The 224,215-nt window shown below is 66.9% G+C and carries 218 protein-coding genes, 1 tRNA gene, 1 pseudogene and 2 riboswitches (1 of these 222 cut by a window edge); of the genes and pseudogenes, 106 read left to right on the forward strand and 114 right to left on the reverse strand.

Going from position 1 to position 224,215, the window contains the following annotated elements; all coding sequences use genetic code 11:
• Both BMX57_RS20890 and BMX57_RS12250 read right to left on the reverse strand, forming a co-directional pair.
• Positions 1-197, reverse strand: a pseudogene (locus tag BMX57_RS20890) (IS3 family transposase); the annotation flags it as partial.
• A gap of 70 nt (positions 198-267) precedes the next feature.
• Positions 268-1,403, reverse strand: a protein-coding gene (locus BMX57_RS12250) for an IS3 family transposase (protein ID WP_444542339.1) whose coding sequence is annotated in 2 segments (ribosomal slippage) — positions 268-1,151 and positions 1,151-1,403 — 1,137 coding nt in all. Because the reading frame shifts where the segments join, the coding sequence is not laid out codon by codon here.
• Between the two features lie 383 nt (positions 1,404-1,786).
• Between BMX57_RS12250 and BMX57_RS20680 the strand changes: the two genes are divergently transcribed.
• Complete coding sequence (locus tag BMX57_RS20680; RefSeq protein WP_177175452.1) at positions 1,787-1,948, forward strand: hypothetical protein; 162 nt, start codon at positions 1,787-1,789, stop codon at positions 1,946-1,948.
• 342 nt (positions 1,949-2,290) lie between these two features.
• The gene (locus tag BMX57_RS20420) at positions 2,291-2,584 is read left to right on the forward strand and encodes a hypothetical protein (RefSeq protein ID WP_143057919.1); all 294 of its coding nucleotides are present in this window, start codon (positions 2,291-2,293) and stop codon (positions 2,582-2,584) included.
• Between the two features lie 155 nt (positions 2,585-2,739).
• On the opposite strand, the gene BMX57_RS12255 is transcribed toward BMX57_RS20420, so the two are convergent.
• Both BMX57_RS12255 and BMX57_RS12260 read right to left on the reverse strand, forming a co-directional pair.
• Positions 2,740-3,441 carry a histidine utilization transcriptional repressor HutC gene (locus BMX57_RS12255; RefSeq protein WP_092367258.1) on the reverse strand — a complete coding sequence of 234 codons (702 nt, stop codon included), beginning with the start codon at positions 3,439-3,441 and terminating at the stop codon, positions 2,740-2,742.
• On the reverse strand, positions 3,438-4,802 hold the full coding sequence (locus tag BMX57_RS12260) for a formimidoylglutamate deiminase (RefSeq protein WP_092367261.1): 1,365 nt from the start codon (positions 4,800-4,802) through the stop codon (positions 3,438-3,440). The genes BMX57_RS12255 and BMX57_RS12260 overlap by 4 nt, the downstream gene beginning before the upstream one ends.
• A gap of 71 nt (positions 4,803-4,873) precedes the next feature.
• Here BMX57_RS12260 and hutI point away from each other — a divergent pair, with 71 nt between their 5' ends.
• The 7 genes from hutI (at position 4,874) to BMX57_RS12295 (ending at position 13,414) form a co-directional block, all read left to right on the forward strand.
• The gene (gene hutI / locus BMX57_RS12265) at positions 4,874-6,082 is read left to right on the forward strand and encodes an imidazolonepropionase (protein ID WP_092367264.1); all 1,209 of its coding nucleotides are present in this window, start codon (positions 4,874-4,876) and stop codon (positions 6,080-6,082) included.
• Positions 6,079-7,617, forward strand: coding sequence for a histidine ammonia-lyase (gene hutH / locus BMX57_RS12270; protein ID WP_092367267.1), 1,539 nt, complete (start codon positions 6,079-6,081; stop codon positions 7,615-7,617). The genes hutI and hutH overlap by 4 nt, the downstream gene beginning before the upstream one ends.
• Positions 7,614-8,408 (forward strand): N-formylglutamate deformylase, encoded by a 795-nt coding sequence (gene hutG, locus BMX57_RS12275; protein WP_092367270.1) that lies wholly within the window; start codon positions 7,614-7,616, stop codon positions 8,406-8,408. The genes hutH and hutG overlap by 4 nt, the downstream gene beginning before the upstream one ends.
• A gap of 109 nt (positions 8,409-8,517) precedes the next feature.
• Positions 8,518-10,182, forward strand: a complete 1,665-nt coding sequence (hutU, locus tag BMX57_RS12280) for a urocanate hydratase (RefSeq protein WP_092367273.1) — start codon at positions 8,518-8,520, stop codon at positions 10,180-10,182.
• A 40-nt stretch (positions 10,183-10,222) separates the two neighbouring features.
• Positions 10,223-11,308: a TRAP transporter substrate-binding protein gene (locus BMX57_RS12285; RefSeq protein WP_092367276.1), complete on the forward strand. Its 1,086-nt coding sequence runs from the start codon at positions 10,223-10,225 to the stop codon at positions 11,306-11,308.
• A gap of 61 nt (positions 11,309-11,369) precedes the next feature.
• Positions 11,370-11,867 carry a TRAP transporter small permease subunit gene (locus BMX57_RS12290; protein WP_092367279.1) on the forward strand — a complete coding sequence of 166 codons (498 nt, stop codon included), beginning with the start codon at positions 11,370-11,372 and terminating at the stop codon, positions 11,865-11,867.
• Positions 11,864-13,414 carry a TRAP transporter large permease gene (locus BMX57_RS12295; RefSeq protein WP_092367282.1) on the forward strand — a complete coding sequence of 517 codons (1,551 nt, stop codon included), beginning with the start codon at positions 11,864-11,866 and terminating at the stop codon, positions 13,412-13,414. The genes BMX57_RS12290 and BMX57_RS12295 overlap by 4 nt, the downstream gene beginning before the upstream one ends.
• Positions 13,415-13,574: 160 nt before the next feature.
• On the opposite strand, the gene BMX57_RS12300 is transcribed toward BMX57_RS12295, so the two are convergent.
• A complete protein-coding gene (locus BMX57_RS12300; RefSeq protein ID WP_092367285.1) occupies positions 13,575-13,748 on the reverse strand; it encodes a DUF1328 domain-containing protein in 174 nt (57 codons plus the stop codon).
• Positions 13,749-13,916: 168 nt separating this feature from the next.
• On the opposite strand from BMX57_RS12300, the gene BMX57_RS12305 reads away from it, so the two are divergent.
• A complete protein-coding gene (locus BMX57_RS12305) occupies positions 13,917-14,108 on the forward strand; it encodes a PLD nuclease N-terminal domain-containing protein (RefSeq protein WP_092367288.1) in 192 nt (63 codons plus the stop codon).
• A gap of 118 nt (positions 14,109-14,226) precedes the next feature.
• Here BMX57_RS12305 and BMX57_RS12310 read toward each other — a convergent pair whose 3' ends face one another.
• Positions 14,227-14,424: a CsbD family protein gene (locus BMX57_RS12310; protein WP_092367984.1), complete on the reverse strand. Its 198-nt coding sequence runs from the start codon at positions 14,422-14,424 to the stop codon at positions 14,227-14,229.
• A 147-nt stretch (positions 14,425-14,571) separates the two neighbouring features.
• Here BMX57_RS12310 and BMX57_RS12315 point away from each other — a divergent pair, with 147 nt between their 5' ends.
• Positions 14,572-15,612, forward strand: a complete 1,041-nt coding sequence (locus tag BMX57_RS12315) for an AI-2E family transporter (protein ID WP_177175453.1) — start codon at positions 14,572-14,574, stop codon at positions 15,610-15,612.
• A gap of 15 nt (positions 15,613-15,627) precedes the next feature.
• Here BMX57_RS12315 and BMX57_RS12320 read toward each other — a convergent pair whose 3' ends face one another.
• From BMX57_RS12320 to BMX57_RS12335, 4 genes are read right to left on the reverse strand one after another with little or no spacing between them, the layout of a single operon-like run.
• Positions 15,628-17,202, reverse strand: a complete 1,575-nt coding sequence (locus BMX57_RS12320; protein WP_092367294.1) for a phospholipase D-like domain-containing protein — start codon at positions 17,200-17,202, stop codon at positions 15,628-15,630.
• Positions 17,203-17,247: 45 nt separating this feature from the next.
• Positions 17,248-19,047 (reverse strand): sensor histidine kinase, encoded by a 1,800-nt coding sequence (locus BMX57_RS12325; RefSeq protein ID WP_092367297.1) that lies wholly within the window; start codon positions 19,045-19,047, stop codon positions 17,248-17,250.
• Positions 19,044-19,607, reverse strand: a complete 564-nt coding sequence (locus BMX57_RS12330; RefSeq protein ID WP_092367300.1) for an RNA polymerase sigma factor — start codon at positions 19,605-19,607, stop codon at positions 19,044-19,046. The genes BMX57_RS12325 and BMX57_RS12330 overlap by 4 nt, the downstream gene beginning before the upstream one ends.
• On the reverse strand, positions 19,604-19,750 hold the full coding sequence (locus BMX57_RS12335; RefSeq protein ID WP_092367303.1) for a NepR family anti-sigma factor: 147 nt from the start codon (positions 19,748-19,750) through the stop codon (positions 19,604-19,606). The genes BMX57_RS12330 and BMX57_RS12335 overlap by 4 nt, the downstream gene beginning before the upstream one ends.
• A gap of 110 nt (positions 19,751-19,860) precedes the next feature.
• On the opposite strand from BMX57_RS12335, the gene BMX57_RS12340 reads away from it, so the two are divergent.
• Positions 19,861-20,670 (forward strand): response regulator, encoded by an 810-nt coding sequence (locus BMX57_RS12340; RefSeq protein ID WP_092367987.1) that lies wholly within the window; start codon positions 19,861-19,863, stop codon positions 20,668-20,670.
• A 58-nt stretch (positions 20,671-20,728) separates the two neighbouring features.
• Here BMX57_RS12340 and BMX57_RS12345 read toward each other — a convergent pair whose 3' ends face one another.
• The gene (locus BMX57_RS12345; RefSeq protein ID WP_092367306.1) at positions 20,729-21,121 is read right to left on the reverse strand and encodes a hypothetical protein; all 393 of its coding nucleotides are present in this window, start codon (positions 21,119-21,121) and stop codon (positions 20,729-20,731) included.
• Between the two features lie 91 nt (positions 21,122-21,212).
• On the opposite strand from BMX57_RS12345, the gene BMX57_RS12350 reads away from it, so the two are divergent.
• Positions 21,213-21,932 (forward strand): Crp/Fnr family transcriptional regulator, encoded by a 720-nt coding sequence (locus tag BMX57_RS12350; protein ID WP_092367309.1) that lies wholly within the window; start codon positions 21,213-21,215, stop codon positions 21,930-21,932.
• 11 nt (positions 21,933-21,943) lie between these two features.
• Here BMX57_RS12350 and BMX57_RS12355 read toward each other — a convergent pair whose 3' ends face one another.
• The 3 genes from BMX57_RS12355 to BMX57_RS12365 all read right to left on the reverse strand — a co-directional run bounded on the left by BMX57_RS12355 (position 21,944) and on the right by BMX57_RS12365 (position 23,290).
• Positions 21,944-22,549: an exopolysaccharide biosynthesis protein gene (locus BMX57_RS12355; protein ID WP_092367312.1), complete on the reverse strand. Its 606-nt coding sequence runs from the start codon at positions 22,547-22,549 to the stop codon at positions 21,944-21,946.
• Between the two features lie 10 nt (positions 22,550-22,559).
• Positions 22,560-23,036: an MgtC/SapB family protein gene (locus tag BMX57_RS12360; RefSeq protein WP_092367315.1), complete on the reverse strand. Its 477-nt coding sequence runs from the start codon at positions 23,034-23,036 to the stop codon at positions 22,560-22,562.
• Between the two features lie 68 nt (positions 23,037-23,104).
• Complete coding sequence (locus BMX57_RS12365; RefSeq protein WP_092367318.1) at positions 23,105-23,290, reverse strand: DUF3008 family protein; 186 nt, start codon at positions 23,288-23,290, stop codon at positions 23,105-23,107.
• A gap of 248 nt (positions 23,291-23,538) precedes the next feature.
• Between BMX57_RS12365 and katG the strand changes: the two genes are divergently transcribed.
• The 5 genes from katG to BMX57_RS12390 all read left to right on the forward strand — a co-directional run bounded on the left by katG (position 23,539) and on the right by BMX57_RS12390 (position 30,274).
• Positions 23,539-25,746 (forward strand): catalase/peroxidase HPI, encoded by a 2,208-nt coding sequence (gene katG, locus BMX57_RS12370; protein ID WP_092367321.1) that lies wholly within the window; start codon positions 23,539-23,541, stop codon positions 25,744-25,746.
• 182 nt (positions 25,747-25,928) lie between these two features.
• Positions 25,929-26,945, forward strand: a complete 1,017-nt coding sequence (locus BMX57_RS12375) for a Fe(3+) ABC transporter substrate-binding protein (protein ID WP_092367324.1) — start codon at positions 25,929-25,931, stop codon at positions 26,943-26,945.
• Positions 26,946-27,179: 234 nt separating this feature from the next.
• Positions 27,180-28,493, forward strand: a complete 1,314-nt coding sequence (locus BMX57_RS12380) for an MFS transporter (RefSeq protein WP_092367327.1) — start codon at positions 27,180-27,182, stop codon at positions 28,491-28,493.
• 262 nt (positions 28,494-28,755) lie between these two features.
• The gene (locus BMX57_RS12385; RefSeq protein ID WP_092367330.1) at positions 28,756-29,310 is read left to right on the forward strand and encodes a helix-turn-helix domain-containing protein; all 555 of its coding nucleotides are present in this window, start codon (positions 28,756-28,758) and stop codon (positions 29,308-29,310) included.
• Positions 29,311-29,398: 88 nt separating this feature from the next.
• A complete protein-coding gene (locus BMX57_RS12390; RefSeq protein WP_092367333.1) occupies positions 29,399-30,274 on the forward strand; it encodes an adenylate/guanylate cyclase domain-containing protein in 876 nt (291 codons plus the stop codon).
• Between the two features lie 8 nt (positions 30,275-30,282).
• Here the strand turns inward: BMX57_RS12390 and BMX57_RS12395 are convergent, their stop codons facing one another.
• The 6 genes from BMX57_RS12395 to BMX57_RS20685 all read right to left on the reverse strand — a co-directional run bounded on the left by BMX57_RS12395 (position 30,283) and on the right by BMX57_RS20685 (position 35,893).
• Complete coding sequence (locus BMX57_RS12395; protein WP_092367336.1) at positions 30,283-31,950, reverse strand: ABC transporter permease; 1,668 nt, start codon at positions 31,948-31,950, stop codon at positions 30,283-30,285.
• A gap of 160 nt (positions 31,951-32,110) precedes the next feature.
• Positions 32,111-33,412 (reverse strand): histidinol dehydrogenase, encoded by a 1,302-nt coding sequence (hisD, locus tag BMX57_RS12400; protein WP_092367338.1) that lies wholly within the window; start codon positions 33,410-33,412, stop codon positions 32,111-32,113.
• 58 nt (positions 33,413-33,470) lie between these two features.
• Positions 33,471-33,992, reverse strand: coding sequence for a GNAT family N-acetyltransferase (locus BMX57_RS12405; protein WP_092367341.1), 522 nt, complete (start codon positions 33,990-33,992; stop codon positions 33,471-33,473).
• Positions 33,993-34,469: a DUF2948 family protein gene (locus BMX57_RS12410; RefSeq protein WP_092367344.1), complete on the reverse strand. Its 477-nt coding sequence runs from the start codon at positions 34,467-34,469 to the stop codon at positions 33,993-33,995.
• Positions 34,462-35,733: a UDP-N-acetylglucosamine 1-carboxyvinyltransferase gene (gene murA, locus BMX57_RS12415; protein ID WP_092367347.1), complete on the reverse strand. Its 1,272-nt coding sequence runs from the start codon at positions 35,731-35,733 to the stop codon at positions 34,462-34,464. Before murA ends, BMX57_RS12410 begins: the two co-directional genes overlap by 8 nt.
• A gap of 4 nt (positions 35,734-35,737) precedes the next feature.
• A complete protein-coding gene (locus tag BMX57_RS20685; RefSeq protein WP_177175454.1) occupies positions 35,738-35,893 on the reverse strand; it encodes a hypothetical protein in 156 nt (51 codons plus the stop codon).
• 84 nt (positions 35,894-35,977) lie between these two features.
• Here BMX57_RS20685 and BMX57_RS12420 point away from each other — a divergent pair.
• Both BMX57_RS12420 and BMX57_RS12425 read left to right on the forward strand, forming a co-directional pair.
• Positions 35,978-36,052, forward strand: a tRNA-Thr gene (locus BMX57_RS12420).
• Between the two features lie 123 nt (positions 36,053-36,175).
• Positions 36,176-36,706, forward strand: coding sequence for an SRPBCC family protein (locus tag BMX57_RS12425; protein ID WP_092367350.1), 531 nt, complete (start codon positions 36,176-36,178; stop codon positions 36,704-36,706).
• A gap of 27 nt (positions 36,707-36,733) precedes the next feature.
• Here the strand turns inward: BMX57_RS12425 and BMX57_RS12430 are convergent, their stop codons facing one another.
• The 9 genes from BMX57_RS12430 to BMX57_RS12470 all read right to left on the reverse strand — a co-directional run bounded on the left by BMX57_RS12430 (position 36,734) and on the right by BMX57_RS12470 (position 47,769).
• The gene (locus BMX57_RS12430) at positions 36,734-37,201 is read right to left on the reverse strand and encodes a hypothetical protein (protein ID WP_092367353.1); all 468 of its coding nucleotides are present in this window, start codon (positions 37,199-37,201) and stop codon (positions 36,734-36,736) included.
• A 76-nt stretch (positions 37,202-37,277) separates the two neighbouring features.
• On the reverse strand, positions 37,278-37,733 hold the full coding sequence (locus tag BMX57_RS12435; protein WP_092367356.1) for a methylated-DNA--[protein]-cysteine S-methyltransferase: 456 nt from the start codon (positions 37,731-37,733) through the stop codon (positions 37,278-37,280).
• Between the two features lie 54 nt (positions 37,734-37,787).
• Entirely contained in the window at positions 37,788-38,054 is a 267-nt protein-coding gene (locus tag BMX57_RS12440) for a DUF3253 domain-containing protein (RefSeq protein ID WP_229724248.1), read from the reverse strand.
• A complete protein-coding gene (gene ileS / locus BMX57_RS12445) occupies positions 38,026-41,001 on the reverse strand; it encodes an isoleucine--tRNA ligase (RefSeq protein ID WP_092367362.1) in 2,976 nt (991 codons plus the stop codon). Before ileS ends, BMX57_RS12440 begins: the two co-directional genes overlap by 29 nt.
• A 163-nt stretch (positions 41,002-41,164) precedes the next feature.
• Entirely contained in the window at positions 41,165-43,900 is a 2,736-nt protein-coding gene (locus BMX57_RS12450; protein WP_092367365.1) for a DUF2339 domain-containing protein, read from the reverse strand.
• A gap of 94 nt (positions 43,901-43,994) precedes the next feature.
• Positions 43,995-44,708 (reverse strand): VIT1/CCC1 transporter family protein, encoded by a 714-nt coding sequence (locus BMX57_RS12455; RefSeq protein ID WP_092367368.1) that lies wholly within the window; start codon positions 44,706-44,708, stop codon positions 43,995-43,997.
• Positions 44,709-44,904: 196 nt separating this feature from the next.
• The gene (locus tag BMX57_RS12460) at positions 44,905-45,897 is read right to left on the reverse strand and encodes a YcjF family protein (RefSeq protein WP_092367371.1); all 993 of its coding nucleotides are present in this window, start codon (positions 45,895-45,897) and stop codon (positions 44,905-44,907) included.
• Entirely contained in the window at positions 45,872-46,345 is a 474-nt protein-coding gene (locus BMX57_RS12465) for a GNAT family N-acetyltransferase (RefSeq protein WP_092367374.1), read from the reverse strand. The genes BMX57_RS12460 and BMX57_RS12465 overlap by 26 nt, the downstream gene beginning before the upstream one ends.
• Entirely contained in the window at positions 46,342-47,769 is a 1,428-nt protein-coding gene (locus BMX57_RS12470; protein WP_092367377.1) for a YcjX family GTP-binding protein, read from the reverse strand. Before BMX57_RS12470 ends, BMX57_RS12465 begins: the two co-directional genes overlap by 4 nt.
• A gap of 109 nt (positions 47,770-47,878) precedes the next feature.
• Here BMX57_RS12470 and truA point away from each other — a divergent pair, with 109 nt between their 5' ends.
• On the forward strand, positions 47,879-48,646 hold the full coding sequence (gene truA / locus BMX57_RS12475; RefSeq protein WP_092367380.1) for a tRNA pseudouridine(38-40) synthase TruA: 768 nt from the start codon (positions 47,879-47,881) through the stop codon (positions 48,644-48,646).
• 6 nt (positions 48,647-48,652) lie between these two features.
• Here truA and BMX57_RS12480 read toward each other — a convergent pair whose 3' ends face one another.
• Both BMX57_RS12480 and BMX57_RS12485 read right to left on the reverse strand, forming a co-directional pair.
• Positions 48,653-49,534: a nickel/cobalt transporter gene (locus BMX57_RS12480; RefSeq protein ID WP_092367383.1), complete on the reverse strand. Its 882-nt coding sequence runs from the start codon at positions 49,532-49,534 to the stop codon at positions 48,653-48,655.
• Positions 49,519-50,169: a DUF1007 family protein gene (locus BMX57_RS12485; protein WP_092367990.1), complete on the reverse strand. Its 651-nt coding sequence runs from the start codon at positions 50,167-50,169 to the stop codon at positions 49,519-49,521. Before BMX57_RS12485 ends, BMX57_RS12480 begins: the two co-directional genes overlap by 16 nt.
• 157 nt (positions 50,170-50,326) lie before the next feature.
• Between BMX57_RS12485 and BMX57_RS12490 the strand changes: the two genes are divergently transcribed.
• The 3 genes from BMX57_RS12490 to BMX57_RS12500 are packed head-to-tail and all read left to right on the forward strand — an operon-like array spanning position 50,327 to position 52,402.
• Entirely contained in the window at positions 50,327-51,013 is a 687-nt protein-coding gene (locus BMX57_RS12490) for a phosphatidylserine decarboxylase (protein WP_092367386.1), read from the forward strand.
• Positions 51,010-51,756, forward strand: coding sequence for a CDP-diacylglycerol--serine O-phosphatidyltransferase (gene pssA, locus BMX57_RS12495; protein ID WP_092367389.1), 747 nt, complete (start codon positions 51,010-51,012; stop codon positions 51,754-51,756). Before BMX57_RS12490 ends, pssA begins: the two co-directional genes overlap by 4 nt.
• Before the next feature lie 13 nt (positions 51,757-51,769).
• On the forward strand, positions 51,770-52,402 hold the full coding sequence (locus BMX57_RS12500; protein ID WP_092367392.1) for a class I SAM-dependent methyltransferase: 633 nt from the start codon (positions 51,770-51,772) through the stop codon (positions 52,400-52,402).
• 394 nt (positions 52,403-52,796) lie between these two features.
• On the opposite strand, the gene BMX57_RS12505 is transcribed toward BMX57_RS12500, so the two are convergent.
• Together BMX57_RS12505 and BMX57_RS12510 are read right to left on the reverse strand one after the other, a co-directional pair.
• Positions 52,797-53,711 (reverse strand): homocysteine S-methyltransferase family protein, encoded by a 915-nt coding sequence (locus BMX57_RS12505; RefSeq protein ID WP_092367395.1) that lies wholly within the window; start codon positions 53,709-53,711, stop codon positions 52,797-52,799.
• A 228-nt stretch (positions 53,712-53,939) separates the two neighbouring features.
• The gene (locus BMX57_RS12510; protein ID WP_229724247.1) at positions 53,940-55,181 is read right to left on the reverse strand and encodes an acyl-CoA dehydrogenase family protein; all 1,242 of its coding nucleotides are present in this window, start codon (positions 55,179-55,181) and stop codon (positions 53,940-53,942) included.
• A gap of 118 nt (positions 55,182-55,299) precedes the next feature.
• Here BMX57_RS12510 and BMX57_RS12515 point away from each other — a divergent pair, with 118 nt between their 5' ends.
• On the forward strand, positions 55,300-56,235 hold the full coding sequence (locus BMX57_RS12515; protein WP_092367398.1) for a 2-hydroxyacid dehydrogenase: 936 nt from the start codon (positions 55,300-55,302) through the stop codon (positions 56,233-56,235).
• Positions 56,236-56,242: 7 nt separating this feature from the next.
• Here BMX57_RS12515 and yghX read toward each other — a convergent pair whose 3' ends face one another.
• The 4 genes from yghX to gcvT all read right to left on the reverse strand — a co-directional run bounded on the left by yghX (position 56,243) and on the right by gcvT (position 61,771).
• Positions 56,243-57,148, reverse strand: coding sequence for a YghX family hydrolase (gene yghX, locus BMX57_RS12520; RefSeq protein WP_092367401.1), 906 nt, complete (start codon positions 57,146-57,148; stop codon positions 56,243-56,245).
• A gap of 175 nt (positions 57,149-57,323) precedes the next feature.
• Positions 57,324-60,173 (reverse strand): aminomethyl-transferring glycine dehydrogenase, encoded by a 2,850-nt coding sequence (gene gcvP / locus BMX57_RS12525; RefSeq protein ID WP_092367404.1) that lies wholly within the window; start codon positions 60,171-60,173, stop codon positions 57,324-57,326.
• Between the two features lie 98 nt (positions 60,174-60,271).
• Positions 60,272-60,631, reverse strand: coding sequence for a glycine cleavage system protein GcvH (gene gcvH / locus BMX57_RS12530; protein ID WP_092367407.1), 360 nt, complete (start codon positions 60,629-60,631; stop codon positions 60,272-60,274).
• A gap of 18 nt (positions 60,632-60,649) precedes the next feature.
• Positions 60,650-61,771 (reverse strand): glycine cleavage system aminomethyltransferase GcvT, encoded by a 1,122-nt coding sequence (gene gcvT, locus BMX57_RS12535; protein ID WP_092367410.1) that lies wholly within the window; start codon positions 61,769-61,771, stop codon positions 60,650-60,652.
• 162 nt (positions 61,772-61,933) lie between these two features.
• Positions 61,934-62,019: riboswitch (glycine riboswitch) on the reverse strand.
• Positions 62,020-62,159: 140 nt separating this feature from the next.
• Here gcvT and BMX57_RS12540 point away from each other — a divergent pair.
• Positions 62,160-62,495: a hypothetical protein gene (locus BMX57_RS12540; RefSeq protein ID WP_177175455.1), complete on the forward strand. Its 336-nt coding sequence runs from the start codon at positions 62,160-62,162 to the stop codon at positions 62,493-62,495.
• A gap of 3 nt (positions 62,496-62,498) precedes the next feature.
• On the opposite strand, the gene BMX57_RS12545 is transcribed toward BMX57_RS12540, so the two are convergent.
• Complete coding sequence (locus BMX57_RS12545) at positions 62,499-63,911, reverse strand: bifunctional enoyl-CoA hydratase/phosphate acetyltransferase (RefSeq protein WP_092367413.1); 1,413 nt, start codon at positions 63,909-63,911, stop codon at positions 62,499-62,501.
• Positions 63,912-64,102: 191 nt separating this feature from the next.
• On the opposite strand from BMX57_RS12545, the gene BMX57_RS12550 reads away from it, so the two are divergent.
• The gene (locus BMX57_RS12550; protein ID WP_092367416.1) at positions 64,103-65,227 is read left to right on the forward strand and encodes a beta-ketoacyl-ACP synthase III; all 1,125 of its coding nucleotides are present in this window, start codon (positions 64,103-64,105) and stop codon (positions 65,225-65,227) included.
• Between the two features lie 112 nt (positions 65,228-65,339).
• Here BMX57_RS12550 and BMX57_RS12555 read toward each other — a convergent pair whose 3' ends face one another.
• Positions 65,340-65,798 carry a hypothetical protein gene (locus tag BMX57_RS12555; protein ID WP_092367419.1) on the reverse strand — a complete coding sequence of 153 codons (459 nt, stop codon included), beginning with the start codon at positions 65,796-65,798 and terminating at the stop codon, positions 65,340-65,342.
• Positions 65,799-66,104: 306 nt separating this feature from the next.
• Between BMX57_RS12555 and BMX57_RS12560 the strand changes: the two genes are divergently transcribed.
• Positions 66,105-66,710: a thymidine kinase gene (locus BMX57_RS12560; protein ID WP_092367422.1), complete on the forward strand. Its 606-nt coding sequence runs from the start codon at positions 66,105-66,107 to the stop codon at positions 66,708-66,710.
• A gap of 55 nt (positions 66,711-66,765) precedes the next feature.
• Entirely contained in the window at positions 66,766-67,017 is a 252-nt protein-coding gene (locus BMX57_RS12565; protein WP_092367425.1) for a hypothetical protein, read from the forward strand.
• A gap of 10 nt (positions 67,018-67,027) precedes the next feature.
• Here BMX57_RS12565 and BMX57_RS12570 read toward each other — a convergent pair whose 3' ends face one another.
• From BMX57_RS12570 to BMX57_RS12590, 5 genes are all read right to left on the reverse strand, one after another.
• Positions 67,028-67,954, reverse strand: a complete 927-nt coding sequence (locus BMX57_RS12570; RefSeq protein ID WP_092367999.1) for a 2-hydroxyacid dehydrogenase — start codon at positions 67,952-67,954, stop codon at positions 67,028-67,030.
• 23 nt (positions 67,955-67,977) lie between these two features.
• Positions 67,978-68,316 (reverse strand): tRNA-binding protein, encoded by a 339-nt coding sequence (locus BMX57_RS12575; RefSeq protein ID WP_092367428.1) that lies wholly within the window; start codon positions 68,314-68,316, stop codon positions 67,978-67,980.
• A complete protein-coding gene (gene proC / locus BMX57_RS12580) occupies positions 68,309-69,124 on the reverse strand; it encodes a pyrroline-5-carboxylate reductase (protein WP_092367431.1) in 816 nt (271 codons plus the stop codon). The genes BMX57_RS12575 and proC overlap by 8 nt, the downstream gene beginning before the upstream one ends.
• 39 nt (positions 69,125-69,163) lie before the next feature.
• The gene (locus BMX57_RS12585) at positions 69,164-69,664 is read right to left on the reverse strand and encodes a type III secretion system chaperone family protein (protein ID WP_092367434.1); all 501 of its coding nucleotides are present in this window, start codon (positions 69,662-69,664) and stop codon (positions 69,164-69,166) included.
• A gap of 314 nt (positions 69,665-69,978) precedes the next feature.
• Positions 69,979-70,236, reverse strand: coding sequence for an accessory factor UbiK family protein (locus tag BMX57_RS12590; protein ID WP_092367437.1), 258 nt, complete (start codon positions 70,234-70,236; stop codon positions 69,979-69,981).
• A 117-nt stretch (positions 70,237-70,353) separates the two neighbouring features.
• Here BMX57_RS12590 and lgt point away from each other — a divergent pair, with 117 nt between their 5' ends.
• From lgt to BMX57_RS12610, 4 genes are all read left to right on the forward strand, one after another.
• Positions 70,354-71,232 carry a prolipoprotein diacylglyceryl transferase gene (gene lgt, locus BMX57_RS12595; protein WP_092367440.1) on the forward strand — a complete coding sequence of 293 codons (879 nt, stop codon included), beginning with the start codon at positions 70,354-70,356 and terminating at the stop codon, positions 71,230-71,232.
• Positions 71,229-72,296: a class I SAM-dependent methyltransferase gene (locus tag BMX57_RS12600; protein WP_092367443.1), complete on the forward strand. Its 1,068-nt coding sequence runs from the start codon at positions 71,229-71,231 to the stop codon at positions 72,294-72,296. Before lgt ends, BMX57_RS12600 begins: the two co-directional genes overlap by 4 nt.
• Positions 72,293-73,048, forward strand: coding sequence for a peptidoglycan editing factor PgeF (gene pgeF / locus BMX57_RS12605; RefSeq protein ID WP_092367446.1), 756 nt, complete (start codon positions 72,293-72,295; stop codon positions 73,046-73,048). The genes BMX57_RS12600 and pgeF overlap by 4 nt, the downstream gene beginning before the upstream one ends.
• 711 nt (positions 73,049-73,759) lie before the next feature.
• The gene (locus tag BMX57_RS12610; RefSeq protein WP_092367449.1) at positions 73,760-74,539 is read left to right on the forward strand and encodes a Hint domain-containing protein; all 780 of its coding nucleotides are present in this window, start codon (positions 73,760-73,762) and stop codon (positions 74,537-74,539) included.
• 102 nt (positions 74,540-74,641) lie between these two features.
• On the opposite strand, the gene BMX57_RS12615 is transcribed toward BMX57_RS12610, so the two are convergent.
• Positions 74,642-75,142: an Lrp/AsnC family transcriptional regulator gene (locus tag BMX57_RS12615; RefSeq protein WP_092367452.1), complete on the reverse strand. Its 501-nt coding sequence runs from the start codon at positions 75,140-75,142 to the stop codon at positions 74,642-74,644.
• A 227-nt stretch (positions 75,143-75,369) separates the two neighbouring features.
• Here BMX57_RS12615 and trxB point away from each other — a divergent pair, with 227 nt between their 5' ends.
• The 10 genes from trxB (at position 75,370) to phoB (ending at position 86,849) form a co-directional block, all read left to right on the forward strand.
• Positions 75,370-76,374 carry a thioredoxin-disulfide reductase gene (trxB, locus tag BMX57_RS12620; RefSeq protein ID WP_092367455.1) on the forward strand — a complete coding sequence of 335 codons (1,005 nt, stop codon included), beginning with the start codon at positions 75,370-75,372 and terminating at the stop codon, positions 76,372-76,374.
• Positions 76,371-76,811: an RES family NAD+ phosphorylase gene (locus BMX57_RS12625; RefSeq protein WP_092367458.1), complete on the forward strand. Its 441-nt coding sequence runs from the start codon at positions 76,371-76,373 to the stop codon at positions 76,809-76,811. The genes trxB and BMX57_RS12625 overlap by 4 nt, the downstream gene beginning before the upstream one ends.
• A 91-nt stretch (positions 76,812-76,902) precedes the next feature.
• Positions 76,903-78,597, forward strand: coding sequence for an adenylate/guanylate cyclase domain-containing protein (locus tag BMX57_RS12630; RefSeq protein ID WP_092367461.1), 1,695 nt, complete (start codon positions 76,903-76,905; stop codon positions 78,595-78,597).
• Positions 78,598-78,769: 172 nt separating this feature from the next.
• Positions 78,770-80,488 (forward strand): bifunctional sulfate adenylyltransferase/adenylylsulfate kinase, encoded by a 1,719-nt coding sequence (locus tag BMX57_RS12635; protein ID WP_092367463.1) that lies wholly within the window; start codon positions 78,770-78,772, stop codon positions 80,486-80,488.
• Between the two features lie 213 nt (positions 80,489-80,701).
• Positions 80,702-81,742 carry a substrate-binding domain-containing protein gene (locus BMX57_RS12640; protein ID WP_092367466.1) on the forward strand — a complete coding sequence of 347 codons (1,041 nt, stop codon included), beginning with the start codon at positions 80,702-80,704 and terminating at the stop codon, positions 81,740-81,742.
• 88 nt (positions 81,743-81,830) lie between these two features.
• Positions 81,831-83,303 carry a phosphate ABC transporter permease subunit PstC gene (gene pstC / locus BMX57_RS12645; RefSeq protein ID WP_092367468.1) on the forward strand — a complete coding sequence of 491 codons (1,473 nt, stop codon included), beginning with the start codon at positions 81,831-81,833 and terminating at the stop codon, positions 83,301-83,303.
• A complete protein-coding gene (gene pstA, locus BMX57_RS12650; protein WP_092367470.1) occupies positions 83,300-84,628 on the forward strand; it encodes a phosphate ABC transporter permease PstA in 1,329 nt (442 codons plus the stop codon). The genes pstC and pstA overlap by 4 nt, the downstream gene beginning before the upstream one ends.
• 21 nt (positions 84,629-84,649) lie before the next feature.
• Positions 84,650-85,444 carry a phosphate ABC transporter ATP-binding protein PstB gene (gene pstB / locus BMX57_RS12655; RefSeq protein WP_092367472.1) on the forward strand — a complete coding sequence of 265 codons (795 nt, stop codon included), beginning with the start codon at positions 84,650-84,652 and terminating at the stop codon, positions 85,442-85,444.
• An 11-nt stretch (positions 85,445-85,455) separates the two neighbouring features.
• Positions 85,456-86,154 (forward strand): phosphate signaling complex protein PhoU, encoded by a 699-nt coding sequence (gene phoU / locus BMX57_RS12660; RefSeq protein ID WP_092367475.1) that lies wholly within the window; start codon positions 85,456-85,458, stop codon positions 86,152-86,154.
• Positions 86,155-86,159: 5 nt separating this feature from the next.
• Complete coding sequence (phoB, locus tag BMX57_RS12665) at positions 86,160-86,849, forward strand: phosphate regulon transcriptional regulator PhoB (protein WP_092367478.1); 690 nt, start codon at positions 86,160-86,162, stop codon at positions 86,847-86,849.
• A 6-nt stretch (positions 86,850-86,855) separates the two neighbouring features.
• Here the strand turns inward: phoB and BMX57_RS12670 are convergent, their stop codons facing one another.
• From BMX57_RS12670 to BMX57_RS12710, 9 genes are all read right to left on the reverse strand, one after another.
• Positions 86,856-87,419, reverse strand: coding sequence for a hypothetical protein (locus BMX57_RS12670; protein WP_092367481.1), 564 nt, complete (start codon positions 87,417-87,419; stop codon positions 86,856-86,858).
• Between the two features lie 105 nt (positions 87,420-87,524).
• Positions 87,525-87,770: a MoaD/ThiS family protein gene (locus tag BMX57_RS12675; protein WP_092367484.1), complete on the reverse strand. Its 246-nt coding sequence runs from the start codon at positions 87,768-87,770 to the stop codon at positions 87,525-87,527.
• A complete protein-coding gene (locus BMX57_RS12680; RefSeq protein WP_092367487.1) occupies positions 87,763-90,021 on the reverse strand; it encodes a xanthine dehydrogenase family protein molybdopterin-binding subunit in 2,259 nt (752 codons plus the stop codon). Before BMX57_RS12680 ends, BMX57_RS12675 begins: the two co-directional genes overlap by 8 nt.
• Positions 90,021-90,500, reverse strand: a complete 480-nt coding sequence (locus BMX57_RS12685) for a (2Fe-2S)-binding protein (protein ID WP_092367490.1) — start codon at positions 90,498-90,500, stop codon at positions 90,021-90,023. Before BMX57_RS12685 ends, BMX57_RS12680 begins: the two co-directional genes overlap by 1 nt.
• Entirely contained in the window at positions 90,497-91,363 is an 867-nt protein-coding gene (locus BMX57_RS12690) for an FAD binding domain-containing protein (protein WP_092367493.1), read from the reverse strand. Before BMX57_RS12690 ends, BMX57_RS12685 begins: the two co-directional genes overlap by 4 nt.
• 126 nt (positions 91,364-91,489) lie before the next feature.
• A complete protein-coding gene (locus BMX57_RS12695) occupies positions 91,490-92,269 on the reverse strand; it encodes an alpha/beta hydrolase (protein ID WP_092367496.1) in 780 nt (259 codons plus the stop codon).
• A 131-nt stretch (positions 92,270-92,400) separates the two neighbouring features.
• Positions 92,401-95,610, reverse strand: a complete 3,210-nt coding sequence (locus BMX57_RS12700) for a reductive dehalogenase (RefSeq protein ID WP_092367499.1) — start codon at positions 95,608-95,610, stop codon at positions 92,401-92,403.
• 32 nt (positions 95,611-95,642) lie between these two features.
• Positions 95,643-96,914, reverse strand: a complete 1,272-nt coding sequence (locus BMX57_RS12705) for an NAD(P)/FAD-dependent oxidoreductase (protein ID WP_092367502.1) — start codon at positions 96,912-96,914, stop codon at positions 95,643-95,645.
• Positions 96,915-96,984: 70 nt separating this feature from the next.
• On the reverse strand, positions 96,985-98,142 hold the full coding sequence (locus BMX57_RS12710) for an acyl-CoA dehydrogenase family protein (protein ID WP_092367504.1): 1,158 nt from the start codon (positions 98,140-98,142) through the stop codon (positions 96,985-96,987).
• 230 nt (positions 98,143-98,372) lie between these two features.
• On the opposite strand from BMX57_RS12710, the gene BMX57_RS12715 reads away from it, so the two are divergent.
• The 4 genes from BMX57_RS12715 (at position 98,373) to BMX57_RS12730 (ending at position 103,942) form a co-directional block, all read left to right on the forward strand.
• Positions 98,373-99,062 carry a GntR family transcriptional regulator gene (locus BMX57_RS12715; protein WP_092367507.1) on the forward strand — a complete coding sequence of 230 codons (690 nt, stop codon included), beginning with the start codon at positions 98,373-98,375 and terminating at the stop codon, positions 99,060-99,062.
• A 1-nt stretch (position 99,063) separates the two neighbouring features.
• Positions 99,064-99,816 (forward strand): aspartate/glutamate racemase family protein, encoded by a 753-nt coding sequence (locus tag BMX57_RS12720; protein WP_092367510.1) that lies wholly within the window; start codon positions 99,064-99,066, stop codon positions 99,814-99,816.
• 85 nt (positions 99,817-99,901) lie between these two features.
• Positions 99,902-100,774, forward strand: a complete 873-nt coding sequence (locus tag BMX57_RS12725; RefSeq protein ID WP_092367513.1) for an NAD(P)-dependent oxidoreductase — start codon at positions 99,902-99,904, stop codon at positions 100,772-100,774.
• Between the two features lie 108 nt (positions 100,775-100,882).
• Complete coding sequence (locus BMX57_RS12730; RefSeq protein ID WP_092367516.1) at positions 100,883-103,942, forward strand: aminotransferase class III-fold pyridoxal phosphate-dependent enzyme; 3,060 nt, start codon at positions 100,883-100,885, stop codon at positions 103,940-103,942.
• An 18-nt stretch (positions 103,943-103,960) separates the two neighbouring features.
• On the opposite strand, the gene BMX57_RS12735 is transcribed toward BMX57_RS12730, so the two are convergent.
• Together BMX57_RS12735 and hemP are read right to left on the reverse strand one after the other, a co-directional pair.
• Complete coding sequence (locus tag BMX57_RS12735) at positions 103,961-104,389, reverse strand: hypothetical protein (RefSeq protein WP_092367519.1); 429 nt, start codon at positions 104,387-104,389, stop codon at positions 103,961-103,963.
• Entirely contained in the window at positions 104,386-104,553 is a 168-nt protein-coding gene (gene hemP, locus BMX57_RS12740) for a hemin uptake protein HemP (RefSeq protein WP_092367522.1), read from the reverse strand. The genes BMX57_RS12735 and hemP overlap by 4 nt, the downstream gene beginning before the upstream one ends.
• A 356-nt stretch (positions 104,554-104,909) precedes the next feature.
• Here hemP and BMX57_RS12745 point away from each other — a divergent pair, with 356 nt between their 5' ends.
• The 5 genes from BMX57_RS12745 to BMX57_RS12765 all read left to right on the forward strand — a co-directional run bounded on the left by BMX57_RS12745 (position 104,910) and on the right by BMX57_RS12765 (position 109,465).
• Positions 104,910-105,884, forward strand: coding sequence for a glycosyltransferase family 2 protein (locus BMX57_RS12745; protein WP_092367525.1), 975 nt, complete (start codon positions 104,910-104,912; stop codon positions 105,882-105,884).
• On the forward strand, positions 105,881-106,276 hold the full coding sequence (locus BMX57_RS12750) for a GtrA family protein (protein WP_092367528.1): 396 nt from the start codon (positions 105,881-105,883) through the stop codon (positions 106,274-106,276). Before BMX57_RS12745 ends, BMX57_RS12750 begins: the two co-directional genes overlap by 4 nt.
• 1 nt (position 106,277) lies before the next feature.
• Positions 106,278-107,033: a class I SAM-dependent methyltransferase gene (locus BMX57_RS12755; RefSeq protein ID WP_092367531.1), complete on the forward strand. Its 756-nt coding sequence runs from the start codon at positions 106,278-106,280 to the stop codon at positions 107,031-107,033.
• Between the two features lie 6 nt (positions 107,034-107,039).
• Complete coding sequence (locus tag BMX57_RS12760; protein WP_092367534.1) at positions 107,040-108,497, forward strand: hypothetical protein; 1,458 nt, start codon at positions 107,040-107,042, stop codon at positions 108,495-108,497.
• Positions 108,498-108,640: 143 nt separating this feature from the next.
• Positions 108,641-109,465, forward strand: a complete 825-nt coding sequence (locus tag BMX57_RS12765) for a bifunctional allantoicase/(S)-ureidoglycine aminohydrolase (RefSeq protein ID WP_092367537.1) — start codon at positions 108,641-108,643, stop codon at positions 109,463-109,465.
• Here the strand turns inward: BMX57_RS12765 and bhcR are convergent.
• Positions 109,455-110,273 carry an HTH-type transcriptional regulator BhcR gene (gene bhcR / locus BMX57_RS12770; protein WP_092367540.1) on the reverse strand — a complete coding sequence of 273 codons (819 nt, stop codon included), beginning with the start codon at positions 110,271-110,273 and terminating at the stop codon, positions 109,455-109,457. The genes BMX57_RS12765 and bhcR overlap by 11 nt on opposite strands.
• 200 nt (positions 110,274-110,473) lie before the next feature.
• On the opposite strand from bhcR, the gene bhcA reads away from it, so the two are divergent.
• From bhcA to bhcD, 4 genes are all read left to right on the forward strand, one after another.
• Complete coding sequence (gene bhcA, locus BMX57_RS12775) at positions 110,474-111,664, forward strand: L-aspartate--glyoxylate aminotransferase BhcA (protein ID WP_092367543.1); 1,191 nt, start codon at positions 110,474-110,476, stop codon at positions 111,662-111,664.
• Positions 111,664-112,635 (forward strand): beta-hydroxyaspartate dehydratase BhcB, encoded by a 972-nt coding sequence (gene bhcB, locus BMX57_RS12780; RefSeq protein WP_092367546.1) that lies wholly within the window; start codon positions 111,664-111,666, stop codon positions 112,633-112,635. The genes bhcA and bhcB overlap by 1 nt, the downstream gene beginning before the upstream one ends.
• Positions 112,636-112,650: 15 nt before the next feature.
• Positions 112,651-113,814: a 3-hydroxy-D-aspartate aldolase BhcC gene (bhcC, locus tag BMX57_RS12785; RefSeq protein ID WP_092367549.1), complete on the forward strand. Its 1,164-nt coding sequence runs from the start codon at positions 112,651-112,653 to the stop codon at positions 113,812-113,814.
• 133 nt (positions 113,815-113,947) lie between these two features.
• Positions 113,948-114,913, forward strand: coding sequence for an iminosuccinate reductase BhcD (bhcD, locus tag BMX57_RS12790; protein ID WP_092367552.1), 966 nt, complete (start codon positions 113,948-113,950; stop codon positions 114,911-114,913).
• 175 nt (positions 114,914-115,088) lie between these two features.
• On the opposite strand, the gene BMX57_RS12795 is transcribed toward bhcD, so the two are convergent.
• Positions 115,089-116,348 (reverse strand): urate hydroxylase PuuD, encoded by a 1,260-nt coding sequence (locus BMX57_RS12795; RefSeq protein ID WP_092367555.1) that lies wholly within the window; start codon positions 116,346-116,348, stop codon positions 115,089-115,091.
• Between the two features lie 103 nt (positions 116,349-116,451).
• On the opposite strand from BMX57_RS12795, the gene BMX57_RS12800 reads away from it, so the two are divergent.
• Positions 116,452-117,357 carry a LysR family transcriptional regulator gene (locus BMX57_RS12800; protein WP_092367558.1) on the forward strand — a complete coding sequence of 302 codons (906 nt, stop codon included), beginning with the start codon at positions 116,452-116,454 and terminating at the stop codon, positions 117,355-117,357.
• 6 nt (positions 117,358-117,363) lie between these two features.
• Here BMX57_RS12800 and uraH read toward each other — a convergent pair whose 3' ends face one another.
• A complete protein-coding gene (uraH, locus tag BMX57_RS12805; protein ID WP_092367561.1) occupies positions 117,364-117,720 on the reverse strand; it encodes a hydroxyisourate hydrolase in 357 nt (118 codons plus the stop codon).
• Between the two features lie 149 nt (positions 117,721-117,869).
• Between uraH and puuE the strand changes: the two genes are divergently transcribed.
• The 6 genes from puuE (at position 117,870) to lpdA (ending at position 127,293) form a co-directional block, all read left to right on the forward strand.
• A complete protein-coding gene (gene puuE, locus BMX57_RS12810; protein ID WP_092367563.1) occupies positions 117,870-119,285 on the forward strand; it encodes an allantoinase PuuE in 1,416 nt (471 codons plus the stop codon).
• Positions 119,282-119,773 carry an ureidoglycolate lyase gene (locus tag BMX57_RS12815; RefSeq protein ID WP_092367566.1) on the forward strand — a complete coding sequence of 164 codons (492 nt, stop codon included), beginning with the start codon at positions 119,282-119,284 and terminating at the stop codon, positions 119,771-119,773. The genes puuE and BMX57_RS12815 overlap by 4 nt, the downstream gene beginning before the upstream one ends.
• 53 nt (positions 119,774-119,826) lie before the next feature.
• Positions 119,827-121,263 (forward strand): uracil-xanthine permease family protein, encoded by a 1,437-nt coding sequence (locus BMX57_RS12820; RefSeq protein ID WP_092367569.1) that lies wholly within the window; start codon positions 119,827-119,829, stop codon positions 121,261-121,263.
• A gap of 300 nt (positions 121,264-121,563) precedes the next feature.
• The gene (gene aceE / locus BMX57_RS12825) at positions 121,564-124,218 is read left to right on the forward strand and encodes a pyruvate dehydrogenase (acetyl-transferring), homodimeric type (RefSeq protein ID WP_092367572.1); all 2,655 of its coding nucleotides are present in this window, start codon (positions 121,564-121,566) and stop codon (positions 124,216-124,218) included.
• Positions 124,127-125,530: a dihydrolipoyllysine-residue acetyltransferase gene (aceF, locus tag BMX57_RS12830; RefSeq protein WP_092367575.1), complete on the forward strand. Its 1,404-nt coding sequence runs from the start codon at positions 124,127-124,129 to the stop codon at positions 125,528-125,530. The genes aceE and aceF overlap by 92 nt, the downstream gene beginning before the upstream one ends.
• A 14-nt stretch (positions 125,531-125,544) precedes the next feature.
• Positions 125,545-127,293, forward strand: coding sequence for a dihydrolipoyl dehydrogenase (gene lpdA, locus BMX57_RS12835; protein ID WP_092367578.1), 1,749 nt, complete (start codon positions 125,545-125,547; stop codon positions 127,291-127,293).
• Positions 127,294-127,344: 51 nt separating this feature from the next.
• Here lpdA and BMX57_RS12840 read toward each other — a convergent pair whose 3' ends face one another.
• Positions 127,345-127,584: an Lrp/AsnC ligand binding domain-containing protein gene (locus BMX57_RS12840; RefSeq protein WP_092367581.1), complete on the reverse strand. Its 240-nt coding sequence runs from the start codon at positions 127,582-127,584 to the stop codon at positions 127,345-127,347.
• A gap of 161 nt (positions 127,585-127,745) precedes the next feature.
• On the opposite strand from BMX57_RS12840, the gene hisB reads away from it, so the two are divergent.
• Positions 127,746-128,333, forward strand: a complete 588-nt coding sequence (gene hisB, locus BMX57_RS12845) for an imidazoleglycerol-phosphate dehydratase HisB (RefSeq protein ID WP_092367584.1) — start codon at positions 127,746-127,748, stop codon at positions 128,331-128,333.
• A complete protein-coding gene (hisH, locus tag BMX57_RS12850) occupies positions 128,334-128,972 on the forward strand; it encodes an imidazole glycerol phosphate synthase subunit HisH (RefSeq protein WP_092367587.1) in 639 nt (212 codons plus the stop codon).
• A gap of 10 nt (positions 128,973-128,982) precedes the next feature.
• Here the strand turns inward: hisH and BMX57_RS12855 are convergent, their stop codons facing one another.
• Entirely contained in the window at positions 128,983-129,369 is a 387-nt protein-coding gene (locus BMX57_RS12855) for a DUF2147 domain-containing protein (protein WP_092367590.1), read from the reverse strand.
• A gap of 131 nt (positions 129,370-129,500) precedes the next feature.
• Between BMX57_RS12855 and hisA the strand changes: the two genes are divergently transcribed.
• Positions 129,501-130,223, forward strand: a complete 723-nt coding sequence (gene hisA, locus BMX57_RS12860; RefSeq protein WP_092367593.1) for a 1-(5-phosphoribosyl)-5-[(5-phosphoribosylamino)methylideneamino]imidazole-4-carboxamide isomerase — start codon at positions 129,501-129,503, stop codon at positions 130,221-130,223.
• Positions 130,224-130,507: 284 nt separating this feature from the next.
• Here the strand turns inward: hisA and BMX57_RS12865 are convergent, their stop codons facing one another.
• On the reverse strand, positions 130,508-131,728 hold the full coding sequence (locus BMX57_RS12865; protein ID WP_092367596.1) for a phenylacetate--CoA ligase family protein: 1,221 nt from the start codon (positions 131,726-131,728) through the stop codon (positions 130,508-130,510).
• Positions 131,729-131,865: 137 nt separating this feature from the next.
• Here BMX57_RS12865 and BMX57_RS12870 point away from each other — a divergent pair, with 137 nt between their 5' ends.
• Positions 131,866-132,699: a hypothetical protein gene (locus tag BMX57_RS12870; RefSeq protein ID WP_092367599.1), complete on the forward strand. Its 834-nt coding sequence runs from the start codon at positions 131,866-131,868 to the stop codon at positions 132,697-132,699.
• Positions 132,700-132,705: 6 nt separating this feature from the next.
• Here the strand turns inward: BMX57_RS12870 and BMX57_RS12875 are convergent, their stop codons facing one another.
• The 4 genes from BMX57_RS12875 to BMX57_RS12890 all read right to left on the reverse strand — a co-directional run bounded on the left by BMX57_RS12875 (position 132,706) and on the right by BMX57_RS12890 (position 136,328).
• Positions 132,706-133,542, reverse strand: a complete 837-nt coding sequence (locus tag BMX57_RS12875; RefSeq protein ID WP_092367602.1) for an ABC transporter ATP-binding protein — start codon at positions 133,540-133,542, stop codon at positions 132,706-132,708.
• Between the two features lie 70 nt (positions 133,543-133,612).
• Positions 133,613-134,896, reverse strand: coding sequence for an ABC transporter substrate-binding protein (locus tag BMX57_RS12880; RefSeq protein ID WP_092367605.1), 1,284 nt, complete (start codon positions 134,894-134,896; stop codon positions 133,613-133,615).
• Between the two features lie 94 nt (positions 134,897-134,990).
• On the reverse strand, positions 134,991-136,067 hold the full coding sequence (locus BMX57_RS12885) for a branched-chain amino acid ABC transporter permease (RefSeq protein WP_092367607.1): 1,077 nt from the start codon (positions 136,065-136,067) through the stop codon (positions 134,991-134,993).
• A 3-nt stretch (positions 136,068-136,070) separates the two neighbouring features.
• A complete protein-coding gene (locus BMX57_RS12890) occupies positions 136,071-136,328 on the reverse strand; it encodes a hypothetical protein (protein WP_092367609.1) in 258 nt (85 codons plus the stop codon).
• A gap of 120 nt (positions 136,329-136,448) precedes the next feature.
• Here BMX57_RS12890 and BMX57_RS12895 point away from each other — a divergent pair, with 120 nt between their 5' ends.
• Entirely contained in the window at positions 136,449-136,793 is a 345-nt protein-coding gene (locus tag BMX57_RS12895; RefSeq protein ID WP_092367612.1) for a hypothetical protein, read from the forward strand.
• A gap of 15 nt (positions 136,794-136,808) precedes the next feature.
• On the opposite strand, the gene BMX57_RS12900 is transcribed toward BMX57_RS12895, so the two are convergent.
• The 3 genes from BMX57_RS12900 to BMX57_RS12910 all read right to left on the reverse strand — a co-directional run bounded on the left by BMX57_RS12900 (position 136,809) and on the right by BMX57_RS12910 (position 140,767).
• Positions 136,809-137,795 (reverse strand): branched-chain amino acid ABC transporter permease, encoded by a 987-nt coding sequence (locus tag BMX57_RS12900; RefSeq protein WP_092367615.1) that lies wholly within the window; start codon positions 137,793-137,795, stop codon positions 136,809-136,811.
• 83 nt (positions 137,796-137,878) lie between these two features.
• Complete coding sequence (locus tag BMX57_RS12905) at positions 137,879-138,697, reverse strand: ABC transporter ATP-binding protein (protein ID WP_092367618.1); 819 nt, start codon at positions 138,695-138,697, stop codon at positions 137,879-137,881.
• A gap of 96 nt (positions 138,698-138,793) precedes the next feature.
• A complete protein-coding gene (locus BMX57_RS12910) occupies positions 138,794-140,767 on the reverse strand; it encodes an AMP-binding protein (RefSeq protein WP_092367621.1) in 1,974 nt (657 codons plus the stop codon).
• A gap of 217 nt (positions 140,768-140,984) precedes the next feature.
• Here BMX57_RS12910 and BMX57_RS12915 point away from each other — a divergent pair, with 217 nt between their 5' ends.
• Both BMX57_RS12915 and BMX57_RS12920 read left to right on the forward strand, forming a co-directional pair.
• Positions 140,985-142,889: a PAS-domain containing protein gene (locus tag BMX57_RS12915; RefSeq protein WP_177175456.1), complete on the forward strand. Its 1,905-nt coding sequence runs from the start codon at positions 140,985-140,987 to the stop codon at positions 142,887-142,889.
• Positions 142,886-143,587, forward strand: coding sequence for a response regulator transcription factor (locus BMX57_RS12920; RefSeq protein WP_092367624.1), 702 nt, complete (start codon positions 142,886-142,888; stop codon positions 143,585-143,587). The genes BMX57_RS12915 and BMX57_RS12920 overlap by 4 nt, the downstream gene beginning before the upstream one ends.
• 4 nt (positions 143,588-143,591) lie before the next feature.
• On the opposite strand, the gene ypfJ is transcribed toward BMX57_RS12920, so the two are convergent.
• Complete coding sequence (ypfJ, locus tag BMX57_RS12925; protein WP_092368005.1) at positions 143,592-144,440, reverse strand: KPN_02809 family neutral zinc metallopeptidase; 849 nt, start codon at positions 144,438-144,440, stop codon at positions 143,592-143,594.
• A gap of 107 nt (positions 144,441-144,547) precedes the next feature.
• Positions 144,548-144,755: riboswitch (cobalamin riboswitch) on the forward strand.
• Positions 144,756-144,841: 86 nt separating this feature from the next.
• On the opposite strand from ypfJ, the gene BMX57_RS12930 reads away from it, so the two are divergent.
• Positions 144,842-145,213, forward strand: a complete 372-nt coding sequence (locus BMX57_RS12930; protein ID WP_092367627.1) for a hypothetical protein — start codon at positions 144,842-144,844, stop codon at positions 145,211-145,213.
• 389 nt (positions 145,214-145,602) lie between these two features.
• Here BMX57_RS12930 and BMX57_RS12935 read toward each other — a convergent pair whose 3' ends face one another.
• Positions 145,603-146,118 (reverse strand): protein-tyrosine phosphatase family protein, encoded by a 516-nt coding sequence (locus tag BMX57_RS12935; protein WP_092367630.1) that lies wholly within the window; start codon positions 146,116-146,118, stop codon positions 145,603-145,605.
• Positions 146,119-146,294: 176 nt separating this feature from the next.
• Between BMX57_RS12935 and BMX57_RS12940 the strand changes: the two genes are divergently transcribed.
• The 4 genes from BMX57_RS12940 to recR all read left to right on the forward strand — a co-directional run bounded on the left by BMX57_RS12940 (position 146,295) and on the right by recR (position 150,026).
• Entirely contained in the window at positions 146,295-148,052 is a 1,758-nt protein-coding gene (locus BMX57_RS12940) for a DNA polymerase III subunit gamma/tau (RefSeq protein ID WP_092367633.1), read from the forward strand.
• 42 nt (positions 148,053-148,094) lie between these two features.
• On the forward strand, positions 148,095-148,964 hold the full coding sequence (locus BMX57_RS12945) for a TauD/TfdA dioxygenase family protein (protein ID WP_092367636.1): 870 nt from the start codon (positions 148,095-148,097) through the stop codon (positions 148,962-148,964).
• A gap of 71 nt (positions 148,965-149,035) precedes the next feature.
• On the forward strand, positions 149,036-149,380 hold the full coding sequence (locus BMX57_RS12950) for a YbaB/EbfC family nucleoid-associated protein (protein WP_092367639.1): 345 nt from the start codon (positions 149,036-149,038) through the stop codon (positions 149,378-149,380).
• Positions 149,381-149,432: 52 nt separating this feature from the next.
• Positions 149,433-150,026, forward strand: a complete 594-nt coding sequence (gene recR, locus BMX57_RS12955; protein ID WP_092367642.1) for a recombination mediator RecR — start codon at positions 149,433-149,435, stop codon at positions 150,024-150,026.
• 150 nt (positions 150,027-150,176) lie between these two features.
• On the opposite strand, the gene BMX57_RS12960 is transcribed toward recR, so the two are convergent.
• The gene (locus BMX57_RS12960; protein ID WP_177175457.1) at positions 150,177-152,243 is read right to left on the reverse strand and encodes an adenylate/guanylate cyclase domain-containing protein; all 2,067 of its coding nucleotides are present in this window, start codon (positions 152,241-152,243) and stop codon (positions 150,177-150,179) included.
• 78 nt (positions 152,244-152,321) lie between these two features.
• Positions 152,322-153,092 (reverse strand): DUF1013 domain-containing protein, encoded by a 771-nt coding sequence (locus BMX57_RS12965; protein WP_092367648.1) that lies wholly within the window; start codon positions 153,090-153,092, stop codon positions 152,322-152,324.
• A gap of 127 nt (positions 153,093-153,219) precedes the next feature.
• Between BMX57_RS12965 and BMX57_RS12970 the strand changes: the two genes are divergently transcribed.
• Positions 153,220-153,858 (forward strand): ribonuclease T2 family protein, encoded by a 639-nt coding sequence (locus tag BMX57_RS12970; protein WP_092367651.1) that lies wholly within the window; start codon positions 153,220-153,222, stop codon positions 153,856-153,858.
• Between the two features lie 4 nt (positions 153,859-153,862).
• Here the strand turns inward: BMX57_RS12970 and BMX57_RS12975 are convergent, their stop codons facing one another.
• Both BMX57_RS12975 and BMX57_RS12980 read right to left on the reverse strand, forming a co-directional pair.
• Positions 153,863-154,894: a permease gene (locus BMX57_RS12975; protein ID WP_092367654.1), complete on the reverse strand. Its 1,032-nt coding sequence runs from the start codon at positions 154,892-154,894 to the stop codon at positions 153,863-153,865.
• Positions 154,887-155,210, reverse strand: a complete 324-nt coding sequence (locus tag BMX57_RS12980) for an ArsR/SmtB family transcription factor (protein WP_092367657.1) — start codon at positions 155,208-155,210, stop codon at positions 154,887-154,889. Before BMX57_RS12980 ends, BMX57_RS12975 begins: the two co-directional genes overlap by 8 nt.
• A 124-nt stretch (positions 155,211-155,334) precedes the next feature.
• Between BMX57_RS12980 and BMX57_RS12985 the strand changes: the two genes are divergently transcribed.
• From BMX57_RS12985 to BMX57_RS13015, 7 genes are all read left to right on the forward strand, one after another.
• Positions 155,335-156,327 carry a class I SAM-dependent methyltransferase gene (locus tag BMX57_RS12985; RefSeq protein WP_092367659.1) on the forward strand — a complete coding sequence of 331 codons (993 nt, stop codon included), beginning with the start codon at positions 155,335-155,337 and terminating at the stop codon, positions 156,325-156,327.
• 44 nt (positions 156,328-156,371) lie between these two features.
• Complete coding sequence (pdxR, locus tag BMX57_RS12990) at positions 156,372-157,835, forward strand: MocR-like pyridoxine biosynthesis transcription factor PdxR (RefSeq protein ID WP_092367662.1); 1,464 nt, start codon at positions 156,372-156,374, stop codon at positions 157,833-157,835.
• A gap of 118 nt (positions 157,836-157,953) precedes the next feature.
• Positions 157,954-159,729, forward strand: a complete 1,776-nt coding sequence (gene xsc, locus BMX57_RS12995; RefSeq protein ID WP_092367665.1) for a sulfoacetaldehyde acetyltransferase — start codon at positions 157,954-157,956, stop codon at positions 159,727-159,729.
• 5 nt (positions 159,730-159,734) lie between these two features.
• Positions 159,735-160,829, forward strand: a complete 1,095-nt coding sequence (locus tag BMX57_RS13000; RefSeq protein ID WP_092367668.1) for an acetate/propionate family kinase — start codon at positions 159,735-159,737, stop codon at positions 160,827-160,829.
• Positions 160,830-160,944: 115 nt separating this feature from the next.
• A complete protein-coding gene (locus BMX57_RS13005; RefSeq protein WP_092367671.1) occupies positions 160,945-163,737 on the forward strand; it encodes a molybdopterin oxidoreductase family protein in 2,793 nt (930 codons plus the stop codon).
• 88 nt (positions 163,738-163,825) lie between these two features.
• The gene (locus BMX57_RS13010) at positions 163,826-164,590 is read left to right on the forward strand and encodes a 4Fe-4S dicluster domain-containing protein (protein WP_092367674.1); all 765 of its coding nucleotides are present in this window, start codon (positions 163,826-163,828) and stop codon (positions 164,588-164,590) included.
• Positions 164,590-165,492 carry a dimethyl sulfoxide reductase anchor subunit family protein gene (locus BMX57_RS13015; RefSeq protein WP_092367677.1) on the forward strand — a complete coding sequence of 301 codons (903 nt, stop codon included), beginning with the start codon at positions 164,590-164,592 and terminating at the stop codon, positions 165,490-165,492. Before BMX57_RS13010 ends, BMX57_RS13015 begins: the two co-directional genes overlap by 1 nt.
• Here BMX57_RS13015 and dapA read toward each other — a convergent pair.
• Complete coding sequence (gene dapA / locus BMX57_RS13020; RefSeq protein WP_092367680.1) at positions 165,485-166,360, reverse strand: 4-hydroxy-tetrahydrodipicolinate synthase; 876 nt, start codon at positions 166,358-166,360, stop codon at positions 165,485-165,487. The two genes, BMX57_RS13015 and dapA, sit on opposite strands and share 8 nt — an antisense overlap.
• A 136-nt stretch (positions 166,361-166,496) precedes the next feature.
• On the opposite strand from dapA, the gene BMX57_RS13025 reads away from it, so the two are divergent.
• Positions 166,497-168,479, forward strand: coding sequence for a lytic transglycosylase domain-containing protein (locus tag BMX57_RS13025; RefSeq protein ID WP_092367683.1), 1,983 nt, complete (start codon positions 166,497-166,499; stop codon positions 168,477-168,479).
• On the opposite strand, the gene BMX57_RS13030 is transcribed toward BMX57_RS13025, so the two are convergent.
• The gene (locus tag BMX57_RS13030) at positions 168,444-169,313 is read right to left on the reverse strand and encodes a DMT family transporter (RefSeq protein ID WP_092367686.1); all 870 of its coding nucleotides are present in this window, start codon (positions 169,311-169,313) and stop codon (positions 168,444-168,446) included. The genes BMX57_RS13025 and BMX57_RS13030 overlap by 36 nt on opposite strands.
• Entirely contained in the window at positions 169,310-169,975 is a 666-nt protein-coding gene (gene mnmC2, locus BMX57_RS13035; RefSeq protein WP_092367689.1) for a tRNA (5-methylaminomethyl-2-thiouridine)(34)-methyltransferase MnmC2, read from the reverse strand. The genes BMX57_RS13030 and mnmC2 overlap by 4 nt, the downstream gene beginning before the upstream one ends.
• Positions 169,976-170,032: 57 nt before the next feature.
• Between mnmC2 and BMX57_RS13040 the strand changes: the two genes are divergently transcribed.
• Entirely contained in the window at positions 170,033-171,073 is a 1,041-nt protein-coding gene (locus BMX57_RS13040; protein ID WP_229724246.1) for an NAD(P)/FAD-dependent oxidoreductase, read from the forward strand.
• A 4-nt stretch (positions 171,074-171,077) separates the two neighbouring features.
• Here BMX57_RS13040 and BMX57_RS13045 read toward each other — a convergent pair whose 3' ends face one another.
• The 4 genes from BMX57_RS13045 to BMX57_RS13060 form a co-directional block, all read right to left on the reverse strand.
• On the reverse strand, positions 171,078-171,872 hold the full coding sequence (locus BMX57_RS13045; RefSeq protein WP_092367694.1) for an HTD2 family dehydratase: 795 nt from the start codon (positions 171,870-171,872) through the stop codon (positions 171,078-171,080).
• Positions 171,873-171,914: 42 nt separating this feature from the next.
• Positions 171,915-172,457, reverse strand: a complete 543-nt coding sequence (locus BMX57_RS13050) for an NADPH-dependent FMN reductase (protein ID WP_092367697.1) — start codon at positions 172,455-172,457, stop codon at positions 171,915-171,917.
• 140 nt (positions 172,458-172,597) lie between these two features.
• On the reverse strand, positions 172,598-173,266 hold the full coding sequence (locus BMX57_RS13055) for a YiaD family glycine zipper/OmpA-like lipoprotein (protein WP_092367700.1): 669 nt from the start codon (positions 173,264-173,266) through the stop codon (positions 172,598-172,600).
• 165 nt (positions 173,267-173,431) lie between these two features.
• Entirely contained in the window at positions 173,432-174,280 is an 849-nt protein-coding gene (locus tag BMX57_RS13060; RefSeq protein ID WP_092367703.1) for a methylated-DNA--[protein]-cysteine S-methyltransferase, read from the reverse strand.
• Between the two features lie 144 nt (positions 174,281-174,424).
• Between BMX57_RS13060 and nth the strand changes: the two genes are divergently transcribed.
• The 4 genes from nth (at position 174,425) to BMX57_RS13080 (ending at position 178,035) form a co-directional block, all read left to right on the forward strand.
• The gene (nth, locus tag BMX57_RS13065; protein WP_092367706.1) at positions 174,425-175,069 is read left to right on the forward strand and encodes an endonuclease III; all 645 of its coding nucleotides are present in this window, start codon (positions 174,425-174,427) and stop codon (positions 175,067-175,069) included.
• Positions 175,066-176,055 carry an adenosine kinase gene (locus BMX57_RS13070; protein ID WP_092367709.1) on the forward strand — a complete coding sequence of 330 codons (990 nt, stop codon included), beginning with the start codon at positions 175,066-175,068 and terminating at the stop codon, positions 176,053-176,055. The genes nth and BMX57_RS13070 overlap by 4 nt, the downstream gene beginning before the upstream one ends.
• 101 nt (positions 176,056-176,156) lie before the next feature.
• Positions 176,157-176,399, forward strand: coding sequence for a hypothetical protein (locus tag BMX57_RS13075; RefSeq protein ID WP_092367712.1), 243 nt, complete (start codon positions 176,157-176,159; stop codon positions 176,397-176,399).
• A 4-nt stretch (positions 176,400-176,403) separates the two neighbouring features.
• On the forward strand, positions 176,404-178,035 hold the full coding sequence (locus BMX57_RS13080; RefSeq protein WP_092367715.1) for an SAM-dependent methyltransferase: 1,632 nt from the start codon (positions 176,404-176,406) through the stop codon (positions 178,033-178,035).
• A 12-nt stretch (positions 178,036-178,047) separates the two neighbouring features.
• On the opposite strand, the gene BMX57_RS13085 is transcribed toward BMX57_RS13080, so the two are convergent.
• On the reverse strand, positions 178,048-178,533 hold the full coding sequence (locus BMX57_RS13085) for an RNA pyrophosphohydrolase (RefSeq protein WP_092367718.1): 486 nt from the start codon (positions 178,531-178,533) through the stop codon (positions 178,048-178,050).
• 131 nt (positions 178,534-178,664) lie between these two features.
• Between BMX57_RS13085 and BMX57_RS13090 the strand changes: the two genes are divergently transcribed.
• Both BMX57_RS13090 and BMX57_RS13095 read left to right on the forward strand, forming a co-directional pair.
• Positions 178,665-180,692, forward strand: coding sequence for an NADPH-dependent 2,4-dienoyl-CoA reductase (locus BMX57_RS13090; protein WP_092367721.1), 2,028 nt, complete (start codon positions 178,665-178,667; stop codon positions 180,690-180,692).
• A 47-nt stretch (positions 180,693-180,739) separates the two neighbouring features.
• Positions 180,740-181,195: a GFA family protein gene (locus BMX57_RS13095; RefSeq protein ID WP_092367724.1), complete on the forward strand. Its 456-nt coding sequence runs from the start codon at positions 180,740-180,742 to the stop codon at positions 181,193-181,195.
• A gap of 10 nt (positions 181,196-181,205) precedes the next feature.
• Here the strand turns inward: BMX57_RS13095 and BMX57_RS13100 are convergent, their stop codons facing one another.
• Positions 181,206-181,550 (reverse strand): antibiotic biosynthesis monooxygenase family protein, encoded by a 345-nt coding sequence (locus tag BMX57_RS13100; protein WP_092367727.1) that lies wholly within the window; start codon positions 181,548-181,550, stop codon positions 181,206-181,208.
• Entirely contained in the window at positions 181,547-181,870 is a 324-nt protein-coding gene (locus BMX57_RS13105) for an NIPSNAP family protein (RefSeq protein WP_092367730.1), read from the reverse strand. The genes BMX57_RS13100 and BMX57_RS13105 overlap by 4 nt, the downstream gene beginning before the upstream one ends.
• A 76-nt stretch (positions 181,871-181,946) precedes the next feature.
• Between BMX57_RS13105 and BMX57_RS13110 the strand changes: the two genes are divergently transcribed.
• Positions 181,947-182,633 carry an ArsR/SmtB family transcription factor gene (locus BMX57_RS13110; protein ID WP_092367733.1) on the forward strand — a complete coding sequence of 229 codons (687 nt, stop codon included), beginning with the start codon at positions 181,947-181,949 and terminating at the stop codon, positions 182,631-182,633.
• Positions 182,634-183,097: 464 nt separating this feature from the next.
• Positions 183,098-184,003, forward strand: coding sequence for a LysR family transcriptional regulator (locus BMX57_RS13115; RefSeq protein WP_092367736.1), 906 nt, complete (start codon positions 183,098-183,100; stop codon positions 184,001-184,003).
• Positions 184,004-184,086: 83 nt separating this feature from the next.
• Here BMX57_RS13115 and BMX57_RS13120 read toward each other — a convergent pair whose 3' ends face one another.
• The 4 genes from BMX57_RS13120 to BMX57_RS13135 are packed head-to-tail and all read right to left on the reverse strand — an operon-like array spanning position 184,087 to position 187,018.
• On the reverse strand, positions 184,087-185,004 hold the full coding sequence (locus BMX57_RS13120) for an OmpA family protein (RefSeq protein ID WP_092367739.1): 918 nt from the start codon (positions 185,002-185,004) through the stop codon (positions 184,087-184,089).
• A complete protein-coding gene (locus tag BMX57_RS13125) occupies positions 185,001-185,573 on the reverse strand; it encodes a peroxidase-related enzyme (protein WP_092367742.1) in 573 nt (190 codons plus the stop codon). Before BMX57_RS13125 ends, BMX57_RS13120 begins: the two co-directional genes overlap by 4 nt.
• Before the next feature lie 15 nt (positions 185,574-185,588).
• Positions 185,589-186,299 (reverse strand): GNAT family N-acetyltransferase, encoded by a 711-nt coding sequence (locus tag BMX57_RS13130; RefSeq protein ID WP_092367745.1) that lies wholly within the window; start codon positions 186,297-186,299, stop codon positions 185,589-185,591.
• Positions 186,296-187,018 (reverse strand): competence/damage-inducible protein A, encoded by a 723-nt coding sequence (locus BMX57_RS13135; RefSeq protein ID WP_092367748.1) that lies wholly within the window; start codon positions 187,016-187,018, stop codon positions 186,296-186,298. The genes BMX57_RS13130 and BMX57_RS13135 overlap by 4 nt, the downstream gene beginning before the upstream one ends.
• A gap of 47 nt (positions 187,019-187,065) precedes the next feature.
• On the opposite strand from BMX57_RS13135, the gene sfsA reads away from it, so the two are divergent.
• The gene (sfsA, locus tag BMX57_RS13140; RefSeq protein WP_092367751.1) at positions 187,066-187,803 is read left to right on the forward strand and encodes a DNA/RNA nuclease SfsA; all 738 of its coding nucleotides are present in this window, start codon (positions 187,066-187,068) and stop codon (positions 187,801-187,803) included.
• Positions 187,804-187,841: 38 nt separating this feature from the next.
• Complete coding sequence (gene map / locus BMX57_RS13145; RefSeq protein ID WP_092367754.1) at positions 187,842-188,654, forward strand: type I methionyl aminopeptidase; 813 nt, start codon at positions 187,842-187,844, stop codon at positions 188,652-188,654.
• On the opposite strand, the gene BMX57_RS13150 is transcribed toward map, so the two are convergent.
• The 4 genes from BMX57_RS13150 to BMX57_RS13165 are packed head-to-tail and all read right to left on the reverse strand — an operon-like array spanning position 188,642 to position 191,266.
• Complete coding sequence (locus tag BMX57_RS13150; RefSeq protein ID WP_229724245.1) at positions 188,642-188,812, reverse strand: hypothetical protein; 171 nt, start codon at positions 188,810-188,812, stop codon at positions 188,642-188,644. The genes map and BMX57_RS13150 overlap by 13 nt on opposite strands.
• Positions 188,813-188,832: 20 nt before the next feature.
• Positions 188,833-189,504, reverse strand: coding sequence for an HAD family hydrolase (locus tag BMX57_RS13155; RefSeq protein WP_092367760.1), 672 nt, complete (start codon positions 189,502-189,504; stop codon positions 188,833-188,835).
• Positions 189,501-190,058: a 16S rRNA (guanine(966)-N(2))-methyltransferase RsmD gene (rsmD, locus tag BMX57_RS13160; RefSeq protein WP_092367763.1), complete on the reverse strand. Its 558-nt coding sequence runs from the start codon at positions 190,056-190,058 to the stop codon at positions 189,501-189,503. The genes BMX57_RS13155 and rsmD overlap by 4 nt, the downstream gene beginning before the upstream one ends.
• Complete coding sequence (locus BMX57_RS13165) at positions 190,055-191,266, reverse strand: NAD(P)/FAD-dependent oxidoreductase (protein WP_092367766.1); 1,212 nt, start codon at positions 191,264-191,266, stop codon at positions 190,055-190,057. Before BMX57_RS13165 ends, rsmD begins: the two co-directional genes overlap by 4 nt.
• Before the next feature lie 94 nt (positions 191,267-191,360).
• Between BMX57_RS13165 and BMX57_RS13170 the strand changes: the two genes are divergently transcribed.
• From BMX57_RS13170 to BMX57_RS13180, 3 genes are all read left to right on the forward strand, one after another.
• A complete protein-coding gene (locus BMX57_RS13170; RefSeq protein ID WP_092367769.1) occupies positions 191,361-191,846 on the forward strand; it encodes a peroxiredoxin in 486 nt (161 codons plus the stop codon).
• A gap of 102 nt (positions 191,847-191,948) precedes the next feature.
• Positions 191,949-192,803, forward strand: a complete 855-nt coding sequence (gene sseA, locus BMX57_RS13175; RefSeq protein ID WP_092367772.1) for a 3-mercaptopyruvate sulfurtransferase — start codon at positions 191,949-191,951, stop codon at positions 192,801-192,803.
• Entirely contained in the window at positions 192,803-193,987 is a 1,185-nt protein-coding gene (locus BMX57_RS13180; RefSeq protein WP_092367775.1) for an amino acid aminotransferase, read from the forward strand. Before sseA ends, BMX57_RS13180 begins: the two co-directional genes overlap by 1 nt.
• 82 nt (positions 193,988-194,069) lie before the next feature.
• Here BMX57_RS13180 and amt read toward each other — a convergent pair whose 3' ends face one another.
• Entirely contained in the window at positions 194,070-195,383 is a 1,314-nt protein-coding gene (gene amt, locus BMX57_RS13185) for an ammonium transporter (protein WP_092367778.1), read from the reverse strand.
• Between the two features lie 35 nt (positions 195,384-195,418).
• Entirely contained in the window at positions 195,419-195,757 is a 339-nt protein-coding gene (locus BMX57_RS13190) for a P-II family nitrogen regulator (protein WP_092367780.1), read from the reverse strand.
• Between the two features lie 258 nt (positions 195,758-196,015).
• Here BMX57_RS13190 and BMX57_RS13195 point away from each other — a divergent pair, with 258 nt between their 5' ends.
• Positions 196,016-198,190, forward strand: a complete 2,175-nt coding sequence (locus BMX57_RS13195) for a transglycosylase domain-containing protein (protein WP_092367783.1) — start codon at positions 196,016-196,018, stop codon at positions 198,188-198,190.
• 15 nt (positions 198,191-198,205) lie between these two features.
• On the opposite strand, the gene BMX57_RS13200 is transcribed toward BMX57_RS13195, so the two are convergent.
• Together BMX57_RS13200 and BMX57_RS13205 are read right to left on the reverse strand one after the other, a co-directional pair.
• Entirely contained in the window at positions 198,206-198,814 is a 609-nt protein-coding gene (locus BMX57_RS13200; protein ID WP_092367786.1) for an MlaC/ttg2D family ABC transporter substrate-binding protein, read from the reverse strand.
• Positions 198,804-199,646 carry an MlaA family lipoprotein gene (locus tag BMX57_RS13205; RefSeq protein WP_092367789.1) on the reverse strand — a complete coding sequence of 281 codons (843 nt, stop codon included), beginning with the start codon at positions 199,644-199,646 and terminating at the stop codon, positions 198,804-198,806. Before BMX57_RS13205 ends, BMX57_RS13200 begins: the two co-directional genes overlap by 11 nt.
• 276 nt (positions 199,647-199,922) lie before the next feature.
• Here BMX57_RS13205 and BMX57_RS13210 point away from each other — a divergent pair, with 276 nt between their 5' ends.
• The 4 genes from BMX57_RS13210 to BMX57_RS13225 are packed head-to-tail and all read left to right on the forward strand — an operon-like array spanning position 199,923 to position 202,677.
• Positions 199,923-200,381, forward strand: coding sequence for a RidA family protein (locus BMX57_RS13210; protein WP_092367792.1), 459 nt, complete (start codon positions 199,923-199,925; stop codon positions 200,379-200,381).
• Positions 200,381-201,154 carry a glycerophosphodiester phosphodiesterase family protein gene (locus tag BMX57_RS13215; protein ID WP_092367795.1) on the forward strand — a complete coding sequence of 258 codons (774 nt, stop codon included), beginning with the start codon at positions 200,381-200,383 and terminating at the stop codon, positions 201,152-201,154. Before BMX57_RS13210 ends, BMX57_RS13215 begins: the two co-directional genes overlap by 1 nt.
• 45 nt (positions 201,155-201,199) lie before the next feature.
• A complete protein-coding gene (locus BMX57_RS13220) occupies positions 201,200-202,387 on the forward strand; it encodes a GNAT family N-acetyltransferase (RefSeq protein ID WP_092367798.1) in 1,188 nt (395 codons plus the stop codon).
• Positions 202,384-202,677 carry a 4a-hydroxytetrahydrobiopterin dehydratase gene (locus BMX57_RS13225; protein WP_092367801.1) on the forward strand — a complete coding sequence of 98 codons (294 nt, stop codon included), beginning with the start codon at positions 202,384-202,386 and terminating at the stop codon, positions 202,675-202,677. Before BMX57_RS13220 ends, BMX57_RS13225 begins: the two co-directional genes overlap by 4 nt.
• 73 nt (positions 202,678-202,750) lie before the next feature.
• Here the strand turns inward: BMX57_RS13225 and BMX57_RS13230 are convergent, their stop codons facing one another.
• Together BMX57_RS13230 and BMX57_RS13235 are read right to left on the reverse strand one after the other, a co-directional pair.
• Positions 202,751-203,428 carry a dimethylsulfonioproprionate lyase family protein gene (locus tag BMX57_RS13230; RefSeq protein WP_092367804.1) on the reverse strand — a complete coding sequence of 226 codons (678 nt, stop codon included), beginning with the start codon at positions 203,426-203,428 and terminating at the stop codon, positions 202,751-202,753.
• Between the two features lie 81 nt (positions 203,429-203,509).
• The gene (locus tag BMX57_RS13235) at positions 203,510-204,328 is read right to left on the reverse strand and encodes a sulfotransferase family protein (protein WP_092367807.1); all 819 of its coding nucleotides are present in this window, start codon (positions 204,326-204,328) and stop codon (positions 203,510-203,512) included.
• A 145-nt stretch (positions 204,329-204,473) separates the two neighbouring features.
• On the opposite strand from BMX57_RS13235, the gene BMX57_RS13240 reads away from it, so the two are divergent.
• Positions 204,474-206,051 (forward strand): DUF5928 domain-containing protein, encoded by a 1,578-nt coding sequence (locus tag BMX57_RS13240; protein ID WP_092367810.1) that lies wholly within the window; start codon positions 204,474-204,476, stop codon positions 206,049-206,051.
• An 87-nt stretch (positions 206,052-206,138) separates the two neighbouring features.
• Here BMX57_RS13240 and BMX57_RS13245 read toward each other — a convergent pair whose 3' ends face one another.
• From BMX57_RS13245 to BMX57_RS13275, 7 genes are all read right to left on the reverse strand, one after another.
• A complete protein-coding gene (locus tag BMX57_RS13245; protein ID WP_092367813.1) occupies positions 206,139-206,783 on the reverse strand; it encodes a DUF1523 family protein in 645 nt (214 codons plus the stop codon).
• 10 nt (positions 206,784-206,793) lie between these two features.
• Entirely contained in the window at positions 206,794-207,060 is a 267-nt protein-coding gene (locus BMX57_RS13250) for a hypothetical protein (protein WP_092367816.1), read from the reverse strand.
• A 1-nt stretch (position 207,061) separates the two neighbouring features.
• Positions 207,062-208,402, reverse strand: coding sequence for a DUF6638 family protein (locus BMX57_RS13255; protein ID WP_092367819.1), 1,341 nt, complete (start codon positions 208,400-208,402; stop codon positions 207,062-207,064).
• A 157-nt stretch (positions 208,403-208,559) separates the two neighbouring features.
• Positions 208,560-210,494, reverse strand: a complete 1,935-nt coding sequence (locus BMX57_RS13260) for an ATP-binding protein (protein ID WP_092367822.1) — start codon at positions 210,492-210,494, stop codon at positions 208,560-208,562.
• Positions 210,495-210,550: 56 nt separating this feature from the next.
• Positions 210,551-211,669, reverse strand: coding sequence for a hypothetical protein (locus BMX57_RS13265; RefSeq protein WP_092367825.1), 1,119 nt, complete (start codon positions 211,667-211,669; stop codon positions 210,551-210,553).
• Positions 211,670-211,708: 39 nt separating this feature from the next.
• Complete coding sequence (locus BMX57_RS13270; RefSeq protein ID WP_373283105.1) at positions 211,709-212,764, reverse strand: coiled-coil domain-containing protein; 1,056 nt, start codon at positions 212,762-212,764, stop codon at positions 211,709-211,711.
• A gap of 222 nt (positions 212,765-212,986) precedes the next feature.
• Positions 212,987-214,207, reverse strand: coding sequence for an aminopeptidase P family protein (locus tag BMX57_RS13275; RefSeq protein ID WP_092367831.1), 1,221 nt, complete (start codon positions 214,205-214,207; stop codon positions 212,987-212,989).
• 274 nt (positions 214,208-214,481) lie between these two features.
• Between BMX57_RS13275 and BMX57_RS13280 the strand changes: the two genes are divergently transcribed.
• Complete coding sequence (locus BMX57_RS13280) at positions 214,482-215,957, forward strand: NAD-dependent succinate-semialdehyde dehydrogenase (protein WP_092367834.1); 1,476 nt, start codon at positions 214,482-214,484, stop codon at positions 215,955-215,957.
• Positions 215,958-216,074: 117 nt separating this feature from the next.
• Here the strand turns inward: BMX57_RS13280 and BMX57_RS13285 are convergent, their stop codons facing one another.
• The 7 genes from BMX57_RS13285 to BMX57_RS13315 form a co-directional block, all read right to left on the reverse strand.
• Positions 216,075-216,614, reverse strand: a complete 540-nt coding sequence (locus BMX57_RS13285) for a dihydrofolate reductase family protein (protein WP_092367837.1) — start codon at positions 216,612-216,614, stop codon at positions 216,075-216,077.
• 242 nt (positions 216,615-216,856) lie between these two features.
• A complete protein-coding gene (locus BMX57_RS13290; protein WP_092367839.1) occupies positions 216,857-217,324 on the reverse strand; it encodes an Hsp20 family protein in 468 nt (155 codons plus the stop codon).
• 126 nt (positions 217,325-217,450) lie between these two features.
• Positions 217,451-218,263 (reverse strand): trypsin-like serine peptidase, encoded by an 813-nt coding sequence (locus BMX57_RS13295; RefSeq protein ID WP_092367843.1) that lies wholly within the window; start codon positions 218,261-218,263, stop codon positions 217,451-217,453.
• On the reverse strand, positions 218,260-219,057 hold the full coding sequence (locus BMX57_RS13300; RefSeq protein ID WP_092367846.1) for a trypsin-like serine peptidase: 798 nt from the start codon (positions 219,055-219,057) through the stop codon (positions 218,260-218,262). Before BMX57_RS13300 ends, BMX57_RS13295 begins: the two co-directional genes overlap by 4 nt.
• A gap of 89 nt (positions 219,058-219,146) precedes the next feature.
• Entirely contained in the window at positions 219,147-220,469 is a 1,323-nt protein-coding gene (gene glcF / locus BMX57_RS13305; protein ID WP_092367849.1) for a glycolate oxidase subunit GlcF, read from the reverse strand.
• 3 nt (positions 220,470-220,472) lie between these two features.
• Positions 220,473-221,570: an FAD-binding protein gene (locus BMX57_RS13310; RefSeq protein WP_092368008.1), complete on the reverse strand. Its 1,098-nt coding sequence runs from the start codon at positions 221,568-221,570 to the stop codon at positions 220,473-220,475.
• Positions 221,571-221,623: 53 nt separating this feature from the next.
• Positions 221,624-223,072 (reverse strand): FAD-linked oxidase C-terminal domain-containing protein, encoded by a 1,449-nt coding sequence (locus BMX57_RS13315; RefSeq protein ID WP_092367851.1) that lies wholly within the window; start codon positions 223,070-223,072, stop codon positions 221,624-221,626.
• 164 nt (positions 223,073-223,236) lie between these two features.
• On the opposite strand from BMX57_RS13315, the gene BMX57_RS13320 reads away from it, so the two are divergent.
• Positions 223,237-223,584 carry a hypothetical protein gene (locus BMX57_RS13320; RefSeq protein ID WP_092367854.1) on the forward strand — a complete coding sequence of 116 codons (348 nt, stop codon included), beginning with the start codon at positions 223,237-223,239 and terminating at the stop codon, positions 223,582-223,584.
• Here BMX57_RS13320 and BMX57_RS13325 read toward each other — a convergent pair.
• On the reverse strand, positions 223,565-224,215 hold the final stretch of the coding sequence (locus tag BMX57_RS13325; RefSeq protein ID WP_092367857.1) for a mechanosensitive ion channel family protein. It continues 693 nt past the right edge of the window; the window shows 651 of its 1,344 coding nt (coding positions 694-1,344); the start codon falls outside the window, past its right edge; its stop codon occupies positions 223,565-223,567. The genes BMX57_RS13320 and BMX57_RS13325 overlap by 20 nt on opposite strands.

The raw sequence follows: 224,215 nt of genomic DNA on the forward strand, positions 1-224,215 counted from the left end.
AGATACAGGAACCCACGCCGCATCGGCAGGTAGGTGATGTCGGCGGCCCAGACCTGATTGGGTCGCTCCACACGCAGGCCACGCAACAGATAGGGCTAGGTTTTGTGCCCCTTCGCCGCCTTGCTGGTATTTGGCTTCTGGTAGATCGGCATGAGGCCCATTAGCCGCATCAGACGCCGGATGCGCTTCTCGTTCACCAGCCGCTAGAGGTGGACCCAAATTTTCGACCAGTGTTCCGCCTGGCTAAGCTATAGCATGGGATTCATTTCAGGCGGCGGTTTTCAGGTTCTGGGTCCGGCTATCATATGCCTCACTCGGCGTCAGCAGCCCATGGGATGAGTGCGGGCGTTTTTCGTTGTAATAGGTAATCCAGGCGCCGATCCCCTCGCGGGCTTCAGAGCCGGTCTCGAAGGCGTTCAGGTAGACGCACTCGTATTTCAGGGATCGCCAGAAGCGCTCGATCATCCGATTATCGATCCAGCGCCCGCGACCGTCCATCGAGATCTTCACTTTCGCGTCGTGCAGCACGTCAGTGAAGTCGGTGCGGGTGAATTGCGAGCCCTGGTCGGAGTTGAAGATCTCTGGCGGGCCGTATCTGGCCAACGCCTCCTTCAGGGCCTCGATGCAGAACCCGGCATCCATGCTGTTCGACAGCCGCCAGCTCAGAACTTTCCGGCTATGCCAGTCCATGACCGCCACGAGGTACAGGAAGCCCCGGCGCATCGGGATATAGCTGATGTCGGTACACCAGACCTGATTGGGGCGAGTGATGACCAAGCCTTTGAGAAGGTACGGGTAAATCTTGTGCTCTGGGTGTTTCTTGCTGGTCTTCGGCTCTTGGTAAATCGGCACCAGACGCATGAGCCTCATCAGCCGCCGCACCCGGTGGCGTCCGCATCTGTGCCCCTTTCGCTGCATGTGGCGGGCCATTTGCCGTGAGCCGTACCATGGCGTTTCCAGGAACTGCCGATCGATGATTTTCATGAAGGCCAGGTTCTCGGGGCTTTCCCCGCGTGGGTGATAGTAGAGACTGGATCGTGCCAGCGACAGCAGACTGCACTGCCGCCGGACGCTGAGATCGGGATGGTCCTGCTTCACCGCTTTCTGCCTCCAGTGCCGAGGATGAGACTGGAGGCTTCCGACAAAAAATCGCGTTCCACGACCAACTGGCCAATCTTGGCATGCAGCTTCTCGACATCCTTCTCGGAAATCGCCGGCTCGGCCGATGCACCACCGCCAAACGTCGATGCCATGTTCTCAATCGCCGTTCTCTTCCATCCGCTGATCATTGTCGGATGGACGCCGTACTTCTTGGCCAGCTCCGCCGACGTCAACTCTTCACGGATGGCTTCAAGCGCAACCTTGGCCTTGAACTCCGCCGAACAGCGTTTCCGCTTCGTCATAGGAGGTATTCCTTCGTCAGCCGCTACAGCTTAGCAACTGGTCCGAAATCTCGCGACCACCTCTGAGGACCTGGCCACCGCGGCGGTGTCGCATGCTTGGGGAAGCGAATGGAGCTTGGGTCGATCATTGCAGAGCGTTGACCGAACCGGATGCTGGAAATCCGGAAACGCAGTTCGATTGATCCCGATTTCTGCGAGATTCTCTCCGACTATCGGGAGGCGTCAGATGCCCTCACCCGGTGGCGAAATACTGACGGGGCATCATCCGGACGAATCGCGGACTACGAAAGGCTCGTCCACGAGCTCGAAAAGCGGCTGAGATGAAATGTGCACCCCCGCTCGGACAGGGAATGCTTGAAACCGAAATCTAACAAGGAGCCAATTTGATGAAGTATCCCAAAATCCAATCCGGAAGGGCAGGCCGCGCGATTGCGATCGGTCTGGCCGTTGCCCTCTGCGGGCTCAGTGCGCCACAGGCCGAAGCCCAGGACGCAGCGGGCAGCAAGCCGAACATCCTGCTGATCATCTCGGACGATACCGGCTGAGATCGTTGGCAACTGGGCATCTAGCCAATCCTGCAAGTCGTCGAAGATCGGCCTGGCCTTTGCCTTTCGGATCGCGGCGCGTTGATCTGGCGGCGAACCGAGGCAGACCGACCCCATTCTCAGCATCAAAACCCAGGCCGCCTGATCATGCCCTCAGGACACCCGAGAAAATACACCACCTTGACGGACGTGACCCAACCAGCCAATGACGACGAGAAGTGGCCAAGAAGCCCCGCATGCCGAAGTAGGTCACCACGCCCCGGAGGAAGAAATTCGTGCGGCTCTGGACCGAATGCTGTCGCATCCGGAGTTCGGGGCCAGCGAGCGTCCCTTCAGAACTTCATGCTGGAGCGTTACGAACAGGCACTGGAACAAGCGGAAATCGCCGCGTCGAAAGGGACTGGATTTGGTCAGTTTCTCGTTGCGATCAATGCCGCAGCAATCCGCGATGCACGCCGGGCGGCTGAAGCTCTGGATGCACTTTCCAATTCTCCGTCGTTTGCCCAAGACCCTGCGGATTTCATGAGGCGCCACGGCGCGACCGAGGAGATCGTATCCGAAGCGATGACCAGATACCATGAGGCGCGGCGTCTTGCACTGGGTCCAGATGGCGCGGAACCTGCAATCCAACGATGATGGATAACGTGCTGCAGTTATCGGTGGTGAAGCCCAAGCCAGAGTGTTTCGCCAAGCCGCCATAATGTCGCGCCGCCGGTCAAGCATGTCGCTGCGCTGATAGGCGCGCATAACTTTTTCGGCGGCCTGACCAATTTTCTTTCGGCCGCCCGGCCTCAGCTCCGCGTCAGAAGCTGGTAGCCGGGCGTCGCGATGGCTTTCACTGTGGTGATCGGGGCGGCGTCGATCCAGGTGGTGCGTTCGATCACGAAGAGGGCCGCGCCGGGTTCCGCGTCCAGCAGATCGGCCACCGAGTCATCGGCCGATACCGCGTAGAAGCGCAGGTCGCAGCGACTGTAGGGCTTGTTCTGGACCAGCCATTCGTTCGCGTTCTGCCCGGTGAGGTCGACGTCGCCGATCTCGGGCACCGTCTCCAGGCAGATCCAGCGATCCTCGAAGATGTAGGGGCGCCCGTCGGACAGGTGCAGGGCCTCGACCCTCAGCATCGTCCGCGGCTCGGTCAGTTCGCAGGCGGCCAGCACGCCGCGCGGTGCGACGGCTTCCACCCGCCGGATGAGTTGATAGCCATAGCGCCCGCCCTTCTGCTCGACCTCGCGGCGCGTGATCGGGATGTCCAGCGTTGCGCGGGTGACCGGGTCGGGACGCACCCGCGTGCCGCCCTTGCGGCGGCGTTCGACGATGCCGCTGTCGGACAGGGCCTGCATCGCGCGCTGCACGGTCGAGCGGGCGCAGTTCAGCTCGTCGGCGATGTCCACGTCGCGCGGCAGGCGATCGCCGGGGCCATAGCGGCCGGACAGGATGGCATCGTGGATCTGGTCGCGCACATCCTTCCAGGACAGGCGGCTCTCGGGGCTCATATCTCTTGCCCGAGCTGTTTGGCCACGTCCAGATACGCCGTCACGATCCGGTCGCGGTGGACGTGGCGGCCGTTTTGCACCATGTGGCGGCCGGCGCTCCAGACATCGGTGACGCAGGCGCGTCCACGCCCGGTGAACATCAGGCTGTCGAGCACCGCGTCGCCGGTTCGGCGGCACAGGAACTCGTTTCCGGTGGAGACCGCGAGCAGGTCGGCGAACCGGCCTTCCTCGAGGCGGCCCGACGATCGGCCGGCCGCCTGCGCGCCGCCCTGCGCGACCGACTCGAAAAGAACGCGGCCGGTCGAGCGCTCGGCGGTCGCCATCGCGGCGCGGCTGCGGTCGCGCAGGCGTTGCGAGTAGTCGAGCGTCGCCAGCTCCTCCCACAGCGCGATGTGGATGTTCGAATCCGAACCGACCGCATAGCGCCCGCCGGCCTGCTGAAAGGCCGTGCCGTTGAAGATGCCGTCGCCCAGGCTCGACTCGGTGATCGGGCACAGCCCCGCCACCGCGCCGGTCGCGGCCAGCCCGGCGGTCTCCTCGCCGGTCATCTGCGTGCAGTGGATCAGGCACCAGTCCGGGGTCACATCCGCGTTGTCCAAGAGCCACGACACCGGCCGGGCCCCCAGATGCGCCTCCACCTCCTCGACCTCAGCCACCTGCTCGGCGAGATGCATGTGCACGGGGCCTTTCGGGCAGAGATCCCTCGCCAGGGTCAGCGCGTCGGGCGGGACGGCGCGCAGCGAATGCGGCGCGACACCGATGGCGTGGTCCCGAGAGCCGTCCGCAAGGAGCGCGGCGCTGTCCGCGTGCAGGCGGGTGAACAGGTCGCGGTCGCAGCCGAACCGCCGCTGTCCGCCCTCAAGCGCCCGGCCGTCGCACCCGCCCTGCATGTAGAGCACGGGCAGAAGCGTCAGCCCGATGCCGGTATCCCGCGCCGCCGCGACGATCCGGCCGGCCATTTCGGCGGGATTGTCATAGGGCGCGCCGCCGATGTCGTGATGCAGATAGTGGAATTCTGCCACGGCACCATATCCAGCCTCCTGCATCTCCATGAACACCAGCGCCGCGATGGCCTCGACATGATCCGGGGTCAGGCGGTCGAGGAAGCGGTACATCAGGCGGCGCCAGGTCCAGAAGCTGTCGCTGGGGTCGGGGCCGCGGGTCTCGGTCAGCCCGGCCATCGCGCGCTGAAACGCATGGCTGTGGACATTCACCGGCGCCGGCAGGAGCAGGTCGACCGAGCGGGCGCCCTGCGCGGATCCGTGGGAGATTCGGGAGATGCGGCCACCGTCGATGGTCAGGCGAAGGTCGCTGACCCAGCCTTCGGGCGTAAGCGCCTGACGCGCATGGACTTCCTGCATCGGTCATCTCCATTGACAAATTAAGTGCGCACATATTAGCATTATGTAGGACACGCCGCAAGGAGGCGCACATGTCGGACAAGCTGCTCATCACGAACGTATCCGTCGCGCGGATGGGCGGGTCGGACTCGCCCTATGACCTGTTGCACAATGCCGCCCTGCTGATCGACGGCGCGCGGATCGCCTGGGTCGGCCCGATGTCCCAGGTCGCCCCAGACTGGGCGGACATTCCCCGGATCGACGGTGACGGGCGGCTGCTTTCGCCGGGCCTGATCGACTGCCACACGCATCTGGTGCATGGCGGCGACAGGGCGCGCGAGTTCGAGATGCGCCTGAACGGCGCCAGCTACCAGGAGGTCGCGCGCGCCGGCGGCGGGATCGTGTCGACCGTGCGCGACACGCGGGCGGCCTCCGAGGAGACGCTGCTGGCCGATGCGCTGCGCCGCGCCGACGCGCTGATTGCCGAGGGTGCGACCACGCTGGAGATCAAGTCGGGCTACGGGCTGGATGTCGAGACCGAGCTGAAGATGCTGCGCGTTGCCCGCGCCGTCGCCATGCACCGTCCGATCCGGGTGTGCACGTCCTTTCTGGGCGCCCACGCCACGCCGCCGGAATACAAGGGGCGCGACGACGCCTATATCGACGAGGTCTGCATCCCGGCCCTGCGCGCGGCGCATGAGGCGGGGCTGGCCGACGCGGTCGACGGGTTCTGCGAGGGCATCGCCTTTTCGCCCGACCAGATGGCGCGGGTCTTCGACGTGGCCCGTGAACTGGGCCTGCCAGTGAAGCTGCATGCCGAACAGCTGTCCAATCTCGGTGGCGCCGCGATGGCCGCCGGATACGGGGCGATGTCGGCCGATCACATCGAGTATCTCGACACCGACGGCGTACGCGCGCTGGCCGAGGCCGGCAGCGTCGGCGTCCTGCTGCCCGGCGCATTCTATACCCTGCACGAAACGCAGGCGCCGCCGGTTCAGGCGCTGCGCGACCACGGCGTTCCGATGGCGCTGGCCACCGATCTCAACCCCGGATCCTCGCCGCTCAACTCGCTGCTGCTGACGATGAACATGGGCTGTACCCTGTTCCGCCTGACACCCGAAGAAGCGCTGCGCGGCACCACCGTGAACGCCGCCCGCGCCCTGGGCCTGCACGATTGCGGCGTGATCGCGCCGGGGATGCGGGCCGACCTGGCGCTCTGGGACGTGAGCGAGCCGGCCGAGCTGTCCTATCGCATCGGCTTCAACCCGCTTCACCGGCGCATCTTCGGAGGCCAGGCATGAGCACATTGACCCTTGTGCCGGGCGACGTCTCGCTGGCCGATCTCGAACGCGTCTTCCGCGACGGCGTCGCGGTGCGGCTGGACCCGTCCTGTCACCCGGCGATCCAGGCCGCGCAGGCCCGCATCTCGGCCGCCGCACAGGGCGATGCGGCCGTCTATGGCGTGAATACCGGCTTCGGCAAGCTGGCCAGCGTCAAGATCGCCGCCGAGGACACCGCCACGCTGCAGCGCAACCTGATCCTGTCGCATTGCTGCGGCGTGGGCGACCCGATCCCGCAGGCGCAGGCGCGGTTGATGATGGCGCTCAAGCTGCTCAGCCTGGGGCGCGGCGCCTCGGGGGTGCGGATGGAGATCATCGTCCTGATCGAAGAGATGCTGGCCCGGGGCGTGACCCCGGTGATCCCGGTCCAGGGCTCGGTCGGGGCCTCCGGCGACCTGGCGCCGCTGGCGCATATGGCGGCGGCCATGATGGGCGAGGGCCAGGCCGTCTTCGACGACAAGACCCTGCCCGCGGCCGAGGCGCTGAACCGGGCCGGTCTGGCGCCGGTGGGGCTGGGCGCCAAGGAGGGGCTGGCGCTGATCAACGGCACGCAGTTCTCCACCGCCTTTGCCCTGGCCGGCCTGTTCGGCGCCTGGCGCGCGGTGCAGGCGGCGCTTGTGACCTCGGCCCTGTCCACCGACGCGATCATGGGATCCACCGCGCCGCTGCAGCCCGAGATCCACGCGCTGCGCGGCCATGCCGGCCAGATCGAGGCCGCCGCCACCATGCGCGCCCTGCTCGACGGCTCGGAAATCCGCGAAAGCCACCGCGAGGGCGACACGCGGGTGCAGGATCCCTATTGCATCCGCTGCCAGCCGCAGGTGACCGGCGCAGCGATGGACATGCTGCGCATGGCCGGACGCACGCTGCAGATCGAGGCCAACGCCGCCACCGACAACCCGCTGGTTCTGGCCGAGGCCGACCTGATCGTCTCGGGCGGCAATTTCCATGCCGAGCCCGTGGGTTTCGCCGCCGACATGATCGCTCTGGCCCTGTCCGAGATCGGCGCCATCGCGCAACGCCGGGTGGCACTGATGGTGGACCCGACGCTGAGCTTCGACTTGCCGCCCTTCCTGACGCCGGATCCCGGCCTGAACTCGGGCCTGATGATCGCCGAAGTGACGACGGCCGCGCTGATGAGCGAGAACAAGCATCTGGCCAATCCCTGCGTGACCGACTCGACCCCGACCAGCGCCAACCAGGAGGATCATGTCAGCATGGCCGCCCATGGTGCGGTGCGGCTGGGCCGCATGGTGGCCAACCTGGAACGGATCCTGGGCGTCGAGCTGCTCTGCGGCGCGCAGGGCGTCGAGTTCCGTGCGCCGCTGCCAACCAGCGCGCCGCTGGCCCGCGTGCTGGAGCGGTTGCGCGAGACCGTTCCGGCGCTGGCCGAAGACCGCTACATGGCGCCGGACCTGGAAACGGCGGCGGACCTGGTGCGCGGGGGCGCCCTGACCGATGCGGCCGGCACCACCATGCCGGAGTTGGACACATGACGCCGGTCGAGATCACCCGTGGCGACAGCCCAATCGTGCTGGGCCTGCCGCATACCGGCACATGGCTGCCCGAGGACATCCGCGCCCGGCTGAACGATCGCGGCCGCGGGCTGGACGACACCGATTGGCACATCCACAGGCTCTATGACGGGCTGTTGCCGGGGGCGACTACCGTGCGCGCCACCTTCCACCGCTACGTGATCGACGCCAACCGGGACCCGTCGGGCGTCAGCCTCTATCCCGGGCAGAACACGACCGGGCTGGTGCCGCTGACCGATTTCGACGGCGAAGCGATCTGGACCGCGCCGCCCGACGCCGACGAGATCGAGGCGCGGCGGCAGGCCTATCACGCGCCCTATCACGCGGCGCTGGAGGCCGAACTGGACCGGGTGCGCGCGATGCATGGTGTGGCGATCCTCTACGATTGCCACTCGATCCGCAGCCGGGTCCCCTATCTGTTCGACGGCACCCTGCCCGACTTCAACATCGGCACCAATCTCGGCACGACCTGCGCCACTGGCATCGAGCAGGCGGTGGTCGCGATCTGCCAGGCCGCCGAGGGCTACACCACCGTGGTCAACGGGCGGTTCAAGGGCGGCTGGACCACCCGGCATTACGGGCGCACCGATGACGGCCGGCACGCGATCCAGATGGAGCTGGCGCAAACCACCTATCTGGAAACGGAGCGCGCGCCCTGGGCCTATGACACCGCCAAGGCCGAGCGTCTGCGCGCGCATCTGGCAGAGATTCTGGCGCAGCTGGACCACATGGGGCGCGAGGGCCTTGCATGACGCCCGGAGACGGCACCTGGGGTGCGACACGGGCGGCATCACGCGCTCCCCGACGAGGCAACACGACATCAGCGCCGCGCATGGGCAGGCGCATTGAGGGAGAAATGACATGACCAATCCCCGTCACAACATCCGCGACGTCTATCCCGACACCGGCCCCGAGATCACCGCCAAGAGCTGGCTGACCGAGGCGCCGATGCGGATGCTGATGAACAACCTGCACCCGGACGTGGCCGAGAACCCGCATGAGTTGGTGGTCTATGGCGGCATCGGACGCGCGGCGCGGACGTGGAACGATTTCGACACCATCGTCGCCAGCCTCAAGGAGCTGGAGGACGACCAGACCCTTCTGGTGCAGTCGGGCAAGCCGGTGGGCGTGTTCCGCACCCACAAGGATGCGCCGCGCGTGCTGATCGCGAATTCGAACCTGGTGCCGCATTGGGCCAACTGGGACCATTTCAACGAGTTGGACCGCAAGGGGCTGGCCATGTATGGCCAGATGACCGCCGGGTCGTGGATCTATATCGGCAGCCAGGGCATCGTGCAGGGCACCTACGAGACCTTCGTCGAGGCCGGGCGCCAGCATTATGCCGGCGACCTGACCGGGCGCTGGATCCTGACCGGCGGGCTGGGCGGCATGGGCGGCGCGCAGCCCCTGGCGGCGGTGATGGCCGGGGCCTGCTGCCTGGCCGTGGAATGTGATGAGACGCGGGCCGATTTCCGACTGCGCACCCGCTATGTCGATGAAAAGACCCGCTCGCTGGACGAGGCGCTGGAGATGATCGAGCGCTGGACCAAGGCGGGCGAGGCGAAATCCGTGGCGCTGATCGGCAATGCGGCCGATGTGTTCCCCGAACTGGCCCGGCGCGGCGTGCATCCCGACATCGTGACCGACCAGACCAGCGCGCATGACCCGATCCACGGTTACCTGCCGCAGGGCTGGTCCGTCGCCGAATGGCGCGAGAAGCAGGAAAGCGACCCCAAGGCCGTGGAAAGGGCCGCCCGCGCCAGTATGAAGGTGCATGTCGCGGCGATGGTCGATTTCTGGAACGCTGGCGTCCCGACCCTGGACTACGGCAACAACATCCGTCAGGTCGCGCTCGAGGAAGGGTTGGAAAACGCATTTGCCTTTCCCGGCTTCGTGCCGGCCTATATCCGCCCGCTGTTCTGTCGCGGCATCGGCCCGTTCCGCTGGTGCGCGCTCTCGGGCGACCCCGAGGATATCTACAAGACCGACGCCAAGGTGAAGGAGCTGGTGGACGACCCGCACCTGCACAACTGGCTCGACATGGCGCGCGAGCGGATCAGCTTCCAGGGATTGCCGGCGCGGATCTGCTGGGTCGGCCTGGGGGTACGGCACAAGCTGGGTCTGGCCTTCAACGAGATGGTGCGCAGCGGCGAGCTGAAGGCCCCGGTGGTGATCGGACGCGACCATCTCGACAGCGGCTCGGTCGCCTCGCCCAACCGCGAGACCGAGGCGATGAAGGACGGCAGCGACGCGGTGTCGGACTGGCCTTTGCTCAATGCGCTGCTGAACACCGCCAGCGGCGCGACCTGGGTGTCGCTGCATCACGGCGGCGGCGTCGGCATGGGCTTTTCCCAGCATTCCGGCATGGTGATCTGCTGCGACGGCACCGAGGATGCCGACCGCCGCATCGCCAATGTGCTATGGAATGATCCGGCAACCGGCGTCATGCGCCATGCCGATGCGGGATACGAGATCGCGCGGGACTGCGCGCGCGAACACGGGCTGAACCTGCCGGGCATCCTGTGACACGGAACGACAAGACCGAAAAAGAGAGGGAGAAGACAAAATGGATAGACGGAAATTCCTGAAAACGGGCGCCATCGGCGCGGCCGCGGTGCCACTGGCGACACCGGCCATCGCCCAGGATGTCCAGAAGTGGAAGTTGGTCACCGCCTGGCCCAAGAACCTGCCCGGTCCGGGTGTGGCGGCGCAGATGCTGGCGGACCGGATCACCACCCTGTCCGGCGGGCGGATCGAGGTCCAGTTGTTCGCCGCGGGCGAGATCGTGCCGGGGCCCGGCGTGTTCGACGCCGTGAGCGAGGGCACCGCCGAACTCTACCACGCGGTTCCGGCCTATTGGGGCTCGAAATCCAAGGGCATCCTGCTGTTCGGGTCGCAACCATTCGGCCTGCGCGCTGACGAGCAGTTCGGCTGGCTCTACCATGGTGGCGGCCAGGCGCTCTATGACGAGATGTACGGCCGGTTCGGAATCAAGCCGTTCCTGTGCGGCAATTCCGGCCCGCAATGGGGCGGCTGGTTCCGTGACGAGATCAACTCGGTCGAGGATCTCAAGGGACTGAAGTTCCGCACCACCGGCCTGGCCTCCGAGATGTGCGCCAAACTGGGCATGGCCGCCGAGGCGATGAGCGGGCCGGCCATGTTCCAGGCCCTGCAGACCGGCGCGCTGGACGCGGGCGAGTTCATCGGACCCTGGACCGACAGCGCCCTTGGGTATCAGCAGGTGGCCAAGAACTACTATTGGCCCGGCGTGGGCGAGCCGTCCTCGGCCGAGGAATGTGGCGTCAATGCCGAGGTGTTCGGCAACCTGCCCGAGGATCTGCAACAGGTCGTCTCGCTGGCTTGCGAAAGCCTCTACAACCCGGTCTGGACGGAATACACCACCAAGCACGCGGCTTCGCTGAAGAAACTGGTCGAGGAAGACGGTGTGCAGGTCAAGATGTTCCCGCAGGACGTGATAGACGCCATGGGCGCCGCCGCGGCCGAAGTGATCGAGGATCTGCGCCAGGATGAGGACGAGTTGGTCCGCCGCATCACCGAAAGCTTCGTCGCCTATCGCGACAGCGTGGGCGGCTACATGACCTATGCCGACAACGGGCAGATGAATGCCCGCGCCCATGTGATGGGCTACTGAAACGCGGCTGCGCGGGGGCGATCCCCGCGCAGCCGACCGGACGGGACGGGGGAGTGACCGGATGCTGCGGCTTGCCGGATACATCGACGCGATCAACCGCGGCATCGCGCAGGTGCTGCGCTGGTTCGCGCTGGCGATGGTGATGATCCAGACCGGAATCGTGATCGGGCGCTACGTATTCGGCGTCAACTCGATCTGGGTGCAGGAAAGCGTGCTCTACCTGCATGCCGCGCTGTTCATGCTTGCGGCGGGCTTCACGCTGCTGGTGGACAAGCATGTGCGCGTCGACATCTTCTATGCCAAGGCCGCGCCCGAAATCCGCCGGCGCATCGACATCGCCGGGCACCTGCTGCTCCTGCTGCCGTCGATGGCCGCGCTGGCCTGGTGGTCCTGGCCCTCGGTGCGCAATTCCTGGAAGATCCTCGAAGGTCCGATCTCGGTCGGCGGGATCGAGGCGGTGTTCCTGCTGAAGACGCTGATCCCGCTGTTCTGCGGGCTGGTGGCCCTGCAATCGGTGGCGATCCTCGTGCGGCTGCTGGCCGAAAAGGACCCGGCATGACCGCCTATCTCGACCTTCTGATGTTCGCGGCCCTGGTCCTGGCGATCCTGTCGGGCTTTCCCGTGGCCTTCAGCATCGCCGGCGTCGCGGTGCTGTTCGCCTATCTGGGTTGGGCCGTGGGCGCGATGGACATCTCGCTTCTGGGTGCGTTCGGGCAGCGGGTTTTCGGGCTGATCTCGAACCAGGTGCTGATCGCCATCCCGCTGTTCGTGCTGATGGGCGCGCTGCTGGAGAAGAGCCGCATCGCCGAAGAGCTGCTGGACACGATGGGCCGCGCCTTCGGCCAGTTGCGCGGCGGGCTTGGGATCTCGGTGGTGCTGGTCGGCGCGCTTCTGGCCGCTTCGACCGGGATCGTCGGCGCGACGGTGGTGGCGATGGGCATGATTGCCCTGCCGACCATGCTGCGCTCGGGCTATGATCCGCGCGTGGCCTCCGGCATCGTCTGCACTGCGGGCACGCTGGGGCAGATCATCCCGCCCTCGACACTGCTGATCATCCTCGCCGACGTGATGTCCAACGCCTATCAGCAGGCGCAGTATGAACAGGGCAAATTCGCGGTCGAGGCCCTGTCGGTCGGCCAGTTCTTTGCCGCGGCGCTGGTGCCCGGCCTCGTCCTGGTGTCGCTCTACCTGGCTTATGTGTTGGCGCGCGGGGTTCTGCGCCCGCTCGACATGCCGCCCGCGGATTCCTCGCTGCCGCGCCCGACCCGGTCCGAGGTGCTGGGCGCGATCGTGCCGCCGGTTCTGCTGATCTTCGCAGTGCTGGGCTCGATCCTCGGCGGCTTGGCCACGCCCACCGAGGCGGCGGCCGTCGGCGCGACCGGGGCGCTGATGATGGCCGGCGCGCGGCTTGGGCGATACCGCGCAGTGATCGCCGTGGCGGCGGCCGCGCTGATCCTGCTGGCTGTCGCCGCGGGGCTGTTCCCGGTGCGCCTGCAACGCGGGGATCTGGGCGCAGGCTCGTATCTGGCGGGCGCGCTCTATATCGCGCTGGCGGTCCTCGGCGTGGTCGGCGTGCTGGCCGCGCTGAGCAATGTCCTGCGCGAGCGGGTCGTGCACGACGCCGTCACATCGACCATGACTATGACGGCGATGATTTTCGCCACGATCCTTGCGGCGGGCATGTTCTCGCTGGTGTTCATCGGACTGGGCGGAGAGGAGCGCGTCGCGCATTGGCTCGAGAACCTGCCCGGCGGCGCCACCGGCGCGCTTCTGGTGACGATGCTGATCGTCTTCTTCATGGGGTTCTTCCTCGACTTCGTCGAGATCTCGGTCATCGTGCTGCCGCTGGTCACGCCGACGCTGATCCTGCTGGGCCATGATCCGATCTGGCTGGGGATCATCCTGGCGATCAACCTGCAGACCTCGTTCCTGACGCCGCCCTTCGGGTTCTCGCTGTTCTACCTCCGTGGGGCGGCGCCGGCCGAGGTGACGACCGGGCATATCTACCGCGGCGTCCTGCCCTTCATCGCGTTGCAAGCGATCGGTGTGGCGGTTGTCTGGTTCTGGCCGGCCCTGGCGACCTGGCTGCCCAACGCGATGTTCTAGGAGATTTCCAAGGCGGTCCGGGTCAGCCCGGCGCGCTTGCGATGTTCAAAGAAAGACGATGGTGGCGCCAGGATGGAATTGGCGCCACCATCTGCAACCCGGGCGTGTTCAGGTCGAACATCGGGACTTGGCCCCGGGTTATTTCGATATGCCGTCAGTTTCAGACCGGCGGCTTGCCGCGCACCGCCCGGGCGATCATGGCGACGACGAACAGCACCAGGAAGACGAAGAACAGGATCTTGGCGATCCCGGCCGACGCACCTGCGATGCCGCCGAAACCCAGCGCCGCGGCGATGATCGCAACGACGAGAAATGTAAGGGCCCAACCGAGCATTGTGGTCTCTCCTTTCGATTTTCCAGCTGCTTCCAGGTATCAACGCGCCGTTTCTGCGATTGTTCCCGGCGCCGCACCTGCACCTCTGAATCCGGGCCAGTGGAACCCGGCCCCGGGCCTGCGCGTTGATCCGCGAACCCCGGAACCCGTGCAATCGTGGAGGAGAGAATGTTTGAACTGACCGGCCTTGGTGGCCTTATCATCCTGGCGCTCGATATCTGGGCGCTTGTGTCGATCATCGGATCCGCCGCATCGACCGGCAAAAAGGTGCTCTGGTCGCTGCTGGTGATCGTTCTGCCCCTGGTCGGCTTCCTGATCTGGCTTGTGGCCGGACCGCGCTCGGCGGCCAGCCAAGCCTGATTGCTGAAATCGATGGGGCCGCGCCAGGATGCGCGGCCCTTTTTCATGCGCGTATGCCACACAAAGAAAAGCGCCGCGGTGACCGTCACCGCGGCGTTCTCTTTCAAGGGCACTCTGCTCAGATCGACTTGAGCCACTCGTCCACCTGGCGTTCCGCCTCTTCCTTGGACTCGCCGTATTTCTTCTGCACCAGCCCGACAATCTCATCGCGGCGGCCTTCGGCCTGGTGCCATTCGTCTTCGGTGATCTCGCCCCATTTGCTTTGGGCTTCGCCCTTGAGTTGTTTCCAATTGCCGGCCAACTGGTCCCAGTTCATGATGTGATACTCCTTGTTTCGCGGTTTGCGGTGTCTGTACCCGGTCAACGCGGAAGGGCGCCCGACTGTTCCGGACCGGAACCGGGCACAACCAACGGAACCGGCACGGCGCCCGAGGCGTTGACGTGCAGCCAAGGGGGATTGGACGTGAAAAGACTGGACAGGCTGGCGCAAGTTTCGCTCATCTTCATCGGGGCGATCACATTGATCTTCGCGCTCAGCCTGGGCAAGACGATCCTGCCGCCGCTGACCCTCGCGCTGGTCGCCGGCGTGGTGCTGTCGCCACTCTCCGATTTCTGGGAAGATCGCGGTTACTCGCCGGTCTGGGGCGCTCTGATCGGGCTGGTGGGAACGCTGCTGGTCATGGCCGCCCTGGTCTTCGTGTTTCAGCCGGTCGTTATCCGGCTGGTCGAACAGGCCCCAAGGGTCTGGGCCGATATCCGCGAGATCGTCGAGGCGGCACGGGGCTTCGTTCGCGGCGTGAGCCGAGAGGCCGGCGAAGCGGTATCCACGGCCGCAGGCACGACCGCCGAGGGCGAGGGCGGCGAGGAGGGTGTACAGATGCCCACCGTCACCGACGCGCTGCTGGTGGCCCCGGCGGTCCTGTCGCAGATCGTCATTTTCATCGGCACACTGTTCTTCTTCCTGCTGACGCGCAGCCAGATCTATGACTGGCTGTCGCTGCGCCTGTCGCGCCGCGGGGAACGGGCCGAACTGGCGGTGCGGCTGCGGCTGGCCGAACGCAACGTGTCACGCTATTTCCTGACGATCACGATGATCAATGCCGGCCTCGGCACGGCCACGGCGATCATGTTGCAGCTGCTGGGCGTGCCGAACGCGATTGTCCTGGGGGTCGTCGCCTTCCTGGCCAATTTCGTGGTCTACCTGGGCCCGGCGATCTTTTTCGTGGTGCTGTTGTTCGTCGGCGTGGCCGAGTTCGACGGGATCCTCTCGCTTGCGCCAGGCGTGGCCTTCCTGGGGCTGAACGCGACAGAGGCCCAGTTCGTGACGCCCGGCCTGGTCGGACGCCACATGCAGGTCAATCCTCTGCTGGTGTTCCTGTCGCTGGTCTTCGGCCTGTGGCTGTGGGGGCCCATCGGCGGGATCGTCGCGATTCCGCTCCTGCTTTGGGTCATGGTGCTCAGCCAGGTCACCACGAAACCGTTCAGCGCCGCCAAGCCGGCCTGAGGGGCGCGGGCACGCTCACACCATCTCGTCGGGGATGATGCCCACGTCGGTTGCGAATTCCTCGGCCGCCTTCATGTCATAGGGCAGCAGGAACCCCTCGCGTTGGTCGGGGCGGCGACGGGCATTTTTTTGCGCCAGCCTGCGCCATTCCGGAACGGCGCGCAGCGGATCGAAGAACCCCTCGCCCGGCGTCTCGGGCAGCCAGTGCGACATGACCTTGTGCCGCAGCTTGCCGACATCGGCGGCGCCCCTCACGAACAGTCCCGCCTCGGTGTCCCAGCGCAGGCTCCGCCCGTTCAGATTGGCCGAGGAAACGATCGCCGCGGTGTCGTCGAAGATCGAGACCTTGGCATGGATATAGACGATCGGCGCACCGTTCAGCCGGTCGCGCCCGGTGTCGTTCACCGACGTTCCGGGATGGCGGCGCTGCTGTGCCGCACCGCCGACAAAAAGGCGGTTGCCGAACCCCTCTCTGAGAACCTTGAGCGCGCGCGACTGCAGGTATTCGCCATAGCGCGCATCCAGCTTCACCCGCCGTTCGAACGCCACCTCCTCCGGCGCGCCGGGCAGGATCAGGATCATGCCCAGATCCGGATTGTCGCGCGCGCGCCGGGCCAGGAGCTGTGCCAGCTTCACGTCGCGGAAAAACTGCGTCTCGACATAGATCAGGCGCTTCGTGCGCCGTGCCAGGTGTTCATGGGCCACCGCGATCTCGGACACGACGGGCTCTGGTCCCATGTGCAGGAAATCCTGCCGATAGGGCCGCGACATGGTGCGCACAAGGCGGCGGCCCGGCGCCGGCGAGCGGATGCCCGAGGTCACGTCCAGAAAACTCTCCAGGTGGTCCTGCGCCTCGCGCACCGCGGGGCCGTCGAGCAGAAGTTGCACGTCATGCCAGGTCTGTTCCGCCTCGCGCGTGTGATCGGGCGAGTCGTAGCGCCGTTCGTCCAGGTCCAGCCCGCCGATATAGAGCCGTTTGCGGTCGAATACCGCCAGCTTCTGGTGATGCGTCGCCGGGCACAGCTTGGGCAGGGGCCAGAGGCGGGGACGGAACCGCCCGTCCGCGCGGCGCACCAGCGCTTTCCTAAGCCCAGGCATGTCGCGGATGGCCGACGCGCGGTCGGGCTGCGACTGGCGGTTCAACCAGCCGGCGGCCCGGAATTGCCGATGCAGGATCGCAGGCCAGAACAGGCACCGGAAGAAGAGTCCGGTCCGCGCCTGGTGCATCGCCGGGTTGAGGCGCAGGCGGTCGGCGACCCCGCAGAGGTCGGCGGCCTCGGTCAACAGCCTGTGCGCCTTCCAGGTGCAGCTGTGCAGTTCCGGCCGCACGATCGGGTCGAAATCGCTGATGATCAGGTTGACGACAACGCCGCGCTGCAACGTCGCCATAATCAGGTCGGTCCAGGTCTCGCCGAATTCGCGGGCCGCCTCGGAACGCAGGCGGGTGGTCGGGTCGAAGACGCGAAAGCTGGCCCAGATTTCCGTGCGGGCATCGAGAAACTCGCGCTCGAGCGCAGGATAGGCCTCCTCCGCCGTCAGCAGAACATCGAACGTCTTCTGCCGGCGGGTATGGTCATCGCTGCGCAGCATATCTCCCACTTGCGTGTTGTTTCACATGGACGCTCAACGCGCCGATCATTCCACGGGTTCCGCCGCTTCCGCCTCGGCCCGGCAGTTGCGCTCTTCGCCATCGGCCAGCGGCGCCAGCCGGAAGGCGATGGTCAACGAGTGGGACGCATCACCGTCCTCGCGTTCGACCTGCCCGCCGATCTGCATTGAAAAGGCCGAGACCAGCTGAAGCCCTAGACCGGATTTGTCCTGACCGTCGTCAATCGCCGCCACCTCCTCGTCCATCGAGGTCGCGCGGGGGTCGACGGTATTTCGCAATCTCAGCTCCGCCTCTTCGTCGCCGGTGCGCTTCAGGGCCACCCGGATCTCGGCCGCCTCGCCCTCGGGTGCCGAGGCGTATTTGATCGCGTTGGTCATCGCCTCGGCCACCAGCAGCGCCAGCGGAACGGCCTGATCCGGGGTCAGGCGGATGTCGTCGAAATCGGTCTTCAGCGAGAACCGGTGATCCGGGCCATCGGCCAGGTTGGCGATCTGCCCCACGATGGTGGACAGAAGCTCGTCGGAGTGGATGTCCGTCAGACCGGCGGTCTGATACAGTTCGCGGTGGATCGTGGCCAGGCTCATGACCCGGTCCTGGAGCCCCTTCATTATGGTCTTGGCCTCGGCCGACCGGGTGCGGCGCATCTGCATGTTCATGATCGACGCGATGAGTTGCAGGTTGTTCTTGACCCGGTGGTGCACCTCGCGCAGCAGCACCTCCTTCTGGTGCACCATGTCCTCCAGCTGCGCCTCGTCCTGCAGGATGTTCTCGGTCATCATGTCATAGGCCTCGGCCATTTCGCGCAGCTCCAGCGGGGCGTCGCGCATGTCGATGTCGCCCACCAGGCGGCTGCCCCCGGCGAAGGACACCAGCGAGGCCGACAGGCGACGGACGTTGCGCGTTACCAGTCGCTCGACCGCCAGCCAGGCCACGACCAGGCTGGCCAGCCACATCAGGATCGGGAACAGCACCGGGATCTTGTTGAAGAACCCGATCACCGTTCCGGCGCCCTCGAAGGGCCACGACCCCAGTGCAAAAAGCTCACCGGGAACCAGCGGTACCACAGAAAAGGCGCGCCGCTGCCCGGCGGCCGAAACCGCCGTGAAGGATTGCGCCACCTCGACCGTCAGCGCCTGAAGGGCACGGTCGGCGGGCACCGCCTCTTCAAGGCTGTCGAGCTGCCGCGATGCGGTCAGGACGTTGCCGGCGGGATCGAAGGTCAGCACCGTCAGCATCGGGTCCGGCGCGTCTCCCCTGTCGGGCGCGACGCGCAGGCCGGAATGCGGAATCGACAGGCTGACAAGACCGAGATACGCGCCACCCTCGTCGAACACCGGATGCGACACGACCAGAACCGACGCGCCGGACACCAGCCCGACCGGCTTGACCGCAAACGAGGTCTGCAATTCCTGCGACGCGCGTTCGTGAAGCGGATCACCGGAGAAATCGAACTCCCGCCCCGCCGAGTTGCATCGGCTGATCCCGTCCACCGGGACAAAGGCGATCAGGGAGTACCGCTCCCCGCCCTCCATCATGCCGCGCAGCGCCTGCGAGCAGGCGTCGAGATCGCCGGTCATGCGCGGAAGGCTGCCCGCCAGGACCGTGGCCGCCCCGCGCGCCTCCTGGATCAGGCGCAGCTCGCCGCTGGTCGCGCGCATGGTCTCTCCGGTCAGGGCGGCTTCGGACCGCGCGCGCGACTCTTCCAGCACCGCCATGGACTTGAGCACGGAAATCAGCGTCAGCGGCAAAAGGACAACAGCGAGGACAAACGCCAGGCGGAAACCGAGCAGGTCGCGCAGCCGCCGCCGCGGCTGGACCTCCGTCATACTGTCGAACCCCCGGACGCGGCCAGCACCGCCAGCGTTTCGCCATCGGTCTCGGCAACCGGATCCTCGCCCTCGTCCAGCCCCAGCAATTCGCACAGCCGTGCCCGGGCACGGTTGGCGCGGCTCTTGACCGTGCCGACGGCAACCCCGGTCATGTCGGCCACGTCCTCGTAGGAAAAGCCAGAGGCGCCGACCAGGATCAGCACCTCGCGATGCTCCGCCGACAACTCGGCAAAGGCCACGCGAAAGTCGTTGAAGGCCAGCCGCCCGTCATGCCCGGGCTTGGCGCTCAGCTGACCGGCATGGATGCCGTCGGGGTCGGCCACCTCGCGCTTGCGCTTGCGGGTGTGGGAATAGAACGTGTTGCGCAGGATGGTGAACAACCACGCTCTGAGGTTCGTTCCCGGCTCGAACTTGTCGAAATTCGACCATGCCTTGACGATCGTGTCCTGCACGATGTCGTCGGCCGTGGCGGAATTGCCGGACAGACTCATTGCAAAGGCGCGAAGGGCCGGCAGATGCTCGGGCAACTCTTCACGCGGATCGACCGCGTTGTTCATTTCCTGGATTCCTTCTGCCGCAATTGCTCAAGGAGTTCCTTGAAGCGATCCGGCACTTCCTCTTCCAGCGCCTCCTGGTAGACGCGCTTGAGGTTCTGGTCGATCTGAGAACGCAATTTCGCGTTGTCCTTGCCCTGATTCATCTGGTTGCCCTGACTCGCCTACTCGCACATATTGATTTTCTGCCGTCCGTAGGGAACCTAACGCATGGCACCCGCGTTGGTTCCAAAGAATTTCACTTTGGGAGATGAAAATGCCGTCAAGCGATACGGGCGATTTCGCCACTTCGGTTGCATCCAACCTGCCCTTTCTTCGCAGATATGCCCGCGCCCTGACCGGAAGCCAGGACACGGGCGACCGGTATGCGGCGGCCACGCTCGAGGCGATCCTGCTCGACGACAGCGATGCGCCGTCGAAGGACAAGGCCAAGGTCGCGCTTTTCCGCGCCTTCCACCTGGTCTGGAACAGCGCCGGCGCGCCGGTGGAGGATGCCGACAGCCAACTCTCGGAGCGCGCGCAATCGCACATGGCCGGCCTGACGCCCAACACGCGCGAGGCGCTGCTGCTTTTTGCCGTCGAAGGATTCACCATCACCGAGATCGCCCAGATCATGAACGTGACCGAGGACGAGGCGGCGGACTTCATCGACATCGCCCGCCGCGAGATGGACAATTCCGTGCGCGGCAAAGTCATGGTGATCGAGGACGAGGCCATCATCGCGATGGATATCTCGAACATCGTCGAGGAGATGGGCCACCGCGTCACCGGCATCGCCCGCACCCGCAAGGAGGCGGTGGAGCTGGCCGCGCGCGAGAAGCCCGACCTGATTCTGGCCGATATACAGCTTGCCGACAATTCCTCGGGGATCGACGCGGTGAACGACATCCTGGGCCAGTTCGAAGAGCTTCCGGTGATCTTCATCACCGCCTTCCCCGAGCGTCTGCTGACCGGCGAGCGGCCGGAGCCGGCCTTTCTCATCACCAAGCCGTTTTCCGAGGATCAGGTGCGCTCGGCCGTGAGCCAGGCGATGTTCTTCTCGTCGACAGAAACGCTTGCGGCCTGACCGCGTTCCGCAACCGCGTCCCGACCGGCAGCCGCTGCCGGTCGGGCGTGTCGCCGGGTCACGTCTTGGCGTCGCCACCCGGCGCCAGCCAGTTCAGGATGGTCCGGTTGGAAAACGGCCGCGGCATCACCAGCCAGTCCGATATGAGCGGGCTGCCGGCCTCCAGCTCGGCCTCGGCGTCGTCGCCCAGCAACACCAGCCGACCGCCGCGCTGCTCGACCGCCACATCCAGCTTGCTGGCCTCGACCAGTTCCGGCCCGGCCTCGACGAAGGCGACCGAGATCCGGTCATGCGCTTCCAGTGAGGCCAGGGCGTCAGCGCGGGCGCTGTGGGTGAGGATCACAGCCTCGGGGTCGAATCCGCGGATCGCGTCCGCCAGATCTTGCAGGACCACGAAATCCGCGACGACGACAAGATAGGTGTCCGGCCCGTGCGGGCCATTCGGTTGCATGATGCTGTCCTCCCGGGATTAACCGGAGACATGCATCCATTTCGCGGCGCGGGCATTAAACTGTGACATACCGAGCAAAGGAATCACGGTCATGCCCCCCACCTCGTGTCAGAGCTGCCCGCTTCGCAAACGGTCGATCTTTTCGCCCTTCACAAAGGACGAGCTGACCTTCATGCAATCCTTCAAGACCGGCGAGTTGACGGTCGAGCCGGGTACGACGATCCTGATGGAAGGGTCGAACAGCCCGCAGCTTTTTACCGTGCTGAGCGGCATGGGAACGCGATACACCACGCTCGAGAATGGCCGTCGCCAGGTCATCAACTTCCTCTTTCCGGGCGATTTCGCCGGGCTTCAGGCCGGGTTGCAGCACTCGGTCGAGGCGACCACGGACATGACCCTGTGCGTTTTTCGGCGCGACGAGCTGTGGCGGCTGTTCCGGTCGCATCCGGACCGCGCCTATGACCTGACCTGGATCGCCGCGGTGGAAGAGCATTTCCTGGGCGAGACCATCGCCACGCTGGGCCAGCGCGACGCCGCCCAGCGCATCGCCTGGGCCCTGGTGCGGATGTATGACCGTCTGAAGGCGGTCGGCCTGGAAACCGCGGGCCGCGTGCCGCTGCCGTTCCGGCAACAGGATCTGGCCGACGCGCTGGGCCTGTCTCTGGTGCACACGAACAAGACGCTGAAAACCCTGCGGTCCAAGGGTCTGGCCCGCTGGAAGGACGGCCATCTGGAGGTGAAGAACCCCGGGAAACTGGCCGACCTCGCCCTGGTCGAGCACGAGAAGCCGCAACGCCGCCCGCTGATGTAGCGACTGCGCCGCTAGAGAAACAGCGCCGCCAGCGCGGCGTAAGGCAGCAGCGCAAGCAGCAGAAGGAGCCCGTCACGGGTCAGCAGAGCCAGCGCCAGCAGGCACACGCCGCTGGCCGCGAAGGAGGCGGAGAAGGGGATGACCTCGAGGAAGGGCATCAGCAGGCCCGACGCCAGGCACAGAAGTTCGGCCAGCGTGATGATCGGGCGATGAAACAGCACCGTCAGCCGGGGCCGCGTGAAGCGGTCAAGGAGGCCGATCACCGGCTGCGACTTTTCCAGCGCCTTGCGCAGCGCGTCGCCCTCGACCGAGTAGCGCGACAACCTGCGCGGCAGGCGCACCTCGTCATAGCTCATGAGCAATTGGAACGAGATCAGCGCGATCAGGATCCCGCTCAGGGCGGACAGCCCGGGGATGCCCGACAACGGCGTTGCCGCCACCAGCGCGGGCACGAGCAGCAGCGGCAGGAGACTGCGCCGGCCCACCGCATCGACGGCATCCTTCACCGTCACGCTGTCCTGCCCGCTTGCAGCGCGCAGACGGTCGACCAGGGCACTCAATGCCTGTTCGTTCTCCGCCGCCGTGCCCGCCGCGCGGCCTCCGGTCCCGTTGCTCATATCGCCCGCCTCAATCGCCTTCGGCTCTCCCTTCGAGCAATCCGATGGCCCGGATGATGGTCAGCGCGGCCAGCGTGACCATCGCCGCCAGCGGCCAGAACCCCATGCCGACGGCAACGCCCACCGCAGCCGCCAGCCACAGGCTGGCGCCGGTGGTCAGGCCCTTGACCTCGCCTTTGCTGAACACGATCATTCCGGCGGCAAGAAACGCAACGCCGGCGGTCACCGCCTCGACCAGGCGCAGCGGATCCAGCTTGACCTCGGTGCCGTAATCCATCGCGATCAGCTCCAGCGTGGTGATGCAATAGGCCGATGCCGCAAGCCCGACCAGCATGTGTGTTCTCAGGCCCGCCGGACGCCCGCGCGCCTCGCGTTCAAGCCCGATCAGTCCGGTGAGGATCGTCGCGCCCAGAACACGCGCCAACATGAACTGCCACGGCAGATACAGTGTCGACGCGAATTCCTGGGCAAGTGCGTCAGGCGACATCGCGCATTACCTCCGGCAGGCGCGAACCGGCCGCGTCTGGAACCGTTCCGATAGTCCAAGACATCGCATCAACTGTCCTTCTTTTCCGGCAGATCGTCGTGGTCGGTCGAGGCGAACTCCTCCAGCTCCTCTTCGGTCATGCTGTCATACATTTCCTTCGACGCGCCCTGCAGAGACGACACCTTGGCCTCGCCGCGCTTGGCGGCCAGGGCGGCGCCGGCGGCTTTCTGCTGGGCTTTGGACCGTGCGGGCATGACGCTTTCTCCTCGGGTTGGGACAGGTCGGGATATTGGGGTCCAACGTCCCGCGCACCCGGCGGGTTCCCAAGACGGACGCCGGGGCGGCCCCTTGTGCGCGCCCATATGGCACCTGATAACTGAACCTTATCGCCTACATCAGAAGATTGAACTTATCTCTATCCATTTCCTTCGCTAGGGTCATGGTGAGCGCCCGCGAAAAACGGGTCCGCAATCAATCATCACAGCAAGAAAGGGAGCTTGAGATGGACGGCAACGATATTGGTAAATGCCCCGTCATGCATGGCGCCACGCGGTTCGGCATCCGCTCGAACCGGGACTGGTGGCCCAACCAGCTGAACCTGAAGATCCTGCACCAGAATTCCGCCCTGACCGACCCGATGGGCAAGGGATTCGACTATGCCAAGGAATTTCAGAAGCTCGACCTGGCCGCGGTGAAGGCCGACCTCTATGCGCTGATGACCGACAGTCAGGACTGGTGGCCGGCCGATTACGGCCACTACGGCGGGCTGTTCATCCGCATGGCCTGGCACAGCGCCGGCACCTACCGCACCGCGGACGGGCGCGGCGGCGCCTCGTCGGGCAGCCAGCGGTTTGCCCCGCTCAACAGCTGGCCGGACAACGGCAACCTGGACAAGGCGCGGCGCCTGCTCTGGCCGATCAAGCAGAAATACGGCAACCGGATCTCCTGGGCCGACCTGATCATCCTGGCCGGCAATTGCGCCATCGAATCGATGGGCGGCAGAACCTTCGGCTTCGGCGGCGGGCGCGAGGACATCTGGGAACCCGAGGAAGACATCTATTGGGGCTCCGAGTCCGAATGGCTGGCCACCAGCGACAGCCCGAACAGCCGGTATTCCGGCGACCGGGAGCTCGAGGATCCGCTAGCCGCCGTCCAGATGGGCCTGATCTACGTGAACCCCGAAGGCCCCGACGGCAATCCCGATCCGCTGGCCTCGGGCCGCGACATCCGCGAGACCTTTGCCCGCATGGCGATGAACGACGAAGAGACCGTGGCCCTGACTGCCGGCGGCCACACCTTCGGCAAGACCCACGGCGCCGGCGACGCCGCCCATGTCGGCCCCGAACCCGAAGGCGCGCCGCTGCACCAGATGGGCTTTGGCTGGATCAGCACCCACGGCAGCGGCAAGGGCCGCGACGCCATCACCAGCGGGATCGAGGGCGCCTGGACGCCAAACCCGACCCAGTGGGACAACGGCTATTTCGACGTGCTGTTCGGCTATGATTGGGAACTGGTCAAAAGCCCGGCCGGCGCCTGGCAATGGACGCCCAAGGACCTGCGCGAAGAGGACATGGCCCCCGATCCCGAGGATCCGTCGAAGAAGGTACCGATCATCATGACCACCGCCGACATGGCGATGAAGATGGACCCGATCTATGGCCCGATCTCGAAACGTTTCCACGAGAACCCCGAGGAGCTCGCCGAGGCGTTCGCCCGCGCCTGGTTCAAGCTGACCCATCGCGACATGGGCCCTAAGGCGCGGTATCTCGGCGCGGAAGTTCCCGCCGAGGACCTGATCTGGCAAGATCCGATCCCGCCTGTGGATCACGACCTGGTCGACGATTCCGACATCGCCGAACTCAAGGCCAAGATCCAGGAAACCGGATTGTCGGTGCAGGATCTGGTGCTTGCGGCCTGGGCCTCGGCCTCGACCTTCCGCGGATCGGACAAGCGCGGCGGCGCCAATGGCGCGCGCGTCCGCCTCGCCCCGCAGAAGGATTGGGAGGTCAACAATCCCGCGCAGCTTTCGGCAACGCTGGGCGCCCTGGAGGCGGTGAAGGACGCCTTCAACGCCGCGGCCCCGGGCAACAAGAAAGTGTCGCTGGCCGACCTGATCGTGCTGGGCGGCAATGTCGGTGTCGAAAAGGCCGCCAAGGCCGCGGGCCACGACATCGCCGTGCCCTTCACGCCCGGCCGCACCGACGCCAGCGACGAGCAGACCGAGCTGGACAGTTTCGAGGTGATGGAGCCGGCAGCCGACGGGTTCCGCAACTACCAGAAGGCGGAATACTCGGTCTCGTCGGAGGATCTGCTGATCGACCGCGCGCAACTGCTCACGCTCACCGCGCCCGAGATGACCGTGCTGGTGGGCGGTATGCGGGCGCTGGGGGCCAACCACGATGGCGGCACCCACGGCGTTCTGACCGACCGGCCCGGGCAGTTGACCAACGACTTCTTCGTCAACCTGCTGGACATGGGCACCGTCTGGGCGCCGCTATCGGACAAGGAGGATCTGTTCGAGGGCCGTGACCGGGCCAGCGGCGAGGTCAAGTGGACCGGCACCCGCGTCGACCTGGTCTTCGGGTCCAACTCGCAGCTGCGCGCGCTGGCCGAAGTCTATGGGCAGGACGACGCGGACGCCAAGTTCGTGGCCGATTTCGTCGCCGCCTGGACCAAGGTGATGGAGGCCGACCGCTTCGACCTGCACTGATCGCCCGGCGATCCGTTCCGGCGCCCCGCCCCCGCGCGGGGCGCCTTTGCGTTCGGGGGCGCGCGGGGGCGCAGCCATTGCCCGAGAATTTTTGTCGGTTTTTACTTGCATGCCGTTGGGATTTCTTTAACTGATCCTTTCAGTCGGGAATTAAATCCACCTCGATTCGAAGGAACCACCACATGCAGACCACTTCCACCGCCATTGCTGCCGCCCTGATCGCCACCGTTGCCGGTGCCGCCGCGGCCGAGGGCGAACTGAACCTCTACTCCTCGCGCCACTACGACACCGACGAGCGCCTCTACACCGATTTCGAGGACGCCACCGGCATCACCATCAACCGCATCGAGGGCAAGGCCGACGAGCTGATCGCCCGGATGCAGGCCGAAGGCGCGAACTCGCCCGCCGACATCCTGCTGACCGTTGACACCTCGCGGCTGGAGCGCGCCAAGAACGCGGGCGTCCTGCAGTCCATCGACAGCGACGTGCTGGAAGAGCGCATTCCCGCCAACCTGCAGGACAATGACAACCAGTGGTTCGGCTTCTCGCAGCGCGCGCGCATCATCTTCTACGACAAGAACGAGGTCGAAAACCCGCCGCAAACCTATGTCGACCTGGCCGATCCGGCCTACAAGGGCATGGTCTGCCACCGCTCCTCGACCAATGTCTACAGCCAGACCCTGCTGTCGGCCGTGATCGAGAACCACGGCGCCGAGGCGGCCAAGGCATGGGCGCAGGGCATGGTCGACAACTTCGCGCGCGACCCGCAGGGCGGCGACACCGACCAGCTGCGCGGCATCGTCTCGGGCGAATGCGACATCGCAGTTGCCAACACCTATTATTTCGCCCGCGCCCTGCGCAAGGACGTGGACGGGCTGTCCTCGGAGATCGACATGATCGGCTGGGTGTTCCCGGCCCAGGACGCCGAGGGCGCGCATATGAACCTGTCGGGTGGCGGCGTCGCGGCCAATGCACCGAACCGCGAGAACGCGATCAAGTTCCTGGAATACCTGGCCAGCGATCAGGCACAGCAATACTTCTCGGCCGGCAATGACGAGTTCCCGGCGGCCCCGGGCGTACCGCTGGCCGAGTCGGTGCAGAAGCTGGGCGAGTTCAAGGCCGACGATGTCGACCTGTCCAAGGTGGCCAAGAACGTGCCCGAGGCACAGAAGATCTTCGACCAGGTCGGCTGGAAGTAACCGGTCACCGGAACTAACCAGACAAGGGGCGCGGACCGGGTTCGTGCCCCTCTTGCGTGCAGCACGGCAACGGCGCTGATTGCGCCGGTGAAACAGGCCGTCAGTTCGCAGGAATGCGGCAATTCCGTTCCGCCGTGTAACGAGCGATCGGCCGAAAACGACATCGAGTCGCTAGCGGAAGAGAAATGCCGAGGCATCTGCGTTGATTGGTCACCGGTAACGTGAGCAATTTCGATGCACGAGCGCCGTATACCCGAATGGCTTCGCCACGCGCCCGCGCCGAGCGTTCGCGGGTTCGCCGTCCTTGCAGGAACCGAGGCGATTGCCAGAGGGATCCTGGTTTCGGTCTTTCCTCTGGTGATGTTCAACGCGCTGCACGACCCGCGCATCGTGTCCGAAGTCTACTTCGTCATCGGCGCGGTTTCCCTGGTGATCGGATTGCTTGTTCCCTATGCCGTGCGGTTCGTTCCCAGGTGGTGGGTCTACGTGTTCGGCGCCCTGCTGTTTATCAGCGGTGCGCTCGTGACGATCCTCGAGGCGCCCGCCGCGGCGGTCATCGGGCTCGCGCTCACGACTTTCGCCGTCGTCACGACCTTCGTGTGCTTCAACGCCTATGTTCTCGATCATGTCGCCAAGATCGAACTTGGGCGTTTCGAAACGTCTCGGCTGTTCTACAGCGCGCTGGGATGGACGGTCGGGCCCGCGCTCGGCACGGTTCTCTATGCATGGTGGCGACCTGCGCCGTTCTTCATAGCTGCAAGCGCAGCGAGCGCTATGCTGTTGATCTTTCTTGTGATGCGCCTCGGAAACGGCAAGCTGATCAGCAAGAGTCCAAGGGCCCCCAACAGCTCCTTCGCATATTTCGGACGGTTCTTCGCACAACCTCGGTTGGTCGCGGGCTGGGTCTTTGCCGTGGTTCGATCATGCGGGTGGTGGGTCTACGTGGTCTATTTGCCGATCTACGCGGTCCAGAACGGTCTCGGGAGCCAACTTGGGGGCATCGCGCTATCAATATCCAATGCCGCCTTGTTCTGCACTCCGCTCATGCTTCGATACATGACGCACCGGTCGGTGCGCACAGCGGTCAGAACCGGTTTTCTGATGTCGGGGCTGCTGTTCCTTCTGGCCGGCATTCAGAGTGGCTCGCCTGATCGGGCGGTCGTCCTTCTGATGGCCGGTTCGTTCTTTCTGATACTGCTTGACGTCTCCGCCGGCCTTCCGTTCCTGCTCGCCGTCAAGCCCTCGGAGCGGACAGAGATGTCCGCGATCTATTCGAGTTTCCGCGACGTCTCCGGGATATTGACACCCGGCGCCGCTTGGCTGGTGCTTCTCGTTGCGCCACTCTCAGGGATCTTCGCCGCGTGCGGTGCCGGCCTGCTGGGAGCGTGGGTTCTTGCACGAAAGCTTCATCCGCGACTGGGCCGAGCCCGTCTCGCAGTCGAGGGCAATTCGGAGCAACTCGCGGACGTCATCTCTTCGGCCGCCGGTCTGCCGAGCATGATGCAGGAGCAGACTGCGCCAGTCGGATCGCCGGGGAGCCCGCCATAGAATGCGGCGGCTCAGACCGGTTGCCCGGACGAATGGCGGGGAATGCTGGCCCAGAACAGAATCCGGCGGCGCGAGCCGGGAATCACCGGTCTGTTTGGCCGCCTTCACCGCGGCAGAGCGTTCGTGACAGGCCGCGGTGGTGACGCCGGCCTTTGAAGGCTAGTTGCGTCGCAAGCAAGTGGACGCGGACCCGCCGCAGATTGACATGAATTATTTTCCAAGCAATATTCCCGTGATTGGACAAATTTCCCGAATATGACCGATGCCCGATGTCCTGACCGAACGGCTCGCCGCCCAACTGCGTGACCTGCGCTGCGCCCGTGGGCTTACGCTGGACGGGCTGGCGGCGCTGTCGGGGATCAGCCGCGCCACCCTGTCGCGCATCGAAACCGCCGAGGTCAGCCCGACGGCCGAAGTGCTGAACCGGCTCGCTGCCGCGCATGGCGTGCCGCCCTCGCGCCTGCTGATGACGGTCGAGGAGAGCTTCACGCCCCGGATCCCGTTCGACCGGCAGACCGAATGGACCGAGCCCAACACCGGCCGGACGATCCGCGCCGTCTCTCCGTCCGCCCCCGGCCTGCAGGCCGAGATCGAAGAAGGCCATCTGCCCCCCGACAGCCGGGCGCGGCAGGAGCCGCCGGCGCGGCCCGGCCGCGAATGTCACCTTGTCCTGCTGGACGGCGCGCTGACCGCCACGATCGACGGGGTGCCCCATGCGCTTTCGGGCGGCGACTGCCTGCGCTATCACCTCGCCGGTCCCGCCGGGTTCGAGACGGGGCCGTCCCGCGGCGCGCGTTACCTTCTGGTGACGCTCTAGCGGCGCGGTTGCCGCAAGGGCGCAAAGGCTGCTAAACTCTTGCCAATGATTTCCCGGGGACGGGACGGCCCCAGATCACGGATTTTCCATGGCGACCGCTTGCGTTCTGATCGCGGACATCACCGGCAGCACCCGGCTCTATGAACAGGTCACCCAGCGCGAGGCGCTGACCCAGATCGGCCTGGTGCTGGCGCGGATGCGCGACCTGATCGAAGCCAACGGCGGCAATTGCGTCAAGTCGCAGGGCGACGACACGCTGAGCTATTTCGCCCACCCCCTGCCCGCCATGCAGACCGCCCGCGAGATGGTCGAGGAGGCCTGGCCCCACGGCATGTCGATCCATGCCGGCCTGTTCCACGGCGAGGTGCTGAGCATGGACAAGGACATCTACGGAAATGCCGTGAACACCGCCGCGCGCCTTGCCGCGCTGTCGAAACCCGGCGAGGTGCTGATCGGTGACGATGCCTATGACCGGTTGCCGCCCGAACATCGCCCGCTCTTCGTGTCGCTGGGTGGCATCCGGCTGAAAGGCAAGAAGGAACCGACCCATGTCTATTCCTACATGGCCGGACAGGTCGCCACCCAGACCGTGGTGTTCGGCGCCGGCCAGGGCCAGCGGGGCCGCCGCACCGAAAGCGCCGAATTCCAGTGCAACGGCAAGGGCTGGAGCATCTCGGAAGGCGACAGCCTGACCATCGGTCGCGCCGAGGAGTGCGACATCTGCCTCGCCCATCCCTGGATTTCGCGGCAGCACGGCCGGCTGGACCTGCGCGGCGCACAGCTGGAATACACCGACCACAGTTCCTCGGGCTCGTCGGTCATCACCGCCGAGGGGCAGGAATTCGACGTTCACCGCCGCGCGACGCTCCTGAACGGCGAGGGGCTGCTGCTGCTGGGCACCCATGACCGGAGCATCGCCGACTCGGCCCTGACCTATGCCACCAACGACCTGATCCCGGACTGACTTGCCCCTTACCCGTGCCGGCGAACCTGCCGGCAGATCAGGATCACCGGCAGCAAGCCCACCGCAAGGATCACCAGGGACGGCACCGCGGCCCCCTCCAGCCGCTCGTCGCTGGCCAGCCTGTAGGCCTGAACCGCCAGCGTGTCATAGTTGAAGGGCCGCATGATCAGCGTCGCCGGCAGTTCCTTCATCACGTCGACAAAGACGATGAGCAGCGCGGTCAGCAGCGAGGGCGTCAGGATCGGCAGGTGCACCCGCCGCAACGTCGCCAGCGGCGACTGTCCAAGCGACCGCGCGGCGGCATCCATGTTGGCGGGCACCATGCTCTGCCCGCCTTCATAGGCGCCCAGCGCGGCGGCCAGGAAGCGCACCATGTAGGCCCCGACCAGAAGCCAGATCGACCCGGTCAGCAGCAGCCCGGTCGAGATGCCGAAGGTCGCCCGCATCCAGGCATCCAGCGCGTTGTCGAAGGCCGCGAAAGGCACCATCAGCCCGACCGCGATAACGCCGCCCGGCACCGCATAGCCCAGCCGGGCCAGGTAGGCGGCCGTGGCGCTGCCCCGGCCGGGCCGCAACCGCCTGTAATACCCCACGCAGATCGCCGCGCAGACGGTGACCACGGCCGCCGTGCCCGCCAGCACCAGCGAGTTGCGCAGGAACCCCAGATAGCGGCGCGAGAGCAGATCCTGTTCGGAATCGAGGCCCATCGACACCAGGATCACCACCGGCAGGACAAAGCCCAGCAGGACCGGCAGCGCGCAGAGCAGCCAGGCCGCAACCGCGCGCCAGCCGTGCAGCGGAACCGGCGGCAGACCGGCATGGCTCTTGCCGGTCTGGTCGTATTTCGCGCGCCCGCGCTGCATCCGCTCGGCCACCGCCAGCAGCAGGGCAAAGCCCAGCAGGCACAGCGCCAGCTGCGCCGCCGCGGCCCGGTCGGCCAAGGTGAACCAGCTTGTGTAGATGCCGGTGGCAAAGGTCTGCACTCCGAAATAGGCCACCGTGCCGAAATCGGCGATGGTCTCCATCACCGCCAGCAGCACGCCGCCGGCGATGGCCGGCCGCGCCATCGGCAGCGACACCTTGCGGAACGCGGCCCACGGCCCCGAGCCCAGCGCCCGGGCAGCCAGGTAGGCGGTGGCGCTCTGCTGCAGGAAGGCCGCGCGGGCCAGCAGGTAGACATAAGGGTAGAGCACCAGGATCAGCATCATCGCCGCGCCGCCGGTCGAGCGGATCTCGGGGAACCAGTAGTCGCGCGGCCCCCAGCCGGTGATCGCGCGCAGGCTGGCCTGCACGATGCCGGGATGGTCCAGCACGAAGGTATAGGCATAGGCCAGCACATAGGCCGGAAAGGCCAGCGGCAGGATCAGCGCGATCTCGAACAGGCGAACGCCCGGAAAGCGGGTCATCGTGACCAGCCAGGCCGCCCCGACGCCGAGGCAGAGCGTGCCTGCCGAGACCAGCGACACCAGCACCAGCGTGGTCGCGGCGTAGCGCGGCAGGACCGTGGCCGCCAGATGCTCGATCGTGTCGGTGCCGCCGGTCAGCGCCGCCAAGGCCACGGCCAGCATCGGCAACAGGCAGGCGGCGGCCGTCGCATAGGCTACCGCTCCCAGCAGGCTCGTGCTTCGGGCACCGCGGCGGCGCGGGCCGCTGTCGGTAATTTCTGCCTCGGTCATCGCTTCCCTGCGTCAGGCCAAGCGCCCCACGGGCGCACCCTTTGATTGACCATTTCAGTCAGAGATTCCACCCGCATTCTTTGGTGCAGAACCTGACGGAGCGCATTCGCGTACAGTTGACAGTCGGATTTCCGGTTCATCTGGCCGGCAAAACTCCGCCTCAGCCATTGAGCCGGTCGAGCCGGGCGCGCACCGACAGGCCGTGCGCCTCCAGGCTTTCCGAGTTCGCCAGCCGTTCCGCGGCCGGCCCGATGGCGGCCAGCGCGGCCGGCGTCATCTGCGCCAGGGTCGTGCGCTTGAGGAAGTCCATCACGCTCAGCCCGGACGAGAACCGCGCCGACCGGGCCGTGGGCAGCACGTGGTTGGGACCGCCGACATAGTCGCCGACCGCTTCCGGCGTGTAAGGCCCCAGGAAGATCGCGCCGGCATGCACGGTCTTGCGGCTCAGGGCGTGCGGATCGGCCACGCAAAGCTCCAGATGCTCGGGCGCGATGCGGTTCGACAGATCGGCCGCCTCGCCCAGGTCGCGCACGTTGATGATCGCGCCGAAGTCGCGCCAGCTGGCCCCGGCGATCGCGCGCCGCTCCAGGGTCTCCAGCCGCCGGTCCACCGCCGCGGCCACGGCGCGGCCGAAGGCGGCGTCGTCGGTGATCAGGATCGACTGGGCGCTTTCGTCATGCTCGGCCTGGCTCAACAGGTCGAGCGCGATCCAGTCGGGGTCGTTGTCGGCATCCGCGATCACCAGGATCTCGGACGGCCCGGCGATCATGTCGATGCCCACCTTGCCGAAGACGCGCCGCTTGGCCACCGCCACATAGGCATTGCCGGGGCCTGTGATCTTGTCGACCGGTGCAATCGTCTGGGTGCCATAGGCCAGCGCCGCGATCGCCTGCGCGCCGCCGATGCGATAGACCTCGTCCACGCCGGACAGCTTTGCGGCGAGCAGCACAAGCGGATTGACCTGGCCATCCGGCGTCGGCACCGCGACGGCCAGCCGCTCGACCCCGGCCACCTTGGCCGGCACTGCGTTCATCAGGAGCGATGACGGGTAGGAGGCCAGCCCGCCCGGCACGTAGAGCCCTGCTGCCGAGACCGGCGACCAGCGCCAGCCCAGCGTTGCGCCGTCCGGATCGGTCCATTCCGCGTCCTCGGGCATCTGGCGGACGTGGTAGGCCCGGATGCGCTCGGCGGCCAGTTCCAGTGCCGCCCGGTCCTCGGGCGCGACACGGGCCACGATCTCGTCGATCTCCGCGCCGGAAAAGGCCAGCTTGTCGGCGGTCAGGCGCATCCGGTCGAATTTCTCGGTCAATTCGACCACCGCCGCATCCCCCCGCGCGCGCACATCGGCGATGATCCCGGCCACGACCGCGTCCACATCGGGGCTGTCCTCGCGCTTGGCGCCCAGCAGGGCGGCAAAGGCGGTTTCAAAGTCGGTCGCTCGGGTGTCGAGAAAGACGGGCATATAAGGGCCTCCGGTGCTGCGCTGCGGACATACAGGCCCCGGGCCCGCGCCTCAAGGCTCAGCGGCGCGGGTGCAGCGATTTACGCATCGGGTAGCCCGGCAATCCGAAGGCCAGTTCCGGCGCCCCGGCGTCGTGCCAGCCTTGCGACAGGTAGAAGGGCCGCGCGGTGCGCGTCGAGACCAGCCGCGCCTCGGCATGACCGGACTGGACCAGTTCCCGTTCGAGCCGGGCCAGAAGCTGTCTGCCGATGCCCCGCCGTGCCGATCCGGGCGCGACGTAAAGCACCGAAACTTCGCCTTCGGGGGCCACCGCACCCACGCCCGAGGTCCGGCCGTCCAGCACCGCAAGCCAGATCTCGTGGCCGCCGGTGAACCAGTCGCGCAACCGCTCGGGCGTCTTGTTCGCGGTCCAGCTGTCCTGCACCGCCGGATCGCCGCCGTGATCGGACGCGCACAGTTCGCGGATCGACGAGACCAGAACCCGGCTCATGTCGAACACGTCGGACACGTCGGCCTGGCGGATTATCAGCCCTGCGGCGGGCGCCGAGAATGCCTGGGATATGCCGCGCTTGTTGCGCATCTAGGTCGAGTGATCGGGCACCCGACCCGATGGCGCGCGATAGGGGCGGGTCACGTCCCGCAAGGTGACATCGATGGCCTCGACCGCCAGCCGGATCGCACCGTCGCCCGCCAGCGTCAGCAGGATATGCCCGGCGCCATCCGCTTCCGGCTCGAAGCTCACCGACAAAAGCGACAGCACCAGGTCGGTATCGGAGCGGTCAAGGCCCTGGCTGGCCACCGCCAGAACGTTGCCCACGACCAGCAGCGTCTGCACCCGCTCGAAGGGCCGGCCACGGCGCTCGGCGGCGTCGCGGTCTTCCCAGCGGAACCGGTTGAGCAGCAGGGCAAAGCGGCACTGCACCGGCTGCCAGCGCATCTCGGTGACCGGAAAGACCGCGTCCTGGGCCAGGGCCGAAATCACCTTCAGGTCCTCGGCATCCTCGGCGCCGAGGTTCAGCGGCGCCTCGCCGCCGTCTTCGAATGTCGCGTCAGCCATCTTCTTTGATCCGTTCGATATTTGCCCCGACGCCCTCGAACTTGCGCACCACCTGTTCATAGCCGCGATCCAGGTGATAGACCCGGTTGACCCGCGTTTCCCCCTCGGCCGCCAACCCGGCCAGGATCAGCGAGACACTGGCCCGCAGGTCGGTTGCCATCACCGGCGCGCCCTTCAGGCGATCCACTCCGGTCACCGTAGCGGTGCCGCCATGCACGTCGATCTGTGCCCCCATCCGCACCAGCTCCGGCGCATGCATGAAGCGGTTCTCGAAGATCGTCTCGTCCAGCACCGAAACACCCTCGGCGGTGCACATCAGCGCCATCATCTGCGCCTGCAGGTCGGTGGGAAAGCCCGGGAACACCTCGGTGCGCACGTTGACCGCGCGGATGCGGCCGTTCTTGCGCGCGACCTTGAGCCCGCCTGCGGTCTCCTCGACCGAGACGCCGGCCTCGTCGAGCTTCTCGGCGAAGGCCGACACCAGGTCGATGCGCCCGCCCAGGCATTCGACCTCGCCGCCGGCGATGGCCGGGGCGATCATGTAGGTGCCCAGCTCGATCCGATCGGTCACCACCTGGTGCGTGGCGCCGTGCAGACGGTCGACGCCCTGGATCTCGATGGTCGATGTGCCCTCGCCGGCGATCTGCGCGCCCATCTTGCGCAGGCAGGTCACCAGGTCAACGATCTCGGGCTCGCGGGCGGCGTTCTTGATTACCGTCGTGCCCTTGGCCAGCGTCGCGGCCATGACCATGTTCTCGGTCGCGCCCACCGAGGCGAACCGCATCTCGTGCACCGCGCCATTGAGGCCGCCCTTGGTCGTGGCGTGCAGATAGCCGTCGCGCAGGTCGATCTCGGCGCCCAGCGCCTCGAGCGCCTCGATATGCAGGTCCATCGGCCGGGCCCCGATGGCGCAGCCGCCAGGCAGCGAGACCACCGCCTCGCCCAGCCGGGCCAGAAGCGGGCCCAGCACCAGGTTCGAGGCGCGCATCTTGCGGACGATGTCGTAGTCGGCGCGGTGGCTGGTCAGGTCGTGGCTGGACATCGCCAGCACCTGCCCGTCCTGCAGGGCCGAAACCTCGGCGCCCAGCGATTGCAGCAGCGTCGTCATCGTCTTGATGTCGCTCAGCCGCGGCGCATTGGTCAGCGTCAGCGGGTCCTCGCTGAGCAGCGTCGCCGGCATCAGCGTCAGGCACGCGTTCTTTGCCCCCGCGATCGGAATCTGCCCGTGGAGCGGGCCGTTGCCCGTCACAAGTATCGTGTCCATCTGCTCAGCCCTCGTTCTTGTCTGTCTTGGTCCCGGATCCGGCCCGCGCCCGCGTCTGCGCCTTGCGCCGCGCCAGGTTCGCCTTGAGCGCGGCCTTCAGCCGCTCCTCACGCTCGCTGCCTGTCCGGTTGCCTTTTTCGGGTGGTTTCCGCTCTGCCATGACCATTCTCTACAGGAGCCGTAAAAAAGCGTCCAGATAGCCCTTGCACGGGGCCGGGTTTGAGTCTAATCAGCCGCCCACAATGCTGCTGTAGCTCAGAGGTAGAGCACTCCCTTGGTAAGGGAGAGGTCGAGAGTTCAATTCTCTCCAGCAGCACCAGTTTTCCACGAGAATCTACCGCTTTAACACCGCAGCGCGCTGCGCGACCCTTTTGCAATGGCTGCCCGATGGACAGCCCGTGACGATCCGCATAGCCTGACGCCAGAATTCAGGAGTCGAGCCATGCAGTTGAAAGATTCCCGCATCATCTCCGCGCCGCGCGACGAGGTCTGGGCGGCGCTTTTGGATCCCGAGGTCCTCAAGGCCAGCGTGCCCGGATGCCAGGAAATGACCGGAAACGCCGATGACGGGTTCGAGGCGACGGTCGTGCAGAAGGTCGGGCCGGTCAAGGCGACCTTCAAGGGCCGGGTGGTCCTGTCGGACATGACGGCGCCCGAGCAGCTGACCCTCACCGGTGAGGGCAAGGGCGGGGCCGCGGGGTTCGCCAAGGGCAGCGCCCGGGTCGATCTCGAGGAGGACCCCGAGGGCACGCGCCTGGTCTACGATGTCGAGGCCAAGGTGGGCGGCAAGCTGGCGCAGCTGGGCAGCCGCATCATCGACGGGTTCGCCAAGAAGATGGCCGACCAGTTCTTCGAGCGGCTCCAGGCCAAGGTCGAGGGACCGGCCGAGGCGGAGACAGATGAAGGCGGGACAGCGGACGGCGAGGAGACCGGCAAGAAGCCCGGCTGGATCAAACGCACCCTGGGCGGCTGAGGCAGCGGCGCGACCGCCTGGGCCGTCTCAGAGCACGTCCTCGATCTCGAACGAGATCCCGTTGTGCTCGAAGCTCTCGCCGGCCTTGAGCCCGGCCATCGCCTGGTAGATCGGGCTTTGCGGCGAGATGCCCATATAGGCCGTGCCGTTCACCTCGAACCGCGCGGTCGAGACGCAGACGATGAAGCTGCGGTTCTGCAGGACCACCAGCGCGCCGGGCTCCACGGTGTCGGTCAGGGCGAAATCGGTGTTCTCGATCGCGTCGACCTTGGCGTGATGGGCCTGAACCGGAGCGTCGAAGGCGGCGGCGAGGTCGGCATTTTCACGCGATCCCACCATGTCGTCCTTGTCATGCACTTCGCGCCCGTCCAGGCGCGAGTCGGCCATATACGCCCGGTAGTGGGCGATGGCGGCGGCCAGTTCGGCCTCTTCCAGCGACAGCAGCTTGTCGTGCACCGCCTGTTTCAGCGCGGCGCGGTCTTCTTTGGTGCTCATGCGGCATGATCCCTTTCGCAACTGCGGTGGGCAGTCTTGGCCGCAGACCGCCGAATTGCAACAGATTTCCACCCGTTCAGATCAGCAGCCCCGCCGCTCCCTCGTGCCGCAGCAGCGCCACCTTGGTCTCGACCCCGCCCTTGCCCGAGAACCCGGTGAGGCCCTTGGCGCCCATGACCCGGTGGCAGGGGATGATCACCGGGATCGGGTTGCCGCCGCAGGCCTGCCCGACCGATTGCGCGGAAAAGCCCAACTCGTCCGCGATCTCGCCATAGGTGCGGGTATAGCCGAAGGGGATGGCCTGCATCGCCGCGCAGACCGCCCGCTGCATCTCCGAGCCGGCGACCCTTAGCGGCAGATCGAACTGCTCCAACGCACCGGAATCGTAGGCGCGCATCTGCGCCGCCGCCTCGCGCAACAGGTCGGTCGGCACGCCGTCATCCACGCCGTCCCAATCGACGCCGATGACGGCGCCGTCCCGTTCGGTGATGCCAAGCCGCCCGAACTGCGTGTCCACCGCGATTGTGCTCATGAGGTCAGCTTTGCAGATGCCGGGCCGAAGGCGCAAGCCGCTCGCGTCAGGCCTTCAGCCCAACTGCGGCGGCAGCCCGAGCCGGATCGGTCCGCCGGTGGCGGCATCGACCACCCCGCCACGCTGGTAGACCGCGATCCGGCCCTCGTGGGCCAGTTGTGCCGCGACCCGGCGCACGTCGGGCATCAATTCGCGCCAGTCCTTTGCCAGTGCCCGCGCGGCTTCGGACGGGCACAGCGTCTTGCCTGCCCCGCGCGCCTGCGCCAACTCGATGATCGTCGCAGCGATCCGGCTATCCGAGGGCTTCGTCGCAGCGGCCACACACGCCCGCATGCGAGTGGCGCCCGACATCGGGCAGGATCTTCCAGCAGCGCTGGCATTTCACGCCCTCGGCCTTTTCGAACACCACGCCGATCCCCTCGATCTCGGGCAGGCGGAACGCCTCGGCCGGGGCCGGGTCGCCGGTCACGGTCAGGCCCGACGTGATGCACAGGTCGTCGACATCGAATGTGGCCAGCAGTTTGCGCAGGTCCGCATCATCGACATGCACCACCGGCGCGGCCTCAAGGCTGGACCCGATCACCTTGTCCCGGCGCTGGATTTCCAGCGCCGCCGTCACGACCCGGCGCACCCGGCGCACGCGGGCCACGTAGCCCTCCAGATCGGCATCGCGCCAGTCGGTCGGCGTGTCGGGGAAATCGACCAGGTGCACCGAGCCGTCCTCGTCCGGATAGCGCTCCAGCCAGACCTCTTCCATCGTGAACACCAGCACCGGCGCCAGCCAGGTGGTCAGGCGATGGAACAGCAGGTCCAGCACCGTGCGCGCGGCGCGGCGCCGAGTTGTGTCGCCGTCGCAATAGAGCGTGTCCTTGCGGATATCGAAATAGAACGCGGAAAGGTCCACGGTGGCGAAGTTGAACACCGCGCTGAACACGCCCTGGAAGTCATAGGCGGCATAGCCCGCGCGCACTTTTTCATCCAGGTCGGCCAGGCGGCTGAGCACCCAGCGCTCCAGCCGCGGCATGTCCGCGGGATCGACGCGGTCGGCCTCGGAGAAGTCGGCCAGCGAGCCCAGCATGAACCGCATCGTGTTGCGCAGGCGGCGATAGCTGTCGGCGGTGCCTTTCAGGATTTCCGGCCCGATGCGCTGGTCGGCGGTATAGTCGGTCTGCGCCACCCACAGTCGCAGGATGTCGGCGCCGTATTGCTTGACTACCTCGTCCGGCACGATGGTGTTGCCGAGCGATTTGGACATCTTGTTGCCCTTCTCGTCCAGCGTGAAGCCATGCGTCACCACGTTGCGATAGGGCGCGCGGCCCATTGTGCCGCAGGCCTGCAGCAACGAGGAATGGAACCAGCCGCGATGCTGGTCGGTGCCCTCCATGTAGACATCCGCGATGCCGTCCTCGGTGCCGTCTTCGCGGTCGCGCAGCACAAAGGCGTGGGTGGAGCCCGAGTCGAACCAGACGTCGAGGATGTCGAAGACCTGCTCCCATTCGCCCGCGTCGTAGTCGTTGCCCAGGAACCGCTCCTTGGCGCCGTCCATGTACCAGGCGTCCGCGCCCTCGGCCTCGAACGCGTCGATGATGCGGGCGTTCACCTTGTCGTCCCGCAGCAGGAAATCCGGGTCGGTCGGCAGCGCGCCCTTCTTCACGAAACAGGTGAGCGGTACGCCCCAGGCGCGCTGGCGCGACAACACCCAGTCGGGGCGCGCCTCGATCATGGAATAGAGCCGGTTGCGTCCCGTTTTCGGGGTCCACTTGACGTTGTCGATCTCGGTCAGTGCGCGTTCGCGGATGGTCTTGCCGTGGGTGTCCTGTCCGTCGCCCACCGCGCGGTCGATGGCCGCGAACCATTGCGAGGTGTTGCGGAAGATCACCGGCGCCTTGGACCGCCAGCTATGCGGATAGGAATGCTTGATCTTGCCGCGCGCCAGCAGCCCGCCGGTCTCGACCAGCTTGTCGATCACCGCCGTGTTGGCATCGCCCTCACCGCCCTTGCGGCTGAGGATATAGGTGCCGCCGAAAAACGGCAGGTCAGCACGGAACGAGCCGTCATCCATCACGTTGTAGGTGATCACCTGATCCAGCATGCCCAGGTCGCGGTAGAGCTCGTATTCCTCCATCCCGTGGCTGGGCGCGCAATGCACGAACCCGGTGCCTTCCTCGTCGCTGACGAAATCGGCGGCGCGGAAATCGCGGGGGTCGTCCCATTCGCCGTTTGCGCCCTCAGCCCCGGCCAGCGGGTGGCGCAACGACAGGCTGGCCAGCTCGTCCGCGCTCACGCCGCGCAGGCGGCGATACATGGAACCGTCCAGCCGCGCGCGCATCATCACGTCGTCGGCGCGCTTGTCGGCCAGGATGTAACGGTCGCCGATCCGGGCCCAGCATTCCTCGGGGCGCCCGGTGACCTCGTAGAGCCCATAGGAGATGTCGTCGCCATAGACCACGGCCTTGTTCGACGGGATGGTCCAGGCGGTGGTCGTCCAGATCACCACATAGGCGCCTTCCAGGTCCCTGGCGACCAGCGCCGCATCGGCCCCGGCATAGTCGTCATCCTCGCCATCGGCGGGGACGAAGCCGCCGGCCTCGGCCACCTTGAACTTCACCCAGATCGTGAAGCTCTCCTTGTCGTGATACTCGACCTCGGCCTCGGCCAGCGCGGTCTTTTCGACGGGCGACCACATCACCGGCTTGGACCCCTGGTAGAGCGTGCCGTTCATCAGGAACTTCTGGAACTCGGCCGCGATCACCGCCTCGGCGTGGAAGTCCATCGTCAGGTAGGGATCGGCCCAGTTGCCGGTGATGCCCAGCCGCTTGAACTCCTCGCGCTGGATATCGACCCACTTGTCGGCAAAGGCGCGGCATTCGCGGCGGAAATCCACCACGTCCACCTCGTCCTTGTTGCGGCCCTTCTTGCGGTACTGCTCCTCGATCTTCCATTCGATCGGCAAGCCGTGACAGTCCCAGCCCGGCACGTAACGCGCGTCATGGCCCATCATCTGGTGGCTGCGCACGATCATGTCCTTGATGGTCTTGTTCAGCGCGTGGCCGATATGCAGGTTCCCGTTGGCATAGGGCGGCCCGTCATGCAGCGTGAAGGGCTGCCGGCCGGCCTTTTCGCGCAGGCGATCATAGACACCGATCCGCTCCCACCGCTCCAGCCAGCCGGGCTCGCGCTTGGGCAGGCCGGCGCGCATGGGAAACTCGGTTCGGGGCAGGTTCAGCGTGTCTTTGTAATCGGGTGTCGTGGCGGTGTCGGCGCACATGTCGGGCGTCCTTCGGATGGTCTTTGCAAAACTGTCGATGATCGGTCGGTGCGGGTTGTCAGACACCTTTGCCCGGCGTCTCTTGGGTTCAGAGCGCCGGGACCGTAATTCGAATGATGATCGCCATGGGTCGGGTCATGGCGGCCTTATATGGCGGGCCGCGCTATTGGTCCAGAGGTTGCTGACCGGCCGGCCCGGCGCGCAAGAGCGCCCATCGGTTGAGCCAGGCCAGCCCCGCCAGCGCCAGCCCCAGCGCCAGCAGCGAGAACACCCGGATCAGCCCGCCCAGCCCCGCGATGTCGATCAGGAACACCTTGGCCACCGCCAGTCCGATCACCGCCAACCCCGCCTTGCGCATCACGTCCGACGCGCGCGCCAGCGACTGGTAGAACAGCACTGCGCCAAGGATCAGCAGCGTGATGGTATAGGTGTAGAGCTCGGGCTGGGTCACGCCGTTGCTTTCATGCATGCCCGCCGCGCCCTGCCAGAAATGGCGGATGGCCAGTCCCAGCCAGAGAGAACACAGCACCAGCACCAGCGCACCGCAGGCCTGCCGCAGCCGCGCATTCATGTCCCGGACCCGCCAGGCGGCCAGGCCGATGACGACGGCCGGCAGCAGGTAGGCAACCACCAGCGTGTTGATCACCGGCGGGCCCATCACCGGCGCCGCCGAAATCCGAAGCAGCGGGTTCGCCTCGGTCACGGCCGCGAACAGCGCGCTGGCCCCGATCAGGCCAAAGATCGCCCCCAGCCCCAACCGCACCTGGCGCAGCCGCCCGCCGGCCGCCAGGCGCTGCACCTGCGCGAAGGCCAGGCCCAGCCAGATCACAGCGGCCAGGCCCAGGCTCCAGTGGCTTTCGACGGCGCGGGCATCCGCCAGGCTGTCGAGCCAGCGATAGAGCAGCAGCGACAGGAACAGCCCGCCTGTGGACCAGGCCGCGCTGTCCAGCATCAGCTTGGCCGTCGGACGCTCCAGCGGACGCAGAAGCCACAGCCCGGCCAGAAACGCCGCCAGCGTGCCGCCATAGGCCAGCACCACCTCGGGCAGCGGCGCGCGCTGCCCCCATCCGATGCCGGGGTCCACCACCAGCCGGAAGCCCAGCGTGACCACGCCCGCCGCGATGAACCAGGCCATCGGCGGCAACCGGAACTGCCGGTCAAGCGCCGCCGCCACGGACACCGTCACTGCCAGCGCCACTGTCAGCGCCGCCGAGCTGAGGACAATGACGAAGGCAAAGGCAAGGCAGGACAGCGCCGACAGCACCGCCAGCGCCATGCGCAGCCGGGTCTCGCCATCGGCCCGGGCATAGCGTTCCGCCAGCCCGACCATCAGCGCCGCCAGCACCGCGGCATGCAGCGCCCAGGGATAGGCCCCGATGACCGCGGCCGGTGTCCAGCCCAGTTCGATCAGGATCGCGGTGGCGGGGGCGAACAGCGCCGCAGCCCCGGCCCAGACCGCCGGCCAGCGCGTCGCGCGGAACGACCGCCAGGCCGCAGCCACCGTCACCAGCGCACCAATTGCCACCAGCAATGTCACCACCATCGGATAGTCCGCCTCGACCGTCTCGGCATAGGTGGCCGCGAACCGGCGATAGACCTCGCCATTCGATGCGCCCTGATCGAAGACCACCCACAACAGCGCCCCGGCGGGCAGGACCGCGATGTCCTCCAGCGCCTCGGCGCGCCGCGCCCAGATCACCAGAGCCAGGGTCAGGCCCGCCAGCAGCAGCACCGACAGCCAGAATTCGGCCGCACCCGCCAGCCGGACTTCGGCCATCATCACTGCGCTGGCCGCAACTGCCGCAAAGGCCACACGCGCCGGGAACCCGGGCAACGGCGCGCCCTTGCTGCGCCGCAGTGTCTCGGCCACGGTCGGCCCCTCGTGATCGGGCACGAGCCGCCGCACCGGAACCGCGATCGCCGCCAGGCTCAGTCCGGCGAGGTAGAGCATGTAGACCGCCGTCGTCCCGCCGCTGGCGGCATGCAACATCCAGCCGGTCGCATAGCCGCCGATCAAGCTCAGCACCGTGATCCAGGCCCAGCGCCGCACCGTGTCGATGCCGAGACCCAGCAGGGTCACGACCCCGAAATAGCCGTAGAGCCAGCTGGGATCCTCCGACGCGCCGCCCACGACAAAAGGCGCCGCAAAGGCCCCGATCAGCGCCACCGCGGCCAGCAGCGGGCCGTGAAACCAGCCAAGCACCAGGCCGGCCAGCGCCACACCCACCATGCCGATCAGCGCCGCCTCGGGCCCGATCAGCCCATAGAGCAACCGGGCCGACAGCACGCCGCCGAACAGGGTGACCAGCCCGGCGCCCGAGAACACCGAGGGCAGATAGGCCGTGGCCCGATCCTCGCCATCGCCGAACCGGCGGCGGATGACCTCGCCCGCGACGATGAGCGCCGCGCCGAAACCCAGCGCGGCGGCAACCCGCGCGACGGGTGGCAGAAGGCCGTTCTCGACCCCGTATTGCACGAGGAAGATCCCCGCCAGCGCCAACGACAGGGCCGACACGGCATAAAACCAGTTCTCGCGCAACCAGGCCGCCAGCCCCGACAGCCGGTCGGCCCGGAACACGAAGGCGCGCGGCGGGGCCTCATTCGAAACCGCCGCCCCCTGAGCTTTGCGCGCAGCGATCACGGCGGCGGCGGGCGGGTCCTCCGCCCGTGGCGGCGCGGCCGGTCCGGTCTCTGCCGCGACCGGGGCCGGCGTATCCGCCGGTGCACTCCACGGCCCGTCCTTGCTCGGCGCCGCGGCATCCGAGGTCCTGGCATCGCTCAGCCGGCGTTCCAGATCGGCAACTCGCCGGCGCAGCCTGACCTGCCCGACCAGCAGGGCGACAAGCAGGATCGGAATGGCCAGCACGACCAGCAAGGCAAGCGCAATGAAGGCGTCCACGGCAATCTCCCGACGATTCGGGCCACGCTAGCGAATGCGCGCGCGTTGCAGAAGTCGGGATTTCCGCCCGCCGCGCCGGCGTGGCCCGCGCGTGTCAGCCATGAAACAGGGTGCCGACGCCATAGGCGATCAGCGCCGCGGTGCCGCCGATCAGCAACGTCTCCAGCCCCGACCGCCACCACGCGCTGAGCGACCAGCGGCTCTTCAGCGCGCCGATGGCGAAGAACACCATCCCCGTGACCACGGCCGACAGCGCAAAGCCGCCGCTCAGCCCCAGCAGGAACGGCACCAGCGGGATCAGCCCGGCCAGCAGAAAGGCGAAGAAGGTCGCCAGCGCGGCCCTGAGCGGGTGCGGATCGATCCCGCCCAGCCCGTATTCGCCCTCGATCATCAGGTCGATCCACTTGTCGTGCTTGCGGGTGATCGCGTCCGTGGCCTCCTCCAGGACCGCTCCCGACAGGCCCTTCTGCGCCAGGATCTCGCGCACCTCGCGCCGCTCACCCTCCGGGTAGAGCCGGATGTGGCGCTCCTCGATGGCGCGGATGCGGCGGATGTTGTCGGCCTCGGCCTTGGCCCCCGAGTAGTTCGCCGCCGCCATCGAGAACCCGTCCGCCAGCACGTTGGCCACGCCCAGGGCGACGATGACGAAGGGTGACAGCCCGGCGCCTGCGACCCCCGCCACGATGGCAAAGGTCGTGACCGATCCGTCGATGCCGCCATAGACTGCATCGCGCAACAGCCCCCGCCCAGGCGGCGCGCCGATGCGGCGGGTGATTTCGGATGGGCTGTGACCGTGTTCCGCGTCCATTTCCGTCTCCTTGTGCCAGGCAGACTACCCCGGCTGCAACGGCAGGCCTTGCGTCAGATCAAGAAGCAGGACCCGGAGGCTTCTTTTCCGCCACCCCGACTTCCTCTCGCCCCAAATACCTCGGGGGAGTCGCCCGGCACGGGCGACGGGGGCAGAGCCCCCGCCCGGTCGCCGCCGCAGGCGGCGAAACCATCCGTCAGCGCTTCACAAGCCCGGTCAGCGCGCGCCGCACCATGCCGCGGACCGAGGGACGGTGGCGCGGCGAGAACGGCAGCGGCCGGCAAACCTCCATCGCGGCCACGCCCACGCGGGCGGTCAGGGCACCGTTGACCAGCCCCTCGCCGAAGCGGCGCGAGAGCTTCGACAGGACCGAGCCGCCCAGAACCGGCTCCAGCAGGTCGTCGCCCACCGCCACCGCACCGGTCGCGACCAGGTGGGTAAAGACCGCGCGGGTCAGCCGCCAGCTGCCCAGGAAACCGGCGCGGCCGCCATAGATCTCGGCGATCCGCCGGATCATCCGCAGCGAGCTGGCCAGCGCCGTCGCCACATCCGCCAGCGCCAGCGGCACCAGCGCGGTGACCGTCGCCACCTGGCGCGCGGCCGCCTCGACCTCGCGCGCGGCCAGAGCGTCCAGCGGGGCCAGAAGCTCGTCTTCGGCCAGCGCCAGCATCCCCTCGGCATCGAACTGCTCGCCGCTCTGCTCGGCCAGCCGGTCGCGGCCCCAGCGCGTGTCCTCGCGCCCGCGATAGAGCGCGACCAACCCGTCGCCCACGGCCCGCGCAGCCTTCAGATCGGCCTCGGCAATTGCCGCATCGGCGGCGCGGCGCAGCCCATCGACGCGGGTCAGACGGCCGATCGCGGCCAGCTCGCGCAAGGCCACCAGCAGCGTGACCACAACCAGCGCCACCAGCAGGCCCGACACCGCCCAGCCCAGCACCGGCACACGCTCGACCAGCCGGGCGGCGAAATCCCAGGCGGCGACCGTGACCACCGCGCCGACCACGGCCAGCGCCAGCCCCCAGAACCAGCGCGCCAGGCGCGACGGCCGCCGCGCCGCCACCCGCGCGGCGATCTGCATCGCCTGCCCCTCGGGCGCGTCGCCCGGGTCGGGAACCGGGGGCGCCTCGGTGACAGGACGGGCCGGCGCGGCCTCGTCCTTGAGATCAAACAGAACCGGGCCGTTGGTCATGGCTGGGCGCCTCCTTGTACCAGACATAGGCGATGTCGGGCAGGTTTTCATCGTTCTCGGCCCCGGCGCGCCGCCCCGCCTCGACAAAGCCCTCGCGGCGGTAGAAGCGCCGCGCGCTGGCATTGGCCTCGAAGCTCCGCAACACCAGCCGCGGGCACTCCGCCTTGGCCCGGGCGAGCAGCCGCGCGCCGATCCCCCGCCGCCGGGCGGCGCGCGCCAGGTAGAGACCGCAGATCTCCTCGCCGTCGCGGGCCAGGAACCCCGCCACCCGGCCCTCCAACTCGGCCACCGTGACCCAGCCGCGGTCGATCATCGTGCCGCAGAAGGCAATCGCCTCGACCTGCGAATGCAGCCGGGGCATCCACGCGGTCTCCTCGGCGAACCCGTGCAGGATCTCCCCGGCGGTCCCGGCATCGGTGGGGCGGGCGGCGCGCAGAAGCAGGCTCACAACCGGTCTCCGAACAGGAACTGCGCGGCGCGGTCCAGCCGGATATGCGGCGGCCCGTTGCCGGGCTTGAGCGTCAGTTCCGCCGGGGCAAAGGACATCGCCTCAAACTCGGCATCCAGCCAGCGCTCGGCCCCGTCCCGGGCCGGGCCCAGCAGGTGCGCGGGATCCACCGGCAATTCGCCGGGATAGAAGGCGGCCTGCTTTCCGCGGCTGCCATCGGCATTGAGCAACGTGCCCCGCACGCAGGGCAGCTCGGCCCCCGCATGGGCGCGCATCTCCTCGGTCGTGGCGCGCAGCGCCGCGATGGCCAGGGCCGAGGTCTCCGCCCCGGCAAAGCTCGCCCGGTCGCGCGCCGCGCGGGTCAGCGCCTCCATGATCGCGGTCAGCCGGGCGTGCTGGAGATGGTGCAGGTGGTCGGCCTTGGTGGCGGCGAACAGGATCTTCTCGACCCGCTTGCCCAGAAGCAGCTGGCTCAGCCAAGCGTTCCGGCCGGGGCGGAAGGCGGACAGGATCTCGCCCATCGCCCGGCGCATGTCCTCGACCGCCTGCGGCCCCTTGTGGATCGCGCCCAGCGCATCGATCAGCACCACCTGCCGGTCGATCCGGGCGAAATGATCACGGAAGAACGGCTTGACGACCTGCGCCTTGTAGGCCTCGAAGCGCCGCTCCATCTCGCGCCGCAGCGACCGGCGCGGGGCGGGGCCGTCCGGCGGCAGCGGAGCGAAGGTCAGCACCGGCGAGCCGGCCAGGTCCCCCGGCAGCAGGAAACGCCCTGGGGTGCAGTCGGAATAGCCCTGCTTGCGGGCCTTCGTCAGGTAGCTGGTGAAACTGGCCGCCAGCGCCCTGGCGCGGGGCTCGTCATGGGCCGCGCCCGGATCGGTCTCGCGAACGAGGCTCAGGAACTCCGCCGCACCCGGCCGGCCGCCGATGCGCGCCAGCACGTCCTGTGCCCAGTCGGCATAACTCTTGTCCAGCAGCGCCAGGTCCAGCAGCCATTCGCCGGGATAGTCCACGATGTCCAGATGCACGGTGCGCGGCCCCTGCAGACCGGCCAGCAGACCGGCGGGCCGGACCCGCAGCGACAGCCGCAACTCACTGACCGCGCGGGTGCTGTCGGGCCAGTGCGGCGCGGGGCCGGTCAGATCGGCAAGGTGGGATTCATAGTCGAAGCGCGGCACCGTGTCGTCGGGCTGCGGCTGCAAATAGGCCGCCTCGATCCGGCCCTCCTGCGCCGCGACCAGCCCGGGCATCCGGCCACGATCCAGCAGGTTGGCGACCAGCGAGGTGATGAACACCGTCTTGCCCGAACGCGCCAGCCCGGTGACACCCAGCCGCACGACCGGTTCGAAGAAGGTCTCCGAAATCGTGTCGCCCACGGATTCGACGCGGCGCACCAATGTGTCGGCGAGTGCGGAAATGACCAAGTCTCTGCCCCTTGCTGCTCGCGCCCAAGATAGGCAGGGGGGCGACGGGTTGCCAGTGGCATCGCCCGACGGCTTGCCCAAATCCCGCCGGCGCGCTACCAGCGCCGCCATGCCCCGTTTCGCGTTGAAAGTCGAATATCACGGCGAACCCTTCGCCGGCTGGCAGCGCCAGAAGGCGCAGCCCTCGGTGCAGGGCGCGATCGAGGAGGCGCTGGCGCGGCTGGAGCCGGGACCGCACAGGATCGCCGCCGCCGGCCGGACCGATGCCGGCGTGCACGCGCTGGGCCAGGTGGCGCATTGCGACCTCGCCCGCGACTGGGATCCGTTCCGCCTGTCCGAAGCGCTGAACCACCATCTCAAACCGTTGCCGGTCGCCATACTGGCGGCGGCGCGTGTGGATGATGACTGGCACGCGCGGTTCTCGGCCATCGAACGCAGATACCTGTTCCGCATCCTGATGCGCCGCGCGCCCGCCACCCACGATCACGGCCGGGTCTGGCGGGTCAGTCAACGGCTGGACGCGGCGGCCATGCAGCGCGCCGCCGACCGGCTGACCGGGCGGCACGATTTCACCACCTTCCGCTCGTCGATCTGCCAGGCGGCAAGCCCGGTCAAGACGCTGGACGCGTTGCAGGTCGAGGAGGTCGCGGGCTTCACCGGGCCCGAGATCCATTTCCACGTGCGCGCCCGCTCGTTCCTGCACAACCAGGTCCGCAGCTTCGTGGGAACGCTGGAACGGGTCGGCGCCGGTGCCTGGACGGCGGATGACGTGCAGGCCGCGCTCGAGGCGCGCGACCGCGCCGCCTGCGGGCCGGTCTGCCCGCCGCAGGGGCTCTACCTTGCCGGCGTCGGCTATCCCGCGCCGGTCTTCGGCTGAGGGTCGTCAGAGGCTCCGCATCAGCAGGCCCATGGCCACGCCCGCAACCAGCAGCCCGGCCAACAGCTCGACCATCGGCAGGACGATGGCCGCCGAACGGAGGCCCGCGACCGAACCGGCGATCCCGCCGCGCAGGCCGGCCGCGCTCAGGCCGACGGCAATCGTGACCGCGGCGGTGCCCAGCGCCATGGCAAAAGCGCCGGCAATGCCCGCGAGCGGAATGCCCATCTGCCAGGTCAGGATCAGCACGAACAGCGCGCCGGTACAGGGCCGGGCCGCGATGCCGCCGATCAGGGCCAGCGCCTCGCGCAGCGTGCCGGCCTTCTCGACCTCGCCCAGGTCCGGGCCGTGGCGATGGCCGCAGTCGTTGCAGACACCTGCGGGCGCGGGCGCCCGTTGCCGGACCAGCTTGCGCGTACCGCGCCAGACCAGCCAAAGTCCGATCAGGCCGATCGCGCCATAGCTGATCGGCGCCATGATGTCCTCGGTCAGCCCGACCATTCGCTCGCGTGTCAGATTGAGCACGAGCACGCCGGAATAGACCAGCGCCACGGCTGTCACGGCCTGCCCCAGGCTCGACAAAAGCCCGATCACGCCCAGGCGCAGCACCGGCACCCGCCGGCCCAGCCCGTAGCCGCCGATCAGCACCTTGCCGTGTCCCGGCCCCACCGCGTGAAAGAACCCGTAGGCGAAACAGAGCCCCAGCAACAACCAGAGCGCCCCTTGATTGCCGCCGCGCAAGCCCCGAAGCGCGCCTGCCATCTGGTTCTGGAACGCGCGCTGCTCACCGCTGGCCCAGATCGCCAGCCGGTCAAATCCGCCACCCATCCAGAGCCATAGAAGAACGGCCACGGCCACACTGACGGGCACGATCAGGAGACGGGACATGACACCCGTATCTCGGTGGCAAACTCTTCTCCGACCAGCGGAATGTCGTTCTCCTCAAGGTCCGCATCCGCGTCGATCCGCAGCAGCATCGCCTGCATCTGGGCCAGCTTGCCGTCGATGTCGGGGTCGATGCGCTCCACCAGGCAGGCGGCGGTGCTTTCGACGGTGACAGGGCGGTTCAGCTCGTAGGCCGTGTAATAGCTCGGGTCATAGGCCCGGGCGGTCAGCACGTCACCGCCGGTTGCGACCGGCGTTTCGACGGCCCGCAGGTGGGTGGTCACGATCCGCCCGTCCTGCACCTCGGCAGTCGGCTCGCGCGGGCCCGAAAGCGGCAGCGGCCGGCCGTCCAACTCGAGATAGAAATCCCCCTCGAAACCCTGAGCCCAGTTCATGTCGAACCCGGTCAGCTCGGTCTGTTCCTCGGGTGTCAGAACCCCGTCGCCATCCGAATCGAGGCCGCTGTCCTCCAGGATCAGCAGCGAATAGAAATCGTCATAGGCCCATGTCACCTCGACATGGGTAAGCCGGTTCTGGGCGTCATAGATCACCCGGAAACCGGTATCCACGAAGACGTGCGGATGCGCCACTGCCGAAAACGGCAGGAGACAGGACAAAAGGATGAGGAGTCGTCGCATGACGGCAAGATAGCCCCTGCGTCCCGGCGCGGCAATCGCGATCACGGGGTGTGGCGGCCCGGCGCCGGCCCGCGGGTCGACCAAGACCGCCACAAGCCTTGCACTCGGCGCTTCTGGCCGTATGAGTGGGGGTCCGCAACCCAGAGGATCGCGCGCCGTGCAAATGCTTGGAACCTTCATCAAACCGATGCATCCCGAGGGGATCCGCTTCGTCGCGATCTTTGCCGCGGTGTCGGTGGGTCTTTTTCTGCTCGCCGAACCGCTGGGCTGGATCGGTGTCGGGCTGACGGTCTGGTGCTACTATTTCTTCCGCGATCCCGAGCGGGTGCCGCCCGAACGGCCCGGCCTTGTGCTCAGCCCGGCGGACGGGGTGGTCTCGCTGATCGAAAAGGCCGTGCCACCGGCCGAGCTGGGCCTGCCGTCGCAGCCGCTGACACGGGTGAGCGTGTTCATGAACGTCTTCAACTGCCACGTGAACCGCGTGCCCGTCACCGGCGAGATCACCGCCATCGCCTATCGTCCCGGCAAGTTCCTCAATGCCTCGCTGGACAAGGCCAGCGCCGACAACGAGCGCAACAGCCTGGCGATCCGCATGCCGGACGGGCGCGACCTGGCAGTGGTGCAGATCGCCGGACTGGTGGCCCGCCGCATCGTCTGCTTCACCGAGATCGGCCGGACGCTGCAGGCCGGCGACCGCTTCGGCCTGATCCGCTTCGGCTCGCGCCTCGACGTCTACCTGCCCGAGGGCGTGGACCCGCTGGTCTCGATCGGCCAGACAATGGTGGCGGGCGAAACCGTGATCGCCTCGCTCGGAACTTCCGGGGAGGCAAACGCCGAGACATGACCCGCCGCCGCGCAAGACAGAGGACCGAGTTCAACTTGCTCCAACTGCTGCCCAACATGCTGACGATCACGGCGATCTGCGCCGGCATGACGGCGATCCGCTTCGGCATCCAGGGCAACTATGCGCTGGCCATGCAGCTGATCCTGGCCGCCTGCGTCCTCGACGGTCTGGACGGGCGGCTGGCGCGGCGGCTGGGCGGTGGCAGCGACCTCGGCGCCGAGCTCGACTCGCTGGCCGACTTCCTGAACTTCGGCGTGGCGCCGGGGCTGGTGATCTTTTTCTGGGCGCTGCAGGACATACCCGGCACCGGCTGGATCTTCGTGCTGTTCTACGCGGTATGCTGTGTGATGCGCCTGGCCCGGTTCAATGTCAGCAGCCGGTCCGAGAACGCGCCCGGCGAAAGCCGCTACTTCACCGGCGTACCCGCCCCCGCCGGCGCCCTGCTGGTGACGCTGCCGATGTCGGCCTCATTCGCCTTCGCCAACGCGCCGCTTGTGCCGGACCTGGCGATCTGCGCCTTCATGGCCGGCGTCGGCCTGCTGATGATCAGCCGCATCCCCACGCCCTCGCTCAAGTTGGTGCGCATCTCGCGCGAGAACGTCCGCTACGTGCTGGTCGGGCTGGTGGTACTCGGCGGCGCGGTACTGACCTATGCCTGGATAACGCTGGTGGTGCTGTGCCTGGCCTATATCGCCACTGTCGTCTGGGCGTTGATGAGGCGTGACACTCCGGAACAGAACTGAGGGAATCGAATTCGTGGACATCAAGGCTGTTGAATCCTCCTATGCCCGCTGGGCGCCGGTATACGACCGCACCTTCGGCGTCATCACCCAGGCCGGCCGCCGCCGCGCGGTGCGTCACATCAACAGTCGCGAGGGTTCGGTGCTCGAAGTCGGGGTCGGCACGGGCCTGTCGCTGCGCCACTACGCGCCCCATCTGCGCGTCACCGGCATCGACTACAGCGAGGAGATGCTGAAAAAGGCGCGCGCCAAGGTCGCCGAACTGGCGCTGGAGAACGTCGAGGGGCTGCACCGGATGGACGCCCGCGACATCGACTTTCCCGACGATCATTTCGACACCATCGCGGCGATGCACGTGCTGTCGGTGGTGCCCGACCCCGAGCGGGTGATGGCCGAGATCGCGCGCATCTGCAAGCCCGGCGGCCAGGTGGTCATCACCAACCATTTCGTCCGCAGCGAGGGCATCCTGGCCTTTCTCGAACGCGTCTCGGCGCCGCTGGCCAACGTGATCGGCTGGCACTCGGATTTCGAGATCGACACGGTTCTGGGCCGGGAAGAGTTGCAGCCGGAAGTCCATGAACCGCTGCCCCCGCTGGGCATGATGACCTTCCTGGTGCTGCGCAAAACCGCCGGACCCCAGGTGCATTGAGCCGGGTGTGGCCGGCGCAACACCGCGGCGGCCCGACACGCCGGGCCGGGCAAATTAGTGGAAATTCTGCTTGTTTGCAGGGATCGGTGCGCTGTTCAACATATGAACCACGCGCGCCATACTGAGCCTCGGCTTTATGCTTGAAACCAGAGATGACGCGGCGGTCGGCCGGAAGGGTTCAGAGAGCGGTCCTTGAGCAACACGTGGCCTTCACAGAGGTTTCGTCCAGACTTGCACTTCGCGGGACGAAGCCGTCTTTTGGCATGCTTTGACGAAAGTCCGGATCCGTGTGACTGCAGCCGTTTGACTGGTTCTGAACTTTGGTCTTGGGCGGGATACTCGGGACCTCGTTGTTTTGCCTGTTCTGTCCGAAAATTGCTGGGGATCCTCAGTTTCAAGCCTTTATGCCAGCCGCCATCTCCCTCATATGCCGCATGTCCGAGCCGCAGCAGCCGCCAACAATAGAGAGTTCCGGGAACTTGCCTACAAGTCTGGCAACCTCCACGCCGAGAGCCTTGGGATCGCCATCGTCCAACTCGGTCGCATTGTCGAGTTCGGCATGGCTGCATCGTGAGGCGTTCACGGCAATCCCCTTCAAGCGAGGGTGGCCGGTCAGCACATGGCTGAAATGATCGGGATGCGCGCAGTTGACCATGAAATAGGCAGCCGCCCCATCGGTGAGATCATCGACACAATCTATCGCCTCCTCCAACCCGGTCCCGTTGTCCAGGCGCCCATCGGTTTCCACGACGAATGAGACGGCTATCGGAACCTTGCAATCCTTGGCTGCCAGCACAGCTCCCGCGGCTTCTTCGACTTGATTGAAAGTATATGCATTGACCAGATCGATCCCGGCATCGGCCACCGAGCCGATCTGAATTGCATGGTAGGCGCGCGCATCAGCGACCGTCATGGGTGCGAGCCTGGCATAGGCATCACGGGACGGCCCGATGCAGAGCGCGACCAGAACATCATCCCGCTCTGCCTCGTCGCGCAAGCTGCACATCAGTGCCACAGCTTTCCGGTTCAAATCCGCCAGGCGGTCATCACCATAGCCAAGCGGGGCCGCACGGTCTCGGTTCGCCATCCAGGTCAGTGTGTCGATGATGCAGCCCAGATTGGCCTCGGCGGCCACTTTCATCAGATCACGCATTTGGTCGACAATAATCGGCTGGGCCTCCGGGTCCTCTACCAAAGGGAAAGACGCGAAACCTGGCAGTTCGACACCGCGATTAAAAATCAGATCCGTTCCGGTCGCGGCGAAGACAAGAAATCTCTGGTCCGTTTCGTGTGGAAGAAGTCGTCTCATATAATCTCCCCCTCTATGCTGCCTTCAGTTCAGGCTTAGTTGATCGAGGCGAGTAAATACACTTCGTCCGCTTCGTAGATGACCTCGTCTGTAGATGAAACTATTGAGTTCTGAGAGTGGCCTATACTGTGCGCTCAGTGAAAGGCGGCAACGCCGCGAACTCTGACACCGGCCAAGACCGCAGCAATCGCCGCGATAGATCCGAACGGCAGGACTGAGTCCTTCCCCTCAAACCTTCTCCTGCGTGTGCTTGCGCAGCTCCACCCGCGCCACCTGCCGCCGATGCACAGCGTCGGGGCCGTCGGCCAGCCGCAGCGTGCGCACATGGGTCCAGGCGGCGGCAAGCGGCGTGTCCTGACTGATGCCCTGGCCGCCGAACATCTGCACCGCCTCGTCGATCACCTTGAGCGCCACGCGGGGGGCCACCACCTTGATCTGGTGGATCCACGGCGCCGCGGCACGGGCATCGCCCTGATCCATGTACCAGGCGGCCTTGAGGCAGAGCAGCCGGGCCATCTCGATCTCCATCCGGCATTCGGCGATGATGTCGTAATTCGCGCCCAGCTGCGCCAGCGGCTTGCCGAAGGCCTCGCGCGCCAGCGACCGCTTGCACATGCGTTCCAGCGCGATCTCGGCCTGGCCGATGGCCCTCATGCAGTGATGGATGCGCCCCGGCCCCAACCGGCCCTGGGCAATCTCGAATCCCCGCCCCTCGCCCAACAGGATGTTCTCGGCCGGCACGCGGACATCCGTGAACCGGATATGCATGTGCCCGTGCGGCGCGTCGTCATGGCCATAAACCTGCATCGGGCGCAGCACCTCGATGCCGGGGCTGTCCGCGGGCACCACGATCATCGACTGGCGCTTGTGCTTGGGTTGGTCGTCGCCCCCCGTCCGCACCATGACGATATAGACCTTGCAGCGCGGGTCGCCCGCCCCACTGGCCCACCATTTCTCGCCGTTCAGAACGTAATCGTCACCGTCGCGCGCACAGGACATGGCAATGTTCGTGGCGTCGGAGCTTGCAACATCCGGTTCCGTCATCAGATAGGCCGAGCGGATCCGCCCCTCCAGCAGCGGCGCCAGCCATTGCGCTTTCATCGCGTCGGTGCCGTAGCGTTCGAACACTTCCATGTTGCCGGTGTCGGGGGCGGAACAGTTGAACACCTCGGCGCCCAGCGGAGTCTTTCCCATCTCCTCTGCAAAATGGGCATATTCCACGGTGGTCAGGCCGAGCCCCTGCGCGCTGTCGGTCAGCCAGAAGTTCCAAAGCCCCTCCGCCCTGGCCTTCGCCTTCAGCCCTTCCAGGATTTCGGCCTGCCGCTCGGTGTATTGCCAGCGGTCGCCCTTGCCGATCTCGGCCTGGTAGTCGTCTTCCAGCGGCATGATCTCATCGCGTATCATCGCGCGCACCCGGTCCAGCAGCGCGCGGGTCTCGTCGCGCAGCCCGAAGGTCATGGTCTCGGTCATTCCTGCTCCTTTCATCGGCCGCCGCGATCGGCCCGCCCCTGTGACGCAGGATGGCTTGACGGATGCGGCAAAGTCCAGTTGCGTGACGACACGTCACAAAAGGAGCACCGGGGATGCCATGGCGCTGATGATCGAAACCGGCGTCGCCGGCTGGATGGACGACGCCGAGATCGCCGCATCCCTGCGCACCCGACTGCCGGATGCCGACATCCGCACACCGGAAAGCCCGGGCAATCCCGGCGAGGTCACGATGCTGGCGGTGGTTGCCCTGCGGCGGGACCGCCCGACCGGTTTCCCGAACCTGCAACTGGTGCAGAAACTGGGCGCCGGGGTCGAGACCATCGTGCACGACCCGGCCTTGCCCGCGCATGTGCGCGTGGCCCGTCTGCGGCCTGAGACGCCCGCGCGTGAGATCGCCGAATGGTTCCTCGCCTATGTCCTGCGCGCCCAGCGCAACATGGACGCACATGACACCGCGCAGCGCCGCCGCAGCTGGGCGCCGATCGCCCCGCGCGAGGCCGACAAGACGGTGGTGGGCGTACTGGGCCTGGGCCATATCGGCGGGCACACTGCGCGGTTGTTCCGCGACCTTGGCTTTCAGGTCAAGGGCTGGAGCCGATCGCCCAAATCCCTCGAAGGAATCGACTGCCACCACGGCGCCCGCACCCTGCCCGACCTTCTGGGCACCTGCGACCATGTCTGCGCCATCCTGCCCTCGACACCCGCAACCCGGGGCCTGTTCGGACCGGACCTGCTGGCCGCGATGAAACCGGGGGCCACGCTGCTGAACGCCGGACGCGGCGACCTGATCGACGAGGCCGCGCTGCTGGCCGCGCTCGACCGCGGCACACCGGGCCGCGCCGTGCTGGATGTGGTCAGCCGTGAACCGCTGCCCGAAGGCAGCCCGCTCTGGTCGCACCCGGCGGTGACGATCACCCCGCATGTGTCGGGCTGGCACCTTGGCGACGCGCTGGACGACGTGGCCGAGAACTATCGGCGCCTCACCGCCGGCACGGCGCTCCTGCACGAGGTCGACCGCGCCCGCGGCTATTGAACGGCCGTCACACCAGGTGCCGCCCGAAGAAATCCAGCGTCCGGTCCCAGGCCAGCGTCGCCGCCGCCTCGTCATAGCGCGGCGTGGTGTCGTTGTGGAAGCCGTGATTCACATCCGGATAGAAATGCACCGAAAACGCCTTCTGGTTGGCCTTGAGCGCCTCGGAATAGGCAGGCCAGCCGGCGTTGATCCGGTCGTCCAGCCCGGCATAGTGGATCATCAGCGGCGCCTCGATGGCCGGCACGTCCTCGGCCGCCGCCTGCCGCCCGTAGAACGGCGCCGAGGCAGCCAGATCCGGATAGGCCACTGCCAGCGCGTTGCAGACCCCGCCGCCATAGCAGAACCCCACCGCGCCGACCTTGCCGGTCGAACCGGCGTGGTCGCGCAGGAACTCGAAACCGGCAAAGAAATCCTCCATCAGCTTGGCGCCATCCATGGATTTCTGCATCGCGCGGCCTTCGTCATCGGTGCCGGGATAGCCGCCCAGCGGGCTCAACCCGTCCGGCCCGAGGGCCAGATATCCCGCCTTGGCGGCGCGGCGCACCACGTCCTCGATATAGGGATTCAACCCGCGGTTCTCATGCACGACGAGCACCGCAGGCAGCGGGTCCTCCGTGCCGGCCGGCCGCGCCATCAGACCGCTGATGGCCCCGTGCCCCTTCGGGCTGTCATACTGCACGGTTTCCGTCTCGATCGCAGGGTCATCCGGTGCCACCTGCTGCGCCCAGGCATAGTTCGGCTGCAACTGCTCCAGCAGCATCGCACCGGTCACGCCGGCGGCGGCATAGCGCCCGGCCTGGGTGATGAACTCGCGCTTGGTGACCTTGCCATGCACGTAGCCGTCGAAAATCTCCAGAATCCTCGGATCGAAGTCGCGCGCGGATCTGCGCCGCGCCGTATTTGTCCTGTCCATGTCTGGCCCTCCCGTGTCCCGGCAGGGTAGCACATCGCGGCCCGGCGGACGTTCACATTCCTGATCCCGCGTTCATCTGGCCGGAAAAATCCACGCCGGAGGCACCGCCCGCCCATCAGGGCGGGCATGTAAAGCGGCGGGCCGCCAGGCCCGCCTCAACTGGATCACGCCCGGCCTACTCCGCCGCCTCGGCGTAGTCCTCCATCGGCGGGCAGGTACAGATCAGGTGCCGGTCGCCATAGGCGTTGTCCACACGGTTGACCGGCGGCCAGTACTTGTCGACGCGGAACGCGCCCGGCGGAAAGCAGCCCTGCTCGCGGCTATAGGGCCGGTCCCAGTCCTTGACCAGGTCCTCCATCGTGTGCGGGGCGTGTTTCAGCGGGTTGTTCTCGCCGTCGATCCGGCCCTCCTCGATCTCGCGGATCTCCTCGCGGATCGCCAGCATCGCATCGCAGAACCGGTCCAGCTCGGCCTTGGTCTCGCTTTCGGTGGGTTCCACCATCAGCGTGCCGGCCACCGGCCAGCTCATGGTCGGCGCGTGAAAGCCGTTGTCGATCAGCCGCTTGGCGATGTCGTCCACGGTCACGCCGGCGCTGTCGGCAAAGGGACGGGTGTCCAGGATGCACTCATGCGCGACCCGGTCGTTGCGCCCGCGATAGAGCACGTCATAGGCGCCCTCCAGCCGCTTGGCGATGTAGTTGGCGTTCAGGATCGCCACCCGCGTCGCCTGCGCCAGCCCCTCGCCGCCCATCAGCAGGATATAGGCCCAGCTGATCGGCAGGATCGAGGCCGAGCCATAGGGCGCGGCCGAGACCGGGCCCTCGGCGCCGCCCCTCTGCGGGTGGCCCGGCAGGAACGGCACCAGATGTGCCTTGACGCCGATCGGCCCCATGCCGGGTCCGCCGCCGCCATGCGGGATGCAGAAGGTCTTGTGCAGGTTCAGGTGGCTCACGTCGCCGCCGATATCGCCGGGCCGCGACAGGCCCACCATCGCGTTCAGGTTGGCGCCGTCGATATAGACCTGCCCGCCGTGGTCATGCACGATCTGGCAGACATCGCGCACGGTCTCCTCGAACACGCCGTGGGTCGAGGGGTAAGTGATCATGCAGCCCGCCAGGCTCTCCGAATGCTTCTCGGCCTTGGCGCGAAAATCCTCCAGGTCGATATCGCCGGTGGGGCCGGATTTCACCGCCACCACCTTCCAGCCCACCATCTGCGCGCTGGCGGGGTTGGTGCCGTGGGCGCTGGTCGGGATCAGGCAGACATTGCGGTGCCCCTCGCCATTGGCGCGATGAAAGGCGGCGATGGTCAGCAGGCCGGCATATTCACCCTGCGCGCCGGAATTGGGCTGCATCGAGATGTCGTCATAGCCGGTGATCTCGCACAGCTTGGCCGACAGGTCGGTGATCAGTTCGCGATACCCCTCGGCCTGGTCGGCCGGGCAGAACGGGTGCAGCCGGGCGAACTCACGCCAGCTGACTGGCATCATCTCGGCCGCCGCGTTCAGCTTCATGGTGCAGGACCCCAGCGGGATCATCGCCCGGTCCAGCGCCAGGTCCCGGTCGGCCAGACGGCGCATGTAGCGCATCATCTCGGTCTCGGCCCGGTTCATGTGAAAGATCGGGTGGGTCAGGTAGTCCGACTTGCGGTGCAGGTTCTCGGGCACGCGGTAGTCGGGGGCGAAATCGTCATCCTTGCGGGTGATGCCGAAGGCGCGCCAGACCGACTCGACATTCTTCGGCCGCGTCGCCTCATCCAGGGTGATGCCGACCCGGCGCTCGCCCACGCGGCGCAGGTTGATGCCCTCGTCGACCGCGGATTTCAGCACTGCCGCCTGCAGCGGGCCGACATCCACGGTGATCGTGTCGAAAAACGCCTGCGGGTCGACCTTGAACCCGGCCTCCTCCAGCCCCTTGGCCAGCCGCACGGTCTTGCGGTGGATGCGCTGGGCAATGGCCTTGAGCCCCTTGGGCCCGTGGAACACCGCATACATCGACGCCATCACCGCCAGCAGCGCCTGCGCGGTGCAGACATTGCTGGTGGCCTTTTCGCGGCGGATATGCTGTTCGCGGGTCTGCAGCGACAGCCGATAGGCGCGATTGCCGTGGCTGTCCACGCTGACGCCGACGATCCGGCCCGGCATGGCGCGCTTGTAATCGTCGCGGCAGGCCATGTAGGCCGCGTGCGGCCCGCCATAGCCCACCGGCACGCCGAACCGCTGGGCCGAGCCCACGGCGATATCGGCGCCCATCTCGCCCGGTTCCTTCAACAGCGTCAGCGCCAGCGGATCGGCGCAGACGATGCCGATGGCGTTGTGCTCGTGCAGCGCCGCAATGTGATCGGAGAAGTCGCGCACATGACCATAGGTGCCGGGATACTGGAACACCGCGCCGAACACCTTTCCGGCCTCCATCTTGTCGGGGTTGCCGACGATCACCTCGATGCCCAAAGGCGCGGCGCGGGTCCGGATCACGGCGATGTTCTGCGGATGGCAGTCGCGGTCGACGAAAAACGCCTTCTGCTTCGACTTGGCCACCCGCTGCGCCATGGTCATCGCCTCGGCGCAGGCGGTGGATTCGTCCAGCAGCGAGGCATTGGCCACCGGCAGGCCCGTCAGGTCGCAGATCATCGTCTGGAAATTCAGCAGCGCCTCGAGCCGGCCCTGGCTGATCTCGGGCTGATAGGGCGTGTAGGCGGTATACCAGGCCGGGTTCTCCAGGATGTTGCGCTGGATCGCCGGCGGCGTCACCGTGCCGTGATAGCCCTGCCCGATCAGGCTGACCAGGACCTTGTTCTTGGACGCGGTCATGCGCATCGCGTGCATCAGCTCGCGCTCCGACTTGGGCTTGCCGAAATCCAGCGGCGTCTCCTGCCGGATGGATTTCGGCACCGTCTCGTCGATCAGCTGGTCAAGGCTGTCGACCCCGATGGTCTCCAGCATCTCGGCCATCTCCTCGGGAGACGGGCCGATATGCCGGCGATTGGCGAAATCGTAGGGCAGGTAATCTGTGGGCGTGAAAGCCATCTTTGGGTCTCCCGATCGCGGACCGCGCGGCGCGCCGGCCCGCCCCTTCATCTTTTCGAAAATACTCCCGCCGGAGGCGTCCCCGGCCCGGGCCGGGCTCAGCCGATGAAGTCCTTGTAGGCGGCCTCGTCCATGTAGTCGTCCATCGGCGACAGGTCGCTGGCCTTGATCTTGAAGAACCACGCCTCGCCCTCGGGGTCCTCGTTGACCTTGCCCGGCTCGTCCACGATGGCCTCGTTGACCTCGACGATCTCACCGTCCAGCGGCGCCATGATATCGCTGGCGGCCTTGACGCTTTCGATCACCACGATCTCGTCATCCTTGCTGACCTCGCTGCCCACCTCGGGCAGTTCGACGAACACCACGTCGCCCAGCTGCTCGGCGGCATGGGCGGTGATGCCCACGGTCACCAGGTCGCCGTCGGCGTCCAGCCATTCATGTTCCTCGGTGTATTTCATGTCCGTTACCTCTTTGGACTAGCGTTTGAAATTGGCCGCCACAAAGGGCAGCTTGGTCACTTCCAGCGGCAGGCGCTTGCCGCGCAGCTCGCCGTGAACCACCGTGCCCGGCGCGCCCAGCTCCGCCGGAACGTATCCCATCGCGACCGGGCCGCCCACGGTGGGGCCGAACCCGCCCGAGGTGATGCGCCCGATCGCCGCGCCACCGGTCTCGGCGGCAAAAAGCTCCACACCCTCGCGCATCGGCGCGCGGCCCTGCGGACGCAGGCCGACCCGCTTGCTTGCCGGCCCTTCGGCCAGTTGCGCCAGAACCGCCTCGGCACCAGGAAAGCCGCCTTCGCGGGCCCCGCCCGCCTTGCGCGCCTTCTGGATCGCCCAGGACAGACCCGCCTCGGCCGGCAGCGTATCGGTGTCGATGTCATGACCGTAAAGGCACAGCCCGGCCTCGAGCCGCAGCGAATCGCGTGCGCCCAGCCCGATGGGCGCGACATCGTCATGCGCCAGCAACTTGCGGGCCAGCGTCTCGGCCTGCGCCGCGGGCACGGAAATCTCGTACCCGTCCTCGCCGGTATAGCCCGAGCGCGAGACCCAGGCCTCGATGCCCGCCAGGTCCAGCGTGGCGACATCCATGAACAGCATCTCGGCCGCAGCCGGGTTTAGTTCCGCCAGAACCGCCTCGGCCGCAGGCCCCTGCAGCGCCATCAGCGCGCGGTCGGTCACCGGCGCCACCGTCAGGTCGGGCTCCAGCGTGGCCTTCATATGGGCGATGTCGGCATCCTTGCAGGCGGCATTGACCACCACGAACAGGTGGTCACCGCGATTGGCGAACATCAGGTCGTCGAGGATCCCGCCACTCTCATCCAGGAACAGGCCGTATCGCTGCCGGCCCTTGCTCAGGCCCAGCACATCCATCGGCACCAGCCCCTCGAACCCTGCCGCGATGCGGTCCCAGTCGCCTCCCGAGACGATCACCTGGCCCATGTGGCTGACGTCGAACAGACCGGCCTTTTCGCGCGTCTGCTGGTGTTCCGCCATGATGCCCGCAAATTGCACCGGCATCTCGTGGCCGGCGAACGGCACCATCTTTCCGCCCATCTCGACATGCAGGTCATGCAGTGGCGTCCGAAGCAAATCGGTCATTCCAACTCCCGTTTCCAGGCCGACATGATCTGCTGAGAAATCACCCGGCATCCCAATCCGGCCGCCTTGGCGCCGGCTTCGATGCCCCCTCTGTCCTTTCGCCTGAGATCGTTATCCCTTCGGCGCCCCGGGACTTCGCCGGGATCTCTCCAGAGTCATTTCGTGCCGCACACGGTCCTTGTGCCTGAGAGTTTCCGGGGCGGTTGCTCCTTCGGCACCGGCGTTGCCGGTTCTCCCGTATGCTGTCGCGCACCGTATCCGGGTCGTGTCGCGGCGGCAAGGGGGCAATTCCGCGGGCACACGCGGCCACCCGCCGGAGTTTGGGCTTCACAGGAGGCCCGGAATTTGCTCAAACTGGCGGGCCGGAGCGAATGTGGGAGGAAGGCCGATGAAACTGCGCATGACAGGACTGGCAACGGCAGCGTTCCTGGCGCTGTCGGCCTGTGACCAGATGCCCGACCTGACCCGGCCGCTCTACGAGGAATACCCCTCGAAGACGGTGACCGTCTACAGCCGCTACTGGGCGGTGCGGCAGGTGTCGGACGCGCCGGTCATCTACCGGGCGACGCGCGACTGGAACAACCTGAATCCCTATGGCCGGCCCGCCCGGCTGCGCACCACGCAGGCCATCGCCGCGATCCAGAAGGCGACCGGCTGCCGGGTCATCCGCTCCAGCATGTACCAGAACATCTCGGGGCAGGTCTTCTCGCAGGTTGCCTGCTGACGCTCAGGGATCGGTCAGCGTGCCGGGAACCGCACCCGCGCGATGCCGCACATAGAGCTGCGCCAGCGCCGCCGAGGCCACCCGGCTGCCGATCCCGTCGGCCCGGCTGGTCAGCATGATCGGCACCCGCGCACCCAGGACGATCCCCGAGGTATCGGCGCCGGCCAGATAGGTCAGCTGCTTGGCGATCATGTTCCCGGCCTCGAGATCCGGCGCCACCAGCACGTCGGCCCGCCCCGCCACCGGCGAGACGATGGCCTTGGCCGCAGCTGCGCTCTCGGACACCGCGTTGTCGAAGGCCAGCGGCCCGTCCAGATCGCCGCCGGTGATCTGGCCCCGATCGGCCATCTTGCAAAGCGCGGCGGCCTCGACGGTCGAGACCATCTTGGGCGTGATCGTCTCGACCGCCGACAGGATCGCCACCTTGGGCCGCGCGATGCCCAGCGCATGGCCCAGCCCGATCGCGTTGCGGATGATGTCGGCCTTGGTCTCCAGGTCCGGAGCGATGTTGATCGCCGCATCCGTCACCATCAACGGGCGCGGATAGCTGGGCACGTCCAGAACGAAGACATGGCTCATCCGCCGTTCCGTGCGCAGCCCGGTGCGGGCGTCGACCGCCGCGGCCATGATCTCGTCGGTGTGCAGCGCGCCCTTCATCAGCGCCTCGGCCCGCCCGGCACGCACCAGCGCGACCGCCTGTTTGGCGGCGGCATGGCTGTGCGGCGCGTCGACGACCTCCAGCCCGGCAAGGTCCAGCCCCGCGGCCTCGGCGGCGGCGGCGATCTTGGCCGCGGGGCCGACCAGGACCGGCCGGATCAGCCCCTCGTCCCGGGCTGCCAGCGCACCGGCCAGCGAGGTCGCGTCGCAGGGATGAACCACCGCCGTCTCGATCGGGTCCAGCGCCCGGGTGCGCGCGATCAGCGCATCGAACCCGTCGCCCGATCGGTGCAGGTGCACCTCGGGCAGGCGGGCGGCGGGGCGGCGCACCTTCTCGGCCGGCGCGATCACCTCGGCCAGGCCGCTCAGCACCGCCTGCCCGCTGCCGTTCACGCAATCGCAATCGAGCCGCACCAGCCGCGTCTCGGGCTCCTTGTCGCGCACGGTCAGCCGCACGGTGATCGTCTCGCCCAGCGCCACGGGACGGTGAAAGGCCAGCGTCTGCGCGCGATAGATCGTCCCGGGCCCCGGCAGCTGCGTTCCCAGCAGGTTCGAGATCAGCGCCCCGCCCCACATGCCGTGCCCGACGATCCGGTGGAACATGTCGTCGCGCGCGAATTCGGGATCGACATGGGTGGGGTTGACGTCGCCGGACATCACCGCGAACAGGTCGATGTCGCGTTCGGTCAACTCGCGGCTCAGCGACACGCTGTCGCCCACGGCGATCTCGTCGAAGGTCCGGTTCTCGACATATTGCATCGGGCGCGCTCCTGTGTTTCACACGCCGCCACCATAGGACGGCGCGCGCCCCGCGCCCATGCCCCGTGGCGCGACAATCCGTTCCGTTCCGCCCTTCCGTGGGGTAAAATGCACACCGGAGGTGCCCTGCCCTTGATCCCGTCCCGCGCAGGGCGCATTTTGGCCCAACCGCGCCACCGCCAGGACAGACCATGCACAACCCTGCCATCACCGGATCCGGTGTCTACACCCCCGACCAGGTCATCACCAACGCCGAGCTGGTCGCGGCCTTCAACGCCTATGCCGACCGGCAGAACGCCCGCAACGCCGATGCCATCGCCACAGGCGAGGCCGAACCGGTGCCGCATTCCTCGGAAGAGTTCATCGTCAAGGCCAGCGGCATCGAACGGCGCTACGTGATGGACAAGGCCGGGGTGCTGGATCCCGAGGTGATGCACCCGCAGCTGCGCCAGCGCGGCGACGACGAACCGGGCCTTATGTGCGAGATGGGCCTCGACGCCGCGCGCCGGGCGCTGACCCAGGCCGGGCGCGAGCCGCAGGAGGTCGACCTGGTGATATGCGCCGCCTCGAACATGGAACGCGCCTATCCCGCGGTCGCGGTCGAGATACAGGACGCGCTCGGCGCCGGCGGCTTCGCCTTCGACATGAACGTGGCCTGCTCCTCGGCCACATTCGGCATCCAGGCCGCCGCCGACATGATCCGCTCGGGAAGCGTGCGCCGCGCGCTGGTGGTCAACCCCGAGATCTGCTCGGCGCACCTGGAATGGCGCGACCGCGACTGCCACTTCATCTTCGGCGACGTGGCCACCGCGACGCTGCTCGAACGTGCCGAAGACGCGCGCGGCCCGCATTTCGAGATCCTGTCCACCCGCTGCGCCACGCAGTTTTCCAACAACATCCGCAACAACAACGGCTTCCTGCGGCGCACCCGTCCCGACGGCATGGCCGACCGCCGCGACATGCAGTTCATGCAGAACGGCCGCAAGGTGTTCAAGGAGGTGCTGCCGCTGGTCAGCCGTCATATCGCCGAGCACATGGCCGAGGCGGGCGTCGGATCCGAGGATCTGCGACGGCTCTGGCTGCACCAGGCCAACAAGACGATGAACGACTTCATCGGCCGCAAGGTGATGGGCCGCGAACCGGCGCCACAGGAACAACCCAACATCCTGCAGGACTATGCCAACACCTCGTCGGCGGGCTCGATCATCGCGTTCTCGCACCATTCCCACGACCTCGAGGACGGCGATCTGGGGCTGATCTGCTCCTTCGGCGCGGGCTATTCGGTGGGGTCGGTGCTGCTGCGCCGGAACGCCTGACGCGCATTTCCTCTCGCTGAAAATACCTCGGAGCGCGAGGCAGCGCCTCGCACCCGGCGCGCAAGCGCCACAAAGTGCGCGCCGCAGGCGCACAATTCAGCTGCGCCGCGGTTCAGGCGCTTTCTTCCTCCAGGTGCAGCTTCATGTCGATCAGCACCTGCTGCAGCGCAACGGTCTCGCGCAGCAGCCGCTTGGCCTCGGTCACGGTGATAATGCCGTCCTCGATCGCGGTCTGGTATTCCGCCATCAGCATGGCAAAGCGCTGGCTCAGCGCGATCACGTCGGAATTGACCCCGCCCGGGCGCTCCTTGCCGCTGTTGCGCCCGCTATAGGACAGGGTGACATTGTTCAGCTCGGCCAGCGCCGAAGTGACATGCGGATAGGCCGAGGCCGCCTCCAGCCGCGCCACCGCATCCACCGGCATGAACCGGTCCGAATGCTCGGCGTGATCGGAATAATAGCGTCCCAGCGTGGCCTTGGACTTGCCGGTCAGGTCGCAGGCCGCCTCGATCCCCACATCCTTGACCAGCGTCTCGGTGTGCTTCTTCAGATACGTGCCGATATCCGCCATCGTCACCCCTTCCACTGACCCTCGGGCCCCGCCCAGTGGGAAAGGGCAGGCTTTATTCCCATGCAACGCTTTTAGGACAAGTGGCAAGCTTTGACTATCCCCGAGCTGATCGGGGAGTGTGTGAGTGAGTGGCAGGAAACTGCCTTTTCAAGAGTGTTTCGAAGGGCGGTTCTGCCGCCCTTCGGGCCGGTTCGGGCCTGTGCCGAACCGCCGTCCGTGCCGCGTACACAGCAACTGGCATGTGTACCGGCACGGTCGCGCGGCGGCGGTCTTGTCTGCGGCGCGGCAGCGGCATAGACCAGGCGCATGGCCAAGCTCTATTTCAACTACTCGACGATGAACGCGGGCAAGTCCACGGTGCTGTTGCAGGCCTCGCACAACTACCGCGAGCGCGGCATGGACACCTACCTGATGACCGCCGCCATCGACGGGCGCGCCGGTGCGGGCCGCATCGCCTCGCGCATCGGTATCGGCTGCGAGGCAGACACGTTCCGCACCGATGACGACGTGTTCGCCATGATCCGCGCTCGGCTTGAGCGCGGCGCGGTGGCCTGTGTCTTTGTCGACGAGGCGCAGTTCCTGTCCGAGGCCCAGGTCTGGCAGCTGGCTCGCGTGGTGGACGATTTGCACGTGCCGGTGCTGGCCTACGGGCTGCGGGTGGATTTCCGCGGCAAGCTGTTTCCCGGCTCGGCCACGCTGCTGGCGCTGGCCGACGAGATGCGCGAGGTGCGCACGATCTGCGCCTGCGGGCGCAAGGCGACGATGGTGATCCGGCAGGATGCCGAGGGCCGCCCGATCACCGAGGGGGCGCAGGTCCAGATCGGCGGCAACGAAACCTATGTCTCGCTGTGCCGGCGGCACTGGCGCGAAGCGGTGGGGGACATGGCGCCCGGCACGGCCACGGGAACCTGACCCGACCCTCCCGCGTTGGTTTTCTGTCCGATTTTCGACAGACCAGGAGGGTGCCATGTCCAATGTTCCAGAGATCGCAGGCCGCTTGCGTTTCCATGTCGCAATTCTTGCCGGCACATCCATCGCGGGCGCGCTGGTCATTCTTGCCTTCACGATGGGTTTCTACAACTGGATCGCCATCGCCATCAGCGTCGCCGCCGGGATAATCCTGGCCTGGCCGGTCGGCGTCTGGCTGACCCGCCGCATCAAGCAGGACGATCCCGCCTGGGACGCGGACCGCGACAAGGCGAAACCGCAGGTGCGCTGACCCGCCCGCATCAGACCGGGTTCGGCAAGTCCCGCCCGTCCGCCAGCGCGGCCACGTTGTCCAGCGCCATATGTCCCATCGCGCTGCGTACCTCCTCCGTGGCCGTTCCGAGATGCGGCAACAGGACGACATTTTCCATCGCCCGCAGGTCTGAGGGCACTTGCGGCTCGAACTCGTAGACATCCAGCCCCGCCGCGCCGATTGCGCCCTGCGCCAGCGCGTCGATCAACGCGGCCTCGTGGATCACTTCGCCCCGTGCAATATTGACCAGGACCGCGTGAGGCTGCATCGCCGCCAGGACATCGGCGTTGATCATATGGCGCGTCTCCGCCCCGCCGGGAACCGCCACAACCAGGAAATCCACCGCTTCTGCCAGGGCTTGGACGGAGTCCGCGCGCGTGGCCGGGAAATCCAGCGTCTTTTCGCTCCGCGCGATATATGAGACCTGCAGTCCGAACCCGAAATGGCAGCGCCGCGCGATGGCCTGGCCGATCCGCCCCATGCCGACGATGCCCAATCGCTTGCCGCTCACGTGGCAGCCCAGCATCTGGGTCGGATTCCAACCCTCCCATTGGCCGGAGCGCACCAGCCGCTCACCCTCGCCGGCGCGCCGCGCCGCCATCAGGATCAGCGTGAGCGCGATATCGGCTGTCGCATCCGTCACGGCCCCCGGCGTGTTGGTCACGGCGATCCCGGCGGCGCGGGCGGCCTCGGCGTCGATATGGTTGTAGCCGACCCCGAAATTCGCCAGCAGCCGGCAGCGTGGGCGCGGCACGGCAGCGAATATCTCGGCCGAGAACGCATCCCCAAGCGTCGGCATCACCGCGTCATAGTCTTGCAGCGCCGCGATCATCTCGTCCTGCGCCATCGGCGCGGTGCTGTCGCGGATATCGGCCGCGAAATCGGTCCGCGCGCGCTCGGTCACGGCCCGCGGCATCGGTCGGGTGATCAGCAGGCGGGTCAATGCATCCGCCCGCCGGGCGGCACCGGCCGGTCAGGCCCGACCAGGACGATCTCACCTGTCTCGTCGGGAAGCCCCAGCACCAGCACCTCGGACATGAACGGCCCGATCTGGCGCGGCGGAAAATTCACCACCGCCAGAACCTGCCGGCCGATCAGCACCTCGGGCGCGTAATGGGCGGTGATCTGGGCCGAGCTCTTGCGCTCCCCGATCTCGGGGCCGAAATCGATCCAGAGCTTGATTGCCGGCTTGCGCGCCTCGGGAAAGGGCTCGGCGCGGATGATCTCGCCCACGCGCACATCCACCTTGAGGAAGTCATCGAACCCGATCTCAGCCACGCGACAATTCCTTCGACCGCTCGGTTGCCGCCGCCACCGCGCGCGCCAGCAGCGCGGGGAAACCGGTCTTCTCGTCCATCAGCACCTCCAGCGCCGCCTGCGTCGTGCCGTTGGGCGAGGTCACGTTGACCCGCAACTCGCCCGGCGTCTCGTCGGCGGCCTCGGCCAGCGCACCGGCCCCGGCCACCGTCGCCCGCGCCAGGCGCATCGCAAGATCCTCCGGCAGCCCCTGGGCCGCGCCCGCCGCGGCCAGCGTCTCGATCAGGTGAAAGACATAGGCCGGGCCCGAGCCGCTGACCCCGGTGACGGCATCCATCTGCGACTCGTCCTGAAGGCGCACGGTCTGGCCCACCGCCGAAAGAAGCGCCTCGGCCCGGGCCAGGTCCGCCTCGCCGGTCGCCGCGTTGCCGATCAGGGCGGTGATGCCGCGGCCGATGGCGGCGGGCGTGTTGGGCATGGCGCGCACCACTGGCGTGCCCGCGCCCAGAAGCGACTCGTAGGTGGCGATCGAGGTGCCCGCGGCGACCGAGACGAACAGCGTGCCGCCGCCGCCCAGCGCGCTGTGCCCCGGCAGGGCCTCACCCATCATCTGCGGCTTGACGGCGACCAGGACGATGGCGGGTGTCTCGGGAAGATCGGCATTGAGGTTTACACCGGTCCCGCGCAACCAGTCCGACGGCGCGGGATCGACCACCCAGACCGACCGCGGCGGCAATCCGCCCTCAAGCCAGCCCGCCAGCATGGCCGAACCCATCTTGCCGCAGCCCAGCAGGACCAGCCCGCGATCCGCGATGTCTGAGAAATCCATGATGCGCCCCTCGCCGTTGCCTCGGTTCGGGGCCCAGTCTTATGCCCGGCCATAAGCCTCTGCAATGGCGACCTGCATCGCGTCATGCGGCGTACGCCCGCCCCAGGTCATCAGCTGGATTGCCGGATAATACCGCTCGGCGCTCAGCACGGCGGCATTGATCATCGTGTCGATCTGGTCGGGGCTGGCCACCTGGCCGCCGGCCAGGACCAGGCCATAGCGATAGACCATCAGCTTCTGTGCCGCCCAATAGGTGAACGAGCCCGCCCAGCACTGGTCGTTCATGGCGTTGAGCAATTCGTAGAGCTCGCCCACCTTTTCCTCGGGCGGCTCCATCTCGAAGGTGCAGATCAGGCGCAGGGTCTCGTCATAGCCCGACCAGGCCAGGGTGATCGAATAGGTGCGCCACTGCCCCTCGACGGCCATGGCGATCTGGTCGTCGCCGATCCGGTCGAAATCCCAGTCGTGGTGTTCGGCCAGGTGCTCGACGATGTCGATGGGATGAATGTCTTCTTCCAGATACTGCTCGGACAGGGCCATGATGCCACCTCACTGATCTCTAGCGGATTGGGCGCGGCAGCGCCCCCAGCGCTAGTTGCCTGCTCTACAGACCGGGTTTGTTGCCCTTGCCTGTACCAGATATGGTGATGCGGCGACTCCACGCTTGCAACCCCTAATTTTGGGGATATCTGCAATAAGTTGTGGACAGCCCGTCACATTGCCCAAAATATCGCGGGAAGGCTCAGGTTGAGCTTGCGAAAAATCCTCAACCCGCCAGAATGCAGCGCACCGCCGCCGGTTTGGCCCGGGGCGGTGCGTTTCACCCAGTGCAAATCGCGTGGCGCGTCGGCGCCTTATCCGGATTTTTTCTTCCCGCCGGCCTCGAGCGCGGCGATGCGGGCCGCCAGCGCCTCGTTCTCCTCGCGCGCCTTCTGCGCCATCGCGCGCACGGCGTCGAACTCCTCGCGGGTGACGAAATCGCGATCGGCCAGCCAGCGGTCGAGCATCGACTTCATCGCCGTCTCGGCCTCGTCCCGCGCCCCCTGAGCCACGCCCATCGCGTTGGTCATCAGCTGCGATATGTCGTCGAGGATCTTGTTTCGGGTCTGCATCTTCCGGTCTCCGTCACGCTGTCGCATCCTATATGGGCGACAAGCGCGCCGGTCTCAACCCATCGCGGGCCGGACCCGAGGTTGACTTGTCCCGGCGACTGGCGGCATTGAGCGCATATGCACGCAGCCATCCCCTTTCCCGACATTTCGCCCGACCTGTTCTCGATCACCCTGTTCGGGACCGAGTTCGCGCTGCGCTGGTATGCGCTGTCCTATATCGCCGGCATCCTGATCGCCTGGCGGCTGGGGGTGATGGCGCTGAACCGTGCGCGGCTGTGGGACGGCGACCCGCCGATGACGCCGCGCCAGCTGGAGGATCTGCTGACCTGGATCATTCTCGGCGTCATCCTGGGCGGGCGGCTGGGCTATGTCCTGGCCTATCAACCGGGATACTACCTGAGCCATCCCGCCGAGATCCTGATGATCTGGCAGGGCGGAATGGCCTTTCACGGCGGGCTGCTGGGCGTGGTCGCGGCCAGCTGGCTGTTCTCCCTGCGCAACGCCGTGCCCTTCGGCGGGCTGGCCGACCTGGTGGCCCATGCGGTGCCGCCCGGGTTGCTGCTCGGGCGACTGGCCAATTTCGTCAATGCCGAGCTGTGGGGCCGGCCCACCGATCTGCCCTGGGGCGTGATCTTTCCCGGCGCCGCGGCGCAGGATTGCCCCGGCGTCGAGGGGCCTTGCGCGCGCCACCCCTCGCAACTCTACGAGGCGGGCCTCGAAGGGCTGTTGCTGGGGATCGTGCTGCTGTGGCTGGTCTATCGCCGGGACGCGTTCAAGCCGCGCGGCCTGGTCACGGGCGTGTTTTTCGCGGGCTACGGCCTGGCCCGGTTCGCGGTCGAGTTCGTGCGCCAGCCCGATGCGCAATTCGTGACCGCCGGCAATCCGCTGGGGCTGGCCTGGCACGTTGGCGGCTGGGGTCTGACAATGGGACAGCTCCTGTCGCTGCCGATGATCGCGCTGGGGCTGTGGCTGATCCTGCGGGCGCGCCGGGCATGAGCCTGCGCGCCCGGCTGGCCGCGCGGATCCGGCAGGACGGACCGCTCACCGTGGCCGATTACATGACCGAGTGCCTGCTCGACCCCCAGCATGGCTATTATACCACCCGCGACCCGCTGGGCGCGGCCGGCGATTTCATCACCGCCCCCGAGATCAGCCAGATGTTCGGCGAGATGATCGGGCTGGCGTTGGCGCAGGCCTGGATGGACCAGGGGCAACCGGCACCGTTCACCCTGGCCGAACTGGGGCCTGGGCGCGGCACGCTGATGGCCGACCTGCTGCGCGCCACCCGCGCGGTGCCCGGGTTTCACAACGCTGCCCGGCTGGTGCTGCTGGAGGCCTCGCCCGCCTTGCGCGCCCGGCAGGCCGGGACGCTGGAAGGGCACGCACCGCGCTGGATAGACACGGCGGACGATCTGCCGGACGCACCACTCTACCTGGTGGCCAACGAGTTCTTCGACGCGCTGCCAATCCGCCAGTTCCTGCGCGATGGCGCGGGCTGGCGCGAGCGGCTGGTGGGGCTGGAGGGCGACCGGCTGGCCTGGGGCCTGGGGTCGGCAGCGCCGCAAGGGGCGCTGGAACACCGGCTGGAGGACACGCGCGAAGGCGACATGGTCGAGATCTGCGCGCCGGCTCTGACGGTGATCGACGCCGCGGCGCGTCGGATCGCTGCGCGTGGCGGGGCGGCGCTGGTGATCGACTATGGCGACTGGCACTCGCTGGGCGACACGTTCCAGGCGCTCGGCGGCCATGCCCGCACCGATCCACTGGCGGCGCCCGGGCAGGCGGACCTGACCGCGCATGTGGATTTCGAGGCGTTGGCCCAGGCGGCCGCCGCGGCCGGCTGCGCACACACGCGCCTGACGCCGCAGGGGGTGTTCCTGGAACGGCTGGGCATCACGGCACGCGCACAAGCGCTGGCCGATGGCGCGCGAGGTCCGGCACGCGACGACGTTGTCTCGACACATCGCCGGTTGACGCATCCGGATGAAATGGGAAACCTGTTCAAGGTGCTGGGCCTCTACCCCGCCACCGCAACCCCGCCGCCGGGACTTGAACCATGACGCTGGAAATCCTGACTTCCGAAAGCCTCGGCCCGGTTCGCCACGGGTTCTTCACCCGGCGCGGCGGCGCGTCCTCGGGCGTGTTCCAGGGGCTCAATTGCGGGCACGGCTCCAGCGACCAATCCGCGGCGGTCAGCCTGAACCGCCAACGGGTCGCCGACGCGATGGAGGTCGCGCCCGAGGCGCTGGTCGGCGTGCACCAGGTCCATTCCCGGTCTGTGGTCACGGTGCACGGCCCGCTGTCGGACAAGCCGCAGGCCGACGCGCTGGTCACGGCGGTGCCGGGGCTGGCGCTGTCGGTGCTGACCGCCGATTGCCAGCCGGTGCTGCTGGCCGATGCGCGCGCCGGCGTGATCGGCGCCGCCCATGCCGGATGGCGCGGGGCGCTGGACGGGGTGCTGGACGCCACGGTCGACGCGATGGAGGCGCTGGGCGCCGCCCGCGCCAACATCGCCGCCGCGATCGGCCCGTCGATTTCGCAGCGCGCCTATGAGGTGGGGCCGGAGTTCTTCGACGATTTCGTGCAGGAGGATCCCGACAACACCCGCTTCTTCGCCAATGGCGCCGACGACCGGATGCTATTCGACCTGCCCGGCTATGGGCTGCACCGGTTGCGTGCGGCCGGGGTCGGCCGGGCCGAGTGGATCCGGCATTGCACCTATTCCGATCCCGAGCGCTTCTATTCCTACCGGCGCAGCACCCATGCCGGTGCGGCGGATTACGGGCGGCTGATCTCGGTCATCCGGCTCTAGACGCACTCCGGACCGGAGGCGCAGATGGCCGAATTGTGGCCGGCGCCGTCATAAGTCTTAACGCGGTCGTTGCGGAGAATCCCGTTGCAAACAAGGGTCCGGGGACGCGCGTTGTCCGGGGCCGGCACCTGTCGCCGCCGCAGCGATGTCGGGTTTTGGTCTCGCATTTTCCTCAAACCAGCCCAAAGGCCGCCCCAAAACCCCGACATGATCGGGCGTAACGGAGATACAGCGCCCCATGTGCAAACCAGGGGGCCATCCGAAAGGCAGGAGACCGACCATGAAACCCCATCGCCGCTTCGTTGCCTCGATCCTGGCCACTGCGCGGGACGAATCCGTCGCGCTGCCCTGGATCCGGCGCGGGCGGCGCTGACGGCACGCGCCACCGAATCCGAGACGCGAATCCATGACCCGGACCCGTGGCGTTTCCGGCCCAAAATGGGCCAGAGCAGCAGCCGCGCACCCGGTCAGAAGAGGTGCCGCGAACCAGACCACAACCTGTGGATGCGGCTTCTTGCCGGAGACGAAACAGTGGACGGCACACGCCGGAATTGATGAGTGGAAAACACGAAAATTGAGGAAAATTTTGACAATCTGCTCAACCCACCGGCACACTCGGGACGGACTAGTTGGTAATGAAAAATTGTGCCTGTGTGACGTGTTGGTGGGGGCCCGCGTCGGCAGGCCAAGTTATAAAGAGGGCCTATTGACATGACGATCCCCCACTCGCTCGACCGAGCGGCGCGAAATGCTGTCGAAACCAGCCAGCTTCTCAACGATCCGGCCGCGCTGCGCGGGCCCAACCGGCCGCAACTGCGGCGCTACGAAGTGTCCTCCCTTCTCAATGGCAACGTCGTCCAGACCCGGCATATTGCGCCGGCCATGCCGCTGTTCGAGGACGCCTTCTGCGCCTTCTGCCGGGGATCTCTGGTGGAAACCGATATCGGCCCCGTCGCGATCGAGGACCTGCAACCGGGCGATCATGTCATCGACGAGAACGGCACACCGCAGCAGGTCGTCTGGAAGGGGTCCACCGTGCTGGTTCCGGGCCGCGCCGATGCCCGGGGACGCACGCATAACCTGGTCCGGATCATGGCCGACGCTTTCGGCATGCAGCGGCCGCTCTCGGGTGTTCTGGCCGGCCCCTCTGCCCGGCTGATGGCGACGCCCTGCCACATGCGCAAGCTGTCGGACGGCCAGCAGCTGCTGACACCGGTGCGCGAATTCGTCGACGGGCTGAACGTGATCGAGACCTCGCCGCCGACGCCGGTCGAGCTGTTCCATATCGGGCTGCGGCGGCATTCGGTGATCCGGGTCGACGGGCTTCAGTTCGAGACCTACCATCCCGGCGTCAACGCCCTGCGGGTGATGAGCCACGCGATGCGCTCGGTCTATCTCAACCTGTTCGCCCATGTCGAGAAGCTGACCGATTTCGGTCCGCAGGTCCTGCCCCGGGCTGGCGATGGCGAGATTGCGGCCGTCGGATTGTAGGGCGGCAAATCATGAAGATCCTGATCTGGTGGGCCTTGAGCGTTCTCATGGCCCTGATGCTGCCTGAAACGAACACGCGTATCGAGACCGCGCAGGTCGCGGTCAGGGGGTCCGGCCCAGCCGCTCCTCGAGCACGTCGAAAGGGACCCCTGGCTCGTCTTTTGCGCCGCGGATGACCAGCGATGTCTTCACGCTGGCGACATTGGGTGTGGTCAGCAACTGCTCGGTCAGAAAGCCCTGGAAGCTGCTGAGATCCGGTGCCACGCATTTGAGGATGAAATCCACCTCGCCGTTGAGCATGTGGCACTCGCGCACCAGCGGCCAGCCGCGGCATTTCTCCTCGAAGGCCTTCAATTCGGTCTCGGCCTGGCTTTCCAACCCGACCATGGCAAAGACCTGCACCTCGAAGCCCAGTTCGCGGGAATTGACCTCGGCATGGTAGCCGCGGATCAGCCCGGCCTCCTCGAGCGTGCGCACCCGGCGCAGGCAGGGCGGCGCCGAGATCCCGACGCGCTTGGCCAGTTCGACATTGGTCATCCGCCCATCGGCCTGCAGTTCGGCCAGGATCTTGCGGTCAATCGCATCGAGTCGTGAGGCGACCATGGAAAGCTCCCATCTTTTTTCCGGTTGTTATACCAGCCGATAGGCCTGCGCAATTATCTTTCACGTCTCGGCAACATTATAAGTCAGATCGGCGGAATCGTGTGCGGCGGCGCCAAGCGTGTTGGCCGCGGCAACGGGCATCTTGGGGGTTTAAGCCGGGCGGCGCGACCGCTATATCCCTCTTCCCAAGGCGGCACGCCCGTCGATCAGCCACCTGCGGAGTTGAAATGGCCGAGACACGTCACACCAAGGTTCTCATCATCGGATCCGGGCCCGCGGGGTATACCGCCGGCGTCTATGCCGCGCGCGCCATGCTGGAGCCGATCCTGGTGCAGGGCATCGAACCCGGCGGCCAGCTGACCACCACCACAGAGGTCGAGAACTGGCCCGGCGACACCGAGGTGCAGGGCCCGGACCTGATGGTGCGGATGGAGGCCCATGCCAAGGCGATGGGCTGCGAGGTGGTGGGCGACATCATCTCCGACCTGGACCTGTCGCAGCGCCCGTTCACCGCCAAGGGCGACAGCGGCGCGACCTATACCGCGAATGCAGTGATCCTGGCCACCGGCGCGCGGGCCAAGTGGCTCGGCCTGCCCAGCGAGGACAAGTTCAAGGGCTTCGGCGTCTCGGCCTGCGCCACCTGCGACGGGTTCTTCTATCGCGGGCAGGAGATCGTCGTGGTGGGCGGCGGTAACACCGCGGTGGAAGAGGCGCTGTTCCTGACCAATTTCGCCTCCAAAGTCACGCTGATCCACCGCCGCGACGAGCTGCGCGCCGAGAAGATCCTGCAGGACCGGCTGTTCAAGAACCCCAAGATCGAGACCCTGTGGTTCAACACGCTGGAGGAAGTCGTGGGCACCGACAACCCGTTGGGGGTCGAGGGCGTGCGGGTGAAGAACGTGAAGACCGGCAAGATCACCGAGATCGCCTGCAAGGGCGTGTTCATCGCCATCGGCCATGCCCCGGCGACCGAGCTGGTCAAGGACACGCTGGAAACCCATATGGGCGGCTATGTGAAGGTCGAGCCGGGCACCACGCGGACCAGCGTTCCGGGCGTGTTCGCCGCCGGCGACCTGACCGACCATGTCTATCGCCAGGCCGTGACCAGCGCCGGGATGGGCTGCATGGCCGCGCTGGATGCCGAAAAGTTCCTGGCCGAGCAGGACGACGGCGCCGAGCGCGATACTTCCCTGCCCCTGGGCTACGGCGCGCCGGTGAGCGAAGGCGCGTGATCGCCTTTGCCGGGACGGTCTGGCGCATGACCTTCGCGGGTCGCGACGCCACCACCCCGGTGACATCGCCCGAGGGACGGTTCCATCATTCCGGGCAATGGGCCGTTTATGCTTCGCTCAGCCCCGAAGGCACGGCGGTGGCGATCCGGCGCTACCTGCGCCCGGACGACCTGCCGCGGTTGATCTGCCCGCTTGTGGTCAAGGCCGACCGCGTGGCCGATCTGCGCGGGCGGGACGATATGTCGGTGATCTGGCAGGACAACCGCGCCACCGGCGCGGCGTCCCCGACCTGGGCGCAGTCCGATGCCGCCCGCGCCGCGGGCGCACAGGCGTTGCTCTACTCCTCGCGCTCGCGTCCCGACCTGTCGCACCTTGTGGCATTCGTGCCGGAGATCCTGACCGCCGATACCCAAAGGACCGCCCTGCCCTGGCCCTGACCCGCCAAGTGCAGGTCACACCGCACCCCGAAGCGCCTTGACCGCGCCGGGCCGCGCCCGCACTCTGAAGCGATCCGCGCAGGGAGGGGCCGTGGCGAACGTTCTTTGGCATGGCGACTGGATCGCCCGGACCCGGATCATCTCGGGGCTGATCCTGTTCACCCATGTGCTGTTTCACTTCCTCAACATCGGCACGGGCCTGATCTCGCCCGAGGCGATGGACACCTTCCAGGAGGCGAGGCAGGTCATCACCCGCAGCCTGGTCGGAAGCATCCTGCTTTATGGCGCGTTGCTGACCCATGCCGGGCTGGCCTTGTGGCGGGTGGCCGAGCGGCGGACGCTGAGGCTGCCGCCGGGCGAGGCCCTGCAAGTCGCGCTGGGCCTGCTGATCCCGCTGCTGCTGATCCCGCATCTGGTGCACACGCGCTATGCGCACGAGATCCACGAGGTCAATGACCGGATCAGCTATATCGTCATCCTGATCTGGGACAGCATCTCGGTCTGGAACCAGAGCCTGCTTTTGCTGATCGTCTGGATCCACGGGTGCATCGGCCTGCATTTCTGGCTGCGTCTGACCCGCTGGTGGCGGCGCGCCGTGCCCTGGCTGATCGGCGTGGCGGTCCTGGTGCCGGGCTTCGCCCTCGCCGGGCTGATTTCCGAGGGGCGCCGCATGTGGGACCTGTTCGGCGATCCCGAGATCCGGGCGGCCGCGCTGGACTATTTCAACTGGCCCACGCCGGACGCCTTCGCCGATCTGCAGCGGGTGACGCAGGCCGCGCTTGCGGTGTTCTGGGCGCTGCTGGCTATCGCGGTGCTGGGCTACCTGCTGCGCAAGCTGCTGGCGCGGCGGCGTTCGGTGCGGATCCGCTATGTGGACGGGCCCGAGGTGGTCTCGCAGAAGGGCATGACGCTTTTGGAGATGTCGCGCGCGAACGGGGTGCCGCATACCTCGCTCTGCGGCGGAAAGGGGCGCTGCACGACCTGCCGCGTCGTGGTCGAGGAGGGCGCCGACCTGCTGCACCCGCCGGACGAGGCCGAAGCCCGCAGCCTGGCGGCGGTCAAGGCGCCGCCCAACACGCGGCTGGCCTGCCAGATCCGGCCGACCGATCCGATGACCGTGTTCCGGGTGTTCCGCCCCGAGGGCCGCCGCCACCGCACCCATGCCAGTCAGGGGCAGGAGCGGCAACTGGCGATCCTGTTCCTGGACATGCGCGGGTTCACCGCCCGCACCACCGGGCAATTGCCCTATGACGTGGTGTTCCTGCTCAACCGGTTCTTCGACGCCATCGTGCCGGCGATCACCGGCGCGGGCGGGGCGGTCGACAAGTATCTTGGCGACGGGCTGCTGGCGGTGTTCGAGGCGCGCGACGCCGCCGCCTCGGCACGCGCGGCGCTGGCGGCGGCCGAGGCGGTGGGTCACGCGCTTGACCGGTTCAACCGGGTGTTGGGCGACGAGAACGACCAGCCGGTGCGAATCGGCATGAGCCTGCATCTGGGAAACCTTGTCCTGGGCGAGATCGGGGCGCGCGACCACGCGCCGCGCACGATCATCGGCGACACGGTCAACGCCGCCAGCCGGCTGGAGGGCGAGACCAAGGCCCTGGGCGTCGAACTGCTGGTCTCGAAGCCACTGCTGCGAGCCGCCGGGCATGAGCTGGATCCGTCCTGCTGGCGGATGTTCGATCTGCGCGGGGTGGCCGAGCCGCTGGCCGCGCTGGCGGTGGCCCGGGCCGCCGATCTGCCCGAACGCATCGCCGGGGCCACGCCGCAAAACGCCCCGGCGTGACCGCTGTTCACCACCGTGCACGAATCCGCCGACAGCGTTTCGCCCTGCGGTATTTCCGCCAAAAGCAGTCCTTTTTTCGCCGCGTCACCTAGACTTTGACCGAGTCAGGGGTCTATGCCGCCGCTGGACACCCATCCGGGCGCGACGCCGCCTTGAACAGAAGAGAATTCGGATGACAATGCTGAGCAACCTGGCTCCGATCCCGGAGCTGTATGTTTCCTACGAATCCGCGCAGAAGATGAAGGCCGAGGCCGGCGAGTTGACCAGCCTCGACCTGACCCCGCGCCAGATCTGCGACCTGGAACTGCTGATGAACGGCGGGTTCAACCCGCTCAAGGGGTTCCTGTCCGAGGCCGACTACGACGGTGTCGTCGAACAGATGCGCCTGGCAGACGGCACGCTCTGGCCGATGCCGATCACGTTGGACGTGTCCGAGAAGTTCGCCGAGGGGCTGGAACTGGGACAGGACATCGCGCTGCGCGACCAGGAGGGCGTGATCCTGGCCACCATGACCGTGACCGACCGCTGGACGCCGGACAAGGCGCGCGAGGCCGAGAAGGTCTTTGGCGCCGACGACCAGGCACACCCGGCGGTGAACTACCTGCACAACGTCGCCGGCAAGGTCTATCTGGGCGGGCCGGTCACCGGCATCCAGCAGCCGGTGCATTACGATTTCCGCGCCCGCCGCGACACGCCCAACGAGCTGCGCGCCTTCTTCCGCAAGGTGGGCTGGCGCCGGGTGGTGGCGTTCCAGACCCGCAACCCGCTGCACCGCGCGCATCAGGAGCTGACCTTTCGCGCCGCGCGGGAGGCACAGGCCAACCTGCTGATCCATCCCGTCGTCGGCATGACCAAGCCTGGCGATGTCGATCACTTCACCCGGGTGCGCTGCTACGAGGCGGTTCTGGACAAGTATCCGGCCGCCACCACGTCCATGTCGCTGCTGAACCTGGCGATGCGCATGGCCGGCCCGCGCGAGGCGGTCTGGCACGGGCTGATCCGCCGCAACCACGGCTGCACCCATTTCATCGTCGGCCGCGACCATGCCGGCCCCGGCAAGAACAGCGCCGGCGAGGATTTCTACGGGCCTTACGAGGCGCAGGATCTGTTCCGCAAGTACCAGGACGAGATCGGCATCGAGATGGTCGATTTCAAACACATGGTCTATGTCCAGGAGCGCGCGCAATACGAGCCCAATGACGAGATCGCTGACAAGGACAACGTCACCATCCTGAACATCAGCGGCACCGAGCTGCGCCGCCGCCTGCGCGAGGGGCTGGAGATCCCGGAGTGGTTCTCGTTCCCCGAAGTGGTCGAGCAGCTGCGCCATCGCTACCCGCCGCGGTCGCAACAGGGCTTCACCGTGTTCTTCACCGGCTTCTCGGGATCGGGCAAGTCCACCATCGCAAACGCCCTGATGGTCAAGCTGATGGAGATGGGCGACCGGCCGGTGACGCTCCTGGATGGCGACATCGTGCGCAAGAACCTCAGTTCCGAGTTGGGCTTCTCGAAGGAGCACCGCGACCTCAACATCCGCCGGATCGGCTATGTCGCCAGCGAGATCACCAAGAATGGCGGCATCGCCATCTGCGCGCCGATCGCCCCCTATGCCACCACGCGGCGCGCGGTGCGCGAGGACATCGAGGCCTTCGGCGCCTTCGTCGAGGTGCATGTCGCCACCAGCATCGAGGAATGCGAACGCCGCGACCGCAAGGGGCTCTACAAGCTGGCGCGCGAAGGCAAGATCAAGGAGTTTACCGGCATCTCGGACCCATATGATGTGCCGGAAGACCCCGAACTCAGGGTCGAGACGCAGAATGTCGAGGTCGACAACTGCGCCCACCAGGTGCTGTTGAAGCTCGAGAACATGGGGCTGATCGCCGGCCGCTGAGCCGCCGGGATCCCCGTGCCTGTGACGGCCCGCCCCGGTGGCGGGCCGTTTCGCGTTTCGCCGATCCGTCCCGCAGATTTACGCGCGGGCAAGCGCCGGTGACAGTGATTGTCATGAAACCGTTACGAAAGTTTTGCATAGGGGTCATGCAAAGCCCCTAGCAGGCAGCGAGGCCGGACTGCTACGGCCCTCGAACACGTTTCAGGAGTAGATATGACCTACGCAAAAATCACGACCTCGGCACTGGCCCTGATGGCGGTTTCGGCAACCGCCGCCGCCGCCCGCGACAACGTGCAAGTCGCCGGATCCTCGACCGTGCTGCCCTATGCCTCGATCGTCGCCGAACTGTTCGGCGAGAACACTGACTTCCCCACGCCCGTCGTCGAATCGGGCGGCTCGTCGGCCGGCCTGAAGCGGTTCTGCGAAGGTGTCGGCGAGAACACCATCGACGTGGCCAACGCATCGCGCGCGATCCGCGAAAAGGAGATCAAGGCCTGCGCCGAGAACGGCGTGACCGACATCATCGAGGTGCGCATCGGCTATGACGGCATCGTCTTCGCCAGCCAGCAATCTGGCCCGGACTTCACCGCATTCGAGCCGTCCGACATCTTCAACGCCATCGGCGCCACCGTCCTGAAGGACGGCGCGCTGGTCGAGAACCCGCACAACAACTGGGCCGAGTTCAACGCCGACCTGCCCGACGCGGAAATCGCCATGTTCATCCCCGGCACCAAGCACGGCACTCGCGAGGTGTTCGAGGACAAGGTGCTGCTCAAGGGCTGCGAGGACACCGGCGCCATGAAGGCGATGATGGATGGCGGCATGTCCGAGGACGATGCCGAGGATGCCTGTCTCGACGTGCGCCAGGACGGCAAGTCGGTCGACATCGACGGCGACTATACCGAGACCCTGGCCCGCATCGACGCCAACACCAACGGCATCGGCGTGTTCGGCCTGGCGTTCTACGAGAACAACACCGACAAGCTGAAGGTCGCCACGATGGGCGGCATCGCACCGTCGACCGAGACCATCGCCTCGGGTGAATACCCGGTGTCGCGTCCGCTGTTCTTCTACGTCAAGAAGGCGCATATCGGCGTGATCCCGGGCCTCAAGGAATACACCCAGTTCTTCGTCGCGGACGAGATCGCCGGCCCCGGCGGCCCGCTGGCCAACTATGGCCTGGTGGCCGACCCGGAACTGGCCGAGACCCAGGCCGCCATCGAGGCGGAAGAGATCATGGGCGGCGGTTCCTGACCGAACCCGATCTTCTGAGGGAGGCGGCGACTTCCGCCGCCTCCTTGCCTTTTTCGGTTTCCCACTCAAGTTACGCGGGGGCGCGCATATGCCATTGTTCTGGCTCATCCTGGCCGTGCTCGGTCTGGCGTCGGTCGGCTATGTCCTGGGTCGGCGGCGGGCGCTGCAATCCGCCGGCGGCGACAGCCGCAAGCTGCATTCGCTGCCGTCCTACTACGGCTTCAACGCGGCATTGAAATCCGCGGTGCCGGCGCTGTTGCTGCTGGTGGTCTGGCTGCTGGCGCAGCCGCTGATCGTCAACAACACGGTGTCGGAGCTGATCCCGGACAGCGCGGTGCCCGAAAGCTCGAGCCGCGGGCTGATCATGGCCGAGGTGCGCCGCGCCGCCGAGGGTCTGGAGAACGCGGTTGCCGCCGGGCTGATGACCGAGGAGTTCGCGGGCAACGCGGGCGCGGATGTCGAAGAGATCTCCCAGCGCCTGAAGGATGCCGGGCAGATCGTGACCTCGGAGATCACCCAGCCTGTCATGCGCGCTGCACAGCACTACAGGGCCATGAACACGACCGGCGGCCGGATGATGTCGGTCGCGGTTCTGCTGCTGGCGCTTGTGGGATGCCTGTGGGGGCTGCGCGAGGTCGCGCCGGCGTTCCGTGCCCGCAACGTTGTGGAGAACGGCATCCGCGCGCTGCTGATCGCCGCGGCCTCCATCGCCATTCTCACCACGATCGGCATCCTACTTTCGCTGGTGTTCAACACCATCGAGTTCTTCCGCCTCTACCCGGCCTGGGACTTCTTCACCGGGCTCAACTGGGCGCCCAGCTTCTCAGGGCGCGGCGGCAGCTCTGACCTGGGCGTCATCCCGCTTCTCTGGGGCACCTTCTACATCTCGATCGTGGCGTTGGCGGTGGCGGTGCCCATCGGGCTCTTCTCGGCGATCTACCTGTCGGAATACGCGTCGAAGCCGGTGCGCGCCGTCGCCAAGCCGATGCTCGAGGTCCTGGCCGGGATCCCCACGATCGTCTACGGCCTCTTCGCGCTGCTGACAGTCGGGCCGCTGTTGATGAAGGTGTTCGGCAGTGACGGGCTGGGCTGGATGCAGGCGGGCACCGCGGTGATGACCGCAGGCCTCGTCATGGGCATCATGCTGATCCCCTTCGTCAGCTCGCTGAGCGACGACATCATCAACGCGGTGCCGCAAACGCTGCGCGACGGCTCCTACGGGCTGGGCGCGACCCGGTCCGAAACGATCCGGCAGGTGGTGTTGCCCGCCGCCCTGCCCGGTATCGTCGGCGCCATCCTGCTGGCCGCCAGCCGCGCCATCGGCGAGACCATGATCGTGGTGCTGGGCGCAGGTGCCGCCGCGCGGCTGTCGCTCAATCCGTTCGAGGCGATGACCACGGTCACCGCCAAGATAGTCAGCCAGCTGACCGGCGACGCCGACTTCGCCAGCCCCGAGGCGCTGGTGGCCTTTGCCCTGGGCATGACGCTGTTCGTCATCACGCTGGGGCTGAACATCCTGGCGCTTTATATCGTGCGCAAATACCGGGAGCAGTACGAATGACCGATGCCACGCTGAACGGCGACGGCGGCCGGCCCAACGGCTCGCTGACCACGCAGGACGACCGCACCAAGGCACGCAACCGCGCCGAGACCCGGTTCAAGGCCTATGGGCTTGCCGCGATCCTGGTCGGGATCTTCTTTCTGGTGGTGCTCGCGGTGTCGATCATCCGGTCCGGCTCGCCCGCGTTCACCCGCACGGTCGTGGACGTGGAATTCACCCTGTCGCAATCCGAGTTCGAGGCCGCCGAAGAGGAATTGTTCAAGACCAAGGCCTATCAGTCCCTGTTCATCTCGACGCTCAAGGGCCAGCTGGACGAGCGCGGCGTCGAGGTCGCTTTCGACGAGGCCGCTATCGAGCGGCTGCTGGGCAAAGTGGGCGGCACGATCCGCGAGTTCTACACCGCCAACCCGGACAAGCTGGGCGAGCCGGTGCAGTTCGAACTGCCCGCCTCGTCCCGGGTCGACGGCTATTTCAACGGTCGTGTCACGCGCGAGTCGATCCAGGACAGCCGGTTCCTGATGAAGGCCGACCTGGACCTGGTGGATGTGCTGCACGACGCCGGGATCATGAAGTCGAGCTTCAACTGGACCTTCATCACCGGCGCCGATGCAGGCGTGGACAACCCCGGCGGGGCCGGCATCGGCGCGTCGGTCGTGGGGTCGTTCTTCATGATGCTGGTGGTGCTGGTCCTGTCGCTGCCGATCGGGGTGGCCGCGTCCATCTATCTTGAGGAATTCGCCCCCCAGAACCGCTTCACCGACCTGATCGAGGTCAACATCTCGAACCTGGCCGCGGTGCCGTCCATCGTGTTCGGTATCCTGGGCCTGGCCGTCTTCATCCAGTTCATGCACCTGCCGCAATCGGCGCCGCTGGTGGGCGGTCTGGTCCTGACGCTGATGACGTTGCCCACGATCATCATTTCGACCCGCGCCTCGCTCAAGGCGGTGCCGCCGTCGATCCGCGATGCGGCGCTGGGCGTGGGCGCGTCGCGGATGCAGGCGGTGTTCCACCACGTGCTGCCGCTGGCCATGCCCGGCATCCTGACCGGCACCATCATCGGCCTGGCGCAGGCTTTGGGCGAGACCGCGCCGCTTTTGCTGATCGGCATGGTGGGCTTTGTCGCCCGCGGCTATCCCGAGGGCATCGCCGCCGGGTTCACCGACCCGAACTCGGCCATGCCGGCACAGATCTACACCTGGGCGGCGCGCGCGGATGCCGGCTTCTACGAGAAGGCCTGGGGCGGGATCATCATCCTGCTGGCCTTCCTGCTGACGATGAACATCATCGCGATCATCCTGCGCCGCAGGTTCGAGCGCCGCTGGTAAGGCCCCGGAGGACCAGATAGCATGTATGACACGACCTCGGAGAAAGACGTGGACCAGAAAACGATCAAGTTCTCGGCCCGCAAGGTGCAGGTCTTCTATGGCGACACCCACGCGATCAAGGACGTGGATGTCGATATCGAGGACAAGACCGTGACCGCCTTCATCGGGCCGTCGGGCTGTGGCAAGTCCACGTTCCTGCGCTGCCTGAACCGGATGAACGACACGATCGACATCTGCCGGATCGAGGGCGACATCCGCCTTGATGGCGAGGACATATACGACCGCCGGGTCGACCCGGTGCAGCTGCGCGCCAAGGTCGGCATGGTGTTCCAGAAGCCGAATCCGTTCCCCAAGTCGATCTATGACAACGTGGCCTATGGCCCGCGCATCCACGGGCTGGCCCGCAGCAAGGCCGACCTGGACCAGATCGTCGAGCGGGCGCTGCGCCGGGGCGCGCTCTGGGACGAGGTCAAGGACCGGCTGCACGCGCCCGGCACCGGCCTTTCGGGCGGCCAGCAGCAGCGGCTGTGCATCGCCCGCGCGGTTGCCACCGAGCCCGAGGTCCTGTTGATGGACGAGCCGTGCTCGGCGCTGGACCCGATCGCCACGGCGCAGGTCGAGGAACTGATCGCCGAGCTGCGGCGCGACTACTCCGTGGTGATCGTCACCCACTCGATGCAGCAAGCGGCGCGGGTCAGCCAGAAGACCGCGTTCTTTCACCTGGGCAACCTCGTCGAGTTCGGCGAGACCGGCAACATCTTCACCAACCCCGAAGACAAGCGCACCGAAAGCTACATCACCGGGCGCATTGGCTGATTGGAGCCGACATGAACACCAACCACATTCTCTCTGCCTTCGACCGGGATCTCGAAGGGGTTCAGGCCAAGGTCATGCGCATGGGCGGGATGGTCGAACAGGCCCTGCGCGACTCGATAACCGCGCTGCTGAGCCATGACATCGAGATGGCCGCGCGTGTGCGGCAGGACGACCGGGCCATAGACGAGCTGGACGAGGCGGTGAAATCCGACTGCGCCCGCATCCTCGCCCTGCGCGCGCCCACCGCCGTCGACCTGCGCGTCGTGCTGTCGGTGATCGAGATCAGCTCGAACCTGGAGCGGTGCGGCGACTATGCCAAGAACATCGCCAAGCGCACGCCTTCTGTCGGCGTCCAGCATGACATCATGGAAACCGGCACCGCGCTGCGACGGATGGCCGAGTTCGTGCAGGCCATGCTGAGCGACGCGCTGGACAGCTATATCCATCAGGACGAGGACAAGGCGCTGGACGTGATCCAGCGCGATGTCGAGGCCGACCAGATGTACAACACGCTGTTCCGCTCCTTGCTGACGCACATGATGGAGGATCCGCGCTCGATCGCCACCGCCATGCACCTGCATTTCATCGCCAAGAACATCGAGCGGGTGGGCGACCATGCCACCGGGATCTGCGAACAGGCGATCTATGTCCTGACCGGCGAGATGCCGCAGGAGCCACGCCCGAAACAGGACAGCACGACCCGGATGTGAGTGCCATGACCGACATCAGCCCCAAGGTCCTCGTCGTCGAGGACGAACCCTCGCAGCTCGAAGTGCTGGCCTACAACCTGGAGGCCGAGGGGTTCGACGCGATCCGCGCCTCTGACGGGTCCGAGGCGCTGCTGCTGGTGCGCGAAGAGGCGCCCGACGTGATCCTGCTGGACTGGATGCTGCCCGGCACCTCAGGGATCGAGGTCTGCCGCCAGATCAAGATGACGCCCGAGCTGAAATCGATCCCGATCATCATGATCTCGGCCCGGTCCGAGGAGGTCGACAAGATCCGCGGGCTGGAAACCGGGGCCGACGACTACGTCTCCAAGCCCTATTCGGTGCTAGAGCTGATCGCACGGGTCAAGGCGCAGCTGCGGCGGTCGCGCCCCGGAACGGTCGGCGAACGCCTGTCATTCCGCGACATCACGCTGGATGCCGAGACCCACAAGGTGTTCCGCGCCGGCAAGGAGTTGCGGCTGGGGCCGACCGAGTTCCGCCTGCTGACCACGCTGCTGGAGAAGCCCGGCCGGGTCTGGAGCCGCGACCAGCTGCTCGACCGGGTCTGGGGCCGTGACATCTATGTCGACACCCGCACCGTGGACGTGCATATCGGCCGCCTGCGCAAGGCGCTGGGCCGGGCCGGCGGGGCCGATCCGATCCGCACCGTGCGCGGCGCCGGGTATGCGCTGGGCTGAGCGGGATCAGTAGCGGCCCGGGCGGCTGAGGCTGAAAACGCTGGAGGGTAGCGACCGAACGACCGGATCCTGCGTGAACGAACGGTTGAAGCCGATCCGCGAGGCCAGCGGCAGAAGCGGGCAATTGCGCACCGGCAGCGCCAGGATCACGTAGAGGTGGTCGCGCCAGAGCCGCGGCGCGCGGATCGCCTGGCCCAGCTGCGGAACCGGTTGCGGGAAATCATAGACCGAAAACTGCGCTGTGCCGTTCAGGCTGCGCCCCGGTTGCAGCGCGCGATAGGGGCTTCGGAACCAGTCCTCGGGGTCGGCGGCGGCCCCCGCCGCGCGGCTCAGGGCGGTGTTGTCGCGGGCGCGAAACGGCTCGATCCGCACATCCGGCGCGTCGGGTGCGGATGGCAGGCAAACCGGCGCCTTGCCCTGGTTGCGCAGGGCGTAGTCGATCCGCACCTGACCGTCGCGGGCCACGGTCATGCCGCGGATTTCCAGGCTGTAGAACGGATTGGCCACGGCCCGGCCGGCCGGGATCAGACAGGCCAGGGCCAGGGAAATGGCGGGCAGGAGGCGGATCATGGTGAGGTCGGGTCCGAGGGATGTCGCTGGCGTCGGAATGCCCCCGCCGGCACCGGAATGCAAGCCGCGAGACCGCGCTTGGGCCGCGCAATCACGGCGGCGTGTTCAGCCGCCGCGCAATCGCTGCATCAGGTAGACCTCACTGCCCTCGGGCACCGGTTCGGTCAGGCTGCCGGCGATGATGCGCCCGTCGATGGCGACCGACACGCCGGCGTCAATCGCCTCCTGCAGGGCCGGATGGGCGCGGACCAGCGCATCGAGCAACTCGCCCACGGTCCCAGCCTCGACTTCGACGGATTCCTTGCCGTCGGCAAGGCCGCGCAGGCCGGACCAGAGATGGACCTCAGGCATCGCGGGCCTTGAGCGCGGCCAGCGTGCGCGGCGGCGACATCGGCAGGTGACGCATCCGCACCCCGGCCGCCGCCGAGACCGCGTTGGCGATGGCCGCGAGCGGCGGACAGATCGAGGTCTCACCGACCCCGCGCACGCCGAACGGGTGGCCCGGATTGGGCACCTCGACGATCACCGTGTCGATCATCGGCAGGTCGGAGGCAACCGGAATGCGGTAGTCGAGGAAACCCGCGTTCTGCAGCCGCCCATCCTCGCCATAGATGTATTCCTCGTTCAGCGCCCAGCCGATCCCTTGCGCCGCGCCGCCCTGGAACTGGCCCTCGACATAGGTCGGGTGGATCGCCTTGCCGGCATCCTGGATCACGGTGTAGCGCACGACCTTGGTGGCGCCGGTCTCGCGGTCGACCTCGGCATCGACGATATGGGTGGCAAAGCTGACGCCGGCACCCTCGGGCGTGGCCTCGAAATGGCCCGAGATCGGTCCGCCGGTCTGGCCCATCTCGGCGGTGATCTCGGCCAGCGGCAGCGGGTCGAAATCGCCGGCATTGGGGCCTGAAGGAACCGCACAGCCGTCTTCCCATTTCACCGCGTCCTCTGGGATCCCCCATTTCGCGGCGGCCCGCTGGCTGAGCTTGCGCACGGCATCCTTGGCCGCCTTGATCGTGGCAAGCCCGCTGGCATAGGTCACGCGGCTGCCGTGGCTTACGTCGTTGTATCCCAGGCTGGCCGTGTCGGCGATGGTCACGCGGATGTTCTCATAGGGAATGCCCAGCACCTCGGCCGCCATCAGCGCCATCGACGCGCGGCTGCCGCCGATATCCGGCGTGCCGACCATGAGCTGCACCGAGCCGTCCTCGGACAGCGCCAGCGACACGCTGGTTTCGCCGCCGTGGTTGAACCAGAAGCCACAGGAGATGCCGCGCCCCTGCCCCGGCTTGAGCGGCGCGGCGTAATGCGGATGCGCCTTGGCGGCCTCCAGCGTCTCGACCAGGCCGATCCGTTCGAACCGGGGGCCATAGCTGGCCTTGGTGCCTTCGCGCGCGGCATTCTTGAGCCGCACCTCAATCGGGTCGAGATCCAGCTTCCGGCACAGCTCGTCGACCACCGATTCAACCGCGAAGGCCGCCATCGGCGAGCCCGGCGCGCGATAGGCGGCCTGTTTCGGGCGGTTGGTCATCACGTCATAGCCGACCTGGTGCACGTTCTTCAGGTCATAGGGCGCAAAGGCGCACATCGCCGTCATGTCGCCGGGCGCACCGGGAAAGGCACCGCCCTGCAGGCGGAACTCGCCCTGGGCCGCGGTGATGGTGCCGTCCTTCTTCATGCCGACCTTGATGTCCATCGAGGCCGAGGCGGTGGGCCCTGTGGCCCGGAACACTTCGGCCCGGCTCATCACGATCTTCACGGGCCGGTTCGCCTTGCGGCTGAGCGCCAGCGCCACCGGTTCGATGAACACGGTGGTCTTGCCGCCGAACCCGCCGCCGATCTCCGAGGCGGTCACCCGCAGGTTCGCGGTCTCGATGCCCAGCAGCGCGGCGCAGGTCTTCTGCACGATCCAGTGGCCCTGGGTGCAGCACCACAGCTCGCCCTTGCCATCCTTGCCCAGCTGGCCCAGGCAGGCATGCGGCTCGATATAGCCCTGGTGCGTGGCCTCGGTCTCGAAACTGTCCTCGATCACCAGGTCGGCCTCGGCAAACCCGGCCTCGACATCGCCGTGCCCGCTTTCATGGCGCCGCACCACGTTGGGATGCATGTCGTCGGGCACCGAGAAATCGGCCGCCCCCTCGCGGATCACCGGCGCGTCCTGGCGCATCGCCGCGTTCACGTCGGTGACATACGGCAGTTCCTCGTATTCCACCTCGATCAGCTTGAGCGCGTCGCGCGCCGCCAGCGCAGAGGTGGCGGCCACGGCGGCCACCGCATGCCCGTCATAGAGCGCCTTGTCCCCGGCCATCACGTTTTCCAGCACGTTCCAGACCTCGCCGGCGAGGCCGGGCTTGAACGGGACCTCGGCGAAATCGGCTCGCGTGACCACCGCCTTCACGTCGGCCAGCGCCTCGGCCTTGGAGGTGTCGATCCGGACGATCCGGGCATGGGCGTGCGGGCTGCGCAGTATCGCGCCGTGCAGCATCCCTGCCGCGTTCATGTCCGCGCCGAAGCGGGCGCGGCCCGTTACCTTGTCCAGACCGTCGGGTCGGTCGGGGCGGGTGCCGACGAAACGAAACTCGCGCTTGCTGTCGTCCAGAGCCATCAGACGGCCTCCCTCATCTCGGCGGCCGTGTCCATCACGGCGCGGATTATCTTGTCATATCCGGTGCAGCGGCACAGGTTGCCGGCCAGCCAATAGCGCACCTCCTCCTCGGTCGGATCCGGGCTCTTCTCCAGAAGCGCCTTGGCCGCGACCAGGATGCCCGGCGTGCAGATGCCGCATTGCAGGGCGGCATGTTCGATGAACTTGCGCTGCAGCGGATGCAGCTCGTCACCCTGGGCGACGCCCTCGATGGTGCCGATCTCGCGGCCTTCGGCCTCGACCCCCAGCACCAGGCAGGAACAGACCAGCCGCCCATCGAGCGTGACCGAACAGGCGCCGCAGTCGCCGGTGCCGCAGCCTTCCTTGGCGCCGGTCAGGTTCAGCCGGTCGCGCAGGCAGTCCAGCAGCGTCTCGCGCGGATCGCAGAGGAATTCGGTCTCGTCGCCGTTTACGGTCGTCGTCACGTGAACCCGGCTCATTTCGCGTCTCCTTTCGCGCGTGCATATGCGAACCTGGCCGCGCGTCTGGCCAGAACACCCGCAACCTCGGTGCGGAAATCAACGGTGCCCCGCTTGTCGTCGATGGGGCTGCAGGCCGCCCGGGCCGCCGAGTCCAGCGCCGCCAGCGCGGCGTCATCCAGCGTGGTGCCGATGATGGCCGCGGCGGCGTCCTCCACCAGCAGCACAGTCGGGGCTACCGCGCCCAGTGAAACCCACGCCTCGGTCACGGTCTCGCCATCCAGCCGCAGGTTCACCGCCGCGCCGACAACGGCAATGTCCATCTCGGTGCGCGGGATGAACCGCAGGTAGGCGTCGCCGCCCCGGTCCCCGCGCGCCGGAACATGCAGGGCCGAGACCAGCTCGCCCTTGCCCAGAGAGGTCTTGCCCGGCGCGGTCGGAATCTCCTCGGCCGCGGCCTGCCGGGTGCCGTCGGGTCCGGTGATCGTCACACGCACCCCCGCGGCCACCATCGCCGGCACGCTGTCGGCGGCGGGCGAGGCGTTGCACAGATTCCCGGCCAGCGTCGCGCGGCCCTGCACCTGGGTCGAGCCGATCAGGTCCATCGCCTCGACCAACCCGGGCCAGTCGCGCCCCAGCTCGGCATGTTCGCGCATCTCGGCGCCGCTCACCGCCACGCCCAGTGTCCAGCTGCCGTCGGCGTTGCGTGTGATGTCGCGCGCGCCGGCGATCCTCTTGACGTCGATCAGCGTGTCCGGTGTCACCAGATCCGAGCGCAGCTGCACCAACACATCCGTGCCGCCGGCGAGAAACCGGGTCACGCCCTGCGCCTGCGCGGCCAGCGCCGAGGCTTCGTCGAAACTGGCTGGGCTGTGATATTCCATGATCCACCTCACGGCTGATTTCGGGTCATCTCCATCCGGAGTCGGCTGGAACCTAGACCAGTGTTACCCGCGCGTCCATGCGCCCCGTGCGAAAGTCTCACGCTCCCGCCGCACTTGGCCATCGAGTCAGTCGGGCGCGCCCAGAAAGGCCTCGGTCAGGGGCGAGCCGGGATCGCCCAGCCCCTCGATGATGGTGAAGTGGTCGTGATCCGGTTCAAAGGTGTTCGGCGCGGCCCAGGCCTCCGAGATCAACCGGGTCTGGCGCAGCAGTTCGGGCCGCTCGCAGGCGCCACACCAGAACCGCACGTCCAGCCCGTCGCGCGGACGGCGCAGGGCGGGGCTTTCGGCCTCGGCCTCGGCGGTGTCCAGTTGCAGGATCTCGTTCATGCGCGTGCCCAGAAGCGGCCGCAGGTCGTGGATGCCGCTGACCGAGACCACCCGTTCCAGCCGCCCCGGCACCGGCCCGCCCTCGCAGGCCATGCGCGACACCAGGTGGCCGCCGGCGGAATGCCCGATCAGCCGCACCGGCCCCGGCACCAGTTCGGCCGCAAAGCTTACGGCGGCGGCGATCTCGCGCACGATCTCGCCGATCCGCATCTCCGGCGCCAGGGTATAGCCGGGCACCGCCAGCGCCCAGCCGCGCGGCAGGCAGCCGGTGGCGAAATGCGACCAGACGTTCTTGTCCAGCATGTGCCAGTATCCGCCATGCACGAACACCGCCAGGCCGCGCACTGTGCCCTCGGGTCGGAACAGGTCCAGCCGGTTGCGCGCGCCCGGGCCATAGGCGATGTCCAGCTCGCCGGCCTCCACCCGGACGGCGCGCGCCTGCGCCGTCCACCGTTCCAGCATCGCGGCGGCGCCGGGAACGTATCCGGAATTGTCGAAAGCGTCGTCCCAGTCGATCATCTTGGTCCTCCCCTTGCACTCGTTATCGCGCCGGGGCCGCCCCGTGTCCACGGGATCCCGCGTTCATCTGGCCCGAAATACCTCGGGGGGGGAGTCGCCGCCAGGCGACAGGGGAGCGCCCCCATGCCCGGTCAGAGGTCGATTTCGACCACGCCACCGGGCTCCGCCGCCCGGCTCTGACACAGGATGATCGAGGTCTCGCGCTGCGCCCGCGACAGAACGAAGTCGCGATGCTCCACCGCGCCCGAGACCAGTCCGCAGCGGCAGACGCCGCAGATCCCGTCCGAGCATTTGACGTCCACGTGGATCCCGTGCGCATTGAGCACCTGAGCGGCGTCCTTGTCGGCCGGCACCGCGATGTCCCGGCCCGACCGCGCGAGTCGAAGGGTGAAGGGGTGGTTCTCGTAGTCCGGCTGCTCGGGCACCGAGAAATACTCCAGGTGCCGCGCCTCTTCGGGGAAGCCCTGGCGCGCGGCGGCCTGCATCGCCGCATCCATGAACCTGTCCGGTCCGCAGGTATAGACATGCCAGCCAGGCCGATAACCAGAGAGCACCGTATCCAGATCGGCACGGGTGCCCTCGTCCGAGACGTGCAGCTGAACCCTTTCCGCCCAGGGAACCGCCGCCAGGTCGTCCAGATAGCCCGCCGCGGCGCGGCTACTCACCGCGTAGTGCAGCGTAAAGGACCGGCCCAGCGCGTGCAGCCTGTGGGCGAAGGCGATCATCGGCGTGATGCCGATGCCACCGCCCAGCAGGATCGTGTGGGTGGCGTCCTCGACAAGCTCGAAATGGTTGATCGGCCTGGAGATGAAGACCTTGCGTCCCGGCGTGAAGATCCGGTGCAGCAGCTGCGAGCCGCCCCGCCCCGGCGACTCGCGCAGCACCCCGATCTGGTAGCGCGTCCGGTCGGCGGGATCGCCCGACATCGAGTATTGCCGCAGGAATTCCGGCGCCACCAGCACGTCCAGATGCGCCCCTGCGGTCCAGTCCGGCAAGGCCTCGCCACCGGGGCGCGCAAACTCGTATTTCGTCACGTCCGGGCTCATTGCCGCGGCCCGGACGACCTCGACCTGCATCACCGGCGCGTCGCCGCTGATCGTATAGCGATGCACCACGCTGTCATCGCCGGCGGCCAGGCGCGTCTTGTATTCCTCGGCGCTGACCAGGGCCTTGTAGGCGGCGATCCCCGCCTCGCGGTCCATCGGGAAGGGCCAGGGCCAGGGGTGCGGGGCCAGCGGCGCGGGATAGACGGCCAGCGTCTGGTCCTCGAATTTCAGGTCCAGGTCGCGTTGCAGCCCGCGCCTGTTGACCGGGTGCTCGGTGGGCCGGTAGGCGCCGTCCTCCTGCAACTCCAGATCCCACCACCAGGTCTTGATCTCGTTCAGCCCGCCGCGCCCCAGCGCGTCGTCCAGCCGCGCCAGCGCCGGGGCGGCGGCCGGGACATTCATCGCCGCCCAGCGCACCGGGCGTTCGGAAAACAGCCCCTCCAGGTTCCACGGGCAGGTCTTCATGCAGCGCCCGCACATCGCCCCGCCCTTGGTGGTGATCCGGTAGGTGGCGCATTTCTGGCTGTCGGATTTCCAGATCTCGTAGCCGTTGAACATCCGCTTGGGCCCGGCGGTGATCGCACCCGAGGGGCATTCGCGGGCGCATTTGTTGCAGGCTTCGCAGAACCGTTGCAGGCCGAAATCGATGGGCCGGTCGAAGGCCATCGGCATGTCGGTGGTCACCGCGCCCGATTTCAGCCGCGGCCCCAGATAGGGGTTCAGGATCACCTCGCCGATGCGGCTCACCTCGCCCAGCCCGCTGAGCAGCAGGAGCGGCGGCTGCAGCACCTCGCCATCCATCACCGTATGCGCCTTGGCGCGATAGCCCAGGTTGCGGATCTGCTGCGCGATGACGCCGCCCAGCAGCGAAAAGCGCAGATAGGCGCGCATCGACTGCGACACCGCGATCCAGTCGTCGCCGCTGGACCCCTCCATCGTCTCATAGCCCTGGTCGACGATCATGCTGACCGCCGCGCCGTGGCGGGGCGCGATCGGCTCGCCCGCCGCGTCGTGGGAATACCAGGCCCAATCCGGGCAGCGGCTGAGCCCCACCGCGTCGATGCCCAGGAAATAGCTCGCGGCCTTGAGGTTGGCGGCATTGCGCGCGGCGTCCGAGGGGCGCGGACCGGGGGCGCTGTCGCCGTCCTGCAGCAGGACAAAGGCGCCCAGGGCCCGGCGCTGCGCGAAACTGGGGGCCGCCTTGCGCACGTAGTGCCCGCCCCTGGCCTGCTCCTGCACGTTGGGCCCCATGTCGCCAAAGAGCGCCCGGGCGAACATGTCGGTGCGTTTGGGCACGCGCGCGACATTGGCCTCGTCGATATAGGTGGTGGGCGTGTCCACCCGTTTCAGCCGCTCGAACGGGTGGGCGCCATCGGCATAGCGGCGGGTGGCATAGGGGTCGCGGCTGACCGCGCCCTTGGCGGTGCCCGCGCCCAGCCACCAGCGCGGGCCGTTCATCCGCAGGCGCGGCTGCTCGGACATCGGCGCCAGCGGCCGGTCATGGACAAGAGTCATGTCGGTGGTCACGGCGGCCAGCCCGAACCGGGTGCCCAGCCAGGGCGCCACCAGGGCACCATCCTCGGCGGTGGCCAGGCCTGCGGCCACCACCAGCCGGTTCAGGTCGACATCTGTGGATGTCGGCGTGTGCGCCCGCGCGTCCCGGCCCAGCAGCCGGATGTAATTGGCGATCACCACCGCCGTTTCGGTGGCGCGCAGGCAGGCGCGGTGGTCCTGCGCGTCGAGGATCCAATCACTGCCGGGCTCGTCGGGGTCGGGATCCCGGTGATGCTCGTAGAGAAAGACGATCGCATGGGAATGGGTCGCGATCGGGCGCGGCTCGGCCTCCATGCTCTCCTTGAGGTCGGCCATCACCAGGTCGATGCCCGAGGCCAGGGTCTTGGTCTGCCGCGTCCTGAGCGCATGGGCCAGCCGGTCGATCTCGGGATTGCGGCGCGGCGCGCCCAGACGCGCGGCAGCCGGCACCGGGCCGATCCCCACCATCGAGGCGTCGCAGAAATAGCCGAAGGCCTTGAGGTGGTTGGCGCGCTCCTGCGGATCTGCGGGGATCTCGGCGCGGGCCGGGTTGACCGTCCCGTCGCGGATCGCGTCCATCATCGCCTGGAACTCGCCCATCGCGTTGACGATGCTCTCGGGGCGTTCGGGGCGGTTGAAACTCAGCTGCGGCATGGGCGGCACGCTGCCCGGTGCCGCCGAGTCGCGCCGCGCCAGCCGCTCCAGCGGATAGGGTCCCAGGTGCACCGGGCGCTTGCGGGTCGAGAACAACCGGATGCCCATAGCACCCCCTCCCTTGCTGTCGCCGGCCCGGCTCAGAGCCGGGCGCCGACCAGATGGGCCAGCGTGGCGCCGGCTTCGAAAAACACGCTGCGCGCCGTGGTCAGGCGCTCGGCGTGGCTGTCCACCACCGGAACCGGCAGGCCCGAATCGCTGCCGCCGAGCAGGCTTTCGGCCATCGCCTTGCCGAACAGCGTGCCCGGGGCGATGCCGCGCCCGGAATATCCCTGCACGGCCAGCGCGTTGGGGCCGGGCCGCGTCAGCTTGGGCAGGTGGTCCGAGGTCATGGCGATCCGCCCGCACCATCCCTGTTGCAGCGGCAGATCCGCCAGATCCGGGAACAGCCGGGCCAGCTTGCGCCGCGCCCAGGCGGCGTGGATCGCGCCGGCGGCATGGCCCGGATCGCCCATGCCGCCTAGGATCAGCCGCCCCGCCGCGTCGGTGCGGAAGGACGACATCACCAGCGCGGTGTCCCAGCAGCCCTCGCCCCCTGGCAGGATGCGCTGGCGCTGGTCCGCGCTCAAGGGCGCGGTCGCGTATTGAAAGAAGTTCACCCTGGCATGTTCTGCCGCCGATCCCTGCAGATCGGTCTGATAGGCGCCGGTGGCGCGGATCACCGCCCCGGCGCGGATCTCGGCCCGCGGGGTGACGATGCGCCAGCTGTCGCCGTCGCGGTTGATGGACAGGGCCGGGGTCGTGGCGTGGATCTGCACCCCCGCCTGCCTTGCCGCCCGGGCCAACCCCTGCGCATAGGCCAGCGGCTGTATCGTGCCGGCCCTCGGGTCGAACAGCGCGCCGTGGACCGCCGGGCTGCCGGTGCGGGCCTGCGCCTCAGAGGCCGACAACAGCGTGACCGGCGCGCCACCAGCGGTCAGCTGCGCGTGGCGCCGGTTCAGGTCGGCCAGTCCCGAAGGGGCATGGGCGCAATGCAGCGTTCCCGCGCGCACCGGCTCGCAGGCGATCGCGTGCCGGTCGATCAGGTCAAAGACCAGGTCCGGCGCCCCGGCCAGCAGCGCGATCAGCCGGTCGCCGTCCTCGTCCCCCAGATGCGTGCGGATGTCATCGGGCGGCAACCAGAGCCCGGCATTGACCAGGCCCACGTTGCGCCCCGACCCGCCATGCCCGATCTCCCGCGCCTCGACCAGGCAGACCCGCGCGCCGGCCCGGGCCGCGTGCAGCGCCGCCGACAACCCGCTGAACCCGCCGCCGATCACCGCCAGGTCGGCGCGCGCATCCTCGGTCAGCGGCGGCGCGTCCACCGCTTCCCGGCTGGTCACATGCCAGAGATTGTCCGCCTGTGTCGTCACCCCTGCCAATCCGAAACCCGTTTCAACTGCCTCTTGGCATGGCACGGGGCCACCGGTGGATCAAGCGGCCTCAGACGTCCAGCGACCGGGCGATCAACTCCTTCATCACTTCGTTGGTGCCGCCATAGATCATCTGCACCCGCGCGTCGGCATAAAGACGCGCGATCGGATATTCCATCATGTAGCCGTAGCCGCCGAAGAGTTGCAGGCATTCGTGCATGACCTCGTTCTGGGCCTGGCTGCCCCAGTATTTCGCCATCGAGGCGGTGGCGGCGTCCAGCTCGTCCCGCTCGACCCGGGCCACGCAGTCGTTGACGAAGCTGCGCAGCAGTTCGGCCTTGGTCTTGCACTCGGCCAGCTTGAAGCGGGTATTCTGGAAATCCATCACCCGCTGGCCGAAGGCCTTGCGCTCCTGCACGTATTTCACCGTCTCGGCGATGGCGAAATCCATCGCGCCCAGCGCCATGATGGCGATGGTCAGCCGCTCCCACGGCAATTGCTGCATCAGCTGGTAGAACCCCTGCCCCTCCTCCGGGCCCAGCAGGTTGGTCATCGGCACCTTTACATCCTCGAAGAACAGCTCGGCGGTGTCGTTGCCCTTCATGCCCAGCTTCTTGAGGTTGCGCCCGCGGCGGAAGCCCTCGGCGCCCTCGGTCTCGACCGCGATCAGCGAGACGCCCTTGGCGCGCGCGTCCTTGTCGGTCTTGGCCACCACGATCACCAGATCGGCGCTCTGGCCGTTGGTGATGAAAATCTTGGAACCGTTGAGGCGATAGGAATTGCCGTCCCTCTGGGCGGTGGTGCGCACCGCCTGCAAATCCGACCCGGTACCTGGCTCGGTCATGGCGATGGCGCCCACCATCTCGCCCGAAACCAATGGTGGCAGCCAATTCGCCTTCTGCTCGTCGCTGCCATAGGCCACGAGATAGTGCATCACGATGGACTGGATGCCGAAGCCCCAGCCGGCATCGCCACGCGCGGCCTGTTCATAGAGCGTGACCGCGTCGAACCCCAGCCCGCCGCCGGATCCGCCGTTTTCCTCGGCGATGGCGCCCCCCATCAGCCCGGTCTCGCCCGCCTTGCGCCAAAACGCGCGGTCGACGACCCCGGCCTCAGTCCAGGCGTCGATGTTGGGAACAAGCGCGTCATCCATGAAACGGCCCGCCATGTCGGCGAACATCCGGTGCTCGTCCTCGACCCAGGCGGCATTGGGGGTGAATAGCGGCATGCGACCTCTCCTATGGCGGCGATGGCTGGATCCTAGCGCCAAGCCGGGGCCGGCCAAACCGTGACGTGGCGTTGCGGGTGGCGGCGTCCCGAGCAACGCCACGCCCCAGGGCCCCCGGCGGTCCTGCCGTGCGTCCCAAAATTGCAGGCCGGCTCTGTATACAGGGTTGCATGACAGGTTGCGCGCAAGTGGATCCCGCCCTAGGATTTCCGCAACCGCAAGAGGATGTCATGGCCAATCCCGACAGCAATGTGGACCGGCTTTACCAGGCGCTGCATAGCCGCGCGGCAGAGTTCGCCTTCAAGCCCGGCGCGCGGATCAACGAAAGCGCCCTGGCGGCCGAACTCGACGCCTCGCGCACGCCGATCCGTGAAGCCCTGAACCGGCTGGTCGCCGAGGGGTTCCTGACCTTCCAGAGCGGGCGCGGGTTCTTCTGCCGGCCGCTCAGCCCGGATCTGATCCTGGAGCTGTACGAGGCGCGCATCGCAATCGAGTGCGAGGCGGTGCGCCTGGCATGCCAACGCGCCAGCGATGCGCAGATCGCCGAACTGGCGGAGGAACTGGACCGGATCGCACCCGACTATCACGCGGATGCCGAGATCGACGATCTGCTGGCGATGGACGAGGCATTCCATCGACAGCTCGCCGGGCTGAGCGGAAATGCCGAAATCCTGCGCCTGCTCGACAACCTGGCCGACCGCATCCGCTATGTCCGCCGGATCGACCTGCGCAGCCTGCGGGCCCGCAGCGGCCCGCGCGGCGACATGCTGGCCGCGCATCGCGGGATCCTGGAGGTGGTGGCGCTGCGAAAGCCCGAGAAGGCCGCGCGCGCGTTGCGCAGCCATATCGAACGCCGGCAGGAAGAAGCGACCGAGGCCGTGCGCGCGGCATTCGCGCAGCTCTACGTACCGGAGATGTGAGATGGCCCAGAACCTTCTGCAGGGCGGCAAGACCGTTTATGGCGCATCGGTGGGGATCCTGATGCTGGAGACCCGGTTTCCGCGCATTCCGGGCGACATGGGCAATGCGCTGAGCTGGCCGTTTCCGGTGCAGTACCGGGTGGTGCGCGGCGCCTCGCCCGACAAGGTGGTGCGGGGCAATCCGCGCGACCTGCTGCCCGTCTTCATCGAGGCAGGGCGCGAGCTTGTGGCGATGGGCTGCGACGGGATTACCACCAATTGCGGTTTCCTGGCGCTGGTGCAGGAGGATCTGCGCGCCGCACTGGGCGTTCCGGTGGCGACCTCATCGCTTATGCAAGTACCGATGGTGCAGGCCATGCTTCCGCCGGGACGCAGGGCGGTGATCCTGACCATCTCGAAGGCGACGCTGACGGAGGCTCATCTGGCGGCGGCGGGCGTTCCGCCCGACACACCGATCCACGGGACGGATGATGGCCGTTGCCTGAGCCGGGACATCCTCGGCGACGCGCCCGAGATCGACTTCGACGGCTGCCGGCTGGATATGCTGGACGCCGCCGACGCAATCCTTGCGGGTGTGCCAGATGCGGGCGCCATCGTGCTGGAATGCACCAACATGGTGCCTTACGCGGCAGATATCCGGCGCCGGACCGGCCTGCCCGTGTTTTCCATCCAGACCATGATCGAATGGTTCCAGGCCGGTCTCATGCCGCGCCGGTACCCGGTGGAACTGGACGATTCGCGCCCCGGAGCCTGACGGCGCCCCGGAAACGCCTTGCCCTTCCGGACGGGCTTTGCTTTGACTTGGCGCAGCATCGCGCGGCAGGGGAAAGGATCGAGCCATGGCAAAAATCGCGTTTCTGGGCCTTGGGGTCATGGGCTATCCGATGGCCGGACATCTGCAGGCGGCGGGCCACGACGTGACCGTCTACAACCGCACCGCGTCAAAGGCCGAGGCCTGGGTGGGCGAGCATGGCGGGACCAGCGCTCCGACGCCGGCCGCGGCCGCGTCCGGCGCCGAGTTCGTGATGGCCTGCGTCGGCAATGACGACGATCTGCGCGCGGTCTGCCTGGGCGCGGACGGCGCCTTTGCCGCGATGGATGAGGGCTGCGTCTTTGTCGACCACACCACCGTGTCTGCCAAGGTCACGCGCGAGCTGTTCGAGGCCGCCGCAGGCAAGGGCATCGGCTTTGTCGACGCGCCGATCTCGGGCGGACAGGCGGGGGCCGAGAATGGTGCGCTGTCGATCATGTGCGGCGGCGAGCAGGCCCATTACGACCGGGCCGAGCCGGTGATGGACGCCTATGCCCGCATCTGCCGTCGCATCGGTGACAGCGGCGCCGGGCAGATGACCAAGATGTGCAACCAGATCGCCATCGCCGGGCTGGTGCAGGGCTTGAGCGAGGCGCTGCATTTCGCCGAGAAAGCGGGCCTTGACGGGCGCGCGGTGGTCGAGGTCATCAGCCAGGGCGCGGCGGGAAGCTGGCAGATGTCGAACCGGTATGAGACCATGCTGGACGATCAATTCGAGCACGGCTTCGCGGTGGACTGGATGCGCAAGGATCTGGGCATCTGCCTGGATACCGCCGACGAGACCGGCGCCTCGCTGCCGGTCACTGCGCTGGTCGACCAGTTCTACAAGGACGTGCAGAAACTGGGCGGCGGGCGCTGGGATACGTCGTCGCTGATCAAGCGGTTGCGCGCGTTGGGGTGACGCATCGGGGGCGCTGCCCCCGTCCGCCTTCAAGGCGGACTCCCCCGAGGTATTTTCGGCCAGATGAAGGGGATCCCGGGCGCGCCCCGGCCAGTGCGGGAGTTATTAATGCCGACCGAGTCTTGGGTGCGCCACCTGCGCCAGCATTGGGGAATGAAGGCCACGCTGGCGCGGCTGAACGGAGAGTATGACCTGAATTTCGCGGTAACCGCGCAGGACGGCCGGGAATTCGTGCTCAAGGTGATGCGGCCCGGCTGCGACCGGGGGCTGGTCGAGATGCAGGTGGCGGCGCTGGCGCATCTGGCACGGCGCGCGCCCGGCCTGCCGTTTCCTGCGGTGATCCAGGCGCTGGACGGTGCGGCGCTGTTGGAGTGGCCCGACCCGGATGGCCAATCGCGCCTGGTCTGGCTGCAGGAGCGGCTGCCGGGGCGCTGCTATGCCGAGAGCGCGCCGAAATCCCTTGACCTGATCCGCCGGCTGGGCCGGACGCTGGGCGCGGCGGACCGCGCGCTGGAGGATTTCAGGCATCCGTCGCTGGAGCGGGACTTCAAGTGGGACCTGACCCGGGCGGAATGGATCGAGGCGGAGCTGAACGTCATCGCCGATCCGGACCGGCGCGCCTGGCTGACCGAGATCGTCGAGGGGTTCCGGGGCATCCGCGCCGCACTGTCCGCTTTGCCGCGTCAGGCCATCCACAACGACGCCAACGACTACAACATCCTGGTCGAGGGCGTGCTGTCCGAGCCGCGGCGGATCTCGGGGCTGATCGACCTGGGCGACATCTGCGCCGCGCCCAAGGTTTGCGAATTGGCCATCGCCGGCGCCTATGTGGTGCTGAATCACCCGCATCCCGAGCGGGCGCTGGCGGCGCTGGTGCAGGGCTATCACGCGGCCAACCGGCTGACGGCCGACGAGGTCGACCTGATCTGGCCGCTGTTGCGGATGCGGCTGGTTGTTTCGGTGGTCAACTCGGCCTTGATGGCCACAGAGGCGCCCGACGACCCTTACGTGACGATCAGCCAGGCTCCGGCCTGGCGGTTCCTGGAGAACGAGGCCGTGAACGGCGCCCTGATGCCGGCGCGGCTGCGCGCCGCCTGCAGGCTGCCGGTGGCCGAGGGCGCCGACCGGGTGATGGCCTGGCTGGAGCGTCAGCGCGGATCCTTCGCGCCGATCCTGGGCGAGTCGCTGGAGGATACGCCGGTCGGGTCGCTGTCGGTCGAGGGCTCGGTCTGGCCGCGCGACCCGTTCAACCTGGCACCGGACGAGGCCGCCCGGGTCGGCGAGGAGCACGCGGGCAACCGCCTGTGGCTGGGCCGATACAACGAGCCGAGGCTGATCTATACGGCGCCCGCATTCCGCAAGGGGCCGTGGAAGGCCAGCGACCGGCGCAGCGTGCATATCGCTGCGGATGTGTTCGCGCCGGCCGGCACGCCGATCCACGCGCCGCTTGCGGGCACGGTCGCGCATGTCGAGAACCGGGCGGCGCATCTGGACTATGGCGGTGTGGTGATCCTGCGGCATGAAACCCCCGAGGGCGATGCGTTTCACACGCTCCATGGCCATCTGGACCCGGAGGTGTGCGACCGGCTGCGGGTCGGCGACCCGGTGGAGCAGGGCGCCGCCTTCGCGCGCCTTGGCAGCCCCGGGCAGAACGGTGGCTGGGCGCCGCATCTGCATCTGCAACTGGCGCTGTCGGTGGCGGGGATGGAGGCCGACTGGCCCGGTGTCGCCGATCCCGACGAACTGGAGCTGTGGCACGCGCTCTGCCCCAACCCGGCGGCCTTGCTGAACCTGCCCGATGACCGGCTGCACCACCGGCCGACCGACCGCAGCCGCGTGCTGGAGCAGCGGCTGGACCATTTCGCGCCCAATCTGAGCCTGAGCTATGACGCGCCCGTGATGCTGGTCCGGGGCTGGCGGCATCATCTGTTCGACGAGTGGGGGCGGCCCTATCTGGATGCCTACAACAACGTGCCGCATGTGGGCCACGCGCATCCGCGCATCCAGGCGGTGGCGGCGGACCAGTTGAGGCGCGTGAATACCAACACGCGCTACCTGCATCCCGCGCAGGTGGGATTTGCCGAGAAAATCCTGTCGAAACTGCCCGATCACCTGCAGGTCTGCTTCTTCGTGAATTCCGGCACCGAGGCCAACGAGCTGGCGCTGAGGCTGGCCCGCGCCCATACCGGAGCGCGCGGCATGGTGACGCCCGATCACGGCTATCACGGCAACACAACCGGGGCGGTGGATATCTCGGCCTACAAGTTCAACAAGCCCGGCGGGCCGGGACAGCCCGTTTGGGTCGAACTGGTCGAGCTGGCCGACGACTACCGTGGATCGTTCCGCCGCGACGATCCCGACCGGGCCGCGAAATTCGCCGCGCTGGTCGAGCCGGCGATCGCCCGACTTATGGACAAGGGGCATGGGCTGGCCGGGTTCATCGCCGAGACCTTCCCTTCGGTCGGCGGGCAGATCATCCCGCCGCCGGGATACCTGCCGGCGGTTTACGCGCGGGTGCGCGCAGCAGGCGGCGTCTGCATCGCCGACGAGGTGCAAACCGGGCTGGGCCGCCTGGGCGATCACTATTTCGGGTTCGAGCAGCAAGGCGCGTCGCCAGATATCGTTGTGCTGGGCAAGCCCATCGGCAACGGCCACCCGCTGGGCGTGCTGGTCACCACACGCGAGATCGCCGCGAGCTTTGCGCAAGGCCCCGAGTTCTTCTCGACCTTCGGCGGCTCGACCCTGTCCTGCCGGATCGGCAAGGAGGTACTCGACATCGTCGACGACGAGGGCCTGCAGGAGAACGCCCGCGTCATGGGCGAACGGCTCATTGCGGGGCTGCGCCAGATCGAGGCCGACTTCGCCTGTATCGGCGACGTGCGCGGCATGGGGTTGTTCCTGGGTGTCGAACTGGTGCACCCGGACGGGTCCGAGGCCACCGAGATCTGCGCCTATGTGAAGAACCGCATGCGCGACCACCGCATCCTGATCGGCAGCGAGGGGCCGAAGGACAACATCCTCAAGATCCGCCCGCCGTTGACCATCGAGGCCGAGGATGTGGACATGATCCTGAGCTGCCTGCGAGCGGTACTGGGCGAACTGGGCCACATGACGCCCGACGCGCGGCACCGGCACCATCATCATGGTCCCGGCTGCGGCTGCACCTGAGCGCAGCCGCAGCGTCGGTCAGTGCAGGACGACCGGGGCAGGCACGGTCTGCGGCGTGTCCAGTCTTCGGCCGATCTCGTCCCGGCGCAGCGCCAGGCCGAGATCCTCGGCCAGTGCCGCCAGGACCGGGGCCATGTCGGGCCGCACGATCAGGCAGGCCATCAGTAGCGCGTCCTCGCGCGCGCCATCGGCCGCGGCAGCGACCAGCGTGGCGAAACAGCTTTCGTCGGCGCCGAGGTACGCGCAGTCCGGCGCGTGACGGATCAGCGGGCGGCGGCCGAAACTGGCGCACAGGCCGCAGATCCGCGACATGGCGGCAACGGCGCCCGTCCGGGTCTGTGGGTCGTCGGTCCAGGTCCGCAGACATTTTACGGCCCGCGCGCGCAGCGGATCGAGATGGGCCAGCTGCCCAACCGGCGCGCCGCCGTGATTGACCCGCCCGCTCATTTCGTCAGGATCAGCTTGCCCGCGCGGGTGATGCGCAGGGTGTAGAGCTGATGGCCCAGCGCGATCTGCGCCAGGTTGCCGCCTTCGGTCAGTTCCTCGGCCCGGTGTGTGGGCAGGACCGGAAGCGGCTCGGAGCGTTCGTGCATCGGGGTCTGTGCGTTCATGATCTGGCCTCCTGAGGGCATTCGGCTGGCGATTTCTCTGACTGCCGCCGCCCCTTGGACGGGCCGGTGACGGTCTCGCTGGCTGACCCGGCAGAAGGCGGGATGGCGGACGATGAGTCATTTCTTATTAAAACAGTCGGATATGTCAAGCGCCGGGTGTTCCCACGCCCGGACCGGCGGCAGGGCGCTCGCACCGGCCCCCTGAAACAATTCCACCGAACCGCATCCTTTGTGGCCGGAACCGCAAAAATGCCCAGATTGGGTCGGCAATCCGCCGTATTGAACTGCAAATTCTGAACACGGTCCCTCGGGATCCGATTGTGTAATGGGCTTGTGCAACAAGGGGCGGACCAGCCATGTATCTGTCGATCGTCGTGCCATGTATGAACGAGGAGGCGTCCCTCCCCTCTCTCGTGGAGCGTCTGGCCGCGGTGATCGAACCCTGGAGCAACCGGGCCGAGATCATCCTTGTGGATGACGGCTCGACCGACGGGACATGGGACCTGATCCGCGCCGCCCGAAAGGAAGTGCCGCAGGTGGTGGGCCTGCGGCTTTCCGCCAATCGCGGGCATCAGGTCGCGCTGACCGCCGGGCTTGAGGCCGCGCGCGGCAAGCGGGTGTTCATGTTGGATGCCGACCTTCAGGATCCTCCGGAACTGCTGGGCGACATGATGCTGATGATGGATCGCGGCTATGACGTGGTCTATGGCCGGCGCGCGAAACGCGAGGGCGAGACCCTGTTCAAGAAGGTCACCGCCTGGGGGTTCTACCGCTTTCTCAACGCTCTGTCGGATGTCGACATCCCCCGAGACACCGGCGATTTCCGTCTGGTCAGCCGGCGCGCCCTTGACGCGGTGCTGGCGATGCCCGAGCGCACGCGATTCCTGCGCGGCATGTTCGCCTGGGCCGGATATGACCAGATCGGGCTGGAATATGTGCGCGCCCCGCGCGCGGCGGGCGAAACCAAGTATCCGCTGCGCGCGATGCTGAGCTTTGCCACGGATGCGCTGACCGGGTTCTCGACCCGGCCGCTGCGTTTCGCCACGCGCCTGTCGTTCTGCAGCCTGCTGGTCTCGCTCTTGATGGCGATCTATGTCTTCGGCTCGCTGTTCCTCTACAGCACCGCGCCGGGCTGGGCCTCGGTGGTGCTGGCGGTCAGCTTCTTCTCGGGCATCCAGCTGCTGACGCTGGGCATCATGGGTGAGTACCTTGGCCGCCTCTACATGGAGGCCAAGCACCGCCCGCTCTACTACCTCGCCGAAGAGGCGCGCAGCCTGGAGCCGGTTCCCTCGCCCGAAAACCGCCACGACAAGCGGACGGCGCGGGCATGAGCCAGGCGTCGCCCCTGCTGCGCTTTGCGCTGGTCGGTGCCGCCGTGGCGCTGGCCTATGTCGCACTCTACCTGCTGTTCCTGCAGGCCGGAATGGGCCGGGGTTGGGCCAATGCGCTGGCCTTCGGTCTGGCCGTGGCCGGGCAATATGTGGGCCAGACCCTGTTCACCTTCCGCCGCCGGCTGATCGCGCCACGGCAGGCGATGCGGTTCGCGGTGATGATCGGGCTGGGACTTGCAAGCTCGGCGGCGATCACCGGCGGGCTGGCCCCCGCCTTCGGTCTGCCGGATCTCGCCGCGGCCATCGCGGTCACCGTGATCCTACCGGTCCAGAACTACATCCTGATGAAAGCCTGGGTCTACGCGGCCCCCGCAACCTGTTCCGAGGTCTGACATGTCGCATATCTACACTGACCGGTTCTTCGACTATATCGACCGTGGCGCGCGCAGTTCGGCCCGCCGGCTGATCGCCGCTCTGCAACCCTGGTTGAACGCCGGCAGCGTGGCCGACCTGGGCAGCGGTCGGGGCGTGTGGCTGGCCGAATGGCAACGTGCCGGCGTGGAACACGTCCTCGGCGTCGATGGCGACTATGTCGAGCGGGTCCGGCTGGCGATCGCGCCCGACAGCTTTCGCGCCGCCGATCTGACGCAACCACTGAAATACGACCGCCGCTATGACCTGGCCCAGAGCCTGGAGGTCGGCGAGCACCTGCCCACCGAGGCCTCGGAAACCCTGGTGGCAAGCCTGACGCGGGCCAGCGACCGGGTGCTGTTCTCGGCCGCGGTGCCGGGCCAGGGCGGCGAGTTCCACATCAACGAGCAGCCGCTATCCTTCTGGCAGGACCTGTTCGCCGCGCGCGGATATCGCGCCTTCGATTGCGTACGGCCGGCGCTGGCCGGGCATGACGATGTCGAGCCTTGGTATCGCTACAACGCTGTCCTCTATGTGAATGCCGCCGGCCGCGAGGGCCTGCCCGACGCGGTTCTGGAGACCGAGATCCCGGCCGGCGAGCCGGTGCCCGAGGGCGGCAGCGCATCCTGGCGCCTGCGCCGGCAGATCGTCTCGATGCTGCCCCGCCCGACCGTGACCTGGATCGCGCAGGCCCGCGCCGCCGTTCTGGCGCGCCAGGCCCAGCGTATCGCGGGATAGACCGCCATGAGCAGCATGGACAGCACCCGGCCCGGTGTGATCGCGGGCCGCTCCGACGCATGGGGCGCAAGCGCCATCGCCCCGATGTCGCGCGTGCTGGGCACCATCGGCGTGACCTATCTGCTGCTGTTGCTGGTCTCGGCCACCAACCTGGCCGATCCGTTCCTGCGCAATGACGACTATCTGGCGCTTCTGGCCCTGCCGGACGGGTTCTACAGCAAGACCCTGCACGAGGGGCGCTGGCTGAACTACTGGTGGCACCTGCGCGGGATCGTCACGCCGGCCTGGCTGAACTTCGCGCTGTACCAGCTGTTCTGGGCGGCCTTCTGCGGGGCGACGGCGATCATCGCCTGCGGGCGCGGCGCGACCTGGCGGACGGTCCTGACGCTGTCGGGGCTGCTGGCGCTGTCGGTCCCGGCGCTGCTGATCTCGCTGTGGTTCAACACGCTGCTGCCCGGGATCGCCATCCTGGCGCTCTATGCGGTGCTGGCCACGCAGGTCTCGCAGCGAGTATCGCGGCTGTTGCTTCTGATCTTCGTGCCGATCACCCTGACCGCCTATACCACCTACCCGATCCTGCTGCTGTGCCTGTGCCTTGCGGCCCGCGACACGCGCCGGTCATGGACGGACCTGGCCACGGTGCTGTGCCTCTTCGGCCTCGCCTTCGGGCTGGGCATCGTGGGCATCTACACGCTCAACCTGATCGAACACGGCATCTTCGGGATCCCGATGGCCGAGTGGCGCGATCCCCGTCCGGCAACGGATTGGGCCTCGCTGATGGCGAATACGCGGATGCTGGCCCAGTCGATGTGGGACGGCGCCCTGGCGGCCGGGTTCCAGAACACCACGGTCACCGTTGTCGGCATCGCCCTGTTTCTGGGCGCGATGGTCGTGCTCGCCCGCACGGATCGGTGGAGCGCGCTCTACCTGATGACCGGCCTCGGCGCGGGGCTGGCGCTGCTCAGCCTGCAGGTCCTGCTGACCGGCATCACCCTGCCGCACCGCACCCTGGGATTCGCCTGCATGATCGCGGCCATCGCCGTGGTCCGCGCACAGCTCGAGGCGCAGGAGCACGGACTGCCCTCGGCCCGCGCGCTGCAACTGGGGGCGCTGACGATCCTCGCCGCCCACGCGATCCTCACGCCCAAGCAATACGCGTCCTACCTCCCCTGGCAACAAGAGACCCGGGCCATGGCGGACATCCTCAACGCCGGGCATGGCCCGCTTTACGTCACCGGCGACTACGACGCGCTGAACTCGGCCAGGTCTGCGCATCTGCAGGCGCCGCAGGCGCTGCGGCTGAGGCTCTATCACCTGACCGGGCGCCGGATTGTGGTCTGTTCGGAAACCCCTGACCGCTGCGGCAGTTTCGCGCCCTATGACGGTCCCCGGCCGCATATGGTTCAGGGCGACGACGCGATGGTGCTGTACCTGCCGGTCAAGGCGGAGAGCCCGGACGGATAGCGCAGCGCAGGCCACCGCCGTTTTCAGGTATTTCAAAAAAATCCTGACGATCCTTCTGGGAATCCCGATAGGGATAGTCGTTGGCGCGGGGACCGCTTCGGGGTTCAATGCCCCGAACATGACCCGAGTGAAGGGCTCCCTCCATGACCGCTCCCACCTACTACGCTCCCACCGGCGGGCTGCCGCCGCAGACCCAGTTGCTGACCGATCGCGCGATGTTCACCGAGGCCTATGCGGTGATCCCCAAGGGCACGTTCAGCGACATCGTCACCAGTTTCCTGCCGTTCTGGGACAAGGCCCGGTTCTGGGTGCTGTCCCGCCCGCTGTCGGGCTTTGCCGAGACCTTCTCGCAATATATCGCCGAGGTGATGCCGGGTGGTGGCAGCGACCGGCCCGAGACCGATGCGGGGGTCGAGGCGGTGCTGTTCGTGGTCGGGGGCACGATCCGGGTGACCATCGACGGAACCGGGCATGACCTGTCCGAAGGCGGCTATGCCTATATCCCGCCCGGCACCGCCTGGAGCCTGCGCAATACCGGCGACGCCGCCGCGCGCTTCCACTGGATCCGCAAGGCCTATCAGGCGGTCGACGGGCTGGACGCGCCCGACCCGGTAGTGGCCAACGAACGCGACATCGCGCCGACGCCGATGCCCGACACCGACGGGGCCTGGGCCACCACGCGCTTCGTGGACCCCGCCGACCTGCGCCACGACATGCATGTGACGATCGTCACCTTTCAGCCGGGCGGCGTGATCCCCTTTGCCGAGACCCATGTGATGGAACACGGGCTCTACGTGCTCGAGGGCAAGGCGGTCTATCGGCTCAACCAGGATTGGGTCGAGGTCGAGGCCGGCGACTACATGTGGCTGCGCGCCTTCTGCCCGCAGGCCTGCTATGCCGGCGGGCCGGGGCCGTTCCGCTATCTGCTCTACAAGGACGTGAACCGGCACATGCCGCTCAATCGCTGAGCGGCGCGCCCAAACCGCGCGAGACCTCGGCGGCGGCGCCCCGGACCAGCGCGCCGATTTCCTCGATCCGCGCCGGCGGCATCCGCTGGGTCGGGCCGGAGACCGAGATACCGGCCACCGCCTCGCCATGAATGTCGACAATGGGCGCCGCGACGCAGCGCATTCCGGCGGCCTTCTCCTCGTCGTCGAGCGCCCATCCCCGCGCCCGCACCTGCGCCAGATCGGTCTTGAGCGCGCCCGGATCGGTGATGGTCTGCGCGTTGAACCGTTGCAGCACGCGGCGGCGCAGGAACCGCTCCAGCCGGTCCTCGGGATAGCGGCTGAGCAGCGCCTTGCCGATGCCCGAGGCGTGCATGGGCGACAGGGTGCCCGGCGGAAAGAAGGCGCGGATGGATTCCTGGGTCTCGACCTGGCTGACGAACATCACTTCGCCATTGCGCTCGATCCCCAGATTCGAGGTCTCGCCAGTGTCCTGCATCAGCGCGCGCATGGCCGCCCGGCTGCGGTCGATCACGCTCATCCGGCGCAGAAAGGCCGATCCGAGGCGGAACGCCATCGCGCCGATATGCCAGGCCTGCTGCTGCATATCCATTTCGACCACCTGCCGCGCCTCGAGCGTGGCCAGGATGCGGTGCACCGTCGCGGTGGACTGGTCGAGCGACCGCGACAGTTCGGTCAGCGTCAGCCCGTCGGCAGCGGCCAGTGCATCGAGCACGGTCAGCGCGCGGTCCAGCGCCTGGATGGTCGGCTGCGACCCGGGCCCGGCAAAGGCGCGCGGCCGGCCCTTCCTGGGTGTGGGATCGGGCATGGCGTGTCCTTTGCGATTCCCCGTTTTCGGCGTGGAACAGGAAACACTGAAATGTTTTTTCGATCAATGAAAAATGCAAGCCATTGAAACACATCATGTAACTCTGGAAAAGACCTATCATGAAATCGTTTTTCAAGAAAATTTCAGACCTGCGCCTGCTGCGGTAGTCTGGGATGGAACCGCGACAGGAGTGGCACATCATGAGCTTTCAGAACCCCGTTTTCATCCCCGGCCCGACCAACATGCCCGAGGCGCTGCGCAAGGCCTGCGACATGCCGACGATCGATCACCGGTCGCCGCTGTTCGGCCAGATCCTGCACCCCGCGCGCGAGGGCGTGCGCAAGATCCTCAAGAGCGACAGCGCCGAGATCTTCATCTTCCCCTCGACCGGCACCGGCGGGTGGGAGACCGCGCTGACCAACACGCTGTCGGCGGGCGACAAGGTTCTGGCGGCGCGCAACGGCATGTTCTCGCATCGCTGGATCGACATGTGCCAGCGCCACGGCCTAAAGGTGGAGGTCGTCGAGACGCCCTGGGGCGAGGGCCTGCCGGCGGACCGCTACGAGGAGATCCTGACCGCCGATACCGGCCACGAGATCAAGGTCGTCCTGGCCACCCATAACGAGACCGCCACCGGCGTGAAATCGGATATCGCCGCCGTGCGCCGGGCGCTGGACGCGGCCGGCCATCCCGCGCTGCTGTTCGTCGATGGTGTCAGCTCCATCGCGTCGATGGATTTCCGGTTCGACGAATGGGGCGTCGATGTCGCCGTGACCGGCTCTCAAAAGGGCTTCATGCTGCCGGCGGGGCTGGCCATCGTCGGCTTCAGCGCCAAGGCGATGCAGGCGACCGGGACCGGCACCCTGCCGCGCACCTTCTTCGACGTGCATGACATGGCCAAGGGCTATGCCAACAACGCCTATCCCTACACGCCGGCCGTGGGCCTGCTGAACGGGCTGAACGACGCCTGCGCGATGCTGCTGGGCGAAGGGCTGGACAACGTGTTCGCCCGCCATCACCGCATCGCCGAGGGCGTGCGCGCCGCGGTCCGCGCCTGGGGTCTGGACCTGTGCGCCCGCTCGCCCGAGGTCTATTCCGACACGGTCAGCGCGATCCGCACGCCCGAGGGGTTCAACGCCACCGACATTGTGACACTGGCCGCCGAGAAATACGGCGTGGCCTATGGCACCGGGCTGGGCGAGGTCGCCGGCAAGGTGTTTCGCATCGGCCATCTGGGCAGCCTGACCGACGTGATGGCGCTGTCGGGCATTGCCACCGCCGAGATGGTGATGGCCGACCTGGGGCTGGATATCCAGCTGGGATCGGGTGTCGCCGCCGCCCAGGACGTGTATCGTTCGCCCCAGCCCACCCATTCCAGGGCGGCCGCGTGATGAAGGACGCAAGCCCGATGTATATCCCGACCTATGACGACATGCTGGCGGCGCATGAGCGGATCCAGCCGCATATCCGCCGAACGCCGATCCGGCAGTCGGCCTATCTCAACGAGCTGGCCGGCTGCGAGCTGTTCTTCAAGTGCGAGAACTTCCAGGAGCCGGGCGCCTTCAAGGTGCGCGGCGCCAGCAACGCGGTTTTCGGTCTGAACGAGGCCCAGGCGCAAAAGGGCGTGGCCACCCACAGCTCGGGCAACCATGCCTCCTGCCTGAGCTATGCGGCGATGCTGCGCGGGATCCCGTGCAACGTGGTGATGCCGCATAGCGCGCCGCAGGCCAAGAAGGACACGGTGCGGCGCTACGGTGGCAAGATCACCGAATGCGAGCCCTCGACCAGCGCGCGCGAGGAGACCTTTGCCCGGGTGCAGGCCGAGACCGGCGGGGATTTCGTGCACCCCTATAACGACCCGCGGGTGATCGCGGGGCAAGGCACATGCGCCAGGGAGTTCATCGAGCAGGTCGATGGGCTGGATTTCGCCGTCGCGCCGATCGGCGGCGGCGGCATGATCTCGGGCACCTGCCTGACCCTGTCCAACGCAGCCCCCGAGACGCGGATCATCGCCGCCGAGCCCGAGCAGGCCGATGACGCCTATCGCAGCTTCAAGGCGGGGCATATCATCGCCGACGACGCGCCCAAGACCATCGCGGACGGGCTGCTGGTGCCGCTCAAGGATCTGACCTGGCATTTCGTGTCCAACCATGTGAGCGAGATCTTCACCGCCTCGGAGGAGGAGATCGTCGACGCGATGAAACTGACCTGGAAACACCTGCGCGTGGTGATGGAGCCGTCCTCGGCGGTGCCGCTGGCGACCATCCTCAAGAACAGGGACCATTTCGCCGGCAAGCGCGTCGGCGTCATCATAACCGGCGGCAATGTCGACCTGGACAAGCTGCCCTGGATCAATGGCTGAAACGGAGTAACCGACATGAACGCACAAACCGATTTCTCGACCCTCGACGTGGGCTTCGACGTGCCCGCCGTACCCGGCATGGACGCGGCCGACATCCAGACCCCGGCCCTGGTGCTGGATCTCGACGCGCTCGAGCGCAACATCAAGAAGATGGGCGATTATGCCAAGGCGCACGGGATGCGCCACCGGGTGCATGGCAAGATGCACAAGTCGGTCGATGTGGCCCTGCTGCAGGAGAAGCTGGGCGGCGCGGTCGGCGTCTGCTGTCAGAAAGTGTCGGAGGCCGAGGTCTTTGCCCGCGGCGGCATCAAGGACGTGCTGGTGTCGAACCAGGTGCGCGACCCGGCCAAGATCGACCGGCTGGCCCAGCTGCCCAAACTGGACGCCAATATCATCGTCTGTGTCGACGATATCGCCAACGTGTCCGAGCTGTCGGATGCCGCCGGCAAACACGGCACCGAGCTGGGGGTCTTCATCGAGATCGACTGCGGCGCCGGGCGGTGCGGTGTCACCACCACCGAGGCCGTGGTGGAGATCGCCAAGGCCGTGGAGGCCGCCGACAACCTGAATTTCAAGGGCATCCAGGCCTATCAGGGCGCGATGCAGCATCTCGACAGCTATGAGGCGCGCAAGGAGAAGCTGGACGCGGCCATCGCGCAGGTCTCGGACGCGGTCGAGGGGCTGAAGGCGGCCGGGCTGGAGCCCGAACTGGTCTCGGGCGGCGGCACCGGCTCGTATTATTTCGAGAGCAATTCGGGCGTCTACAACGAGCTTCAGTGCGGCTCCTACGCGTTCATGGATGCCGATTACGGCCGCATCCTGGACAAGGACGGCAACCGCATCGACCAGGGTGAGTGGGAGAACGCGTTCTTCATCCTGACCCAGGTGATGAGCCACGCGAAACCCGACAAGGCGATCTGCGACGCCGGCCTGAAGGCGCAGTCGGTGGACAGCGGATTGCCGGTGATCTTCGGGCGCGACGACGTGGAATACGTCAAGTGCTCGGACGAGCACGGCGTGATCGCGGATCCCGACGGCGTGCTGAAAGTGGGCGAGAAGCTGAAGCTGGTGCCCGGCCATTGCGACCCCACCGCCAATGTCCATGACTGGTATGTCGGCGTGCGCGGCGGCAAGGTCGAGACGGTCTGGCCGGTCTCGGCCCGCGGCAAGGCGTATTGAGCCTGTATCGGATCGCTGCGCGATCCGACCGAAGCGGGGGGCATTCTGCCCCCCGCACCCCCCTGAAGGTATTTTCCGCGAGAGGAAGAGCCGGATGCCACCAACAAGGGCATCCGCGACAAGGAGATGTGCAATGCTGATCGTGCCCGAGCGCGAGATCGCCGACCTGATGACCCGGGAGGCGGCGTTCGACGCCGTCGAGAAGGTCTTTGCCGCCATGGCGTCGGGAGACGCCTACAACTTTCCCGTGGTGCGCGAGGCGATCGGCCATGAGGATGCGCTTTACGGCTTCAAGGGCGGTTTCGACCGCGCCGGTCTGACGCTGGGGCTGAAGGCCGGGGGGTACTGGCCGAACAACCTGGACAAGCGCGGCATCATCAACCACCAGTCCACGGTATTCCTTTTCGATCCCGACACCGGGATGGTCAAGGCGATGGTCGGCGGCAACCTGCTGACCGCACTGCGGACGGCGGCGGCCTCGTCGGTTTCGATCCGGCACCTGGCGCGCAAGGACGCTCGGGTGATCGGCATGATTGGGGCCGGACACCAGGCCCGTTTCCAGCTGCGCGCAGCGCTGGAGCAGCGGGATTTCGAGAAGGTCATCGGCTGGAACTTCCACCCCGAGATGCTGCCCAACCTGCAGGAGGTGGCCGAGGCGGCCGGCCTGCCATTCGAGGCGGTCGAACTGGACGGGATGCGCGAGGCGGATGTCATCGTGTCGATCACCTCGTCCTTCGACGCGATCCTGGGGGCCGACCAGGTCAGCCCCGGCACCCATGTGGCCTGCATGGGCACCGACACCAAGGGCAAGAAGGAGGTCGATCCGCAGCTCCTGGTGCGCGCCGACGTGTTCACCGACGAGGTGGCGCAATCGGTCAGCATCGGCGAGGCGCAGCACGCGGTCGGCCGGGGGCTGATCTCCGAGGCGGACGTGGCGCAACTGGGCGCGGTGATCAACGGCAGCCATGCCGGGCGCAGCTCGGACGACCAGATCACGCTGTTCGACGGCACCGGCGTCGGGCTGCAGGATCTTGCGGTGGCCGCTGCGGTGGTGGACCTGGCGGTCGAGCGGGGCATCGCGATCGAGGTCGATTTCTGAGCCCCCTGCGCCTGTCCCATGGACAAGGGTCGGCGTCATGCGCCGGCCCTTTCCTTTTGCCTGATCTCAGTCTGCCTTGGCCACCAGGGACGGGCACAAAAAACCTTGTCGGCGCAACAAGAAAAGGCCGGCGCGATTCGCGCCGGCCTGCGGGCTTCCGTGATACTCGGGGCCCTCAGTTGGCCGCGATATGAAACGGCAACTCCTGCGCCGCGTTGCGATACCAGTCCACGATCAGTTGCCGCTCTTCGGGCTCCATGTAGGTGACATTGGCGGGCGGCATGGCATGGGTCACGCCGGCCTGCAGGTAGATCTGCCGCGCCGCCCGGGCGATGTCGGCCTCGGTCTCCAGCAGAATGTTCTTGGGCGCGCGGTAGAACCCCTCGTAGAAGGGCTCTCGCGCGTGGCACATCGAACAGCGGCCGGGCACCACGCCCATCACCTCGTCGAACCCCTTGGCGCTGGCGAAGACTTGTTCGGCGGGGGTCAGGGCGCGTGTCTCGGACTCTTCCAGAGTGTCCTGCATCAGCGGCGCGGTCGACAGCCACATGATGCATATGAACAGGATCGCGTTGACCGCCCAGGTCCAGGTCGGGTTGCCGGACCGGGCGTGCAGGGAGTTGAAGTAGTGCCGGATCGTGACCCCCATCAGGAAGACGAGCGCGGCGATGATCCAGTTGTACTCGGTGGCGAAGGCCAAAGGGTAGTGGTTGGACAGCATCAGGAACAGCACCGGCAGCGTCAGGTAGTTGTTGTGGGTCGAGCGCAGCTTGGCGATCTTGCCGTATTTGGCGTCCGGCGTACGGCCCTCCTGCAGGTCCTTCACCACGATGCGCTGGTTGGGCATGATGATGAAGAACACGTTTGCCGTCATGATGGTGGCGGTGAAGGCGCCCAGATGCAGCATGGTGGCGCGGCCCGTGAAGATCTGGTTGTAACCCCAGCCCATCGCCACGAGGAGCACGAACAGGAGCAGCATCAGGACCGTCGGCTGCTCGCCCAGGCCGGACTTGCACAGCCGGTCATAGACCAGCCAGCCGATCGACAGGGAGCCGGCCGAGATCAGGATGCCCTGCCAAAGCGCCAGATCGGCCTTGTTGGCGTCGATGAGATAGAGCTCGCCGCCGACCCAGTAGACGATCATCAGAAGCGCGGCGCCGCTGAGCCAGGTGGCATAGCTTTCCCATTTGAACCAGGTCAGGTGGTCCGGCATGTTCTCGGGTGCCACCAGGTATTTCTGGATATGGTAGAAGCCGCCGCCATGTACCTGCCATTCCTCGCCATGGGCGCCGGCGGGCAGGCTTGGCGTCTTGCGCAGGCCCAGGTCCAGCGCGACGAAATAGAAGGACGACCCGATCCAGGCGATCGCCGTTATGACATGCAGCCAACGCACGGCGAAGGCCATCCAGTCCCACATGATGGCGAGATCTTGCATCTTTTCTCCCTCGAATTGATCGCCCCGACGCTAGAGCATGCGCGGCTTTTCGTGTATCCGGTGAAAAACCCAAGCTGCTTCAAAAAAACACAAAGAATGAAAAATGGCCTATCTCGACAATATCAGGACCTTTGTGCGGGTCTATGAGCTGGGCAACATGTCCGCCGCGGCGCGCGATCTGCGAATCTCGGCGGCGGTGGCGTCGTCGCGGATTTCCCAGTTGGAAGAGCATCTTAACGTGCGCCTGTTCCAGCGCACCACGCGGCTTCTGAACCCGACCGAGCAGGGCAACCTGTTCTATCACGGCGCGACCAAGATCCTCGAGGCCGTGGACGAGGCCGAGGCCGAGATCACCAGCGTCACCCAGCAGCCGCGCGGCACGCTGTTCCTGGCGGCGCCGCTGGGGCTGGGCCAGCGGCTGATTGCGCCGGCCGTGCCGAAGTTCAACGCCGAATACCCGATGATCGACATCCGGCTGCGCCTGTCGGACCGCAAGCCGGACCTGGCCGCCGAGGGGCTGGACGCGATGTTCTTTCTGGGGGTGCCGGAGGATTCGAACCTGCGCATCCGCAAGATAACCGACTGTCCGCGGATCCTGTGCGCCTCACCCGACTACATCGCCCGCCGGGGGCAGCCGGCGCGGTCGGAGGAGCTGAAGACCGAGAACCACGACTGCCTGAACCTGCGCTATCCCGGCGCGCCCGAGTTCCAATGGCCGCTGCAGACACCCGACGGGGTGCGCCGCGTGCCGGTCTCGGGCCCGTTCGAATGCGACCATGGCGATGTGCTGACCAGCTGGGCGCTGGACGGGCACGGCATCATCCTGAAGCCGGTCTTCGAGATCTCGGAACACCTGGCCTCGGGGCGGCTGGTGCCGGTGCTGGAGGATGAACCGCCGGTGCCGATCCAGCTGGCCTGCCTCTACATGCACCGGCGTCGGCAGGATCCCAAGGCGCGGCTGCTGATCGACTTCATGGTCGATCACATCCTGGCCAACATGCCCGCCTGACCGGTCTCAGCTGCCGCGATAGGTCGAGTAGCCGTAAGGCGAGAGCAGCAGGGGCACGTGGTAATGCGCTTGCGGGTCGTCCATGCCGAAGCGGATCGGGATCTGGTCGAGGAACTTGGTCTCGCCCTGCGCCTGCCCCGTCTGTTCCAGGTACTCGCCGCAGAAGAAGACCAGCTCGTAGGTGCCGGTCTTGAACGTGTCCTGCGGCAGGATCGGCGCATCCGTGCGCCCGTCATCGTTGGTCACCGTCTCGGCGATCTTCGTGTGCGAGTTTCCCGACACGCGATAGAGCGCGATCCGGATGCCTTCGGCGGGACAGCCGCGGGCGGTGTCCAGAACATGGGTGGTCAGATATCCGGCCATCTCGGTGCCTCCTGTTCGGTTCCGCGGCCACACTAGACCGCGCCACGCTGCTGCATACAGTCGAAACCCGCAAGAAGCTGCTTCAAAAAAATCTGGAAGGTTCTTTGGATTTGCTTGCCCTATAAGAAAGAAAATTCAGGAGGCCGAATTTGACACGCTATACCCGCGACATGCGCGGCCACGGGCCGACACCGCCAGCGCCCAGATGGCCAGGTGATGCGAAAATCGCCGTTCAGTTCGTTCTGAATTACGAGGAGGGCGGCGAGAACTGCGTCCTGCACGGGGACGCGGCGTCCGAGGCGTTCCTGTCGGACATTCCCGGCGCCGCGCAATGGGCCGGGCAGCGCCACTGGAACATGGAATCGATCTATGAATACGGCGCGCGTGCCGGTTTCTGGCGGCTGCACCGGCTGTTCACCGATGCGAATATCCCGCTGACGATCTATGGCGTGGCCTCGGCGCTGGCGCGCAGCCCCGAACAGGTGCAGGCGATGAAGGAGGCCAGCTGGGAAATCGCCAGCCACGGCCTGAAATGGGTCGAGCACAAGGACATGCCCGAGGAGGAAGAGCGCGCCGCCATCGCCGAGGCGATCCGCCTGCATACCGAGATCGTCGGCGAGGTGCCGCGCGGCTGGTATACCGGGCGCTGCAGCACCAACACCGTGCGCCTGGCCGCCGAGACCGGCCAGTTCGACTATATCAGCGACACCTATGACGACGACCTGCCGCACTGGATCGAGATCGGCGAGCGCGACCAGCTGATCATCCCCTACACGCTCGAGGCCAACGACATGCGCTTTGCCACCGCGCCGGGCTGGGTCACGGGCGAGGATTTCGGGCAATACCTGACCGACGCCTTCGACACGCTCTACGCCGAGGGCGCGGCCGGGGCGCCCAAGATGATGTCCATCGGCCTGCATTGCCGCCTGGTCGGGCGGCCCGGCAAGATCGCCGGGCTCAAGCGGTTCATCGAGCATATTGCGAAGCACGATGGGGTCTGGTGCCCGCGTCGCGTCGACATCGCCGAGCATTGGGCGGCGACCCATCCGCCGCGCCGCTGGGAGCGGCCCAGCCGGATGGACAAGGCGCGATTCGTCGAGAGCTTCGGCGGCATCTTCGAACACTCGCCCTGGATCGCCGAACGGGCGCACGGCCTGGAGCTGGGTCCCGCGCATGACTGCGCGGCCGGCGTCCACAACGCGCTGTGCCGGGCCTTCCGCACCGCCACGGCGGAGGAGCGGCTGAGTGTGCTGACCGCGCACCCGGACCTGGCCGGCAAGCTGGCGCAGGCCGGGCGGCTGACGGCGGAAAGCACCTCGGAACAGGCCGCGGCCGGGCTGGACCTGCTGACCGACCAGGAGCGCGAGACCTTCACCCGCCTCAACGACACCTATGTCGAAAAGCACGGGTTCCCCTTCATCATCGCCGTGCGTGATCACGACAAGGCCAGCATCCTGGCCGCGTTCCAGCGGCGCATCGACAATGACCGCGAGACCGAGTTCGCCGAGGCCTGCCGCCAGGTCGAGCGAATCGCGCAGTTCCGCCTGATGGACCTGTTGCCGTGAGCCGCGTGCTGACGCCGCGGCCGCTTACGGCAGAGGCGTTTGCGCCCTTTGGCGATGTGATCGAGGTCTCGGGCGCGCCCGACAAGCTGATAAACCAAGGCATGTGCGGGCGGCACCACGACCGGGCGCGGCTGGACTTTGCCGATGGGCGGGCGGGCATCAGCCTGTTCGACGCCAAGGCCCGGCACCTGCCGCATGTGGTCGACATGGTGGAACGCCACCCCGAGGGCAGCCAGGCCTTCATCCCCGTGAACGGCGTCCCGATGCTGGTCATCGTGGCCGAGGACGAGGGCGGCACGCCCGTGAACCTCAAGGCCTTCACCAGTCAGGCGGGGCAGTCGATCAACCTGCTGCGCAATGTTTGGCACGGCGTTCTGGCCCCCCTTGGGGCGCCGGGGCGATTCGTCGTCGTCGACCGCATCGGCGACGGCCCCAACCTGCAAGAACACTGGTTCGACGATCCGTGGATCGTCGAGGCCACCCCCTGAAGCCGCCTGTCAAGAAGCGGCAAGACCCCCATAAGTGCAACAGGAGACGCGCAATGGCTGACACTTCCATCGGAACCCCGGAACAGCTCCGGGATCCAGATTACTTCCCCGGGCTGGCCAAGGGGATCCCCCTCGGCATCCAGCACGTGCTGGCCATGTTCGTCTCGAACGTGACGCCGGCGATCATCGTCGCCGGCGCCGCCGGTTTCGGGTTCGGCTCGAACTCGCCGGACTTTCCCGAACTTCTCTACCTGATCCAGATGTCGATGCTGTTCGCGGGGATCTCGACCCTGATGCAGACGATCACGCTGGGCCCGGTGGGCGCGGCGCTTCCGATCGTGCAGGGCACGTCCTTTGCGTTCCTGCCGATCATGATCCCGCTGGTGGCGGGCAAGGGCGTGGACGCGCTGGCCGCGCTGTTCGGCGGCGTCATCATCGGGGGCCTGTTCCATGCCTTCCTCGGCACGTTCATCGGCAAGATCCGGTTCGCGCTGCCGCCACTGGTCACCGGTCTGGTGGTGACGATGATCGGCCTCGCGCTGGTCAAGGTCGGCATCCAGTATGCCGCCGGCGGGGTTCCGGCCATCGGCACGCCGGAATATGGCAGCCTGCTGAACTGGTCCGCGGCGCTGGTCGTGGTGTTCGTCACCCTGGGCCTGAAGTTCTTTACCAAGGGCATGCTGTCGATCTCGGCGGTGCTGATCGGGCTTGTCGTGGGCTATGTCTATGCCATTTTCGTCGGCATCCTCAGCTTCGACGCCATCAGCGGATCCTGGGCGCGCTCGGCCGCCTTTGCGCTGCCGCAGCCGTTCAAATACGGTTTCGAATTCAGCGCCGCGGCGGTTATCGGCTTCTGCCTCATGGCCTTCATCTCGGCCATCGAGACCGTGGGCGACGTGGCCGGCATCACCAAGGGCGGCGCGGGCCGCGAGGCGACCGACAAGGAAATCCAGGGCGCGACCTATGCCGATGGTTTCGGCACCGCGGTCGCCGGCTGCTTCGGCGCCTTCCCCAACACCTCGTTCAGCCAGAATGTCGGCCTGATCGCGATGACCGGCGTGATGAGCCGGCACGTGGTGACCTGCGGCGCGGTCTTCCTGATCATCTGCGGCCTGATCCCAAAGGTGGGCGGCGTCATCCGCACCGTGCCCATCGAGGTTCTGGGCGGCGGCGTGATCGTGATGTTCGGCATGGTCGTGGCCGCCGGTATCTCGATGCTGTCCGATGTGACCTGGAACCGCCGCAACATGGTGATCTTCGCCATCTCGCTCAGCATCGGCCTGGGCCTGCAGTTGGAGCCGGGTGCGTTGCAGCACATGCCCGACACGGCCCGCATCCTGCTGACCAGCGGCCTGCTGCCGGCGGCGACCATCGCCATCGTGCTCAACCTGATCCTGCCCGAGGAACTGGCCGACGAGGCAACCGAGGAGGTATCGGGTGGGCATGCCGGACACGGCCGCGGCTCGCTTGTGAAGGACGATCACGTCTGACCGGAGCCGTCCGATTGCAGGACATCCTGGAAACGCCGCCGGTCCGCCCGCGGCGTTTCCTTGCGATTCGGACCGAGGCGGAATGGGGTCCGCGCCTGGTCGCACCGGGCCCTTTCGCCGCAGGTTGTCGACCGCCTGAATCCGGCCTGTGTGCCGCCACCCCCCTTGGCAAAGCGGCACATGGGCCTCACACTGAACTCTTCAACCCGTGCATAGCTGCCCTGCGTCAGATGGGCTGCACAATAGTTTAGTATTAAACTATAAGCCCGCAACGCTACGTAAACCGGAGGAGACCGCTTCATGGCAACCGACATCGAGGACATCGACCCGATCGAGTCCCGCGAATGGCAGGACGCGATAGAGGACGTGATATCAAGGGACGGCCCCGACCGGGCGCATTTCCTGCTCGACCGCGCGGTCAGCCAGGCGCGGGCCGCCGGCGCGACGCTGCCATTCTCGGCCACGACACCCTATCAGAACACCATCCCCGCCGATGAGCAGGTCGAGATCCCCGGCGACCTGGAGATGGAATGGCGCATCCGCACCATCAACCGCTGGAACGCGATGGCCACGGTGGTGCGCCGCAACAAGGAAAGCAGCGAATATGGCGGCCACATCGCCAGCTTCGCCAGCTCGGCGGTGATGTACGATATCGGGTTGAACCATTTCTGGCGCTCGAAATCGGCGATTCACGGCGGCGACCTGGTGTTCTTCCAGGGCCACGTGATTCCCGGCATCTACGCCCGGTCCTTCATGGAGGGGCGGATCAGCGAGGAACAGCTGGAGAACTTCCGTTCGGAAGTGAATGGCGGCGGGCTCAGCTCCTACCCGCATCCCTGGCTGATGCCGGATTACTGGCAGTTCCCGACCGTCAGCATGGGCCTTGGCCCGCTGATGGCGATCTACCAGGCCCGGTTCATGAAATACATGCACAACCGCGGCCATATCGACATGGCCGACCGCAAGGTGTGGTGCTTCCTGGGCGACGGCGAGATGGACGAGCCGGAAAGCCGCGGCGCCATCGACCTGGCCGCGCGCGAGGGGCTGGACAACCTGATCTTCGTGGTCAACTGCAACCTGCAGCGGCTGGACGGCCCGGTGCGCGGCAACGGCAAGATCGTGCAGGAACTGGAGGGCGATTTCCGCGGCGCCGGCTGGGATGTCATCAAGCTTCTCTGGGGCAAGGGCTGGGACGAGCTGCTGGAGCGCGACACCTCGGGCAAGCTGCGTCAACTGATGGACGAGACCGTCGACGGCGACTACCAGACATTCAAGTCCAGGGACGGCGCATATATCCGCAAGCATTTCTTCGGCAAGTATCCCGAGACGGCGGCGCTGGTCGAGGACTGGACCGACGATCAGATCTGGGCGCTGCGCCGGGGCGGGCATGACCCGGAGAAGGTCTATACCGCCTTCAAGCGCGCGACCGAGACCAAGGGCGTTCCGACCTGCCTGCTGGTCAAGACTGTCAAGGGTTATGGCATGGGCACCGCCGGCGAGGGCCAGAACACCACCCACCAGCAGAAGAAGCTGGCCGAGGACCAGCTGCGCGCCTTCCGCGACCGGTTCAAGATCCCGGTCAGCGACGAGGATCTGCCCAAGGCGCCCTTCGTCAAGCTGAACAACGCGCAGAAGGCCTATCTGGCCGACCGCCGCAAGGAGCTGGGCGGGGACTTCCCGAAACGGGTCTCGGACTCGCCCAAGCTGGAAATTCCGGCGCTGGACAAGTTCTCGGGTCAGCTCAAGGGCAGCGGCGAGCGCGAGATCTCGACCACGATGGCCTTCGTGCGCATCCTGACCACGCTTCTGCGTGACAAGAAGATCGGCAAGCAGGTCGTGCCCATCGTGCCCGACGAGAGCCGTACCTTCGGCATGGAGGGGCTGTTCCGCTCGGTGGGCATCTACAATCCGCTGGGGCAGAAATACACGCCCGAGGATGCCGACCAGATGATGTATTACAAGGAATCGACCGACGGTCAGGTTCTGCAGGAGGGCATCAACGAGGCCGGCGCCATGGCCGACTGGATCGCCGCGGCGACCAGCTACTCCAACCACGGCGTGCCGATGATCCCGTTCTACATCTACTACTCGATGTTCGGGTTCCAGCGGATCGGCGACCTGGCCTGGGCCGCCGGCGACAGCCGCGCACGCGGCTTCATGCTGGGCGGCACCGCCGGGCGCACCACGCTGAACGGCGAGGGCCTGCAGCACGAGGACGGGCACAGCCACATCCTGGCCGGGACCATCCCCAACTGCATCAGCTATGACCCGACCTTCCAGTTCGAGGTGGCGGTGATCGTCCAGCACGGGCTGCAGCGGATGTATGGCGATCAGGAGGACGTGTTCTACTACCTCACGCTGATGAACGAGAACTATGTCCATCCCGACATGCCCATGGGCGTCGAGGAAGGCATCATCAAGGGTCTCTACCGCTTCTCCAAGACCACCCGGCCCGGCAAGAAGCACGTGAACCTGATGGGCTCGGGCACCATACTGGTGCAGGCGATGAAGGCCGCCGAGATGCTCAAGGAGGATTTCGGCGTGACCAGCGACATCTGGTCCGCAACCAGCTTCAACGAGTTGGCGCGCGAGATGCAGGACGTGGCGCGCTGGAACCGCCTCAACCCGCTGGCCGAGGAGAAGGTGCCCTATGTCGCCGAGGCGTTGTCGGGTGCCAAGGGGCCGATCATCGCCGCCACCGACTACATGAAGAGCTATGCCGAGCAGATCCGCGCCGCGGTTCCGGGCCGCTACACGGTTCTGGGCACCGACGGGTTCGGACGGTCGGACAGCCGCGTGAACCTGCGCCGGTTCTTCGAGGTGGACGCGAACCACATCGCCGCCGCTGCCATGGTCGATCTTCATCGCGAGGGCGCGGTGTCCAAGAAGGACCTCGAGGCGGCACTCAGCAAATACGACATCGACGGCGACAAGCCGAACCCGCGGCTGGTTTGAGGCCGGGAAGGAGACATCTGACATGACAATCGAAGTGAAAGTCCCCGACATCGGCGATTTCTCGGACGTGCCGGTGATCGGCATATTGGTCAGCGTGGGCGACACCATCGCCGCCGAAGACCCGATCCTGGAACTGGAGAGCGACAAGGCCACGATGGAAGTGCCCGCACCCGCCGCCGGGACGGTCAAGGAGATCAAGGTTTCCGAGGGCGATACCGTCTCCGAGGGATCGCTGGTGATGATCCTGGAGGGGTCGGACGCCGGCGCAGGCGATGCGCCCGAGGCGGAAACGAAATCCGAATCCAAGCCGGCACCGGCCGCCGAGGAGGCCCCTGCCCCCGCATCGGCGCCGACCCCCGCCCCCGCCGCGGTCACCGATGCCGGTTTCGGCAAGGTCCATGCCAGCCCGTCCGTGCGCGCCTTTGCCCGGCAGCTGGAGATCGACCTGAACAAGGTGAACGGCACCGGCCGCAAGGGCCGCATCCTGCGCGAGGACGTGACGGCCCATCTAAAATCCACCTCGGCCCCGGCCGCGGGCGGTGCGCCGGCGCAGGGCGGCATGGGCATCCCGCCGATCCCGGCGGTCGATTTCTCGAAATTCGGCCCCGTCGAAGATGTCGAGATGCCGCGCATCAAGAAGCTGAGCGGCCCGGCCCTGCACCGGTCCTGGCTGAACATCCCGCATGTCACCCACAACGAAGAGGCCGACATCACCGATCTGGACGCCTATCGCCGCGAGATGGACGCGCAAGCCAAGCAGGACGGGTATCGCGTCACGCTCCTGTCCTTCGTGATCAAGGCCAGCGTCTCGGCGCTCAAGCAACATTGGGAGGTGAACTCGTCGATCCACCCCGACGGCGACAAGCTGATCAAGAAGGATTTCTACAATATCGGTTTCGCTGCCGACACGCCCAACGGGCTGGTGGTGCCGGTGATCCGCGACGCCGACCGCAAGGGGATCATCGAGGTCTCCAAGGAACTGGGCGAGCTTTCCGCCAAGGCGCGCGAGGGCAAGCTGAAGGGCGACGACATGTCGGGCGCCACCTTCACCATCTCGTCGCTGGGCGGCATCGGCGGCACCAGCTTCACCCCGATCGTGAACGCACCCGAAGTGGCGATCCTTGGCCTGACCCGGTCCAAGATGGCACCGGTCTGGGATGCGAATGCCGGCAAGAAGGGCAAGTTCGTGCCACGCAACATGCAGCCGCTGTCGCTCAGCTATGACCACCGGGCCATCGACGGGGCGCTGGCCGCCCGGTTCTGCGCCACGCTGAAACACCTGCTCGGCGACGTGCGCCGGCTGATGCTGTAAGGGAGGGCGCGGACATGGACGTCAAGGTTCCCGACATAGGCGATTTCACCGACGTTCCGGTGATCGGCATCCTGGTCTCGGTCGGCGATACGGTCGCCGCCGAAGACCCGCTGATCGAGCTGGAATCGGACAAGGCCACGATGGAGGTTCCCTCGCCGGCCGCCGGCGTGGTCAAGGAGATCAAGGTCGCCGAGGGCGACAAGGTTTCCGAAGGCGCGCTGATCATGGTGCTGGAGTCCGACGACGCCAAGGCATCCTCGGGCGATGACGCGCCTTCGGCCAAGTCCGAGAGCGCACCGGCGGCACCCGAAGCGGTCCAGGCCACCGGCACCGCGTCCGGCAAGGGCGATGTGCATGGCGAGGTGGTCGTGCTGGGCTCGGGCCCCGGCGGATATACCGCCGCGTTCCGGGCCGCCGACCTGGGCAAGAAGGTGGTGCTGATCGAGAAGGACAGCAACCTGGGCGGCGTCTGCCTCAACGTGGGCTGCATCCCGTCCAAGGCGCTGCTGCATGCCGCCAAGGTCATCACCGAAGCCGAGGAGATGGGTGAGCACGGCATCAGCTTTGCCAAGCCCAAGACGGATATCGACAAGCTGCGCGACTGGAAGGATTCGGTCGTGAAACAGCTCACCGGCGGCCTTTCGGGCCTGGCCAAGGGCCGCAAGGTCCAGGTGGTCAACGGCTATGGCCGTTTCTCGGGGCCGAACATGATCGAGGTGCAGAACGACGAGGGCCTCACCAAGGTCAGTTTCGACCAGTGCATCATCGCCGCCGGCTCGGAACCCGTCACCTTGCCCTTCATCCCGCATGACGACGACCGGGTGATCGATTCCACCGGCGCGCTCGAGCTCGATGGCATCCCCAAGCGGCTGCTGGTGCTCGGCGGTGGTATCATCGGGCTGGAAATGGCCTGCGTCTATGACGCGCTGGGATCCAGGGTCACGGTGGTCGAGCTGATGGACCAGCTGATCCCCGGCGCCGACAAGGACATCGTGAAACCCCTGCACAAGCGGATCGAGGGCCGCTATGAGGCGATCAAGCTGAAGACCAAGGTCACCGCGGTAGAGGCGCAGAAGAAGGGGCTGAAGGTCACCTTCGAGGACGACAAGGGCGAAAGCTCGACCGACACGTTCGACAAGGTTCTGGTAGCGGTTGGGCGCCGGCCCAATGGCAAGCTGGTGGATGCCGAAAAGGCCGGTGTCGCCGTCGATGACCGCGGCTTCATCGCCGTGGACGGCCAGCAGCGCACGGGCCAGAGCCACATCTTCGCCATCGGCGACGTGGTGGGCCAGCCGATGCTGGCGCACAAGGCCGTGCATGAGGGCAAGGTTGCCGCCGAGGTCGCGGCCGGTCACAAGCGCCATTTCGATGCCAAGGTGATCCCCAGCGTGGCCTATACCGATCCCGAGGTCGCCTGGGTCGGCCTGACCGAGACGCAGGCCAAGGAACGGGGCATCAAGGTCGGCAAGGGCGTGTTCCCCTGGGCCGCGTCGGGCCGGTCGCTGTCGCTTGGCCGCTCGGAAGGTGTCACCAAGGTGATCTTCGATGAGGAGGACGATCGCGTGATCGGCGCCGGCATCGTCGGGCCCAACGCGGGCGACCTGGTGGCCGAGGTGGCGCTGGCCATCGAGATGGGCGCCGATGCGGTCGACCTGGGGCACACCATCCACCCGCACCCGACGCTCAGCGAGACGGTGAACTTTGCCGCCGAAATGTTCGAGGGCACGATCACCGACCTGATGCCGCCGAAGAAAAAGCGCTGAGACCGGCGCGACGAGATTGCGGGCAGGACGCCGACGCGCGTTCTGCCCGTCTCAGAACGCCTTGAACGTCATCGTGGTCAGCGACCGCTCGATCCCGGGGATGTCGAGCAGGCGTTCGTTGATGAAATGGCCCACATCCTGATCCTTGGGGATGTAGAGCTTCATCAGAAGATCCCATTCGCCGCTGGTCGAGTGCAGTTCCGAGTGGATCTCGCGCAGCGCGATCTCTTCGGCCACCTTGTAGGTGGCGCCGGGCTTGCAGCGAATCTGGACGAATACGCAGGTGGTCATTCCGGCCCCCGAATGTGGATGCGGCTCCAAGCTGTCATGCCGCCACTCGTGGCGCAATCCCCTGATTTCGCCGCAACACATCGCCGCGCCGGTTCCGCGCGGGCTGGCAATCATCCCGGGCATGCGCCTATATGCGGGCCGGAACCAGCAAGGATATGCCCATGCGCCGCGCCGCGATCACCCGCAAGACCGCCGAGACCGAAATCAGCGTCGAGATCGACCTGGACGGAACCGGACGCTACGATAACAGCACCGGCGTCGGGTTCTTCGATCACATGCTCGACCAGCTGGCCCGCCATTCCCTGATCGACATGACCATCAAGGCGCAGGGCGATCTGCATATCGACGACCACCACACGGTCGAGGATACCGGCATCGCGCTGGGCCAGGCGCTGGGCCAGGCCTTGGGCGACAAGCGCGGCATCGGGCGCTATGGCGAATGCCGCCTGCCGATGGACGACGCACAGGTCGCCTGCGCGCTGGACCTGTCGGGCCGGCCCTTCCTGGTCTGGACGCTGGACTTTCCCACCGCGAAGATCGGCACATTCGACACCGATCTGGTGCGCGAGTTCTTCCAGGCCCTGGCCACCCATGGCGGCATCACCCTGCATGTCGACCTGCTGCACGGGATCAACAGCCACCACATCGCCGAGGCCGCGTTCAAGTCGGTGGCGCGCGCGTTGCGTGACGCGGTGGAAACCGACCCGCGCAAGGCCGACGCGATCCCGTCCACCAAGGGCGCGCTCTGAATGCTGACGGCGATCATCGACTACGAATCGGGCAACCTGCACTCGGCCGAAAAGGCGTTTCAGCGCATGGCGCGGGAACGCGATGCCGGCGAGGTCGTGGTCACCTCGGATGCCGAAACCGTGGCCCGGGCCGACCGGCTGGTGCTGCCGGGCGACGGCGCCTTTCCGGCCTGTGCGGCGGCGCTGCGCGGGCGGACGGGGCTTTACGAGGCGCTGGTCGACGCGGTCGAGACCCACGGGCGCCCCTTCCTGGGCATTTGCGTCGGGATGCAGCTGATGGCCACCTCTGGCCATGAATACAGCACCACGCCGGGGCTGGACTGGATCGGCGGTGACGTGGTGCGGATCGAACCGGGCGACGCGCGGCTCAAGGTGCCGCATATGGGCTGGAACGATTTGGTCATAGACCGGCCGCATCCGGTCTTTGACGGGATCGAGACCGGTGACCACGCCTATTTCGTCCATTCCTACCACTTGCGGGTCGCCGATCCGGCGCATCGGATCGCCCATGTGGACTATGGCGGGCCGGTCACGGCCGTGATCGGGCGCGACACGGTGCTCGGGATGCAGTTCCACCCCGAGAAGAGTCAGGCCATCGGGTTGCGGATGATCGGCAATTTCCTGAGCTGGGCGCCCTGACCGGACGGTCTCAGTTCACCCGGCGCCAGGTCTGCTTGGAACAGATCAGCCCGCCCGCCACGCAGCCGCGCAGGGCAAGGCTGTTGCCGTCGAGATTCATCTTGCCGATATAGACCTTGTCGTTCGAGGGCCGCCACACCTTGCCGGCATAGCTGCCGTCGCCATTGGGCACCATGTCGATCACCAGCGTCTTGCCCAGATTGGGCGACTTGTATTCGCCGCCGTCGTTGAAGGTGCGCGCGATCGTCCCGCAGATCGCCGCGCCGCATTTCTGCATCCGGACATGTGCAAAGGCGCCGTCATCGGGCTGTGTCTGCCAGGTGCCCAAAACCGGATCCGCACCCGCGGTTCCAGCCAGACCCACCGCCGCGATTGCCGCCAGCAAAAGATGTTTCATCGCCATTTCCTCCCTGTTCAGGCGCAGTCTGGCCAACCCGGCGCCCGTGTTGCAAGCCTGACCTCGGGTCGCGTTGCATCCCGCCACTTGTTCATGCCATATCCGCCCGCATCCCAGCGAAAGGCGCCGCCATGATCCTCTACCCCGCCATCGACCTCAAGGACGGCCAGGCCGTGCGCCTGCTGCGCGGCGAGATGGACAAGGCGACAGTCTTCAACGACGATCCCGCCGCCCAGGCCCGCGCCTTTGTCGAGGCCGGATGCCAATGGCTGCACCTGGTGGACCTGAACGGCGCCTTCGCCGGAACGCCGGTCAACGCCGCGCCGGTCGAGGCGATCCTGGAGGCCTGCGAGGTGCCCGCGCAGCTGGGCGGCGGTATCCGGGACATGGCCACCATCGAGGCCTGGCTGGACAAGGGGCTGGCGCGGGTGATCCTCGGCACTGTCGCGGTCGAAGACCCCGCGCTCGTGCGCGAGGCCGCCCGCGCCTTTCCCGGCCGGGTGGCCGTGGGCATCGACGCCCGCAAGGGACGGGTCGCGACCAAAGGCTGGGCCGAAGAGACCGACGTCGAGGCCACCGAGCTGGCCCGCAGCTTCGAGGATGCGGGCGTGGCCGCGATCATCTATACCGACATCGACCGCGACGGCGCCATGCAGGGGCCGAATGTCCCGGCCACCGCGGCGCTCGCCCGCGCCGTCTCGATCCCGGTGATCGCCTCGGGCGGCGTCTCCTCGCTGGACGACCTGATCGCGTTGCGCGACTGCGGCGTGGCGCTGGATGGCGCCATCTCGGGCCGGGCGCTCTATGACGGCGCGCTGGACCTCGGCGAGGCCCTGGCCTCCCTGCGCGACTGAACCGCGGCATATACTGGCCGAAGGACACCTGTTCTCTGGATTGACCGTGATGCGATCACAGGCGGAAGCGCGTCAAACCCCCGAGGGCGTGATGTCGCCCCATGGCTGGTGTTCCGCTCACATGCAAGTGGCCCGCACGGGTGAATGGAACGGTTGCGCCTGATCCCTTTTGCTTGGAACAGTACAAGGATCTTGGGAACCGCCCCCCAAGTCGGCCTGTCGAAGACACGGGTTGATGGAGCCGGACCGGATGCCAACCGCGAGTGGAAGACCCGCCTGACCCCTCAGTCGTAGCTGCGCTGGTCCTCGATCACCAGCCCGTCGCGCGGCAGCGAGCCGGGGGCGACCACTTCGACCGCGCCCTTGAGCTTGAGGAGCTCGGCCACCGACCGGGCGAACCGGGCGTCGTCGCCGCCAGCCGCCTCGATCCGGACGGTCATCGCATCCATCTCGCCCTGGCGCGTGGCGATCACCCGGGCCTTGACGATCTCGTCATGCCGGGCCACCAGCTGCGCGACCTGTTCGGGCCGCACGAACATGCCCTTGATCTTGGTCGTCTGGTCGGCCCGCCCCATCCAGCCCTTGATGCGCATGTTGGTGCGCCCGCAAGGCGACGTGCCCGGCATCACCGCGCTGAGATCACCCGTGGCGAAGCGGATCAGCGGATAGTCGGGGTTGAGCGAGGTCACGACCACCTCACCCACTTCGCCCGGGGCGACCGGCGTGCCGGTGCCGGGGGTGACGATCTCGACGATGACATGCTCGTCCACGATCAACCCCTCCATTGCCGGGCTTTCATAGGCAATGTTGCCCAGATCGGCAGTGGCGTAGCATTGCAGGCAGGCGATGCCGCGATCGGCATAGTCCTGGCGCAGCGACGGGAACAGCGCACCGCCGCCCACCACCGCCCTGGTGAAGCCCAGCGCCACGCCCATCTCTTCCGCCTTGTCGAGGATCACCTTCAGGTAATCCGGCGTGCCGGCATATGCGGTGCAACCCACGTCGCGCGCCGCCGTCACTTGCAACTCGGTCTGCCCGGTCCCCGCCGGCAGCACCGCCGCGCCAACCGCCCGCGCGCCATTCTCGAAGATCATGCCGGCCGGCGTCAGGTGATAGCCGAAACAGTTCTGCACGATATCGCCTGGGCCCACACCGGCGGCATGCAGGAACCGGCCCATCCGCCACCAGTCATGATCGGTGCCGCCGGGCTCGTAGATCGGACCGGGCGACTGGAACACATGGGCGAAGTGGCGCGCGGGCTTGACCGTGTAGCCGCCGAAGGGCGGACGCTCGGCCTGTGCGCGTGTCAGGTCGGTCTTGCGCAGCACCGGCAGCGCCGCCAGCGCCCCGGGTCCGGTGATCGCCTGCGGATCGACCTCGGCCAGCGCATCGGCATATGCCGGCGCCTGCTTCGCGCGGGCGATCTGGGCCGGAAGCGCCTGGGCCAGATCCGCCGCACGCTGATCCGCCGAGCGGATTTCAAGCGCATCGAAATGCTGTGTCATGGGTCGAACCTCCGCGGGCCGCCGCCGATCTTCCGGGCGCGACAGCTTGTCAGATTGTCATTGGGTTTACGTTGGGGCAATTGACGGTATGCCATTGCATACTGCACTGGCCGGCCGAGCCGAGAGAGGACGACACCGTGACCGACACCGCCGATTCCATTGCCGAACTTGACCGCAGGATCACCTTTCACGAGGACATCCAGACGATGGAGGCCGATTTCTCGGACCTTCATTTCGACACGTCCGAAACGGTGAACCGCGTTTATGACCGGTTGGAGGATCGCATCGCGAAATCCGGCGAGGAGCACTGGTTCTTCCTGGTCAACCTGCACGGCACCCGCATCGACCCGGCCGCCTGGCTGGCCTATTCCCGACGCGGCAAGGCGCTGAACCTGTCGCATTCCATGGGCTCGGTCCGGTTCGACCCCTCCGAGGAAACGCGCGGGCAGATCCAGCGCGCCGCCAATACCGAGGCGTTCGATCCCAACCTCTTTGCCAACCGCGACGCGGCGCTGGCGCGCATCGCCGAATTGCCCAGCAAGCGCCGCAAGCGGGTGGCGCATGATCCGAACTATGTGCTGGCGGATTACGTGCGGCGCATCTCGTTCGATCCCGAGACGCAGATCATGAACGTGGATTTCTCGCATTTCACGTTTCATCACTCGCGCGACGTCAACGAGTTCTACGACCATATCGAAGAGCGTATCGCCGAGACGGGCCGCAAGTGGTTCTTTCTGATCGACCTCAACGGCTGCCAGATCCTGCCCGCGGCCTGGGTGCAATATGCCCGGCGCGGCAAGGCGCTGAACCAGGCGTCCTCGCTGGGCTCGGTGCGCTATGCCGCCGGATCCGAGACCGAGGCCGACATCCGCCTGCGCGCCGAAACCCAGGGATTCCGCCCGAATATCCGAAACACCCGCGAAGAGGCGCTGGAGCGGATTGCCGAGATGAAGGCCGAAGAACACGTCTGATCCCCCTCAGCTCAGCCACCGCTTGCGGCGGCGATAGGACCGCACGTCGCGAAAGCTCTTGCGGCCCTCGTCGGACATGCCGAGATAGAATTCCTTGACGTCCGGGTTCTCGCGCAGGTCGGCGGCGGGGCCGTCCATCACCACGCGGCCCGATTCCAGGATATAGCCGTAATGAGCATAGCGCAGGGCGACATTGGTGTTCTGCTCGGCCAGAAGGAAGGTCACGCCCTCGTTCTCGTTGATCGACTTGACGATCTGAAAGATCTGCTCGACCAGCTGCGGCGCCAGCCCCATCGACGGCTCGTCCAGCAGGATCGTCTCGGGCTTGCTCATCAGCGCGCGGCCCATCGCGACCATCTGCTGCTCGCCGCCCGAGGTGTAGCCCGCCTGGCTGCGGCGGCGTTCCTTGAGGCGCGGGAAATAGCTGTAGACCAGGTCAAGGTCGGCCTGGATGTCGGCCTTGCTGTCCTTGCGGGTATAGGCGCCGGTCAGGAGGTTCTCCTCGACCGTCAGATGCTCGAAGCAATGCCGCCCCTCCATCACCTGGATCACCCCTTTCTGTACCAGGTCGGCGGGGTCGCCGTTATGCACCGGGTTGCCGCGATACTTGACCGAACCTTTGGTGACCTCGCCACGCTCGGAATGCAGCAGGTTCGAGATCGCCTTGAGCGTCGTGGTCTTGCCCGCGCCGTTGCCCCCCAGCAGGGCAGTGATCCCGCCCTTGGGCACATTCAGGCTGACGCCCTTCAGAACGAGGATCACATGGTTGTAGATCACCTCGATATTGTTGACCTCCAGCAGGGTCTCGGCCTGCACGTCGATTTGCGTCTCTGCGTCCAGCATCAGATCACCCCTGTCCGGTCCCGTGGCGGGAAAGGGGCGGCAGCGCACCGCCGCCCCGGCTTTCATGGCCTCAGTTGCACTGCGGCTCGATGTTGTTCTCCGAGGCGTAGGCCGAGGAATCCTCCTCGATCAGCGCCCCGATCACCTCGGCATCGGTCGGCTTGAAGTCCGAGATCAGCGACCAGGTCTGGCTTTCGGCATCCCACTGGGTCACGCCCACCATGCCGTTGCCGCCATGGTTCTCGCAGGTCACCTTGAACGACGGGCCGAAATTGGGCATGCCCAGCTCGGTCATCCGCTCTTCGGTCATTTCCAGCTGCTCCATCGCGTCGCGCATCATGCCCGAGGTGATGTCCGCTGTGTCGTTCATCTCCTGTGCCTGGCGCGCCGCTTCGGCCGCCAGCATCGCAGCGTAGAGCCCGCGGTTGTAGAGCACGTTACCGATCTGGTCGCCCGCGCCCGCGGCCAATCCCTTGTCGACGACATGCGTCTGGATGTCGTCGAAAACCGGGAAGTCACGACCGACATTGTGGAAGGTCAGCGCCTTGTAGCCATTGGCGGCGCTACCTGCCGGCATCACGTCATGCTCGGCGCCCGACCACCAGATTCCAATGAAGTTTTCCATCGGGAACCGGATGTTCGCGGCTTCCTGGATGGCGACCTGGTTCATCACGCCCCAGCCCCACATCAGCACATAGTCCGGACGGTCCCGGCGGATCTGCAGCCATTGCGACTTCTGCTCCTGGCCGGGGCTGTCGACCGGCAGCAGGATCAGCTCGAAGCCGTGCTTCTTCTGCAGCTCTTCCAGCGTGCGGATCGGTTCCTTGCCATAGGCCGAGTTGTGATAGACCAGAGCGACCTTCTTGCCGCTGATGTCGTCGCCGTTGATCTCGAGCAGATAGTTGATCGCGCCCGAGGCCCCGTCCCAGTAGTTGGCGGGGTAGTTGAAGGTGTGGCTGAACACGTTGCCGTTCTTGGCCGAGGTGCGGCCATAGCCCATCGTGTGCATGGGAATGTCGTCGGCCGTTGTCTTGGGGATCAGCTGGTAGGTGATGCCGGTGCTGAGCGGCTGATAGACCAGCGCGCCTTCGCCCTTGGTCGCCTCGTAGCACTCGACGCCCTTCTCGGTGTTGTACCCGGTCTCACATTCGATGACGTTGGCCTTGACCCCGCCGATACCGCCGTCGCGCTCGTTGAGCATCGTGAAATAGTCGGCATAGCCGTCGGCGAACGGGATGCCACCCGCCGCAAAGGGCCCGGTGCGGTAGCTCAGCGACGGAAAGGTCAGATCCGCCATCGCTGGACCCGCCGCCATCGCGGCCGCAAGCGCCAGTGTTGTCAGTTTCCTATTCATCGGGTCTTTCCTCCCTTGGTTTTGTCCGATGTCTTCGCGCCCCGCGTTCCGGTCGGGGCCAACCGCAGGATGGGGTTTCACCCCATCGCCGTCGTCAATACGGGAACGGCCAGAGCCGCAGTTTCTCCTTGGCCACCCGCCACAGCTGCGCCAGCCCGTGTGGCTCCATCACCAGGAAGGTGATGATCAGCCCGCCGACGATCACCAGCTGCAGATGCGCCACGATGTCGGTGGGCCAGCCCAGCATGTCCGCGCCCACCACCTTGAGCACGACCGGCAGCAGCACCAGGAAGGCCGCGCCGGCAAACGAGCCGAATATCGAGCCCAGCCCGCCGATGATGACCATGAACAGCACCAGGAAGGATTTCTGGATGCCGAAGACCTCACCCACCTCGACCGCGCCAAGGTAGATCGCAAAGAACAGCGCCCCCGAGATGCCGACGAAGAACGAGCTGACGGCAAAGGCGGTCAGCTTGGCCCGCAGCGGGTTCACGCCGATGATCTCGGCGGCGATGTCCATGTCGCGGATCGCCATCCAGCTGCGCCCCACCGTGCCCCGCGTCAGGTTGCGCGCGACGACGGCGCAGAAGGTCAGGAAAACCAGGCAGAACAGGTAGGTCGCCCAGGCCGGCGCGTTGGGTCCGGTGATTATGATGCCGAAGGTATCGCGCTCGGGCGCGTTGATCTGGCCCGAGGCCGAGTAATTGTAGAACCACGGCACACGGTTGAACAGCCACACCAGGAAGAACTGCGCCGCCAGCGTCGCCACCGCCAGGTAGAACCCCTTGATCCGCAGGCTGGGCAGGCCGAATACCACCCCCACGGCGGCCGTGATGCCACCGGCCAGCAGGACGTGGATGAACATGCTGACTTCGGGAAAGGCGGTCATAAGCTTGTAGACGGCATAGGCCCCCACCGCCATGAACCCGCCGGTGCCCAGGCTGACCTGCCCGCAATAGCCGGTCAGGATGTTCAGCCCGATCGCCGCGATGGCATAGATCAGGAAAGGCAGCAGGATGGCGTTGGCCCAGTAATCGTTGATGACGAAGGGCACGATCCCGAAGGCCACCGCCAGCACCGCGTAGTAGCGGTAGCGGTCGAACTTGATCGGAAAGGTCTGGCTGTCCTCGACATAGGAGACCTTGAAGTCGCCTGCTTCACGGTAGAACATCGCTCAGTTTCCCCATTCTTCCTGCGCGCGATTGCGCGTTTCGCTGTCCAGCTGCCTGGACGGTCTGGCATAGCCGCTCGCCTCGGTGATCCGGACGAGCTTCATGTAGGCCACGATGCCGCTTACCAGCCCGGCAAAGGCCAGAATTGCCGCGATCACCAGCTGCCGGTCGGTCAGCCCCTCGGCGGTCAATGCGATATAGCCGAACGCCCAGAACCCGGCCCAGGCGATCACGTTGACGATGGCGATCAGCTTTCTCATACCGCAGCCCCCCGCACCCCGGGCGGCAGAAGCGGGCCGCGGGTCGTCAAATGGCCATGCAATTGCTCGGTTTTGGTCTCACAGCGTGGTATGATCGCGCCGTTCAGACCGGAGCTTCTCATGAATACACTTGCCAAAGAGCTCGAAGATCTCGAAGCGCGCCGCTCGGCCGGATCCATCTCGGACGCTGATGCCGCGCTGGCCAAACAGGCGCTCTTGCAGCGCGCCCCGTCCACCGGCGGCACGGACCGGGCGGGATCCGCCGACGCGTCGCGTCGCGGGCCAGTTGGCTGGATCATGGCGATCGTGTTCGCCAATTTCCTGCTGACGCTCCTGGTGCTCGGCGGTATGGCGGCATTCGCGTATTTCGTGCTTCCCTTGACGCTGGCCCTGCCCATCCTGATCATCATGGTCCTGATCCTGCCGGTCCTGTGGCTCATCGAATGGTTCGGCGATCTGTTCTGATCCTGGCGCACGGCCTCACACCCTCTCGATGATCTTCTCGCCGAACAGGCCCTGCGGCCGGAACACGAGGAAGATGAGCGCCAGCACATAGGCGAACCAGTTTTCGGTCGCCCCGCCCACCAGCGGGCCGATGGCGAACTCGAACAGCTTTTCGCCCACCCCGATGATCAGCCCGCCGACGATTGCGCCGGGGATCGAGGTGAAGCCGCCCAGCATGAGAACGGGAAGCGCCTTGAGCGCGATCAGCGACAGCGAGAACTGCACGCCGGACTTGGTGCCCCACATGATCCCCGCGACCAGCGCGACGAAGCCCGCGACCGACCAGACCATGATCCAGATGAAGTTGAGCGAGATGCCCACCGACAGCGCCGCCTGGTGGTCGTCGGCCACCGCGCGCATCGCCCGGCCCTGCTTGGTATACTGGCTGAACGCGACCAGGGCCGCCACCAGCAGCGCCGCGATCACGGTCGCCACGATGTCCAGGTTGTCGATGAAGAAGCCGTAGCCGAAGATGTTGAACGTGGTCTCGTCGATCCACAGGTTGATGCCCTGCGGCAGGCCCACGTCCAGTGTCTTGATCTCGGAGCCCCACATCAGGTCGGCCACGCCTTCCAGGAAATAGGCCAGCCCGATCGTGGCCATGAACAGGATGATCGGCTCCTGCCCGACCAGATGACGCATCACGAAGCGCTGCACGCACCATGCCAGCAGCACCATCACCGCCATCGTCAGCGCGATCGCCACCACCGCCGGCACCTGCCAGCCGAAATGCGTGACATGCAGGCCGAATGTGGCGTTGATCAGATGCGAAAACGGCACCTGCCCCTGCATGATCCCCACCAGGGTCATCGCCGCAAACAGGGCCATCACGCCCTGGGCGTAGTTGAAGATGCCCGAGGCCTTGAAGATCAGCACGAACCCAAGGGCCACAAGCGCATAAAGCACCCCGGCCATGAGACCGTTGAGGATGACCTCCATCGCGAAAATCAGTTGCTCAGGCATCGGATGCTCTCCCTGTCGGCCGGGTGTCCCCTGCCCCGGATCCGGTCCGGGGCCTCCTGTCGGCGGGCACCCGCCACGTGAACTCAGTCATGGCTGACCCCCAGATAGGCGTCGATGACCTCCTGGTTGCCGCGCACCTCGTCGGGCGTGCCGTCGCCGATCTTGCGCCCGTAATCCATCACCACAACCCGGTCGGACAGGTCCATGACCACGCCCATGTCGTGCTCGATCAGCGCGATGGTGGTGCCGAACTCGTCGTTCACGTCGAGGATGAACCGGCTCATGTCCTCCTTCTCCTCGACATTCATGCCGGCCATAGGCTCGTCCAGCAGAAGCAGCTTGGGTTGCGCGGCCAGCGCCCGGGCCAGCTCGACCCGCTTCTTCAGCCCGTAGGGCAGGCGCGAGACCGGGGTCTTGCGGATGTGCTGGATCTCCAGGAAGTCGATCACGTTCTCGACGACCTTCCGGTTCGCGCTTTCCTCGGCCTCGGCCCGGCCCTTCCACAGCGCCTGCGCGAACAGGCCGCTCTTCATGTGGTTCAGCCGGCCGGTCATCACGTTGTCCAGAACGCTCATCCCCTCGAAAAGGGCGATGTTCTGGAAGGTGCGCGCGATGCCTTGCCGCGCCACCTCGAAGGGTTTCATCTGCGGGCGTCTTTCGCCGCGAAACCACACCTCGCCCTCCTGCGGAAGGTAAAAGCCCGAGATCACGTTCAGCATCGAGGACTTGCCGGCGCCGTTCGGGCCGATGATCGCGCGGATCTCGCCCTCGCGGATGTCGAAGGAGATTTCCTTGATCGCCACCACCCCGCCGAAGCGCAGGGTGATGTTCTTCATCTCCATCACCACCCCGCCGATCTTGCGGCCGTCTTCGGTGGTGTAGCCTTCCGAGGCGTCAAGCATCTGGATTCCCTCTCACATTCCGGGCGCCCCGACGGGACGGCGGGCGGGGCGAGGCCCCGGATCCCATCCGGGGCGAGCGGCGCGCGTCCGGCCCGCTCATTCCGCGGCCACCTGCTGCGGCGTCACCGGCACCACCTTGGCGTCGCGGATCTCCAGCGTTGCCTTGATCGAGCCCTTGCGCCCGTCCTCATAGGTCACTTCCGTCACGGTCGAGATCTTCTCCGACCCGTCATAGAGCGCATCGATGATGTCGGCGAATTTCTCCTCGACGATGCGGCGACGCACCTTGCGGGTGCGGGTCATCTCGCCATCGTCGGCGTCCAGTTCCTTGTGCAGCACCACGAAGCGATGCACCTGGCAGCCCGACAGCATCGGGTCCTCGGCCACCGAGGCGTTGACCGCCTCCACATGCTCCTGGATCGACGCCAGCACCCGCGGATGGCCCGCAAGCTCCTGGTAGGACGCATAGGCGATGTTGTTGCGCTCGGCCCAGTTGCCCACCGCCGAGAGGTCGATATTGATGAAGGCCACGCATCGGTCGCGGTTGTTGCCGAACACCACCGCCTCGAGGATATCGGGGTAGAATTTCAGCTTGTTCTCGACATATTTGGGCGCGAACATCGCCCCGTCGGCCATCTTGCCCACATCCTTGGCGCGGTCGATGATCCGCAAATGGCCGCTGTCCTCCTCGAAGAACCCGGCATCCCCGGTGGCGACCCAGCCCTCTTCATCCTTGGTCGAGGCGGTGCTTTCGGGGTTCTTGTAGTATTCCACGAAGGTGCCAGGCGAGCGATAGAAGATCTCGCCATTGTCGGCGATCCTGATCTCGACATCCGGGGCCGGCACGCCCACCGTGTCGGCGCGCACCTCGCCATCGGGCTGCACGGTGATGAACACCGTCGCCTCGGTCTGGCCGTAGAGCTGTTTGAGGTTGATCCCCAGCGAGCGGTAGAATTCGAAGATCTCGGGGCCGATAGCCTCGCCGGCGGTATAGCCCACGCGGATCCGGCCATAACCCAGCGTGTCCTTGAGCGGGCCATAGACCAGCAGGTTGCCCAGCGCATATTTCACCCGGTCCCAGGCGCCCACTTGCCTGCCGTCCAGGATCCGGCCGCCGACCTTCTTGGCATGGGCCATGAAGTGGTGGAACATCCGCTGCTTGAGCGGGCTGGCATCCTCCATCCGGATCATCACGTTGGTCAGCTGGCCTTCGAACACACGCGGCGGGGCGAAGAAATAGGTCGGCCCGATCTCGCGCAGGTCGGTCATCATCGTGTCCGCGCTTTCGGGGCAGTTCACGCAGAACCCGCACCAATAGGCCTGGCCGATCGAGAAGATGAAATCGCCGACCCAGGCCATCGGCAGATAGGACAGGATGTCCTCGTTGCGGGTCAGGTGATCGAACTCGGCCGAGTTCCGGGCGCTCTCGATCACGTTGCGGTTCGACAGCACCACGCCCTTGGGCTTTCCGGTGGTGCCGCTGGTGTAGAGCATCACGCAGGTGCTGTCATAGGTCAGCCTGTCCCGGCGCGCCTGGAGGTCGGTGAACCATTCCTCGCGCGCGGCGCGGCCCTGTTCCTGCACATGGCTGAACTGGTGCAACGTGTGGTGGTCGTATTTCCGCAATCCGCGCGGGTCGAGATAGAGCACATGTTCCATCTGGTGCAGCTGGTCCTGCACCTCGATCACCTTGTCGACCTGTTCCTGGTCGCTGACGATGACGAAACGCGCGCCGCAATGGCCCAGCACATAGGCCATCTCTTCGGCCACCGCGTCCTGGTAGAGCGGCACCGGCACCGCGCCGACCATCTGCACCGCAACCATCGACCAGTAGAGATAGGGCCGGTTGCGGCCGATGATGGCGACGAAATCGCCCTCGTTGACGCCCAGGTTGATCAGACCCAGCGCCAGCGCCTCGATCTCGGCCTCGGTTTCGGCCCAGCTCCAGCACTGCCAGATGCCGTATTCCTTCTCGCGGTAGGCGGGGCTGGAGCCGAACTCCGTCGCGTTGCGGTGTAGCAGCGCCGGCAGGGACTGAAGCCCCCCGGTGCCAGACTGCGTCTGAGCCAAGTCCTCTCTCCTCCCCGTTCCGCGGGTCCATGCGGGCCGCGCGCCGCCGGGCGCGCCGGCACCGCCGACCGTGGCGGGGCACACGCTGGGCCGCAAGTCTTGCGTGATGATTTCGCAATCCTAACGAATTGTAACAGGCTGGGCCGGGCCCGCGCGGCGCGGCGCGATGGCCTCTGTTCGGCTGTCCCGCCCGGTGCTAGTCAGGTCCGGCGGAGACATGGACTTGGACATCACCGAACACGGCAACAAGGCGATGACCACGGCCGGGCTGAACCTGATCGCCCAGGCCCTGTCGATCTATGACAGCGAGCTGCGGCTGGCGGTCTGCAACCGCCGGTTCCAGGAGATGTTCGATCTGCCCGACCGGCTGGTGCGACCGGGCGCCCGGTTCGCCGACACCATCCGCCACCTGGCCGAGGCCGGCGAATACGGACAGGACGACAGCATCGAGGAGATCGTGCGCCTGCGCGTGGACCAGGCCCGCGCCTTCGAGCCGCATTACATGGAGCGGACCCGCCCCAACGGGCAGGTGATCTCGGTCGAGGGGGCGCCGCTGCCGCAGGGGGGCTGGGTCGCCGTGTATACCGACATCACCCGCACCAAGCAGGTGGAACAGCTGCTGCGCGCCCGCTCCGAGGAGCTGTCCGGCCAGCTTCTGGCCCATGCCGAGGAGTTGTCCGCGACCAACCGCCAGCTGGCCGCAACCATCACCGCGCTCGAGGAGGCCAAGCGCCAGTTGACCGAAATCGAGAGCCGCACCCGCCTGACGACCGAGATGATGCCGGCCCATATCGCCCATGTGGACGCCGCCGGGCGCTATGTCTATTCCAACCGGCGGCTCAGCACGGTGATGCCGGGGCGCCCCTCCGAGATCGTCGGCAGCCACATTTCGGACGCGCTTGGCGCGCATGCCTTCTCGAAGATCGAGCCGCACCTGGCTGCGGCCTATGCCGGTGCAAGCCCGGTCTTCGAATTCACCGAAGAGCAGGATTCGCGGCGCATCCGGGTGGCCTTCACCCCCGACGGGGCGGGCGGGGTCTATATCCTGTCGATGGACATCACCGAAGAGACCCAGGCCCGTGTCGCGCTGCAACAGTCGCGCCGGCGCGCTCTGGCGGCGCAGATGACCAGCGGGCTGGCGCATGATTTCTCGAATCTTCTGACCATCATCCTGGGGATGCAGGGCAAGCTCTCGCGGATGGACCTGCCCGAAGAGGCGGCCGAGCTGGTCTCCGCCACGCAATCGACCGCGCGACGGGGCGGCAGGCTGCTGAACCGGATCGCGGACATGACCGGCAAGCGCACGCCGCGCCCCAAGGCCACGGACATGCACGGGCTGCTGGCCGACCTCAAGCTGCTGGCCAGCCCCGCCCTGCCGCGCGGGGTCGGGTTGTCGGTTCTGGACAACACGCCCGACGAGGCGCTGATGCTGGATCCGGGGATGTTGCAGGACGCGCTTCTGAACCTGATCCTGAATGCCCGCGACGCCTGCGGCACGAACGGCCAAATCACGGTGAGCGCCCATGCGGTGGGGCGCATCTGGCTGGAAATCGCGGTCAGCGACACCGGCCGCGGGTTCTCCGAGGAGGCGTTGGCGCAGGCGCTCAACCCGTTCTTCACTACCAAGGGCAGCGAAGGCTCGGGGCTGGGCCTGCCGATGGTCTATGACATGGTCAAGCTTGCGGGCGGCGATCTGCGGCTGGGCAACTCGCCCACCGGCGCGGTGGTGACGCTGCGCCTGCCCTACCGGCCGGCGCCGCCGACGCAGGGGGGGCTGGCGCTGCTGGTCGAGGATGACGAGGACCTGCGCGCGGGGTTCCGCGAGATGCTGGTCGAGATGGGCTTCAGCGTGATCGAGGCGACCTCGGCCGACGAGGCCTGCGCGCTGGCCGCCGACCTGGAGGAGATCGTGCTGGTTCTGTCGGACATCCGGCTCGAGGGTTCGGCGACCGGGCTGGACCTGCTGGACCGGCTGGAAAAGGATCTGCCCTGCGTGCTGATGACCTCGTTGCCGCCGAACGATCCGCTGCACCAAGCCGCGTTGGCGCGCGGGCCGGTCCTGCGCAAGCCCTTCACCGGCACGCGGCTGGCGGCGCTGCTCGGTCAGGGAGACAGGCCATGACCGCACCGCTTGTGACCATCCTGGACGACGAGCCCGAGATCCGGCAGATCCTGACCGAGGCGCTGGCCGATGCCGGGTTCCGCACCCAGTGCTTCTCGCGCGCCCGCGAATTCGAGGCGGCGCTCAAGCGGGTGACGCCCGATGTCTGCCTCGTCGACCTGTCCCTGCCGGATACCGACGGGCTGGCGCTGGTGCACCGGCTGGCGCTGGAACAGGGCGCGGCGGTCATCATCATCTCGGGCCGGGCGCAGGTTCAGGACCGGGTGACGGGTCTGGAACTGGGCGCCGACGACTACATCACCAAGCCCTTCGATCCCGCCGAGGTGGTGGCCCGCATCCGCGCCCGGCTGCGCGTGCCGCACGCGGCGCCGGGCGGCGGCGACACCGCGCGGTTCAACGGCTGGACCGCGCATTTCGACCGCTACGCTCTGGAGGATGCGGGCGGCGGCGAGACACCATTTTCCCATGCCGAGGGCGAGGTGCTGCGGCTGTTCCTGGAAAGCCCCAAGCGGCTGATCAGCCGGGCGCAGATGCAGGAAATGCTGGGCGGCGGCGCCGGCGAAAGCTTCGACCGGGCGATGGATGTGCGGATTTCGCGGCTGCGCACCAAGCTGCGCGAAGACCCCAAGAACCCGCGGCTGATCAAGACGATCTACGGCGCGGGCTACATCTTTCTCGGCGACGTGACCTGGGACTGAGCGTCTAGAGGCGGCCCGCGCCAAACGTGTCGCAATCGGCGATCAGGCCGGAATCGTAGCCGCGCCGGAACCAGTCGGCGCGCTGCTGCGATGTGCCGTGGGTGAAGGTGTGCGGCCGGGGCACCCGGCCGGCCTGCCGCTGCAGATGGTCGTCGCCGATCATCCGCGCCGCGTTCAGCGCCTCCTCCAGGTCGCCGCGCTCCATCAGCCCCTCGACCGACCGAGCCCAGATGCCGGACAGGCAATCGGCCTGCAGTTCCAGCCGCACCGTCAGCGCGTTGGCCTGTGCCTGCGACACCTGACGCCGGGCCTGGTCGACCTGGCCAAGAATGCCCAGCTCGTTCTGGACATGGTGCGCGACCTCATGGGCGATCACGTAGGCGGCCGCGAAATCCCCCGCGGCGCCCAGTTGCCGCGACAGGGTGACGAAGAACCGCGTGTCCAGATAGGCCTTGCCGTCGGCCGGGCAGTAGAACGGCCCGGTGGCCCCCGATGCGCCGCCACAGGGGCTTTGTGTGACACCCTGGAACAGCACGAGCTGCGGCGGGCGATAGGCCTGCCCGACCTGTCGCTCGAAGATCTCGGTCCACACGTCCTCGGTTGTGGCCAGCACCCGCGATGTGAATTCCGCGGCGCGCTCGTCCGCCGCGCTCATCGGGCGCGAGGATTGCGCCGGCGCGCTTCCGCCGTTGAGCAGGGGCGTGACGTCGATGCCGGTAAAATAACCCACCGCCAGAACCAGCAGAAGCCCGGTCAGGCCGATCCCGCCGGCGCGCGATCCACGGCGGCGGCCGCCGCCGCTGCGGCGCCTGTCCTCGATGTTCCGGCTGCGCCGGATCCCTCTCAACCGCATGATCCCGATCCCGTCCGAACCCGTGGCACCGTCGGTATACCCGCCGGGCGCGTCGCGGCAAAAGGCGATACCGCGCACAAGCATGTTGACTCGTTCGCCCGCGCGGCGATAGCCGTTTCCGGGATGGTTCCCGCGCCACCGCAGTGGCCGGGATGAAAAGGGAACCCGGTGCGCCCCTTTGCGGGCAAATCCGGGACTGCCCCCGCAACTGTAGGCGGAGAGCGACGCCGGAATGCCACTGGTCCCCGGGGACCGGGAAGGCCGGCAGAGCGATGACCCGCGAGTCAGGAGACCTGCCATCGCATGGAAACTCGAGACCGGGCGGGGTGTCCGGGCGGGTCCGTTCCGCCCGATCGCGGCCCGGCCTGTCACCGCCCCGTCCCGCGCGCGGAGGGCGCAGCATGATCTGGACGACAGACACACACCGTTTCACGGCAACCACCTGTCAGCATACCGGCCGGGACTGTCCCGCGCTGGCCCGCATGGCCGAAAAGCTGGCGGGCGCGATGGAAAGCGCCCGCCCGACGACCACCGAGGATTTCGAGATCGAGGGCACCAGCACCCTGGACCGCTGCCCCTATCGCTGCCCTGCCCGGTTCCGCGCCAGCCACGCGCGCATCCGGATCTTCTGCGGGGTTGACGGCGATGCCGAGATCGGGCCGCTGGACCGGTTGGCCGACCTGCTGCTGTCGGCCGAGGCCGGGGGCCTGCCGGCCTCGGCCGCGCCGCGGCCCTGCGCGATGGTCGAGGTGGTGCCCGGCGCGCAGGGCTGATCCCGGCCCGACCGGCGCGCGGTCGATCGATGCGCTCCACCAGGCGGTCGGCACGATCTGACGCCTGTGGGCCGGGCAATTGTCGGCGCCATGCAGCATGGTTGCGACCAACCCGCCGCCATAGCCGTTGACGTGGTGCAGATCGGGCATCGGCACCAGCACCTCCGCCTCGCCGGCGGCAAAGGCCTTTTTTTCGGGGATCTCGCCGCACGGCGACGGAATTCGAGGGATCGCTGCATCGGTCCTTCCTCTCATACTCCCCCGGCCGTCCGCTGCTCGGGGCGGGAAAAAACCGCAATGACTGCGCGGTTCTGCAAGGCTGCTGGTTCAGCTGTCCGCAGACCCGGATGCCGCCCTGACGGCAGTGCCGGTCACGGCGCGCGCCGGTTTCAGGGCAAGTCCTGCGCCAGGACCGGATCACCGGCGGGCGCGACGGCCCAGGCCCTTTGCGCGTCGGACTCCACCGCGCAGGGACGCACCGCGCGCAGCCGTTCCAATGCCTGATCCGGGGCCTCGCCGCATTCGATCATCAACCGCAGCACGATCATGCCGGATCGGCCGCAGCCGCCCTTGCAATGCACAAGGACACGGCCCCCGCCGGACAGGGCGTGGCGCGCCGAGGCGCTGACCTCCGGCCACAGGTCGTCGACGTCGGGCCCCGGGGCGCCGAAATCCTCGATCGGCAGATGCGCCCAGCGGCTGGCCCGACTCTGCACGTCGGCCCCGAAATGATGCGCGCCGACCGCGACCATTTCGGCCTCGGTTGTCATCGAAAGGACCAGACCGGGCCGCCAGGCGGCGATCATGTCCAGATCACCGGCGTAATCGCCGCCCCGGCCCGGCAACGGGCACAGTGCCAGCGTACCGCCGCCGACCTGCAAGGCATAGATCACCAGTTGAGACATGGTCCGGCCCCTCCCGAATTCCGGATCCTGCGCTGAAAAATGGATCTTGAACAATTGAGACAGTCTATGCGCAGCCGGCACCGATCCCAAAGCAAAAATCCCGGCCCGCCGTAGTGGACGCCGCGGGCGCCCGCGCATACGCTGCCGCGAACAGACGAATCCCGCTCCGAGGCCCCATGACCGAACCCAGCCCCGCCCGCTACCAGGTGCTCGCGCGGAAATACCGCCCCGAGACCTTTGCCGACCTGGTCGGGCAGGACGCGATGGTCCGCACGCTGAAAAACGCGTTCGAGGCCGACCGGATCGCCCAGGCCTTCATCATGACGGGCATCAGGGGCACCGGAAAGACGACCACCGCGCGGATCATCGCCAAGGGCATGAACTGCATCGGCCCCGACGGCCAGGGCGGTCCCACGATCGAGCCCTGCGGCCAGTGCGAGCATTGCCAGGCGATCATGGAGGGGCGGCATGTCGACGTTCTGGAGATGGACGCGGCCAGCCGCACCGGCGTCGGCGACATCCGCGAGATCATCGACAGCGTGCGCTATCGCGCCGCCAGCGCGCGCTACAAGATCTACATCATCGACGAGGTCCACATGCTCTCGACCAGCGCGTTCAACGCGCTGCTCAAGACGCTGGAGGAACCGCCCGAGCATGTGAAGTTCATCTTCGCCACCACCGAGATCCGCAAGGTCCCGGTGACGGTCCTGTCGCGCTGCCAACGGTTCGACCTGCGTCGGATCGAGCCGGAACAGCAGATCGCGTTGCTGCGCCGCATCGCCAATGCCGAAGGCGCCGAGATCGCCGATGACGCGCTGGCGCTCATCACCCGCGCCGCCGAGGGGTCGGCCCGCGATGCCACCTCGCTGCTGGACCAGGCCATCAGCCACGGCGCGGGCGAGACAACCGCCGAACAGGTGCGCGCCATGCTGGGTCTGGCCGACAGGGGCCGGGTGCTGGACCTGATGGACATGATCCTGCGCGGCGACGCGGCGGGCGCGCTGACCGAGCTGGGCGGGCAATATGCCGAAGGTGCCGACCCGCTGGCGGTGCTGCGCGATCTGGCCGAGATCACCCATTGGGTGAGCGTCGTCAAGATCACCCCCGATGCCGCCGAGGATCCCACCGTCTCGCCCGACGAGCGCGCGCGCGGGATGCAGATGGCCGAGGCGCTGCCGATGCGGGTGCTGACCCGCATGTGGCAGATGCTGCTCAGGGCGCTGGAAGAGGTCTCGGCCGCGCCCAACGCAATGATGGCGGCCGAGATGGCCGTGATCCGCCTGACCCATGTGGCCGACCTGCCCGGCCCCGAAGAGCTGATCCGCCGCCTGCAGAACGCCCCGGCGCCGGCCCAGGGCGCAAGCGGCGCAAGTCAACCCGCCGGTGCGCCAACCGGCCCGGTCGCGGGACATGCCGCGCCGCCGGTCCAGGCCGCGCCGCCACGCGGTGCCGGCAGCGGCCCGGTCGCGGCGCTGGCACAGGATCCGGCCGAAGCGCTGGCGCATTATCCCACCTTCGACCACGTGGTCGAGCTTATCCGCGCGCATCGCGATGCCAAGTTGCTGACCGATATCGAGACCGACCTGCGCCTTGTCGCCTACCAGCCCGGCCGGATCGAGTTCCAGCCCACCGCGCGGGCGCCCGCCGATCTGGCCCAGCGCCTGGGCAGCGCCCTGCAACGCTGGACCGGCAATCGCTGGGCGGTGAGCGTGGTCGCTTCGGGCGGCGGAAAGACCATTGACGAGATCCGCAACGCCGAACGCTACGCGCTCGAGGCCGAGGCGAAGGAGCATCCGCTGGTGCAGGCGGTCCTAGCGCAATTCCCCAAGGCCCGTATCACGAAAATCGAGACCCCCGATCAGCGCGCCGCGCAGGTCGAGACCGAAGCGCTGGCCGAGGTCGAGGACGAGTGGGACCCGTTCGAAGAGGACTGACACCCGATGCGGCACCCCACCGCAGGGAACGGAGCGAACGCCATGAACAGCCAGCCCCTGCACCCCCGGTTCGGCCTGATCCTGCCGGATGTGGATCTGCGTGAGGTCACGGCCGATCACCTCTACCCCGAGATCCGGAGCGCGTTCGAAATCCATTCGGCGCTGCTTTTCCCCGCGCAGTCGCTGAACGACGACGATCACACGCGGCTCGCCCGCCTCTTCGGCCCGCTGGAAAACCGCGAGGCGATGGCCGCGGGGCGCGACATGGATTTCACCGTGTCCCCGGTGAGCAACGAAACCGGGGACGGCGTGCATGCGCGCGACGATCTGCATCTGCTCAACCTGCAGGCCAACATGCTGTGGCACACCGACAGCACCTTCCTGCCGGTCCCGGCGCTGGTCAACATCCTGACCGCCCGCGTGGTCCCGCCAAAGGGCGGCGAGACCGAGCTTGCCTCGACCCGTGCCGCCTGGGCGGACATGCCCGCCGCGCTGAAATTGGCGCTGAGGGACGCGGTGATCTGGCACCGCCTGTCCCATTCCCGCAGCCGGATCTCGGCCGACCTGGCGGCACGGCCGGAGATGACGCGATGGCCCGACCGCCCCTGGCGCGCGGTCTGGCCCAACCCGGTCACCGGCGACGAGGCGCTGTTCATTGCCTCGCACGCCTTCGCCATCGAGGGGATGGGCCATGAAGAAAGCCGGCGGATCCTCGACGAGGCGATCGCCTTCTGCACCCGGCCCGATTATGTCTATTCCCATCGCTGGCAGGTCGGTGACGTGCTGATCTGGGACGAGCGGGCGACCCTGCATCGCGGCCGGCCGTGGGACTACGACTTGCCGCGCAGCCTGCGCTCGATCTGTTGCTCGGTGACGGCGGCAGACGGGCTGGACAGCGTCCGCATCGTCTGACCCGCGCCGCCCTTGTGCCGCGCCCGCCCGGACCGTATCTAGGCAGGACAGCGATTTTCGGGAGACACGCGATGCTCAAAGGACTCGGCGGTCTTGGCGACATGGCCAAGATGATGAAATCCGCCCAGGAACTGCAGACCAAGATGGCGCAGATGCAGGAGGATCTGAACGACATGACGGTGACCGGCGAATCCGGCGCCGGGCTGGTCAAGGCCACCGCCAGCGCCAAGGGCGACCTGAAGGCGCTGGACATCGACCCGTCGATCTTCAACGGCGACGACAAGGAGGTCGTCGAGGACCTGATCCTGGCCGCGATCAAGGACGCCCAGGCCAAGGCCAGCGAACGCGCACAGCAGGAAATGGCCCAGCTGACCGAAAGCATGGGCCTGCCCAGCGACATCAAGCTGCCGTTCTGAACTTCATCTTTTTGCAAATACTCATGCCCGCCCCCAGACACAGGCGCCCCGGTTGAATTCCACCCGAGACATCGACAACCTGATCGAGCTGATGGCCAGGCTGCCGGGGCTCGGCCCGCGGTCGGCGCGGCGCGCGGTGCTGCACCTGATCCGCAAGCGCGCCCTGCTGCTGACCCCGCTGGCCGACAGCCTGCGCCTGGTGGCGGAAACCGCGCGCGAGTGCCTCAACTGCGGCAATGTCGGCACCTCGGATGTCTGCGACATCTGCAGCTCCGAGAAACGCGCCACCGGCGAGCTCTGTGTGGTCGAGGACGTGGCCGATCTCTGGGCGATGGAACGGTCGGGCATGTTCAAGGGCCGCTATCACGTACTGGGCGGCACGCTGTCGGCGCTGGACGGGGTCGGCCCCGAGGATCTGCGCATCCCCCGCCTGCGCGACCGGGTGGTGTCCGAAAACATCACCGAGGTCATCCTGGCGCTGAACGCCACCGTCGACGGGCAGACCACAGCGCATTACATCGCCGACCAGCTGGAGGGATCGGTCCGGCTCACTTCGCTGGCGCAGGGCGTGCCGATCGGCGGCGAGTTGGACTATCTCGACGACGGAACGATCTCGGCAGCGCTGAAGGCGCGCAAGGAGATCTGAGGGAGGAGGGCGGCTCCGAGGCCAGTGTGTTGAATGCCGCAATTTGCATCGACGGCAGCTATGCCCAGAACTACAGTATTCTGAATTCCTGCCTAAGCCTGCTCTTCGCTGTCTTGCTCGCGACAGAGATACCGACTCACCCATTCACCTCTAGGTTTCCGGCACCCCCAGTCTGCGCAAGTCATCCAGCCATCGGTTGAGGTAATCGTCGCTCTCGAACGGAGCTTGGCTTGCCTCTTCAATGCTGTAATCGGGGTTGTCTGCCAAGAATTGGTCGATCAACGTTCTTGCTTCTTCTTCCCGCTCCAACCGCAAGAGTATCGGCGCAAGTGTGCGTCGAAGGCGATCCGGGACCTCGTTCATCTTTTCAATCGAAGCAAGTGCGCCTGCGTAATCTTCCGCAAAATACTGTGCCCACCCCAGGTTCCACAGATACCAATCCGGATGATGCGGGTTGAGGCGAATTGCCGACCGCATCCGCTCAACGGCTTCTTCGGCTCGTCCGCTATAGACCAGGGGGTCAGTTGAGTTCACGAGGGTGCCCGCGGAATTCGGGTTCAGCGAGATTGCCTTGTCATACAGCGTCACCGCCCGGTCGAGATCGCCGCTATACATCGTCACATAGGCCAGAACGGCGTAGCCGGCAAAATTGAGTGGTTCCAGATCAATCGCCTTTCTGGCCATTTCAAAGGCAAGATCGAGCGATTCCTCGCGTGACAGGTTTTCGCTCCAGCCAAAGCGATATCCAAAGGCATGAGCCCAGGCCAGTTCGGCATATGCGCCCGCGAAGTTTGGATCGAGCGCAATCGCCTGCTCACTCAGTCGCCGGGCTTGAATATTGTCCGTCTTGCTGAATTCAAAAGAGTGTTCCTGCGCACGTCTGGAGAGTTCATACGCCCCGAGGCTTTCAGTGGGCTGGTGTTTCAACCGGTCATACTCGGCGAGATTGATACTCGTACTCAACGTCGAAGCGACGGTGCGGGTGATCTCATCCTGAACCTCAAAAATGTCTTGCAGATCACGGTCGTATTGTTCGGCCCAGAGATGCTTGCCGGTCGTGGCATCGATCAATTGCGCATTTGCGCGCAAGCGTTCACCGGCGATCTGAACGCTGCCTTCGACGATGTATCTGACGCCGAGTTCCTGCGCGATCTGCTGCACGTCCGTGGGCTTGTCCTTGTACGTAAAGGTCGAATTGCGCGCGACGACAAAAAAGTCGGAGAACCGGGACAGCGCCGTCAGGATGTTCTCACTCAGACCATCGCTCAGGTAATCCTGGCTCGGATCGTTGTTGAGATTGTCGAAAGCCATGACCGCGATGGACGGCTTGCCGGAGGCGGGCAAAAATTGGTCGCCATTGGCGGACGATGTCGGAGCAGGGCCCCAGGGTTGCCACCATGCCGCCACGCCCAGGACCAAGGCAAGCACGACGCCGATGGCAGCTGCGAACCGACGTCGTGAAGGCTTTGCTGCACTCCGCACAATGGGCGACACCAAAGCCGTGGCCTTTTCATCGAGCGCCAATCTGAAGACGTGCAACGGGTCCGCCATGTTCTTGACCTGATGCATTCCCGCATCTTCGATGGTGAGGTCGAGTTTGCCCTTAACCTGATCGAAGACGTTGACCGACATGCAGATGCCGGCGGGTTCGGCCAAGCTTTCAAGCCGCGCGGCGATGTTGACGCCATCACCTTGAATGTCGTCCTGATCAACCACGATGTCGCCGACATTAAGCCCGATCCGATATCGAACCTGAGCGTCGTCCGGCAAGTCCTCGTTCTCGATCCCGACAAAATGCTGCATTTCGACGGCACAAAGAACGGCCTCGACGGCGCTGGCAAATTCAATCAGCAGGCCGTCACCCATCAATTTTACAATGCGTCCGTTCCGCGCCGATACAATTGGCTCAAAGAGACGTTCGCGATGCGTTCTGACTATCTCCAGAGTACCGGCTTCGTCATTGCGGATGAGGCGGCTGTAGCCAACGACGTCGGCGGCAAGTATCGCGGCGAGGCGGCGTTCCAAATTCCTACCTCCAAGGGTTGGAAAACAGGTTAGGCAGAAAGCCGCCACTAATCCAGAAGCTTTGACACCGCTGATATCTTCCCCTGAAACTCCCGTTGACTGAGCCACTTCCGACAGCTGCTGTTCCGCTGTTTTGCAGGTCACATCCGGTGTCGTGAGAGTCAGCCATCGCAAACCCGCCAGCGTGCACATCGAAGCGCATCCGGCTGCGGCCAACCGCAAAATGCAAACGCCGGCCACGTGGGCCGGCGCCATTCAATCCGATGGGACTCAGCGACGGGGGTCGTCGCTGTCGTCCTCCTCGTCCTCATCGTCGCTGCCCGCCGGCAGGTTGAAGAAGCTGTCGGCGTCCACCGGCTCTTCCTTCTTTTCCGAGGCCACGGAATCGCTGCCGCCCAGGGTGAAGGTTTCCAGCCCCTCGATCGCGGTCGGCATCCGGGGTTCGGCCTCCATCTCCAGCGACTGCTCGGTCGAGACCAGCTTGCGGCGCTCGTCGTCGTTCATCACCGGGCTGTCGCCGGTCTTCTTGGCCGCCTTCTGCACCGCGCCGTCCAGTTCGGACTGCCGGCAGAGGCCCAGCGCAACCGGGTCGATCGGTTGGATGTTGCCGATGTTCCAGTGCGTGCGCTCGCGGATCGACTGGATCGTGGGCTTGGTGGTGCCCACCAGCTTCGAGATCTGGCTGTCGCTCAGCTCGGGGTGGAACTTGACCAGCCACAGGATCGCCGCGGGCCGGTCCTGCCGCTTGCTGAGCGGGGTATAGCGCGGCCCGCGGCGCTTCTCCTCGCCCACGGCGGCGGCGTTGAATTTCAGCTTGAGCTTGTGCAGCGGGTCCTTCTCGGCCTGCTCGATCTCTTCCTGGGTCAACTGGTTGTTGGCGATCGGATCGAAGCCCTTGACGCCCGCGGCCACGTCGCCGTCGGCGATGCCCTGGATCTCCAGCTCGTGCATGCCGACGAAATCGGCAATCTGCTTGAAGCTCAGCGTGGTGTTGTCCACCAGCCAAACTGCGGTCGCCTTGGCCATCAGCGGTTTTGCCATGTGCAACTCTCCTTTGAATACATCTTTCCCGTCGCCTGGAATCGGCGGCCCCGGGGCGGGGCAGGTTTCCTTTGTCGGGGAACTGTTGGGCTATATAGTCCGGCAGGACGGATAAGGGAAGAGGTGAATGCGCGGGCTGGCGATCTGGTGTGTCTGGGCCTTTGGCGCCGTGGCCGCGATGGCTGAGGGCGAGCGCGCGGGCGAGTTCGACTACTACGTGCTGGCGCTCAGCTGGTCGCCCAACTGGTGCGCAACCGAGGGCGATGCCCGGGGGTCGGATCAATGCGACGCGCGTCACGACTACGGCTGGATCCTGCACGGGCTCTGGCCGCAGTTCCATCGCGGCTGGCCGTCCTTCTGCCGCACCGCGCACACACCGCCGTCGCGGCGGATGACCCGGGACATGGCCGACATCCAGGGCAGCGCGGGGCTGGCGTGGCACCAGTGGCGCAAGCACGGTACCTGTTCGGGTCTCGACCCGGCGGGCTATTTCGCGCTGTCGCGCCGTGCCTACGCGCAGGTCAACCGGCCCGAGGTGTTCCGGCGTCTGGACAGCGCCGTGACCCTGCCCGCCAAGGTCGTGGAACAGGCGTTCATCGAGGCGAACCCGGGGCTCGAGCCCGACATGATCACCATTACCTGCCGGCAGGGCCATGTCGCCGAGGCGCGGATCTGCCTGTCGCGGACGCTGGAGCCGGTGCCCTGCGGCGCCGACGTGATCCGCGACTGCCGCGCCAGCGCCGCCAGGTTCGAGCCGATTCGCTGACTCCTCAGACCATCTGGAACGCCACGCCGGCAAGGATCGCCCCGGACAGGCCCAGCCCGACATAGAGCGCGAAGACCCGCGGCTTGACCAGTGACCACACCGCCGCCATGGCCGGGATGCTGCTGATCGAGCCGGCGACGACAAAGGCCATCGCGGCGCCAGTGCTCATGCCCTGATCGATAAGCCCGGCCAGCAGCGGCGGCGCGACATAGCCGTTCAGGTAGGCCGGCATGCCCACCAGGGCGGCGGTGACGATGGGCATCAACCCGCTTCCACCCATCACCCGGGCCACCATGTCGGCCGGCACGTATTGCACCAGAAGCGCCTCGAGCACATAGGCCAGCGCCAGCCATTTGAACAGGAAGAGGGCGTTGCCCACGAACTCGGTGCGGAACCGCGTGCGGCGCTCGGCCTCGTGCCAGAACCGCCAGACCGGTGTATCGGTCTGTTTCGGGCCGCACCCGCAACAACTGGCCGCCTGCCGCGGCCGGAGCGGATCGGACAACCCGCCCTGCGCCACGAGGACGCGCACGGCGAACCCTCCGAACAGGCCCATCGCCACCGCCGCCACCGCCTTGCCGATGGCAAAGGGCCAGCCCAGCGCCGAGGCCGTGATCAGCAGGGTCGGCGGGTCGATCAGCGGCGAGCTGAGCCAGAACGCCATGACCGCCGACAGCGGTGCGCCCAGCGCCAGAAGCCCGGCGATGAAGGGGATCACCTCGCAGGAACAGAAGGGCGCAAGCCCGCCGAAGAGCGCCGCCAGAACGATCATTCGCGTTTCGCGCCCCTTGAAGGCGCGCGCGACCAGCACCTCGGCGCCGGTGGCCTTGAGATAGGCCAGAAACAGGACCGCCAGAACGATATACTGGCTCGTACGCGCGAGTGACCCGGCCGCCAAGATGATCGTCTGCCACAGGTTGCCGGGATCGAGTACCAGCACGCACAGAAGCAGGAGCGCGATCGCCGCCCACGGCGTCTTGAGGTGTTCGGCGATCTGCCAGCGGGCGGATCTGGGGATTTGGATCAGGTCAGCCATGGGCGGTCTCTTTCCGGTCTTCCCCGTCCAGGCATTCATCCGCGCAGCATTCGCCGAGAATGAAATTCGCCAGCGACTCCAGGTGGTCGAAATCCGCGCGGTTGACGGTGCTGCGTCCGACCCGCTTCTGGATCACCAGCCCCCCGCCGCGCAGGGACTTGAGGTGATGGGCCAGCGTCGAGGGCGGGATGCCCGTGCGCCCCTGGATGTCACCGACCGTCAACCCGGCCTCGCCGGCGCGCACCAGCGCGCGCAGAACCTTCAGCCGCGCCTCGGATCCCATCGCCGCGAAACCGGCGGCCGCTTCATCCCACATCCTGACACTCCCACTAAACTAGTTTTATGGTTATTTCAGGCGACCCCGCCCGTCAACCCTGTGCTTGGGTTGGGGGCTTGCAATATGTCCAGATCCTGTATGCTGGCCCGAGCGGAGGACCGAGATGCCAAGCGACCCCCCTTTCCGACTGATCGCCGCGGCGCTGCGGCTGGGCGACAACGTTACCGAGTTAACCGAGTCGGTGGATGCCCTGAACGGCCTGCAGGACAGGCTCGAGCGGCTGGAACGCAACTCGGCCGAGATCCTGGGCCGCGCGCTGGGCGACAAGGCGGCGCGGGCGAACAGCCTGCTGCTGACCAACCGGCACAAGCTGAACCGGCTGCAGAACGCGATGGCGCAGGCGCAGAAGGGCTGCGAGAGCGCACGTGAAGCGGTGGAGAGCGAGGCCGCGCTGTTCCAGGAGATCCTGGGCCGGCAGGCCCGGCGCACCGCTGCGGCCGACCTGGATGACAGCTTGCGTCAGATGACCCTGATCGCCTTTCGCCGCTGCATGGAAGGCCTGATCGAGCAATGCCTGGAACGCGGGACCGGCGATCCTCCCGAGACGGATTTCGTCTTGCCCGAGGAATCGCATGGCTACATACCGTTCGGGTTGGAGAATTTCCTCGACACCCTTTTTCGGCTGGACGACCTGTTGACCGGCGACCCCGATTTCGCGTCCGAGACCGACCGCTATCGCCCGCTGTCCTTTCTCGAGGTTGGGTGCGGCCCGGGCAAGAACCTGTTGATGGCGCAGCTGTCGGGCATCCTGAATTGCGACCGCTATGCCGGGTTCGACCTGAACGAACAGCAGGTGCAGCGGGGCCGGGACGGTCTGGGACTGACCGATGAACTGTTCGTGGCCGATGCGCTGGAGGTCGATTACGGACCCTATGACCTGATCTTCTCATACCGGCCGATCCGCACGCCCGACCTGCAGCAGCAGCTCGAGGCACGCATCGTCGAGACGATGACCCCCGGCGCCTATCTGGTCGCGCCGCTGGACGAGGGTCTGGCCGGCCAGCGGCTCATGCGCCGGATCGCCGGCACGCGGTTCGTCTGGAAACGCCGGGCCGCGCCGGTCCAGCCGGAGGCGGAGGAACCGGACAGCGGATAAGTCCAGATTGCGCGCGCCCTAGTGCCACATTACTGTGCCGCAACATGGGCATTTCGGTCGACACGTTCTTTCTCAACCCGCAGGCACAGGGCACGCTTCAGGCGCAGATCCAGCAGATGATCGCCGAGGGCATCCTGTCGGGCCGCTTCCATGTCGGCGAGAAGCTGCCCTCGTCGCGCAAGCTGGCGGCGCATCTGGGGGTCAGCCGGATCACCGTGACGCTGGCCTATACCGAGCTACTGGCCAATGACTACCTGACCTCGCGCGGGCGGTCCGGCTATTACGTCTCCGACAATGCCCCGGTTCCGCCGCGCTACACGCCGCTGCGGCGGGGGGCCGAGACGGTGGACTGGGACCGCGCCATCGCCCGCCGGTTCACCCTGGGCGACTGGCTGGACAAGCCGGCGGATTGGCGCGACCACCGCTACCCGTTCATCTACGGGCAGACCGACCCGACGCTGTTCGATCATGCCAATTGGCGGCGCTGCGCGGTGCGGGCGCTGGGACAAAAGGACTTCGCCTCGCTCACCGCCGATTACCTCGACCGCGACGATCCGCTTCTGATCGAGTTCATCGCCCGCCACACCCTGCCCCGTCGCGGCATCCATGCCCGGCCCGAGGAGATCCTGATCACGCTGGGGGCGCAGAACGCGCTGTGGCTGACCTCGCGCGTGCTCTTGGACCGCAGCCGCAAGGCAGCGATTGAGGATCCCTGCTATTACGCTCTGCGCGAATTGCTGGTGCAGTCGCGGTGCCGGCTGGCGCCGGTCCCGGTCGACGGCGACGGGCTGCCGCCCGAAGCGGTGCCGGGCGACACCGACGTGATCTTCACCACGCCGTCGCACCAGTCGCCCACCACCGCGACCATGCCGCGCGCCCGGCGGCAGGCGCTGCTGGACCGGGCCGAGGAGATCGACGCGATGATCGTCGAAGACGACTACGAATTCGAGCTGTCCTTTCTGGGTGCCCCGTCGCCAGCGCTGAAATCCATCGACCGGGACGGGCGGGTGATCTATGTCGGCAGCTTCTCGAAATCGCTCTTTCCGGGGCTCAGGCTGGGCTATCTCGTGGGGTCCGAGCCGTTCATCCGCGAGGCCCGCGCGTTGCGGTCCATGGTGCTGCGCCACCCGCCGGGACATATCCAGCGCACGGCGGCCTATTTCCTGTCTCTCGGTCATTACGACGCGCAGATAAGGCGCATGTCGGCCACGCTCCTGCAACGGCGGCAGGCGCTGGAGGCGGCGATTGCCGCGCACGGTCTGACCATCGCCGGGCGCGGTGTCTATGGTGGATCGTCGCTGTGGATGCGGGCGCCCGAGGGCGTCGACACCGCAGATCTTGCGCGGCGGCTGCAGGATCGCGGTGTGCTGATCGAGCGTGGCGCGCCGTTCTTTGCCGGACCGGAGCGGCCTGGCAATTTCTACCGGCTGGGCTATTCCTCGATCCCAACGGAGCGGATCGCGCCGGGGATCGAGCATATCGCCCGGGCAATCGACGAAAGCGCATGACGCCACTGGACCTAGCCGACATCCGATCTGGCCCTATCCGCTGCCGGATGCTTGCGCCTAAACCGATCCGTGACCCGGCCCAATGGCCCGCCCCGATCCCCGTTCAGGAGCCCGACCGATGAAGATGACCACCGAAGAAGCCTTTGTGAAGGTACTGCAGCGCCACGGCATCCGCCATGCCTTCGGGATCATCGGCTCGGCCATGATGCCGATCTCGGACCTGTTTCCCAAGGCCGGCATCCATTTCTGGGACTGCGCGCACGAGGGCAGCGCCGGCATGATGGCCGACGGCTACACGCGAACCACCGGCGAGATGTCGATGATGATCGCCCAGAACGGCCCCGGGATCACCAATTTCGTGACCGCGGTAAAAACCGCATACTGGAACCACACACCGCTGCTGCTGGTCACGCCGCAGGCGGCGAACAAGACCATCGGCCAGGGCGGGTTCCAGGAAGTCGAGCAGATGAAACTGTTCGAGGACATGGTCGCCTACCAGGAAGAGGTGCGCGACCCGACCCGCGTGGCCGAGGTGCTGACCCGCGTGATCGCCCAGGCCAAGCGCCTGTCCGGTCCCGCGCAGTTGAACATCCCGCGCGATTTCTGGACCCAGGTGGTCGATATCGAGATCCCCGATCCCGTCACCTTCGAGGCCTCGCCCGGCGGCGAGAACTCGATCGCCGAGGCGGCGCGGCTGATCTCGGAAGCCGATAACCCGGTGATCCTGAACGGCGCCGGCGTGGTGCTGTCCAAGGGCGGCATCGCGGCCAGCAAGGCGCTGGCCGAGCGGCTGGATGCGCCGGTCTGTGTCGGATACCAGCACAATGATGCGTTTCCGGGCAGCCACCCGCTATTTGCCGGGCCGCTGGGCTACAACGGGTCGAAGGCGGCGATGGAGCTGATCCGCGACGCCGACGTGGTGCTCTGCCTCGGCACAAGGCTCAACCCGTTCTCGACCCTTCCCGGATACGGCATGGACTACTGGCCGACGGCGGCCAGGGTCATTCAGGTCGACATCAACCCCGACCGCATCGGCCTGACCAAGAAGGTCGACGTGGGCATCGTCGGTGACGCCGCCAAGGTGGCGCGCGGCATCCTGGGGCAGCTGGCGGACAGCGCAGGCGATGCCGGGCGCGGCGCCCGCAAGGCCCGGATCGCGGAAACCAAGAGCCGCTGGGCGCAGCAGCTGTCGTCGATGGATCACGAGGAGGACGATCCCGGCACCACCTGGAACCAGCGCGCCCGCGCCGCCAAGCCCGACTGGATGAGCCCGCGCATGGCCTGGCGCGCGATCCAGGCGGCGCTGCCGAAAGAGGCGATCATCAGCTCCGACATCGGCAACAATTGCGCCATCGGCAACGCCTATCCCAGCTTCGAGGAAGGCCGGAAATACCTGGCGCCGGGCCTGTTCGGCCCCTGCGGCTATGGCCTGCCCTCCATCGTCGGCGCCAAGATCGGCCGCCCGGACGTGCCGGTCGTCGGCTTCTCGGGCGACGGGGCCTTCGGCATCGCGGTCAACGAGCTGACCGCTATCGGACGCGGCGAATGGCCGGCGATCACCCAGATCGTGTTCCGCAATTACCAGTGGGGCGCGGAGAAGCGGAACTCGACCCTGTGGTATGACGACAATTTCGTCGGCACCGAACTGGACGAGCAGGTCAGCTATGCCGGGATTGCCACGGCCTGCGGCCTCAAGGGCGTCGTCGCGCACACGATGGACGAGCTGACCGCGGCGCTGAACCAGGCGATCGAGGATCAGAAGAGCGGCAAGAGCACGCTGATCGAGGCGATGATCAACCAGGAGCTGGGCGAACCCTTCCGCCGTGACGCGATGAAGAAGCCGGTCGAGGTTGCCGGCATCGACGCCTCGGACATGCGCCCGCAGACGGTCTGACGCCAATGGCGGCCGGCGGCTCCATACTGGTGGTCAATGCCGGGTCGTCCTCGATCAAGGTGGCGGTGTTCGATGACGGCCTTCGCGCCACTTTGTCCGGCGCCGTCACCGGCATCGGGGGACGTGGCGAGATCCGGTTGGGCACGGACACCCGCGCGGCCGACCTGCCCGATCACACAGCCGCGCTGGCCGCCCTGCTGGAGGCGCTGGCGGGGCAGGGCATCACGCTTGCCGACCTGCGCGCGGCGGCGCATCGCGTGGTGCATGGCGGCGCCTCGCTGACCCGGCCGCACCAGGTGACACCGGAGATCCGCGAGGCCATTGCCGCCTGCGCGCCGCTTGCCCCGCTGCACAATCCGCACAACCTGGCGGCCATCGACGCGATCGCCGAGCTGGCGCCGGATCTGCCCCAATGCGCCAGCTTCGACACCGCCTTTCACGCCGGCAATCCGGCGCTGGCCACGCGCTATGCCCTTCCCGACATCGAGGCGACTCGTGGGATCCGGCGCTATGGCTTTCACGGGATCAGCTATGCCGCGATGGTGCGGGGCTGGACCGATGTCACCGGAACCGCCCTGCCCCACCGCCTGCTTGCACTGCACCTGGGCAACGGCGCATCGATCTGCGCCATCCGCGACGGCCGCTCTGTCGCGACGACCATGGGTTATTCGCCGCTAGAGGGGGTGACCATGGGAACCCGCACCGGCAGCATCGACGGCAACGCCGTTCTGCACCTGGCCGAAACGCTGGGAATCGAAGCCGCGCGGCACATGCTCAACCACAAAAGCGGGCTTCTGGGCCTGTCCGGCCTGAGCCACGACATGCGAACGCTCGAACAGGCCGACAGCGCCGCCGCCCGTTTCGCCATCGACCATTTCTGCTACTGGGCGGCGCGGCATTCCGGCTCGATGATCGCGGCGATGGAGGGGCTGGACGCCATCGCCTTCACCGGCGGCATCGGCGAGAACGCCGGCGCGGTTCGGGACTCCATTACCGTCCGGCTGGCCTGGGCCGGAGACGTGCCGGTTCATGTGGTCCCGGCGCAGGAGGAACGCCGGATCGCAAGCGATGCGGCGGCGCTGCTGGACGGGACTGCATGAGCGCTCAGAGCCCCAATTGGGGAACACACGTTCCGTCACCCGCCACGCCTGCAGAAAATCGTCGCGCCCTGCCGGGATTGCTTCTAGGGTCGGGCCAAGCGCGACAGGAGAAGCGATGCAACCGGTAATCGACACGTCCCCCAAGGTCTCGGATGAGGTGCGCAAGACCACCTGTTACATGTGCGCCTGCCGCTGCGGGATCAACGTGCACATGAAGGACGGCAAGGTCGCCTATATCGAGGGCAACCGCGACCACCCGGTGAACAAGGGCGTGCTCTGTGCCAAGGGCAGCGCCGGTATCATGCAGGTCAACGCGCCCTCGCGCCTGCGTGCACCGCTGAAACGGGTCGGGCCGCGCGGGTCGGGCGAGTTCGAGGAGATCAGCTGGGACGAGGCGATCAGCACCGCCGTCGGCTGGCTGAACGAGCTGCACGAGACCGCGCCGCACAAGCTGGCCTTCTTCACCGGCCGCGACCAGAGCCAGAGCTTCACCAGCTTCTGGGCGCAGAATTTCGGCACGCCGAATTATGCCGCGCATGGCGGGTTCTGCTCGGTCAACATGGCCGCCGCCGGCATCTACACGATGGGCGGCGCCTTCTGGGAGTTCGGGCAGCCCGACTGGGACCACACCAAGCTGTTCATGCTGTTCGGCGTGGCCGAGGACCATGACAGCAACCCCATCAAGATGGGCATCGGCAAGATCAAGGCGCGTGGCGCGCGGGTGATCGGGGTAAACCCGATCCGCACCGGCTATAACGCCGTGGCCGACGATTGGGTCGGCATCACGCCGGGCACCGATGGCCTCTTCATCCTGTCGATGATCCATGTGCTGATGAAGGCCGGGCGGATCGATCTGGACTATCTCGGCCGTTACACAAACGCGCCGGTGCTGGTGGATGCCGACACCGGCCTTCTGCTGCGCGACGCCGACGACAAGCCGCTGGTGATCGACCGCGCGAGTGGCAAACCTGCGCCCTTCGACCGGCCCGGCGTGAGCCCGGACCTTTCGGCCACGCATGAGGTCGATGGCGTCACCCACCGCCCGGTCTTTCACCACATGGCCGAGCGCTACCTGAGCGAGGACTACGCCCCCGAGGCGGTGGCCGAGCGCTGCGGCATCCCCGCCCCCCGCATCCGTGCCATCGCGGCCGAACTGGCCCGCGTCGCCTTCGACGAGGCCTTCGAGATCGAGCGGGAATGGACCGATTTCCGCGGCGAGACCCACAAGACCATGACGGGCCGGCCGGTCAGCTTCCACGCCATGCGCGGCATCTCGGCCCATGCCAACGGGTTTCAGACCTGCCGCGCCCTGCACATCCTGCAGATCATCCTGGGCACGGTCGAGGTGCCCGGCGGATTCCGCTTCAAGCCGCCCTATCCCAAGCCGGTCGAGGCCCACCCGACACCGCATAGCGGCCGCCGCCCCGGACGCCCGCTGAACGGCCCGCATCTGGGCTTTCCGCGCGGGCCCGAAGATCTGCAGGTGGACGACGCGGGCAAGCCCAACCGCATCGACAAGGCGTTTTCCTGGGAGAACCCGATGTCGGTGCACGGGCTGATGCACATGGTGATCTCGAACGCCCGCGCCGGCGACCCCTATCACATCGACACGCTGTTTCTCTACATGGCCAACATGTCGTGGAACTCGTCGATGAATTCCTCCGGTGTGATGGAGATGCTGACGGCGCGCAACGACGATGGCGGCTATGTCATCCCCCGGATCATCTATTCCGACGCCTATTCCTCGGAAATGGTGGCCTATGCCGACCTGATCCTGCCCGACACCACCTATCTGGAACGCCACGACTGCATCTCACTGCTGGATCGGCCGATCTGCGAGGCCGACGCCGCCGCCGACGCGATCCGCTGGCCGGTCATCGAGCCCGACCGCGACGTCCGCGGCTTTCAGTCTGTGCTGATTGAACTGGCCAACCGGATGAGCCTGCCGGGTTTCACCGACGCGGACGGCACCCCGAAATGGACAGATTACGCCAACTATATCGTCAACCACGAACGCCGGCCGGGCATCGGCCCGCTGGCCGGGTTCCGCGGCACGGGCGACAAGGTGGGCCGCGGCGAGGTGAACCCGGAGCAGCTGAACCGCTATATCGAGAACGGCGGCTTCTTCGTCGAGCACATCCCCGAAGCGGCGCAGTATTACAAGCCGTGGAACACGGCCTACCAGGACTGGGCCGTGGGGTTGGGCCTCTTTGAAAGCCCGCAGCCCTACCTGTTCCAGCTCTATTCCGAGCCGATGCGCCGCTTCCAGCGCGCTGCCGAGGGCCATGGCGACCGCCAGCCGCCCGAGCATCTGCGCGACCGCATCCGCACCCATCTCGACCCGCTGCCCTTCTGGTCGGACACCGATCAGACCGGCAACGCGGGTTTCACCGTGACCGCCCTGACCCAGCGGCCGATGGCGATGTATCACAGCTGGGGCAGCCAGAACGCCTGGCTGCGGCAGTTGCACGGGCGCAACCCGCTCTACGTGCCCACCAAGCTCATGCGCGAGCACGGGCTCAGCGACGGCGACTGGGCGCGGGTCACCTCGCCGCATGGCGAGATCACCGTGCCGGTGATGGAAATGGCGGCGCTGAACGAGAACACGGTCTGGACCTGGAACGCCATCGGCAAGCGCAAGGGCGCCTGGGCGCTGGACGAGGAAGCGCCCGAAGCCACCCAGGGCTTCCTGCTCAACCACCTGATCCACGAATTGCTGCCGCCCAAGGGTGACGGGCTGCGCTGGGCCAATTCCGATCCCGTCACCGGCCAGGCCGCGTGGTTCGACCTTAAGGTCCGAATCGAAAAGGCCGACGCGCCACCGGACGAAAGCCAGCCCGTTTTCGCGCCCATCGACTCTCCGGTCGGCACCGGCCCGAAAGAGCTGCGCTGGAAGGTTGGCAAATGACCCATACCCTTCCTCTCGCTGAAAATACCTCGGGGTCTGGGGCAGAGCCCCAGTCCTGCGGCAGACAACTGCGCATGGATCCCTCAGAATGACCACCCTTCCCGACAAGACCGACCGCAAGATGGGTCTGGTGATCGACCTCGACACCTGCGTCGGCTGCCACGCCTGCGTGATTTCCTGCAAGGGCTGGAACACCGAGAATTACGGCGCGCCGCTCTCCGACCAGGACCCTTACGGCAGCGATCCGTCCGGCACGTTCCTCAATCGCGTGCATTCCTACGAGGTGCAGCCCGAACAGGGCGCCGCGCAGCTGATCCATTTCCCCAAATCCTGCCTGCATTGCGACGACGCGCCCTGTGTCACTGTCTGCCCCACCGGGGCCAGCTACAAGCGGGTCGAGGACGGCATCGTGCTGGTCAACGAAAGCGACTGCATCGGCTGCGGGCTCTGCGCCTGGGCCTGCCCCTATGGCGCGCGCGAGATGGACGCGGCCGAAGGCGTGATGAAGAAATGCACGCTCTGCGTCGACCGGATCTACAACGAGAACCTGCCCGAGGAGGACCGGGTGCCGGCCTGCGTGCGCACCTGCCCGGCCGGCGCGCGGCATTTCGGCGACCTGGGCGACCCCGACAGCGACGTGAGCCGCCTGAGCGCCGAGCGCGGCGGAATGGACCTGATGCCCGAGCAGGGCACGAAACCGGTCAACAAGTATCTGCCGCCCCGCCCCAAGGACCGGATCGAGGATCAGATCGACGTGCTGGCCCCGTTGCTGGAGCCGATCGCAGCCGATACCGGCGGCTTCATCGGCTGGCTCGACAAGGCGCTTTCCAGGCTACCCGGAGGGACGATCTGATGCACCCCGCGCCTTCCGTCATCATCTTCACCACCCTGTCCGGCCTGGGCTTCGGCCTGCTGTTCTGGCTGGGGATCGGCCTGCCGCCGGTCACCGGCTGGGTCGCCTTCGTCTTTTTCGCCATCGCCTTCGCGCTTGCCGCGGGCGGGCTGATGGTCTCGACCTTCCATCTGGGCCATCCCGAGCGGGCGCTCAAGGCCTTCACCCAGTGGCGCAGCAGCTGGCTCAGCCGCGAGGGGATCTGCGCGGTCGCGGCGCTGGCGACGATGGGTCTCTACGCCATCGGTGCGGTGTTTCTCGGTGCGACTTGGCGTCCGGTGGGGATCATCGGGGCGGTGCTCAGCCTCGGCACCGTCTTCACCACCTCGATGATCTATGCCCAGCTGCGCAGCGTGCCGCGCTGGAACAGCTGGCTGACGCCGGCGCTGTTCCTGTCGCTCGGCCTTTCCGGCGGCGCGCTGCTGGCCGGGCAGACGGCAATCGCCGCGCCGCTGCTGGCGGTGGCCGCCACGGTTCAGCTGGCCGCCTGGCAAAAGGGCGACACAGCACTTCAACGGTCGGGCAGCACCATGGCCAGCGCCACCGGGCTGGGCGGTATCGGCGAAGTGCGCGCCTTCGAGCCGCCGCATACCGGCACCAACTATCTGCTGCGCGAGTTCGTGCATGTGGTCGGGCGGCGGCACAGCCGGCGGCTGCGGGTGATCGCCTTTGCCCTGGCCTTCGTGGTGCCGCTGCTCCTGCTGTTCCTGCCGTTCAGCCATGCACTGGCCGGGCTGGCGGCGCTGGCGCATCTGGCCGGCGTGGCCTGTTCCCGCTGGCTGTTCTTCGCCGAGGCCGAACACGTGGTCGGCCTCTACTATGGCAAACGGCAGCCGGCTCCCGGCGCGCAGCCGATCAGTTGATCAGCCCGGCGTGACGCATCGCGTCGTCGATCGCGTGCTTGGTGCCGTCCTCGAGCCCGGTCAGGGGCGAGCGCACCTCCTCGGTGCACAGGCCCAGCCGGTGCAGCGCGTATTTCGCGCCCACCAGTCCCGGCTCGATGAAGATCGCCTCGTGTAGCGGCATCAGCCGGTCCTGGTAGTCCAGCGCCTTGCCGTAATCGCCCACCAGCGTCGCCTCCTGGAACGCCGCGCACAGGCGCGGCGCGACATTCGCCGTGACCGAGATGCACCCCACCCCGCCATGCGCGTTGAAGCCCAGAGCGGTGGCGTCCTCGCCCGACAGCTGGATGAAATCCGGCCCGCAGCTGGCCCGCTGCTGGCTGACCCGCGCCAGGTCGCCGGTTGCGTCCTTGACCCCGATGATCCGCGGCAGCCGGGCCAGTTCGCCCATCGTCGCGGGCGTCATGTCCACAACGGACCGGCCGGGGATGTTGTAGATGATGATCGGGATCTCGGCGCAATCGTGCAGCGCGGTGAAATGCGCGATCAGCCCGCGCTGGGTCGGCTTGTTGTAATAGGGCGTGACGACCAGCGCCGCATCCGCGCCGACCTTTTCCGCGAACTGAACGAATCGGATCGCCTCGAGCGTGTTGTTGGACCCAGCCCCGGCGATCACCGGCACACGACCGGCGGCGGCCTTGACCACCTCCTCGACCACGGTCTCGTGCTCGGAATGGGTCAGCGTCGGGCTTTCCCCGGTCGTGCCCACCGGCACCAGCCCGGCCGAGCCTTCGCCGATATGCCATTCGACCAGGCGTTTGAGCGTCTCAAGATCCAGCTCGCCGTTGCGGAACGGGGTGACGAGTGCCGGCATAGAGCCCTTGAACATGAGGAACGCTCCCTAGATCCTGAGACGCGGGCCGCGGCCCACCAAACCGTGTGCGCTGGGACGATTGTGAATTGATCCCCGCGGCATGCGGCTTATCGTGATGGCTCTAGCCTTGGTTTATCGGGGAATGCAAGAGATGACGCGCGTTTTGGCCCTTGCGATCACTGTCGTCGGCCTGATGGGCCTTTGGGGCGGCCCGGCCCGGGCGGCGGAAGCCGAACGCTTGCGCGCGGCGCTGTCCGAGATGCGGCAAGGCGACTGGGACAGCGCCCTGCAGGTTGCTGGCGCGCGCGCCTCGGTGACGCGCGACATCATCGTCTGGCACTGGCTGCGCGACGGGCAGGGAACCTCCGGCGACGCGCTCATCTTCCTCGGCCGCCGGGGCGACTGGCCCGGGCTGGACTGGCTGCGCCGCAAGGCCGAGCCGAATTTCGCCGGCGCCGATGCCGACCGCATCCTGCGCTTCTTCGATGGCAACCCCGCCCAGACCGCCGAGGGTGCGCTCACCCATGCCACGGCGCTGCTGGCGCAGGGCCGGCGCGGTGACGCAGAGGCTGAGCTGGTGCGGGCCTGGCGGGTGATGCCGATGCAGGCGGCCCTGCACAAGACCTACCTGGAGAATTTCGCGGAACTGCTCAAACCGCATCACGAGGCCCGGCTGGACCGGCTGCTGTGGGACGGCAACAAGCAGAGCGCCGGGCGCATGCTGCCGCTGGTCAGCGCGGCCCAGCGCCAGCTGGCCGAGACCCGGATGGCGCTGCGCGAGATGGCGCCCGGGGTGGACGGCATGATTGCCAAGCTGCCGAAATCCGTCCTCGATTCGCCCGGCCTGGCCTATGAGCGATTCGTCTGGCGCGACCGCAAGGAGCTTGACGATAGCGCCATCGACCTGATGCTGGCCCGTTCGGCCAGCGTAGCGAAACTGGGTGAGCCGGCCTATTGGGGCGAGCGCCGCCGCCGGCTGGCGCGGCTGGAGATGCGCCAGGGCGATGCCGGGCGGGCTTACCGGGTCGCGGCGCAGCACCACATGACGCCCGGGATGGGCTATGCCTATGCCGACCTGGAATGGCTGGCCGGCTTCATTGCACTGACCAAGCTGAACGATCCCGCCACCGCGGCCGGCCATTTCGAAAGATTCGACGCCGCCGTCGAATCCCCGATCTCGAAGGGTCGCGCGGGCTATTGGCTGGGCCGTGCCTATGCCGCGCTGGGCGATGCCGAGAAGGCCTATGAGGCCTATGCCATGGGCGCGGATCACCAGACCTCGTTCTACGGCCTGCTGGCGGCGGAACGCATCGGGCGCCCCTTCGACCCGGATCTGGCAACGCCCCCGCAGGTGCCGCCCTGGCGCGAGGCCGCCTTCACCGGCTCCAGCGTCTACCGCGCCGCCCGCCTGCTGATGGAGGCGGGCGACGAGGCCCTGGCCGAACGATTCTTCACCCACCTGGTCGAGAGTCTGAATGCCGAGCAGGGCGCGCAGATGGGCAACATGGCGCTCGAGATGGGCCGCCCGCACCTGGCGGTGATGATCGCCAAACGCGCGGCCCAACAGGGCAATGTGCTGGCCGGCGCGTATTATCCGCTGCACCCGGTGGCGCGGATGGACCTGCCGATGGCCAAGGAAATGACGCTTGCCATCGCCCGCCGCGAGAGCGAATTCGATCCGGTCGTGGTCAGCGGCGCGGGTGCGCGCGGGCTGATGCAGGTGATGCCGGCCACGGCCCGGCTGGTGGCCGAAGACCTGGGCATCCTGGGCGGTCATCAAACCGACCGTCTGACCTCGGACTGGGAATACAACGCCCGCCTCGGGGCCAGCTACCTGGCTGGGCTGGCGGCGCTGTTCGACGGCAACGTGGTGATGATGTCGGCCGGCTACAATGCCGGGCCGCGGCGCCCGGCGTCGTGGATGCGGCGCTTCGGGGATCCGCGCGGCGACGATGTCGACATGGTTGAATGGATCGAGCACATCCCGTTCAAGGAAACCCGCAACTATGTCATGCGGGTCACGGAAAGCCTGCCGATCTATCGGGCGCGTCTGGGCCGGCCCGCCCTGCCGGTGCCGTTTTCGGAGGAGTTGCGCGGATCAACCCTGCGCGCGTTCGCGCCAGAGCGTGAATAGACCCGCCGAGACGATCAGTGTGGTACCCAGGATCACCGCAAGCCGCAGGTCCTCGCCGAAGAGCGAGATACCCAGGATCGTCGTCCACAGCAGGTGGAAATAGGCAAAGGGCTGCACCGCTCCCGCCTCGGCCGTCTCGTAGCACTTGATCAGCAGCCAGTGCCCGGATGCCCCGGTGACGCACAGAAGCGCCATCCAGATCCAGTCGCCCTGGCTCATCGGCTCCCAGAACCACAGGCCGATGGCGGTCATCACCACGGCGCCGACGGTCCCGGTCCAGAAAAAGCTGGTCGATGTCCGGTCGCGCCGCGCGGCATAGCGGGTCAGCAGGGCATAGAGCGCAAACATCAGCGCCGAGATCAGCGGGATCACCGCCCAGGGGTTGAACACCCCCATGCCCGGCTGAAGGATGACCAGCACCCCGATGAACCCGACGCCGATCGCGCTCCAGCGCCGCCAGCCGACATGCTCGCCCAGAACCGGGCCGCTCAGCGCGGCCACCAGCAGCGGGTAGCAGATGAACACCGCCATGCTCTCGATCAGGCCGAGCACGGTAAAGCCGAACACCGCCACGCAGATCTCGGCGGCCAGCAGCACCCCGCGCAGGATCTGCAGGCCCGGCTGGTCGGTGCGCACCGCCGCGCGCAGCCCGCCCGGCGCGCGCGCGGCCAGCGCGATCACGAAAGCGGCGAAGAACCAGTATCTGACCATCACCACCATGTAGGTGTTGTAGGTCCCCGCCAGGTGGCGCGAGATGCCGTCCTGAAGGGCAAAGACCACGGTGGCCGCCAGCATCAGCGCGATGCCCGCCGGCACGTTGTTCTGCTGGCTCATGGCAGGCGCGCCCGCGTCATGTGCCGCTTGCGCCCGAAGCCGGGGGCGCGCGTCACCTCGAAACCCGCTGCGGCGAGGCCCCGGCGAACGAATCCGGCGGCAGTATAGGTCGCAGCCGTGCCGCCGGGGCGCGTGTGCGCGGCTACCTGTGCCATCAGCGCGTCGCCCCACAGTTCGGGGTTCCTGGCCGGGGCGAACCCGTCGAGGAACCACGCATCGGCGCGGCCGCTCCAATCGGGCAGCGTGTCGCGTGCGTCGCCGGGGATCACCTGCAGCCGCAGGCTGCCCAGGTCGCAGGCGCCGCCCTGCCAGCGATCGAGAAACTGGCGGGACAGGTCGGAAATCTCGGGAAATTGCGCGTGCGCCCGCGCCATCGCGGCAGGCTCCATCGGAAAGGCCTCGAAGCTGGTGAAATGCAGCGGGCCGGTCTGTCCCGCCTCCTCCCACGCCTGCCAGGCGGTCAGCATGTTCAGCCCGCTGCCGAAACCCAGCTCGGCGATGTGAAACCCGGACCCGAACCGCGCCGGCAGGTCGTTGCCGTCCAGGAACACGTGCCGGGTTTCCGCCAGCCCGTTTGCCAGCGAGAAATAGGGATCGTCGAACCGACGCGAGACCGGGACCCCCTCGGGCGTCCAGATCAGCTCGGCGTGCTGGTCAGTCATGCGAATATCCCATAGACCCGGGGACGAACGGCGCGACACTGGACAAGGACAGGGGGATTGGCAATGGCGGATGTGACGATCCGGGGGGCCGGGATCCTGGGCCTGTCGGTCGCCGGGGCCTGCGCGCGCCGGGGCGCCCGGGTGCGGGTCATCGACCCGAACGGGCCGGGCGCGGGGGCGTCGGGCGGGCTGGTCGGCGCGCTGGCGCCGCATGTGCCCGAGAACTGGAACGACAAGAAGGCGTTTCAGCTCGACAGCCTGCTGATGGCCGAAACCTTCTGGACCGAGGTCGAGGCGGCCGGCGGGGTCTCGCCGGGCTATGCCCGGCTTGGTCGGTTGCAGCCGGTGCCTGACGCGGCGGCGCTGACTCTGGCGCGAAGCCGCTCGGAAACCGCGCGCGAACTGTGGCAGGGACGCGCCGAATGGCAGGTCCTGGAGGTGAGCGCGGCCGGCGCCTGGTGTCCCGCCAGCCCCACCGGCCATGTCATCCGCGACACGCTGAGCGCGCGGATGCACCCGCGCCGTGCCTGCGCCGCGCTGGTGGCGGCCCTGGACGCGCGTGGCGTGAGCGTACAGACAGAAGGCCGCGATGCCGGGCAGGTTCTGCACGCCACCGGAATCGCCGGTCTGACCGAGCTGAACGACGCGCTGGGCCGCAATGTCGGCGCCGGAATCAAGGGGCAAGCCGCGCTCCTGCGCTTCGATGCCGGAGAGGTGCCGCAAATCTTTGCCGATGGCGTTCACATCGTGCCGCATGCCGACGGTACGCTTGCCATCGGATCGACCTCTGAACGCGACTATGACGATCCTGCCAGCACCGACGCCGCGCTCGATGCGGTGATCGACAAGGCGGTTTCCGCGCTGCCCCTCCTGCACGGGGCCGAGGTGATCGAGCGCTGGGCCGGCATTCGCCCGCGCACACGCAGCCGGGCGCCGATGCTGGGCGCGCATCCGCTGCATCCGGGGCAGTTCATCGCCAATGGCGGGTTCAAGATCGGGTTCGGCATGGCGCCGAAAGTCGCCGATGTCATGGCCGATCTGATGCTGGAGGGGCGCGACACGATCCCCGAGGGGTTCCGGCCCGAAGCCTCGCTCTGATCCGTCAGGCCGGGCGGGCCTCGGCCTGCAGGCATTGCCGCCCATCCGGTCCGCGCACCCACAGGTCGCTGCCATTCCGGCACAGCGCGGCGGTTTCCGTGTGCACCAGCGGCGCGGTGGCGCGAAAGGCGAACTCGGCAAGCGGCCCCAGCCCCTGGCTCGCCATGAGCATCAGCATCTGCGCCAGAAGCGGGCCGTGGACCACCAGCCCGGCATAGCCTTCGACATCGCGGGCGTAGTCCAGGTCATAGTGGATGCGGTGGCCGTTGAAGGTGAGCGCGGAATAGCGGAACAGCAGCGTCGGCGCGAAATTCATCGGGCGTGTCTCAACCTCGTCACGGCGCGCGACCGGCGGCACCGGGCGCGGCGCGTTCGGGTCGGGATCCTCGCGATAGATCAGGTCCTGCCACTCGGTCAGGCAGCGCGCGCCGTCCTGCCAGATCTCGTGGCGCAGCGAGACAAGGCCCAGCGGCCCGGTGCGGCCGGTCTTGCGCCGCGCATCCTCCAGCACCGAGCGGCGCTCGGCGGCTATCCCGGCGCGCAGGGGGCGGTCAAACCGCAGGCGTCCGCCGGCCCACATCCGGCGGGGCAGCCCGAGATCGGGGATCAACCCGCCACCGACGCGCGGATGCCCGTCCCGCCCCAGCCGGTCGGGCGGCTCGGGGGTCCAGAAATACAGCTGGTGAAAGAACGGCGGCAGCGCATCGCCCGCGCCGATATCCGCGTCAAGACCAAGCGCCGCCTGCAGCGCGCGGGCGCGGGCGGGATCAATTATGTCGGTTGCGCGCAGTTCGGTCATCGCCTCAGGCTAGGTCCGGGGCCGGTCCCGGACAAGCCGGCCTCACCGGGCGATCTCGGCCCTGAGGTTCTCCATCAGCGTCGTCAGGGTCTTGGTGTAAAGCGGGCTGGTCAGCCGGCCGTCCTCGTCGAACTGGTTGGAGCTGTCGGCCAGGTGCATCTCGGGTCCGATGGTCAGGCGCGGCTGAAACGGAACCATGAAGCCGCGCAGGATCATCTGCGCGCGCTCGCCTCCGGCCCTGCCCGCCGTGGCCGACATCACTGCCACCGGCTTGCCGGCCCAGGGGTTGCCCTTGGTGCGGCTGATCCAGTCCAGCGCGTTCTTGAGCACGCCCGACGGGCCCTTGTTGTATTCGGGGGTCGAGATCACCACCGCATCGGCGCCCGCGATCAGGTCGGCCAGGTCCTGGACCGGAGCCGGGATGCCGTGGGCTTCCTCGTCATCGCCATTGTAGAGCGGCAGGTTCAGATCGGCCTCGGTGAACCGGGCTGGCCCGAACAGCCGCGCGGCCTCGCGCATCAGCTTGCGGTTCGTGGCCCCGCGCCGCAGCGAGCCGGACAGGCCGACGAGGACGGAATCTGGCATGGGCTGGCCTCCTGTAGCAGCTTTGAGGCAGAGAATAGGCGCCGCGTGGCGATTGCCAACTCTGCGCCCGCGCGCAGGGCCTGTGTGTCAAGGCAAAGGCCGCGGCAGAACCGCGGCCCCTGGTGCATTTCCGGCAGCACTCACGCGTTGCGCGGGATGACAACGATCTCGACGCGGCGGTTTCGGGCCTTGCCCTCTGCGGTCAGGTTCGAGGCGATGGGCTGTTCCTCGCCGCGGCCGATGGTCTGGACCCGGTCAAAGCTGACGCCGCCCGCCTGCAGGATGTCGCCCACCGCGTTGGCGCGGCGCACCGAAAGGCCCTGGTTGTAGGTGGCGTCGCCGTCGCTGTCCGTATGGCCGATCACCTGAACCGTTGAATTCGGGTAGCGCAGGAGGTTCTGCGCGACCTTGTTCAGATCCGACCGAAGGCCCGGGCGCACGGCGGCGCTGTCGGTGTCGAAGGTGATGTCGTTGGGCACCGATACCACCAGCCGGTCGCCGGTATTGGTGATGGTGATGCCGTCATTGGCCAGCTGCTGCCGCAGTTCGGCGGCCTGCTTGTCCAGCTGGTTGCCGACCAGGCCACCGGCGGCGGCGCCGACCGCGGCGCCGGTCAGGGCGCCCAGGCCACGGTCGGAATCGTTGGCGATCGCCCCCGCCCCGGCCCCGATCAGCCCGCCGATCAGCGCGCCCTGCTTCGCTTTCTGGTTGGGATCGGTCTGGCCGCTCAGCGTCGCCGGATCGGTGCACGCGCCCAGCGCCAGCACGGCGGACAGGCCGGCGGCAACCGGCAGTTTCGAAATCGTCATGGGATCACCCTCTGCTCACGGCCCCGCCTGGCGCGGGGTCTCTCACGTTCCCGCCCAATATCACGGCATGTCGCCCCGCGCTCAAGCGGCAATCCGCCAGAATCGGCGGTTCCCCGCGCAAGAGCCGGTCACAAGAGCGCCAGCAAGGCCGCCCGTTTGCAAATGTCAGGCATCGGCGCGCGCCGACTCGTAGGCCAGCAGCGCCCGCTTGACGGGCAGACCCCAGTGATAGCCGCCCAGGCCGCCGGATTTCCGCAGCGCCCGGTGGCAGGGGATCAGCCAGCTCACCGGGTTGCGGCCCACCGCCGTGCCCACGGCGCGGACCGCGCGGGGCTGGCCGATGGCCTCGGCGATATCGGAATAGGTGGTGACCTGCCCCGAGGGGATGTTGAGCAGCGCCTCCCAGACCTTGATCTGAAGCGGTGCGCCGATCAGGTGCAGCGGCGCCTCGGTGCCGGCGTGTCCGGTGCTGAAGGCGCTCCGCACCCATGCGGCGAGATGCGCCGGATCCTCGACGAACTCGGCGCTCGGCCAGCGGCCGGTCAAATCCGCCATTGCCGCCGCCTCGCCGGTCTCGGCGGAAAACCCGATGCCGCACAGCCCCTTGTCGGTGCCCATCACGAGCGCCGGGCCGAAGGGGCTGTCGAACCAGCCCCAGCGGATGGTCAGGCCACCGCCGCGCCGGGCATAGTCGCCGGGGCTCATCGCCTCCCACCGCACGAAGAGGTCATGCAGCCGGCCGCCGCCGGAGAGACCGGCCTCATGGGCGGCGGCCAGCGTCGTCGAACGCTCCCTCAGCAGGGCCTTGGCGTGACCAAGTGTCAAGTATTGCTGATATTTCTTCGGTGAGACCCCGACCCAGCGTGAGAACAGGCGCTGGAAGTGGGCCGGGCTCATGCTCATCTCACCCGCCAGCTGGTCCAGGGTCAGCGAACCGCCGCTTTCGTCGATGAGGGCGATGGCCCGGCGCATCACCCCGTAGTGATAGCCCTGTTCGGCAGTCTGGACGTTCATGGCCTGTCTCCTTCTTCGACCACCAATCTAGCAGCCCGGGGAAAGGACGCGACCCGTTTCCTGCGGTTTGGCCGGACCTGCCCGGCGACGGTTTCGCATCGCGCACTCTCTTGCCCCCGCCCGCGTTGGCGGGCATAGGAAGGCATGGCCCGCCAACTGGATTACCACACGCTCCGCGAGATCTTCCGCCGCTTTCACGCGGCCGAGCCCGAACCCAAGGGTGAGCTGGAGCATGTGAACGCCTATACCCTTGTCGTCGCCGTCGCGCTGAGCGCGCAGGCCACCGATGCGGGGGTAAACAAGGCGACGCGGGCGCTGTTCCAGGTGGCCGACACGCCCGAAAGGATGCTGGAGCTGGGCGAAGAGGGGCTGACCGAGCATATCAAGACCATCGGCCTCTACCGGCAGAAGGCGAAGAACGTCATCAAGCTGAGCCGTATCCTGGTCGAGCAATATGGCGGCGAGGTGCCCAATTCGCGGGCCGCGCTGCAATCGCTGCCCGGCGTCGGGCGCAAGACCGCGAACGTTGTGCTGAACATGTGGTGGCACCACCCCGCGCAGGCCGTCGATACGCATATCTTTCGCGTCGGCAACCGCTCGGGCATCGCGCCGGGCAAGGATGTCGACGCGGTGGAACGCGCCATCGAGGACAACGTGCCTGTGGATTTCCAGCAGCACGCCCATCACTGGCTGATCCTGCACGGCCGATACCATTGCAAGGCCCGCAAGCCGCTTTGCGGCACCTGCCTGATCCGCGACCTATGTCAATTCGAGGACAAGACCCTATGAAAACCTACCAGATCGTCGGCATCGGCAATGCCGTCGTCGACGTCATCAGCCAATCCGACGACAATTTCCTGGAACTGATGGGTATCCAGAAGGGCATCATGCAGCTGGTCGAGCGGGAACGCGGCGAGCTGCTCTATGCGGCGATGGAATCGCGTGTACAGACCCCGGGCGGGTCGGTCGCCAACACCATCGCAGGCGCCGGGGCGCTGGGGCTCGAGGCGGCGTTCATCGGACGGGTCCATGACGACGCGCTGGGCCGGTTCTATGCCGACGCGATGAACGAGGATGGCGTGGATTTCGTCAATCCGCCGGTGCCGGGAGGGGAATTGCCGACCTCGCGTTCGATGATCTTCGTCTCGCCCGACGGCGAGCGGTCGATGAACACCTATCTGGGGATCTCCTCGGAGCTCAGTTCCGAGGACGTGTCGGGCGATGTGGCCGGCAACACGCAGATCATGTTTCTCGAGGGCTATCTGTTCGACAAGGACAAGGGCAAGACCGCGTTTCTGGAGGCGGCGCGCGACTGCCGGGCCGGGGGCGGCAAGACCGGAATCGCGATCTCGGATCCGTTCTGCGTGGAACGGCATCGGCCGGATTTCCTGTCGCTGATCGCCGACGAGCTGGATTTCGTGATCGGCAACGAGGCCGAGATCCGCGCCCTGTTCGAGACCGATGACCTGGAGGACGCGCTGCGCCGGACGGCGGCGATCTGCGACCTGGTGGTCTGCACCCGCTCGGGCGACGGGGTGACGGTGCTGGCCGAGGGCCAGCGGATCGACGTGCCGGTGGACCGCGTCACGCCGGTCGATGCCACCGGCGCGGGCGACCAGTTCGCCGCGGGCTTCCTCTTCGGCCTGGCAACCGGCCGCGACCTGGAGACATGCGCACGGATCGGCAATGCCTGCGCCCGCGAGGTGATCGGCCATATCGGCCCGCGCCCCGAGGTCAACATGCTCGAGGTGCTGCGCGAGGAGGCGCTGGTCTGAACCGCCCCCGGCCGGCCGAGAGCAATGCCAACTCGACATGAACGCCCGGGTCTGGTAGTTTAGCGCATTGGCTGCATTGAGAATATTGGACCCGGGGGACGATGACCGACAAGCTTGAAAAGCGGGTGACCGCCCTGGAGCAGAAGCTCGAACGCAACCTGGTGATCATGCAGAAATTCATGGATCAGTCCGCCAAGCGCATCGTCAAGCTGGAAAAGCGGTTCAAGAAAGTCGAGAAGACCTCGGTCAAGATGGAGAAGGTGGCCGATCCGCGCGCCATCGAGAACAACCTGATGCAGATGGTGGACAAGGCGCTCAAGGCCTACGACCGCAGCAAGTCCTAGCCCGTTGGCCGGCGGCCCCGACAGCTCTCCGAGCGACATCCTTTCAAGCGGCGCGGCGCGGGGAACGGCGCTGGAGGCGTTCGGGCCGGCGCATCGCTGCGCCCGTTTACGGATCTCGCATGCGTTCTGGAACCGGTCGGGGTTCGATCCGTTCCTGAACCTCGACGTGCCCTATACCGGCACCTCCAGCGGCCGGTTGTCCGAGGATGCCCTGGAGGTCGCGCTGGCGGCGGCGGACAAGGCGGACACCGCATCGGGTTTGCGCATTCTCGAAATCGGGGCCGGCACCGGGGTCTTCGCCAAGCTGTTCCTGGACCGGATGAAGGAGATCGCGCCCGAGCGCTACGGATCGGCTCGATACCTGGTGACGGACGGGTCGGCCCGCATGCTCGAGGCGCAGCGCGCATTCGGCGTGCTGGACGATCATCGCGACGTGGTGTCCTGGCGGCAGCTGGACGCGGCCGAGGACTGGGACGACCTGGAACCGTTCGACGTGATCCTGGGCACCTATATCCTGGACAGCACCCCGTTCGACCTGCTGGCGCTGCGTGACGACCGGATCTGGCGCAAGGAGGTGCGGTGCGTTCTGGACCATCCGGACCCTGACGAGATCGCCGCGATCCGCTCGGCGTTGGACGCGGACGATCCCGACCGGCTGGCCGGGCTGGCGCGGCGGGCGCAGCTGTTCGGCATCCAGACACGGCATGTCGAGATCGCGCGCGACGACATCCCCCATGCCGGCACGATCCCCAGCGACACCGGCGGCGAAACCCTGCCCTTCGTCCATTCCCGGGGCGCGTTGGACTGTATCGAGCGGTGCATGTCCCTGCTGAACCCGGGCGGCGTCGCGGTGTTCAGCGATTACGGCCATGTCGAACCCATGCAAAGCCACGAAACCACCGAGTTCCAGGCCTTCGGCCTGTCCACCGCCGCCGGCCTGAACTTTCCTCAGATCGACGCGGCCTTCTCGGCGCGCGCCGATCTGGGATATTTCGCCCCGGTGCTGGACCAGGGCAACCTGATCACCCGGGTCCTGACCCGGGATCCGACGATGGATCTCGGTGCGCTGGTCGAGGATCTCTATGGCGCAGTGCGTCACGCGGCGATGACCCTGCCGGTGGAAACCGCGCGCGAATTCCTGCGCGGGCGCATGTTCGAGACGGCGCGGGAGCTCTATGCCAAGGCGCTGGACCTTCAGCCACGGAACTGGGCGCTTCTGGAAGAGGTGGCGACGATGTTCCAGGGCAGCATCGAGGAGCATGGCATCGCGCTGGAGCTGGCGGATCTTGGGCTCAGGCTCAACCCGCTATCGCCCGGTCTCTGGCGGGTGCGCGCGGCCTCGTTCCTGGCGCTGGGAGATCAGGGCGCCGCCGACGCGGCGATTGCCCGGGCGGCCGAGCTGGCCCCGGCCAACCCCGCGATGCTGGAATGCAAGGCCGAGGTCGCACTGGCCGGCAGCCGCTATCGCGAGGCGCTTCTGGCCATCGGCGAGGCATTGGCGCATGACCTGGAGGGCGAGCACCATGAGAGCCTGCTGGCGCTGCAGCAATCCGTTCTGGCACGGATCGCGACCGATCAGCATGTGCTGCTGATGGCCGAATCCAACCGGTTCCGCGCGCTCGACACCCCGCCATAGGGTCGCGTGCACTCATCCCAGATTCGGGCCGAACTCCTCGAGAACCCGGGCATAGACCGCGCGCTTGAACGGCACGATTCCGGCCAGCAGATCACCCGGATCCTGCCATTTCCAGCGGCTGAACTCCGGGTGTTCGGTGGCGATGTCGATCTGGTCGTCGCGGCCGTGAAAGCGCATCAGGAACCATTTCTGCTCCTGGCCGCGGAACCGCCCCTTCCAGATTTGCGGCACGATCTCGACCGGCAGGTCATAGGGCAGCCAGGTCTCGGTCTCGGCCAGGATCTCGACCAGATCATCCGTCACCCCGGTCTCTTCGCGCAGTTCGCGCAGCGCCGCCACGCGCGGCGCCTCTCCGTCATCGACACCGCCCTGCGGCATCTGCCAGGCATCCTCGAACCGGTCGTTGCGCTGGCCCACGAAGACGCGGCCATCCGCGTTGGTCAGCATGACGCCCACGCAGCGGCGATAGGGCAGCTTGGCGATCTGGTCGGGGGTCATGGGCGGCCTTTCGGTGGTTCGCGCTTGTCTAGCAAGCCCGCCATCGCCACGAAAGGGGATGACGTGAGGTTTCGCGTGACACGCCGCGGCATGGCGGCAATCTTGCCCGCCAATACCCAAGGGAGACGTCCATGACCCAATACCCGCACCTTCTGGCCCCGCTGGACCTGGGCTTCACCACGCTGAAGAACCGCGTTCTGATGGGCTCGATGCACACCGGACTTGAGGAAACCCGCGACTGGGACCGGGTGGCCGAGTTCTATGCCGCGCGCGCCCGTGGCGGCGTGGCGCTGATGGTCACGGGCGGCATCGGGCCGAACCTCGAGGGGTCGGTCCTGCCCGGGGCGGCGATGATGACCACCGATCAGGATGTCGAGAACCATTCGGTCGTCACCGAGGCAGTGCATCGCGACGGCGGCAAGATCGCCATGCAGATCCTGCATGCGGGCCGCTATGCCTATGGGCCGCAATGCGTGGCGCCCAGCGCGATCAAGTCGCCGATCTCGCCCTTTGCGCCGACCGAGCTGGACGAGGACGGGATCGAGAAGCAGATCGGCGACATCGTGAACGCCGCCGTCCTGGCGCAGCGCGCGGGGTATGACGGGGTCGAGATCATGGGATCCGAGGGGTATTTCCTCAACCAGTTCATCGTCACCCACACCAACAAGCGCACCGACCGGTGGGGCGGTTCCTACGAGAACCGCATCCGCCTGCCGATCGAGGTGGTGCGCCGCACGCGCGAGGCCGTGGGACCCGAGTTCATCCTGATCTACCGGCTGTCGATGATCGACCTGGTGCCCGATGGCTCGACCCATGAAGAGGTGGTCCAGCTGGCGCAGGAGATCGAGGCGGCCGGCGCCACGATCATCAACACCGGCATCGGCTGGCACGAGGCCCGCATCCCCACCATCGCCACCAGCGTGCCGCGCGCCGCCTTCGCCTGGGTCACGCAGAAGCTGATGGGCAAGGTCGGCATCCCCATCATCACCTCGAACCGGATCAACACGCCCGAGGTGGCGGAGCAAGTGCTCGCCGAGGGCTGCGCCGACATGGTGTCGATGGCCCGGCCGATGCTGGCCGATGCCGATTTCGTCGCCAAGGCCGAGGCCGGACAGGCCGATCACATCGCGCCCTGCATCGCGTGCAACCAGGCCTGCCTGGATCACACGTTCCAGGGCAAGCTGACATCCTGCCTGGTCAACCCGCGTGCCTGCCACGAGACCGAGCTGGTGATCGAACCCACCACGCAGGCCAAGCGCGTGGCGGTTGTCGGCGCCGGGCCGGCCGGCTTGTCCACCGCGATCACCGCCGCGCAACGGGGTCATGACGTTACGCTGTTCGACCGCGCCGACGAGATCGGCGGGCAGCTGAACATGGCAAAGCAGATCCCCGGCAAGGAGGAGTTCTGGGGGCTGGTGGACTGGTATCGCACGATGCTGGCCGATGCCGGCGTGACGGTCGCGCTGGGCCGCGAGGTCAGTGCCGGCGATCTGGAGGGTTTCGACGAGGTGGTCATCGCCACCGGTGTCCTCCCCCGCGATCCGTCCATTCCCGGGCAGGACCGCGACAACGTGCTCAGCTATGTCGACGTGCTGCGCCACAAGCGCCCGGTGGGGCAGCGTGTCGCCGTGGTGGGTGCGGGCGGCATCGGCTTCGACGTCTCCGAGTTCCTCTTGCACGAGGGCGAGAGCCCGACCGAAAGCCTGCCGCTCTGGATGAAGGAATGGGGCGTGAGCGACCCGGCCGAGCATCGGTCCGGGCTGTCACCCAAGGGCCCGCAGCCCGAACCGCCGGCGCGCCATGTCACCCTCTTGCAGCGCAAGGCCGAACGCCACGGCAAGCGGCTGGGCAAGACCACGGGCTGGATCCACCGCGCGGCGCTCAAGATGAAGGCGGTCGAGTTCGTCGGCGGCGTGAACTACGAGCGCATCGACGCGGCCGGCCTGCATGTCAGCTTTGGCGAGGCGCGCGAGAACCCGACCCTGATCGAGGCCGACACCATCGTCCTGTGCGCCGGGCAACTGTCCGAGCGGTCGCTGGCCGACACGCTGGCCCAGCGCGGAGTGACGCCGCATGTGATCGGCGGCGCGGACGTGGCGGCCGAGCTGGATGCCAAGCGGGCCATCGACCAGGGAACACGGCTGGCTGCCGCGCTGTAACCGGGTAGGATGGCAGCACCCGTGCCGCGACCCAAGGAGGCCTTGCGATGGCGCATCCCGATTTCCCGCTTACCGGTTCCTGCCGCTGCGGCGGCGTGACCATCGAGGTGTCCGCGCCGCCCATGCTGACCGCCGTGTGCCATTGCAAGGGCTGTCAGCGGATGAGCAGCAGCGCCTATTCGCTGACCGCGATCTTCCCGGCCCCGGCATTTTCGGTGACCGGCGGCACTCCGGTGATCGCCGGTGCCAAGGGGCCGGAACAACACCATTACCACTGCCCCGACTGCATGAGCTGGATGTTCACGCGGATCGAAAGCGTCGACGCCATCGTCAATGTCCGCCCGACCATGTTCGACGACGCGGCCTGGGTCACGCCCTTCATCGAGACCATGACGCGGGACAAGCTGCCCTGGGTGCAGGTACCGGCCAGGCACAGTTTCGAGGAATTTCCGTCGATGGACGAATTCCAGGCGCTGGCCGCCGAGTTCGCCGGCCAGTCCTGACGCCGCGCGGTCAGCCATGCGCCGCGCGGCTGTCCTCGGGCGCCTGGTCGCGGTCGTGCATCCCGTAGTCGCGGATCACGCCAGCCACCCGCAGGCGGTAATCGGCGAAATACCCGCCCCGCCCCCGGGCCTGCGCGCCGCGATGGCCCGGCAGTTGACGCCAGCGGGCCACAGCCGCCTCGTCCTCCCAGAAGGACAGCGACAGGAGCTTGCCGGGGGTGGTGAGGCTTTCGAACCGCTCGACCGAGATGAACCCCTCGACCCCGTCGAGAAGCGCGCGCATCTCGGCGGCCAGGTCGAGATAGGCCTGCCTCTGGCCCTCGGCGGGTTCGACTTCGAATATGACGGCGATCATCCCGCGCTCCCATGTGGTGTGGACACCAGCCTGAGCCAGGTCCGGTCCTCCCGCAACAGGAACTTGCGGGACCGTGCGAAGGCATAGTTCTCCTGCCCCAGCGGATCGGCGGCAAGGCGGGCGCGATAGGCTTCGTATTCTGCCAGGTCGGGGATGTTGTAGATGCCGTAGGCCAGAGTCGAGGATCCCTCATGCGGTGCGAAATATCCGATCAGGTCGGCCCCGCAGCGGGGAATGGCGCGGCCCCAGGTCCGGGCGTATTGCACGAAATCGTCGTGCTTGGTCGGGTCGATCCGGTAGCGGATCACGCAGGTCAGCATCGGCTTTCTCCGTTTGTGTGGACACCGGAGAGACTAGAGGCTAGCCGCGATGGGATGCTTCGGCTAAGATCGAATAATGAAAGACGGACCCGACATCGCCCGCATCGCCGCCCTGATCGGCGACCCCGCCCGCGCCAACATGCTGGGCGCGCTGATGTCCGGCAAGGCGCTGACCGCGACCGAGCTGGCCCAGGAGGCGGGCATCACCCCGCAGACCGCCAGCTCGCATCTGGGCAAGCTGCTCGAGGGTGGGTTGCTGCATCTGCGCGGACAGGGACGGCACCGGTATTACAGCCTGTCGGGCAGCGACGTGGCCGAGACGCTGGAAAGCCTGATGGGCCTGGCCGCCGGGCGCGGGCATCTGCGCACCCGAACCGGGCCGCGCGACCCGGCCCTGCGCGAGGCGCGGGTGTGCTACAACCACCTGGCCGGCGCGCGCGGTGTCGCGATGTTCCGGGCCCTGCGCGCGGCGGGGCATCTGACCGAAGCGGATGGCGTGATCGACCTGACCGAGGGCGGGCGCCGGTTTTCCGAGGAATTCGGCATCGACCTGGCCGCGCTGGAGCGCGGCCGCGCACCGCTTTGCCGGCCATGCCTGGACTGGAGCGTACGCGAGACACATCTTGCCGGATCGCTGGGGCGAGCGCTGCTGGCACGAATGGAAACGCTGGGCTGGGTCGGCCGCGAGCCGGGCAGCCGGGTGATCCGCTTCACCCGCAAGGGCCAGGCGGGCTTCGACGCGGCGTTTCCCGCCACGCCGTAAACGGGGACAGATCCACCTACCCGACGCTGATGGTGATCACTTCCGACACGACCGGCGATTCACTCTGCGCGTGGCCGGCATCGCCCAGCACCGGTTGCAGCGTGTGCGGCCGAGGCGGGCGCGACGGGCAGAAGGGCGGCCCAGGTCGCGATCACGGTTCCAATCATCTCTCTTCTCGTTTCTGGCCGGGTCAAGAAGATCACAAGGCCGCGGGCTGACGAGGGTGCCGGCGCATCGGCCTCAAGGGGATATCCCGGGTCCCCGGTGCCATGTTTCTGCCCCTTGCCGGCCACATATCGCCCCCCGGAAAGCAGGCGAAACCCCGCCACTCCACGCTGTTTCCTTGTTTCCGGGTTGCAAACGATCCCGGTTGAAACCCTGATATTATCCCATCCCCGCCCCGATCTCGCCAAGATTGGCCGCGATAACACGTCTCCAACGACAAATAATCCGAGGGACCGGGAATGGATCGACTGACCGAAATGGAGGCATTCGCCAATGTGGTGGACCAGGGCGGGTTCACCGATGCCGCGAAGAAGATGGGCATCTCGAAATCGGCCGTGTCGAAACACGTCTCGAGCCTGGAGGCGCGGCTTGGCGCCCGGCTGTTGAACCGCACCACCCGCCGGGTGTCCCCGACCGAGATCGGCCTGGCCTATTACGATCGCGCGCGCCGCGTGCTCAACGACGCCGGCGAGGCCGACGCGCTGGTCACTTCGATGCAGTCCGCTCCCTCGGGCCTGCTCCGGATCAGCGTCGCCACCGATTTCGGCGTCAACCACCTGTCCCCGGTCCTGTCGGATTTCCTGGCCGACTTTCCAGACATCACCATCAACATGGTTCTCAACAACCGCTATGTCGAACTGATCTCGGAAGGGTTCGACATGGCCGTGCGCATCGGCGAGCTGGAGGACAGCACCCTGCGCGCGCGCAAGCTGACCGAGACCACGAAGCGGATGATCGCCGCCCCCGCCTACTTCGAGCAGTATGGTCGACCGCAGAAGATCGACGACCTGAACGAACACAAGCTTCTGCATTACTCCAGCCAGTCCAGCGGCAACGTCTGGAAGCTGACCGCGCCGTCGGGCGAGAAACGGCAGGTCCGGACCGCCGGCTGGCTCAGCGTCAATGACGGGCAATCGCTGCTGAACGCGGCGATCTCGGGTCTCGGGATCGCCTATCTTCCCAGCTATCTCTATGCCGACGCGCTGAAGAGCGGCCTGGTCGAGGATGCGATGCCGTCCTTGCCGGACGAGGTGCAGGGGGTCTATGCGGTCTATCCGCCGGGCCGCTTCACCCAGCCCAAGGTGCGCGCCTTCATCGATTTCCTGGTCCATACCTATGCCGAAAAAGGGCCCATGGACTGGTAGATACGGTCTCCAACTTCCCTTGGTGAGCCAAACTGCCCGCGCCGGATCCCGGTTGCGGGCCTTCTTTCACGCGTCGGGCGGCGTCAAGGCAACAGCAACACCGCCTCGACCCGCCGGTTGGCCTCACGCCCCTGGGGCGTGGCATTCGTGGTCAGCGGCGCGAGATACCCCGCGCCGGCGGTTTCGATGCGCGCTTCGTCCAGTCCCAGCTCGTCCACAAGGCGCCGGCGCACGGCATCGGCCCGGCGCTTGCCCAGGGCGATGTTGTCGGCCAGACGGCCCACGGCATCGGTATGGCCGACCAGCACGATCCGCATCTCGGGCTGTTCCGCCATCAAAGTGGCCAGTGCCCGAAGCGACCCGTATGGGCCGGCGCCGAGAACGTCCGATCCGGTGGCGAAATCCAGATCCGCCAGGATTGCGCGCCCGTTCCGCTGCAAGGCATCTGCCAGATCCTCTCCCGTTCGGACAGGTGGCGCCACGGGCGATACGTCCGGTGCGACAGTGGCCGGCGCGTCCTCGCCGGGTGGCGTGACGCGGATCATCTGGACATAGATCAGCCCCGACACGCGGCTGACCAGAACGCTTAGCCCGGCCTCGCCCGCGACGGCGGACAGGAACCGGTAATCGCGGTTGGCGACATACATGTCCGGGGCCGGGATCACCTCGGTGGCAAAGCGAAAATCGAACCCGCCGCAGGCCCGCGCGTCGCAATCCAGCAGGATGTCATATCCCGCCTCGGCGATCTGCGCCCGGAGCGGCGCCAGAACCTGCAGCGGCGTGCGCGAGCCGCCGCGGATCCGCCAGCTCAGCCGCTCGACCCGGCCTTCGAGTTTCAGCGTGGCGATCCCGTCCGGGCCATGCGGCCCGACAGGAAGCGCATAGCTGTCGAGCGACCGCACGCGCTCGGCCAATTGCTGCGCGCCCGCGGGCAGCGTCAACTCCTGCGCCGCGCCGGGTCCGGCAAGCAGGCAGGCCAGCAGGCCGAATACGCGCCTCATCTGGCCTGCGCGTGATACTCGGGATTGGGCTTCATCGCGGTGGCGCTGGCCACCCGGTTCGTCATGTTGAAGAACCCCGCCACGGCGGCGATGTCCCAGATGTCGCGGTCGCTGAACCCGACCTCGCGCAGCGCCTGGCGGTCGGCCTCGGTGATCTCGGCGCTTGCGGTTGTCATCTGCGCCGCGAAGTCCAGCATCGCCCGCTGCCGCGCCTCCAGCGGTGCGACCCGGTGGTTCATCACCAGCATCTCGCCCAGTGTCGGATCGCCGGACAATTGACGCACGGCGGCACCGTGGGCAACGAGGCAGTAGAAGCACTTGTTGATCGACGACACCACCACCGCGATCATCTCGCGCTCTAGCTTGCTGAGCGCGCTGTCGGCCAGCATCAGGTCGTTGTACATCGCGGTAAAGGCGTTCAGCTTGTCGATGTCGAAGGCATAGGCCCGGAGCACGTTCGGCACGAAGCCCAGCTTTTCCACGCAGATATCGAAGTAGCGCTGCGTTTCCGCAGGCAGCGGATCGGCCATCGGCAGGTCGAGGGCAGTGGGCAGGCTGGAATCGCTCATGGGCATCGGTCTCCTTCAGTCGAGCCGACGATAATGGTAGGCACCGACAACCTCCATCCCCAGCGCGGCATAAAGCCCGTTCGCGGCCGTGTTGGCCTGCGTGCAGATGACGCTGAGCGTGTCGGCGCCGTTCTCGACCGCCCAGAAGGCGGCGGCGCGCATCATCCAACGGCCCAGCCCCTGCCGCCGCTGGTGGGGCAGGATCTCGACGGCGTGAACCATCGCGGTGCCGGCATGGATCGCCACGAAGCCAACGCCGCCGGGCTTGTCCCGGTGTCGCGCCAGAAGGCCGGTCTTGGGGCCCGGCGCGCGCTCCATCACCGCCAGGCGGCCCGGGCCGATGCCGCCCTGCGCCCAGATCTCGCGCATGATCGCCAGCGGCTCCCACAGGGCAAAGACGGTGACGCGCGGGATCGGGATGTCGGTCAGCTGCGCGGACGGGCAGGCATGGACGTTGACCGGGTCCACGACCGGATAGCCGCGCGCGGCCAACGCAGCGTCGAGAGCGTCTTCGCCGGGTCGGATCATGAAGATTCTCGGCTGGCCCATGTCCCGCATCGCCGCCTCGGCGGCATCGATATCGGCCTCGGTGAACGGACCTTCGGCGCTGGCGGCCGAGACCCGCTGTCCGCCGCCCCGCCCCTCGCGCAGGCGGAAGGGCCCCGCGCGGGTGATGCGCGCGGCAGGCCAGGTGCCGTCGATGACCGCGAACCAGTCGGTGTTCACAAGCCCAGCTCGCCGGCCAGCCGCGTCACCGCCGCGTCGATGCGCCCGCCATCGGTGCCGCGCACGACCACGTTGGCCCCGAAGGCGCCGTTGACCTGGAACGGGTAGCAGCCGATGGACAGGTCGGCGAAATCCGCGGCCAGCTGCGACAGGACCGCCGCGATGTCCCCCTCGCCACGGTTCACCCTCAGCGTCTGCGACAGCAGCGGCGCGCCGCCGGTCAGGGTCGGCACGACGCTGGCCACCATCGCCTGGAATACCAGCGGCACGCCGGCCATCACGTGCACGTTGCCCAGGGTGAAGCCCGGCGCGGTCGAGACCGGGTTGTCGATCAGCCGCGCGCCGTCGGGGATCCGCGCCATGCGCAGCCGCGCCGGGTTCAGCTCCAGACCCGTGCTTTCGTAGTGCCGTTCCAACAGCGCCCGGGCATCGTCGCGCACGTCGATGCCGACGCCAAAGGCCCGCGCGATGCAATCGGCGGTGATGTCGTCATGGGTCGGCCCGATGCCGCCGCTGGTGAACACGTGGTCATAGGCGTCCGACAGTGCCTTGACCGCCGCCACGATGGCGTCGGCCTCGTCGCTGACCACGCGCACTTCCTTGAGGTCGACGCCCTGCTTGGTCAGTTCGCCGGCCAGGTGGTGCATGTTGGCGTCGCGGGTGCGGCCCGACAGGATCTCGTCGCCGATCACCAGCATCGCGGCGGTTGGGTTGGTCATGGCTGCCTCGCTTGATCGCCCTTTACGGCAGGTATAGGCCTGTGCCCATGCGCTTTCAAACCCCCCTTGTTCCCGCCACGCTGATCCGCCGCTACAAGCGCTTCCTGGCCGACTGCCGGTTGGCGGACGGGCGCGAGGTCACGGCCCATTGCGCCAATCCCGGCTCGATGCTGGGCCTCGCGGACCCCGGCGCGCGGATCTGGCTGGAACCCAATGACGACCCGAAGAAGAAGCTGAAATTCGGCTGGCGGCTGGTTGAGCATGACAACGGGCATTTCACCGGGGTCGATACCTCGGTTCCGAACCGGGCGCTGAGGGCCGCGCTGGAGGCCCGGGCGATCCCCGAACTGGCGCAATACGGTACGGTGCGGCCCGAGGTGAAATACGGACAGGCCAGCCGCGTCGATTTCCTGCTCGGCCAGGACGGGGCGCCGGACGCCTATGTCGAGGTCAAAAGCGTCACCCTGTCGCGCGCGCCCGGGCTGGCCGAGTTTCCCGACAGCGTGACCGCCCGCGGGGCGCGGCACCTGGGCGACCTGGCGGCGATGGCCACGCAGGGGCACCGGGCCGTGATGCTCTACCTGGTACAGCGCACCGATTGCGTCCGCTTCGCCGTGGCCGCGGATATCGACCCGACTTATGCCCGGGCCTGCGCCGCGGCGCATGCCGCCGGTGTCGAAACCCTGGTCTACACCACGCGCATTTCGCCCGAAGCCATTGAAATCGGGCCTCCGATCGACCATGTGGACAGCCTGCCTCTGGCCCTTTCCGCGCAGGCGGATTAAAACAGGTGTCGAGACAAGACCGACGGAGCCCCACCCTGATGAAAGAACATCGCGGCCGTCTGACCCGTGACGGCATCCGCATACACGAAAAGGCCGACTTCGCCGGGATGCACGCGGCGGGGGATCTGGCCGCGCGGATCCTGGACGACATCGCCGCGCATGTGTTTCCGGGCCAGACCACCGGCGAGATCGACCGGCAGATCACCGCGATGGTCGAGGCCGCCGGCGCGACCTCGGCCACCATCGGCTACAAGGGGTATCAGCACGCCAGCTGCATCTCGGTCAACCACGTGGTCTGCCACGGCATTCCCGGCGACAAGAAGCTCAAGGACGGCGACATCCTGAATATCGACGTCACCGTGGTCGTCGATGGCTGGTATGGCGACACCAGCCGGATGTATGTCGCGGGCAAGCTGCCGCGCAAGGCCGAGCGGTTGATCCAGGTGACCCATGACGCACTGTTCAAGGGGATCGAGGCGGTCCGCCCCGGCAACACCTTCGGCGACATCGGCCACGCCATCCAGACCTATGTCGAGGCGCACCGGATGAGCGTTGTACGCGATTTCTGCGGTCACGGGCTGGGCCGGGTGTTCCACGCACCGCCCAACGTTCTGCATTACGGCCGCCCCGGCGCGGGCGCGGTTCTGGAAGAGGGCATGTTCTTCACCATCGAGCCGATGGTGAACCTGGGCCGACCCGAGACCAAGACCCTGGCCGACGACTGGACGGCCGTGACCCGCGACAAGTCGCTGTCGGCGCAGTTCGAGCATTCGGTGGGCGTGACGGCGGACGGGGTCGAGATCTTCACCCTGTCGCCGGCCGGCAAGTTCCACCCGACCTACGAGGCCTGATCGCCGTCCTCCTCGGCCCGCAACAACGCCAGCAGCAGCGTTTCGTCGCGCCAGGGAATGACCGTGTCGTGAATGAAGACCGGTCCGCGCCGACGCGGCCGGGCCGTCTTTGCGTCGGTCCGCAGGGCCGGGGTCCGCGCCCACCAGGATGGGGTCATCGCGTGATCCATCCCGCAGACTAGGCCGGTTCCGCCGCCTCGGTCAATCCGGACAGGCCCAGCAGGCGGGGCACCGCGCGCATATCGGCAAAGACCTCGGCCCCGAGCTCGGCCAGCGCGACGCCGTTCCCGTGTGGCGCGTAGCCGAGGCAACGCATACCCGCCCGCCGCGCCGCCAGCACGCCGCTGCGGCTGTCCTCGATCACCACCGGCGCCTGCGCATCGAAATGCCGGGCGGCGGCCTGGAACAGGGCCGGGTCGGGCTTGCTGACCCCCAGCTCGTAGGCCGAGAAGATCGCGCCTTCGAACCGGTCCCACAGGCCGGTCTGCCCCAAGGTGATGCGCATCTTTTTAGGACTGCCGTTCGAGGCCACGCAAAAGGGCAGATCCGCCCGGTCGGCAAGATCCAGCAGGGCATTTATGCCCGGCACCGCCTCGACCCCCTGCGCCAGCCGCGCATGGGTCTCGGCCCGGATCTCGTCCAGCCACTCCTCCGGCAGGTTCGCACCCATGTCGCGTGCGATGTCGCGGACCCCGGCCATGGTTCCACCGACGAACAGCTCCATGCTGCGCGCAAGGTCAAGCTCCAGCCCGTAGCGTGCCAGGTTGTCCACCAGGCATTGGTTGGACGCCGGTTCGCTGTCCACCAGCACCCCGTCACAGTCGAAGATGATCAGGTCATGGGGTGTCATCGGGCCTCCCGCCGCAGCAGAGTGACATGGGTGTCGCCGTATCGCCGTGTGTCCTGCAGGGCAAATCCGGGCGGAGCCGGCATGGCGGCGTGCTCTTCCCAGACCACCAGGGCGCCGGCGGCCAGCCATCCGCCCGCCTCGGCCGCGAGCAGGGCCTTCTCGCCCAGGCCTTTGCCATAGGGCGGGTCGAGGAACACCAGGTCGCAAGGTGTGCCAGGATTGGCCGGCAGTCGCGCGGCGTCGCGGCGGATCAGTTCGGTCCGCTCCGCACAGCCGGTCAGGGCGATGTTGCGCCGGATCAGGTCCTGCGCCACCCGCCCCTGATCGACAAAGGTGGCATGCGCCGCCCCACGCGACAGCGCCTCGAGCCCCAGCGCCCCGGTCCCGGCGAAGAGGTCCAGCACCGCCGCACCCTGAACCGCGTCCAGATGGGTCAGCACGCTGAACAGGCTTTCGCGCACCCGGTCCGAGGTCGGGCGCAGATGCCCCCCGGCATCGCCCTTGCCGACCGAGGCCAGCGCGCGGCCCCGAAAGTCGCCGGCGATGATCCTCACGCTTTCAGCAGGGGTTTGAGATTGGCCTCGGGGTCGGCGACAACCGCGGGGTCGGCGCTCTTGCCCGTCTCGATCAGCCGCTTGCCGACCATGTAGGCGCGCGGATCGTTCATCGCGTCCACCGCCACCAACTCGCCACCTCGATAGTACCAGAAGGACACCGTGTCGCCCTCGCCCTGCCGGGTGACGACCCGGTCATAGCCGGTGTTCAGCCCGGCGATCTGCAGCTTCACGTCATACTGATCCGACCAGAACCACGGCTTTGCCACATACTCGATCCCGGCGCCCAGCATGTTCTGCGCCACCACCTCGGCCTGATCGATGGCGTTGGGCACGCTCTCCAACCGGATGCGGCCACCGCGATAGGGGAAGGAGGTGCAATCGCCCGCCGCCCAGATCGACGGGTCCGAGCTGCGGCCCTGCGCATCGGTGCGGATGCCGTTGTCGATCTCAAGCCCCGCTGCCTCGGCCAGCGCGGTGTCGGGCGCGATGCCCACGCCGACCACGACGAAATCCACCGCCAGGTCGGTGCCGTCGCTCAGCACCGCGCCGGTCACGCGGCCCGCCTCGCCGGTCAGGCGGTCCAGCCCGACACCTTCGCGGATCTCGACACCGTGGCGGTGATGCAGCGCGCGGAAATAGGCGCTGGTCTCGGGCGCGGCCACCCGCTGAAGGATTCGCTCGGCCATCTCGACCACGGTGACATGAACGCCGCGCTTGGCACAGACCGCGGCCGCCTCGAGACCGATATAGCCGCCGCCGACCACCAGCGCGTGGGCGCCTTCGCTGACGGCGGGTGCCATCGCGTCCACATCCGCCAGGTCGCGCACCACATGCACACCCTCCAGATCGCCGCCGATCGCCGCCGGCAGCCGGCGCGGCACCGATCCGGTGGTCAGCGCCAGCTGGTCATAGGCGATCACCTCGTCCGGCAGGGTCACGGTCTTTGCGTCCGGATCAATCGCCGTCACCCGCGTGCCCATCCGCAGATCGATGTCGTTCTCGGCATAGAAGCTCTCGGGTCGCAGGTAGAGCCGTTCGACCTCCATCTCGCCCAGCAGATAGGCCTTGCTGAGCGGCGGGCGCTGATAGGGTGGCACCGGTTCGGCCCCGATCAGGGTGATCCGGCCCTGGAACCCGTCCTTGCGCAGCCGCGCAACCAGCGACGCACCGGCCTGCCCGGCCCCGATCACCACGATATGACTCATGTCCCCCGCACTCCCGAAACCGCTGGTCAGCTTGCGCCGACCAGCTATATGCCGGACAAGGGAGATCCGCAAATCCAACGAAAGGACGTGCAACATGATTTCGATCGGCGACCAACTTCCCGAGGCGAGCCTGACCCGCATGGGCGACAACGGACCCGAACAGGTGAACCTGTCGGACAAGACCAAGGGGCGCAAGGTGGTGATCTTTGCCGTGCCCGGCGCCTTCACGCCGACCTGCCATTCGGCGCATGTGCCCAGCTTCATCCGCACCCGCGACCAGTTCGACGCCAAGGGCGTCGAGGAGATCATCTGCGTCTCGGTCAACGATCCCTTCGTGATGAACGAATGGGGCAAGGCCACCGGCGCGGCAGAGGCCGGGCTGACCATGCTGGGCGATGCCGATTGCGGCTTTACCGACGCCATCGGGATGCGCTTCGACGCGCCGCCGGCCGGGCTTATCGCGAGGTCCAAGCGTTATGCGATGCTGGTCGAGGACAACAAGGTGACCGCGCTGCATCTCGAGGAGAACCCCGGCACCTGCGAGACCTCCGCGGGCGAGGCGCTGCTCGAGGCGATCTGAACCCGGCTCGGCGCGCATGGGGTCCGCGCCGGACCCCGTGCCGCCTTGATCCCGTATCCGGGGACGTATAGGGAATTTCCAGCGTGCAATGCGGAGGTTCCGATGCAGGACGATCCCAAAACCCTGGTGTCCACCGGCTGGCTTGCTACCCATCTGAAGGATCCCGACCTGCGGATCCTGGACGGGTCGTGGTATCTGCCGCAGCAGGACCGGGACGCCCGGGCCGAATACGAGGCGGCCCACATTCCCGGCGCGCGCTTCTTCGACATCGACGAGATCTCGGATCATCGCTCGGACCTGCCGCATATGGTGCCGCCGGTCGAGAAGTTCATGTCGCGCATGCGGGCGATGGGCGTCGGAGACGGGCACCAGGTGGTGGTCTATGACGGCGCCGGGCTGATGTCCGCGGCGCGCGTCTGGTGGCTGTTCAAGCTGATGGGCCAGGACAACGTGGCCGTGCTGGACGGCGGATTTCCCAAGTGGCAGGCCGAAGGCCACCCCGTCGAGGACATGGAACCGATCATCCGCGACCGCCACATGACCGTGCGGCTGCAGAACCACCTGCTGCGCGACGTCACGCAGGTGGCGTCGGCCGCCAAGCTGGGCGATCACGAGATCATCGATGCCCGCGCCGCCGGCCGGTTCTCGGGCCGCGATCCCGAGCCGCGCGAGGGGTTGCGCAGCGGGCATATCCCGGGCTCCAGGAACCTGCCCTATGGCGCGCTGCTGAACGAGGACGGAACGATGAAATCGACCGAAGAGTGCCGCGCGCTGTTCGAGGCCGCCGGCGTCGACCTGTCCAGGCCCGCGATCACCACCTGCGGATCCGGCATCACCGCCGCGATCCTGTCCCTGGCCCTGCACCGGCTGGGCAAGACCGACCACGCGCTTTATGACGGGTCCTGGGCCGAATGGGGCGCCTTCCCCACCCTGCCCGTCGCAACCGGAGACAGCTGATGTTCGAAAGCCTCAAGTCCCAGCCCGCCGACAAGATCCTGGCCCTCATGCAGATGTATCGCGACGACCCGCGCGAGCAGAAGATCGACCTGGGCGTGGGCGTCTACAAGAACGCCGAGGGCGTCACTCCCGTGATGCGCGCCGTCAAGGCCGCCGAGAAGCGCATCTGGGAAGACCAGCAGACCAAGGCCTATACCGGGCTGGCCGGAGACCCGGCCTATGCCGACGCGATGATCGGACTGATCCTGGGCGAGGCGGTTCCGCGCGACCGGATCGCCGCGGTGGCCACTCCCGGCGGCACCGGCGCCTGCCGGCAGGCCTTCGAGCTGATCCGCATGGCCAACCCGGACGCGCGCGTCTTTGTCTCGGACCCGACCTGGCCCAACCACACGTCGATCCTGAACTACCTGGGAATCGAGACCGTCGCCTATCGCTATTTCGACGATGAGACGCGCGGCGTCGATTTCGGCGGCATGATCGAAGATCTGAAACAGGCCCGCGCCGGCGACGTGGTGCTGCTGCATGGCTGTTGCCACAATCCGACCGGCGCCAATCTGAACATGGTCGAGTGGCAGGCGGTGGTTGATCTGATCAACGAACGCGGGCTGATCGCGATGATCGACATCGCCTATCAGGGGTTCGGCGACGGGCTGGACGCGGATGCCGCCGCGACCCGGCTGGTGGCCGGCTCGGTCAAGGAATGCCTGATCGCGGCCAGCTGTTCCAAGAATTTCGGGGTCTACCGCGAACGTACCGGTCTGCTGATGGCGGTCAGCGCCGATGCGGCGCAGACGGATCTGAACCAGAAGACGCTGGCATTTCTCAATCGCCAGAACTACTCGTTCCCGCCCGATCACGGGGCGCGGGTGGTCACCACGATCCTGACCGACGACGCGCTACGCGCGGACTGGGCGGCCGAGTTGGAGGAGGTGCGCAAGTCGATGCTGGGCCTGCGCCAGCAGCTGGCCGACGAGCTCCAGCGGCTGACCGGGTCCGACCGGTTCGGCTTCATCGCGCAGCACCGCGGCATGTTCTCGCGCCTGGGCACCACGCCGGAGCTGGTCGAGAAGATGCGCACCGAGCACGGCATCTACATGGTCGGCGACAGCCGCATGAACATCGCCGGGCTGAACGCGCGTACCGTGCCGATCCTGGCGCAGGCCATCGTCGACGTGGGCGTCTGATCCCGAACCGGAAGAATGAAGAACCGCGGACGCGAAAAACCCGGGCCTGGGCCCGGGTTTTCCGTCTCAACCGGTATGGGCCTCAGCCCTTGGCGAATTCCGGATAGGCCTCCATGCCCAGTTCCGCCATGTCGAGGCCGTTGATCTCTTCCTCTTCCCCGACACGCAGGCCGACGGTCGCCTTGAGGATCATGAAGACCACGTAGCTGACCACGAAGACGAAGGCGCCGATGGCGGCGAAGCCGATGATCTGGGTGACGAAGCTGGCCTCGTCATTGGTCCAGGCCACGATGAAGGTGCCCCAGAACCCGGCGATCAGGTGGACCGGGATGGCGCCGACCACGTCGTCGATCCGCATCCGGTCCAGCATCGGCACGGTGAAGACCGCGATGACGCCACCGATACCGCCGATGATCAGTGCCTGGAACAGGCTGGGCGCCAGCGGCTCGGCGGTGATCGAGACCAGACCCGCCAGCGCACCGTTCAGGACCATGGTCAGGTCGGTCTTGCCGTACATCACCTGGGTCAGGACCATCGCGGCAACGGCGCCGGCAGCCGCGGCCATGTTGGTGTTGGCGAAGATCTGCGCCACGGCATCGGCATCCTCCAGCGTGCCCATCGCCAGCTGCGAGCCCCCGTTGAAGCCGAACCAGCCGAGCCACAGGATGAACGTGCCGAGCGTCGCCAGCGCCAGGTTGGAGCCGGGGATCGGCACGACGCGGCCATCCTTGGCGTATTTTCCGATCCGGGGACCCAGAACCAGGGCGCCGGCCAGCGCGGCGAAGCCGCCCGTCGCATGCACCAGCGTCGAGCCGGCGAAGTCGGCAAAGCCGATCTGGCTCAGCCAGCCACCGCCCCACTGCCAGGATGCCTCGGTCGGGTAGATCACGCCGGTCAGCACCACGACGAAGGCCAGGAAGGGCCATAGCTTGACCCGCTCGGCCATGGTGCCAGACACGATCGAGGCGGTGGTGGCGCAGAACATCAGCTGAAAGAAGAAGTCGGATGCGTTGGAGTATCCGCCCGCGTCGATGTCAGACTTGATGTCCTTGGGGCCGATGGTGCCAAAGACGCCTTCGATGATCCAGTTGCCGTCACCGGGATACATGATGTTGTAGCCGATCAGCCAGTACATGATCGCGGCCAGCGAGAACAGGCCCATGTTCTTGGTCAGCTGCATGGTCACGTTCTTGGACCGCACCAGCCCGGCCTCGAGCATGGCAAAGCCGGCGGCCATCCAGAACACCAGGAAGCCACCCACCAGGAACAGCAGCGAGTTGAGGATGAATTGCGTCTGCGCGGCGGCGGCCCCCTCAGGTGCGGCCTCCTGCGCCAGGCCCAGTTGCGGCAGCGCAATCAGCGCGGCGGCGGGGGCGAGTGTCTTGATCAGGTTCATAGGTCCCATTCCCTTGAAAATTCGGTTTGGCGCGCTCAGATCGCGTCCTCGTTGGTTTCGCCGGTGCGCACGCGCATCGCCTGCGCCACGTCCAGCACGAAAATCTTGCCGTCGCCGATCTTGCCGGTCTTGGCGGTGCCGGCGATGGTCTCGACCACCTGGTCGGCCATCCCGGCCGGCACGACGAGTTCCAGCTTGACCTTGGGCACGAAATTCACGGCGTATTCGGCCCCGCGGTAGATCTCGGTGTGGCCGGATTGCGATCCGAACCCCTTGATCTCGGTCACCATCATGCCGCGCACGCCGATCCCGGTCAGCGCCTCGCGGACCTCCTCGAGCTTGAACGGCTTGATTGTCGCAATGATGAGTCTCACGTCTTTCCCCTTCACTCCGCAGGCTTGGCCCTGCATTTCGCACATGCAGAAAAAAGCGCGCCAGAGGGGCGACGGGGAGGGATGAGGGTCGGATTCCGGTCCGGATTCCGGTCCGGTTGCATATTTTTTGCACATCTTGCCTCCAACGCACAAAAAATAGGCGGTTGCGAAAGGCAAATTCTTCTGCGAATGCACCTCAACACTCGGGCCGTGCCGGGCTATGGTGCGCGCAGACAAAGAAACCGGGCAGGGTTCAGCATGAGCGAGTCGAAGCGGCGCAGACCGCAGTTGGTCGCCGACAAGAGATACGGCACCGCCAGCCGCAAGAAGGCGCCGGCAAAGAGCAGATCAACCACAAAGCGCCGCGCGCCGCGCAAACCCGCCCGTCGGGGGCCGCGCGGCCCGAGGCGCGGCGGCCCCATCGGCGCGCTGCGGCGCCTGTTCCGCTGGGTCTTCGGCCTGATCTGGGGGTTCTTCTGGCGCGTCGGCATGGTGGTGCTGCTGCTGACGGCGATTGCCGTGGGATATATCTATACCACTCTGCCGGATGCGCGGGCGCTGCTGGACGGGCGGGCGCGCGGGTCGGTGACAATGCTGGACCGGAACGGCGACGTCTTCGCCTGGCGCGGCGACCAGTTCGGCGGCGTGATCACCGCCGACACCGTATCACCGCATCTCAAGAACGCGGTCATCGCCACCGAAGACAAGCGATTCTATTACCACCTGGGCGTCAGCCCGCGAGGCGTGGCCAGCGCCATCCGCATCAACCTGAGCGAGGGGCGCGGTCCGCTCTCGGGTCATGGCGGTTCGACCATCACCCAGCAGACTGCCAAGCTGATCTGCCTGGGCGTACCCTACGACCAGACCAAATGGGAATCCGAGGCGGAATACGAAGCCGATTGCCGCCGGGGATCGTTGTGGCGCAAGGTCAAGGAGGCGGTCTATGCCCTGGCGATGGAGGCGCGCTACAGCAAGGACGAGATCCTGACAATCTATCTCAACCGGGCTTTCCTGGGCGCGGGTGCCCGGGGGTTCGAGGCGGCCAGCCAGCGCTATTTCGGCAAGTCCGCGGCCGAGGTCGATCCGGCCGAGTCGGCGATGCTGGCCGGGCTGCTGGTGGCGCCGACGCGTTATGCTCCCACGAACAACCTGCAGCGCAGCCAGGACCGCGCAACCGTCATCGTCGGCCTGATGGGCGAGCAGGGCTACCTGACCGCGGAGCAGGTAAACCAGGCACGCAATTCGCCGGCCGTCCTGTCCGAGGCTGCGGCGGCCCGGGCCGGCGGGTATTTTGCCGACTGGGTGATGAGCGAGATCCCCGACTATTTCGGCGACAACACCACCGAGGACGTGGTGATCCGCACGACGCTGGACCAGAACATCCAGAGCGCGGTCGAGGAGGCGATGAAGTTCATCTTTCAGGAGAAGGTGCACGAGGACTCCGAGGCGCAGGCCGCGATCGTGGTGATGTCGGCCGACGGTGCGGTGCGCGGCATGGTCGGCGGGCGCAAGACCCGCGTGTCGGGCGTGTTCAACCGCGCCACCCAGGCGCAGCGGCAGACCGGTTCGGCGTTCAAGCCATTCGTCTATGCCACCGCGCTGGACCTGGGCCACTCGCCGCTGGCCACGGTAGTGGACGAGCCCTATTGCATCGACGTGCCTGGCTCGGGCCGCTACTGCCCCAAGAACTACACGCGCAAGAACTATGGCCGGGTCACGCTGACCGACGCGCTGAAGCGCTCGCTGAACATCCCGGCGGTCAAGGTGTCCGAGGCGGTGGGCCGCGACAAGGTGCGGCTGGTGGCCAGCGAGTTCGGTCTGGCCAGCGATCTGGCGGCGGGACCGGCGCTGGCGCTCGGTGCGTCCGAAAGCACCCTGATCGGGATGACCGGCGCCTATGCGGGCATCCTGAACGGCGGCTCGGCGGTAACGCCCTATGGCATCGTGGAACTGACCCTGCAGGGTGATCCCGATCCGGTGATGGGGGCCGAAGGCGGCATCCGCGAGCGGGTGATCCAGAAGGAGGCGGCGGGCCAGCTGATCTGGATGATGGAGAAGGTGATCTCGGAAGGCACGGGCACACGGGCGCAATTGCCCGGCTGGCAGGCGGCGGGCAAGACCGGCACCAGCCAGGAGGCGCGCGACGCCTGGTTCGTGGGCTTCACCTCGCAATATGTGGCCGGGGTCTGGATGGGCTATGACGACAACACGCCGCTGTCGGGGGTCACAGGCAGCGGCCTGCCCGCCGAGATCTGGAAGGAGACCATGCTGCGCGTGCATGAGGGGCTGGAGCCCGAGCCGCTGCCGCTGATCGTGCCGCAGCAGCCGGTCCGGCAGACCGAGCAGCGCCCGCAGCCGCAGCGCCAGCAACCTGGCGGCGGCGGACTGGGTCAGGCGGTGGACAACCTGCTGCGCGGAATCTTCGGCAATTGAGGCCGGCCGGCCGTCTCAGCCCGCGCCGGCCAGGTCGCGGGTCAGCTGGTCGAGATTGCCGCCGCGCCGGTCGAGCATCGCACCGATCTCGGTGCGCTCGGTCAGCAGCAGGTTCACGCCCTCGATGAACATGTTGAAGAACTTGTCGCGCCCGGACTTGTCCGAGACCAGGAATGTCACCTCGAACGGCGCCTCGCCGCGCAGCTTGACGGTGCTGCGCACCTCGTAGCCCGCGCGGATCGGGCGCGTCGAGGTCACGGTGACCTGCCCGCCGATGAATTCGCGGAAACGGCGGCCGTACTTGCGCGCGATATAGCCCTGGAACGCCTCGGTGAAGGCATTGAGCTGCGACCGGCTTGCGCTGCGGGCATCCACGCCCAGCGCATAGCGCGCCATGATCGGCACGTCGGCATAACGCACGAAGAGCCGTTCGAAATCGCGCAGCATCGCAGCCTCGGACTGGCCCGAGGCGATGACGCGGTTGATCTCGGCCACGACACTGTCGACCAGCTGACGCGCCCCGGCCTCGGTCAGCGCCAGCGCCGGCAAAGGCATCGCGGCCAGACCGGCCCCGGCCAGCGACGAGGTCAGGAAAAGGCGGCGGGAAAACGGGTTACTGGGCATAGGGGTCCTCGTAGGGATCTGAGTAAGGGTCGGCATAGGGATCGGCGGCAGTTGCCGGATCGACCGGGGTTCCGGTGTCGGCATAGGGATCGGAATACAGGTCAAGATAGGCCGCCTCGTCATCCGATGCCAGTTCGAAGCGGCGCGACTGCATGTAGATCAGCCGGGACTGCGCATAGCTGTCGGCACTTTCATAGAGAATCGAGTCGATGGTGTCGGAGTATCGTCCGCGGTTGCCCATCCGGCGAACAACCTCGGCCCAGACCCCGGCATTGTCCACCGCCCGGGTGGGCGAGAAGGTCAGCGGGCTGGTGAACAGGTTCACCACCACCCCCACCGCATCGCGCCGGGTACTGGGGCCATAGAGCGGCAGCTCGACATAGGGGCCCTCGCCGAAGCCCCAGACATGGAGCGTCTCGCCGAAATCGGTGTCGATCTGCGGGATGTTCATCTCGGTCGCCGGATCGAACAGCCCCGCAACACCGAAGGTCGAGTTCAGCAGGAACCGTCCCAGGGCGATCCCGGCCTCCCGCGGTTTGCCCTGCAGCAGGTAGTCGACCATCATGCTGGGGTTGGACAGGTTCTCGGCGAAGTTGTTGAAGCTGGTGACCATCGGCGCCGGAACGACCGCGACGTAGCCCTTCGAGGCGGGCCGGAAGAACACCCGGTCCACGCCGCGGTTGAAGCCATGAACGCCTCGATTGACGTTTTCGTAGGGGTCGAAGATCTCGTTGCTGCCGCGCTGTTCGGGCGGTTTCGTGGCGCATCCCGACAGGACAAGGGCCAGGGTCAGCGGGGCGATCAGCAGGTGCGCGCGGCGCAAAATGTTCATTCCAAATGCTTCCGTTCGAACGGTTCGGCCCGCCGAATGCGGGAACCCCCGATCCCGGCAGCACCCGGCGATTTTCGTCAGGTGCCCGAGACATAGTGGATTCGATCCGGATTTGGAACCGCGTCGCCGCAGCACCGGCCAAAGCGGCGGCCGAAGCCCTGCCATCGGCACGCCACCGCCATCCGGGTCGGGCGGGCGGCGGGCGAAATTGCCCTTTCCGGCCCGGGCGAACCCGGCTAGCGTCCGGCCAAAGCGGCACATGAGAGGAGACCAAGAATGAGCATCGAAGCCAGATTGGAGAGCCTGGGCGTGACCCTGCCGGACGCACCGGCGCCGGCCGCCAACTACGTGCCCTTCGTGGTCGTGGGCCCGCTGGTGCATGTTTCGGGCCAGATCTCCAGCGACGAGTCCGGGCTGATCACCGGCAAGCTGGGCGACACGATGGATGTCGCGGCGGGCGCGGCAGCCGCGCGGCGCTGCGCGATCAGCCTGCTGGCCCAGGTCAGGGCGGCCTGCGATGGCGATCTGGACCGTCTGGCCCGGGTGGTCAAGCTGACCGGCTTCGTGAATTCGACCGCCGAATTCACGGACCAGCCCAAGGTCATCAACGGCGCCTCGGATTTCCTGGTCGAGGCGCTGGGCGATGCCGGGCGTCATGCCCGCTCGGCGGTAAGCGCCGCATCCCTGCCGCTGGGCGTGGCGGTCGAGATCGAAGGCATCTTCGAGATCCGCTGATGACACCGCCGCTGCCAGAGGTTTTCCTGCGCCTGCCGATCGCCCATCGCGCCCTGCATGACCTGGCGGATCGCCGGCCCGAGAACGGGCGCGGCGCGATTGCTGCGGCGGTTGCGCAGGGCTATGGGATCGAGATCGACCTGCAGCCAAGCGCCGACGGCCAGGCGCTGGTCTTTCACGACTACGACATGATGCGCCTGACCGGACTCGCCGGCCCGGTGCACGGGCTGACCGTGGATCGGGCCGCCGAGGTGCCGCTTTCGGGGGGCGACGGCGAGACGATCCCCACCCTGCCCGAGGTGCTTGCGCTGGTGGCCGGGCAAGTGCCGCTGCTGATCGAGCTGAAGGACCAGGACGGCGCGATGGGGCCGGGCGGCGGCGATGCGCTGGAGCGGGCGGCGGTTGCGGCGCTGAACGGCTATGACGGGCCGGTCGCGCTGATGTCGTTCAACCCGCATGTGGTGGCTCGGTTGGCCGACCTGGCGCCGCATCTGCCGCGCGGGCTGGTGACCTCGGGCTACGATCCGTCGGACTGGCCGTTGCCGGTCGAAACCTGCGCGCACCTGCGCGCGATCCCGGATTTCGACAGGGTTCGGGCAGGGTTCATCAGCCACGAGGCAAGCGATCTCGCGCGTCCGCGCGTGGCCGAGCTCAAGTCGCGCGGCGTGCCGGTCCTGTGCTGGACCATCCGCTCGCCCGCGCAGGAGGCGCAGGCCCGTCGCGTCGCGGACAACATCACTTTCGAGAACTACCTGCCCCCGCTCGCGGGTTGAACCCCGGCCTGTCGGCTACAGATTAGAGGCAGGCACGGAGACCAGATGGACCAGGCACAGATCGAGATCAGGGTTCTGTCATCGCTGTCGCAGATCCCTGCGGCAGAGTGGGATGCCTGCGCCTGTCCCGAGGCGGCGGACGGGGGCCGGCCCCTGGACCCGTTCACCACCCACCGATTCCTCGCGGCACTCGAGGACAGCGGCTCGGTCGGCACCGGCACGGGCTGGCATCCGCAACACCTGACGGCCCATCTCGACGGGATGCTGATCGCCGCCGCCCCGGCCTATGCCAAGTCGCACAGCCAGGGCGAATACATCTTCGACCACAACTGGGCGCATGCCTATGAGCGGGCCGGCGGGCGCTATTACCCCAAGTTGCAGATCGCCGTGCCCTTCACGCCGGCCACGGGGCGGCGGTTCCTGACGCGCCCGGGCTATGAGCGGATCGGGCTTGAAGCGCTGGCCCAGGGCGCGGTGCAACTGGCCGAGCGAAACCGCATCTCTTCGGTGCATGTCACATTCTGCACCGGCGCCGAGGCCGAGGCGGGTGCGGCCGTGGGCCTGATGGCCCGCCGCACGCAGCAGTTCCACTGGCTGAACCGTGGATATGCCGATTTCGACGGGTTTCTGGCCGACCTGTCCTCGCGCAAGCGCAAGACCATCCGCAAGGAGCGCCGGCAGGCCAACGGTTTTGGCGGGACGATCCGCACCCTGACCGGCGCCGAGCTGCGGCCCGAACACTGGGACGCGTTCTGGATCTTCTATCAGGATACCGGTGCCCGCAAATGGGGCTCGCCATATCTGACCCGCGCGTTTTTCGACATCGCGCACGAGACGATGGCCGACGACATGACGCTGGTTCTGGCCGAGCGCGACGGGCGCCCGGTCGCCGGGGCGCTGAACTTCGTCGGGCGCGACACGATCTATGGGCGCTACTGGGGCTGCACCGAGCATCATCCCTGCCTGCATTTCGAACTGTGCTATTATCGCGCCATCGACATCGCCATCGCGCAGGGCCTGGACCGCGTCGAGGCGGGCGCGCAGGGCGAGCACAAGCTGGCGCGCGGCTACTTGCCGGCCGAGACCCATTCACTGCATTGGGTGGCCGATCCCGGCTTTGCCGAGGCCATCGCCCGCTATCTCGAGGCCGAGCGCGATGCAGTGGGCGAGGAAATCGAGTTGCTGACAGAATACGGCCCGTTCAAGAAGACCCAAGTGGAGGAACAGCCATGACCGAACGCCTGAGCGAAGAGACCCGAAAACCGCTGCTGGAGCCGCTGTTCCAGAACGGCTGGGCCATGGTCGAGGGGCGCGACGCGATCACCAAGACCTTCGAGTTCGAGAATTTCGTCGACGCCTTCGGCTGGATGACCCGCGCGGCAATCTGGGCGGAGAAGTGGAACCACCACCCCGAATGGCGCAATGTCTACAAGACCGTCGAAGTGGTGCTCAGCACCCATGATGTCGACGGGCTGTCGGCGCTGGATGCCAAGCTGGCGCGCAAGATGGACGCGCTGGTCTGAGGTCGCGCCGGCCACTCCGGCCTGGTCGGGATGTTGCGGGAACATTTCCAGCTCTGTCGAAACGTGCCGGGCCTCATCCGGTCTTGGGCTTGCGCTTGGCGGTCAGCTTCATGTCCGGGTTCTGCAGCCGCTCCGGCGGCCCGGTCCAGGCATAGGCCAGCAGGCAAGGGTCGAGATCGCCCGTGGTGATCCGATGCTCGTCGCCCGAGCGGTTGAGGATCAGCGAGCCCGGCGCAAACACCGCCGCGTTGTTCTCAGACCAGGCCCCGGAGACCGAGATATAGCTTTCCTCGATCTCCTGGTGGCTGTGTTGCGGATAGGTTGTGCCCGGCGCGAACAACACGAATCCCAGGATCAGGTCGGCGCATTGCACCGGCCCCTTGGGGCCGAGGATCTCGCAATAGGCGTATTTCCGGCTCAGCGCCTTGGGCATCCGCTCATAGCCGTATTCCCAGGTCAGATCCTCCTTTACCTCGCGCAGGGCCCTTGCCATGCCCTGCATCGCCGCCCGCTCTCCCAGATCCAGCGCGCGCGGCAGATGGGCCGTCACCGGCTTCGCCGCGTTGTCCCGCGCAACAAGGTCGGGGTTTTGCGTCATGACTGCCGACAGCCGGTCCCGAACCCGCTTGCGGTGCGCGCGGATCGCCGCGCTGCCGCCGGCCGAGCCGTGGCGGTAGAGAGCATCGAATTCGCGCAGCAGGTAGAGCCAGTTCGGACTATCCTTCAGGCACGGGGCGGTCGGGGATGTCATGCAGGGTCTCCTCTTTCGGGATTGCATCGGCTGCCGCGCCGTCAGAGCCGGGTAAATTGACGCCGGCAGAGGTTCACTGGTCTAGTTGCCCAGCTTGGCGTGCACCTCGTCCAGGTCGATCTCACCCACCGGCATCTTGTTGGAGGGATCCTCGAAATCGTATTTGAACAGCTCGAAATCCCGCTTGTAGATCTCGTAGACCAGGTGCATCGACAGGTCATCGAAATAGTCCTCGACCGGATGCGCCCGCTTCGGCCCATGCCCCTCGCTTTCGTTGAAGCGCGGGATCTCGGCCAGCTTCACGTCTTGCGGTGTCTCGATCGCATCCAGCACCTTCTGCATCCCGTCGTTGAACGCCTCGGTCCAGAAGATGTTGTCATAGCGCCCGCCGTTGCAGATGAAGGTCGAGACATGGCCGGACATGGCCGACCAGTGGATGTCGGGATCCATCGGCCGCCGCCAGCGGATCGTGTCGCGAACGAACAGCAGGAACCGGCGAAAGCTCTGAACCTGGTCGAATTCCTGCTTGCCGTCCTCGCCGCCGACCTCGACGCCGTATTGGTAGATCAGCATCGGCACAAGGTTTCCGCGATAGCGTTTGCCGTTGCGCTGGATGCCACAGATCTTGTCGAAGAACGAGCTCAGAACCCGGGTATAGGGGTTGCGCACGCAGGTGAAGGCATAGGATTCGTGGCCCTGCACGTTGCGGGTGATCGGCTCCTGGCTGGCCTCGAGCGCCCATTTGTGCAGGCCCGACTGTGCATCATGGATGTCGCCGTCGAAAAACTCGCCGTGATCGGAGTAATACATGATCTGGCCGATGGTCGAGCAGGCGCATTTCGGCACCACGCGGTAGACCACGCTTTCGCTCTCCGTCATCCAGGTGCCGGGAAACCCCATCCGCCTTGCCTCCGCTGGCCGCGCCGCCTAACCGCACTGTTTTTCTCAAAAAAGCAAATATAGTGTGTTTATTCAATCCATCTTGACCGGTAACACGGTAGAACAGTCACAGGACAATACACGGCAAGGACGCATCGCATCTCGTATGGCCAAGATCGCTTATATCCTTCTGTGTCACAAGGATCCCGACGCGATCATCCTGCAGGCCGAGCGGCTGACCGCCGTGGGCGACTATATGGCGATCCATTTCGACGCCCGCGCCAGGCCCGAGCATTTCCGCAAGATCCGCGCGGCGCTGGCGGACAACCCCAACGTGGTCTTCGCGCCGCGGCGCGTGAAATGCGGCTGGGGCGAGTGGTCGCTGGTCAAGGCGACGTTGCTGGCGCTTGAGGCGGCGGTGGGGGCGTTCCCCCGCGCCACGCATTTCTACATGCTGTCGGGCGACTGCATGGCGATCAAGTCGGCGGAATACGCGCACGGTTTTCTCGACGCCGACGACAAGGACTACATCGAAAGTTTCGACTTCCACGAGAGCGACTGGATCAAGACCGGGATGAAGGAAGACCGGCTGATCTATCGCCATTGGTTCAACGAGCGCACGCAGAAACGCCTGTTCTACGCCTCCTATCACCTGCAGCAGCGGCTGGGCCTGACCCGCAGGGTGCCCGAGGACATCCAGGTGATGATCGGCAGCCAGTGGTGGTGCCTGAGGCGACGCACGGTGGAATGGATCCTGGATTTCACCCGCAAGCGGCGCGACGTGATGCGGTTCTTCCGCACCACCTGGATCCCGGACGAGACATTCTTTCAGACGCTGGTGCGCCACATGGTCCCCGAGACCGAGATCGAACCGCGCACCCTGACCTTCCTGATGTTCTCGGACTACGGGATGCCGGTCACCTTCTACAACGATCACTACCACCTGCTGCTGAGCCAGGATTTCCTGTTCGCCCGCAAGATCAGCCCCGAGGCGAAACAGCTCAAGGCGCGGCTGGGCCGGCTCTATGCCGCGCGCGACGTGGATTTCCAGATCTCGAACGAAGGGCTGAGCCTGTTCAAGTTTCTCACCGGGCGGGGGCGGATCGGCCGGCGGTTCGCCATGCGGTTCTGGGAGGCGGAAAGCACCCTGGGCCGCGAACGCGAGCTGATGATCGTGGTGTGCAAGAAATGGCACGTCGCCAAGCGCCTGCTGGACCAGATCCGCCAGGTGCTGAACCTGCCGACGATCGAGTATCTGTTCAACGAAGAGGATACCGACCTGCCTGACCTGGGCGGCATCCAGGCGACACTGGAAAAGCGCACCCGCCACCGCCGGTCGCTGATGCGGATGCTGTTCGAGTATTACGAGACCGACCGGCTGGTGATCTGCCTCGATCCGTCGAACCTGGAGCTGATGCACGACTTCTTCTCGGACCGGGCGGTGACGCGGATGCTCGAGATCGATTGCCAATTCAGCGACGACTACCTGATCGGCCACGCCCATCGGGTCGGCCTGGCCGGCGAACGCACGCCCAAGCCCACGCTGGAACGGCTGCTGCCGACTATCCGCAACGACCTGGCCTATGAATCCGACCGGATCCGCGATGCCGGTTTCGCCCGATACGCCCGGATTCGCGAATCCGCGACACCCGAACAGAATGCCGAGCGGATCGCCGATTTTCTGACCATCCCGCCGGAACAGGCGCTCAGCATCGCCCGCGCCGAGCACCTGTTCGCCGATTGACCCGCTCGGCGGATGCCATTCGCGCCTCGGACCTTATTGCCGCCCGACGTCGGGCTTTCGGGCAAGCGCCGGTCGTCGCTTTCCGGCTCACTTCGATTTCCAGCTGTCCAGCCAGCGGCGGAACCGCCCGCGGCGTTCGGAAATCGCATCGCCGGCGGCATAGAATCCGTCCTCGACATCCTCGATCATCGGGTCGATCCGCCGCGCGCGGAAGCGCCGCCAGCGCACCCAGATCGCCCAGACCAGCGCGGCGAAGAGCGTCAGGAAGATGATGTTGAACCAGTTGATTACCCGGTGATCCGGTCCCTCGACCCGCTTGATCGACACCGCGTTGGGATAGATCGACAGGAACTCGTTGCGCCAGCCGTAATGCATGACCGACACCCATTTCGGCGCTTCTCCGGTGGACACCGCATCATTGGCGTCGGTGAACAGGTTCGACGTGTCGAACTTGAAATAGGGCGGCCAGCCCCAGCCGGTATCCTCGTTCCGGTAGACCACGTTGCCGTCGTCGGGCCGCTTGGCATAGATGAATTGCACGTCCCGATTGCTGAGGCTGGTCGATTGATCCTCGGGCTCGGACCAGAAGATGCGGGTCCAGTCGTTCAGGTCGATCCGCTCGACATTGGTGTTGACGATCCGCACCACGTCATATTGCGGCAGCGTATAGTGCAGGAACCCGCCCACCAGCAGCCAGAAGGTCAGGATGATCGTCCATTTGACATAGGCCATGGTGGAACCCTCACATGAAATTCACGACATAGATCAGGGCGGCGATCGCCACCCAGGGTACGATATAGACACCCAGGATCAGTTTGCGACGGAACGAGCCGTCGTATTTCTTCAACCCACGGTCGACGAACGCCTCGCGGTCGCCGGTCAGCCCCTTTGCGTCCCAATGCGCCTCCAGCTTGCCGCGCCGCACGCGGCGCGAATAGAGCGACAGCGCCACATAGGCCACCGTCTGCACCACGAACAGGATCAGCAATAGCCGCAGCAATCCCAGCATGTCAGCGCCTCCTCACCGCGCCCCAGGGGCCGACGCGATCGATCAGGTCGTCCTCGCGCGGCGGCTCGCCGCTCATGTCCGGCTCGGAACCATAGAGCTCGGCCCGCGCACCGGCCTTGTCCACCTGATACTCGCGCGCCAGGAAATCGGCAACATAGGCGCGCTTGGCCTCGGGCCAGCCGGCATAGGTGCGATAGAACAGCTCCTTGTGGCAGATGAACAGCTGCCGCGCGTCCAGCGGCGTCAGCTCCGCCAGGGCCATGTTGACAACGTCGCGGTCCGGACCGGGTGCGGCGCGCAGCGTGTAGAAATAGGCCGGATCGTCCGAGCTGATGCGCGGCCAGCCCCCCTCGCCCAGCGCCCAGCGGCGCAGGTCGGCCAGCCCGTGATATTCGGCCGGCAACCGGGCGGCATGTGTCCGCGCCAGCCGGCGCATGTCCAGCCGGTCCAGATCGGACAGGTCCAGCCCGGCATCGCAGGCGGTGTCCAGCACGATGAAATCCATCTTCTGCTGCAGGATTCCCGCCGCCTGAGGCCCGCGCGCGCGCACCACCGGCTCCACAAGCGCGTTCAGCTCGAAGAACTTCGCGATCTGGCGCCGCTGGCCCAGGTCGAACACGTAAGGAACCGGCAGGTCGGCTTCGGGCCGGCCGCCCGCCGCGATCACCGCCGGGTGGTCGAGATCGGGAAACAGGTAGAGTCCGCCGAAATGCGCCGTCCAGACGTTGCGCTGCTCGAACTCTGTGTGCTTCAGCCGCACCGGGTTGCGGGTCACGTCGCCGGTTTCGCTGGCGATGCCGATCATCTCGGCGATCAGCACATCGTCGAACCAGGCGTCATCCTCGGTCTTGAACCGCTCCACCAGCCCGGCCAGCTTGTCGGCCTTCTCCAGCGTGCCCTTGGTGGTGTCGGCCTCGACCCTGATCCGGCGGATGTCGAACAATTGTCGGGGCGAGGCGACATGCAGCACCGAATTGACCAGCTCGCCCGCCACCGCATCGGTCGCGGTTAGCGCAAAGAGCTGCGCCTCGTTCTCCTCGATGAACTGGCGCAGGATGCTGCGTGAGGACGAGAACTTGACGTTCAGCAGCGGCGCGCGTTTCTGCTCGGTGGTGAGCAGGATGAACTGCCGGTTGACCCCGTTGGGGTTGAGATAGAGGTGATCGCCCAGCTCGTCGCCCACCTCTGGGCTGTAGCCCGAGATATCCACATGGAAATCCGTGAGCGCCGTGGCCTTGCCGGTCAAATGCATCAGCGCGCGGTTGTAGCGTTCCACCAGCGCCGGCGCGGCGACATGGATCAGGTTGCCGAACATGAGGCCCTTTTCGATCAACCGCCGCATTGCGACCCTCCGCAGGGGTGGACCCCGTCGGTCCCCTCCCGCTCAGCGTGCCGCGGCAGGGAAACCAATCCAAAACCGCCCCGGACCTGATCCGGGGCCTCGCACTGAGCCGATGCCAGAGGTCCCGGGTCAAGCCCGGGACGGGTCGGACCAACCATCACCCCTTCCCCTCCAGATACCGCTTCTTCGCCTCTTCCTGCCGCCCGAAATCGCGCACCATCGCCTCGATGGCCACCTCGTCGGACTTGTCGGCATAGCGGAACTCTGAATCCGCGTACCGGTTGATCTCCTGGATCACCATCTCCACCGTGATCGGCCGGCGCAGTTCGGAAATCATCGCGCATTTGGTGTCGTAGTCGCGGAACAGGAACAGCTCGGGGTCTTCCATCCATTCATCCGGCAGTTCGAAATCCATCGCCCGCACCTTCACCGCGTCGGTGATGTTCTTGATCGCGCGGCCCGTGAACCGTTCATCCGCCGCCTGGATCGCCTTCAGATAGGTGCCCAGCTTGGCGATGGTGTCCAGCGCGCCGATCTCGCCCTCGACCCGCTCCCACACCTTCAGCAACCCATCCTCATGCGGCCGGTTGTGGCTTTCAAAAGACGCGGCCACCGCCTTCTTGATCTGCTGCGCGGCGTAAAGCTCGTGATCGCCCAGCGGGATGTCGTGGTTCCTGCCCATCAGCAGCGCCAGGATGTCGATATAGTCGTCCCGCGTCTGCGGCCCGTCCACCAGGAACCGCGCGCCCGCCCGCTGGCGCAGGGCGTCGTCCACGTTCTCGGGGTAGTTCGAGAACATCCCGAAGGTGCAATTGCCGCGCACCACCGTGTTGGCCCCGGCGAAGGCCTCCATGAACACCGCCGTCACCTCCTGCTGGCCCGCCGAGGACTGCCGGTCGCCGCGCTTGCCGGCAATCTGGTCGATGTCGTCGATGGTGCCGAAGCCGATGACACCCGGATCCAGAACGTTCTGCACGAAGGCCTTGGCGTTCTGGCCGGACTTGCCCTGGTAGCTGTCGATATTGTCGATGCCGAAATTCTGATAGCGGAAGGGATAGCCCGCATTCTGGCAATACTCATGGATCAGCCCGGCCATCATCTGAATGAGCGTGGTCTTGCCCGTCCCCGGCGCACCGTCGCCCATGAAGGTGAAGATGAATCCGCCCAGTTCCGCAAACGGGTTCAGCCGCCGCTCGAAATCATAGGCCATCAGCATCTTGGACAGCCGCAGCGCCTGGTATTTGGCGATATGGTTACCCACCACCTCGTTGGGCTTCTTGAACGTCATGGTCAGGGTGGTCGATTTCGCCCGCGCCGCCGGTTCGAAGCCGCGGATGGTCAGATCGTCCGCCTCGACCCGCCAGGTTGCGCCGGTGAACGGGCCGAGATGCGCCGCCGATTGCGCGCGCAGCCGCACTTTCTCCATCAGCTGCTCGGCATGGGCGGCGCAGGTCGCCACCAGATGCGCGTCGTCAGGTGCGTGCTGGCCCAGCTTCTGATCCAGCTCCCACAGCGCGCCATGCAATGCCAGCGGCGCGTTGTCGGTCAGCACCTCCTCGGCCTCGCCGACCTCGACCGTCACCTCGCCCAGATGCGAGGACAGCAGATAGGCCAGCGCGTTGCCGAAGACCTGGAGCGCAATCAATGCTTCGGCGGTCAGCAGCTCGGTGAACTCGCCCTTGCGCGCTGCCGGCAGGTCTCCCGCCAGGTTGGCCCGCTTCAACTCGCCCAAGGGTGTCTGCTCGCCAAAGGCGTCTCCCATTGCCAGCGCAATCGCCAGCGCCCGCCGGATCGCCTGCATCACGGTGGCCTGCGGCGGCGAGACCAGCGTGTCGCCATCATCCGCCGCCTCGATCCGCTCGCGCAGATGCACCCCGTCGGGCCGGCTTGTCTGTCGCGTGACCAGCCCCGGCGTGGTCGACCGGAACCGCCGCCCCAGGGTGATCCCGGGCGAGCGCTCGGACGGCGCGGCATCCGCGGATTTCGCGATCCGCGGCGCATGGTCGAACCCCTCCAGCAGCGCCGTTGCCGCAGGGTAGTGCTTGCGGATATCCGCCTCGCGCAGCTCCATCTGGTCCGATGTCAGGCTCATGTTGCGACCGCCTCTCTCATCCTCTTGCCGAAAATATCCCCGCCGGAGGCAAAACCCTAATAGCGCAGCACCTGCCCGGCCTCACTCACCACGAATTTGCGTACATCCGAAAACCCCGGCGGGTTGCGCTCGGCCAGCACCTGGAACGGCCGCTGCGGCAGGATGATCGCGCGGTGGGTATGCGTGGCCCCGGTCTCGGCCCCGCGCCCACCGAACGGGTCCAGCGCGAATACCTCGCGATCCACCGTGCCGAACCAGCCCGAGCGCTCCTCGGTCACCCGCTCGCTCTCCAGTTCCTCCATGGTCCAGGCCAGCGCCCAGTCCTGCCCTTCGGGCGCCGCCGCATCCTCCAGTACCTGGCGCAGCGGCCCGGTCTGCTCGGTGAAGGCCGAGGAATACATCGGCCCCACATGGATGCGCCGCAGATGCTTGGGATGCAGGTCGTCGAAATCCGCGTCGAACCCCTTGGCGATGGTCACCAGCTTGAGCGCGCCCAGCGACTGCGCCATCAGATGCGCTTGGCATTCAGGCCAGCGCCGCTGATCCTTGGGCAGCGCCTCGCGCCCGCTATCCTCCAGCCGCATCAGGTAGATCACCGGCAGGTTGACCTGGCTGTCATAGACCGCCCAGTGCAGCAGGAATTGCCGCCGCTCACCCGCATTGCCCATCCAGTGGCATTCGGGATCGTTGCGCGCCCAGAACAGGTTGCCCTTGACGAGTTCCTCGTAATAGAGCCGCTGCGACAGCGCGAACTGCAGCTTGGTGGGGATCTCGCGGTCGCCGATGATGGTCTGCACCATCTCGTCCTTCAACGCCGCCTCCGATGGCATCCCCTCCAGGTGCCGCGCCGCCTGCTGGGCGTCATTGGCCATGGTCATCAGCTCGGTCGCTACCGGAAACCCGCTGTCGCGCTTGTCCATCGCGAGGCTGCCGAAGAACCGGCCCGTATCGCGACCGACCAGCAGGTATTTCATGCTGAGCGCGCGAAAGGTGTAGAGCAGCCCCGAGAGGTAGCGCGAGATGGTTTTCACCTCGTCGCGGCCGATCGCACCTTCCGCCTCCATGTTCGCGGCCACCCTCAGCAGATGCAGCGAGATCGTCTCGAACTTGCGGAAATAGCGGCGCGAGGCGAAGGTGTCGGTCAGGCCGGTATGGTCTTTCGCCAGATCGGTCAATTCCGGCCCCCATGGCGCGGTCCGCCGTCCCTCACGTCGTCATCCGCCATAGAGGTTCTTGTCGTGCTTCTCGACGATCGCCTGGAACCGGCGCGCGAACCGCTCATCGGCCTTGGCCTTCTTCTCCAGCACGTCGCGGGCGAACACCATGTGGCCCTCATGCGCCTCCAGCATGTCGGCCATCTTCTGGTTGGTGGCGGTGCCGATCGAGGCCATGGCGGTCTGCGCCTCCTTGTCGGTCTCGACCCCGATCTCGTTGATCCGGTGCGCCACGTCCTGCTGCTGTGCGGTCTTCAGCGATTTGGTCAGCGCGTCATAGAGCACCACGCGCTGCTGGGTATCCGTCTGCAGCTTGTTGATCAGCACCATCTGGGTCGCCGCCTGGTTCTGCAGGGAATCGACCCACGACTTGCCCTTCTCGATATAGCGCTCCAACGTCTGGCTCTTGGCCAGCTTGACCTGCTCGTCCTGCACCTTGGCATTGTACTGCTTGTTCAGCTCCGCCAGCTCGGTCTCCAGCTTGGTGCGCGCCGCGGCGTCCTGCTCCACGGAAATCTTGTTCTCCAAAGTGATGATCTGCGGGTCCATCGCCTGGATCTCGGCGCGCACGCTTTCCAATGCCGCCACCGTCGCCTCGCGGTCATCGAGCGTGCCGGTCAGGTTGGTCTCCACCTTCTCGCGCTGCTCTTCCAGCACCGCCAACTGCCCCTGCAGCAGCTTCACGATCACGTCCGACTTGGCGATCAGGTCCTGCAACTTGTCGTCGATGCTGGCGCCGCGCATCCGCTCCTGCCGCAGCGACTCCGACTTGCCGCGCGAGAAGATGCCGACAAAGCTCTCCCACCCGGTCTTCGAGCGCATCTCGTCGAAATCCTTGGAAAACGCCGCCGTCACATCATCCAGACCCATGATCAGCTCGGCGATATTGGCGTTCATCACTTCCGTATGGGCGTGCACATCCTCCAGGGTGGCATTCTCGATGTCGATATCGGCCTCGGCAGTGCCGATCTTCTCCCGCGCCGCCTCGATCCGGCCGGTCAACCCCTCGATCTGCGACTGGCTTTCGCGCACCTTGCGCTGGGTTTCCTCGATCATCTTGTCAAACTGGACATTCGCCACTGTTCAGATCCCTCAAATTGCCACGCCAGACAGATAGGCAATGTTAAAGGCCATTACATCACCTTGCCCGCACTATTTCCCCACTGTTGCAAATGCTGCGGCAGCTGCAAACGAAAAAAGACGGGGCCGCATATGCGCGCCCCGCCCTTCATCTTTTTGAAAATACTCTCGCCGAAGGCATGGCCCGGCACGGGCCATTCACCCCACGACGTTGAACTCGGGCCCGTAGGGATAGCCGGTGATGTTCTCGTTGCCGTCCTCGGTGATGATCAGGATGTCATGCTCGCGATAGCCTCCCGCGCCCGGCTTGCCATCGGCAATGGTCAGCATCGGCTCCATCGAGATCACCATGCCCGGCTCCAGCACCGTGTCGATATCCTCGCGCAGCTCCAGCCCCGCCTCGCGGCCATAGAAATGCGACAGCACGCCAAAGGAGTGGCCATAGCCGAAGGTCCGGTATTGCAGCAAGTCACGCTCGGCGAAGAAGTCGTTGATCCTGTGCGTCACCTCGGCACAGCTGATCCCCGGCTTCAGCAGGCTCATGCCATATTCATGGGCGCTGACATTGGCCTCCCAGATCTTCAGGCTGGCGGCGTCCACCTCGCCCACGAACAGGGTGCGTTCCAGCGCGGTGTAGTAGCCAGAGATCATCGGAAAGGTGTTCAGAGACAGGATGTCGCCGCGTTGCAGCCTGCGTCCGGTGACCGGGTTGTGGGCGCCGTCGGTATTGATGCCCGACTGGAACCAGACCCAGCTGTCGCGGTATTCCGCGTCGGGAAACCGCCTGGCGATCTCCAGTTCCATCGCGTCCCGCCCGGCCATCGCCACGTCGATCTCGCGCACGCCCTCCTTGACCGCCTCGCGGATGGCATAGCCGCCGACATCGGCCACCTGCGCGCCGTGACGGATCAGCGCGATCTCGGCCGGCGACTTCATCATCCGCTGGCGCATCGTGGTCTCGCAGAGATCCACCATCGTCGCGGGCTTGAGGAAATCCTCCAGCTTGTCGCGCTGCATCAGGGTCAGGTGATCGCCCTCGTACCCGATCACCGCGCCCTCGCCGGTGACCGAGCGGATCGCCCGCCAGTAATTGTCGCGGGTCCAGTCGGTATAGGTGATGTTGTCGCCGTGACAGCGCCGCCAGGGTTGCCCGGCGTCGATCCCGGCGCTGATCGTCACGCTCTCGCGCGCCGTGACGACCAACCCATAGGGCCGCCCGAAGGAACAATACAGAAAGCCCGAGTAATAGGCGATGTTGTGCATCGAGGTGAACACGGCGGCGGTGACGCTCAGCGCCTCCATCCGATCGCGCAGCCCGGCAAGGCGGGCCTCGTATTCCTCGGGCGGGAATGGCAGCGTGGCTTTCTGGCCGTTGTGATAGCGGTAGAATTCCGGACGGGGTGTGAACATTGCGGTCATGTGACCCTCCTTCGCAAAGAAAGGTCCCGGCGTTCAGGACGGTTTTTGATAGGGGCGCATGCCGCGCGGCATGAGGCGACGCCATCGCCGTGCCCGAATATCCCATGCGCCAAAGCCGCGTTTCGATCAAGGAAAAAGTCGGGCCGGCCATCGGTGGCGCCGCTCAGGAGCATTTGATCAAATAGCGATTGATTCTCCGCCGGGACTGACCCTACACATCCAGCAGGGCGCCGGTCTGTCCGCGCCCCGACCGTTTTCAACCGGAGGATACCCGATGCTGGACGCACCGACCGACCTGAAATCCCTGCTCAAGGACCCGTCGCTGCTGGTGACGCAAGGCTATGTCGGCGGCCAGTGGACCGACGGCGAGAACGGCCGTTTCGACGTGACAAACCCGGCCCGCGGCGACGTGGTGGCGCAGGTCGCCGATCTCAGCCGCGCTCAGGTGGCCAAGGCGATCGCCGCCGCCGCAAAGGCGCAGAAGGACTGGGCCGCCTGGACCGGCAAGGAACGCGCCGCCGTGTTGCGCCGCTGGTTCGACCTGATGATGGAGAACCAGGACGACCTGGGCACGATCCTCACCGCCGAGCAGGGCAAGCCGCTGGCCGAGGCGAAGGGCGAGATCGCCTATGGCGCGTCCTTCATCGAGTTCTTCGGCGAAGAGGCCAAGCGGGTCTATGGCGAGATGATTCCCGGCCACCAGCGCGACAAGCGCATCATGGTGCTGAAACAGCCCATCGGCGTGGCCGCCTCGATCACGCCGTGGAACTTCCCCAACGCGATGATCACCCGCAAGGCCGGCCCGGCGCTGGCCGCCGGCTGTTCCTTCGTCGCCCGCCCCGCCGCCGAAACCCCGCTCTCGGCGCTGGTGCTGGCGGAACTGGCGCATCGCGCCGGCATCCCGGCCGGCGTGTTCAACGTGGTGCCCTCGTCGCGCTCGTCCGAGGTGGGCAAGGAATTCTGCGAGAACCCGGCGGTGCGCAAGCTCACCTTCACCGGCTCGACCGAGGTGGGGCGCATCCTGCTGCGCCAGGCCGCCGACCAGGTGATGAAATGCTCGATGGAACTGGGCGGCAACGCGCCCTTCATCGTCTTCGACGACGCCGATCTGGATGCCGCCGTCGAGGGTGCGATGATGTGCAAGTTCCGCAACAACGGCCAAACCTGCGTCTGCGCCAACCGCATCTACGTGCAGGCCGGGGTCTATGACGCCTTCGCCGAAAAACTGAAGGCAGCGGTCGAAAAGCTCAACGTGGGCGACGGGCTGGCCGAGGGCACGACCACCGGTCCGCTGATCAACAAGGACGCGGTCGAAAAGGTGCAGGAGCATATCGAGGACGTCACAAACAAGGGCGGCAACGTAGTGACCGGCGGGCTGCCGCACGATCTGGGCGGCACCTTCTTCCAGCCCACGATCGTCACCGGCGTCACCCAGGACATGAAGGTCGCGACCGAGGAAACCTTCGGCCCCCTCGCGCCGCTCTTCAAGTTCGAGGACGAGGACTCGGTGATCGAGATGGCCAATGACACGATCTTCGGCCTGGCCGCGTATTTCTACGCCAAGGACCTGTCGCGCGTCTACAAGGTCGCCGAAGCGCTGGAATACGGCATCGTCGGCGTGAACACCGGGATCATCTCGACCGAGCTCGGGCCCTTCGGCGGCGTCAAACAGTCCGGCCTTGGCCGGGAAGGCAGCCATCACGGGATCGAGGATTACCTCGAAATGAAATACGTCTGCCTGTCGGTCTGACCCCGACCGAATGAAGACTGCCGGCCGGATGTGGTAAGGATTCCTTGTTCATCTGGCCGGAAAATACCTCGGGCGAGGCGCCCGAAACGGGCGACGGGGGCAGCGCCTCCGCACCGCTCAGCCCGGGTGCCGCACTGCGTATTCCTGGTAGGCATATCCGCCCTCGAAGACCCGGCTCACCTCGCAGGTCAGGCGCGGGGCGGAACCCGCCCCGGCAAACAGCGGCGTGCCGCCCCGCAGCAGGATCGGCGCCCGCTTGAGGCGCAGCCGATCGATCTCGCCCCGTGCCAGAAGCGACCCGGCAAACCGGCCGCCACCGCACAGGTAGATCGGGCCGGAACTCATCTGTCGCAGCGCCGCCAGCACGTCCCGGCCGTCGCCGCGCACCAGTTCGACCTGGCGATCGGGCGGCAGGTCCAGGCTGTCCGAGAACACCAGCGTCCGCATGGATGGATAGGGGTTCTGGCCCGGCGTCAGGTCAAAGCGATGGCCGAACTCGTAGGTGGCCCGACCCATGATTGCGCAGGCATAGGCGACCAGCCGCGCCATATAGGCCTCGACGACCTCGCCTTCCCGGGCAAAGCCCGAGATGTCCCCTCCGGGACCGGCGATGAAACCGTCGACCGACACGGCGACGTCATAGATGATGGATTGCATGGGGTGCTCCGATGGCAAGCGTTCCGAATGGCCTTGCGGGCCGGATTGGGCGGGAACTTACTTGATCACCGGTTGGGCACTCCTGATTTGCTCGTGGAATCCTGCCATATCGGCGGCGGATCCGGCAAGCAAATCCGCCCCGTGTCTGGAGGGGCACGGGGCGGCGCGATAACCGAGGGACTTGGCGACTATCGCGTTGCACTCACGGGACCGGAGATCGGCCCGGCCCCGCAAGATGGAAGTCAGTTCACCGACTTCGATTCCACCAGGTTCGCGGAGTCGGGTTGCGACGTGGCGATCTCGATCCGGCGCGGCTTCAGCGCCTCGGGCACCTCGCGCTTGAGGTCGATATGCAGCATGCCGTTCTCGTGGCTGGCGCCGGTCACGCGCACGTGGTCGGCCAGGGTGAACCGGCGCTCGAAGGCGCGGGTGGCGATGCCGCGGTGCAGATAGGTCCGCTCTTCGTCCTCCTCGGCCTTGCGGGCCGACACGACGAGGGCGTTTTCCTTGACCTCGACCGAAAGGTCGCTTTCGGTAAAGCCGGCCACGGCAATCGAGATGCGGTAGCTGTCGGCGTCGGTCTTCTCGATGTTGTAGGGCGGATAGCTGGGCTGTGCCATGTCACTGGTCATGACCCGGTCCATCAGATCGGCGATCTGGTCGAAGCCGATGGTTGCACGGTGCAGCGGTGCAAAATCAAAGTGTCGCATGTGTCTTGTATCCTCTTCATTCGAGCGATTGACAATGAGCCCTCCGTCAGGACGGGCATCGGTCTTGTGCCGGACCCCGAAAGTGGCGATCCGACACCGCAAAAATGGGAGGCGCGAAACCCGGTTTCAAGACCCTCCGGGGCGCACGAACTTGGCCCCCGCGGTGCTCCGCCCGCTGCCGGCCTGCAACCGGCGGACACTCGCCCGCGGCGCCGGCGCATCGCGGCGCATCTGGCGTTTCAGCCGGTCGACGATGCCGTCCAGTTCCATACCGTATCCAACCACCCGGCCGTCGATCTTGCCGCCGGTCGACACCACCGAAAGGATGCGCCCGCGCGTGCCTTCCCGCGCCAGGATCGCGGATCCCGACGAGCCGAAGGTGACGTTGCAATCGAACGCCATCAGCCCCTGATCGCGCCACAACAGGCTGCATGACCGCTGACGCGAGATCGCCTCGGTCCGGCCGCGACCATAGGACGACACGCTGACCTCGCTGCCGCGGAGGTCGCCGGAATGCAGCGCGAAGGGATCGGCCAGCGCGGTGGGAATTGGGGTTTCCAGCCGCATCAGGGCGATGTCCACGCGAATCCGCTCGGTCGAGATCGCCCCGCGGGCGGCGAATTCGGGTGGCGTCTCGATCTGCACGACCTTGCGGTCGGCAACCGAGACCCCGTCGCGCAGGCCGGCCTGAAAGAGCACCTGCCCCGGGGCAAAGTGACGGCCCGTCGCGTCGTCGAAGGCGCAATGCGCGGCGGTCAGCACCAGGTCGGGGGCGATCAGGGTTCCGGTGCAGATCCCTCCGCCGTTCAGGTTCAGGCGCCCCACCGCCTCCCATCCGAACAGGTCGTCGCGGTCGGTCAGGCGGCGCAGGCCGCTGTTCTGGGCTGCAACCGGCAGCGCGATGACCAGCGCCAGGGCAAATGCGGTCAAGGTCTTCATGGCCGGACGAACTTCGCGCCGGTCCTGTTGCGCGCGCCTCCGACTGTGATCCGGTTGGTGCGCGGTGCGGGCTCCTGGAATACGCCATGCCCTGCGGCCAGTTCGGCCCTGAGAAGCACCAGCGACTGTTCCAGCGCCGTGCCCAGCGCCACGCGGGTTCCCTGCACCTCGGCCTTGGCCGAGACAACCGAGACGATCCGCGGCGCGCCGCTTTCGTATGAGAAGATCGGCGCGCCCGAGGAGCCGAAATCGACATCGCAGGACATCACCAGCACGCCCTGCTGGCGCGCCATCACCCCGCAGACTTCCTGAAGCGAGGGCGCCTCCGACCGGTCGAGCGCATAGGACACGACGCCGACCTGGTCGCCCTTGTGCGGGCGCGGGCCGGTCTGAAACGGGATCACCATGGTGTTGCGGATCGGCTGGTCCAGCTCGAGCAGCGCCACGTCGTTGCGCACCCGCTCGGTCGAGGCCGCGCCGCCATAGGCATAGTCGGGATGCACCACCGCGCGGCGGATGTTGCGATAGGCCGACGCGCTGCCGCGCCGCCAGCCGGCCAGGAACTCGATCCGCGCGGGGTCGATCCGCTGCGTCGTGGCCTTGTCGAAAAGGCAATGCGCTGCGGTCAGGACAAGGTCGGGGGCAATCAGTGACCCGGTGCAGAATCCCGTCCCGTCGATATCCAGGCGCCCGACGCCCATCCATTCGCGCCCGGAATCCATTGTCTCCAGGCTTTGCAGGCGGCTGTCCTGTGCCGCGGCCGCCGCCGGCAGAAGGGCCAGCAGGCACATCATAAACACTTTCCGCACAAACCCCTCCACGCCCTGATCGCCACCCGCTTCTAGAAAGAGCATTGGGCAAAAATGCGGCAATGCCGAGGCATTCAGCGCAGGATCGGCACCGTTGATGCGGAATTGTCGCGGCCCGACAGCGCCGGGGGCACCGGCCCGCCGCTGGCCCAATCGAGCAGTTCAACCGTATGAACCACCGGCACCGCCGTTCCCGATCCGATCTGCATCATGCAGCCGATATTGCCCGCCGCGATCACGTCCGGGGCCTTCGCCTCCAGCGTCCGGACCTTGCGCGTCTTCAGCTTGGCCGAGATCTCGGGCTGCATCAGGTTGTAGGTGCCCGCGCTGCCGCAGCACAGGTGGCTGTCGGCCGGCTCGACCACCGTGAAACCGGCGCGTTTCAGCAGGTCCTTAGGAAAGGTCTTGATCTTCTGCCCGTGCTGCAGCGAACAGGCCGCGTGATAGGCCACCGTCAGTCCTTGATCGGTGCCTTCGGGCAGGTCCAGCCGCATCAGCAGCTCGCTCACGTCCAGCGCGATCTCCGACACCCTTTTCGCATCCTCCGCCAGGGCATCGGCACGGAACATGTGCCCGTAATCCTTCACCGTCGTGCCGCAGCCGCTGGTGTTGATGACGACGGCATCCAGCCCCGCGCCGTCCATCTCGCGGGTCCAGGCGCGGATGTTCTTCGCGGCCGTCTCGTGCGCCTCCGAGGTCTTGCCCATGTGATGGGTCAGCGCGCCGCAGCAGCCCGCGCCTTCGGCCACCACCACCTCGCAGCCCAGCCGCCGCAGCAGGCGGATGGTGGCGTCGTTGATGTCGGTGTTCAGCGCCTTTTGCGCACAGCCCGTCATCAGCGCCACCCGCATCCGCCGCGCGCCCTGCGGGGCAAAGCTCTGCGGATCGTCGTTGCGGCTGACCGGCGGGATCTGCCTGGGCGCCATCTCGAGCATCGCGCGCAGCCGGGCATCGGGCATCCAGCCCTTGAACGGGCGGGCCAGCTTGGCCCCCAGCATCGCCAGCCGGAACCGCGTCGGATAGGGCAGGATCCGCGCCAGCACCCAGCGCAGCGCGCGGTCGGACAGCGGCCGCTTGTAGCGCCGCTCGATATAGTCGCGGGCGTGGTCCACCAGATGCATGTAATGCACACCCGAAGGGCAGGTCGTCATGCAGGCCAGGCAGCTCAGGCAGCGGTCGACATGCTTGACGGTGCGCGCATCCGGCACCCGGTCATTCTCCAGCATGTCCTTCATCAGGTAGATCCGCCCGCGCGGGCTGTCCAACTCGTCGCCCAGCACCTGGTAGGTCGGGCAGGTCGCCGTGCAGAACCCGCAATGCACGCAGGAGCGCAGGATCTCGTTGGCCCGCGCGGTGCCCGGGTCGCGCAACTGCTCTTCGGTGAAATGCGTCTGCATGACCTACCCCATCAATCCCGGATTGAACACGCCCCTGGGGTCGAACCGCGCCCGCAACCCGGCGCCGATCCTGGCCAGTGGCGCCGGCTCGGGCTGGAACATGCCCAGGCGCGCGCGCGTCTCCGGCGCGCCGCGCACCAGCGTGGCATGGCCCGAGAACGCGCCCAGCCGCGCGCGCAGGTCCGTGCCCTCGGGCACACGCGCCCAGATCAGCCCGCCGCCCCAGTCGAACAGCAGCGCCTCGGCCTGCGCCCGCGCGGCAATGTCCGGGGCATTGCCCGGCTTGACCGAGATCCGCCAGACATCGCCGGGCCGGTCATGAAACGCCGCCACATCCCGCAGGCTCCGCCACAGCGCGGCGCTGTCATCGGCCCGTGAAACCGTGCCGAACTGGTCCAACAGGGCCTCGAGCCGCCCGGCACGGTAATCGACCGAGGCCGCGAACCCCTCGACCCGCAGGAGCGCCAGCCCGGCAGCCGGGTCATGGGCCGCCCCCGTGACCTCGAAGGGCGAGCCCAGCGCCGCCGACAAAACCCGCACGGCCGATTTGGCATCCGGCACCGCGACCTGCACGGTGGCCTCAGCCTCAGGCACCGGCAACACCTTCAGCGCCACCTCGCTCAGGACGCCCAGCGTGCCCCAGGATCCGGCCATCAGCTTGACAAGATCATAGCCGGTCACGTTCTTCATCACCCGCCCGCCATTGCGGATCACCTGGCCCGCCCCGTCGACGAAGCGCACGCCCAGCAGGAAATCGCGGCACGCGCCCACCTGCACCCGGCGCGGCCCCGAGACATTGGCCGCCACCACGCCGCCGATCGTCGGCGCTCCTTCCGTGCCCAGCAACCCGCGATGGTCCATCGGCTCGAAGGCCAGCCGCTGGCCCTCTTCCGCCAGCGCCGCCTCGACCTCGGCCACCGGCGTGCCCGCCTGCACCACAAGCGTCAGCGCCCCCGGCTCGTAGGTCACGATGCCACGCAGGCCGGCGGTGCTCAGAACCGGACCGGTGTCTGCCAGCCGCGTTCCGCCGCCGGCAATCCGCACCGGCGCATCCTGCGCGGCCACCATCTCGGCCAGTTCGGCCTCGTTCCCGGGTGTCAGCATGTCTTCATCTTTTTCCAAATACTCACGGATGCCGCCGCCAGGCGGCAGCCCTATTCGGCCGCCATCCGCACGACCCGCCGCCGATAGGAAGAGGCCAGCGGAAACACCTTGGCCGGATTCAGCAGCCAATCCGGGTCGAACACATCCTTCACCGCCATCTGTGCCTCAAGGTCGGCCGCCCCGTATTGATGCAGCATCAGGTCGCGCTTTTCGATGCCGACCCCGTGCTCGCCGGTCAGGCAACCGCCGGCATCGACGCAGAGGCGCAGGATATCCGCCCCGAATGCCTCGCATTTCTCCAGATCGCCGGGCTTGTTCGCGTCGAACAGGATCAGCGGGTGCATGTTGCCGTCGCCTGCGTGAAAGACGTTGCCCACGGCCAGCCCGTAGTCCTTGCTCAACTCCCCGATCCGGCGCAGCACCATCGGCAGTTCCGAGACCGGGATGGTCCCGTCGAGGCACATGTAGTCGTTGATCTGCCCCATCGCCCCGAACGCCGATTTCCGGCCCAGCCAGATCCGCGCGCTTTCCTCTTCCGAGCCGCTCTCGCGCAGCTCCACCGGGTCATGGGTCCGGGCGATCTCGAGGATCCGGCCCAGCTGCGCGTCGATCTCGGCCTCCGAACCCTCGACCTCGACGATCAGCAGCGCCTCGCAATCGGGATAGCCCGCGCCGGCGAATTCCTCGCAGGCCCGGATGCACAGGCGGTCCATGAACTCGATCGCCACCGGCAGCACGCCGGCCTTGATGATGTCGCTCACGCACTGGCCCGCCACTTCGGTCGAATCGAACCCCATCAGCACCGGCCGCGCGCCTTCCGGCTTGGGCAGGATGCGCAGCGTGGCCTCGGTCACCACGCCCAGCTGTCCCTCGCTGCCGCAGATCACGCCCAGCAGGTCCAGCCCGCCCGCGTCCAGATGCGCGCCGCCGATTTCCGTCACTGTGCCGTCCATCAGCACCAGCTTGACGCCCAGCAGATTGTTGGTCGTCACCCCGTATTTCAGGCAATGCGCCCCGCCGGAATTCATCGCGATGTTGCCGGCGATGGCGCAGGCCAGCTGCGAGGACGGGTCGGGGGCGTAGAAGAACCCCTCTTCCTCGACCGCGCCGGTGACGCTCAGGTTGGTGCGCCCCGACTGCACCCGCACGAACCGGTTGTCATAGTCGACTTCCAGCACCTCGTTCATCCGCGCCACGCCCAGGATCACGCTGTCCGCGGTGGGCAGCGACCCGCCGGCCAGCGAGGTGCCGGCACCGCGGGGCACGACCGGCACGCCCTCTTCATGGCAGATCCGCAGAATGGCGGCGACGTCCTCGGTCCGAGACGGCAGCACCACGCACAGCGGCGGGCAGCGATAAGCGGTCAGGGCATCGCATTCATAGGCCCGGGTTTCGGCCTCGTCATGTATCACCGCATCCGACGGCAGCACCGCCTGGAGACGGCGGACCAGACGATCCTTGCGGGCCAGAACGCGCGGGTCCGGCGTCGGCATGTCCATGCGGGCTTCCTTTCTTTGGTAAAAAGATATTACCAATTTTATGATCTGACAAGAGATATCCGGCGACCGGACCGAGTGTAAGCGATAGCTCCGATACGATAACATCAAAACGCGTCACGCAGAAATGACTGCCAGCCCACGCGCCGTTGCGCTAGGCTGCGCCCATGCGTTTCCTGGTCCCACTGCTCGCCCTCGCCGCGCCCGCACTCGCCGATCCGCCAGTGATCGAGTCCGTCTCGGCCCGCCAGTCGGGCGACATCTGGCGCTTCGACGTGACGCTCTCGCATCCTGACACCGGCTGGGGGCATTACGCCGACGGCTGGCGCGTGCTGGCGATGGACGGCACCGAGCTGGGCATGCGGGTCCTGGCCCATCCGCACGTGACCGAGCAGCCCTTCACCCGGTCGCTCGGCAATGTGCGCGTGCCGGCGGGCGCCACCGAGGTGCAGATCGAGGCGCGCTGCCTGGTCGATGGCTGGGCCGGCGCGCCGGTCACGGTTTCGCTTCGCTGACACTCACCGGCAGGTCCTCGTTCATCACCCGAACCTCGCGCTGCGGGAACGGGATCGAGATCCCCTCGTCCTGGAACGCGTCCCACAGGGCGAGGAAGACATGGCCGCGGATATTGGTCAGGCCCCCGGTCGGATCGCTGATCCAGAACCGCAGGATGTAATCGACGCTGCTGTCACCGAAGCCCACGATATGGCACACCGGCTTGCGCCCAGGCCCGTCCAGCACGCGGTTTACCCCCTCGGCGGCGCGGATCGCCACCGCGCGCACCTTGTGGGGGTCGTCGTCATAGGCGGTGCCGAAATTCAGGTCCAGCCGCACGAACCGGTCGGAATGAGACCAGTTCACCACCTGGCTGGTGATCAGGTCCTCGTTCGGGATCAGGTATTCCTTGCCGTCGCGGGTGACGACGCTGACATAGCGCGCGCCCAGCGCGTTGATCCATCCGAACGTGTCGCCCAGGCTGATCACGTCGCCCGGCTTTATCGACCGGTCCATCAGGATGATGATCCCCGAGATCAGGTTCGACACCACCTTCTGCAGGCCGAAGCCGATGCCCACGCCGATGGCCCCCGACAAGAAGGCCAGCCCGGTCAGGTCGAAGCCCAGCGCGCGGATGCCCATCATCAGCAC

This window comes from Cribrihabitans marinus, from assembly GCF_900109035.1.
In the GTDB taxonomy this organism is placed as follows: Bacteria; Pseudomonadota; Alphaproteobacteria; order Rhodobacterales; family Rhodobacteraceae; genus Cribrihabitans; species Cribrihabitans marinus.

Bases quoted from the DNA above. Each gene is read 5' to 3' on its own strand.
- BMX57_RS12840 (WP_092367581.1), bottom strand. From the start codon at position 127,584: ATGACCACCTGCGTATTCGTCCAGATTCGCTGCAAGCCCGGCGCCACC.
- lpdA (WP_092367578.1), top strand. From the start codon at position 125,545: ATGGACGTCAAGGTTCCCGACATAGGCGATTTCACCGACGTTCCGGTG.
- BMX57_RS12510 (WP_229724247.1), bottom strand. From the start codon at position 55,181: ATGACCGAGACCATGACCTTCGGGCTGCGCGACGAGACCCGCGCGCTG.
- BMX57_RS12340 (WP_092367987.1), top strand. From the start codon at position 19,861: ATGCCGTCAAGCGATACGGGCGATTTCGCCACTTCGGTTGCATCCAAC.
- BMX57_RS12300 (WP_092367285.1), bottom strand. From the start codon at position 13,748: ATGCTCGGTTGGGCCCTTACATTTCTCGTCGTTGCGATCATCGCCGCG.
- BMX57_RS13025 (WP_092367683.1), top strand. From the start codon at position 166,497: ATGACGCGCGTTTTGGCCCTTGCGATCACTGTCGTCGGCCTGATGGGC.
- BMX57_RS12820 (WP_092367569.1), top strand. From the start codon at position 119,827: ATGGCTGACACTTCCATCGGAACCCCGGAACAGCTCCGGGATCCAGAT.
- lgt (WP_092367440.1), top strand. From the start codon at position 70,354: ATGCACGCAGCCATCCCCTTTCCCGACATTTCGCCCGACCTGTTCTCG.
- BMX57_RS12610 (WP_092367449.1), top strand. From the start codon at position 73,760: ATGACGATCCCCCACTCGCTCGACCGAGCGGCGCGAAATGCTGTCGAA.
- BMX57_RS12330 (WP_092367300.1), bottom strand. From the start codon at position 19,607: ATGAACAACGCGGTCGATCCGCGTGAAGAGTTGCCCGAGCATCTGCCG.
- mnmC2 (WP_092367689.1), bottom strand. From the start codon at position 169,975: ATGACTGACCAGCACGCCGAGCTGATCTGGACGCCCGAGGGGGTCCCG.
- BMX57_RS13060 (WP_092367703.1), bottom strand. From the start codon at position 174,280: ATGAACGTCCAGACTGCCGAACAGGGCTATCACTACGGGGTGATGCGC.
- BMX57_RS12365 (WP_092367318.1), bottom strand. From the start codon at position 23,290: ATGCCCGCACGGTCCAAAGCCCAGCAGAAAGCCGCCGGCGCCGCCCTG.
- BMX57_RS13200 (WP_092367786.1), bottom strand. From the start codon at position 198,814: ATGCCCAGTAACCCGTTTTCCCGCCGCCTTTTCCTGACCTCGTCGCTG.
- BMX57_RS12930 (WP_092367627.1), top strand. From the start codon at position 144,842: ATGATCTGGACGACAGACACACACCGTTTCACGGCAACCACCTGTCAG.
- dapA (WP_092367680.1), bottom strand. From the start codon at position 166,360: ATGTTCAAGGGCTCTATGCCGGCACTCGTCACCCCGTTCCGCAACGGC.
- BMX57_RS12345 (WP_092367306.1), bottom strand. From the start codon at position 21,121: ATGCAACCGAATGGCCCGCACGGGCCGGACACCTATCTTGTCGTCGTC.
- gcvT (WP_092367410.1), bottom strand. From the start codon at position 61,771: ATGACCGATTTGCTTCGGACGCCACTGCATGACCTGCATGTCGAGATG.
- BMX57_RS12710 (WP_092367504.1), bottom strand. From the start codon at position 98,142: ATGCCGCTATTCACCCCCAATGCCGCCTGGGTCGAGGACGAGCACCGG.
- BMX57_RS12880 (WP_092367605.1), bottom strand. From the start codon at position 134,896: ATGAATAGGAAACTGACAACACTGGCGCTTGCGGCCGCGATGGCGGCG.
- BMX57_RS12290 (WP_092367279.1), top strand. From the start codon at position 11,370: ATGCTGCGGCTTGCCGGATACATCGACGCGATCAACCGCGGCATCGCG.
- BMX57_RS13320 (WP_092367854.1), top strand. From the start codon at position 223,237: ATGCGTTTCCTGGTCCCACTGCTCGCCCTCGCCGCGCCCGCACTCGCC.
- BMX57_RS12875 (WP_092367602.1), bottom strand. From the start codon at position 133,542: ATGCTGGACGCAGAGACGCAAATCGACGTGCAGGCCGAGACCCTGCTG.
- BMX57_RS13110 (WP_092367733.1), top strand. From the start codon at position 181,947: ATGAAAGACGGACCCGACATCGCCCGCATCGCCGCCCTGATCGGCGAC.
- BMX57_RS12950 (WP_092367639.1), top strand. From the start codon at position 149,036: ATGCTCAAAGGACTCGGCGGTCTTGGCGACATGGCCAAGATGATGAAA.
- BMX57_RS13010 (WP_092367674.1), top strand. From the start codon at position 163,826: ATGACCACCCTTCCCGACAAGACCGACCGCAAGATGGGTCTGGTGATC.
- BMX57_RS13000 (WP_092367668.1), top strand. From the start codon at position 159,735: ATGGCGGCCGGCGGCTCCATACTGGTGGTCAATGCCGGGTCGTCCTCG.
- BMX57_RS12360 (WP_092367315.1), bottom strand. From the start codon at position 23,036: ATGTCGCCTGACGCACTTGCCCAGGAATTCGCGTCGACACTGTATCTG.
- BMX57_RS12960 (WP_177175457.1), bottom strand. From the start codon at position 152,243: ATGTGCACGCTGGCGGGTTTGCGATGGCTGACTCTCACGACACCGGAT.
- BMX57_RS13050 (WP_092367697.1), bottom strand. From the start codon at position 172,457: ATGCCAGATTCCGTCCTCGTCGGCCTGTCCGGCTCGCTGCGGCGCGGG.
- BMX57_RS12800 (WP_092367558.1), top strand. From the start codon at position 116,452: ATGGCCTATCTCGACAATATCAGGACCTTTGTGCGGGTCTATGAGCTG.
- bhcA (WP_092367543.1), top strand. From the start codon at position 110,474: ATGAGCTTTCAGAACCCCGTTTTCATCCCCGGCCCGACCAACATGCCC.
- hisD (WP_092367338.1), bottom strand. From the start codon at position 33,412: ATGCCCGTCTTTCTCGACACCCGAGCGACCGACTTTGAAACCGCCTTT.
- BMX57_RS12735 (WP_092367519.1), bottom strand. From the start codon at position 104,389: ATGAGCGGGCGGGTCAATCACGGCGGCGCGCCGGTTGGGCAGCTGGCC.
- BMX57_RS12585 (WP_092367434.1), bottom strand. From the start codon at position 69,664: ATGGCCCTGTCCGAGCAGTATCTGGAAGAAGACATTCATCCCATCGAC.
- BMX57_RS12430 (WP_092367353.1), bottom strand. From the start codon at position 37,201: ATGAGCACCAAAGAAGACCGCGCCGCGCTGAAACAGGCGGTGCACGAC.
- BMX57_RS13015 (WP_092367677.1), top strand. From the start codon at position 164,590: ATGCACCCCGCGCCTTCCGTCATCATCTTCACCACCCTGTCCGGCCTG.
- pstC (WP_092367468.1), top strand. From the start codon at position 81,831: ATGCCATTGTTCTGGCTCATCCTGGCCGTGCTCGGTCTGGCGTCGGTC.
- pgeF (WP_092367446.1), top strand. From the start codon at position 72,293: ATGACGCTGGAAATCCTGACTTCCGAAAGCCTCGGCCCGGTTCGCCAC.
- BMX57_RS12700 (WP_092367499.1), bottom strand. From the start codon at position 95,610: ATGGGCATCCGGTTGTTCTCGACCCGCAAGCGCCCGGTGCACCTGGGA.
- BMX57_RS12885 (WP_092367607.1), bottom strand. From the start codon at position 136,067: ATGTTCTACCGTGAAGCAGGCGACTTCAAGGTCTCCTATGTCGAGGAC.
- yghX (WP_092367401.1), bottom strand. From the start codon at position 57,148: ATGGACAGGACAAATACGGCGCGGCGCAGATCCGCGCGCGACTTCGAT.
- katG (WP_092367321.1), top strand. From the start codon at position 23,539: ATGGACGGCAACGATATTGGTAAATGCCCCGTCATGCATGGCGCCACG.
- uraH (WP_092367561.1), bottom strand. From the start codon at position 117,720: ATGGCCGGATATCTGACCACCCATGTTCTGGACACCGCCCGCGGCTGT.
- BMX57_RS12455 (WP_092367368.1), bottom strand. From the start codon at position 44,708: ATGGACGCGGAACACGGTCACAGCCCATCCGAAATCACCCGCCGCATC.
- BMX57_RS12565 (WP_092367425.1), top strand. From the start codon at position 66,766: ATGTCCAATGTTCCAGAGATCGCAGGCCGCTTGCGTTTCCATGTCGCA.
- BMX57_RS12690 (WP_092367493.1), bottom strand. From the start codon at position 91,363: ATGGAATATCACAGCCCAGCCAGTTTCGACGAAGCCTCGGCGCTGGCC.
- BMX57_RS12755 (WP_092367531.1), top strand. From the start codon at position 106,278: ATGTCGCATATCTACACTGACCGGTTCTTCGACTATATCGACCGTGGC.
- murA (WP_092367347.1), bottom strand. From the start codon at position 35,733: ATGGACACGATACTTGTGACGGGCAACGGCCCGCTCCACGGGCAGATT.
- BMX57_RS12485 (WP_092367990.1), bottom strand. From the start codon at position 50,169: ATGCGACGACTCCTCATCCTTTTGTCCTGTCTCCTGCCGTTTTCGGCA.
- BMX57_RS12335 (WP_092367303.1), bottom strand. From the start codon at position 19,750: ATGAATCAGGGCAAGGACAACGCGAAATTGCGTTCTCAGATCGACCAG.
- BMX57_RS12435 (WP_092367356.1), bottom strand. From the start codon at position 37,733: ATGAGCACAATCGCGGTGGACACGCAGTTCGGGCGGCTTGGCATCACC.
- BMX57_RS12260 (WP_092367261.1), bottom strand. From the start codon at position 4,802: ATGCAGGAAGTCCATGCGCGTCAGGCGCTTACGCCCGAAGGCTGGGTC.
- BMX57_RS13070 (WP_092367709.1), top strand. From the start codon at position 175,066: ATGAAAACCTACCAGATCGTCGGCATCGGCAATGCCGTCGTCGACGTC.
- BMX57_RS12590 (WP_092367437.1), bottom strand. From the start codon at position 70,236: ATGCAGACCCGAAACAAGATCCTCGACGACATATCGCAGCTGATGACC.
- BMX57_RS20420 (WP_143057919.1), top strand. From the start codon at position 2,291: ATGCTGGAGCGTTACGAACAGGCACTGGAACAAGCGGAAATCGCCGCG.
- ypfJ (WP_092368005.1), bottom strand. From the start codon at position 144,440: ATGCGGTTGAGAGGGATCCGGCGCAGCCGGAACATCGAGGACAGGCGC.
- BMX57_RS12545 (WP_092367413.1), bottom strand. From the start codon at position 63,911: ATGCAATATGTCGAGAACCGGACCTTCGACGAGATCGCCGTGGGCGAC.
- BMX57_RS20685 (WP_177175454.1), bottom strand. From the start codon at position 35,893: ATGGCAGAGCGGAAACCACCCGAAAAAGGCAACCGGACAGGCAGCGAG.
- BMX57_RS12635 (WP_092367463.1), top strand. From the start codon at position 78,770: ATGACAATGCTGAGCAACCTGGCTCCGATCCCGGAGCTGTATGTTTCC.
- phoU (WP_092367475.1), top strand. From the start codon at position 85,456: ATGAACACCAACCACATTCTCTCTGCCTTCGACCGGGATCTCGAAGGG.
- BMX57_RS12750 (WP_092367528.1), top strand. From the start codon at position 105,881: ATGAGCCAGGCGTCGCCCCTGCTGCGCTTTGCGCTGGTCGGTGCCGCC.
- BMX57_RS12390 (WP_092367333.1), top strand. From the start codon at position 29,399: ATGGCGACCGCTTGCGTTCTGATCGCGGACATCACCGGCAGCACCCGG.
- BMX57_RS13270 (WP_373283105.1), bottom strand. From the start codon at position 212,764: ATGATCGAGGAAACCCAGCGCAAGGTGCGCGAAAGCCAGTCGCAGATC.
- BMX57_RS12255 (WP_092367258.1), bottom strand. From the start codon at position 3,441: ATGAGCCCCGAGAGCCGCCTGTCCTGGAAGGATGTGCGCGACCAGATC.
- BMX57_RS12385 (WP_092367330.1), top strand. From the start codon at position 28,756: ATGCCCGATGTCCTGACCGAACGGCTCGCCGCCCAACTGCGTGACCTG.
- hutH (WP_092367267.1), top strand. From the start codon at position 6,079: ATGAGCACATTGACCCTTGTGCCGGGCGACGTCTCGCTGGCCGATCTC.
- aceE (WP_092367572.1), top strand. From the start codon at position 121,564: ATGGCAACCGACATCGAGGACATCGACCCGATCGAGTCCCGCGAATGG.
- BMX57_RS12795 (WP_092367555.1), bottom strand. From the start codon at position 116,348: ATGCAAGATCTCGCCATCATGTGGGACTGGATGGCCTTCGCCGTGCGT.
- hutG (WP_092367270.1), top strand. From the start codon at position 7,614: ATGACGCCGGTCGAGATCACCCGTGGCGACAGCCCAATCGTGCTGGGC.
- BMX57_RS13245 (WP_092367813.1), bottom strand. From the start codon at position 206,783: ATGGCCTATGTCAAATGGACGATCATCCTGACCTTCTGGCTGCTGGTG.
- phoB (WP_092367478.1), top strand. From the start codon at position 86,160: ATGACCGACATCAGCCCCAAGGTCCTCGTCGTCGAGGACGAACCCTCG.
- BMX57_RS12380 (WP_092367327.1), top strand. From the start codon at position 27,180: ATGCACGAGCGCCGTATACCCGAATGGCTTCGCCACGCGCCCGCGCCG.
- bhcB (WP_092367546.1), top strand. From the start codon at position 111,664: ATGAAGGACGCAAGCCCGATGTATATCCCGACCTATGACGACATGCTG.
- truA (WP_092367380.1), top strand. From the start codon at position 47,879: ATGCCCCGTTTCGCGTTGAAAGTCGAATATCACGGCGAACCCTTCGCC.
- BMX57_RS12460 (WP_092367371.1), bottom strand. From the start codon at position 45,897: ATGACCAACGGCCCGGTTCTGTTTGATCTCAAGGACGAGGCCGCGCCG.
- BMX57_RS12935 (WP_092367630.1), bottom strand. From the start codon at position 146,118: ATGTCTCAACTGGTGATCTATGCCTTGCAGGTCGGCGGCGGTACGCTG.
- BMX57_RS12965 (WP_092367648.1), bottom strand. From the start codon at position 153,092: ATGGCAAAACCGCTGATGGCCAAGGCGACCGCAGTTTGGCTGGTGGAC.
- map (WP_092367754.1), top strand. From the start codon at position 187,842: ATGAAAGAACATCGCGGCCGTCTGACCCGTGACGGCATCCGCATACAC.
- BMX57_RS13290 (WP_092367839.1), bottom strand. From the start codon at position 217,324: ATGCGACACTTTGATTTTGCACCGCTGCACCGTGCAACCATCGGCTTC.
- bhcC (WP_092367549.1), top strand. From the start codon at position 112,651: ATGAACGCACAAACCGATTTCTCGACCCTCGACGTGGGCTTCGACGTG.
- BMX57_RS12725 (WP_092367513.1), top strand. From the start codon at position 99,902: ATGGCAAAAATCGCGTTTCTGGGCCTTGGGGTCATGGGCTATCCGATG.
- amt (WP_092367778.1), bottom strand. From the start codon at position 195,383: ATGAACCTGATCAAGACACTCGCCCCCGCCGCCGCGCTGATTGCGCTG.
- BMX57_RS12685 (WP_092367490.1), bottom strand. From the start codon at position 90,500: ATGAGCCGGGTTCACGTGACGACGACCGTAAACGGCGACGAGACCGAA.
- BMX57_RS12720 (WP_092367510.1), top strand. From the start codon at position 99,064: ATGGCCCAGAACCTTCTGCAGGGCGGCAAGACCGTTTATGGCGCATCG.
- BMX57_RS12350 (WP_092367309.1), top strand. From the start codon at position 21,213: ATGCCCCCCACCTCGTGTCAGAGCTGCCCGCTTCGCAAACGGTCGATC.
- BMX57_RS12515 (WP_092367398.1), top strand. From the start codon at position 55,300: ATGGCGCTGATGATCGAAACCGGCGTCGCCGGCTGGATGGACGACGCC.
- BMX57_RS13275 (WP_092367831.1), bottom strand. From the start codon at position 214,207: ATGACCGCAATGTTCACACCCCGTCCGGAATTCTACCGCTATCACAAC.
- BMX57_RS13170 (WP_092367769.1), top strand. From the start codon at position 191,361: ATGATTTCGATCGGCGACCAACTTCCCGAGGCGAGCCTGACCCGCATG.
- BMX57_RS12480 (WP_092367383.1), bottom strand. From the start codon at position 49,534: ATGTCCCGTCTCCTGATCGTGCCCGTCAGTGTGGCCGTGGCCGTTCTT.
- BMX57_RS13230 (WP_092367804.1), bottom strand. From the start codon at position 203,428: ATGACATCCCCGACCGCCCCGTGCCTGAAGGATAGTCCGAACTGGCTC.
- BMX57_RS12640 (WP_092367466.1), top strand. From the start codon at position 80,702: ATGACCTACGCAAAAATCACGACCTCGGCACTGGCCCTGATGGCGGTT.
- BMX57_RS13075 (WP_092367712.1), top strand. From the start codon at position 176,157: ATGACCGACAAGCTTGAAAAGCGGGTGACCGCCCTGGAGCAGAAGCTC.
- BMX57_RS12410 (WP_092367344.1), bottom strand. From the start codon at position 34,469: ATGGCTGACGCGACATTCGAAGACGGCGGCGAGGCGCCGCTGAACCTC.
- xsc (WP_092367665.1), top strand. From the start codon at position 157,954: ATGAAGATGACCACCGAAGAAGCCTTTGTGAAGGTACTGCAGCGCCAC.
- BMX57_RS12865 (WP_092367596.1), bottom strand. From the start codon at position 131,728: ATGACACAGCATTTCGATGCGCTTGAAATCCGCTCGGCGGATCAGCGT.
- pstB (WP_092367472.1), top strand. From the start codon at position 84,650: ATGTATGACACGACCTCGGAGAAAGACGTGGACCAGAAAACGATCAAG.
- BMX57_RS13285 (WP_092367837.1), bottom strand. From the start codon at position 216,614: ATGCAATCCATCATCTATGACGTCGCCGTGTCGGTCGACGGTTTCATC.
- BMX57_RS13105 (WP_092367730.1), bottom strand. From the start codon at position 181,870: ATGCTGACCTGCGTGATCCGCTACCGGATCGACCCGACCAAGCACGAC.
- bhcR (WP_092367540.1), bottom strand. From the start codon at position 110,273: ATGCCCGATCCCACACCCAGGAAGGGCCGGCCGCGCGCCTTTGCCGGG.
- BMX57_RS13210 (WP_092367792.1), top strand. From the start codon at position 199,923: ATGAGCATCGAAGCCAGATTGGAGAGCCTGGGCGTGACCCTGCCGGAC.
- BMX57_RS12325 (WP_092367297.1), bottom strand. From the start codon at position 19,047: ATGACGGAGGTCCAGCCGCGGCGGCGGCTGCGCGACCTGCTCGGTTTC.
- BMX57_RS12405 (WP_092367341.1), bottom strand. From the start codon at position 33,992: ATGCGCAACAAGCGCGGCATATCCCAGGCATTCTCGGCGCCCGCCGCA.
- hutI (WP_092367264.1), top strand. From the start codon at position 4,874: ATGTCGGACAAGCTGCTCATCACGAACGTATCCGTCGCGCGGATGGGC.
- gcvP (WP_092367404.1), bottom strand. From the start codon at position 60,173: ATGGCTTTCACGCCCACAGATTACCTGCCCTACGATTTCGCCAATCGC.
- glcF (WP_092367849.1), bottom strand. From the start codon at position 220,469: ATGCAGACGCATTTCACCGAAGAGCAGTTGCGCGACCCGGGCACCGCG.
- BMX57_RS12765 (WP_092367537.1), top strand. From the start codon at position 108,641: ATGACCGCTCCCACCTACTACGCTCCCACCGGCGGGCTGCCGCCGCAG.
- BMX57_RS13180 (WP_092367775.1), top strand. From the start codon at position 192,803: ATGTTCGAAAGCCTCAAGTCCCAGCCCGCCGACAAGATCCTGGCCCTC.
- BMX57_RS12745 (WP_092367525.1), top strand. From the start codon at position 104,910: ATGTATCTGTCGATCGTCGTGCCATGTATGAACGAGGAGGCGTCCCTC.
- BMX57_RS13090 (WP_092367721.1), top strand. From the start codon at position 178,665: ATGACCCAATACCCGCACCTTCTGGCCCCGCTGGACCTGGGCTTCACC.
- BMX57_RS13165 (WP_092367766.1), bottom strand. From the start codon at position 191,266: ATGAGTCATATCGTGGTGATCGGGGCCGGGCAGGCCGGTGCGTCGCTG.
- pssA (WP_092367389.1), top strand. From the start codon at position 51,010: ATGACCCGCCGCCGCGCAAGACAGAGGACCGAGTTCAACTTGCTCCAA.
- bhcD (WP_092367552.1), top strand. From the start codon at position 113,948: ATGCTGATCGTGCCCGAGCGCGAGATCGCCGACCTGATGACCCGGGAG.
- BMX57_RS12920 (WP_092367624.1), top strand. From the start codon at position 142,886: ATGACCGCACCGCTTGTGACCATCCTGGACGACGAGCCCGAGATCCGG.
- hisH (WP_092367587.1), top strand. From the start codon at position 128,334: ATGCTGACGGCGATCATCGACTACGAATCGGGCAACCTGCACTCGGCC.
- BMX57_RS13215 (WP_092367795.1), top strand. From the start codon at position 200,381: ATGACACCGCCGCTGCCAGAGGTTTTCCTGCGCCTGCCGATCGCCCAT.
- BMX57_RS13045 (WP_092367694.1), bottom strand. From the start codon at position 171,872: ATGACCGAACTGCGCGCAACCGACATAATTGATCCCGCCCGCGCCCGC.
- BMX57_RS12560 (WP_092367422.1), top strand. From the start codon at position 66,105: ATGGCCAAGCTCTATTTCAACTACTCGACGATGAACGCGGGCAAGTCC.
- gcvH (WP_092367407.1), bottom strand. From the start codon at position 60,631: ATGAAATACACCGAGGAACATGAATGGCTGGACGCCGACGGCGACCTG.
- sseA (WP_092367772.1), top strand. From the start codon at position 191,949: ATGCAGGACGATCCCAAAACCCTGGTGTCCACCGGCTGGCTTGCTACC.
- BMX57_RS13240 (WP_092367810.1), top strand. From the start codon at position 204,474: ATGGCCAAGATCGCTTATATCCTTCTGTGTCACAAGGATCCCGACGCG.
- BMX57_RS13295 (WP_092367843.1), bottom strand. From the start codon at position 218,263: ATGAAGACCTTGACCGCATTTGCCCTGGCGCTGGTCATCGCGCTGCCG.
- BMX57_RS12695 (WP_092367496.1), bottom strand. From the start codon at position 92,269: ATGATCGACTGGGACGACGCTTTCGACAATTCCGGATACGTTCCCGGC.
- BMX57_RS13250 (WP_092367816.1), bottom strand. From the start codon at position 207,060: ATGCTGGGATTGCTGCGGCTATTGCTGATCCTGTTCGTGGTGCAGACG.
- BMX57_RS12320 (WP_092367294.1), bottom strand. From the start codon at position 17,202: ATGCTGCGCAGCGATGACCATACCCGCCGGCAGAAGACGTTCGATGTT.
- BMX57_RS12890 (WP_092367609.1), bottom strand. From the start codon at position 136,328: ATGAGAAAGCTGATCGCCATCGTCAACGTGATCGCCTGGGCCGGGTTC.
- BMX57_RS13125 (WP_092367742.1), bottom strand. From the start codon at position 185,573: ATGAGCGATTCCAGCCTGCCCACTGCCCTCGACCTGCCGATGGCCGAT.
- ileS (WP_092367362.1), bottom strand. From the start codon at position 41,001: ATGTGCGCCGACACCGCCACGACACCCGATTACAAAGACACGCTGAAC.
- proC (WP_092367431.1), bottom strand. From the start codon at position 69,124: ATGGATTTCTCAGACATCGCGGATCGCGGGCTGGTCCTGCTGGGCTGC.
- BMX57_RS13260 (WP_092367822.1), bottom strand. From the start codon at position 210,494: ATGAGCCTGACATCGGACCAGATGGAGCTGCGCGAGGCGGATATCCGC.
- BMX57_RS12715 (WP_092367507.1), top strand. From the start codon at position 98,373: ATGGCCAATCCCGACAGCAATGTGGACCGGCTTTACCAGGCGCTGCAT.
- BMX57_RS12540 (WP_177175455.1), top strand. From the start codon at position 62,160: ATGAAACTGCGCATGACAGGACTGGCAACGGCAGCGTTCCTGGCGCTG.
- pstA (WP_092367470.1), top strand. From the start codon at position 83,300: ATGACCGATGCCACGCTGAACGGCGACGGCGGCCGGCCCAACGGCTCG.
- hutU (WP_092367273.1), top strand. From the start codon at position 8,518: ATGACCAATCCCCGTCACAACATCCGCGACGTCTATCCCGACACCGGC.
- BMX57_RS12895 (WP_092367612.1), top strand. From the start codon at position 136,449: ATGAATACACTTGCCAAAGAGCTCGAAGATCTCGAAGCGCGCCGCTCG.
- BMX57_RS13315 (WP_092367851.1), bottom strand. From the start codon at position 223,072: ATGGACATGCCGACGCCGGACCCGCGCGTTCTGGCCCGCAAGGATCGT.
- BMX57_RS13095 (WP_092367724.1), top strand. From the start codon at position 180,740: ATGGCGCATCCCGATTTCCCGCTTACCGGTTCCTGCCGCTGCGGCGGC.
- BMX57_RS12670 (WP_092367481.1), bottom strand. From the start codon at position 87,419: ATGATCCGCCTCCTGCCCGCCATTTCCCTGGCCCTGGCCTGTCTGATC.
- hemP (WP_092367522.1), bottom strand. From the start codon at position 104,553: ATGAACGCACAGACCCCGATGCACGAACGCTCCGAGCCGCTTCCGGTC.
- BMX57_RS12675 (WP_092367484.1), bottom strand. From the start codon at position 87,770: ATGCCTGAGGTCCATCTCTGGTCCGGCCTGCGCGGCCTTGCCGACGGC.
- BMX57_RS12905 (WP_092367618.1), bottom strand. From the start codon at position 138,697: ATGCTTGACGCCTCGGAAGGCTACACCACCGAAGACGGCCGCAAGATC.
- sfsA (WP_092367751.1), top strand. From the start codon at position 187,066: ATGCGCTTTCAAACCCCCCTTGTTCCCGCCACGCTGATCCGCCGCTAC.
- BMX57_RS12505 (WP_092367395.1), bottom strand. From the start codon at position 53,711: ATGAGACGACTTCTTCCACACGAAACGGACCAGAGATTTCTTGTCTTC.
- BMX57_RS12355 (WP_092367312.1), bottom strand. From the start codon at position 22,549: ATGAGCAACGGGACCGGAGGCCGCGCGGCGGGCACGGCGGCGGAGAAC.
- BMX57_RS12285 (WP_092367276.1), top strand. From the start codon at position 10,223: ATGGATAGACGGAAATTCCTGAAAACGGGCGCCATCGGCGCGGCCGCG.
- BMX57_RS12970 (WP_092367651.1), top strand. From the start codon at position 153,220: ATGCGCGGGCTGGCGATCTGGTGTGTCTGGGCCTTTGGCGCCGTGGCC.
- BMX57_RS13195 (WP_092367783.1), top strand. From the start codon at position 196,016: ATGAGCGAGTCGAAGCGGCGCAGACCGCAGTTGGTCGCCGACAAGAGA.
- BMX57_RS13280 (WP_092367834.1), top strand. From the start codon at position 214,482: ATGCTGGACGCACCGACCGACCTGAAATCCCTGCTCAAGGACCCGTCG.
- BMX57_RS13085 (WP_092367718.1), bottom strand. From the start codon at position 178,533: ATGACCCCCGACCAGATCGCCAAGCTGCCCTATCGCCGCTGCGTGGGC.
- BMX57_RS12310 (WP_092367984.1), bottom strand. From the start codon at position 14,424: ATGAACTGGGACCAGTTGGCCGGCAATTGGAAACAACTCAAGGGCGAA.
- BMX57_RS12305 (WP_092367288.1), top strand. From the start codon at position 13,917: ATGTTTGAACTGACCGGCCTTGGTGGCCTTATCATCCTGGCGCTCGAT.
- BMX57_RS13220 (WP_092367798.1), top strand. From the start codon at position 201,200: ATGGACCAGGCACAGATCGAGATCAGGGTTCTGTCATCGCTGTCGCAG.
- BMX57_RS12855 (WP_092367590.1), bottom strand. From the start codon at position 129,369: ATGAAACATCTTTTGCTGGCGGCAATCGCGGCGGTGGGTCTGGCTGGA.
- hisB (WP_092367584.1), top strand. From the start codon at position 127,746: ATGCGCCGCGCCGCGATCACCCGCAAGACCGCCGAGACCGAAATCAGC.
- BMX57_RS13255 (WP_092367819.1), bottom strand. From the start codon at position 208,402: ATGCGGCGGTTGATCGAAAAGGGCCTCATGTTCGGCAACCTGATCCAT.
- pdxR (WP_092367662.1), top strand. From the start codon at position 156,372: ATGGGCATTTCGGTCGACACGTTCTTTCTCAACCCGCAGGCACAGGGC.
- BMX57_RS13150 (WP_229724245.1), bottom strand. From the start codon at position 188,812: ATGACCCCATCCTGGTGGGCGCGGACCCCGGCCCTGCGGACCGACGCA.
- BMX57_RS12570 (WP_092367999.1), bottom strand. From the start codon at position 67,954: ATGCCGCGGGCCGTGACCGAGCGCGCGCGGACCGATTTCGCGGCCGAT.
- BMX57_RS13005 (WP_092367671.1), top strand. From the start codon at position 160,945: ATGCAACCGGTAATCGACACGTCCCCCAAGGTCTCGGATGAGGTGCGC.
- BMX57_RS13235 (WP_092367807.1), bottom strand. From the start codon at position 204,328: ATGGGGTTTCCCGGCACCTGGATGACGGAGAGCGAAAGCGTGGTCTAC.
- BMX57_RS13115 (WP_092367736.1), top strand. From the start codon at position 183,098: ATGGATCGACTGACCGAAATGGAGGCATTCGCCAATGTGGTGGACCAG.
- BMX57_RS12555 (WP_092367419.1), bottom strand. From the start codon at position 65,798: ATGGCGGATATCGGCACGTATCTGAAGAAGCACACCGAGACGCTGGTC.
- BMX57_RS12550 (WP_092367416.1), top strand. From the start codon at position 64,103: ATGCACAACCCTGCCATCACCGGATCCGGTGTCTACACCCCCGACCAG.
- BMX57_RS12945 (WP_092367636.1), top strand. From the start codon at position 148,095: ATGAACAGCCAGCCCCTGCACCCCCGGTTCGGCCTGATCCTGCCGGAT.
- BMX57_RS12375 (WP_092367324.1), top strand. From the start codon at position 25,929: ATGCAGACCACTTCCACCGCCATTGCTGCCGCCCTGATCGCCACCGTT.
- BMX57_RS12975 (WP_092367654.1), bottom strand. From the start codon at position 154,894: ATGGCTGACCTGATCCAAATCCCCAGATCCGCCCGCTGGCAGATCGCC.
- BMX57_RS12915 (WP_177175456.1), top strand. From the start codon at position 140,985: ATGGACTTGGACATCACCGAACACGGCAACAAGGCGATGACCACGGCC.
- nth (WP_092367706.1), top strand. From the start codon at position 174,425: ATGGCCCGCCAACTGGATTACCACACGCTCCGCGAGATCTTCCGCCGC.
- BMX57_RS13055 (WP_092367700.1), bottom strand. From the start codon at position 173,266: ATGACGATTTCGAAACTGCCGGTTGCCGCCGGCCTGTCCGCCGTGCTG.
- BMX57_RS12395 (WP_092367336.1), bottom strand. From the start codon at position 31,950: ATGACCGAGGCAGAAATTACCGACAGCGGCCCGCGCCGCCGCGGTGCC.
- BMX57_RS13225 (WP_092367801.1), top strand. From the start codon at position 202,384: ATGACCGAACGCCTGAGCGAAGAGACCCGAAAACCGCTGCTGGAGCCG.
- BMX57_RS12985 (WP_092367659.1), top strand. From the start codon at position 155,335: ATGCCAAGCGACCCCCCTTTCCGACTGATCGCCGCGGCGCTGCGGCTG.
- BMX57_RS13100 (WP_092367727.1), bottom strand. From the start codon at position 181,550: ATGATCGCCGTCATATTCGAAGTCGAACCCGCCGAGGGCCAGAGGCAG.
- BMX57_RS13135 (WP_092367748.1), bottom strand. From the start codon at position 187,018: ATGACCAACCCAACCGCCGCGATGCTGGTGATCGGCGACGAGATCCTG.
- BMX57_RS13205 (WP_092367789.1), bottom strand. From the start codon at position 199,646: ATGAACATTTTGCGCCGCGCGCACCTGCTGATCGCCCCGCTGACCCTG.
- BMX57_RS12680 (WP_092367487.1), bottom strand. From the start codon at position 90,021: ATGGCTCTGGACGACAGCAAGCGCGAGTTTCGTTTCGTCGGCACCCGC.
- hisA (WP_092367593.1), top strand. From the start codon at position 129,501: ATGATCCTCTACCCCGCCATCGACCTCAAGGACGGCCAGGCCGTGCGC.
- BMX57_RS12760 (WP_092367534.1), top strand. From the start codon at position 107,040: ATGAGCAGCATGGACAGCACCCGGCCCGGTGTGATCGCGGGCCGCTCC.
- BMX57_RS13155 (WP_092367760.1), bottom strand. From the start codon at position 189,504: ATGACACCCCATGACCTGATCATCTTCGACTGTGACGGGGTGCTGGTG.
- BMX57_RS12900 (WP_092367615.1), bottom strand. From the start codon at position 137,795: ATGCCTGAGCAACTGATTTTCGCGATGGAGGTCATCCTCAACGGTCTC.
- BMX57_RS12980 (WP_092367657.1), bottom strand. From the start codon at position 155,210: ATGTGGGATGAAGCGGCCGCCGGTTTCGCGGCGATGGGATCCGAGGCG.
- BMX57_RS12730 (WP_092367516.1), top strand. From the start codon at position 100,883: ATGCCGACCGAGTCTTGGGTGCGCCACCTGCGCCAGCATTGGGGAATG.
- BMX57_RS13120 (WP_092367739.1), bottom strand. From the start codon at position 185,004: ATGAGGCGCGTATTCGGCCTGCTGGCCTGCCTGCTTGCCGGACCCGGC.
- BMX57_RS12600 (WP_092367443.1), top strand. From the start codon at position 71,229: ATGAGCCTGCGCGCCCGGCTGGCCGCGCGGATCCGGCAGGACGGACCG.
- BMX57_RS12295 (WP_092367282.1), top strand. From the start codon at position 11,864: ATGACCGCCTATCTCGACCTTCTGATGTTCGCGGCCCTGGTCCTGGCG.
- trxB (WP_092367455.1), top strand. From the start codon at position 75,370: ATGGCCGAGACACGTCACACCAAGGTTCTCATCATCGGATCCGGGCCC.
- BMX57_RS12615 (WP_092367452.1), bottom strand. From the start codon at position 75,142: ATGGTCGCCTCACGACTCGATGCGATTGACCGCAAGATCCTGGCCGAA.
- BMX57_RS12425 (WP_092367350.1), top strand. From the start codon at position 36,176: ATGCAGTTGAAAGATTCCCGCATCATCTCCGCGCCGCGCGACGAGGTC.
- BMX57_RS13030 (WP_092367686.1), bottom strand. From the start codon at position 169,313: ATGAGCCAGCAGAACAACGTGCCGGCGGGCATCGCGCTGATGCTGGCG.
- BMX57_RS13300 (WP_092367846.1), bottom strand. From the start codon at position 219,057: ATGATGTGCCTGCTGGCCCTTCTGCCGGCGGCGGCCGCGGCACAGGAC.
- BMX57_RS12940 (WP_092367633.1), top strand. From the start codon at position 146,295: ATGACCGAACCCAGCCCCGCCCGCTACCAGGTGCTCGCGCGGAAATAC.